The sequence below is a fragment of the Qipengyuania sp. ASV99 genome (assembly GCF_047872805.1).
Classification (GTDB): domain Bacteria; phylum Pseudomonadota; class Alphaproteobacteria; order Sphingomonadales; family Sphingomonadaceae; genus Erythrobacter.
Genome location: NZ_JBLQUK010000005.1, coordinates 1 through 197,396 on the forward strand (window position 1 = coordinate 1; position 197,396 = coordinate 197,396).

174 protein-coding genes, 2 tRNA genes and 1 pseudogene are annotated in these 197,396 nt (G+C 60.5%); 79 read left to right on the top strand and 98 right to left on the bottom strand.

Features of this window, described 5'->3' with window-relative positions; translation table 11 throughout:
• Positions 1 to 504: pseudogene (locus ACM64M_RS07535) on the top strand (hypothetical protein); the annotation flags it as partial.
• A 180-nt stretch (positions 505 to 684) separates the two neighbouring features.
• Here ACM64M_RS07535 and ACM64M_RS07540 read toward each other — a convergent pair.
• Positions 685 to 774: transfer RNA gene (locus tag ACM64M_RS07540), tRNA-Ser, on the bottom strand.
• A gap of 200 nt (positions 775 to 974) precedes the next feature.
• Between ACM64M_RS07540 and hspQ the strand changes: the two genes are divergently transcribed.
• Together hspQ and ACM64M_RS07550 are read left to right on the top strand one after the other, a co-directional pair.
• On the top strand, positions 975 to 1,355 hold the full coding sequence (hspQ, locus tag ACM64M_RS07545; protein WP_416228066.1) for a heat shock protein HspQ: 381 nt from the start codon (positions 975 to 977) through the stop codon (positions 1,353 to 1,355).
• Positions 1,356 to 1,454: 99 nt separating this feature from the next.
• Positions 1,455 to 1,976, top strand: a complete 522-nt coding sequence (locus tag ACM64M_RS07550) for a hypothetical protein (protein ID WP_416228067.1) — start codon at positions 1,455 to 1,457, stop codon at positions 1,974 to 1,976.
• On the opposite strand, the gene ACM64M_RS07555 is transcribed toward ACM64M_RS07550, so the two are convergent.
• Positions 1,973 to 2,860, bottom strand: coding sequence for an ABC transporter permease (locus ACM64M_RS07555; RefSeq protein ID WP_416228068.1), 888 nt, complete (start codon positions 2,858 to 2,860; stop codon positions 1,973 to 1,975). The genes ACM64M_RS07550 and ACM64M_RS07555 overlap by 4 nt on opposite strands.
• Before the next feature lie 89 nt (positions 2,861 to 2,949).
• Here ACM64M_RS07555 and ACM64M_RS07560 point away from each other — a divergent pair, with 89 nt between their 5' ends.
• A complete protein-coding gene (locus ACM64M_RS07560) occupies positions 2,950 to 3,660 on the top strand; it encodes a GcrA family cell cycle regulator (protein ID WP_416228069.1) in 711 nt (236 codons plus the stop codon).
• Between the two features lie 268 nt (positions 3,661 to 3,928).
• Positions 3,929 to 4,888, top strand: a complete 960-nt coding sequence (locus ACM64M_RS07565) for a DUF481 domain-containing protein (RefSeq protein WP_416228070.1) — start codon at positions 3,929 to 3,931, stop codon at positions 4,886 to 4,888.
• On the opposite strand, the gene ACM64M_RS07570 is transcribed toward ACM64M_RS07565, so the two are convergent.
• The 4 genes from ACM64M_RS07570 to truB form a co-directional block, all read right to left on the bottom strand.
• Entirely contained in the window at positions 4,885 to 5,568 is a 684-nt protein-coding gene (locus ACM64M_RS07570) for a spermidine synthase (protein ID WP_416228071.1), read from the bottom strand. The genes ACM64M_RS07565 and ACM64M_RS07570 overlap by 4 nt on opposite strands.
• Before the next feature lie 93 nt (positions 5,569 to 5,661).
• On the bottom strand, positions 5,662 to 7,974 hold the full coding sequence (gene pnp, locus ACM64M_RS07575) for a polyribonucleotide nucleotidyltransferase (protein ID WP_416228072.1): 2,313 nt from the start codon (positions 7,972 to 7,974) through the stop codon (positions 5,662 to 5,664).
• Positions 7,975 to 8,149: 175 nt separating this feature from the next.
• Positions 8,150 to 8,419, bottom strand: coding sequence for a 30S ribosomal protein S15 (gene rpsO, locus ACM64M_RS07580; protein ID WP_416228073.1), 270 nt, complete (start codon positions 8,417 to 8,419; stop codon positions 8,150 to 8,152).
• Between the two features lie 12 nt (positions 8,420 to 8,431).
• On the bottom strand, positions 8,432 to 9,355 hold the full coding sequence (gene truB / locus ACM64M_RS07585) for a tRNA pseudouridine(55) synthase TruB (protein WP_416228074.1): 924 nt from the start codon (positions 9,353 to 9,355) through the stop codon (positions 8,432 to 8,434).
• A 53-nt stretch (positions 9,356 to 9,408) separates the two neighbouring features.
• Here truB and glpD point away from each other — a divergent pair, with 53 nt between their 5' ends.
• On the top strand, positions 9,409 to 10,884 hold the full coding sequence (gene glpD, locus ACM64M_RS07590) for a glycerol-3-phosphate dehydrogenase (protein WP_416228075.1): 1,476 nt from the start codon (positions 9,409 to 9,411) through the stop codon (positions 10,882 to 10,884).
• A 6-nt stretch (positions 10,885 to 10,890) separates the two neighbouring features.
• Here glpD and ACM64M_RS07595 read toward each other — a convergent pair whose 3' ends face one another.
• The gene (locus ACM64M_RS07595; RefSeq protein ID WP_416228076.1) at positions 10,891 to 11,607 is read right to left on the bottom strand and encodes a site-2 protease family protein; all 717 of its coding nucleotides are present in this window, start codon (positions 11,605 to 11,607) and stop codon (positions 10,891 to 10,893) included.
• Between the two features lie 39 nt (positions 11,608 to 11,646).
• Entirely contained in the window at positions 11,647 to 12,222 is a 576-nt protein-coding gene (locus tag ACM64M_RS07600) for a thymidine kinase (RefSeq protein ID WP_416228077.1), read from the bottom strand.
• 121 nt (positions 12,223 to 12,343) lie between these two features.
• Here ACM64M_RS07600 and ACM64M_RS07605 point away from each other — a divergent pair, with 121 nt between their 5' ends.
• Both ACM64M_RS07605 and ACM64M_RS07610 read left to right on the top strand, forming a co-directional pair.
• Complete coding sequence (locus ACM64M_RS07605) at positions 12,344 to 13,957, top strand: AbgT family transporter (protein WP_416228078.1); 1,614 nt, start codon at positions 12,344 to 12,346, stop codon at positions 13,955 to 13,957.
• An 85-nt stretch (positions 13,958 to 14,042) separates the two neighbouring features.
• A complete protein-coding gene (locus tag ACM64M_RS07610) occupies positions 14,043 to 14,672 on the top strand; it encodes a YceI family protein (RefSeq protein ID WP_416228079.1) in 630 nt (209 codons plus the stop codon).
• 3 nt (positions 14,673 to 14,675) lie between these two features.
• Here the strand turns inward: ACM64M_RS07610 and rbfA are convergent, their stop codons facing one another.
• The 11 genes from rbfA to ACM64M_RS07665 form a co-directional block, all read right to left on the bottom strand.
• Entirely contained in the window at positions 14,676 to 15,074 is a 399-nt protein-coding gene (gene rbfA / locus ACM64M_RS07615; protein ID WP_416228080.1) for a 30S ribosome-binding factor RbfA, read from the bottom strand.
• Entirely contained in the window at positions 15,074 to 15,514 is a 441-nt protein-coding gene (locus ACM64M_RS07620; RefSeq protein WP_416228081.1) for a PaaI family thioesterase, read from the bottom strand. Before ACM64M_RS07620 ends, rbfA begins: the two co-directional genes overlap by 1 nt.
• A gap of 39 nt (positions 15,515 to 15,553) precedes the next feature.
• Entirely contained in the window at positions 15,554 to 18,103 is a 2,550-nt protein-coding gene (gene infB, locus ACM64M_RS07625; protein WP_416228082.1) for a translation initiation factor IF-2, read from the bottom strand.
• An 80-nt stretch (positions 18,104 to 18,183) separates the two neighbouring features.
• Positions 18,184 to 18,969 carry a DUF448 domain-containing protein gene (locus ACM64M_RS07630; protein WP_416228083.1) on the bottom strand — a complete coding sequence of 262 codons (786 nt, stop codon included), beginning with the start codon at positions 18,967 to 18,969 and terminating at the stop codon, positions 18,184 to 18,186.
• Positions 18,950 to 20,614, bottom strand: a complete 1,665-nt coding sequence (nusA, locus tag ACM64M_RS07635) for a transcription termination factor NusA (RefSeq protein WP_416228084.1) — start codon at positions 20,612 to 20,614, stop codon at positions 18,950 to 18,952. Before nusA ends, ACM64M_RS07630 begins: the two co-directional genes overlap by 20 nt.
• Entirely contained in the window at positions 20,614 to 21,180 is a 567-nt protein-coding gene (gene rimP / locus ACM64M_RS07640) for a ribosome maturation protein RimP (RefSeq protein ID WP_416228085.1), read from the bottom strand. Before rimP ends, nusA begins: the two co-directional genes overlap by 1 nt.
• A gap of 181 nt (positions 21,181 to 21,361) precedes the next feature.
• Complete coding sequence (locus tag ACM64M_RS07645; RefSeq protein WP_416228086.1) at positions 21,362 to 21,769, bottom strand: PilZ domain-containing protein; 408 nt, start codon at positions 21,767 to 21,769, stop codon at positions 21,362 to 21,364.
• An 87-nt stretch (positions 21,770 to 21,856) separates the two neighbouring features.
• Positions 21,857 to 22,261, bottom strand: a complete 405-nt coding sequence (locus tag ACM64M_RS07650) for a PilZ domain-containing protein (RefSeq protein WP_416228087.1) — start codon at positions 22,259 to 22,261, stop codon at positions 21,857 to 21,859.
• A gap of 11 nt (positions 22,262 to 22,272) precedes the next feature.
• A complete protein-coding gene (locus ACM64M_RS07655; RefSeq protein ID WP_416228088.1) occupies positions 22,273 to 22,611 on the bottom strand; it encodes a hypothetical protein in 339 nt (112 codons plus the stop codon).
• 104 nt (positions 22,612 to 22,715) lie between these two features.
• Complete coding sequence (pspF, locus tag ACM64M_RS07660; protein ID WP_416228089.1) at positions 22,716 to 23,789, bottom strand: phage shock protein operon transcriptional activator; 1,074 nt, start codon at positions 23,787 to 23,789, stop codon at positions 22,716 to 22,718.
• Positions 23,790 to 23,844: 55 nt separating this feature from the next.
• Positions 23,845 to 24,024 carry a hypothetical protein gene (locus tag ACM64M_RS07665; protein ID WP_416228090.1) on the bottom strand — a complete coding sequence of 60 codons (180 nt, stop codon included), beginning with the start codon at positions 24,022 to 24,024 and terminating at the stop codon, positions 23,845 to 23,847.
• A gap of 101 nt (positions 24,025 to 24,125) precedes the next feature.
• Here ACM64M_RS07665 and pspA point away from each other — a divergent pair, with 101 nt between their 5' ends.
• From pspA to ACM64M_RS07725, 12 genes are read left to right on the top strand one after another with little or no spacing between them, the layout of a single operon-like run.
• Entirely contained in the window at positions 24,126 to 25,103 is a 978-nt protein-coding gene (pspA, locus tag ACM64M_RS07670; RefSeq protein ID WP_416228091.1) for a phage shock protein PspA, read from the top strand.
• A gap of 6 nt (positions 25,104 to 25,109) precedes the next feature.
• Entirely contained in the window at positions 25,110 to 25,409 is a 300-nt protein-coding gene (pspB, locus tag ACM64M_RS07675) for an envelope stress response membrane protein PspB (protein ID WP_416228092.1), read from the top strand.
• Positions 25,406 to 25,783 (top strand): envelope stress response membrane protein PspC, encoded by a 378-nt coding sequence (gene pspC / locus ACM64M_RS07680; RefSeq protein ID WP_416228093.1) that lies wholly within the window; start codon positions 25,406 to 25,408, stop codon positions 25,781 to 25,783. The genes pspB and pspC overlap by 4 nt, the downstream gene beginning before the upstream one ends.
• A 47-nt stretch (positions 25,784 to 25,830) precedes the next feature.
• Entirely contained in the window at positions 25,831 to 26,157 is a 327-nt protein-coding gene (locus tag ACM64M_RS07685; protein ID WP_416228094.1) for a hypothetical protein, read from the top strand.
• On the top strand, positions 26,157 to 26,507 hold the full coding sequence (locus tag ACM64M_RS07690) for a hypothetical protein (protein WP_416228095.1): 351 nt from the start codon (positions 26,157 to 26,159) through the stop codon (positions 26,505 to 26,507). The genes ACM64M_RS07685 and ACM64M_RS07690 overlap by 1 nt, the downstream gene beginning before the upstream one ends.
• Entirely contained in the window at positions 26,504 to 26,881 is a 378-nt protein-coding gene (locus ACM64M_RS07695; protein WP_416228096.1) for a hypothetical protein, read from the top strand. The genes ACM64M_RS07690 and ACM64M_RS07695 overlap by 4 nt, the downstream gene beginning before the upstream one ends.
• Complete coding sequence (locus ACM64M_RS07700) at positions 26,881 to 27,201, top strand: hypothetical protein (protein ID WP_416228097.1); 321 nt, start codon at positions 26,881 to 26,883, stop codon at positions 27,199 to 27,201. Before ACM64M_RS07695 ends, ACM64M_RS07700 begins: the two co-directional genes overlap by 1 nt.
• Positions 27,201 to 27,497, top strand: coding sequence for a hypothetical protein (locus ACM64M_RS07705; protein WP_416228098.1), 297 nt, complete (start codon positions 27,201 to 27,203; stop codon positions 27,495 to 27,497). Before ACM64M_RS07700 ends, ACM64M_RS07705 begins: the two co-directional genes overlap by 1 nt.
• Positions 27,494 to 27,850 (top strand): hypothetical protein, encoded by a 357-nt coding sequence (locus ACM64M_RS07710; RefSeq protein ID WP_416228099.1) that lies wholly within the window; start codon positions 27,494 to 27,496, stop codon positions 27,848 to 27,850. Before ACM64M_RS07705 ends, ACM64M_RS07710 begins: the two co-directional genes overlap by 4 nt.
• The gene (locus ACM64M_RS07715; RefSeq protein WP_416228233.1) at positions 27,847 to 28,098 is read left to right on the top strand and encodes a hypothetical protein; all 252 of its coding nucleotides are present in this window, start codon (positions 27,847 to 27,849) and stop codon (positions 28,096 to 28,098) included. Before ACM64M_RS07710 ends, ACM64M_RS07715 begins: the two co-directional genes overlap by 4 nt.
• Positions 28,099 to 28,142: 44 nt before the next feature.
• The gene (locus tag ACM64M_RS07720; RefSeq protein WP_416228100.1) at positions 28,143 to 28,562 is read left to right on the top strand and encodes a SufE family protein; all 420 of its coding nucleotides are present in this window, start codon (positions 28,143 to 28,145) and stop codon (positions 28,560 to 28,562) included.
• 10 nt (positions 28,563 to 28,572) lie between these two features.
• The gene (locus ACM64M_RS07725) at positions 28,573 to 28,932 is read left to right on the top strand and encodes a YbaN family protein (RefSeq protein ID WP_416228101.1); all 360 of its coding nucleotides are present in this window, start codon (positions 28,573 to 28,575) and stop codon (positions 28,930 to 28,932) included.
• Positions 28,933 to 28,941: 9 nt separating this feature from the next.
• On the opposite strand, the gene ACM64M_RS07730 is transcribed toward ACM64M_RS07725, so the two are convergent.
• From ACM64M_RS07730 to ACM64M_RS07740, 3 genes are read right to left on the bottom strand one after another with little or no spacing between them, the layout of a single operon-like run.
• Positions 28,942 to 29,442: a sterol desaturase family protein gene (locus tag ACM64M_RS07730; RefSeq protein WP_416228102.1), complete on the bottom strand. Its 501-nt coding sequence runs from the start codon at positions 29,440 to 29,442 to the stop codon at positions 28,942 to 28,944.
• A complete protein-coding gene (locus ACM64M_RS07735) occupies positions 29,439 to 30,218 on the bottom strand; it encodes a fatty acid desaturase (protein WP_416228103.1) in 780 nt (259 codons plus the stop codon). The genes ACM64M_RS07730 and ACM64M_RS07735 overlap by 4 nt, the downstream gene beginning before the upstream one ends.
• Before the next feature lie 47 nt (positions 30,219 to 30,265).
• Positions 30,266 to 30,667 (bottom strand): acyl-CoA thioesterase, encoded by a 402-nt coding sequence (locus tag ACM64M_RS07740; protein ID WP_416228104.1) that lies wholly within the window; start codon positions 30,665 to 30,667, stop codon positions 30,266 to 30,268.
• A 137-nt stretch (positions 30,668 to 30,804) separates the two neighbouring features.
• Here ACM64M_RS07740 and leuC point away from each other — a divergent pair, with 137 nt between their 5' ends.
• From leuC to ACM64M_RS07780, 8 genes are all read left to right on the top strand, one after another.
• On the top strand, positions 30,805 to 32,235 hold the full coding sequence (gene leuC, locus ACM64M_RS07745) for a 3-isopropylmalate dehydratase large subunit (RefSeq protein ID WP_416228105.1): 1,431 nt from the start codon (positions 30,805 to 30,807) through the stop codon (positions 32,233 to 32,235).
• 54 nt (positions 32,236 to 32,289) lie between these two features.
• Entirely contained in the window at positions 32,290 to 32,523 is a 234-nt protein-coding gene (locus ACM64M_RS07750) for an isopropylmalate isomerase (protein ID WP_416228106.1), read from the top strand.
• Positions 32,524 to 32,534: 11 nt separating this feature from the next.
• Positions 32,535 to 33,134 (top strand): 3-isopropylmalate dehydratase small subunit, encoded by a 600-nt coding sequence (gene leuD / locus ACM64M_RS07755; RefSeq protein WP_416228107.1) that lies wholly within the window; start codon positions 32,535 to 32,537, stop codon positions 33,132 to 33,134.
• A gap of 13 nt (positions 33,135 to 33,147) precedes the next feature.
• Positions 33,148 to 34,146 (top strand): NADPH:quinone oxidoreductase family protein, encoded by a 999-nt coding sequence (locus ACM64M_RS07760; protein ID WP_416228108.1) that lies wholly within the window; start codon positions 33,148 to 33,150, stop codon positions 34,144 to 34,146.
• 80 nt (positions 34,147 to 34,226) lie between these two features.
• Entirely contained in the window at positions 34,227 to 34,550 is a 324-nt protein-coding gene (locus ACM64M_RS07765; RefSeq protein WP_416228109.1) for a DUF1476 domain-containing protein, read from the top strand.
• 4 nt (positions 34,551 to 34,554) lie between these two features.
• On the top strand, positions 34,555 to 34,788 hold the full coding sequence (locus ACM64M_RS07770; RefSeq protein WP_416228110.1) for a BolA/IbaG family iron-sulfur metabolism protein: 234 nt from the start codon (positions 34,555 to 34,557) through the stop codon (positions 34,786 to 34,788).
• A gap of 39 nt (positions 34,789 to 34,827) precedes the next feature.
• A complete protein-coding gene (gene grxD, locus ACM64M_RS07775) occupies positions 34,828 to 35,160 on the top strand; it encodes a Grx4 family monothiol glutaredoxin (RefSeq protein WP_416228111.1) in 333 nt (110 codons plus the stop codon).
• Between the two features lie 302 nt (positions 35,161 to 35,462).
• A complete protein-coding gene (locus ACM64M_RS07780; RefSeq protein WP_416228112.1) occupies positions 35,463 to 36,278 on the top strand; it encodes an NUDIX hydrolase in 816 nt (271 codons plus the stop codon).
• A 61-nt stretch (positions 36,279 to 36,339) separates the two neighbouring features.
• On the opposite strand, the gene ACM64M_RS07785 is transcribed toward ACM64M_RS07780, so the two are convergent.
• Positions 36,340 to 36,416, bottom strand: a tRNA-Arg gene (locus ACM64M_RS07785).
• 58 nt (positions 36,417 to 36,474) lie between these two features.
• On the opposite strand from ACM64M_RS07785, the gene ACM64M_RS07790 reads away from it, so the two are divergent.
• Positions 36,475 to 37,242: a queuosine precursor transporter gene (locus ACM64M_RS07790; protein WP_416228113.1), complete on the top strand. Its 768-nt coding sequence runs from the start codon at positions 36,475 to 36,477 to the stop codon at positions 37,240 to 37,242.
• A gap of 10 nt (positions 37,243 to 37,252) precedes the next feature.
• On the opposite strand, the gene ACM64M_RS07795 is transcribed toward ACM64M_RS07790, so the two are convergent.
• From ACM64M_RS07795 to ACM64M_RS07845, 11 genes are all read right to left on the bottom strand, one after another.
• Entirely contained in the window at positions 37,253 to 38,827 is a 1,575-nt protein-coding gene (locus ACM64M_RS07795) for a Ppx/GppA family phosphatase (RefSeq protein ID WP_416228114.1), read from the bottom strand.
• The gene (locus ACM64M_RS07800) at positions 38,824 to 41,055 is read right to left on the bottom strand and encodes an RNA degradosome polyphosphate kinase (RefSeq protein WP_416228115.1); all 2,232 of its coding nucleotides are present in this window, start codon (positions 41,053 to 41,055) and stop codon (positions 38,824 to 38,826) included. The genes ACM64M_RS07795 and ACM64M_RS07800 overlap by 4 nt, the downstream gene beginning before the upstream one ends.
• A gap of 174 nt (positions 41,056 to 41,229) precedes the next feature.
• On the bottom strand, positions 41,230 to 42,303 hold the full coding sequence (gene virB11, locus ACM64M_RS07805; RefSeq protein WP_416228116.1) for a P-type DNA transfer ATPase VirB11: 1,074 nt from the start codon (positions 42,301 to 42,303) through the stop codon (positions 41,230 to 41,232).
• Positions 42,304 to 42,322: 19 nt separating this feature from the next.
• Complete coding sequence (locus ACM64M_RS07810) at positions 42,323 to 43,444, bottom strand: TrbI/VirB10 family protein (protein WP_416228117.1); 1,122 nt, start codon at positions 43,442 to 43,444, stop codon at positions 42,323 to 42,325.
• Positions 43,445 to 43,493: 49 nt separating this feature from the next.
• Positions 43,494 to 44,285, bottom strand: coding sequence for a TrbG/VirB9 family P-type conjugative transfer protein (locus ACM64M_RS07815; RefSeq protein WP_416228118.1), 792 nt, complete (start codon positions 44,283 to 44,285; stop codon positions 43,494 to 43,496).
• An 80-nt stretch (positions 44,286 to 44,365) separates the two neighbouring features.
• On the bottom strand, positions 44,366 to 45,574 hold the full coding sequence (locus ACM64M_RS07820; protein ID WP_416228119.1) for a type IV secretion system protein: 1,209 nt from the start codon (positions 45,572 to 45,574) through the stop codon (positions 44,366 to 44,368).
• Positions 45,571 to 48,018: a VirB4 family type IV secretion/conjugal transfer ATPase gene (locus ACM64M_RS07825; RefSeq protein ID WP_416228120.1), complete on the bottom strand. Its 2,448-nt coding sequence runs from the start codon at positions 48,016 to 48,018 to the stop codon at positions 45,571 to 45,573. Before ACM64M_RS07825 ends, ACM64M_RS07820 begins: the two co-directional genes overlap by 4 nt.
• 33 nt (positions 48,019 to 48,051) lie before the next feature.
• The gene (locus ACM64M_RS07830) at positions 48,052 to 48,336 is read right to left on the bottom strand and encodes a type IV secretion system protein VirB3 (protein ID WP_416228121.1); all 285 of its coding nucleotides are present in this window, start codon (positions 48,334 to 48,336) and stop codon (positions 48,052 to 48,054) included.
• 22 nt (positions 48,337 to 48,358) lie between these two features.
• Positions 48,359 to 48,688: a TrbC/VirB2 family protein gene (locus ACM64M_RS07835; RefSeq protein ID WP_416228122.1), complete on the bottom strand. Its 330-nt coding sequence runs from the start codon at positions 48,686 to 48,688 to the stop codon at positions 48,359 to 48,361.
• Between the two features lie 44 nt (positions 48,689 to 48,732).
• The gene (locus ACM64M_RS07840) at positions 48,733 to 49,386 is read right to left on the bottom strand and encodes a lytic transglycosylase domain-containing protein (RefSeq protein WP_416228123.1); all 654 of its coding nucleotides are present in this window, start codon (positions 49,384 to 49,386) and stop codon (positions 48,733 to 48,735) included.
• Between the two features lie 203 nt (positions 49,387 to 49,589).
• Positions 49,590 to 50,000, bottom strand: a complete 411-nt coding sequence (locus ACM64M_RS07845) for a tetratricopeptide repeat protein (RefSeq protein WP_416228124.1) — start codon at positions 49,998 to 50,000, stop codon at positions 49,590 to 49,592.
• Between the two features lie 335 nt (positions 50,001 to 50,335).
• On the opposite strand from ACM64M_RS07845, the gene ACM64M_RS07850 reads away from it, so the two are divergent.
• Both ACM64M_RS07850 and ACM64M_RS07855 read left to right on the top strand, forming a co-directional pair.
• A complete protein-coding gene (locus ACM64M_RS07850) occupies positions 50,336 to 51,895 on the top strand; it encodes a hypothetical protein (protein ID WP_416228125.1) in 1,560 nt (519 codons plus the stop codon).
• Positions 51,896 to 52,016: 121 nt separating this feature from the next.
• Positions 52,017 to 54,734, top strand: a complete 2,718-nt coding sequence (locus ACM64M_RS07855; protein ID WP_416228126.1) for a TonB-dependent receptor domain-containing protein — start codon at positions 52,017 to 52,019, stop codon at positions 54,732 to 54,734.
• Between the two features lie 107 nt (positions 54,735 to 54,841).
• On the opposite strand, the gene ACM64M_RS07860 is transcribed toward ACM64M_RS07855, so the two are convergent.
• From ACM64M_RS07860 to ACM64M_RS07890, 7 genes are all read right to left on the bottom strand, one after another.
• A complete protein-coding gene (locus ACM64M_RS07860) occupies positions 54,842 to 55,516 on the bottom strand; it encodes a response regulator transcription factor (RefSeq protein ID WP_416228234.1) in 675 nt (224 codons plus the stop codon).
• Positions 55,517 to 55,664: 148 nt separating this feature from the next.
• Positions 55,665 to 56,684: an aldo/keto reductase gene (locus tag ACM64M_RS07865; protein WP_416228127.1), complete on the bottom strand. Its 1,020-nt coding sequence runs from the start codon at positions 56,682 to 56,684 to the stop codon at positions 55,665 to 55,667.
• Between the two features lie 287 nt (positions 56,685 to 56,971).
• The gene (locus tag ACM64M_RS07870; RefSeq protein WP_416228128.1) at positions 56,972 to 57,712 is read right to left on the bottom strand and encodes an SDR family NAD(P)-dependent oxidoreductase; all 741 of its coding nucleotides are present in this window, start codon (positions 57,710 to 57,712) and stop codon (positions 56,972 to 56,974) included.
• A gap of 841 nt (positions 57,713 to 58,553) precedes the next feature.
• On the bottom strand, positions 58,554 to 58,937 hold the full coding sequence (locus ACM64M_RS07875; RefSeq protein WP_416228129.1) for a hypothetical protein: 384 nt from the start codon (positions 58,935 to 58,937) through the stop codon (positions 58,554 to 58,556).
• 78 nt (positions 58,938 to 59,015) lie between these two features.
• Positions 59,016 to 59,846, bottom strand: coding sequence for a ferredoxin--NADP reductase (locus ACM64M_RS07880; RefSeq protein ID WP_416228130.1), 831 nt, complete (start codon positions 59,844 to 59,846; stop codon positions 59,016 to 59,018).
• Between the two features lie 169 nt (positions 59,847 to 60,015).
• Positions 60,016 to 61,062, bottom strand: a complete 1,047-nt coding sequence (locus ACM64M_RS07885) for a Fe(3+) ABC transporter substrate-binding protein (protein WP_416228131.1) — start codon at positions 61,060 to 61,062, stop codon at positions 60,016 to 60,018.
• A gap of 60 nt (positions 61,063 to 61,122) precedes the next feature.
• Positions 61,123 to 62,142, bottom strand: a complete 1,020-nt coding sequence (locus ACM64M_RS07890; protein WP_416228132.1) for an ABC transporter ATP-binding protein — start codon at positions 62,140 to 62,142, stop codon at positions 61,123 to 61,125.
• A 32-nt stretch (positions 62,143 to 62,174) separates the two neighbouring features.
• Here ACM64M_RS07890 and ACM64M_RS07895 point away from each other — a divergent pair, with 32 nt between their 5' ends.
• The 5 genes from ACM64M_RS07895 (at position 62,175) to ACM64M_RS07915 (ending at position 67,741) form a co-directional block, all read left to right on the top strand.
• The gene (locus tag ACM64M_RS07895) at positions 62,175 to 63,863 is read left to right on the top strand and encodes an ABC transporter permease (protein WP_416228133.1); all 1,689 of its coding nucleotides are present in this window, start codon (positions 62,175 to 62,177) and stop codon (positions 63,861 to 63,863) included.
• A gap of 96 nt (positions 63,864 to 63,959) precedes the next feature.
• Entirely contained in the window at positions 63,960 to 64,961 is a 1,002-nt protein-coding gene (locus tag ACM64M_RS07900) for an ATP-binding protein (RefSeq protein ID WP_416228134.1), read from the top strand.
• A complete protein-coding gene (locus ACM64M_RS07905; protein WP_416228135.1) occupies positions 64,958 to 66,667 on the top strand; it encodes a magnesium chelatase subunit D in 1,710 nt (569 codons plus the stop codon). Before ACM64M_RS07900 ends, ACM64M_RS07905 begins: the two co-directional genes overlap by 4 nt.
• Positions 66,664 to 67,557 carry an alpha/beta fold hydrolase BchO gene (gene bchO, locus ACM64M_RS07910; protein WP_416228136.1) on the top strand — a complete coding sequence of 298 codons (894 nt, stop codon included), beginning with the start codon at positions 66,664 to 66,666 and terminating at the stop codon, positions 67,555 to 67,557. The genes ACM64M_RS07905 and bchO overlap by 4 nt, the downstream gene beginning before the upstream one ends.
• 13 nt (positions 67,558 to 67,570) lie before the next feature.
• Complete coding sequence (locus tag ACM64M_RS07915; RefSeq protein ID WP_416228137.1) at positions 67,571 to 67,741, top strand: hypothetical protein; 171 nt, start codon at positions 67,571 to 67,573, stop codon at positions 67,739 to 67,741.
• On the opposite strand, the gene ACM64M_RS07920 is transcribed toward ACM64M_RS07915, so the two are convergent.
• Together ACM64M_RS07920 and crtD are read right to left on the bottom strand one after the other, a co-directional pair.
• Positions 67,738 to 68,553 carry a hydroxyneurosporene dehydrogenase gene (locus ACM64M_RS07920; protein ID WP_416228138.1) on the bottom strand — a complete coding sequence of 272 codons (816 nt, stop codon included), beginning with the start codon at positions 68,551 to 68,553 and terminating at the stop codon, positions 67,738 to 67,740. The genes ACM64M_RS07915 and ACM64M_RS07920 overlap by 4 nt on opposite strands.
• A 23-nt stretch (positions 68,554 to 68,576) precedes the next feature.
• A complete protein-coding gene (gene crtD / locus ACM64M_RS07925) occupies positions 68,577 to 70,151 on the bottom strand; it encodes a 1-hydroxycarotenoid 3,4-desaturase CrtD (protein ID WP_416228139.1) in 1,575 nt (524 codons plus the stop codon).
• A gap of 108 nt (positions 70,152 to 70,259) precedes the next feature.
• On the opposite strand from crtD, the gene ACM64M_RS07930 reads away from it, so the two are divergent.
• The 9 genes from ACM64M_RS07930 (at position 70,260) to pufM (ending at position 78,893) form a co-directional block, all read left to right on the top strand.
• Complete coding sequence (locus tag ACM64M_RS07930) at positions 70,260 to 71,402, top strand: methyltransferase (protein WP_416228140.1); 1,143 nt, start codon at positions 70,260 to 70,262, stop codon at positions 71,400 to 71,402.
• Between the two features lie 145 nt (positions 71,403 to 71,547).
• Entirely contained in the window at positions 71,548 to 72,483 is a 936-nt protein-coding gene (gene bchC, locus ACM64M_RS07935; protein ID WP_416228141.1) for a chlorophyll synthesis pathway protein BchC, read from the top strand.
• The gene (locus tag ACM64M_RS07940) at positions 72,480 to 73,469 is read left to right on the top strand and encodes a chlorophyllide a reductase iron protein subunit X (protein WP_416228142.1); all 990 of its coding nucleotides are present in this window, start codon (positions 72,480 to 72,482) and stop codon (positions 73,467 to 73,469) included. The genes bchC and ACM64M_RS07940 overlap by 4 nt, the downstream gene beginning before the upstream one ends.
• A complete protein-coding gene (bchY, locus tag ACM64M_RS07945; protein ID WP_416228143.1) occupies positions 73,469 to 75,016 on the top strand; it encodes a chlorophyllide a reductase subunit Y in 1,548 nt (515 codons plus the stop codon). Before ACM64M_RS07940 ends, bchY begins: the two co-directional genes overlap by 1 nt.
• On the top strand, positions 75,013 to 76,485 hold the full coding sequence (bchZ, locus tag ACM64M_RS07950; protein ID WP_416228144.1) for a chlorophyllide a reductase subunit Z: 1,473 nt from the start codon (positions 75,013 to 75,015) through the stop codon (positions 76,483 to 76,485). The genes bchY and bchZ overlap by 4 nt, the downstream gene beginning before the upstream one ends.
• A gap of 153 nt (positions 76,486 to 76,638) precedes the next feature.
• Positions 76,639 to 76,794, top strand: coding sequence for a light-harvesting antenna LH1, beta subunit (gene pufB / locus ACM64M_RS07955; protein ID WP_416228145.1), 156 nt, complete (start codon positions 76,639 to 76,641; stop codon positions 76,792 to 76,794).
• A gap of 91 nt (positions 76,795 to 76,885) precedes the next feature.
• Complete coding sequence (gene pufA, locus ACM64M_RS07960; RefSeq protein WP_416228146.1) at positions 76,886 to 77,032, top strand: light-harvesting antenna LH1, alpha subunit; 147 nt, start codon at positions 76,886 to 76,888, stop codon at positions 77,030 to 77,032.
• A 99-nt stretch (positions 77,033 to 77,131) separates the two neighbouring features.
• Positions 77,132 to 77,968 (top strand): photosynthetic reaction center subunit L, encoded by an 837-nt coding sequence (gene pufL, locus ACM64M_RS07965; RefSeq protein WP_416228147.1) that lies wholly within the window; start codon positions 77,132 to 77,134, stop codon positions 77,966 to 77,968.
• Position 77,969: 1 nt separating this feature from the next.
• A complete protein-coding gene (pufM, locus tag ACM64M_RS07970; RefSeq protein ID WP_416228148.1) occupies positions 77,970 to 78,893 on the top strand; it encodes a photosynthetic reaction center subunit M in 924 nt (307 codons plus the stop codon).
• 122 nt (positions 78,894 to 79,015) lie between these two features.
• Here pufM and ACM64M_RS07975 read toward each other — a convergent pair whose 3' ends face one another.
• The 7 genes from ACM64M_RS07975 to ACM64M_RS08005 all read right to left on the bottom strand — a co-directional run bounded on the left by ACM64M_RS07975 (position 79,016) and on the right by ACM64M_RS08005 (position 85,726).
• A complete protein-coding gene (locus ACM64M_RS07975) occupies positions 79,016 to 79,282 on the bottom strand; it encodes a hypothetical protein (RefSeq protein WP_416228149.1) in 267 nt (88 codons plus the stop codon).
• Positions 79,275 to 79,757 (bottom strand): TspO/MBR family protein, encoded by a 483-nt coding sequence (locus ACM64M_RS07980; RefSeq protein ID WP_416228150.1) that lies wholly within the window; start codon positions 79,755 to 79,757, stop codon positions 79,275 to 79,277. The genes ACM64M_RS07975 and ACM64M_RS07980 overlap by 8 nt, the downstream gene beginning before the upstream one ends.
• A gap of 10 nt (positions 79,758 to 79,767) precedes the next feature.
• Complete coding sequence (locus ACM64M_RS07985) at positions 79,768 to 80,964, bottom strand: geranylgeranyl diphosphate reductase (protein ID WP_416228151.1); 1,197 nt, start codon at positions 80,962 to 80,964, stop codon at positions 79,768 to 79,770.
• Positions 80,961 to 82,322 (bottom strand): BCD family MFS transporter, encoded by a 1,362-nt coding sequence (locus ACM64M_RS07990; RefSeq protein WP_416228152.1) that lies wholly within the window; start codon positions 82,320 to 82,322, stop codon positions 80,961 to 80,963. The genes ACM64M_RS07985 and ACM64M_RS07990 overlap by 4 nt, the downstream gene beginning before the upstream one ends.
• The gene (gene chlG, locus ACM64M_RS07995; protein ID WP_416228153.1) at positions 82,322 to 83,224 is read right to left on the bottom strand and encodes a chlorophyll synthase ChlG; all 903 of its coding nucleotides are present in this window, start codon (positions 83,222 to 83,224) and stop codon (positions 82,322 to 82,324) included. The genes ACM64M_RS07990 and chlG overlap by 1 nt, the downstream gene beginning before the upstream one ends.
• A gap of 114 nt (positions 83,225 to 83,338) precedes the next feature.
• Positions 83,339 to 84,772 carry a transcriptional regulator PpsR gene (gene ppsR, locus ACM64M_RS08000; protein WP_416228154.1) on the bottom strand — a complete coding sequence of 478 codons (1,434 nt, stop codon included), beginning with the start codon at positions 84,770 to 84,772 and terminating at the stop codon, positions 83,339 to 83,341.
• A 12-nt stretch (positions 84,773 to 84,784) separates the two neighbouring features.
• The gene (locus tag ACM64M_RS08005) at positions 84,785 to 85,726 is read right to left on the bottom strand and encodes a cobalamin B12-binding domain-containing protein (RefSeq protein WP_416228155.1); all 942 of its coding nucleotides are present in this window, start codon (positions 85,724 to 85,726) and stop codon (positions 84,785 to 84,787) included.
• Between the two features lie 350 nt (positions 85,727 to 86,076).
• Between ACM64M_RS08005 and bchF the strand changes: the two genes are divergently transcribed.
• From bchF to hemA, 14 genes are all read left to right on the top strand, one after another.
• Positions 86,077 to 86,550 carry a 2-vinyl bacteriochlorophyllide hydratase gene (gene bchF, locus ACM64M_RS08010; RefSeq protein ID WP_416228235.1) on the top strand — a complete coding sequence of 158 codons (474 nt, stop codon included), beginning with the start codon at positions 86,077 to 86,079 and terminating at the stop codon, positions 86,548 to 86,550.
• Positions 86,547 to 87,845 carry a ferredoxin:protochlorophyllide reductase (ATP-dependent) subunit N gene (locus ACM64M_RS08015; protein WP_416228156.1) on the top strand — a complete coding sequence of 433 codons (1,299 nt, stop codon included), beginning with the start codon at positions 86,547 to 86,549 and terminating at the stop codon, positions 87,843 to 87,845. The genes bchF and ACM64M_RS08015 overlap by 4 nt, the downstream gene beginning before the upstream one ends.
• A gap of 3 nt (positions 87,846 to 87,848) precedes the next feature.
• Positions 87,849 to 89,414, top strand: coding sequence for a ferredoxin:protochlorophyllide reductase (ATP-dependent) subunit B (bchB, locus tag ACM64M_RS08020; protein WP_416228157.1), 1,566 nt, complete (start codon positions 87,849 to 87,851; stop codon positions 89,412 to 89,414).
• Positions 89,404 to 93,033, top strand: coding sequence for a magnesium chelatase subunit H (locus tag ACM64M_RS08025; RefSeq protein WP_416228158.1), 3,630 nt, complete (start codon positions 89,404 to 89,406; stop codon positions 93,031 to 93,033). Before bchB ends, ACM64M_RS08025 begins: the two co-directional genes overlap by 11 nt.
• 24 nt (positions 93,034 to 93,057) lie before the next feature.
• Complete coding sequence (bchL, locus tag ACM64M_RS08030; RefSeq protein ID WP_416228159.1) at positions 93,058 to 93,954, top strand: ferredoxin:protochlorophyllide reductase (ATP-dependent) iron-sulfur ATP-binding protein; 897 nt, start codon at positions 93,058 to 93,060, stop codon at positions 93,952 to 93,954.
• A complete protein-coding gene (bchM, locus tag ACM64M_RS08035) occupies positions 93,954 to 94,661 on the top strand; it encodes a magnesium protoporphyrin IX methyltransferase (protein WP_416228160.1) in 708 nt (235 codons plus the stop codon). Before bchL ends, bchM begins: the two co-directional genes overlap by 1 nt.
• On the top strand, positions 94,658 to 96,106 hold the full coding sequence (locus ACM64M_RS08040; protein WP_416228161.1) for a BCD family MFS transporter: 1,449 nt from the start codon (positions 94,658 to 94,660) through the stop codon (positions 96,104 to 96,106). Before bchM ends, ACM64M_RS08040 begins: the two co-directional genes overlap by 4 nt.
• 87 nt (positions 96,107 to 96,193) lie before the next feature.
• The gene (gene puhA, locus ACM64M_RS08045; protein WP_416228162.1) at positions 96,194 to 97,003 is read left to right on the top strand and encodes a photosynthetic reaction center subunit H; all 810 of its coding nucleotides are present in this window, start codon (positions 96,194 to 96,196) and stop codon (positions 97,001 to 97,003) included.
• Positions 97,004 to 97,022: 19 nt separating this feature from the next.
• Positions 97,023 to 97,727: a photosynthetic complex putative assembly protein PuhB gene (puhB, locus tag ACM64M_RS08050; RefSeq protein WP_416228163.1), complete on the top strand. Its 705-nt coding sequence runs from the start codon at positions 97,023 to 97,025 to the stop codon at positions 97,725 to 97,727.
• Entirely contained in the window at positions 97,724 to 98,221 is a 498-nt protein-coding gene (gene puhC, locus ACM64M_RS08055; protein ID WP_416228164.1) for a photosynthetic complex assembly protein PuhC, read from the top strand. The genes puhB and puhC overlap by 4 nt, the downstream gene beginning before the upstream one ends.
• Positions 98,221 to 98,538 carry a hypothetical protein gene (locus ACM64M_RS08060; RefSeq protein ID WP_416228165.1) on the top strand — a complete coding sequence of 106 codons (318 nt, stop codon included), beginning with the start codon at positions 98,221 to 98,223 and terminating at the stop codon, positions 98,536 to 98,538. Before puhC ends, ACM64M_RS08060 begins: the two co-directional genes overlap by 1 nt.
• Positions 98,535 to 99,596 carry a magnesium-protoporphyrin IX monomethyl ester (oxidative) cyclase gene (acsF, locus tag ACM64M_RS08065; RefSeq protein WP_416228166.1) on the top strand — a complete coding sequence of 354 codons (1,062 nt, stop codon included), beginning with the start codon at positions 98,535 to 98,537 and terminating at the stop codon, positions 99,594 to 99,596. The genes ACM64M_RS08060 and acsF overlap by 4 nt, the downstream gene beginning before the upstream one ends.
• Positions 99,590 to 100,381, top strand: coding sequence for a putative photosynthetic complex assembly protein PuhE (gene puhE / locus ACM64M_RS08070; RefSeq protein WP_416228167.1), 792 nt, complete (start codon positions 99,590 to 99,592; stop codon positions 100,379 to 100,381). The genes acsF and puhE overlap by 7 nt, the downstream gene beginning before the upstream one ends.
• 46 nt (positions 100,382 to 100,427) lie before the next feature.
• On the top strand, positions 100,428 to 101,648 hold the full coding sequence (hemA, locus tag ACM64M_RS08075; RefSeq protein WP_416228236.1) for a 5-aminolevulinate synthase: 1,221 nt from the start codon (positions 100,428 to 100,430) through the stop codon (positions 101,646 to 101,648).
• 28 nt (positions 101,649 to 101,676) lie between these two features.
• Here hemA and ACM64M_RS08080 read toward each other — a convergent pair whose 3' ends face one another.
• The gene (locus ACM64M_RS08080) at positions 101,677 to 102,240 is read right to left on the bottom strand and encodes a plastocyanin/azurin family copper-binding protein (RefSeq protein WP_416228168.1); all 564 of its coding nucleotides are present in this window, start codon (positions 102,238 to 102,240) and stop codon (positions 101,677 to 101,679) included.
• Positions 102,241 to 102,357: 117 nt separating this feature from the next.
• Positions 102,358 to 102,831, bottom strand: coding sequence for a c-type cytochrome (locus tag ACM64M_RS08085; protein WP_416228169.1), 474 nt, complete (start codon positions 102,829 to 102,831; stop codon positions 102,358 to 102,360).
• Between the two features lie 296 nt (positions 102,832 to 103,127).
• On the opposite strand from ACM64M_RS08085, the gene ACM64M_RS08090 reads away from it, so the two are divergent.
• Entirely contained in the window at positions 103,128 to 103,931 is an 804-nt protein-coding gene (locus tag ACM64M_RS08090) for a DUF1499 domain-containing protein (RefSeq protein WP_416228170.1), read from the top strand.
• Positions 103,932 to 103,938: 7 nt separating this feature from the next.
• Here the strand turns inward: ACM64M_RS08090 and ACM64M_RS08095 are convergent, their stop codons facing one another.
• Genes ACM64M_RS08095 through ACM64M_RS08115 form a run of 5 tightly spaced genes read right to left on the bottom strand, consistent with a single transcriptional unit; the run spans position 103,939 to position 109,619 of the window.
• Entirely contained in the window at positions 103,939 to 104,541 is a 603-nt protein-coding gene (locus ACM64M_RS08095) for a CDP-alcohol phosphatidyltransferase family protein (protein WP_416228171.1), read from the bottom strand.
• A gap of 19 nt (positions 104,542 to 104,560) precedes the next feature.
• Positions 104,561 to 105,838, bottom strand: coding sequence for a NupC/NupG family nucleoside CNT transporter (locus tag ACM64M_RS08100; protein ID WP_416228172.1), 1,278 nt, complete (start codon positions 105,836 to 105,838; stop codon positions 104,561 to 104,563).
• 25 nt (positions 105,839 to 105,863) lie between these two features.
• The gene (locus tag ACM64M_RS08105) at positions 105,864 to 106,292 is read right to left on the bottom strand and encodes a hypothetical protein (protein WP_416228173.1); all 429 of its coding nucleotides are present in this window, start codon (positions 106,290 to 106,292) and stop codon (positions 105,864 to 105,866) included.
• A 21-nt stretch (positions 106,293 to 106,313) separates the two neighbouring features.
• Positions 106,314 to 108,452: an FAD-dependent oxidoreductase gene (locus ACM64M_RS08110; RefSeq protein ID WP_416228174.1), complete on the bottom strand. Its 2,139-nt coding sequence runs from the start codon at positions 108,450 to 108,452 to the stop codon at positions 106,314 to 106,316.
• Positions 108,453 to 108,512: 60 nt separating this feature from the next.
• Entirely contained in the window at positions 108,513 to 109,619 is a 1,107-nt protein-coding gene (locus ACM64M_RS08115; RefSeq protein WP_416228175.1) for an FAD-dependent oxidoreductase, read from the bottom strand.
• Between the two features lie 172 nt (positions 109,620 to 109,791).
• On the opposite strand from ACM64M_RS08115, the gene ACM64M_RS08120 reads away from it, so the two are divergent.
• Genes ACM64M_RS08120 through ACM64M_RS08130 form a run of 3 tightly spaced genes read left to right on the top strand, consistent with a single transcriptional unit; the run spans position 109,792 to position 114,015 of the window.
• Positions 109,792 to 111,516 carry an ABC transporter transmembrane domain-containing protein gene (locus ACM64M_RS08120; protein ID WP_416228176.1) on the top strand — a complete coding sequence of 575 codons (1,725 nt, stop codon included), beginning with the start codon at positions 109,792 to 109,794 and terminating at the stop codon, positions 111,514 to 111,516.
• A 2-nt stretch (positions 111,517 to 111,518) separates the two neighbouring features.
• Complete coding sequence (locus ACM64M_RS08125) at positions 111,519 to 112,553, top strand: HlyD family secretion protein (protein ID WP_416228177.1); 1,035 nt, start codon at positions 111,519 to 111,521, stop codon at positions 112,551 to 112,553.
• 1 nt (position 112,554) lies between these two features.
• Entirely contained in the window at positions 112,555 to 114,015 is a 1,461-nt protein-coding gene (locus tag ACM64M_RS08130; RefSeq protein WP_416228178.1) for a TolC family protein, read from the top strand.
• An 11-nt stretch (positions 114,016 to 114,026) separates the two neighbouring features.
• Here the strand turns inward: ACM64M_RS08130 and acs are convergent, their stop codons facing one another.
• Genes acs through ACM64M_RS08160 form a run of 6 tightly spaced genes read right to left on the bottom strand, consistent with a single transcriptional unit; the run spans position 114,027 to position 120,775 of the window.
• On the bottom strand, positions 114,027 to 115,952 hold the full coding sequence (acs, locus tag ACM64M_RS08135) for an acetate--CoA ligase (RefSeq protein ID WP_416228179.1): 1,926 nt from the start codon (positions 115,950 to 115,952) through the stop codon (positions 114,027 to 114,029).
• Positions 115,949 to 116,545 carry a nucleotidyltransferase family protein gene (locus ACM64M_RS08140; protein WP_416228237.1) on the bottom strand — a complete coding sequence of 199 codons (597 nt, stop codon included), beginning with the start codon at positions 116,543 to 116,545 and terminating at the stop codon, positions 115,949 to 115,951. The genes acs and ACM64M_RS08140 overlap by 4 nt, the downstream gene beginning before the upstream one ends.
• A gap of 22 nt (positions 116,546 to 116,567) precedes the next feature.
• Entirely contained in the window at positions 116,568 to 117,512 is a 945-nt protein-coding gene (locus ACM64M_RS08145) for an XdhC family protein (RefSeq protein ID WP_416228180.1), read from the bottom strand.
• A 20-nt stretch (positions 117,513 to 117,532) separates the two neighbouring features.
• Positions 117,533 to 118,018 carry a c-type cytochrome gene (locus ACM64M_RS08150; RefSeq protein ID WP_416228181.1) on the bottom strand — a complete coding sequence of 162 codons (486 nt, stop codon included), beginning with the start codon at positions 118,016 to 118,018 and terminating at the stop codon, positions 117,533 to 117,535.
• 22 nt (positions 118,019 to 118,040) lie between these two features.
• On the bottom strand, positions 118,041 to 120,293 hold the full coding sequence (locus ACM64M_RS08155; RefSeq protein ID WP_416228182.1) for a molybdopterin cofactor-binding domain-containing protein: 2,253 nt from the start codon (positions 120,291 to 120,293) through the stop codon (positions 118,041 to 118,043).
• Between the two features lie 2 nt (positions 120,294 to 120,295).
• Complete coding sequence (locus ACM64M_RS08160) at positions 120,296 to 120,775, bottom strand: (2Fe-2S)-binding protein (protein ID WP_416228183.1); 480 nt, start codon at positions 120,773 to 120,775, stop codon at positions 120,296 to 120,298.
• Positions 120,776 to 120,901: 126 nt separating this feature from the next.
• On the opposite strand from ACM64M_RS08160, the gene ACM64M_RS08165 reads away from it, so the two are divergent.
• Both ACM64M_RS08165 and gdhA read left to right on the top strand, forming a co-directional pair.
• A complete protein-coding gene (locus ACM64M_RS08165) occupies positions 120,902 to 121,240 on the top strand; it encodes a tRNA-binding protein (protein WP_416228184.1) in 339 nt (112 codons plus the stop codon).
• A 152-nt stretch (positions 121,241 to 121,392) separates the two neighbouring features.
• Positions 121,393 to 122,742 (top strand): NADP-specific glutamate dehydrogenase, encoded by a 1,350-nt coding sequence (gene gdhA / locus ACM64M_RS08170; RefSeq protein ID WP_416228185.1) that lies wholly within the window; start codon positions 121,393 to 121,395, stop codon positions 122,740 to 122,742.
• A gap of 108 nt (positions 122,743 to 122,850) precedes the next feature.
• Here gdhA and ACM64M_RS08175 read toward each other — a convergent pair whose 3' ends face one another.
• The gene (locus ACM64M_RS08175; protein WP_416228186.1) at positions 122,851 to 123,831 is read right to left on the bottom strand and encodes a tetratricopeptide repeat protein; all 981 of its coding nucleotides are present in this window, start codon (positions 123,829 to 123,831) and stop codon (positions 122,851 to 122,853) included.
• 108 nt (positions 123,832 to 123,939) lie between these two features.
• On the opposite strand from ACM64M_RS08175, the gene ACM64M_RS08180 reads away from it, so the two are divergent.
• Genes ACM64M_RS08180 through ACM64M_RS08195 form a run of 4 tightly spaced genes read left to right on the top strand, consistent with a single transcriptional unit; the run spans position 123,940 to position 130,007 of the window.
• Positions 123,940 to 126,468 carry a cyclic nucleotide-binding domain-containing protein gene (locus ACM64M_RS08180; RefSeq protein WP_416228187.1) on the top strand — a complete coding sequence of 843 codons (2,529 nt, stop codon included), beginning with the start codon at positions 123,940 to 123,942 and terminating at the stop codon, positions 126,466 to 126,468.
• Complete coding sequence (locus tag ACM64M_RS08185; protein WP_416228188.1) at positions 126,468 to 127,337, top strand: hypothetical protein; 870 nt, start codon at positions 126,468 to 126,470, stop codon at positions 127,335 to 127,337. Before ACM64M_RS08180 ends, ACM64M_RS08185 begins: the two co-directional genes overlap by 1 nt.
• A 10-nt stretch (positions 127,338 to 127,347) precedes the next feature.
• Positions 127,348 to 129,135 carry a cytochrome c3 family protein gene (locus tag ACM64M_RS08190; protein ID WP_416228189.1) on the top strand — a complete coding sequence of 596 codons (1,788 nt, stop codon included), beginning with the start codon at positions 127,348 to 127,350 and terminating at the stop codon, positions 129,133 to 129,135.
• Positions 129,136 to 129,137: 2 nt separating this feature from the next.
• A complete protein-coding gene (locus ACM64M_RS08195; protein WP_416228190.1) occupies positions 129,138 to 130,007 on the top strand; it encodes a metallophosphoesterase in 870 nt (289 codons plus the stop codon).
• 192 nt (positions 130,008 to 130,199) lie between these two features.
• On the opposite strand, the gene ACM64M_RS08200 is transcribed toward ACM64M_RS08195, so the two are convergent.
• From ACM64M_RS08200 to ACM64M_RS08215, 4 genes are read right to left on the bottom strand one after another with little or no spacing between them, the layout of a single operon-like run.
• Positions 130,200 to 134,471: a hypothetical protein gene (locus ACM64M_RS08200; protein WP_416228191.1), complete on the bottom strand. Its 4,272-nt coding sequence runs from the start codon at positions 134,469 to 134,471 to the stop codon at positions 130,200 to 130,202.
• Entirely contained in the window at positions 134,471 to 136,384 is a 1,914-nt protein-coding gene (locus ACM64M_RS08205; RefSeq protein WP_416228192.1) for a hypothetical protein, read from the bottom strand. The genes ACM64M_RS08200 and ACM64M_RS08205 overlap by 1 nt, the downstream gene beginning before the upstream one ends.
• 2 nt (positions 136,385 to 136,386) lie before the next feature.
• Positions 136,387 to 138,336, bottom strand: a complete 1,950-nt coding sequence (locus tag ACM64M_RS08210; RefSeq protein WP_416228193.1) for a heme-binding protein — start codon at positions 138,334 to 138,336, stop codon at positions 136,387 to 136,389.
• 2 nt (positions 138,337 to 138,338) lie between these two features.
• On the bottom strand, positions 138,339 to 139,694 hold the full coding sequence (locus ACM64M_RS08215; RefSeq protein ID WP_416228194.1) for a multiheme c-type cytochrome: 1,356 nt from the start codon (positions 139,692 to 139,694) through the stop codon (positions 138,339 to 138,341).
• Between the two features lie 441 nt (positions 139,695 to 140,135).
• Here ACM64M_RS08215 and ACM64M_RS08220 point away from each other — a divergent pair, with 441 nt between their 5' ends.
• The gene (locus ACM64M_RS08220) at positions 140,136 to 141,860 is read left to right on the top strand and encodes a hypothetical protein (RefSeq protein WP_416228195.1); all 1,725 of its coding nucleotides are present in this window, start codon (positions 140,136 to 140,138) and stop codon (positions 141,858 to 141,860) included.
• A gap of 151 nt (positions 141,861 to 142,011) precedes the next feature.
• Complete coding sequence (locus ACM64M_RS08225) at positions 142,012 to 146,679, top strand: endonuclease/exonuclease/phosphatase family protein (RefSeq protein ID WP_416228196.1); 4,668 nt, start codon at positions 142,012 to 142,014, stop codon at positions 146,677 to 146,679.
• Positions 146,680 to 146,752: 73 nt separating this feature from the next.
• On the opposite strand, the gene ACM64M_RS08230 is transcribed toward ACM64M_RS08225, so the two are convergent.
• On the bottom strand, positions 146,753 to 148,090 hold the full coding sequence (locus tag ACM64M_RS08230) for an HlyD family type I secretion periplasmic adaptor subunit (protein ID WP_416228197.1): 1,338 nt from the start codon (positions 148,088 to 148,090) through the stop codon (positions 146,753 to 146,755).
• On the bottom strand, positions 148,087 to 149,838 hold the full coding sequence (locus ACM64M_RS08235; protein WP_416228198.1) for a type I secretion system permease/ATPase: 1,752 nt from the start codon (positions 149,836 to 149,838) through the stop codon (positions 148,087 to 148,089). The genes ACM64M_RS08230 and ACM64M_RS08235 overlap by 4 nt, the downstream gene beginning before the upstream one ends.
• Positions 149,839 to 150,008: 170 nt before the next feature.
• On the opposite strand from ACM64M_RS08235, the gene ACM64M_RS08240 reads away from it, so the two are divergent.
• Positions 150,009 to 150,536, top strand: a complete 528-nt coding sequence (locus tag ACM64M_RS08240) for a hypothetical protein (protein WP_416228199.1) — start codon at positions 150,009 to 150,011, stop codon at positions 150,534 to 150,536.
• A complete protein-coding gene (locus ACM64M_RS08245; protein ID WP_416228200.1) occupies positions 150,533 to 152,821 on the top strand; it encodes a GAF domain-containing protein in 2,289 nt (762 codons plus the stop codon). The genes ACM64M_RS08240 and ACM64M_RS08245 overlap by 4 nt, the downstream gene beginning before the upstream one ends.
• Before the next feature lie 61 nt (positions 152,822 to 152,882).
• On the opposite strand, the gene ACM64M_RS08250 is transcribed toward ACM64M_RS08245, so the two are convergent.
• Both ACM64M_RS08250 and ACM64M_RS08255 read right to left on the bottom strand, forming a co-directional pair.
• Complete coding sequence (locus ACM64M_RS08250; RefSeq protein ID WP_416228201.1) at positions 152,883 to 154,019, bottom strand: acyl-CoA dehydrogenase family protein; 1,137 nt, start codon at positions 154,017 to 154,019, stop codon at positions 152,883 to 152,885.
• Positions 154,020 to 154,049: 30 nt separating this feature from the next.
• On the bottom strand, positions 154,050 to 155,258 hold the full coding sequence (locus tag ACM64M_RS08255) for an acyl-CoA dehydrogenase family protein (protein ID WP_416228202.1): 1,209 nt from the start codon (positions 155,256 to 155,258) through the stop codon (positions 154,050 to 154,052).
• Between the two features lie 274 nt (positions 155,259 to 155,532).
• On the opposite strand from ACM64M_RS08255, the gene ACM64M_RS08260 reads away from it, so the two are divergent.
• The gene (locus ACM64M_RS08260) at positions 155,533 to 158,559 is read left to right on the top strand and encodes a VIT domain-containing protein (protein WP_416228203.1); all 3,027 of its coding nucleotides are present in this window, start codon (positions 155,533 to 155,535) and stop codon (positions 158,557 to 158,559) included.
• A 27-nt stretch (positions 158,560 to 158,586) separates the two neighbouring features.
• Here the strand turns inward: ACM64M_RS08260 and ACM64M_RS08265 are convergent, their stop codons facing one another.
• The 12 genes from ACM64M_RS08265 to ACM64M_RS08320 all read right to left on the bottom strand — a co-directional run bounded on the left by ACM64M_RS08265 (position 158,587) and on the right by ACM64M_RS08320 (position 170,939).
• Positions 158,587 to 159,783, bottom strand: coding sequence for an ABC transporter permease (locus ACM64M_RS08265; RefSeq protein WP_416228204.1), 1,197 nt, complete (start codon positions 159,781 to 159,783; stop codon positions 158,587 to 158,589).
• The gene (locus tag ACM64M_RS08270) at positions 159,783 to 160,526 is read right to left on the bottom strand and encodes an ABC transporter ATP-binding protein (protein WP_416228205.1); all 744 of its coding nucleotides are present in this window, start codon (positions 160,524 to 160,526) and stop codon (positions 159,783 to 159,785) included. Before ACM64M_RS08270 ends, ACM64M_RS08265 begins: the two co-directional genes overlap by 1 nt.
• Positions 160,523 to 161,839 carry an efflux RND transporter periplasmic adaptor subunit gene (locus ACM64M_RS08275; protein ID WP_416228206.1) on the bottom strand — a complete coding sequence of 439 codons (1,317 nt, stop codon included), beginning with the start codon at positions 161,837 to 161,839 and terminating at the stop codon, positions 160,523 to 160,525. The genes ACM64M_RS08270 and ACM64M_RS08275 overlap by 4 nt, the downstream gene beginning before the upstream one ends.
• Positions 161,836 to 163,254, bottom strand: coding sequence for an efflux transporter outer membrane subunit (locus tag ACM64M_RS08280; protein WP_416228207.1), 1,419 nt, complete (start codon positions 163,252 to 163,254; stop codon positions 161,836 to 161,838). The genes ACM64M_RS08275 and ACM64M_RS08280 overlap by 4 nt, the downstream gene beginning before the upstream one ends.
• A gap of 230 nt (positions 163,255 to 163,484) precedes the next feature.
• Positions 163,485 to 163,613, bottom strand: coding sequence for a DUF2474 domain-containing protein (locus ACM64M_RS08285; RefSeq protein ID WP_416228208.1), 129 nt, complete (start codon positions 163,611 to 163,613; stop codon positions 163,485 to 163,487).
• The gene (gene cydB / locus ACM64M_RS08290) at positions 163,613 to 164,608 is read right to left on the bottom strand and encodes a cytochrome d ubiquinol oxidase subunit II (protein WP_416228209.1); all 996 of its coding nucleotides are present in this window, start codon (positions 164,606 to 164,608) and stop codon (positions 163,613 to 163,615) included. The genes ACM64M_RS08285 and cydB overlap by 1 nt, the downstream gene beginning before the upstream one ends.
• Positions 164,608 to 166,050: a cytochrome ubiquinol oxidase subunit I gene (locus tag ACM64M_RS08295; RefSeq protein WP_416228210.1), complete on the bottom strand. Its 1,443-nt coding sequence runs from the start codon at positions 166,048 to 166,050 to the stop codon at positions 164,608 to 164,610. Before ACM64M_RS08295 ends, cydB begins: the two co-directional genes overlap by 1 nt.
• 69 nt (positions 166,051 to 166,119) lie before the next feature.
• Complete coding sequence (locus tag ACM64M_RS08300; protein WP_416228211.1) at positions 166,120 to 167,877, bottom strand: SulP family inorganic anion transporter; 1,758 nt, start codon at positions 167,875 to 167,877, stop codon at positions 166,120 to 166,122.
• 24 nt (positions 167,878 to 167,901) lie between these two features.
• Complete coding sequence (locus tag ACM64M_RS08305; RefSeq protein ID WP_416228212.1) at positions 167,902 to 169,125, bottom strand: NAD(P)/FAD-dependent oxidoreductase; 1,224 nt, start codon at positions 169,123 to 169,125, stop codon at positions 167,902 to 167,904.
• A 40-nt stretch (positions 169,126 to 169,165) separates the two neighbouring features.
• Positions 169,166 to 169,585 carry a DUF6691 family protein gene (locus ACM64M_RS08310; protein WP_416228213.1) on the bottom strand — a complete coding sequence of 140 codons (420 nt, stop codon included), beginning with the start codon at positions 169,583 to 169,585 and terminating at the stop codon, positions 169,166 to 169,168.
• Positions 169,582 to 170,031 carry a YeeE/YedE family protein gene (locus tag ACM64M_RS08315; protein WP_416228214.1) on the bottom strand — a complete coding sequence of 150 codons (450 nt, stop codon included), beginning with the start codon at positions 170,029 to 170,031 and terminating at the stop codon, positions 169,582 to 169,584. Before ACM64M_RS08315 ends, ACM64M_RS08310 begins: the two co-directional genes overlap by 4 nt.
• Entirely contained in the window at positions 170,028 to 170,939 is a 912-nt protein-coding gene (locus ACM64M_RS08320; protein WP_416228238.1) for an MBL fold metallo-hydrolase, read from the bottom strand. Before ACM64M_RS08320 ends, ACM64M_RS08315 begins: the two co-directional genes overlap by 4 nt.
• Before the next feature lie 94 nt (positions 170,940 to 171,033).
• On the opposite strand from ACM64M_RS08320, the gene ACM64M_RS08325 reads away from it, so the two are divergent.
• Both ACM64M_RS08325 and ACM64M_RS08330 read left to right on the top strand, forming a co-directional pair.
• Positions 171,034 to 171,687, top strand: coding sequence for a peroxiredoxin (locus tag ACM64M_RS08325; protein ID WP_416228215.1), 654 nt, complete (start codon positions 171,034 to 171,036; stop codon positions 171,685 to 171,687).
• Entirely contained in the window at positions 171,684 to 172,019 is a 336-nt protein-coding gene (locus ACM64M_RS08330) for an ArsR/SmtB family transcription factor (protein ID WP_416228216.1), read from the top strand. Before ACM64M_RS08325 ends, ACM64M_RS08330 begins: the two co-directional genes overlap by 4 nt.
• Before the next feature lie 10 nt (positions 172,020 to 172,029).
• On the opposite strand, the gene ACM64M_RS08335 is transcribed toward ACM64M_RS08330, so the two are convergent.
• From ACM64M_RS08335 to ACM64M_RS08375, 9 genes are all read right to left on the bottom strand, one after another.
• Positions 172,030 to 174,816 carry a CHAT domain-containing protein gene (locus ACM64M_RS08335; protein WP_416228217.1) on the bottom strand — a complete coding sequence of 929 codons (2,787 nt, stop codon included), beginning with the start codon at positions 174,814 to 174,816 and terminating at the stop codon, positions 172,030 to 172,032.
• Positions 174,788 to 175,423, bottom strand: a complete 636-nt coding sequence (locus ACM64M_RS08340; RefSeq protein WP_416228218.1) for a hypothetical protein — start codon at positions 175,421 to 175,423, stop codon at positions 174,788 to 174,790. Before ACM64M_RS08340 ends, ACM64M_RS08335 begins: the two co-directional genes overlap by 29 nt.
• Before the next feature lie 79 nt (positions 175,424 to 175,502).
• Positions 175,503 to 176,801 carry a sensor histidine kinase gene (locus ACM64M_RS08345; protein ID WP_416228219.1) on the bottom strand — a complete coding sequence of 433 codons (1,299 nt, stop codon included), beginning with the start codon at positions 176,799 to 176,801 and terminating at the stop codon, positions 175,503 to 175,505.
• A 29-nt stretch (positions 176,802 to 176,830) separates the two neighbouring features.
• Positions 176,831 to 177,514 carry a response regulator transcription factor gene (locus tag ACM64M_RS08350; protein WP_416228239.1) on the bottom strand — a complete coding sequence of 228 codons (684 nt, stop codon included), beginning with the start codon at positions 177,512 to 177,514 and terminating at the stop codon, positions 176,831 to 176,833.
• 123 nt (positions 177,515 to 177,637) lie between these two features.
• The gene (locus ACM64M_RS08355; RefSeq protein WP_416228220.1) at positions 177,638 to 178,519 is read right to left on the bottom strand and encodes an SH3 domain-containing protein; all 882 of its coding nucleotides are present in this window, start codon (positions 178,517 to 178,519) and stop codon (positions 177,638 to 177,640) included.
• Between the two features lie 107 nt (positions 178,520 to 178,626).
• On the bottom strand, positions 178,627 to 184,002 hold the full coding sequence (locus ACM64M_RS08360; RefSeq protein WP_416228221.1) for a hypothetical protein: 5,376 nt from the start codon (positions 184,000 to 184,002) through the stop codon (positions 178,627 to 178,629).
• A 21-nt stretch (positions 184,003 to 184,023) separates the two neighbouring features.
• Entirely contained in the window at positions 184,024 to 185,346 is a 1,323-nt protein-coding gene (locus tag ACM64M_RS08365; RefSeq protein WP_416228222.1) for a tetratricopeptide repeat protein, read from the bottom strand.
• Between the two features lie 112 nt (positions 185,347 to 185,458).
• Positions 185,459 to 187,765: an EAL domain-containing protein gene (locus tag ACM64M_RS08370; protein ID WP_416228223.1), complete on the bottom strand. Its 2,307-nt coding sequence runs from the start codon at positions 187,763 to 187,765 to the stop codon at positions 185,459 to 185,461.
• A gap of 17 nt (positions 187,766 to 187,782) precedes the next feature.
• Positions 187,783 to 189,474: a FecR domain-containing protein gene (locus ACM64M_RS08375; RefSeq protein WP_416228224.1), complete on the bottom strand. Its 1,692-nt coding sequence runs from the start codon at positions 189,472 to 189,474 to the stop codon at positions 187,783 to 187,785.
• A gap of 177 nt (positions 189,475 to 189,651) precedes the next feature.
• Between ACM64M_RS08375 and ACM64M_RS08380 the strand changes: the two genes are divergently transcribed.
• Positions 189,652 to 191,313, top strand: coding sequence for a ShlB/FhaC/HecB family hemolysin secretion/activation protein (locus tag ACM64M_RS08380; protein ID WP_416228225.1), 1,662 nt, complete (start codon positions 189,652 to 189,654; stop codon positions 191,311 to 191,313).
• Between the two features lie 60 nt (positions 191,314 to 191,373).
• Here ACM64M_RS08380 and ACM64M_RS08385 read toward each other — a convergent pair whose 3' ends face one another.
• From ACM64M_RS08385 to ACM64M_RS08395, 3 genes are read right to left on the bottom strand one after another with little or no spacing between them, the layout of a single operon-like run.
• Positions 191,374 to 192,348: a sugar-transfer associated ATP-grasp domain-containing protein gene (locus ACM64M_RS08385; RefSeq protein ID WP_416228226.1), complete on the bottom strand. Its 975-nt coding sequence runs from the start codon at positions 192,346 to 192,348 to the stop codon at positions 191,374 to 191,376.
• 2 nt (positions 192,349 to 192,350) lie between these two features.
• Positions 192,351 to 193,118 carry a 7TM domain-containing protein gene (locus tag ACM64M_RS08390; RefSeq protein ID WP_416228227.1) on the bottom strand — a complete coding sequence of 256 codons (768 nt, stop codon included), beginning with the start codon at positions 193,116 to 193,118 and terminating at the stop codon, positions 192,351 to 192,353.
• Positions 193,108 to 194,088 (bottom strand): hypothetical protein, encoded by a 981-nt coding sequence (locus ACM64M_RS08395; protein ID WP_416228228.1) that lies wholly within the window; start codon positions 194,086 to 194,088, stop codon positions 193,108 to 193,110. The genes ACM64M_RS08390 and ACM64M_RS08395 overlap by 11 nt, the downstream gene beginning before the upstream one ends.
• A gap of 278 nt (positions 194,089 to 194,366) precedes the next feature.
• Between ACM64M_RS08395 and ACM64M_RS08400 the strand changes: the two genes are divergently transcribed.
• On the top strand, positions 194,367 to 195,431 hold the full coding sequence (locus ACM64M_RS08400; protein ID WP_416228229.1) for a porin: 1,065 nt from the start codon (positions 194,367 to 194,369) through the stop codon (positions 195,429 to 195,431).
• A gap of 75 nt (positions 195,432 to 195,506) precedes the next feature.
• Here the strand turns inward: ACM64M_RS08400 and ACM64M_RS08405 are convergent, their stop codons facing one another.
• Positions 195,507 to 196,337 carry a hypothetical protein gene (locus ACM64M_RS08405; RefSeq protein WP_416228230.1) on the bottom strand — a complete coding sequence of 277 codons (831 nt, stop codon included), beginning with the start codon at positions 196,335 to 196,337 and terminating at the stop codon, positions 195,507 to 195,509.
• Positions 196,334 to 196,855: an RNA polymerase sigma factor gene (locus ACM64M_RS08410; protein ID WP_416228231.1), complete on the bottom strand. Its 522-nt coding sequence runs from the start codon at positions 196,853 to 196,855 to the stop codon at positions 196,334 to 196,336. Before ACM64M_RS08410 ends, ACM64M_RS08405 begins: the two co-directional genes overlap by 4 nt.
• Before the next feature lie 110 nt (positions 196,856 to 196,965).
• On the opposite strand from ACM64M_RS08410, the gene ACM64M_RS08415 reads away from it, so the two are divergent.
• Positions 196,966 to 197,396 (top strand): hypothetical protein (locus ACM64M_RS08415; protein ID WP_416228232.1); only part of this gene is annotated, 431 nt, incomplete at its 3' end.

Sequence of the window (197,396 nt, forward strand, 5' to 3'; positions counted from 1 at the left end):
AAACTTGTTCGTTGTCTTGCTCATAAGGACTCCATCTACTCAAGAGTTGGAGCCTCCGACAATCCCGGGGCGGTTCAGACCATCTCCCTCGATCGCGAGGCAACCCTGAGCGCGCTGGGCCTGACAAACTCGAGGGATACTGGAAATACAGTTCTGACAGTAGATGCGAGACTGACCCGCAAAGGTCATTCTCTTCAGCTGATCCAAACTGATGGACGCAGAGGCTCTCCCAAGGCCGATGAAACTCTCGTCCACCTTGTTCTGCGGGCACGAGCCTGGTGGGAAGAGGTTACCTCGGGCAACATGACCATTGCCGAACTTGCGCGGAGCAAGCAGATCAACAGTTCGTTTGTATCTCGAACCGTCCGCCTCGCCTTCCTCTCGCCTAAAATTGTTGAAGCAATATTGGCGGGCACCCAGCCCGCCCATCTCAGTGCGCAGAAGCTGCGCAACACCGAGCTGCCCCTGAATTGGTCGGACCAGCACGAACTTCTGGGCTTCTGAAACACCTGCATCGCCAATCAGAGCCGGTACCACCGAAATGGCCGCGAGAGAAAACCTCCCGAATTGGCCTGAATGATGCAAGTTGGCTATTCTCTGCAGACCCGAATCAACGCCTGAGTGGCGCAGAATTGCGGGGTTCTCGTGATCCATTTTTATCGTTCTATATCAATGCCTTATGAGTGGCGGAGAGGGAGGGATTCGAACCCTCGGAACCCGTAAGAGCTCAACAGTTTTCGAGACTGCCCCGTTCGACCACTCCGGCACCTCTCCGCACCCTTTTGCGGCGCATCAGCGCTCAGCGAGCGCATTGGCCTGTCAAAAGGGAGCGCGCCCGTTAGCGCAGGCCATGCTACTTGCCAAGCCCTCGCGGACTGATCCGAAAGGCTGCGCGTCCCAAAAAGCGGGCATATCTTGTCGTCTGGCAACACAATCCGCTTGTTTTGCCCGGACGAAGGTCCATATTTCGGCTCATGGACCGCGCTCACTTCTTTTCCAGCCAAGCGGGACGCACCATCAACGCCCCGCGTCAGACCCGCAGTCGCTTTGGAATAGGCGAGGTCGTCCGCCACCGGCTTTTCGATTTTCGCGGCGTGGTCTTTGATATCGACCCAGTCTTTGCCAATAGCGAGGAATGGTACGAATCCATTCCTGAAGATATTCGTCCGCGGCGCGATCAGCCGTTCTATCACCTGCTCGCCGAAAACGAGGAATCGAGCTACGTCGCCTATGTCAGCCAAGGTAATCTGGTGACCGATACCGACGGCGGGCCGATCGATCATCCCACCGTCCCGCAATTGTTTGATCAGTTCAAGGACGGCCGTTACCGGATGCGCCGCTCCCTGACTCACTAACGCGGGTTCTGGCGCGAGGGGGCACGGAGCTTGGCGAGCAAAGCACAATACACGCACGGAACCGTCCGCCAGAGACTCGATCTCGCTTTGCGGCATGAATTGGGCGAAGGCGAGTTGATCGTCTGGCAGGGCATGAAACTCGCACGGGTGGAACCAAAGGGTTTTGCGATTTACTTTTTCGCCATTCCATGGACAGCCTTTGCGCTGTTCTGGACCGCTATGGCGGCGGTTGGCACGAGTGCGATGCAGAACGGCGATACGGGGTTGTTGGGCTGGGCTTTTCCCTTGTTTGGAACCCCATTTATCTTGATCGGTCTCGGGATGCTGGCCATGCCGTTTGTTCCCATGTTTCAACGCGGACGGATCCTGTTTGCGGTCACTGACAAGCGTGTTTTGCAACTCAGCCTGGGACGGGATTTGACCGTCAACTCCGTCCCCTCCAGCCGTATCGGTGATATAGTGCGCCGGGAAAGCGCGGATGGAACGGGCTCGGTCGAATTGTCCCTTTCCGTGGCGATCACCGATTTTGGTGGCCGGCCTTCCAAAAATATGAACGTTGGCCGGGTCGCTGATGTCAGAGGGGCCTATTCCGCCATTTTCCGACTGAGCGAAAAGGACTAGCTTTTCAGCTTCCATCCCGACCGCAGCACGAAATACACTGCGAGTGCGATTATCGCATTCAAGACACCCAACCCGATAGCGGCCACCACCACGTCTGATTGTGTGCCAATGTCGCTCCGCCCCAGAAAGCCGTAGCGAAAGCCCGAAATGACGTAGAAGAACGGGTTGACGCGGCTGACGGCCTGAAATGCGGGGGCAAGATTATCCAGAACGTAGAACGTGCCCGACAACAACGACAGTGGGGCAATCACGAAATTGGAAATCGCCGCATTGTGATCGAATTTCTCCGCCCAGATCGACGTCGCCAGGCCGATCAGCGCGAGCAAAACGCTGCCCATCAAACCGAACCATGCCACCGCCCACCAATGCGCCGCAACAAGCGAGACATCCGGCCACAGCGCCATCGCCAGCGCGACGGTGCAGCCCACCGCCACCGCCCGCGTGACCGCGGCCGCAACGATCCCGCCCATCAGTTCTCCCGGTGACAGCGGCGGCATCAAGAGGTCGATGATTGTCCCCTGGATCTTGCCCGAAAGCAGTGAGAAGGACGAATTGGCAAAGGCATTCTGCATCATCCCCATCACGATCAGCCCCGGCGCGACGAAACTGGCAAAGGGCACGCCGAGCACTTCACGCCCGCCACGCCCCAATGCGACGGTGAAGATGACCAGAAACAGCACCGTTGTTACCGCCGGAGCCCAGATCGTTTGTGTCTGGACCTTGAGAAACCGCCGAACCTCCTTCATATAGAGCGCCAAGAGACCAACGCGGTTTATCCCGGTTATCACCGGAACCCCGCGCGGGCTGAATTGGGTGCCCCCGAATGACTGGGTCGTTGCGGGGGCGTTGCCCAAATTCTGGTTCGCTGAAAGCTCGTCTGTCATCCTTGGGCGACTACGTCCTCTGATGGCAAGAGACAAGCCGCCTGTCTGGATGGCGGAACGGTCTTTGACCGAACGGAGATTGAATAGGTATGAGTTGGACTGACGAGCGCATTGGAACGCTCAAGAAAATGTGGGAAGGCGGCGCAACCGCCAGTCAGATTGCCGAGGAACTGGGCGGTGTCAGCCGCAATGCGGTGATCGGCAAGGCGCACCGGTTGGGCCTCAAATCCCGACCCTCCCCGGTCAAAGCGAATGAGCAGAAAGCGGCAAAGAAGTCGGCCGTCAAAAGCACGCCTGCGATCAAGAAAGCCGCTGCGCCCACACCCGCCACCAAGCCCACGCCCAAACCGGCTGACCGCCCAGCTGGTAACCCGCTGGAACAGGCCGACGCCGCGCCTGCGGCTTCGCCCGGTGTTGATCATGGCGGCAATTCGCAGCCGATCCCTAACCTTGCCCCTGACCTGCCCAAGATCGTTTCGGTCGGTCCGGGCGGGTTCCTGCGTCAGGGACCGGGCGACCAGCAGGCACCGATCCCGCCTGCTCCGCCGCGTCGTCTTGTGCCGGCCAAACCCAGTCCGGAGATCGCTGATAAGACCAGCCTGCTGGACCTTTCGGACAAAGTGTGCCGCTGGCCGATGGGCCATCCGGGTGAGCCAGATTTCCATTTCTGCGGAAACGATGTGAACCCCGGTTTCCCTTACTGTGTTGAGCATTGCGGACGGGCCTATCAGGCTCAGCTGCCGCGCGGTGCGCGCCGTCCCCCGCCGCCGTTGCCGTTTGGCGGTCCGCGAGTGCGCTGATTCGCGCTTCGACCCCGGCTCTGAGGGGGCAGTCTCCGCCTTGCGCTGTGCTGCCCCCACACAGCCGCAACCGAGCTGCCTGACACACTTGACACACTGTCCAGAGGCCAAAATCTCCAAGGGCAAAGTCGCACATGCTTGTCCTTCGGGCCGCGCTCCATTCCGGCCGACAATTGGCCGATCAGGTCCGGCAATTGCCGATATCAGAAATTGCGCCATGCAGAACATGGCTCACCCTCGCCCAAAGACGTGGCTGTAGGAAAGCGAAATGACCAATCCAACCTTCCCTTTCCTGCCTGCGCTTGCGGTGATTGCGCTGTTCGTCCCGGCTGCGGCCCGCGCCGACATGCCCGTGCCCGTGCGCGACATGATCGACGCAGCGATCGCCACCGGGGACGAAGCCAAGGTGCGCATTGTGATCGACATCGCCCGCTCCACCAATCCCGGTGACGGGGGTGAGCTTGATGCGATCCTTGCCCGCTATGAAACACAGCTGGCAGAAGCAAAAGCCGCGCAGGAAGAGGCACAGGTGGCAGAAATCCGCGATGCAGGGCTGTTCGAAAACTGGTCTGGCAGAGGCGAACTGGGCGCATTCCGCGCAACCGGCAATTCCTCCAACACCGGGGTCACTGCCGGCCTCAACCTGAACCGCGAAGGGATCAAATGGCGGCACCGGGTGACCGGGCGGGTCGATTACCAGCGCGCCAATGGGGTCACCACGCGCGAGCAATTCTTGGTCCGCTACGAACCCAATTACAATATCTCCGACGATTTCTACGTTTACGCGCTGGCGCAATATGAACGCGACCGGTTTCAGGGCTTCTCAGGCCGCTACGCCGTGTCGGGCGGGATCGGTTATAAGGTCCTGAACGAGGAAGGGCTGAACCTGTCGCTCAAGGCGGGCCCGGCTTACCGCGTCACTGAATTCGTCGATGGCCGCAGCGAAAGCCGGATTGCGGGGTTGATCGGAGTGGATTTCGACTGGGACATTACCGACAAGCTCAAACTGACGCATGACACCAGTGCTGTCGCGGAGGCCGGGGGTGCGGCGATTGCGATCATCGATTCGAACAACACCAGCATCGATTTGGTGACCGGCCTCAACGCCCAGATCAACAGCAGCCTTGCGGCGCGGCTCTCCTACGCGATCGAATATGACAGCAACCCGCCGCCGGGCGCGGTGCAGACCGATACGCTGAGCCGGGTGACCCTGATCTATGATTTTTAGGTCTGTTTCCGCCCGAACCAGATGACGTGATGCGCGCCCTTGTTATTGGGGCGTGACCGCACCGTGCGTTCCTCAACGTCGAAACCAGCCTCTTTCATACGGCGGCGAAAGCCGTGATCGGGTGCCGCCGACCACACAGACACGATCCCGCCGGGCTTTAATGCATCGCGCGCCTTGGCCATGCCGGTGCGGCTGTAAATGCGATTGTTATCGGCGCGCACCATCCCATCGGGGCCGTTGTCCACGTCGAGCAGGATGGCGTCAAATTTTTCGCAGGTTCCGTCATTGGCATCGTCGATCAGCGCGGCAACATCGCAAATTTTCAGATCGAGCCGGGGGTCAGCAAAGGTATCGCCGGTCAATTCGGCCATCGGCCCCTGCGCCCATTCGATAATCTTGTCCGAGATTTCCGCAACGACCGCCGTTGCGCCGACGCTCAGCCGCGCCAGCGCCGCGCGCAGGGTGAAGCCCATGCCATAACCGCCGATCAGGATGCGCGGATTGTCCGCCTCCAGCCGGTCCAGCGTCAGTTCCGCCAGCTGCTCTTCAGAAAAGCGCATGCGGGTGCTCATCAGCTCATTGTAGCCCAGCACGATCATGAAATCGCGGCCATGGCTGAAAAGTTCGAGCGTCTCGCCGTCTCGAATGGTGACAGTGTCGATAAGTTCGCGTTTGAGCATGGGGTTCGGTTAACCAGTGTTGCCGCAGGAATGAAACGAAAAAGGCCGCCCGGATCGCTCCGGGCGGCCTTTCATGTTTGAAATTGAAGGCGATTAGTCCTTCAGGAAGTCGGGCAGACCTGCGGGGCCATCATTGCCGCCCCCGTCACGCTCGCCGCCGCTGCGTCCGCCACGGTCGCCGCCGCGTCCGCGACCACCACCGCCGCCACCGCGATCATTGCGGGGACCGCGCCGATCGCCGCGATCACCGCCGCGATCAGGACGATCGCCGCGCGGTTTGCTTTCACGCGGCGGACGGGTGTCTTCCAGCTCTTCGCCGGTTTCCTGATCGACAACGCGCATCGACAAACGGACCTTGCCGCGGTTGTCGATTTCGAGAACCTTGACCTTCACTTCCTGACCTTCGCTGACGACGTCAGTCGGCTTTTCAACGCGCTCGTTGCGCATTTCGGACACGTGGACGAGCCCGTCCTTGCCGCCCATGAAGTTCACGAACGCGCCGAAATCGACGATATTCACGACCTTGCCATCATAGACCTTGCCGACTTCGGCCTCTTCGGTGATGCCTTCGATCCAGCGCCGTGCGGCGGCGATTTCATCGGCATTCGAAGAACTGATCTTGATCACGCCTTCGTCGTCAATATCGACCTTGGCGCCGGTTTCAGCAACGATCTCGCGGATCACCTTGCCGCCGGTCCCGATAACGTCGCGGATCTTCGACTTGTCGATCTGCATCGTTTCGATACGCGGAGCATGCTTGCTGACTTCACCGCGTGCGCCGGTCAGCGCCTTGGCCATTTCAGCAAGGATGTGCGTGCGCCCGGCTTTCGCCTGTTCGAGCGCCTTGCCCATGATTTCCTTGGTGATCCCGGCAACCTTGATGTCCATCTGCATGGTGGTGATGCCGTTCTCGGTCCCAGCCACCTTGAAATCCATGTCGCCAAGGTGATCTTCGTCACCCAGAATGTCCGACAGGACCGCGAATTCGTCGCCTTCAAGGATTAGGCCCATCGCGATGCCCGAAACCGGACGTTCGATCGGAACGCCGGCATCCATCATCGACAGGCAGCCGCCGCAGATCGTCGCCATCGACGACGAGCCATTGGACTCGGTAATGTCGGACAGGATGCGGATGGTGTAAGGGAAATCCTCATGGCTCGGCAGCACCGGGTGCAGCGCACGCCATGCCAGCTTGCCGTGGCCAATCTCGCGGCGGCCCGGCGCGCCAAAGCGGCCCACTTCGCCGACCGAATAGGGCGGGAAGTTATAGTGCAGCATGAAGTTCGAGTAGGAGAGACCCTCCAGCCCGTCGATCATCTGTTCGCTGTCCTTGGTGCCCAGCGTGGTGGTGCAGATTGCCTGCGTTTCACCGCGGGTGAACAGCGCCGATCCGTGGGTGCGCGGCAGGAAGCCCACCATTGCGTCGATCTGACGCACTTCGTCGAGCTTGCGTCCGTCGATGCGCTGGCCTTCCTTGAGGATGGCGGTGCGCACGATGTCGGCTTCGAGCTTCTTGACAAGCTTGCCTGCGGTCATCTGCGTCTGGCCATCGGCATCGGCGTAATGCGCCTTGGCCTTCGCCCGCACTGCGTTGAGCGCGTCCGAACGAGCTGATTTGTCGGTCAGCTTGTAAGCGGCAGCGATGTCGTCGCCGACGATTCCGCGCAGCTCTTCCTTCATTGCGGCCTTATCGTCCGAAGTGTTGATTTCCCACGGATCCTTGGCAGCCTGTTCAGCGAGTTTGATGATCCCGCCGATAACCTTGCGGCATTCGGCATGAGCAAACATGACTGCGCCGAGCATTTCCTCCTCGGTCAGTTCCTTGGCCTCGGATTCGACCATCATCACCGCGTCTTGCGTTGCAGCGACAACCAGGTCGAGGCGGCCATCGGCCAGCGCAGCGTCCTGTTTGGGGTTCAGCGTGTATTCGCCGTCGATATAGCCAACGCGGCAGGCGCCGATCGGACCCATGAACGGGACGCCCGAAATCGTCAGCGCAGCAGAGGCTGCAACCATCGCCACCATGTCTGCCTCGGTTTCGCCGTCATACGACAGAACCTGGCAAATCACGTTGATTTCGTTATAGAAACCTTCGGGGAACAGCGGACGGATCGGACGGTCGATCAGGCGGGAAACCAGCGTTTCTTTTTCGGTCGCGCCGCGTTCACGCTTGAAAAAGCCGCCGGGGATACGTCCGGCTGCGGAGAATTTTTCTTGATAATGGACGGTGAGCGGGAAGAAATCCTGCCCTTCCTTGACGCCCTTTGCCGCGGTAACCGCGCAAAGAACGACGGTTTCGCCGTAAGTGGCGAGGACCGCGCCGTCAGCCTGACGGGCAATGCGGCCAGTTTCCAGAGTGAGGGTTTTCCCGCCCCACTCCAGCGATACGGTTTTCGTGTCGAACATGTATTTTCCTTTTTGACCCGCGCCGCCTTATTGCGTGCGCGGGGCCTACAGTTTCCGGGTTAAACCGGCCCGGACCGGTGCGGGGCGCTATTTTGCCCCAAGACCGCGCAAACCGGATGTCTGCGCAGCCAAATATGAGAAAGGCGGCCTTTCGAGCCGCCTTCCTGCAAAACTCTTATTTGCGAAGACCCAGTTTCTGGATCAGCGCGTTGTACCGCTCAACATCCTTTCGCTTAAGGTATGCGAGCAGATTGCGACGCTTGTTGACCATCATCAGAAGGCCGCGGCGCGAATGGTTGTCCTTGTGGTTCGCCTTGAAGTGATCGGTGAGGTTGCGGATACGCTGTGTGAGGATCGCAACCTGCACTTCGGGGCTGCCCGTGTCGCCATCGGCGCGGGCGTTGTCTTTGATAATCTGGGTTTTTTCTTCGGCAGTTACCGACATATTCAGTCTCTCTTACTCAGCGACATCGGGAAGGTTAAAACCCCTGACCACTTTCGCGGACCCATCCGTAATCTCGACCAGCGCCACCGGAACATTTTCCAGCATCGCACAGTAAAGCCCGGATGGCAGGGGCAGTTCAGACAGGACCCGGCCCGAGCGGACCGCCTGCGCATCTGTCTGAGTGAGGGAAAGGGCCGGGATGTCGTCCAGCCCCGCCTCTAACGGCAGGAGGAGGTCTTTCAATGGCGCGCCACTAGCGATTTCGTTGAGTTTGTCCAGCGAAATCGCCTGCGATTGCAGGAATGGACCCGCCTTCGTCCTTCTCAGATAGGTAACGTGCCCGCAGGTTCCAACCGCAAGGGCAATGTCGCGGGCTAGGCTGCGGATATAGGTGCCCTTGGAAACGTGGGCACGGAAGGTGATCTGATCGTCCCCCGCCGTACCAGGGACCATCGAAAGCGCGTGGATCGTCACCCCCCGCACCTGCAAATCGACCGCCTGCCCGGCCCGCGCCAGATCATAAGCGCGCTTGCCCTCCACTTTCAGCGCGGAATAGGCTGGAGGCACTTGCTCGATCGGCCCGGTGAATTGCGGCAGCACCGCTTCGATCTGAGCGCGCGTGGGCCGCATGTCGCTGTGCTCCACCACCACGCCTTCGGTGTCGAGCGTGTCGGTCTGTTCACCAAACTTCACCGTAAAATCGTAAATCTTGCTCGCATTCAGCATCCGCCCGGCCAGCTTGGTCGCTTCGCCCAGCGCGATGGGCAACACCCCTTCGGCCAGCGGGTCGAGCGTGCCGCCATGCCCGACCTTGGTCTTGGCATAGCCGCCTTCGCGTAAGACGCGTTTCACCGCTCCAACGGCCTGCGTCGATCCCAGCCCGCGCGGCTTGTCGAGGATGATCCAACCGTGCGGTGCGGGTTTCTTTTCGCTCATGATACCTGCCCCCTAGCCAAACCGCCGCGCTTTCGCCAATTGCTTATGCTGCAATGCAAAACCACTACGACCTTCTCATCATCGGCGGCGGAATCAACGGCGCGGGGATTGCGCGCGATGCGGCGGGCCGCGGACTGTCGGTGTGTCTGGTCGAGAAAGACGATCTGGCGCAGCACACCTCGTCTGCTTCGACCAAGCTGGTGCACGGCGGGCTTCGCTACCTTGAACATTTCGAATTCCGGCTGGTGCGCGAAAGCCTGATCGAGCGGGAGCGGCTGCTGCGCATCGCACCGCATATCATCTGGCCGCTGCGCTTCGTGCTGCCGCATGACAAGGGGCTGCGGCCCAAATGGATGCTGCGGCTCGGCCTGTTCCTTTACGACCATATCGGCGGCCGCAAGCTGCTACCCCCCACCCGCACAGTCGATTTGCGCGCGGCCCCGCATGGCGAAGTGTTGGAAGACCGCCTGACAACCGGCTTTGAATATTCCGATTGCTGGGTCGAGGATTCGCGCCTCGTCGTGCTCAATTGCGTGGATGCAAAGGAACGCGGCGCGGACATCCGGACCCGCACCGAATGTGTCGGGCTGGACCGGCGCAAGGATGTCTGGATCGCAACGCTGCGCACGCCGGACGGCGCGGAAGATCGCATTACAGCCAGCAAGGTCGTCAACGCTGCCGGGCCGTGGGTGGATCAAGTGCTGGGCCGCGCTTTGCCAAGTGAGCGGCATGAAAACCTCCGGCTGGTCAAGGGAAGCCATCTGATCTTCCCGCGCCTGTTCGATCATGATCGCTGTTACATCTTCCAGAACCGCGACAATCGCATTGTCTTTGCAATCCCTTACGAACAGGACTTTACACTCGTCGGCACAACCGATGTGTTGTTTGAAGGCGATCCTTCGGGGATCGACATCACCGCCGAAGAGGCATGCTATATCTGCGATGCGGTGAACGAATATCTGCGGGTCGATGTCTCACCCGATCAGGCCGTTGCTAGCTATGCCGGAGTGCGTCCGCTTTACGAAGACAAGGCGGCGAGCAATTCCACCGTCACCCGCGATTACCAATTCGAGCTGGACGATGATGGCCCGCCGATCCTTTCGATCTTCGGCGGCAAGCTAACAACCTATCGCAAACTGGCCGAGCATGCGCTTGAAAAACTTGGGATCGATGGCGCTTCATGGACAGCGGATGCAATGCTTCCGGGCGGTTCGCTTGACGAGGACACCGATCTTGTTGCGAGCGGTTTGATGAAGTATGAGAGTGTGCGGCTCACCCAACGCACGGCAGTCCGACTGGCAAAGGCCTATGGGTGGATCGCCTATCGCATCATGGGTCACGCTCCCTGGAACGAACCTGTCGGCAGCGAAGTAGCGCCGGGTGTCTGGGAATCGGAATTGCGGCATCTAGTCCGAAATGAATTCGCGCAAACCGCAGAGGATGTGCTCAAACGCCGCAGCAAGCTCTACCTGCACCTGACCGCCGAGGAGCAAGCGGCGGTCGCCCGCTGGTTCAAAGCGCGCAGATAAAAGGCGCTATGCCCCGGCAAAAATGGCGGCAATGCCGAGATACAGACCCAGCACCCAATCGAACACAGGGCCGATAGTCTGGGCCAGCCAGCCGGTCCCGAAAATCCAGCTCGCCGCGATCACGCCCACGATCAGCAGCATGCCAAGCTGTTGCAGCCGTTCCCACCCTGCCCGCAAGCGGGCCGGCAATAGCCCGCCGACAATATGCGACCCATCAAACGGCGGGATCGGCAGCAGGTTGAACAGGCCAAGGAACAGGTTGACGATCACGAAATAGAACAGCCCGCTGACCACCGGCAGCGCCTCTCCTGCCGGATCAATCGCCATGGGCAGCCCAGTCGGCGTGCTCGACAGCAGCCAGTCCGGCCCGCCCACCAGGCCCAGCATCACCGCTCCAATCGCTGCGAGCACAAAATTGCTCGCCGGGCCAGCCGCCGCAACCGCCATCATGCCAAAGCGCGGGTTGGAAAGCCGGTATTTGTTGATTGGCACCGGCTTGGCCCAGCCAAAGACCGGCCCGCCCAGAATGGCAAGCCCGCCCGGAACCAGCAAGGTTCCTACCGGATCGACATGTTTGAACGGGTTGAGCGTCAGGCGCCCACGCTCGCTGGCGGTGGGATCGCCCAAAGCCATTGCGGTATATCCATGCGCCACCTCGTGAAACACGATGGCGATGATGAGGCTGGGGATGAGAACCGCCGCGAGGATCAAGGTGTCTGACATGGCTGGAAAGATAGGGTGCGCGGACCCGCTAAACCAGTATCACCCCTTGAGCGCGGCGCTAAAATGCTTGCGGCACAGCGCGACATAGCGATCATTCCCGCCGATTTCGGTCTGCGCGCCCTGCTTTACCGCGCTGCCGTCCTCACTCACGCGCAGGTTCATCGTCGCCTTGCGCCCGCAGTGGCACACCGCTTTCAGTTCAACCAGAGCATCAGCAATGCCCAGCAAGACAGCCGAACCGGGAAACAGCGCGCCCTGAAAATCGGTGCGCAGACCATAGCACAGCACTGGAATTCCCAATTCATCGGCGACGCCTGCCAATTGCCAGACTTGCGTTTCAGAAAGAAATTGCGCTTCGTCCAGAAGCACGCAATCAAGCGCGCTTTCGCGGTGCGCTGCTGTAATTGCGGCGCGCAGGTCAGTGTCAGGGCGGAAACGATGCGCTTCTGCCTCCAGCCCGATGCGGCTGCGCACCAACCCATCGCTGCGGGTATCGAGCGCGGCGGTCCACAGCATGGTCGCCATGCCGCGTTCGCGGTAATTAAAATCGGCTTGAAGCAGGGACGAGGACTTGCCGGCGTTCATGCTGGAATAATAGAAATAGAGCTTGGCCATCCCATACGCTTATCGCGCCGATGAAATTCGCGCCAGATCGCGTTGATTAATCCCTGTGACAGCCGCGATCCGCAATGCTAGCCCTTACGCTTTACGAAATTGGTTATCGGGGAAATTGCAGATGACAACGGCCGCAGCGGACGCGACCCAATCCAACGGCATGACCGGCTTTCTAGGCTGGATTGAACGCAGCGGCAACAAACTGCCCGATCCGGTGTTCCTGTTTTTCTGGCTGATCCTGATCCTGATCGTGATCTCACAAATCGCCAGCATGGCCGGTTTGTCGGTCACCCATCCGACCGAGATTGACCCTGATACCGGCGCGGCGCGCGTAGTGGCTGCCGCCAGCTTGTTAAATGCGGAGAATATTCAGCGATTGTGGGTCGAAATGCCCACGACCTTCACCCATTTCCACCCGCTTGGCTACGTTCTGGTGGTAATGCTGGGAGCGGGAGTGGCGGAGCGTGCCGGGCTGTTTGGCACTGCTATGCGCGCGGGCGTGCGCGATGCGCCCAAGGCGCTGCTGACACCCATTGTCGTGTTCGTCGGAATGATGGGCAATCTCGCCGCAGACGCGGCCTATGTCGTGCTGATCCCGCTCGCAGGGATTATCTTTCACGCCGCCGGGCGTCACCCGATCGCAGGGATTGCAGCGGCCTTTGCCGGTGTATCTGGCGGGTTCTCTGCCAATTTGCTGCCCGGACAGCTCGATGCGCTGCTGTTCGGCATTACCGAAGCGGCGGTGGAGACAGTGTTTGGCGATTTCACCGCGAATATCGTGGGCAATTGGTATTTCATCGCGGCGATGACCTTTGTGTTTCTGCCGGTCATCTGGTTCGTGACGGACCGCATGATCGAACCCCGACTCGGGAAATGGAACCCCGCGCGCGCAGGCACTGCTGCGGATGAGGGCGATCAAGATCGCCCGCTGACCGAGGCTGAAAAGACCGGGCTCAAATATGCCGGGATCGCCGTGCTGGCGGTCGTGGCCATGTGGCTCTTTTTCACCTTTGGCCCCGGCACTCCGCTGATTGATGAAACCGCATCGGCAGAGGCGCAGCTCAATCCGTTTTACAAAAGCCTGGTGGCGGGTTTCTTCATGCTGTTTCTGCTCGCGGGCTGGGCCTATGGCAAGGGCGCCGGGACCATTGGCGATCACCGCGATCTGGTAAAGATGATGTCAGGCGCGATGGAGGATCTGGCCTATTACCTCGTGCTGGCCTTTGCCGCGGCGCATTTCGTGGCGATGTTTGCGTGGTCCAATCTGGGGCTTGTTCTGGCGGTGAATGGGGCTAATTTCCTTGGCTCCACCGACCTTCCAGCCTGGGCACTGCTGACCGCGATCATCCTGGTGACCGGGCTGCTCAACCTGTTCGTAGGGTCGGCCAGCGCCAAATGGGCGCTTTTGTCACCGGTGATGGTGCCAATGTTGATGCTGCTGGGTATCTCACCCGAAATGGCCACTGCAGCATACCGCGTGGGCGACGGGGCGACCAATATCATCACCCCGCTGATGGTGTATTTCCCGCTGATCCTGATTTTCTGTCAGCGCTGGGACAAGGATTTCGGTCTCGGATCGCTGGCTGCGGTGATGCTGCCGTTCTCGATTGGGCTGATGCTGTCGGGTCTGGCGCTCACGATTGGCTGGGTGTTGTTCGATCTGCCATTGGGACCGGGAGCGAGCGTGTTCATCGAAGTGCCTACCACCTTGAATGAAGCCGCTGCGCAGCCCTAAAGCCAGACTTACGATGGGGCAGCGCAGCGTTCATGTGGTCGCACATTCACGATCAGGACATCTTGGCAGGCTAAGCGCTAAAGCCATGAGAATTACCCGCCTGTTGATGCTCCTGCCGCTGTTGCTGGCGCCGCCTTTTGCGCCTGTTTCACCGGCAGATGCGCAAACCTCCGCGCAGACAAGGACCGAAAGCGAGGCGCGCGCCAATGCGCCCATCAACTACCGGCTCGATGCCAGCGCCAGCAATGTGGCCGCCCGCGTGCCGTTCTTTGGCCTGTCGAGCAAGACCGCCCGCTTTCCCCGGATGCAAGGCAGCGTCACCGTCATCCCCGGCGCGCCAGAGCGGACCGCGATCGACGTTACCTTTGATGCCGCCGCGATCGAAGCGCCGGACGAAACCACGCTGCAACGGCTGCGCGGAGACAAGTTTTTCTGGGTTGAGCGCTATCCCACAATCCGATTTGTCGGGCGCTCGATCAATTTGACATCGCCTACGCGCGGAACGTTGATCGGCGAACTCACCGCACGCGGCGTCACCCGCACCGAAGCGCTCGATGTGACCTTTGCCAGCGACCCCGCCGCAGCGGGCAGGAGGCCGGTAAACTTTACCGCAGAAATGCAGATCGATCGCCGCAATTACGGGATGCGCAGCTATCAACTGATCGTTGGGAACAAGGTCGACATCAGCCTGCGCGCGCGGATGGTGCCGCGTTAACGGCTAATCGTCATCGCCCAGATCGCGCGCAACCTTGGGATCATTCAGCAGCGCCTCGATCCGATCGGCCTCGCCAAAGCTTTCATCCTTGCGGAATTTCAGCTTGGGCGCGAATTTGAGTCCCAGCCGCTTGGCAACTTCGCGTTGAAGAAACGCGGTGTTCTGGCGCAGCGCCCTGACCACATCGTCGTCATCCGCGCCCAGCAAGGGTTTCACATAGGCGGTCGCGTGGCGCAGATCGGGGGTCAGGCGGACCTCTGTCACCGAAATGTTTGAGGCGCTGACGACCTCGTCATGAACCTCCTGCCGCGCGAGCAGTTCGGACAAGATATGCCGAACCCGCTCGCCCACCTTGAGCACGCGGACCGAATGTTGTTCGGCGGAGAAGGGCTGTTTCGCCATCATCCCATCCCCGTCGTCGTCGGCGTGGGTCGCGGCGTGGGCAAAGCGGTGGAGGTGGAGCGGGCGTAGAGCGTCCCATCTTCTCCCAGCAATTCGCCTTCGAGGAACACGACACGCCGTCCGGGCTTCACCACCCGGCCCTTGCCAATGATTGTCGCGCCTTCGGGGATCAGCCGGATGAGGCTCATCGAAATGTCGAGGTTGAGCGGTGCCATCTCGCCCCCGGTCGCCGCGACAAAGGCATAGCCCATCACATCGTCGAGATAGCCCGCGACCAAGCCACCCTGCACGCCCCCGCGCCAGGTGCACATCTCGCGCTTCACAGTAAAGCGCATGGTCGCGGTCAGCGTCGCTGCGTCGAAGGCGACGAATTCTGAACCCAACAACGCAGTGTGGGGGCTGCCACCTGCGTCATCGGGGTAATAGGCGTCATCGTCCATACCGTGCTTCCGCTGGCTGGTTCAGGGTCTTGCCCCCTGTCACAGCGTCCGTTCGCGCAATTCGACCTCAAACACTTCAAGACTGTCGCCCGGTTTGATGTCATTCGTGTCCTGCAACACCACGCCGCATTCGAGGCCAGAGCGGACTTCGTCCACATCGTCCTTGAACCGCCGCAGCGAAGCGATGGTGGTGGCCGAAACGATGACATCTTCGCGCGTGAGACGGGCAAACAATCCCTTGCGGATGACCCCTTCGAGCACCAGCAGACCGGCTGCCTTGTCGCGCTTGCCAGACTTGAACACTTCTTTGACCTCGGCGCGGCCAACGACGGTTTCGATGCGTTCCGGGCCAAGCTCGCCCGCCATTTCCTTGGCGACTTCTTCGGTCAAATGATAGATCACATCGTAATACATCATCCTCACCCCGTCGCGTTTGACGAGATCGCGCGCCTTGGCATTGGGGCGAACGTTGAAACCGATGATCGGAGCGTTCGAAGCCGCCGCCAATGTCACGTCGCTTTCAGTGATAGCGCCGACCCCGGCATGCAGCACGCGCACTTTGATATCGTCGGTCGAAATATTGTGGAGCGCGTTGACGATGGCTTCGACAGAACCCTGCACATCGGCTTTCACCAGCACCGGCCATTCGATCACATTCGATGCCAGATTGTTGAACATCGTGTCGAAATTGGTCGGAGCCAGCGCGGTCCGTTTCTCGGTCGCTTTTTCGCGGCGATATTGTGCCACTTCGCGGGCGCGCTGTTCATTTTCAACCACGGTCAACTGATCGCCCGCAGACGGCACGCCGCCCAGCCCGAGCACCTCAACCGGCATCGATGGGCCCGCTTCCTTGATCTGTTTGCCAGCATCATTGATGATCGCGCGCACGCGGCCGCTTTGGGTGCCGACAACGAAAGTATCGCCGCGTTTCAACGTGCCGCGCGTAATGAGCACGGTCGCAACCGGGCCGCGGCCCTTGTCGAGCTGGGCTTCGATCACGGTGGCATCGGCGTCGCGGTCCGGGCGCGCCTTCAGCTCAAGCAATTGCGCTTGCAGCGTGATCGCCTCGATCAGGGCATCGAGACCGTCGCCGGTCTTGGCCGAAACCTCGACATCCTGCACATCGCCCGACATTTTCTCGACGATCACTTCGTGTTCAAGCAGACGGTTGCGGATATTGTCGGGATTGGCCTCTGGCTTGTCCATCTTGTTGATCGCCACGATCAGCGGGACGCCTGCGGCCTTCGTGTGATTGATCGCCTCGATCGTCTGCGGCATGATCCCGTCATCGGCGGCCACCACCAGCACCACGATATCGGTGACATTGGCGCCGCGTTGACGCATTTCGGTGAAGGCAGCGTGGCCCGGCGTATCAAGGAAAGTGATCACCTGCTTGTTTTTCGCGGTGATTTGATAGCTTCCGATATGCTGGGTAATACCGCCAGCTTCACCCTTGGTCACATTGGCACCGCGCAGCGCGTCGAGCAGCGACGTCTTGCCATGATCGACATGGCCCATAATCGTGACGACCGGCGGGCGTTCTTTAAGCGTCTCTTCGGGATCGACGTCCTGTTCGACCTTGATTTCGACATCGTCGGCTGAAACGCGTTCGATATTGTGGCCGAATTGTTCGACCAGCAATTCCGCCGTGTCGGCGTCAATCGTCTGATTGACAGTGACCATCATGTCGAGGTTGAACAGCTCTTTGACCAGATCTGCGCCCTTTTCGCCCATCCGCTTGGCCAATTCGCCGACCGTGATCGCTTCAGGAACGATCACGTCGCGGATCTGTTTTTCGCGCGGTTTGGACGATCCACCGCCCTGCATCCGGCGCTCTTTTTCACGCGCACGTTTGAGCGCGGCGAGGCTGCGCGCACGGCGGCCTTCGTCCTCGTTCAGAGCCTTGGTTACAGTCAGTTTGCCCGAGCGGCGCTTGTCCTTGCCGACCTCTGGGGTGGCTCCGCCCTTGTCGTCTTTTTTCTTTTTCTTTTCGGGACGCTTGGGCTCTGGCCGGGCGACCGGAGTGAATTTGCGCGCGGCAGGTGCTGGCGTGTCCTGCTTTTCCAAAACAGGATCGCCAGACGATGTGCCGTCTTCGGCCTCGACAACAGCTGCGTCTGCTTCAACGGCAGTTTCGGGAAGCGCGGGGGCAGGCTCATCTGCCTTATCTTCTGCCTTGCGATTATCCTCGGCGCGCTTCTTTTCTTCCTCTGCAGCAAGCCGCGCCTTTTCATCGTCGCGTTTGCGTGCCTCTTCGGCCATTTTCAGCCGCTCTTCTTCGGCTTCCAACTGGAGCCGCTTGACCCGTTCTTGCGGGGTTTCGCTCGCAGGCGCGCGCTTGGGCGCAGGCGCAGGGGCCGCACGCGGTGGTGGTGGCGGAGGCGGCGGAGGCGGCTCGGCAACGACCGGCGCGGGCGCAGCCTCAGGCGCAGGTGTTTCACCCGGCTTGGTCAGCTTGCGGCGGCGCTTCACCTCAACCGCAACCTTGTTGGTGCGGCCGTGGCTAAAGGTCTGCTTGACCTCTCCAGCGTCGACCGCCCTTTTGAGGCCTAGCGGTTTACGGGTGCGTTTTTCTGGTTCGTCGCTCATTCTGGCTCGTTAATCCTTCAAAAATCTTTTGTCGCCGCCCGGACATGCCGTCCGCGCGAGTAAATACCTGGTCAAAGGCGTTAGTCGGGAGGATCGCTTCCCACAAAGCGCGCCTCCGTTTGTGGCCCTGACTCCTGTGGCCTTTGCTGACTTCTCGCCTGAAACAGCGTCAGCCGCGTGATCGCCTGTCCTACCCGGACCGAAGCGCGCGACGTATCATCGCGCCCATCCTTCATGCCTGAAACGCCCAAATGGACGACATTGTCGCGGCCCAATGCCACAGACAGCGCGGTGCGGTCCAGTGGCAAGACAGTCCCGCGCATTCCCGACCCCTCGGCATCGCAGCCCACGCGCCACGCCTGATCAAGCTTCTTGCGTCCATCTTCGCTGCTGTCGCTGGCATGCAGCAATAATGCAATCCGGCCTGTGCGGGCCTGTTCGTCAATCCTGCTGGAGCCAAGCACAATGTTGCCGCCGCGCATTTCCAGACCCAGCCGATCAGTCAGACTGCGAATGAGCGCGCTTTCGATCTGATCCGGCAATTCCTCTGCGTAAGAGAGCGTTACGCCCTCGCCTGCGCCCTTGAAAGCCCGCAGCAGCGCGCGTTTCAGATGGCCATTGGCGATGGCGCTTTCAAGCTCAGCGCGGTCCGGCGCGATCCATGCTCCGCGTCCGGGTGCCTTGGCACCGGGATCGGGCAACACCTCACCTGTGGGCGAAATCGCCAGCCGGATTGCGTCGTCGCGCGCGACCGTCTTGCCGGATAGCACACAGCGCCGTTCGCTCTCGGAAGGCTGACCAGCTTTCCGGGTTGATGGCGCATCAACGATGTCGGACGTCAGGCGCTCATTGGTTGGAGTCCGCATCAGCGGCCTCCTGAATATCGGGCGTTTCCGCAGCAGCAGGCGCCGCCGGTTCTTCATCCTCGAACCAATGGGCGCGGGCTGCCATAATGATTTCGTTGCCCTGCTCTTCGCTCAGGCCGTAATCACCCAGCACGCCGCCTTTGTCCTGTTCACGCTGCGGGCGGCGCATCGGCGGGCCATCTGCAGCATTGGCACGGCGGCGCGGAGCTTCGCGCTTCTTGGCGATCAGTTCATCGGTGGCCAGATCAGCCAGATCATCGAGCGTTTTGATTCCCGCTTTGCCCAGCGTGACCATCATCGCTTCGGTCAGATGCGGCAGTTCGGCAATGGCATCTTCGACGCCCAGATCGCGGCGGATGACGCGGTGCGATTCCTCCTGCCGTTCCAGCGCTTCGATAGCGCGGTTTTGCAGCTCTTCGGCGAGTTCTTCGTCAAAGCCTTCGATGGCGGCGAGTTCGGAATTGTCGACATAAGCGACCTCTTCCAGCATCGCGAAACCTTCGGCCACGAGCAGCTGCGACAGCGTTTCGTCAACGTCGAGCTCTTCCTCGAACATCTTGGACCGCTCGGCAAATTCCTTGGAGCGCTTCTCGGACGCTTCTTCCTCGGTCATGATGTCAATCTGGTGACCGGTCAGCTGGCTCGCCAAGCGGACGTTCTGGCCGCGGCGACCAATCGCCAGGCTAAGCTGATCGTCAGGGACCACCACTTCGATCCGGCCGTCCTCCTCGTCCAGCACGACGCGCGCGACGGTGGCGGGTTGAAGCGCGTTGACGACGAAGGTCGCAATATCTTCGGACCACGGAATGATGTCGATCTTTTCGCCCTGCAATTCCTGCACGACGGCCTGAACGCGGCTGCCTTTCATGCCAACGCAGGCACCGACCGGGTCGATGCTGGAATCGTGGCTGATGACACCGATCTTGGCGCGGCTGCCGGGATCGCGCGCGGCGGCCTTGATCTCGATGATGCCATCATAGATTTCGGGCACTTCCTGCGCGAACAGTTTGCGCATGAAATCCGGGGCGGCGCGGCTGAGGAAGATTTGCGGACCGCGGTTGTTGCGCTCCACCTTGGTAATCAGCGCGCGCACGCGTTCGTTGTTGCGGGCCGCCTCGCGCGGGATCTGCTGATCGCGGCGAATTACACCCTCGGCGCGGCCAAGGTTGACGATCACATGACCGAATTCGACCGATTTGATGACCCCGGTGATGATTTCGCCGGCACGATCCTTGAATTCTTCATACTGGCGCTCACGCTCGGCATCGCGGACCTTCTGAAAGATCACCTGCTTCGCGCTTTGCGCATCGATGCGGCCCAAATCGACCGGGGGCAGCGGATCGACGATGAAATCGCCGACGCTCGCGCCCGGTTGCAGTTTTTCCGCCTGCTTGAGATCGACCTGCTTGAAATAATCCTCAACCACTTCGACGACTTCGACCACGCGCCACAGCGTTAGGTCGCCAGTGACCGGATCAAGCTTTGCTCGGATGTCGTTTTCGGCACCATAGCGGTTGCGCGCCGATTTCTGGATCGCCTCTTCCATCGCTTCGATAACGATCGATTCGTCGATCATCTTTTCCGATGCTACGGATTTCGCAATCGCGAGCAATTCTGCCTTATTGGCCGAAATGGCACTGCCCATCAGTCGTCTGCCTTCTCTTCATTTTCTTCTTCGATATCGTCGACACCGGATGTGTCGATGGGTCTTGTTGCAGCGATCAGCGCGTCGGTGAGGACGAGCTTTGCGCTGTGAATTTCTGCCTGCGGCAAGACCGCTTCACCGGCCTTTGGGTCGGTAATCGTGACCATGCCAGCGGCAATCCCGCCGAGTGTGCCCTTATAGACGCGCTGCCCGGCGAAACCTTTTTCCATCACGATCCGCGCGTCGTGCCCTGCCCAATTGGCAAAGTCCTTGTCGCGGGTAAGCGGGCGGTCGATACCGGGTGAGGACACTTCGAGATGATAGGCACCTTCGATCAGCACTTCGCCCGCTTCTTCGCGCGCATCCATCATCGCGGATATACGCCGCGACAGCTGCGCGCATTGGTCGATCACCAGCTGACCGGTTGCCGGATCTTCGGCCATAATTTGCAAAGCCTCACCGCCATCGCCCGCCTCGGACGGCATCATCTTCACTCGCACCAGTTCAAACCCAAGCGCCAAAGCCTCAGGTTCGATCAGTTCAGTCAAGCGCGTGATGTCGCTCATGTGGTCCTTTTACCGGTTTCGTGTGACAATGCCGATATTGTGACAAAGCCGTTTCGCGCCGGCCCCTTGCGGCGCCAGCCCCTTCAAAGTGTCAACGATGTAGGGATTGATGCGCAATTAGGCTCAGGAACCGCGTTTGGCAAGCCTTGAACAAAGGATTGCGCGACAATGCGACGAAGTTCTATTTGGCGCCGGTCACCCAGGCGCACGCCTCCTCGCGCAAGGCACGCTGCGCTTCGCCTTCGAAACATTCCGCATATTGGCGCATGGCAAGCACCTGCTCGTCATTCTGTGGGTATTCGAACTCAAGGCCATTGGCGCCGCCACCGCTCCCCGTGAAAGAACGAACAATTGTACCGAATTGATCAATTCCGGCCAGTTGAAGGAAGACGCTTTCGCCTTCACGCAAGGGCTTCTCCAGACCAATCTGGGCACCGCTGCGTGATAGATCGACCAGAATGCAGCGCCGCGTATCGCACAGCGTCACCAACCGAGCCGGAACAGACAGGCGCAATCGCGGCGCGCTGCGGCGGCCCACCGTTACCGCGGAATCGCCTGAAAGCCATTGGTCATTGGTAGCAAAGGACACGTGCATAATTGCACTGTGGTAAATGGAGAAGCTGAACAGCGGCTCGCCGCTCAGCTACGCATCATGGCGTAGTTGCGGCCCAGGCCTTTACCAATGGTTGGTGGCTTCACCCGATGTCCAACCGCGAACCGTTTCCAGCAATTCTTCCTGTTCGCGCGCAGCCAGCGCTTCTTGAAACTGTCGGATGCCGAATACAAACGCATCGCTTACAGGTATATCGAAATGCAGCGCATTGCGGCCTTTTTCCCTGCGAGTAACGACCATGAAATGGTCGATCGGGCCGCAGCGAAGATACCCTTCGCTGCCGATCCTTAGCGGCTCTTCAATCGCGATCAGGGCGCCGGTGCGCGAAAGATTGGTAAGGATACAATGCTGATTGCCAGTCACCGCCAGGAACAGTCCGGGCAGGCTCAATGGCAGGCGCGGCGCGGCGCGATGACTGGATTGAGGATCGTCTTCGGCCATGGTGGGGATCACGCGCTTAACCGGCAAGGCATTCATTCCTATTGACCGTCACCCCAACCGCCGGAGCTGTTTACGCTCGTGCCGTTCGCTGCGGCATCGGACGGCGGAACGGCACTATCTTGTGAAGCGGCCGGATCACCATAGCCCCAACCGTCCTCTGCCAAGGCCCGCGCGCGCGCTTCTTCTTGAGCGGCAGCGATGGCTCGTTCGCCTATGCGTTCGGCCCGCTCACCATAATCCTGAGCCACTTTTGGAGCGACATAGGTCATGCCCAGCGTCATCAGTAGCCCAAATCCCAGCGAGCAAAGCACCAGCGCGCCGATGATAAGCCGCACCACTCCTGTCATGTTTTCAACGATTTCGACAAACGCCCGCATGAAACTCGTCCTTAAAGCCGTCGCGCCTCTACTCCCGACTCCAGCTTGGTGGATAACGGGCGAGAGTAAACAAGCGGTTAGGGCAATGGACCAGAGACTGCGTCTTATTCGCCTTCTTCCAACAGGCCATGCTTCTTTATCGCATGACGCAATTGGTCATAGCTCAGCCCCAGCGCCTTGGCCGTCTGGCGCTGATTCCAGCGGTGTTTGCCCAGCGCATGTTCGACAATCGCGCGTTCGTGCCGGTCAACGGCAAGGCGTAAATCATCGATCTGATCCAAATCTGTCGCGGTAGCCAACCCACTATTCGAAGACAAAGCACCCGAAACACCGGGGAGGGGTCTGGCGAAAGGCCCTGCCGCAGCTCCGGCATCCATCCGGCGATGCGCCGGAGCCTTTGGCTTCCACGGGCTATCAAAGGGGTCGAATTGCGCATGCGCGACCGGTGCTTCGGGATCATCCCAGCGATAGACCGCGCGCTCCACCACATTGCGCAATTCGCGGACATTGCCGGGCCATTCGTATTCCTCAAGCTGGGCCATCACATGCGGTGCAAAGCCGGGCCAGCTGTGCCACTCCAACTCCGCCGCCATGCGCCGCGCAAAATGTTCAGCCAGCACCCCGATATCGCCTTCACGGACCCGCAGCGGAGGCAGTGTAATGACTTCAAAACTAAGCCGGTCGAGCAGGTCGGCGCGAAACTCGCCGCTGGCAGCCAGCGCGGGCAAATCGTCATTGGTCGCTGCCACGATCCGGACATTGACCCGGATCGGTCGCGATGAACCGATGCGCGTCACTTCGCCATATTCGACCGCTCTCAGCAGCCGTTCCTGCGCGCCCATCGACAATGTGCCCAGTTCGTCGAGAAACAGGGTGCCTTGATCGGCTTCTTCGAACCTTCCCGCGCGCGCTTTGGTAGCGCCGGTAAAGGCTCCCGCTTCGTGGCCGAACAATTCCGCTTCGATCAGCGTTTCGGGCAGCGCCGCGCAGTTCATCGTCACCAGCGGCTCACCCCAGCGTGAAGAGAGGCGGTGAAGACGTTCGGCGATCAATTCCTTGCCCGTTCCGCGCTCTCCGATGACGAGCACCGGGCGGCTCATCGGTGCCGCGCGGCTGGCGCGCTCGACCGCATCGAGAAAGGCACCGGACTGCCCGATGAAATGATTTTCGCGCTCCATTCCCGAGATATAGTGAGAATTCCCAAGGGTTGGCAATAGAGGCCAACGCACTTTGTCAATCAGGGCGCAAAACTCCCGGAATTTCGCCGCTTTCAAGGTTTGGCACGCTGATTGCAAAACCACTGGTAACGACTTCAAGATGCTTCACGGAGACCCCAACGATGTACAACGCCGCTTTCTTTGGTACCAAACTTGGCAAATCAGCGCTCGCCAGCATTGCTGCGATGGTCGCCATGATTGCTTTGACCAGCCAGATGAATTTGGTAGCAGCCGATGCTCATATCGCGCAGCCTAATGGCGCAACCGCGCTGTCGGTTGAACTGGCCTGAGCCGCGCATGAGCAAGCGTGACCCCAACGATTCAGGCCTTCCCCTCGGGCCGGAGCGCAGCGTTCCAGTCGCTGATGCCGCACACAGTGATGCGCTTTCCCCGACGCGCAAACCCTCGTCCGGCGACGCTTCGGCCCACCCTCCGGGAAAGCTGATATCAAAGGGCGCGCTCTCACGGCTCGACGCCGAAATCGAAGCCTTGCGCCGCAGCCCCACTCCGACGCAAACTAACGACCGTAGCGATTCCCGCGAAGACTCGCGCAGAGCCAGCACCAACCCATTTCTTGATGGAGTAGCCTTTATGGGCATTTTCAGCCGCACCCGTGACATCATTGCTGCGAATTTCAACGACATGCTCGACAATGCGGATGATCCATCGAAGATGATCCGCATGATCATCCTCGAAATGGAGGAAACTCTGGTCGAGGTTCGGGCCAGCGCGGCGCGCACCATTGCCGATCAGAAAGAAATGCACCGCCACGTCGTAAAGCTTGACCGGCTGGAGGCCGACTGGGGCGAGAAAGCGCAGTTGGCGCTGTCGAAAGACCGCGAAGACCTGGCCCGCGCGGCCCTGGTCGAAAAAAAGAAGGCGAGCGGCATGGGCGACCAGTTGCGCGCAGAGATCGCGGTGCTCGACGATGCCCTGCGCGCCTATGAGGAAGACATCGCCAAATTGCAGCACCGTCTGCGCGAGGCCCGCAGCCGCCAGACGCAGATCGCCGCCCGCCTCGAAAGCGCGGAGAACCGCGTCAAACTGCGCACGCTGATGAGCACCGAGCGCACTGATGAGGCGCTCGCCCGGTTCGACCAGCTCGAACGCCGCGTCGATTACGCCGAAGGCCGCGCCGACGCGCTCAAGATCGCAGAAGGCGGCACGCCTTCGCTCGCCGATGAAATCGCCGCGCTCGAAGGGGCAGACGCCATCGACGATGAACTCGCCGCAATGAAGAAAGCGCTCGGCAAGAGCGACGAAAGCAAGGGGTAAATAGCCATGGAAGAATTTTTCATCATCCCGGCCGTTGTGATCGGCCTGCCTTGGCTGATCCTGCACTATGTCACCAAGTGGAAAACCGCCGCGACCATCACCAGCGATGACGAAGTGCTGCTGGAGGAACTCTACAACCTCGCCAAGCGGCTGGATGAACGGATGGACACGGTCGAACGGCTCGTCGCCACCGACGACCCCAGCTTTAACCCGGTGAAACGGCTTCAGGCCGATCAGGAACGAGACAATCAGCAATTGCGCGAGCTTGAACAGCTGATCGCCGAGAAAAAAGGAGCCATGCAATGAACAGCCCCCGCACCACGCTTTACCGCGACAGCCACCACGCCAAATTGATGGGGGTGTGTTCGGGGATCGCCAATTATACCGGGGTTGATCGCAATTGGATCCGGATCGGCGCCGTGATTTCGATCTTCCTTACCGGGGGATGGTCAATCCCTGCCTATTTCATCGCCGGTTTCGTGCTCAACAAGAAACCGCCCTATCTCTATGGCGATGCGCAGGAAGAGAAATACTGGCAGCGCGTCCGGCAGAGCCCGAAGCGCACCGCGCGTGAAATCCGCGCCCGGTTCCGCGACATCGACCGCCGTCTGGCCGACGTGGAAACATACTATGTCAGCAACAATCCGCGCCTGACCGCCGAGATTGAGCGACTGCGCTGAGCCAAACAGTTCGAACCGAAAAGTCACACACAGGGAGGGACGCAATCATGGACAGCGGAACACTTGGGGTCATGATACCGATCATTGCGATCGTCATGGGATGCTCGATTGCGATCATGGGCGTATGGACCAAGCACAAGCAGAAGATCGCCGAATTGCAGGTCAATGCAACCGCTGAACACACCGCCGAAAAGGCCGCGCAATATGCCAGCCAGGTCGCCAAGCTTGAGGACCGGGTTCAAGTGCTCGAACGCATCGTCACTGATCGCGGTTATGACATTGCCACCCAAATCGAAGCGCTGCGCGATATCCGCACGGTGGAAAGCCGCGATGCCGGGGTTCCGCTCAATATCAGCAAGAAGGAACAGGTGTGATGGATTGGGGCGGACCCGGATTTGTTATTGCGATCATCGCCGTCTCGTATGGCGCATGGATCATCAACAACTGGATACGGGCAAAGCATGGCTATGCGCTGGAAGACGAATGGGGCGGGACGACTGAACCGAGCGAATCGGCCGATACAAAGCGCCTCCGGTCCGAAAACCGCGAGCTTCATGACAAGCTTGACGCAATGCAGGACCGCATGATCGTGCTCGAAAAGATCGTCACCGATCGCGGCTATTCGCTGGCTGACGAGATCGAGGCGCTGCGTGATCGTCCAGCCCGCACCCTGAAAGACAGCGGTGTGCCTCTTAATATTGGCCAGAAGGAAACCCGCGGATGAGCCCCGACGCCGCAACCACTATCATCCCGCATCTGCCGTGGATCATCGGCGGCGGGATCGCCATTGCCATCGGAAGCGTGTTTGGCTGGGTCTACACCACGCGCCTGCGCATCCAGCATGGCTATCCGCTTGACGGCGCATGGGGCCAGTCACTGAAGCCATCGACCGACAACGAAGCAAAGCAGCGCATCAGCCTGTTGACGCAGGAAAACGCCGAACTGCGCGCCGAGCTGGGTTCGGTGAAGGACCGCCTCGTCAATGTCGAACGCATCGTCACCGATAGAGGCTTTACGCTGACCTCGGAAATCGACGCGCTCAGAGATTCGGTGCGCGACCGCGCGTTGCAACACCGCACCGACGAAGGGAGCGCGTGATGGACATCGATCTGCTCATGATTGTCGTGATGATTATCACGATCACTGGCATTATTGGCGGAAGCGTGAATGCCATTGTCCAGAAAGTGCTCGATTACAAGCGCTCGACTGCCGGGATTGCGCATTCTTCCGATCCGGCCAGCCATGCTGGTTTGCCCCACACAAATTTGATCGCCGACCGCACCGACATGATCGAGGATCGCCTGCGGGTGCTCGAAAGGCTCGCAACCGATCGCGGTGCCATGCTGGCGGATGAGATCGAGGCGCTGCGAACAGAAAGAACGCTCGCGTCCAATGCCCGGGACAAGGAGCGCAATTGATGTTTGGAGCTGATACCAGTCTGGTTTTCGATGCCTTGCAAATCGCTGCGATTGCAGTCCTTGCCTCCGGAAGTTCTGCCTATCTCTTGATGCGCAAGCGCAAATCCAACGACGCAGCGCATTCTCCTGCATCCTATCCAAAGACCGCGAGCAAGAGTGATCTGGAAACGCGCGTCCGCGTGCTTGAACGCATTGCCACGGATCGATCAGCCGATCTGGCCGATGAAATCGAGTCTCTGCGCGAACCCGCGGCGACAAATGCGAACAGCCAACAGATGGAAGGAAGTTCCAGATGAGCAGCTGGGCCATTGTCGTTATTATCGCCATCGCTGTTTGGGGCGTGGTGCAGCTCGCCAAGGCGCGCGCGGGGATCATTTCCGACGAGGCTGGCAACGAAACCTACGTCGGCAACCGCGATGACAGCGCCTCGCGCGCCGAAATCGAAGAAACCCGGCGCGAGATCGATGCCTTGCGCGAACGGCTGCAAGTGCTCGAACGCATTGCCACCGACAACAATTCGCTCGACGCCCGCGAACGCGCCCGCATCGCTGCAGAAATCGAAGCCTTGAGAGATCCTGTTTCAGGCGCGCGCCAGGAAACGCCCGCGCTCGGCTCTGATCCAATTCGGGAGGACAAGAACCAATGTTGATGGACCCCATTCTTGTGATTGCCGCTGCTTGTCTGGTTGGAATCTGCGTGGTCGTGTTTGCCCTGTTGCGTGCATGGCAGGGCTGGCTTGAGCTGAAACGCCAGGAACTTGAACGGCTCCAGCGCGGCGGCGCTCCCTATGCGGAGATCGAAGGCGGCGTTGCGGTTGGCGCAGCGCGGATCGAACTGGCCGATATGAAAGAACGCATCAAGAAGCTCGAAGCTATCGCCAATGGGGTGGAGCTTTAGCTCACCCCCTTCCCCTTGGCACTTGGGCACACTAAGTGCGCCTCATGCGATTGCTTGACGACATTCTCGAAGAATACGAATTCCTTGAAGGGGATGAACGTTACCGCCTGCTGATCGAGCTAGGCCGGGAGCTTGAACCGATGCCCGATGCGCTGAAAACCGATGCGACACTGGTGCGCGGATGCTCTGCGGCGGTGTGGGTTTACCCGACCGAGGCGAAAAACGCCGACACGCTGCATTTCCTCGCCGACAGCAATGCCGCGATTACCAAGGGGATCGTCGCGCTGGTGATCGCCGCAGTGCAGGACCGGCCCGCCGCCGAAGTCGCGCGGATGGATGTCGTGGGCGCGCTGGCCCCGTTCGATCTGAAAAGCCAACTTTCGAGCAACCGGACGCAAGGCGTGCCCAATATGATCGCGCTGGTCAAAGAACACGCCGCGCGGCTGGCGGCGGCGTGCCGCTGATGGTCAGTTGATGAACCGGTTTTCGCGCCCGCTGTTTTTTGCAGGGGGCCTTGTCGCAACCGGACTGGCGGTGCTGGGTGCCGTGCTGCCGTTGATGCCGACGGTGCCATTTCTGCTGGTCGCGGTGTTCTGTTTTGCCCGGAGCAGTCCAGCGTTGGAACAGCGCATTCTCGACCATCACTATTTCGGGCCGCAGGTGCGCGATTGGCAGGAACGCCGCGCGATCAGCCGCAAGACCAAGCTGATTGCCATCGGGGCAATGGCGTGCGGTGTGGGTTTCACCGCATTCACGCTGGGCTATCCCTATTATTTTGCCTCGCTCATCATTCTGGTGGTCGTTGGCGGTTGGATGTGGACCCGGCCGGAATAGCGACCTGGACTAAGCTCCTGCGCTTTCGCGCACCACGGCGATGCCGTTCCGCGCCTGTTCGCGCAATTCCGCTTTTAGTTTGGCCGGATCGCGCGCGAGGACGAAGCCAAAGCTGACCCCACCCTCTTTACCGATAGTGGCATGGTGGAGCTTATGCGCCTGCACCAGTCGTTTGGCATAGCCGCGTTTGGGCACGAACCGGAAATAGCGTTGATGGACAAGTCCGTCATGCACCAGCGTGTAAATCACGCCGTAAATCGTGATCCCGACCGCGAACCACCACAACGCCTCCCAATAGAGCGAGCCGTAGATATACATGGCGGCGTTGATGGTGCCGAACACCACCGCGAACAGATCGTTCTTTTCGAATGTGTTGTCATGCGGTTCGTGATGGTCGCGGTGCCACGCCCAACCGAAACCGTGCATGATGAATTTATGCGCAAACCAGGCCCAGGCTTCCATAAACAGCACTGCGGCCAGAACCGTCAGGATGATTTCAACCCAGCTCATACCGCCGCTTCCAATACCTCACTTACCGCGCCCACGCCCGCCTTGCGTGCCGCTGGCAGCGCCCACCAGGGCACTTGCGGCTGGCGATGGTGTTCCAGATGATATCCGAAATGGAAGCAGGTGGCGAGACTCGCCAGCGTGCTCAGCCGTTCAGACCGGGCGTTGTGCCCATCGCTGAACGGCGCAGCAGCATTGTGGTGATGCGGGCGAAAGGTACCGAAATAAAACAATTGCAGCGAAGACAGCAATGCAGGCGCGCCGTAGAGCAGCACGATCTGCACCATCGGAATCCCGATGATAAGCCAGTAGATCGCAACGACGCTGTGCACGAATATCAGCGAATGCATGCCAAAATAGCGTTTGAAGAACGTCCAGTACCACGGCAGGAACTGGCCCGGATGATGTTCATCGAAATCGGGATCACCCGCTTTGCCGGCCAGTTTGTGATGAGTAAAATGCGCATCGCGCAGCGTTCGCCAGCGAAACCCCGCATATAGGAACAACAGCACCGCCGCGATCCCCGCGCTCAGCCGCTGATGGCCCGGCGCAAGGCTGCCATGCATGGCATCGTGGCAGACAATAAACACTCCGACCGATAGCCAGCATTGCACCAGCGCCATCGCCAGCGCGAGCGGCAGGTTCGACCATGTGAGTTCAAACACAAACATCGCATAGGCATGAATGCCCAGCCAACTCCCCGCGATCAGCGCCGCAAGTGCAAGCCCGATTGCACCCTGAGCTTCGGGATCAGGAAGGGAGTAACGGCTGATTGTCATTTGTGCCAATACGCTTGAGGGTAAGGATAGGGTCCAAACAGCCCCGTCTACTCGGTATCGGGAAAGAAGAATTCGCGCAAATGTTCGCCAATGCGCGCCGGGCGCAGCGTTTTGGCATCGATGCAGCACCAGCTCGATTGCACTTCGGCCAACACGTCTTCGCCTCGGCTGATCACCGTATGATAGAACGCCCGCGCGCCGTTGAACCGTTCAAGCACCGTCTTCGCCATCACATCGTCTTCGAGAAAAGCGGGTTTGCGATAGGTGATTTCGTGCTTCAGCGCGACCCATGCCTTGGTCGCCACATCTTCATCAGGCGCGATCTTGTTCCAATGCGCGAGCACCGCGTCCTGCACCCAATTGAGGTAGCGCGCATTGTTGACGTGGCCCATGAAATCGATGTCTTCGGGGGCGACAGTGATCGGATAGGAAAATGGACTTGCTGACATGGATGTAAGCTAAGCATTTTTCCCTTGCGTTTCCATGACAAAATCACGCGCTGTCGATCGGCGGCTTGCCAGTGTGGTATTGCCGCCGCTAATCGGCCCTGACATTATTCACCCGCCACCCTGCAAAAGAGAGCCAAATGGCCAGTCAACCTCGCACGCTTTACGCCAAGATCTGGGATGACCACGTGGTAGAAACCCGCGAGGATGGCACCGCGCTCATCTATATCGACCGGCATCTGGTGCATGAGGTAACCAGCCCTCAGGCGTTTGAAGGACTGCGCGCCAACGGGCGGAGCGTCCGCCGTCCCGAACTGACATTGGCGGTGCCCGACCACAATCTGCCGACCACGCCGCGGCTTGGCCCGAATGGCGAACGATTGCCGATTGCCGACCCGCAAAGCGCAGCGCAGCTTGCCGCTCTGGAACGCAACGCGCCCGAATTCGGCATCCGCTATATTGATGCAACTGCGGCCGAACAGGGCATTGTCCATGTCGTCGGCCCGGAGCAGGGATTCTCGCTGCCGGGCACCACCATTGTATGCGGCGATTCGCACACCGCCTGCCACGGCGGATTGGGCGCGCTCGCGTTCGGGATCGGCACCAGCGAAGTGGAGCATGTGCTGGCAACGCAGACCTTGTTGCTGCAACGCTCGAAAGCGATGGAAATCCGGGTCGAAGGCATGCTTGCCCCAGGCGTCACGGCAAAGGATCTGATCCTGCACATTATCGGGGTCATCGGCGCTGCTGGTGGCACCGGCCATGTGATCGAATATCGCGGTCCGGTGTTTGAAAGGATGAGCATTGAGCAACGCCTGACCGTCTGCAACATGAGCATCGAAGCTGGCGCGCGTGCCGGATTGATCGCACCGGACGAAACCACATTCGCCTATATCAAAGGCCGCCCGATGGCCCCCAAGGGCGCAGATTGGGACGCCGCTCTCGCTTATTGGCAGACGCTGCATACCGATGCAGGGGCGGTGTTCGACAAAAGCGTAGTGATCGACGCTGCGGCAATCGAACCCACGGTGACCTGGGGCACTAGCCCTGAGGATGTTGTGGCGATTGGTGGGCGCGTGCCTGACCCGCTGGATTTTGCCGATGAATCCAAACGCGCCGCCGCTCAAAAAAGCCTCGACTATATGGGTCTGACCCCCGGCACGCCGATGATCGAAGTGGCCATCGAAAACGTGTTTATCGGGTCTTGCACCAACAGCCGGATCGAAGACCTGCGCGCCGCTGCCGCTGTGTTAAAAGGGCGGCGCAAGGCCGAAACTGTGCGCTGGGCCATAGCCGTGCCCGGATCGGGTCTGGTGAAACGGCAGGCCGAGGCAGAGGGGCTCGACCGCATCTTTACCGATGCCGGGTTTGAATGGCGCGAGCCGGGCTGTTCGGCCTGTCTGGGCATGAATCCCGATAAAGTGCCGCCGGGCGAACGCTGCGCCTCGACCAGCAACCGCAATTTCGTCGGTCGACAAGGTCCCGGCGCACGCACGCATCTGGTTTCCCCGGCAATGGCGGCAGCCGCCGCAATTGCCGGGCGGCTTGCCGATGTGCGCGAGTTTGATTGAAGGCGATACGCAACTTTGCTTGAAACCCCCGTCCCGCAGGAGCATGGTCTGATCATGACCGACAAGAACCCCGACAACACCCACCCCGATGCATCCAGCAAAGAACCGGGAAAGCACAGCACCGCCCGCAACGCCGCCATCGGCGCAGCGGCAACCATCGGTTCTGCGGCTGTCGCGGCAGCGCTGCTCTATGCAGGCAAGCGCTTTCTGAAAAACCCGGACAGCAGCAAGACGAGCACCGGCCAATCGGGCACGGTCCCCTCGGGCGAACCACCCGAAACGGACTGAGGGATCGCATGATGGAACCTGTCGCTCGGGTCGCGGGCCGCGCCATCCCCTTTGGTGCCAAAAATGTCGATACCGACATCATAATTCCGGCAAGATGGCTCAAGACCATGTCGCGTGAGGGGCTTGGCCAAGGGGCGTTCGAATCGATCCGCGCGGTGCCCGGCAATGTTTTTGATGCACCGGAAAATGCCGGTGCTCCGATCCTGATTGCCGGTGACAATTTCGGTTGCGGTTCCAGCCGCGAACACGCCGCATGGGCGATCCTCGACCTTGGCATTCGCGCTGTCATCGCGCCCAGCTATTCCGACATATTTTCAGGCAATGCAGTGAAGAACGGCATATTACCGATCGTTCTACCACAGGCTGCTATCGACCGATTGATGGAAGTCGCGCGCGCTGGAGAACCGATTGACATTGATCTCGATGCTCAAACCGTCACTACGCGGTTTCAGGACCGCTTCACTTTCGAAATTGATCCCTTTCGAAAACATTGCCTGCTGAACGGGCTCGACGAAGTGGCCATGACGCTGGAGCGGCACGACGCTATCGGCAAATTTGAAAGCCGCCGCGACCAAGCCCATCCGTGGCTGGCGCAAGGCACTGCAATTTAAGGAAAGCGACCCCATGAAAGCCATCCAGACCCATGAAATCGGCGGCCCCGAAACCTTGAGGCTCGATGAGATCGACACGCCCGTGCCAGGTAAGGGCGAGGTGTTGATCGCAGTAAAGGCCTGCGCCATCAACTATCCCGATACGTTGATGATCCGCGACCTCTATCAATTCAAACCCGAACGCCCCTATTCCCCCGGCGGCGAAATCGCCGGAGTGGTCGAAACGGTTGGCGAAGGGGTCGAGGGTTACAAGGTTGGCGACCGTGTCATGGCCGGGATCGGCAACGGGGGCCTGCGCGAAAAAGCTATTGTGCCAGCTGGCCGGATGTTTCCGATCCCCGACACTGTGCCGTTTGAAAAGGCCGCCTCGCTGCTGATGACTTACGGCACCACGATCCACGGGCTGAAAGACCGCGGCCATATCAAAGCGGGCGATGTCGTTCTGGTGCTGGGCGCAGCCGGCGGGGTTGGACTTTCCGCAGTAGAGCTTGCCAAGGCATACGGCGCGCGTGTCGTCGCGGCAGTATCCAGCGAGGCGAAAGGCGAGGTTGCCCGCAAAGCAGGCGCAGACGAGGTGGTGATTTACCCGCGCGAGGAAATGGACAAGGACGCATCGAAGGAACTGGCCAGCAAGTTCAAGGAAGCCTGCGGCCCGACCGGAGCCAATATAGTCTATGACATTGTCGGCGGCCAATATTCCGAGCCTGCCCTGCGCGCGATTGCTTGGGAAGGGCGTTTTCTGGTGGTCGGCTTCCCGGCGGGGATCGCCAAGATGCCGCTCAATCTCACCCTGCTGAAAAGCTGCGACATTTGCGGCGTGTTCTGGGGTGCTTTCACCGCGCGCGAACCGGCGAAGTTCGTGGCTCAGGTGCAGGAATTGTTCGCTTTGATGCAGGACGGCAAAATCGACCCGCTGGTTTCCGAAACCTTCCCGCTCGAACGCGCGGGCGAAGCCATTGCCAAGCTTGAAAACCGTGAGGCCGTGGGCAAGCTGGTCGTGACCATGGATTAACCCGCGTTTGCAGTGGCCGCGCGCTTGCCGTGGCCGCAGCGCGCCCCTATTTCACAGCCATACTTTCAAGAGGGACCGTCATGACCAATTTCAAGGACCGCGAACGCGCCGAAGAAGCCAAGTTCGCTATGGACGAAGAGACCGCGTTCCGCATTGCGGCACGGCGCAATCGGCTCTTGGGCGAATGGGCGGCAGGGGTGATGAACCTCACACCCGAAGAAACCGACGCCTACAAGAAAGCGGTGGTGCAGGCTGATTTTGAAGAAGCAGGCGATGAAGACGTGATCCGCAAATTGCTGGGCGATCTGACCGCTGCCGAAACCGACGTGAGCGAGAGCGATATTCGCACAAAGCTTGAAGAAATGACCATCGAGGCCAAACGCCAGATGATGGGCGAGGCCTGATCCCATGCCCATGTCCGGCGCAGATATCGAAGCGGCCATTCTGACTGCGCTTCCCGGTGCAACAGTGGAACTGCGCGATCTCGCCGGGGACAACGATCATTGGGCCGCCACGGTCACCGCACCGCAATTCTCCGGCAAGAGCCGCGTAGCTCAGCACAAGATGGTCTACGCGGCGTTTGGCGACAAGATGGGCGGTGAACTGCACGCCTTGCAAGTGACCACGGTGGTCCCCACGTAATTGGCAATCCATTCCAACCGATATCCAAAGGCCCCAATCATGGCTGATACCAATTCCCGTATTTCCGCAATTGTCGCCGAGAATGACGTCGTTCTGTTCATGAAGGGCACGCCCCTGTTCCCGCAGTGCGGATTTTCCAGCCGCGCGGTTGCGATTCTCGACCATTGCGGCGTCGCCTATGAAAGCGTTGATGTGTTGCAGGACATGGAAATCCGTCAGGGGATCAAGGCGTTCTCCGATTGGCCGACCATCCCGCAGCTTTATGTAAAGGGCGAATTCGTCGGCGGCAGCGACATCATGATGGAAATGTTCGAAGCTGGCGAACTCAAACAATTGATGGATGAACAAGGCATCGCCAAAGTCGAAGGCTGAACGCATTCGCGTTCTTCAGCGTCTTGGCAGGTCAAAAAAGAGGCCGCCTCGCTGTACCAGGCGAGGCGGCTCTTTCTTGCACGGGGAAGTGAAACCGTAAGACCAGGAACGTTTCACTTCAGAATTGAAGACCACTTGCTTCGCCGTCTCATATGCATTGGCCATGCCAAAATCAATGATGTTATTTTTTTCAATGTGTTACATGGTTTCATCAAGTTAACCATGGGCCAAAATGTAAGATATGCCGACAGTGATGCGCAGCGCCCTTGGCAAGTCGCGGCGCGCGCGCCATCAAAGGCTGTATGATCACCGATTCCTCATCCGCCTCCTCCTCCGCTTCCAATGGTCCCGAAGGGATACAGGCAGCGACGATCATTATTTTCCGCGATTGCCCGGCGGGCGGCGCGCCGGAGATCCTGATGACCGTGCGGTCGCGCAACATGACCTTTGCGGGCGGCATGGCGGTGTTTCCCGGTGGGCGCGTCGATCCGGCCGATATTGAACTGGGCACGGCTGTGTCCGCCGAAATGAACGGTGCGATCGCTCCAGATGAAGCCGCACATCAAATCGCTGCAATCCGCGAAACTCTCGAAGAAACCGGACTCGCGCTGGGACTGTCTGGCGAAATATGCGCGGATAGCGCGGCAAAGGCGCGTGCGATGATCGCGCAGACAGGCGCGCTTGCCTCGGTGCTCGATGCGTTTGGCTGGTCGCTCGACCTAGCGCAGATCATCCCCTTTGCGCGCTGGTTTCCCAAGAATGAGAATATCACGCGGGTTTACGACACGCGGTTTTATCTCGCCAATCTCGGCACTGGCGCGGTGGATGTCTCGATTGACCATTCCGAGAACACGCGACTGTTCTGGACCAGCGCGCAGGGAGCTCTGGATGCTGCGGATTCTGGCGAGATCAAGTTGATTTTCCCCACCCGCCGCAATCTCGAACGACTCGCGCTCTTCGCCAGTTTCGAAGAAGCGCGCGCACAGGCTGAGGCGATCCCGGTCAAGACCATCGTTCCCAAAGTGGACAGCAGCAGCGGCCAGCCAATGCTGACGATCATGCAGGATGCCGGTTATCCAATCACCGCCGAATTGCTGGAAACCGTGGCACGGGGATAGCTGCGCTGCCCGCCTTTCGACCGCGCCAAGCGGTGCGGCGGCGACGGAGATCAAGAAAATTTGGCGCGCCCTGCAGGAGTCGAACCTGCGGCCTCAGGATTAGAAGTCCCGTGCTCTATCCAGCTGAGCTAAGGGCGCGTTGCTGGCTCCAATAGCGCGCTTTGCCCGGCATTCAAATCACGCTAGATCATGAGCGATGGAAAACACCCCCGCTGCGCCTGACGGTGCACCCGATATGGCTGCTGCATTCGATTATGATGCCAGTGATGGGATCACCGCGACAAGCCGCGCGCCCGCCGCTTTCCGGTTCTACGAATATGTCATGGCGGCGTTTGTCGCCATCCTGCTGCTTTCCAACATTATCGGCGCGGCAAAGCTTTCGACGGTCGCAGGTTTTACATTCGGCGCAGGCATTCTGTTTTTCCCGGTCAGTTATGTCATCGGCGACGTCCTGACCGAGGTCTATGGTTATGCCCGCGCGCGCCGCGTGATCTGGACCGGCTTTGCCGCGCTGATTTTCATGGCTTTCATGAGCTATGTGGTGGTCGCCATGCCGCCCGCCGCATCATGGGACGGGCAAGCCGCCTATGAGCAGGTTTTCGGCAGCACATGGCGGATCGTGCTCGCTTCGATCCTTGCGTTCTGGGCGGGCGAATTCATCAATTCCTTCATCCTTGCCAAAATGAAGGTGTGGACCAAAGGCAAAGCGCTGTGGTCGCGCACGATTGGTTCAACGGTGTTCGGGCAGGGTGTCGACAGCCTGATATTCTACCCCATCGCCTTTCTCGGCATCTGGACGACGCAGGACGTGTTGACGGTGATCGTCACCAACTGGCTGCTGAAAGTCTTGTGGGAGGCCGCGCTGACCCCAGTGACTTATATCGTCGTGGGACGTCTGAAGCAGGCCGAAGGCGTCGATCTGTTTGACACTGACACCGATTTCTCGCCCTTCGCAGGCAAGTAATCCCCTCGGATCAGGCGTCTTTGTCGGTGCGCAGCTGCTCATCCGGCACGATCTCGACTTTCCATTCGCGGCCCAGTCGTGCGGCGAGCAGTTTCATATCCTTTTCCGTCGAATAGCCGAACAATGCAGCGTGACTGGTCGCTAGGCGCAGCACCAATGCATCGTCTTCCACCAGCAGTCTGCTGACCTGTAAGGATCGCCGCGAACGCGCGCCCAATCGCCGCGCCAATCTGATCGCCAGTCCCCAGCAGATCGCCTCTTCCAGTGCCTCTTCACAGGCCAGCGCCTGAACATCGCTGGGCAGGTCCAATGCATTGCCATTGGCCGCAATCGCCGCTGCCAGCATCGCCCGTTCGGCCCCGCTAACCGCAATCCAGCGCTTGTGCATGGCCCAGTCTATCGCCTGCGGCAGACGAATGTTGGGCTCTATCTGCATCGAGGCAAGCGCCAGCATGGTCGCGGCCAGTCTTAGCCTTTCGCTGCCATGCTTGCGCGACGGCGCGGCATCGACGGTCCATGCAGCAATGCGGGTCGCCAGCGTGGGCGGAGCGCCGCGCTGGGTGGCGAACACCGAAATCCCCGCCAGCAGCGGATCCCGCGCCTTTCCATGCGGGGGCAGACGGTCATAGAGCAGCCCCTCGCGCAGGCCCCATGAAGAAAACACCACTGCGCTGGGCTGCAATTGCGCCAGCAAGGCCTGCAGCAAAATCGCCGCGTCGGGCAGCTTTTCGGCGCGCATCGCAGAAATTCGCTTGCGGTTCTTCAAATTGTCCTGCGGTTCTTCGATCAGCAGTTCGGTCAGGCTGCGCGCGCTATTAGGGTCGAGTTCAAAGCCATGCGGATCAGACAGGGGATGCCCACGCGCCTGCATCGCAAACACCGCCATTGCTCGCCATGTCCCACCGACAAGATAGAGCGGCGTGGGCACATGTCCTGACTGGCTGGCAAGTCCCCACCCCGCCTTTGCAATCACCTTTTCAAGTTGTGTTTGCATGTCAGTGCTGGTGTTCTTGCCGCTGTCGCCGCGATATTCCGGCAATCGCAGCGCCCCCAGCGGCAGCGAAACCGCCCCCGCTGTTTCCCCATCGACAAGCGCAACGAGTTCAAGGCTGCCGCCGCCCAGATCGGCAACACTGCCCCCTGCCCCCGGACCGCCAGCATTTGGAAAAGCGCCGAGCACGCCGCTTGCGCTGAGCCGCGCCTCTTCTTCCCCAGACACGATACGCGGATCGTAACCGAGCGTACGCAACCGCGCGATGAAATCCGCGCCATTGCTGGCCTCGCGCACGGCGGCGGTGGCGACGGTTTCGACGTCCGCTATCTCCAGATCATCGATCAGCAAGGCAAAGCGGGCCAGCCCGCGCATCGCCGCATCAATCGCCTCATCCGCCAGAGTGCCGCTGCGCGCAATATCACGGCCCAGCCGGGCGGTGACTTTTTCATTGAGCAGCACCGTGGGTGCGCGCATTGATCCGCCATAGATCACCAGCCGGACCGTGTTGGACCCGATGTCGATAATGGCGCGTTCGGGCGTGTTGCCTGCAAAGATTCCGTCGCGGTCGCCCCGCTTGCGTTTCGAATTCATCCAGCGCGGCCCTTACGCAGCGACAATTTGGGAACCGCTCCGGCCTCCAACGCCCCGCCGCGCCCGGATAGCGAAGGGTTGGTCATGAAATAACGGTGACAGTTGAACGGCTTGCCGTCGGTTTCGACCCGCGAATAGCTGCCGTCGCCATGCAGCCACCAGCTTTGTTCGGTATCCAGCATATTGGCGAGCAGCACCTGTTGCAGGATCTGGTCATGCACTGTCCGGTTGCGGATCGGAATCAGCGATTCGACCCGCCGGTCCAGATTGCGGCCCATCAAATCAGCCGAAGAAATGAACAGCGCCGCGCTTGGGCTGGGCATGGCGTGACCATTGGCAAAGGCATAGATGCGGCTGTGTTCCAGAAACCGCCCGATGATCGATTTCACGCGAATATTCTCGCTCAATCCGGGAACACCGGGGCGCAGTGAGCATATGCCGCGCACGATCAATTCCACCTTCACGCCCGCATCGCTGGCCGCATAGAGCCGGTCGATCATGCCCGCATCGGTGATCTGGTTGCATTTCATCCAGATTGCCGCGGGCTTGCCCTTGCCCGCATTGGCAATCTCTGTGTCGATCCGCCGGTAAATTTCCTGACGAAGATCAAGCGGTGCAATCGAGATCAGCTCAAGTCCATGCGGTTCGACATAGCCGGTAACAAAATTCATCATCTTTGCCGCATCGCGCCCCAATTTGGGGTCAGCGGTGAAAAAGCTCATATCGGTGTAAATCTTGGCGGTCACCGGGTGATAATTGCCGGTCCCGAAATGGCAGTAGGTGCGAAACCCGCTCTCCTCACGGCGCACAACCATGGCTACTTTGGCGTGGGTTTTCCAATCGGTGAAACCATAGATGACCTGCACGCCCGCGCGTTCAAGTTTGCTCGCCCATTTGAGGTTCTGCTCTTCGTCAAAGCGCGCTTTAAGCTCAACCACGGCGGTCACCGAAATGCCTGCTTCGGCTGCTTCGATCAGCGCGTTGATCACCGCGCTTTGTGTGCCTGCGCGGTAAAGCGTCTGCTTGATCGCCACCACATCGGGATCGGCGGCAGCCTGACGGATAAAATCGACCACCACTTCAAAACTTTCGTATGGATGGTGGATGATGATGTCCTTGTCGCGGATCGCAGAAAAGACATCGCCATCGTGTTCGCGCACGCGTTCGGGATAGCGCGGGGAATAAGCATCAAATTTGAGGTCAGGTCGGTCCTCGCCAACAATTTCGGAAAGCCCGTCAATCCCGATCATACCGTCGGTCTTAATTACGGCGGCTTCATGCACGCCCAGTTTTTCCAGCAGGATCGCCTCGCCCTTGGGGTCGAAATCATCCTCCAGTTCCAACTGAATCACCTGACCGCGCCGCCGCCGCTGAATCGCGCTGCGGAAGGTCCTCACCAGGTCTTCGGCCTCTTCCTCGATTTCGATATCGCTGTCGCGCAAGACCCGGAACAGGCCGTCGCCTTCGATTGTGAAGCCGGGAAACAGCTTTTTTGCATAGCGCTGAATCAGGCTGGCGATGGAGATATACAGCGCCTCTCCCGGACCCGCCCCTGATGCGTCCCCATTGGTATCGGGAACGCGGACGAAACGCGGCAGCGCGGTCGGGATCAGGATCATCTCAATGATCTGTTCCTTATCCGCGTCGCGGGTAAGGGTGAACAGCAGCCCCATCCCTTCGTTATGGACAAACGGAAACGGATGCGCCGGATCGAGCGCCTGAGGGGTGATAACCGGCAGAATCTCTTCGAGGAAAAACGCCTCCAGCCATTTATGCGCCGCCGGTTTGACCCGCTGTTCATCGGCAATGTGGATGTCGGCTTCGGCGAGCGCGGTGCGCAGATCGCGCCAGATGTTCTGTTGCTGCGCGGACAATTGCGCCAGCTTTTCACGGATTGCAGCGAGCTGCTGCGTTGGTGTGCGGCCATCGATCGCCGGTTTGTCGATGCCGCGCTGCGCCTGACCGACAAGGCCAGCAACGCGGATCATCATGAATTCATCGAGATTGCTGCCCGAAATCGACAGGAACCTGAGCCGTTCCAGCAGCGGATATTTGCTATTAGCGGCCTCTGCCAGCACTCGCTCGTTAAAAGCCAGCCACGACAGTTCGCGGTTAAAATAGGCATCGGCGCGCGGCAATTCTGCATCTGAAGCGGGCGCATCGGGCAGCGGGGCAATCCGGCTGGTGGCCGAAACATTGGATGTGCTGGTCGGTAACTGACTGCTCATAGTTTTCCTGCGCGGCTTACATTGCGAAAATTGGCCCGAAGGGAAATGCGCCCAAGTCCCTTCGGTGCGCCATGTTCGCAGCCGCAAACCGTGTAAATCACCAAAGGGTGCTTGTCACAAGATTGTCAATCGCGGGCGCAGCCTAGCGGGCAACGGTGCCGCGCGAATGTCCCGCTATAACAGTGAGCGGCTGTCCGCGATTGCCGTTATCCCGCGCTTTCCATTGGCGTCGCGGCCCAGTTGCACCAGCACATCGATCACGCTGGCGGCATAGGCGATAGTATCCGACCGAGTTAGGCCGATGCCGGTTTGCATCACCATCAGCGACAATTGTTCGAGCGCCCCGCGCAGCGAATTGGCGTGGATCGTCGAAAAACTACCCGGATGGCCCGTGTTGATCGCGCGCAGAAACGATACGCTTTCCGCGCCGCGCAATTCGCCCAGCACGATCCGGTCGGGGCGCAGCCGCAGTGCTGCCTGAAGCAATTCGTTGGGTGTGACCTTGGCCTCTCCCAGTTCACCCTTCACCGCGACCAAACCGACCGAGTTCTCTCCCGGAAATTTAAGCTCGGGCGTGTCTTCGACCAGCACCACGCGCTCATGCTGTGGAATTTCGCCCAGCATGGCGTTGAGGAACGTCGTCTTGCCGGTGCTGGTGCCCCCTGAAATCAGGATCGTACGGCGGTGCCGGATCGCCTCGCGCAGATATTCGATCGGTTGAAATTGCGGATCGGGCAATTCGATCACCGCCTCACCTGTAAGTGGGCCGGTGTCATAGGCATCGAGCGGCAGGTCGAGTCGGCGGTGGCGGCGGATCGCCATGATCCAATGCTTGCGGCTGGCGGGCGGGCCGCAAAACTGAATGCGCGCGCCGTCAGGCAGCGTTGCGCCAAGCAGCGGGTGTTCGCGGTTGATCCCCTGATGGCTGACCCGCGCAACCTGTTCAGCCAGACGCTGAACCAGACGGTCATCGATTTCGGGCGTGATGATTTTCTTGATGCCGGGGTCAGAGGCGTCCTCAACCCACACTTCGCCGGGGCCGTTAACCATGATCTCGGTCACAGTATCACGGTCCAGCCAGCGTTTGAACGGGGCGAGATAGGCATCGAGATAGACGCTACGCTCTCCGACGATAGCAACGGGGGCGCCCACCGCAGGATCGGAACCCTCGCCGCCGCCAGTCGCGCTCGCTGTAGGTGAGCCAGCCCGGCCGGAACCGGGGGAGAAAGGATGAATATCAGCGGCCATCAGTCATGTCGCTATCGCGTCACTCGCTGACGGTGCTGAAATCGAGATCGCGCGCGGTAAAGACGCGGATCGGTTCGCCCATGCGCACGCGGATGGTTGGCCCGATCTGGCCGTCTTGCTGCGCCGCGATGCTGGCAGCGCTCTGCCCTGCTCCGCCAAGAATGACAGAGGTGCCGCCTGATGCAATCGCGCCAAGCCCGCCAATCACTGACAACAGCATCGACGATCCAAACCGGCGGAAGAAGTGATTGTTGACATCGCCTTCAAGTCCGGTGGTGCCGTCGAAACCAACTGCAGGGGATGCAATATTGACCGAAGCGCCATCGGGCCGGATGAGCCGCGTCCAGATCACATAGGCGCGTTTCTGACCTTGCTGCACGCCCGATTGATACTGACCGATCAACCGAGACGAGCGCGGGACCAGCACACGCGAGCCGTCAAAGCTGCGCACGTCCTGGCTTACCACGGCGCGGACATAGCCCGGCACATCGGTGTTGATCGCGGTTTCAAGGACCGCCGGAATCATTGTGCCTTCGGTCACGGTGGTGGCCGGATTGACCATCGCGCGCGCCTGAGCCGGAGCACCGCCAACGCCGCCGAGCCGGCTGGCAAAGGCAGCCGCTGCGCCGCCCGCACCTGAATCGCCCGTCGCAGCGCCGCTTGCCGGACCATTGCCCGGCGCGATTTCGCCCGCCCGCGCGGCTTGCACCGCACGGCTAGCGTCAAAAATCAATTGCGGGCTGGCATAGGGATTGGTTGACAGTGCGGGGTCGATACCAGGAGGGTTGGCAAGGATCGGAGCCGGGGCAGGATCGGGGCGCGGCGTCACCGGAGCGACCGCGGGCTGCGGTGACGGGACCGCTGCCGGAGCAGCGGCGACTTGCGCGGGCGCCGCCTGACCGCCGACTGTTTCGGGTTCGGGCACCTGCGCTGCATTCATCGCCCAGAACGTCGTCGCCCCAAGCAGACCCACGATTGCCACACCGGCGGCAAGGCCTAGCCCTTCGGTCTTGGACTTTCGCTCAACCACAGAGGAAAACCCGCTGCGGCTCGCCAGGTCGATGACCTCAGCGGATTCGCCCTCACGCGGGTCACCGATATTCTCGTTTCCGTTGTCGCCCTTCTTGGGCGGAAGACGCATGGCAAGACGCATTATTTCATCTCCAAAGCGAAAGTTTCAAACAAGACAATCATGATCCGAGCGGGCCGCCCTCATTGCCGGGGCGCGGTCCGCCTGCACTGCGCGGTCGCGGGGCATCGGTGTTGGTCAATGTAGCAGTATCGCGGCCGGAGCGCAGGATAATTTGCGCCGGAACCCCGTCCAGCACCACGGTGTCGCCGCGAACGGTGAAATTCACCGGCCCTTCGACACCATCAGAATTCGTCACAAGGATCGCCGGGATCGCCGTCCCTGCAGGCCAGGTCAGGAACAGCGCATCGCCGTCATCATAGGCGCGCGCAGGCAGCAGACCGGCTTCGCCCGCGCCTGCCCAGCTGAAATTGAGCGCGGCAGGGTCGCTGACCGCATAGGGATCGTTGGCAGCCGCAAGCTCAACCGGATTGGCCTGTTCCTGTTCGGCGGCCTCAGCGGCGGCGAGTGCGGCTTCGGCCTGGGCGGCCTCCAGCTCCGGATAGCGGAATTGCAGCACGTAAAGCGGCGAATTGCGCGGGGAGGCGACAAGGTCGAACAGATAGGTACGGCGGCTCGTCACCACAGTCATATTGGTGCGCGCGCTGGGCTCCAGCGGTTTCACGAACAGGATCGTTTGCGCCTGATTGGGCTGAATTTGCCAAGCGTTGCTGTCACCCACGGCGACGTTCTGAATCGATTCGTCAGGTGCGAATTTGATCGTGGTTTGCACCCGAACCTTGCCATTAATGGTGACGACCCGGCTTTCATCGAATGTCAGCGTGACCAGTCGGGGATCATTTGCCCGCGATTCCTCGGCAGGCTCAGCCGATTCTTGGGCGGAGACGGGCATGGCAAAGGGCGCTGCGATTGCTAGCGCAATGCAGGCCATCGAACATAATAAGGAAAGCCGAAGCTGACCGGCACTAAACATTATCGTGTCTCCGGTTTGGGGGCGCTGTTACGGGCGCTTTGCGCGGCGCTGCTTGAACCGGCTGAACGAAACCGATTGCCGATCCCGCGTGTGCGTGACGCGGCAGGTCCGACAGATGCCGCTGCGCCGCCGCCCGTTGTTGCGGTGTAGATCCGCGTTTCCCTTCCGCCGCCCGTGTTGCCAACAGGGCCAGTGTCATTGGCTGCCATCGCCGCAGGAACTTGCACGTCGATGCGCCGCTGAACCGCCGCCGCCGATGCAGCCGGAGCGATCTGCGAAGCGCGATCTGGCATGGCTGCAGGGACGGAAGCAGGCGGCATACGGGCGGTATCTATCCCGCGATCATCGCTGATATTAGGGGCTGCTAGGCCGAACACCGTCCAGCCGCCAACCATGCTGGTGGCGACCTTGAGCACCATCAGCATGAGCAGGACATGGACAAAGCCGACAACGAAAAACGCCATCGCCGCTTGCTGATCTATCTGGCCTGGAACCGCGACCAGCGCGGCGAGGATGGGCACCGCCATCTCGAGCATGATTGATCCGCCCACGACCGCAAACAGGGGAGCGATCGCCAACATTACCAAGCCCTTGAGCCAGCCGACAAATAGCCCGCGCGTGCCATTGAACAACGCCAGAACCACGAAAATCGGCCCGATCGCGAGCAACAGCGCAAGGCCAATCCGCGCCGTGACCAGCAGGCCAACGGTGCCCAGCAACAACAGCATTGCGCCCGCCCACATCATGCCCGGCGGCGAAAACAGGCTGATATTCTCCTGCCCCGTGCTCGCCTGCTGAACCGCAAGGAACACAATATCGAGCTTGGTCGCAAAAGTCGCCGTCGCTTCACCGTCACTATCGGTCAACACCCCGGCGAGCCAATCCGGACCCAGCACGAAAATGTTGTAGAAGAAACTCTGATAAGCGACGAAACTGGTCACAAAAGTAAGCACCAGCCCAACGGTCATCATCTTGGGGATCAATGTGCGGACCGACAGATTGGACCGGCCAATCATCAGGCTGATGCCGAAAAACGCGACATACATTGTTAGCAGCACGGTCAGGACGATGGCGAGTTGACCCTCTTCGCCAAACAGCCGGTTAAACGCCTGCTCGCTCACCTGGCTGGCGATACAATCCACCGCTGTCAGCGCAGCGGCAACGCCCGTTCCCATGTCCTGGGAGGCAAGATCGCAGCTCGTCGTCATTCGGCCGCCTGCCAGACGGGAATGCCGTCCTCGTCAACTTCGCTCGCACCATCGGGCCACGCGCGATTGGTGAGCGCGGGATACCAGGCGCTGGGATCATCGCCCACCGCTTCGCGCAGCAAGTCAAGCCGCCGCACCGACGCCTCACGCCCGGAAAGGATCGTAAGCACTTCGGGCGCACCGGACAGATCGAGCCTGACGACAACGCTCGCATCGGGTTGACGCACCAGAAAACAGCGCGAATGCGCGGGCAGAGTGCGGATCAACGCCAATTCGTGCGGCGTCAGGCCAAAGCCATCGCAATAATCTTCGGGCCGGGCGCGGCTGTTGGGCATGAACACCATAGTGGCGGTTTGTTCGACCAGTGCAGTCGAAATGCGACTCTCCAGAGCATCGCGCGCCGACTGGGTGGCAAATCCGACCAGCGCATTGCGTTTTCTCAGGGTCTTGAGCCAATCGCGGATGCGCGCAGCGAACACCTCATCATCCAGCGCCTTCCACCCTTCGTCGATCAAAATCATGGTCGGCTCACCGTCGAGGCGTTCGTCGATGCGGTGGAACAGATACATCATCGTCGGCGTGCGCAGGCGCGGGTTTTCCAGCAGCTGCGTCATGTCGAAGCCCAGCACCCGACTTTCCAGATCAAGCGCGTCGCGTTCATTGTCGAACAGCCATGCATGTTCGCCGCCGTCTCCGCCCGGATTGCCGATCCACGCGCCCAGCCGGTCGGCCAGATCGCCCGGTTCAGGACGCCGCGCGCCTGCCAGCAATTCCTTGAAATGACGAAGGCGCCGCAAACTGGGATCATTGGCGTAGGTTGCATCAACAGCCGCGCTGATCGTTGCATATTCCTCTGGCCCGTCCGCTTTCAGCAGCACGCCCAACCAATCGCGCAAGAACGCCTTGTTGCTGGGGGTGTCGGGCAGCGCGAGTGGGTTGAAGCCGGTCGGTTCACCCGGATTGATCCGGTCATAACGTCCGCCGATGCCGCGAATGAACAGCTCCGCCCCGCGATCCTTGTCGAACAATATTGTGCGCGGCTTGAATTTCTGCGCCTGCGCGGCAAGGAAATTCATCACCACCGTCTTGCCCGAACCCGACGGCCCGATGACCGAAAAATTGCCAAGATCGCCGTGGTGAAAATTAAAGAAGAACGGGGTTGCGCTGGTCGTTTCCAGCAAAGTCACCGCATCGCCCCAATGGTTTCCACTGGCCTGCCCAAGCGCAAAGCCATGAAAGCTGCCAAAGCTCGCCATATTGGCCGAGGAAATCAGCGCGCGGCGTACGATGTAATCCTCGTTTCCGGGGAATTGACCCCAGAATGACGGTTCAAGATTGGTATCTTCGCGCACTGCAATCGCGCCAGTATCAGCCAGGGCAGCGGTGCAGGCGGCAGTTGCCTCATCGAGCCGGTCGAGCGAGCGTTCGCGCACCAGCACGGTGAGATGATGATCGCCAAACCCGACGCCGCCATTGCCCAGCGCATCACGCGCAGCCATCATGTCGCTGCGTTCGGCGGCAGCCTCTTCATCGACAGAGCGCGAGCGGCGCAGCGCCAGATCGATCCGTTCGCGCGCCGTCGTGCGCTCATTGGGCGCATAGCTTTCGGTCACGATCATCTCATACGGCAACCTCAGCAAGCCATCGAGCAGGCCTGGCGAGGTCGCTTCTGGATAATCCTTAAGGCCCAGAATGGCAGAAAAGTCGGGGTTACCGCTGCCCCGCAATTCCATCGCATCCAACCCGAAACTGGCGCGGCGATAGGGCAACATATGGCCGATATCAGTATCCGGAGCGGGCCGCCGCACGGGCCGCATTTCGCCATTGTACAGCGCCGAGAGCAGCTCCAGAATTTCGGAATTGGTGCCGTCGTTGCTTCCCGGTGCGCGGTAATCACCCAGCACCGCTGCGCCGTAAGCCGACAGCGAGGCCACAAGTCCGCTGATCGCGGCTTTGAGGCTGCGAATATCCTTGGGGTCGGCTTCGAGCTCGTCGCTGCCTTGGCGTGAAAAGAATTTGCTCAACCGTTCAGGTAGGCCCGTCTTGCCGCGCGCAGGACGGCGGATCAGGGTGACGAACTGGTCGTTGATAAACAGCGAACCGCCAGCCAGCCGTTCTTTCCACCGGGTATCGATATGGCGCGAAAGCGGATCGGGAAATTCGGCGTCAAGTTCCACCTCGACCCGGCGGCGGATAACGTGATGATACAGTACAAACCGCGCATCTAGCGTCGATCGCAGCACCACCTCGCGAGTGGCAGTGTGGGCATTAAGCGCGTCGGAATCCTCGGTTTCAAACAGCAGGCCCGGCACCTGTATGGCGCTCATCACCGACCCATCGCGCAACAGCACGGTGTTTTCGTCGACCACCCGCGCATAAGGCAAACGGTCGCCGACGCGCGCTTCCTTCGCGCTCCACGCAGCAGGTCCGATCCATTTCACCATATCCGGCCCTCCTTAAGAGGCCTGTTTGTTCACTTACGGCGCGTAGCTGTTGCAGCCCCAGCGCTTGAAATTGGGGACGCGCGGGCATTTCGATACTTTGGTAATCCAAAGGTCAAAGATACGCGGCTCGCGCAGAGACACAAAATAGCCAATTACATGCATGACAATCGGCACGGGTACGATCCAGTATGATTTTACCAGCAGGAACGCGATCGTCGTCACCATCATGTTGATGACGAAAAAGTTCATCGTCACGCCCATGAACATCTGTGGCCGCGTCAATGCGCGGTGGACAGGATGGCGGATGAGATCGTTCATTTATTTTTCCCTGCCCAGTGGCCTACGCCGTGCCGGCGATACCGGCGACGATCACAGGAGCGCCGAAAATGATAAACACGCCGATGATAACCGTCGCGCCAAACCGCCAGTTCATCCGCCCGGTCAGCATCATGAAGCCAACTGCGGCGACCGCCATCACAGCGAGGCTTGTCGCTATCGGGCCCAGCAGAATGCTTTGCATCCACACCACCGCATTGGTGATTGGCCCGGACCCTTGCGGTTGGTTCTGCGCATACGCCGTAGCGGGCATCAGAAAGACGGCGAGCAGCGCCGCAAATCTGGCAGCAACAGTGACCGGATTGGCGGCCAGATTACGAAAAAGCGAAGTCATTGTCGGTTCCATTGTCCTTTGAACTTTATTCATCGCGCAGAGCATTACGGCGCGCCCGGGCGCGAATGGCTTGCAAGCCGCCCCATGATTGCGGCCACATATTGCCGGGTTTCGCGGATATTGGGAATGCCGCCAGCGCGAATAACTCGCCCCGGTCCGGCGTTGTAAGCGGCGAGAGCTTTTTCCAGATCGCCATCGAAACGGTCGAGCTGTTCGCGCAGATAGCGCGCCCCGCCCTCCAGATTCTGCATTGGATCATCGGGATCGACGCCCAAATAACGAGCCGTGCCCGGCATCAACTGCGCAAGCCCGCGCGCACCCGCGTGGCTTACGGCATTTTCGCGCCAGCGGCTTTCCTGCCAGACCAGCGCTTCGAGCAGACTTGGGCTAAGGTCAAAACGCTGCGACAATTCATGGATTTTCGCGGTGTAGCGCGGAGGAATGCCAGCCGCGTGTGCAGCTGCATTACCGATGATCCGGTCTGGCACCATCACAGCGCTCAATTCGGTCCACGCCGACTCTGTTGCAGCGGGGTCGGTTGCCGATGAGCCCGGCAAATCGCCGCTGGACGCAGGAACGCCGCCAGCAACCCAGCGGGCGCCGTTAGCGTCCAATTCCATCACATCCGCCTGTGCATTTGTCGCAGCCAAAGCCAGCGAGGCGGCAATGCAGTAAAAGCTCGCACGAGCGAGAATCATTCCGGGCCCTCCAGAAACTCCCCCTTGTCTATCGTAAATGACAAGCAGGTGACAGCTTTGGGTTTGGCGCGGCGGAATATGGCGCGGCAAGGCCATATCTACGGGCGAGAAATATGCGGTCTATCACTGCTGCGAAGCAGCGATTGCCTCAGGGGTCAAATGGGGCGGTCAGGCCTTCGAGCCCGAACCGCCCCCATTGCGGGTTAGCGCTGATTCATTGTCAATTGATCGTTGCCTGAGCCAGCAGGCCGGAATTCGCCGCGTGACAACATGGCCAGTGCTCGTCGTGCCAGACGGCGCGAGTCGGTCGCACTGCCATTCGCCGTTTCGAGCTCAACCACTTCGCGCGCTTCGAGCGCGGCCTCAAAGCTCTTGCGCGCTTCGGCGATGCTGCCGCTTTGCGCATAGGCAATGCCAAGATTGATCAGCAGCGCCGGATCGCCAGGATATTCTGCAAGTTCAGCCTTGAGCATCGCAATTGCGCGGACGCTTTCGCCGTCGGCAAGCGTTTCGGCAGCCAGCCCCGCATCCGCCGAAACCACGGCAGATGGGTCAGAAGTTTGCGCCATGGTCACGCTTGCCGCGAACAATGCAGTCAGGCCAACAGGTGTCATTATCGACAGAGTCATACTCATGCCCTCCTTTTCAATATGAACAAGGTGGAGCAGGTGGCGGCAGGATGCAACCAAAATGTCATATTGTAATATAAACGTCATTTTGGAACGCAGGTTTGATATATTTCAGTTACTTAAAATTGTCATAAACGATCAATGTGCCACGGCTTGTACGGTTTGGTTATGTCATATTTGTCTTTCTTCGGTCATATGACAGCTTTGTAGGGCAAACTGTAACCCTGCAAAAATTCTGTCACATCCGACCCCTAGCGCCCCAATTGCGCACTCACTCAACGCGCTTTGTTGATTCTCGGTTTTTGAGGGGACCGCTCGCTGTGAAAAATATCCAACGCACTCTCGTCCTTGGCGCCAGCATGATTGCTCTTGCTGGTTGCGGAGCAGACGAAATCGTCTCGCCCGGCACTAGCGGCGACATTATCATTAACAATCCGGCGCCGACGCCGACACCGACGCCGACCCCCACGCCGACTCAGGCGCTGGTAACCCCGGCTGCTGGTTGTCCGACGATTGCTTCGACCGGCGGTCTGGCCGATGTTGGCACGATCTCCGGCCCGACCGGTACCTATCGCGTCTGTCAGTTGCCGACCACGTTCAACGCTGACGACAATCTGCCGTTCATCAACGGCCTGCTCTACCAAGTTTCAGGCCGGACCAACGTCGGCACCGATCAGGGTTTTGCCAGCACCGGGACGGACGTCACCGTATCGATCGAACCGGGCGTGATCCTGTTCGCACAGGCGGAATCGTTCTTCATCGTCAATCGCGGAAACACGATTTCTGCGAACGGCACAGCGACCAATCCAATCATCTGGACCAGCCGCGACAACGTGCTTGGTCTTTCCAGCGATTCCAGCGATGCGCAGTGGGGCGGCGTCGTGCTGCTCGGCCGCGCGCCGGTTTCGGATTGCTCGGACGGCACATTCAACACCACTGCCAACCCCAATGCCAACCCGACCTGCCAACAGCAGCTCGAAGGCACAACGGTTGCCACTCCCTTTGGCGGGACCAATTCGGCCGATTCGTCCGGTTCGTTCACGTTCAACCAGATCCGCTATTCGGGTTTTGAGCTGCAGCAGGCCAACGAACTTCAGTCGCTGACAACGGGCGGAATTGGCTCGGGCACGGTCATCAACAACCTGCAATCGTTCAACAGCTCGGATGACGGCGTCGAATTTTTCGGCGGCAGCGTCAACATCAGCAACCTTGCGGTTATCGGGGCTTCGGACGACTCGCTTGACGTGGACACCGGTGCGCAAGCCAATGTTGAAACCGTTGTGGTTGTGCAGCGCGCCAACACTGGCGACAGCATTATCGAGCTCGATTCGCCGGGCGGTGAACAGGCCACTCCGGGCAATGCAATCCCGCAGACTGTGTTCCAGGTGAACAACGCCACTTTCGTTCAGCGTTCGTCGGCTTCGAGCCAGGCTGTTCGCGCACGCGGCGGCGCGGCCTTGAGCCTGACCAACGTCGTGATCGACATCGACAGTGCGGATGACAATTGCATCCGTATTGACGAACAAATCACTCTTGATGCGATCATCGGTTTCGACTCGGTGGTCTGTGACGGCGGAACCCGTCCGGTTCGCGGTTCGGGCGTTACCGATGCTGCGGTTCAGGCGGTTGTCGATGCTGGCACGAACAACAATGTGCTCGCCACGCTGACGCTGTCGAACGGTATTGTGAATGGTTCGTTCGAGAACGGCATTACGCCGTTTGCAGCCAATCCGGCTCGTTCGACTTTCTTCACCAATCTGGCCTTCATTGGCGCCGTCCAGACCGCAATCGCCGATGATTTCGGTGGCTGGACCTGCAACTCGTCGATCCTCGACTTTGGCAGCGCTGCTGGTGCTTGCACCTCGCTGCCGGTCAGCTGATCGCGCCTTTCGAATTGTGGGGGGCGCCGCATCTTGCGTGCGCCTCCCCTGTTCTTTGTAAACGGGCTCACCAAAAGCCCGAACGTATTTCCAAGGCCTAATCATGAGGGGGTCTAGCATTATGTCGACCGGCAAGCGCCTGGCAGGGCTGCTGCTTCTCACCACGTCGCTCACCTTTCCCACGGTCATTCACGCTCAGTCGACTGCTGATCCCAGCACCGGAGAAGATGACCTCGCGGAAGATGTGCAGGGTGTCGAAGAACAAGACGATTTCGATCAACCAGAAATCTCCGTACCCGGCGGCTCCGGGATTATCGTCACCGGACGGCGCAACCGGAATCCGGAGCGCTCTTCGTCGCAGGTTCTCAATGTTCTGACCGAAGACGATATTGCCCGCACCGGAGAAAGCGACATTGCCGGCGCACTTGGCCGCGTGACCGGTCTTTCGCTTGTTGGCGATGGCCGCGTGTTCGTTCGCGGTCTGGGTGATCGCTATTCGCTCGCTTTGCTCAACGGCCTCCCGCTCCCGAGCCCCGAACCGCTCAGCCGCGTTGTTCCGCTCGATATTTTCCCCACCAGCGTTATTGCTTCGTCGCTGGTGCAAAAGACCTATTCCGCGAACTATCCGGGTGAATTCGGCGGCGGCGTGATCAACCTCACCACCAAAGCGGTCCCAGTTGACGACTTTCTGTCGGTCAAGTTTAGCGCGAGCGGAGACAGCGAAACCACATTCGAAAACGGTCTGACCTATTTCGGATCGGAGCTTGATTCGTTCGGCTTTGACAATGGTAACCGCGATATTCCATCGAACCTTCAGGCATTTTTCAACAGCGGTGAACGCATCGGCACAGTGCCTGTTGCCGTCGCCGAGGGCATTGCCGGGCAACTTTTCCCGCTCAACCTAGTAACGCTGCAACGCGACAATTCGCAGCGGCCGAACTTTTCCGGTTCGATCACCGGCGGTGCATCGTTCGAACTGGGCGAGGAAACCTATCTCGGCGTGATTGCCACCGCTTCGGTGAAGAACGGCCTTCGCAATCGCAGCGTTCTCAGCCAGCAGGGCAGCAACGATCTGACCCAGGTTTTCCAGCAAGAAGAAACCTTCATCACCGATGAAACCTCGCTGGTGAATGCGTTGTTCAGCGTGGGACTTGACGTTGGCCCGCACACTGTGCGCTGGACCAATCTCTACATCCGCGACACTTTGAAAACCGCACGCCTCTCCGAGGGTTTTGACGTTTTCCCAGGCGCAACCGGGTTCGATTTCCAGAACCAGCAGACCGCGTGGTTTGAACGTCAACTGATCGACTCGCAAATCGTTGCCGAGCTTGAATTCGACCGGCTGAGCGTCGATCTGCGCGGAGGTTATGCCCGTACAGACCGCGAGGCGCCGTTCAACACCACATTCAGCTACACTCGCACAAACCTGCCGGGCAATCAGTTTGGCGATCTGTTCGTAGCGTATTTCAACCAGCTTTCGGACGCAGGCATCACCACGGTGTCCTTCGACGATCTGCAGGAAGAGCTGTATTACGGCGGTGTCGATATTGGTTATGAGATTACCGATACATTCGAAGCCACCGTTGGTTATGCCTACACCGACACCGACCGGTATTCCGTCAGCCGCGAGTTCCGTCCGTTCATCTCGCCGGATACCAGCAATCCCGATCTCGCTTCGCTCGATGAAAACGCGGCGGTTGCGCTCGGCTTGCGGCGTCCGGGTGACATCATCAATGGTGCCACACTCGCTGGGTTTAACGTCACGCTGACCGAGGCAACACCGTTCCCGGCGTTCGATGCGGCGCTTGAGGTGCAGGCGGGTTATGGCATCCTGCGCTGGCTTCCCACCGATACTCTGACAATCGAAGCCGGTGTCCGTTACGAAGATGCAACCCAAACGGTCTCTCTTGACCAGACCATCTTTAACACCCCGGTCGCCGGTGCAACGCCGACGAACATTGCAAACGATTACTTCCTGCCCGGCGCGACCGTGACATGGGAGCCGATCGAGGATCTGCAGCTTCGCGCTGCGGCCTCGCGGACAATCGCTCGCCCGCAGTTCCGCGAGCTTATCGAACAACGCTTCTTCGATCCTGAATCGAACCGTCTGTTCCAGGGTAACCCGCTGCTGCAGGACAGCAAACTGATCAACGCGGAAGTGCGCGCCGAATATTACCTTGGCGGGCGTGACCGGATCAGCCTTGCCGGTTTCTACAAGGAAATCGACAATCCCATCGAAAACACGTTCAACGTCGCATCGGGTCAGATCTTCACCAGCTTTGCAAACGCCCCTTCGGCCGAGCTTTATGGTGCTGAACTTGATGTGGTTTACGGGATCGACCTTTACGATCTGGGCGGCAGCTTCTTTGAAACCAAACAATTGCTGTTCCTTGCCAACTACACCTACACCCAGTCATCGATCTCTGTAGGCGCGGGCGACATCGCCCCTACTCCTGCAAACCCGAACCAGCTGGCCAGCCTGATCTTTGACGATGGCGATCCGCTGGTGGGTCAATCGGACCACATCGCCAACCTCTCGGTTGGCATTGAGGACACCGAAAAGGTCCAGCAGTTCACGATCTTGTTCAACTATGCGAGTGAACGGGTGACACAACGTTCGGGTATTCAGCCTGACTTTGTCGAAGACCCAGGCCTGACCGTGGACATCGTTGCCCGCACTGAATTGAAGCTTGGGGTTCCGATGGAGCTGAGCTTTGAAGTGCGGAACATCTTTGGCCGCGACAATTTCGAATTTCAGGATAACGGCGTGAACCGGCTGGAGTTTAACACTTATCAGGTGGGGACATCGTTCTCCTTTGGTGTCTCGGCCGATTTCTGATCCACTGAAAAGCTGAACATTATCAATCGGAAAGGCCGCTCCATCCGGGGCGGCCTTTTTGATTCGATCGCCGCGGGTCTTGCCGCTGCGCAATTTGGAGGCAAAATTCAGCTCAAGTCGAACACGTAACCCAGCGAGCGCACCGTGCGCAGCGGATTGCCGCCGCCTGCCGCCTTGATCGCGCGGCGCAGACGCCCGACCCAGACATCGACGGTGCGTTCGTCAATCGGCGGCTCGCGCTTGCCCAGACCGCTGATCAGATCCTCGCGGCTCAGCACCCGGTTGGGATTCTCCGCAAAGAACCGCAGCAGGCGAAATTCGTTGGGGCGCAGAATTATCGGCTCGCCATCCCAGCGTGCCTGCAAAGCCGCCATGTCAATCGACAGATCGCCCATCTCCACCCGCCGCACCGCATGCCGATCACCATGGCGCGATTGCAGCGCCAGCACCCGGTCGAGCACCGCGGTGCGGCTGAGCGGACCGACCACATAATCATCCGCGCCTGCGCGCAGCGCCCGGCGGCGATCCTCGGCATCGTCCTGTTCCAGCACCATGGTCACATGCGCCTCTGACGTGCGCGGATCGGCGCGCAAACGGCGGCACATTTCCAGCCCGGCCAGATCGTCCATCACCCAATCGACAAAGGCCCACATCGGCCCATCGACCAGTCTCCGGGGACCATCGGCACCCAGCCGGTCAAAGGTCAGCCGCCGTCCATCATGGACAAAATCTTCAAGGCTTTCGCCCAGTTCATTGGTCAGGAAAATATTGATAACGTCCATGACCGCCCCGCATGGCTCACCCGGCCCGCGCCCGGTGTTCGCGGCAAGGATTGGCGCAATCGTGTGACGCGTTCGTGACGAGAATCTGACCCGCTCTACTGGCATGTCACAAAGGGCCATTTCCTCAATAAATCTCGGCAATCGCGGATCATTTCTTGACCGAAACCTGATCCATCGCTGGCATTGGCATCCCCATGCCGGTCGGCCATTTGGGGCGATAGGGTGCCTCCAGCGCGGCCACATCCGCTTCGCTCAAATCAAGGTCGATCGCGGCCACCGCCGCCGCAATATGCTCTGGCCGGGTCGCGCCAATGATCGGCGCGGTGACCGCCGGTTTGGTGAAATGCCACGCCAGCGCCGCGCTCGCCATGGGCACGTCATGCGCAGCCGCGACCTGTTCCAGCGCGCGGATCACCGCGTCGTCGGCGTCGTCACCCTGATAAAGCATCTTGCCCACACCATCGGTCTGGCTGCGCACAGTCTCTTCACCCAGCGGCCGCGCCAGTCGTCCGCGCGCCAGCGGGCTCCACGGGATAACCCCAACCCCCTCGGCGGCGCACAGCGGGAGCATTTCGCGCTCCTCCTCGCGGTAGAGCAGGTTCAACTGATTTTGCATCGAGACAAACCGCACCCAGCCATTGGCGCGCGCGGTCTCCTGCGCGCGGGCGAATTGCCACGCATACATCGACGACGCGCCAATATAGCGCGCCTTGCCCGCCTTCACGATGTCGTGCAGCGCCTCCATGGTTTCCTCGATCGGAGTGTGATCGTCCCAGCGATGGATCTGAAACAGATCGACATAATCCATCTCCAGCCGCGCCAGACTGTCGTCAATCGCCTGCATCAGCGACTTGCGCGACAGTCCGCCGGTGTTGGGGGCCCCTCGCCACGGAATGAACGCCTTGGTCGCCACCACGATTTCATCCCGCCTCGCCATTTCGCGCAGCAATGTGCCGGTGATCTCTTCCGAAGTGCCGCCCGCATAGCCATTGGCGGTATCGAAGAAATTGATCCCGGATTCGAGCGCCTGCCGAAAAAACGCCCGGCTCTCCTCCTCACCCAGCAGCCAGTCGCCGTGCCAGCCCTTTGACTTGTCACCGTAAGACATGCAGCCCAGGCACAGGCGCGACACCGAAAGGCCGGAATTGCCGAGGCGGGTGAATTTCATTGCCTATTCTCCAGTGAAACCTTGCGAATATTTCCAACCTGCTTGACACATTGGACCGGGTGTCAAGCGGGTTTTTCGACGTTAATTCATTGAAACAGAACAATAAATCCGAAAAAAGCTTGCTTGACACTTTTACAACAAGAATGCCGTTGGGGTGCGGCGATCCTAAAGATCAACTTCTGCACGAATTGCCATGTGTAGGAAAGCGCAGCCGCACAAAGGTCGTCATTGCAAGGGGCCGGAGGCGCCGCGGCAAGGACGAACGGAAGGAACCCTCACACCCCCCCTTACGAAAGCGTCAGCCCGCCATCCACCACCAAGGTTTGCCCGGTGACATAGCTTGCCAGCGGTGAGGCGAGGAACAGCGCTGCCCCGGCCATATCTTCGGGTGTCCCCATCCGCCGCAGCGGGATCGCGGCGAGCGCGCCCGCCAGCCGTTCGGGATGGCCGGTGGTCACCTCGGTCAATTTGGTCGGGACCAGGCCCGGCGCGATGCCGTTGACGCGGATATTGTCGCGCGCCCACGCCTCGCCCAGCGATTTGACCAGGCTGGCTGCGCCCGCTTTGGACGCGGCATAGGCGGGCGTGCCAAGCGTCGATTTGAACGCGGCCACGCTGGAGACAACGATCATCGAACCGCCGCGCTCGGCCAGTCCGGGGTGGAAAGCGCGGGCCGCATCCATCACCGAATTGAGGTTCACATCGACCACCGCGTCCCACCCTTCACGGGCGAATTCTGCGCGTTTGTACCGCACCGCGCCCTGCGACTGGACCAGCACATCGACCGCGCCGATCCGTTCCGCCAGCGCGGCTGCGGCGTCGCGGTCGGTGACGTTAAGCTGGTGATAGGCCAGCCCGCTGAAATCGCTGTCCTCGGCCTCGAGATAGTCGCCCGCATCGGGGCGGGTGCCGGTGACGGTGACCTGCGCACCGCATTGGCGAAACCCCTGCGCGATGCCATTGCCGATCCCGCTCGACCCGCCGATGACGAGGACGCATTTGCCGGTGAAGTCGAGGGGGCCTGTCATGTCGCTCTGCGCTCCTTTGCGAAAGAGTGGAGAGCGTTCGGAAAGATTTGTAAAGCGCGATAGCGGGTTTTGTGCGGATCACCACGAAGCGCGTGACAGGCGCTGACAATCATATTCAGTGGAAGGCGATTTTCAGTGATAGCAACCAAGAGCCGCCAGTCTGTTAACGACCCCGTCGCTGACATTGCGTAGCCATTACGCGGGTGCTGGATGCAGCCGGAGACTATGGCGGCCTTACGGAGGTGTCTCAGCGACTTGGCATATGTGGGATCGCCTGGGAAGGCTCGGTGGTACAAAGTTATTACCCAGACCGTATGCCGCGAAGCACAAATTTGGCTTTTCACAAGGATAATTAGACTCAATAACTTCCGTAGCTTTGCGGAAGCGCTCAAATGAAATCGAGGTATCAGACCGAACTAGAATCTGCGCTGGAAAATAATATTGCGATATATCGTAAGCACTTTTCTGCCGCACAACTTCACCAAGACTATCGTCATCTTGATAAATTGTACCCATAACATCGTATGAATCTTCCAAGACCGTGACGTCTAGAAATACGCTGCTATCGGCGTAACACTCGAAGGTATCATTCCAAACTTGAGACAAACCTTGTTCAGCAGTTACGTCCGACGATGGGCTGCAAGATGACAGTCCAATTGCAATCACGATTACCGAAACCCGGAAAGGGACCAATGTCACCGCCGTCCTATTCGAAAGCCAAATACATACCGGTTCTTAGCTCTAACATTAATTCATTGGCAAAAAACCACCCCATTTGCAGACATTCAGCAGCGGACCCGGACCTACCGGAAGCAGACCTAAGGCTCGCCGCGCCGCGAGTTCAAGTCCGGCCGCAAAGCACCAACACGCGCAGAACCGTCCCGTTGTCGCTGAACACGGGACTCGCATGGCCCGCCGGGAGCGTTTCCAGGATCTCGCTCAGCGCTTCGGGTATCTGGCTGGCCCTGACATTGCGGTTGCGGGTGACTTCGGCGCCCAGCTCCTCGCCGAGGTTCATCGCGTCGGTGCAGGATCGGATCGCCTCGGTCTTGGCCATGAATTCATCCGCCGCAACCTCCGGCGTGCTCACCGACAATTGCACGAGATGAAACGTCGGGACCGGCGAGGTCAGCACAGCCTGCGCGGATGCAGCGGCAGGTGCGAAAGCGGCGGGAGTGAAAGCGGCGGCCATGGCAAGCACGGCAGCGATACGGCGGTTCATCATTCGATTCTCCTTAGCCGCCTGAGAGTGAAGCGAACTTCCTGTCGCTCCGATGAACGCGCGCCGTTACTGCCCGCGCAATCACCCCACAAATGCGCGTTCGATCACGAACTGGCCGGGTTTGTTGTTCGCGCCTTCGGTAAAGCCGCGCGCTTCGAGGTCGGCGGCGTGATCTTTTATCATGCCCATGCTGCCGCACAGCATCACCCGGTCTTCTTGCGGAACGAAGTGCTTGGGGCCTTTGCTGTCTGCGAACAGGCGGCCATCGTCGATCAGCACCTGAATACGGTCCTGCGTGCGGAACGGCTCGCGCGTGACGGTGGGGACATAGATCATCCGCGCGCGGTCTTCATCCTCCAGCAGCGGGTCGCCCTCCAGCTTGCTTTCGAGCAGCTCGCGATAGGCAAGGTCGGCCACGCGGCGCACCGAATGCACCACGATCACTTCTTCAAACATGCCGTAAACCTCGGGATCGCGCACAAGGCTCATGAACGGGGCGAGGCCGGTGCCGGTCGACAGCATGAACAGCCGTTTGCCCGGCAGCAGCGCATCGGTGACCAGCGTGCCGGTCGGCTTCTTGCCGAGATAGATCGGATCGCCCGGCCGGATATGCTGAAGCCGCGAGGTCAGCGGGCCGTCAGCCACGATGATCGAGAGAAACTCGAGCTCCTCTTCATAGCTGGGTGAGGCCATCGAATAGGCGCGCAGCAATGGCTTGCCATCATCCTTGGGCAGGCCGATCATGATAAACTCGCCCGAGCGAAACCGGAACGAGGCCGGGCGGGTCATCTTGAGGCTGAACAGGTCGTCGTTCCATTGGTGGACGTGGGTGATCGTCTCCACCGAGATCGCGCCGCTTTCGGCAAAAGCTTCGCGGGGCGGGATCGGCGATGCGGCGGTGATGTCAGTCAAAATCTGGCCTCAATTTTTTGAGCGACCCACGCTGGCGGCAGGCCCGGATTGAGCGCGCAAATGAACGTTTCACCGCTGAGCTTCAAGGTAGTTTAGTGATAAGGGGTGAAAGCGCGCCTTGAATTGGATTGCCCCGGCGCGCCCTCACCCCTGCGTTTGCTGCCTCGCCTCAGTTCCAGCCTGCGCGGTCGAATATCTCCACCGCCTCGCGCTGACCCCGGCCGATTTCGGCGGCGTTTAGCGTGTCGGATTTGAACGGGCCGAGCCGTTCGACCGCCGAATTGGCAGCCAGACCGGTGGCGGCGGGATATTCATTATTGCCATCAGCGAAATATCGCTGCGCGCTTTCCGAGGTCAGATATTCGAGAAACGCGATGGCGTTGGCGCGGTTGGGGGCTTGTTTGACCACGCCTGCTCCGCTGATGTTGACATGCGTTCCGGTCCCGGACTGATCGGGGAAAATCACCCCGATGCTGTCAAAGATCGCCTGCTGGTCGGCGTCCCCCCCGGCGAACCGCGCGAGGTAATAGGTGTTGACGAGGCTGATCCGGCACTCGCCAGCGGCCACCGCCTCGATCTGCGAGGTGTCGTTGCCCTGCGGATCGCGGGCGAAATTGGCGACTACGCCCTTGGTCCAGGCCTCAGCCGCATCCGCGCCGCGGTGGGCGATGATGCTGGAGAGCAGCGAGATGTTGTAGATGTTGCTGGATGACCGCATGCAAATGTCGCCGCGATAGGCCGGATCGGCGAGATCGGCATAGGTCTCCAGTCCCGCCGGAGCGCCCGCTTCCTTGTTGTAAATGATCACCCGCGCCCGCGTCGAAAGGCCGAACCACAGCCCTTCAGGATGCCGCAGATGGGCAGGCAGACGTTCGGTCAGAATGGCGGAATCAACCGGCGATAGCACGCCCGCTTCCTCGGCGCGCCACAGCCGCCCGGCATCGACCGTGATGAGGATGTCGGCGGGCGAAAATTCGCCCTCGCTCGCGATCCGTTCGATCAACGCATCGGCTTCGGCTTCGATGCGGTTGACCTTGATCCCGGTGGCCTTGGTGAAATCGTCATACAGCGCCAGATCGGTATCATAATGGCGCGAGGAATAGATATTGACCTCTCCGGCCGCAGCGGCATCAGCGCCATCCGCGTCCGCCCCTTCGTCGCTGGGTGAACAGGCGGCGGCGGTCAGCGCCAGCGCGGCGAGAATCAAGCGCTTCATTGGAAATCCCTTCGTCATTCTTGCGAATGCGTTGCAATAGTATTTTGAGCAATACAAGCTTTAATTGCGCGCAAAGGCTCTTACGCTGCGGTCGCGCGGCACCACTCGGTAGCGCCCGCCCTGTTCGACCGGCGAGGTTGTTTGCACGGTAATCTCCCCTTGGTCGGCGGTGCGCAGCAACACGCGGCTGGCCACGCCAAGCGGATGGACATCGCGCACGATCAGCCCCTGCGCGTCAGCCTCGCAATCGAGCGTTTCGGCATGGATCAATATGTCCAGCAGCGCCGCATCGGGCACATCGCCCGCAACACAGGAAAGCGGCCATCGCCCAAGCGGCGTCTGCAAAAACTCCCCTTCGCGGGCCGCCTGCATCACCTGCGCTCCGCCAAATATCGCCCCGACAGAGGCAGTGACGGGCCGCTCATGCAAATCCTCCGGTGTCCCGAATTGCACGATCCGCCCGGCCTCCATCACCGCAATCCGGTCGCCCACATCCAGCGCTTCTTCGGGGTCATGCGTCACCAGCACCGTGGTCGTGCCCCGCTCGCGCAGCAGCATCCGGCATTCGCGGCGCAGCGACCGACGCAGCACGATATCGACGCTGCCAAAGGGTTCATCCATGAGCAGCACCGCAGGCCCCGGTGCCATGGCGCGGGCGAGCGCGGCGCGTTGCTGCTGCCCGCCCGAAAGTTCATGCGGATACCGCCCGCCCAGCCCCGCCAGCCCGACCTGATCGAGCCAGCCGTCCACCGCGCCGCGATCCACCCGCGCCATCCCAAAGGCGACATTGTCCGCGACATTCATATGCGGGAACAGCGCCAGATCCTGAAACACCAGCCCCACCGAGCGCGCCTCTGGCGGCGGGTTGGTGCCGGGCTGCGCCAGCAAGGCACCCGCCACATGCACACTGCCGCGCTGCACCGGCAAAAGCCCGGCGGCAAGGCTGAGCAAGGTTGACTTACCGCAGCCTGACGATCCAAGCAGGCAGGTGATCTCTCCGGTTGGTGCGGTGAACGACACATCGTTCAACGCGGCGACCTCTCCGTAAGCATGGGCAATATGACGAAATTCGAGGCTCAAAAGATTGTCCGATGCGGCGAAGGCTGGCTGGAATGCCGGTGAGCCGCCTTACGCAATCCGCCGCCCTGCGCGCAAGTGTTGCAGCACGCAGCAAAAGTATCGGCACGGCGATCGACGTCTGGAGCGGTGCGGCGATCCTGCTCGCCGCGCTCGCCGCGCTGCCGATTGCTGCAATCGTGCTGTCCGCACCCAGCGGCGGGTTAGAAGCCATCGCGCACCTTTCGCGCACTGTGCTGGGCGAATATGTCGCCAACACCGCGCTGCTGATGCTGGGCGCGGGCGGCATCGCTGCGGTCACCGGCACTTTGTGCGCATGGCTTGTGAGCGCCGCGCGCTTTCCCGGACGCCGCATATTGGCCTGGGCGTTGGTCCTGCCGCTGGCTGTGCCCGCCTATATCGGCGCGTATATCTACGCCGACCTGCTCGATTTCAGCGGGCCGGTGCAGAGCGTTCTGCGCGCTATGACACGCAGTGCAAATTGGTTCCCGCAGATCCGCTCGCTTGGCGGCGGAGCCTTCGTGCTCGGGCTGGTGCTCTACCCCTATGTCTACCTCCTCGCCCGCGCTGCCTTTGCCGCGCAAAGCCGCAATCAGTTTCGCGCCGCGCGCAGTCTTGGCGCAGGTCCGTGGCAGGCGTTCTGGCGGGTCGCCCTGCCCGCCGCTCGCCCCGCCATTGCGGGCGGGCTGGCGCTGGTGTTGATGGAGGTGCTGGCTGATTTTGGGGTGGCGCAATATTTCGCCATTCCCACGTTCAGCACCGGCATTTTCCGCAGCTGGCTGGCGATGGGGGACAAACAGGCGGCGCTCAAACTGGCGGCGATGATGCTGATCTTTGTCATCGCGCTGATCGCATGGGAAGCGCGCAGCCGCAGCGGGCGGAGCGCCAGCAAGGATGGTCTGACTGCGCGTGAGGACGGCACTCCGCTGATCGAATTGTCGCGGGCGGGTCAGGGGTTGGCATGCCTCGCCTGCACGCTGCCGGTGCTGCTCGGCTTTGTCATCCCCGCTGCGCATCTGGGCTGGCTGGGGCTGAGCGAAACGGCGATTGCGGCGACCGGCGATCTGCCCGCCTATATCAGCGGCAGCCTGTGGCTTGGTCTGGCGACCGCCGCCGCCTGTCTGGTCGCGGCACTGGTGCTGACATTTGCAAGAGCACGATCAAGCAGCCGCGTGGCCGCCGCCGCCATCCGGGTTTCGACGCTGGGCTATGCGCTGCCCGGAGCCTTGCTCGCGGTGGGCTTGCTCGCCCCGCTGGGGGCCTTCGATGTCGGCCTGACCCGCTGGGCGCAGGGCGCGCTGGGATATTCTGGCGGGCTGATCCTGACCGGGACCAGCGCGGTGTTGATCTATGCGCTGTCGGTGCGGTTCCTGACGGTCGCGTTCAACACGGTCGATGGCGGGATGAGCAAGATTCCACCTTCGCTTGACGCCGCCGCGCGGTCGCTGGGTGCGGGGCCGCGCCGGGTGCTTGCGCGCATTTATATTCCGTTGCTCAGCCCCAGCCTCGCCGCCGCCGCCGCGCTGGTGTTCATTGACACTTTGCGCGAATTGCCCGCGACGCTGATCCTGCGCCCGTTCAATCTCGAAACACTGGCAACCCGCACATACCGGCTGGCCAGCGATGAACGGCTGGTTGAGGCTTCTATTCCCGCGTTGATCCTGCTCGCGGCAGGATTGCTTCCGGTGCTGCTGTTGACGCGCAGTGGGCGCAAGTCATCCTGACTGTGGCGTCGTTGGATAAAGTGTCAGGCAAAATTGTCACCCGCCGCGCCGCTCAGCCTTGTCCAAATGCGCGCAATTGTTCAAAGGTCTGAAACCATGGCTCGCTTCCCCTTCTCCGCCATCGTCGGGCAAGACGAAATGAAGCAGGCGCTGTTGATCGCGGCTGTCGATCCCGCGATTGGCGGGGTGATGGTGTTTGGCGACCGGGGCACCGGCAAAAGCACCGCGGCGCGCGCGCTGGCGGGACTGCTACCGCCGATCAGCGCGGTCGAGGATTGCCGCTATGGCTGCGAGGGGGAACAGCGCGGCACCTGCCCCGACCCGTGCCATTCGGGCCGGGTGCGCAAACGCCCGGTTCCGTTTGTCGATCTGCCCTTGGGCGCGACCGAAGACCGCGTGATCGGTTCGCTCGATCTTGAACGCGCGCTGCGGTCGGGCGAGAAGGCGTTTGAGCCGGGCCTGCTGGCCAAGGCACATCGCGGGTTTCTCTATATTGACGAGATCAATTTGCTCGAAGACCATCTGGTCGATCTGCTGCTGGATGTCGCGGCTTCGGGCGAAAACGTGGTCGAGCGTGAGGGGTTGTCGGTGCGCCACCGCGCGAAATTCGTGCTGATCGGCAGCGGCAATCCCGAAGAAGGCGAATTGCGCCCGCAATTGCTCGACCGCTTCGGCCTCTCGGTGGAGGTCCGCACCCCCACCGACATTGCAGTGCGGGTGGCGATCATGCGGCTGGTTGCGGCAAATGAACGCGACCCCGAAGGTTTCGCGGCGGATTGGGCGGGCGAGGACGCCAAAATCCTCAAGCAAGTCGCGCGCGGCAAGGCGCGGCTGAGCAGCCTTGAGGCTTCGGATGATCTGATGACCGATGCCGCGCATCTCTGTCTGGCGGTGGGGGCGGATGGGCTGCGCGGAGAATTGACGTTGATGCGCGCGGCGCGGGCGCTGGCGGCGCTGAAAGGCGCAAAGGCGGTGCGGCGCGAACATCTGATCGAGATTGCCCCTTCGGCGCTGCGCCACCGCCTACGGCGCGATGTCCTCGACGAAACCGGTTCGACCGTGCGCATCACCCGCGCGATTGCCGAGCTGTTCGGGTGAACGCGGGGGACGCCCCTGACCCCCCAATCGATCCCGCGCATGATGCGGCGCTTGCCGCCCGTTTGTTTGCCCTTGCCCCATTGACCTTTGGCGTTCTGGTGCTGCGCGGGTCAAGCCCGGCGCGCGATGCCGTGGTGCAGGCGCTGGCGCTGGCCATGCCGACCCGCCGCCTGCCGGGCCATGTCGATGATGACCGCTTGCTGGGCGGGATCGACATCGCCGCCAGCCTTGCCGCGGGCAAACCGATTGCCACCAGGGGATTGCTGGCCGAAGCGGCGGGCGGCGCGTTGATCGTGCCAATGGCGGAACGGCTGGATGAAGGTATCGCCGGGCGGCTGGCGCAGGCGCTGGATGAACGGCGGGTGGCGCTCATCCTGCTTGATGACGGGATTGAGGCAGAGGACACGCCGCCGCCAGCCTTGATGGAGCGCGCGAGCTTTATCTGCGATCTTGCTGCGTCGCGCGAATGGCAGGACTTTTCCCTTGAGCCCGCGAGCACCGACCTGCGCGATGCCGCGCCGCTGAGTGGCGACGCGCTGCAGGCGCTTGCTGTCACGGCGGCAGCGCTGGGGGTGTCCTCCATGCGCGCTTTGCTGTTTGCGGAGGTCGCGGCGCGCGCGCATGCGGCGCTGTATGGCCGCGCGGCCGCAGTGCAAACAGACCTTGAGGCGGCAGTGCGGCTGGTGCTGGCTCCGCGCGCGACGCAGCTTCCGCAGATGGAGCCGGACGCGCCGCCCGAAGAACCGCCGCCCTCGCCCGAACCGGAGGACGATCCCTCCGATAGCGACAAGCAGGACCCCGATCAGACGCTCGAAGATCTGCTGGTTGAGGCCGCCGCAGCGGCAATCCCGGCGGACCTTCTGGCGCAGCTTGCCAAAGGGCAGGCCCCGCGCCGCGCGGGTGCTTCGGGCAGCGGGCAGCGGCGCAAATCGGGCCTGCGCGGCAAGCCATTGGGCGCGCGTCCCGGAATGCCGCGCGGCGGGGCGCGGCTGGCGCTGATCGACACATTGCGCGCGGCAGTGCCGTGGCAGGGGGTGCGGCGCAGAGAATTGGGTGGCGAGGCCGGCGCAGACCCAGACGCGCCGATCCTGATGCGCAAGGAAGATTTGCGCGTGCGCCGCTTTGAAGAGAAATCCGCGCGGGTCACGATTTTTGCGGTCGACGCCTCCGGCTCTGCCGCCGCCGCGCGGCTGGCCGAGGCCAAGGGCGCGGTCGAGCTGATGCTGGCGCAGGCCTATGTCACCCGCAGCGAAGTGGCGCTGCTGGCGTTTCGCGGGGACACAGCGCAGCATTTGCTGCCCCCCACCCGCTCGCTTACCCGCGCGCGCCGCGCCTTGGCCGAATTGCCGGGAGGCGGCGGCACCCCGCTCGCCATGGGGCTGAATGCAGCGCGCGAGGCGGCGGAGGCGGTTGCGGCGCGGGGGCGCACCCCATCGATCGTGATCCTGACCGATGGCCGCGCCAACATCGCCGCCGACGGTGCACCGGGGCGCAAACAGGCGGGCGAGGATGCCGAATGCGCTGCCAGAGCCATCGCCCGGATGGGGTTTGATACGCTGGTGGTCGATATTTCGGCGCGGCCGGGGCACGAAGGGCCTGCGCTCGCCGCTGCGCTGCACGGACGCTATCTCGCCCTGCCCCGCGCCGATGCAAAGGCGCTGCACAAGGCCATTTCGGCAAGCAATCCCGCGCTGGCTGCGGCATGAGCCGCGCGCTCGACTGGGACCGCGAGGGGCGCATCTGGCCGCACCGCGAGGCGAGCCGGTTCGTCCCCGTCGGCACAGCGCTTTGGCATGTTCAGCGCATGGGAACGGCGGGCATGCCGCGATTGCTGCTGCTCCACGGGACGGGCGCTTCGGTGCACAGCTGGCGCGGGCTGATGCCGCTGCTCGCCCAGCAATTTGAGGTGCTGGCACCCGACCTGCCGCGCCATGCCTTCACCACCGGCCACCCGCCAGAGGATATGTCGCTGCCCCGGATGGCGGCGGCGACCGCGCGGCTGCTGGATGCTGAGCAATTTGCGCCCGACATTATCGCCGGACATTCGGCGGGCGCGGCGCTGGCGTTGCAACTGGCGCTCGACCATGAACACAGCGGGCCGATCATCGGGCTTAATTCGGCGCTCCGACCGTTCCCCGGCCCGGCGGCGCAAATGTTTCCGGCGCTGGCCAAGCTGTTGTTCGTCAATCCTTTCGTGCCGCGCCTGTTCTCCGCCGCCGCCAGCTTTGGCAGCGAGGGCGAACGGTTCATCTACCGCGCCACAGCGTCACACGTGGATGCCGAAGGGCTGGCCTGTTACGCCGCGCTGCTGCGCAACCCTGGCCACACCAAAGGCGCGCTGGCGATGATGGCGAACTGGGATCTGCCCGCACTGCGCAGCCGGATGCACGAGATCGCCAATCCGGTGCTGCTGCTGCATTCGGACAAGGACGCCGCGATCCCGCTCGACTGGGCGCGCGAGGCGCAGGGCTGGCTGGCAAATGCTCGGCTGGAAAGCCTGCCGATGCTGGGGCATCTTGCGCATGAAGAAGCGCCGGAGATCAGCGCGCGGCTGATCGCGGAATTTGCCGCCGAGAACATGACCCCGGCCACCTGAACAGGAGCATCCGATGGGCAATATTGCATGGATTGAACTGGTCTTTTTCTACGGCATCGCAATGGGTTTCGGTATCTGGCAATGGCAGAAGATGCGCCGCGAAGTGCGCCAGAGCCGCGAGGCGCGCGCAGCAAGGGAAGCCGAGGAAGCCGGGTCTTCGGACGCCGGTGACGACAAAAACTAAAGCGCCTTGCGCGGCATCCTGAAGGGCAGCATGAATTGCACCGCGGGTGAGGCAAAGCGGCGCATGTCGAGGCTTTCCTGGATCGCCACCACCTCTTCGCCATAGAGTTTCGATGCCAATTGCGAGCGCGCGTAAAACGGCGTGTCCTCCCACGTCCGGCGAACTTCTGCGACTCCGATTTCGGAGCGGGTGCGGCGCTCAACCTGCCATTTGCTGCGCGGCAGGTGGGCGATGGCGGGCAGATCGGCTTCAGCCGGGATACCGTGGCGGTCAAACCGGATGGCGCTGGCAAACAATGACCCGTCGCCGCGTTCGCCCTCGTAACAGACCACGGCGCCTTCTTTCATATGCGCGCGCGACCAATGCCATGTGTTGAAGCCCGACTCCAACGGCTCGCGCCCGCGATTGTGGTCGAAATAGCCCTGACCGCTCCAGCTCAGATCGGGCTGAACCATCGTCACCTCGATCCGGGCGCGCGGAGCCATGCAGTGCCAGATGTGGTTCTGCGCCGGATCGAGCGCAAAGCTGGTCGGATTGAGCGCCTCGGGGATAACCCGCACCGTGCCGCGCACCCGCCGGTGGACCGGATTGAACAGCCGTGTGTCGCGTTCCTCAATCTCGATTTCCAGCGCATTGCCATCCCATCGCACCTGGCTCGCGCCGATGGTCAAATTGCTCGGATCGCGGGCGACATTGGCGGACGGTCGCTCGGTCATGACCCAGCGGTGCTGCGGGCCATAGAGCGCGACATTGAGCGAGGAATGGTCGATCGGATCGCCGCGCCCGCTGGCCTTGTAATAGGGGGAAAACACGCTGCCCAAAAAGGCGATGATGGTCAGCCCGTGACGCCCGTCCGCGCTGATCGCGTCGATATACCACCAACTGTATCCACCCGGCTGGATCGGTGCGTCAAAGCGAGGTCCGCGTGAACCTTTTTCGCCGCGAGCAGCCCGGACAAGGCGGCCATCGGGACCCCGGCTGAGGGATGCGTCGCTCCGCCCGCGCAATACAGCCCCGGCATTCGCGTGCGCGGTCCCTGTCGCAGGAAAGATGCCGCCGAGCCGTGCGACGCTCTGCCATAAAGCGCCCCGCCGGTGGCCGGGAACAGCCGTTCCCACTCCGCCGGACTGGCTGCCTCCTGCGGCGTGCCTTGTTCCAGTTCCAGCCCGCACCGCTCGAGCGTCGCTCTCATCTGGCTTGTGCATTGCTCGATCTCCTGTGGTGGATAATTGTGGGTGTCACCATTGGCCGGTGCGTTGACGATGATCTGGATCCGTTCGCGCTGACCGCTGATGATCGGTCCAGCGTCGGAACGCCTGCCGCCGCGATCCTGCGCACAGAGATAGACGGTCGGCTCACACGGGGGATGACCGGAGGCAATATCGGCAAATTCGCGCGCGTAATCGCGGGAGAAGAACACGTTGTGATGCGACAGTTCGAACCCGGAAGTCCTAGCATGGGCATAGAACACCATTGCCGATAGCGATCGTTTGGCGGGTGCCAGCGCAGGTATTGCCCGCGCGCTTTGTTGGCCAAATTTGCCCGCCGCAACGGCGTTGGGATCGGCGTTGCAAATCACCGCATCGGCGGCAATCTGTTCGCCGTTCGCCAGCCTCACCCCGCATGCGCCCCGCCCCCTTTCGGTCATGATTTCGGTGACCGCAGTGCCCATAAGGAACCGCGCGCCCTTGGCCTCCGCGACCTTGCGCAGCGCTTGCGCCAGCGCGTGAATCCCGCCCTCGATCAGCCACACTCCGGTCGCCTCAACATGCGCGATCAACATCAGCGTGGCGGGTGCGGCAAAAGGCGATGACCCGCAGTAGGTGGCATAGCGGCCAAACAATTGCTGCAGGCGCGGATCGGGGAAAAATTTGCCCAGCGCTTTCCACATATTCTGATGCGGGCGCATCGCGGCAAAGGCATCAAAGCGCCACAGTCCAATCCGCCATAGTAGCGGCAGCGGAGTGCTGACATTATCTCCGCGCATCATTGGCTGATCGAGAATGTCATGGATGCGCCGGGTTTCATGGCGAAATTCGCGGTACCCGCGCGCCGCCGCGCTGCCGGCGAAATCGCCGATGGCCTCTTCGCTGCGGAGCGGGTCGGCAAACAGGTCGAGTCGTTGATCCGCATCCCAGGCGTGGCGCGCGATCACCTCGGCACGGCGCAGGCGCAGATGATCCTCCATCCGGGTTCCGCAAGCGGCAAATATGCCGTCGAACACATCGCGCATCGTGAAAACGGTGGGTCCGGCATCAATCGGTTGGCCATCGACCATGATTCGCCGCGCCTTGCCGCCGACTTCTGCCTCTTTTTCGACGACCGTCACATCGTATCCGCGCGCGGCAAGCCGGGCTGCACAGGCCAGCCCGCCCATTCCCGCTCCGATCACGACAACTGTGCCGCCCATCCATCCTCACCTGCTGCGATTGCAGCGCTTTTATCACAATATCATTGACGCCTGCGTAGCATCTGTCCAATCATTTGGACATATGCGGTGTAATTTCCTGAAATCGTGATGGCTGGAACTTCACCCCGCTCATCCCCCCATTCGTTCAAGGTGCGGATGATCGCGCGGCGCAATGCGCTGTTTGCCAACCCGCGCTTTCAATATTGGGCGGCGCGGCTGCCGTTGATCAACCGCATCGCCCGCAACCGCGCGAGCAGCGCTTTCGACCTGCTGGCGGGCTTTACCTATAGCCAGACGCTGCGCGCCTGCGTGGAAAGCGGGCTGTTCGATGCGCTTGCCGATGGGCCGGTGAGCCATCACGATACGGCCACACAGATTGGGCTGAGCGATGCCGCGACGCTTACTCTGCTGCGCGCGGCGCGGGCGCTGAAACTGTCCGAAGAGGCCGAGCCGGACCTCTGGATGCTGGGCGAACAGGGCGCGGTGCTGGCGGCGGACAAGGGCGCGCAGGCGATGATCCGCCACCACCATTTGCTGTACCGCGATCTGGCCGACCCGCTGGAATTGCTGCGCCGCGACCGGGCCGAGGCGACCCATCTGTCGCGCTATTGGTCCTATGCCGGGGCTCTTCACGGAGCGGCAGAGGCAGGCCGCGAAACCCGCGAATATTCCGAGCTGATGGCGGCCTCGCAGCACTTTGTCGCCGATCAGGTGCTGGCTGCGTTCCGGTTCCCGCCGCAAGCCAGCCTGCTGGATGTCGGCGGCGGGCACGGGGCGTTCCTGCGGCGCATGGGGGAGGCCAATCCGGGCCTGCAGCTTGGTCTGTTCGACCTGCCCGAAGTTGCCAAGGCGGGCGCAGAAATACTTGCCCAGGTAATCGGCACGGACCGCGTCACCGCGCATCCTGGCAATTTCTTCGAAGACCCGATTCCGGGCGGGTATGACATCGTTTCGCTGGTCCGCATCCTGCACGATCATGACGATGGACCAGCAGCGCAGCTGCTCGCCAATATCCGCGCCAGCCTGAAACCCGGCGCGCGCTTGCTGATCGCTGAACCCATGGCCCGCGTCCCCGGCGCAGAACCGATGGGAGAGGCGTTTTTCGGCATGTATCTGTGGGCGATGGGCTCTGGCCGCATCCGCAGCAGCGCCGAGATCACGGCGATGCTGCGCAGCGCCGGATTTTCGCGCATTCGCTCCGTCGCAACCCCGCAACCGGTCAACGCAGGGCTGATTGTCGCCTTTGCCTGAAACTACAGTGTCCGATTTATTTGACACTATTGTATGTAAGGCGTAGCAAACACATGACGCAGGCCGTGTTTGACGGACCGGACGAGTCGAAAAAGACGGCCCGGCACGCGCTGCACGGGACGCACAAGGGGAGAACGAGGCAACAATGGAAACGCTGGCCGTGATACTTGAGGGACCCGAGCGCCTTGCGCTTGGATCGCTTGAGCTGAACGCAGCAGGTTCCAGTGATGTCCTCGTCGAAACCGCGTGGAGCGGGATCAGCAGCGGCACCGAAAAACTTCTGTGGAGCGGGCGGATGCCTGACTTCCCCGGCATGGGTTATCCGCTGGTCCCCGGTTACGAATCGGTGGGCCGGATCGTCGATGCGGGCGCAGAAGCAAAGGGCCGGATTGGCGAATGGGTGTTTGTGCCCGGCGCCAATTGTTATGCCGATGCGCGCGGATTGTTCGGCGGCACCGCGGCGCGGGTGATTGTTCCCTCGGCGCGAGCGCTGCCAGTGCCCGAACGGCTGGGTTCGGACGGCGTGCTCTGCGCGCTGGCCGCGACAGCGCTGCATGCCATAGACGGCGGCACCCCGCCCGATCTGATTGTTGGCCACGGCGTGCTTGGCAGATTGCTGGCGCGGATCACCATGGCGATGGGCGCTGCGGCCCCCACGGTCTGGGAAGCCAATCCGGCGCGCTGCGGCGGGGCCACAGGCTATCACGTATGCGCCCCCGGCGATGATGAACGCCGCGACTACCGCGCAATTTACGACGCGAGCGGCGATGCCGATATTTTCGACGCGCTGATCGGGCGGCTGGCCAAGGGCGGGGAAATCACCCTCGCCGGGTTTTACGCAGACCGCATCAATTTCGCTTTCCCGCCCGCCTTTATGAAAGAGGCACGGCTGCGCATCGCCGCCGAATGGCAACCCGCCGATCTCGCCGCGACCCGCGCGCTGATTGAAAGCGGGAAACTTAATCTCGGCGGTCTGGTGAGCAATCACCGCCCGGCAAGCGAGGCGCTGGAGGCCTATCCACAGGCCTTCACCGACCCCGATTGCCTCAAAATGGTACTCGATTGGAGCAACGCCGCATGACGATGTTAGACGAACAGACCGCCGCGCTCCGCGAAGAAGCCAGCTACGAACCCGACCCGGTCCACACCGGCGAGGTCAAAAGCGAAACCCAGGTCATCGCCATCTATGGCAAGGGCGGTTCGGGCAAGAGCTTCGCGCTTTCCAACCTCAGCTACATGATGGCGCAGCAAGGCAAGCGGGTGCTGCTGATCGGTTGCGATCCCAAGAGCGACACCACCAGCCTGCTGTTCGGCGGCAAGTCCTGCCCCACGATCATCGAAACCTCCTCGCGCAAGAAACTGGCAGGCGAGGAAGTCAGCATCGAGGATGTCTGTTTCCAGCGTGACGGAGTGTTCGCCATGGAGCTGGGCGGCCCCGAAGTCGGGCGCGGTTGCGGCGGACGCGGGATCATTCACGGTTTCGAGCTGCTCGAAAAGCTGGGCTTCCACGAATGGGGCTTTGACTATGTCCTGCTCGATTTCCTCGGCGACGTGGTGTGCGGCGGGTTCGGCCTGCCGATCGCGCGCGACATGTGCCAGAAAGTGATCGTGGTCGGATCGAACGATCTGCAATCGCTCTATGTCGCCAACAATGTCTGCCACGCGGTCGAATATTTCCGCAAGATGGGCGGCAATGTCGGCGTGGCGGGCATGATCGTGAACAAGGATGACGGCACCGGCGAAGCGCATGCCTTTGCCAAAAGCGTCGGGATCCCGGTGCTCACCGCGATCCCCGCCAATGACGACATCCGCCGCAAGAGCGCGAATTACCAGATCATCGGCGTTCCCGGCGGCGAATGGGCCAGCCTGTTTGAAACACTCGCCGTTAATGTCGCAGAAGCGCCGCCGCTGCAGCCAACCCCGCTCGATCAGGACGGGTTGCTCAATCTGTTCAGCGCCGATCAGACCGGCGGCGATATTCAGCTGGTGCCCGCGACCCAGGCTGACATGCGCGGCGGCGTGTTCGAACAGAAGCCGTCACTCGAAGTGATCTACGACGAGGCTTGATGACCAAACTGCCTGCCCCTGACGCGACACGCGCCCCTGACCGGATCAATCTCGCCACCGGCACCGATGGCGGCGGGGCCTGCGCATCGAAGGACACCATGCTCGACGCTGCGCGCAAAGCGGGCAAAAGCGACATTCTCGACCAATATGCTGCCGACTACCCGGTCGATCCGGCGCGCGGCCCGCACGATCAACCGCAAAGCATGTGCCCGGCGTTTGGCAGTTTGCGCGTCGGCCTGCGGATGAAACGCACCGCGACCGTGCTGTCGGGCAGCGCTTGCTGCGTTTACGGCCTCACCTTCACCTCGCATTTCTACGGCGCGCGGCGGACGGTTGGTTATGTGCCGTTCTCTTCCGAAACGCTGGTCACGGGCAAATTGTTCGAGGATATCAAGGAAGCGGTCGAAGGGCTGGCCGATCCCGCCAATTACGACGCAATCATCGTCACCAATTTGTGCGTTCCCACGGCAAGCGGAGTGCCGCTGCGGCTGCTGAAAAAGCAGATCAACGGCGTGCGCATCATCGGGATCGACGTGCCCGGATTTGGCATTCCCACACATGCCGAGGCGAAAGACGTGCTCGCAGGGGCAATGCTGAAATATGCGCGCGAGGAAGTGGCCACTGGCCCTGTGCCCGCGCCCAAGACTCGCAGCGACCGGCCCAGCGTCGCTTTGCTGGGCGAGATGTTCCCGGCTGATCCGGTGGTGATCGGGCAGATGCTCGAACCGCTCGGGCTGGCCGCTGGACCCGTGGTGCCGACCCGCGAATGGCGCGAGCTGTACGCCGCGCTCGATTGCAGCGTCGCCGCAGCGATCCACCCGTTCTACACCGCCAGCGTGCGCGAATTTGAAACCGCCGGGCGCCCGGTCATCGGTTCTGCTCCGGTGGGCGCAGACGGCACAGCGGCTTGGTTGCAATCGCTTGGCGACACACTGGGCCTGCCGCAGGACAAGGTTGATAGCGTCAAGAACACCATGATCGGCGCGATCAAGGGCGCGCTCGCAGCGCAACCGATCAAGGGGCGGATCACGGTTTCGGGCTATGAAGGGTCTGAATTGCTGGTTGCGCGCCTGCTGGTCGAAAGCGGCGCGGAGGTGCCCTATGTCGGCAGCGCCTGCCCCAAAACGCGCTGGTCGGATGCCGACCGCGAATGGTTGGAGGCGAAAGGCGTGCGGGTCAATTTCCGCGCGAGCCTCGAAGAAGACATCGCCGCAGTGGAGGAATTCCGCCCCGATCTGGCGATTGGCACGACCCCCGTGGTGCAGCATGCCAAGGCCAAGGCGGTCCCGGCGCTGTATTTCACCAACCTCATTTCAGCCCGCCCGCTAATGGGTCCGGCGGGCGCAGGCAGCCTGGCAACCGTCATCAACGGCGCGATGGGCAACAAGGCGCGCTTTGACGCGATGCGCGATTTTTTCGAAGGCGTCGGGACGCAGCATGCCGCTGGCGTGTGGGAAGACACACCGGTCGACCGCCCCAAATTCCGCAAGAAATATGCGGCCCTCAACGAAGCGGCGCGCAAGGCGGCTGAGGCGGTGGGCACATGACGCTGGTTCTCGATCATGATCGGGCTGGCGGCTATTGGGGCGCGACCTATGTCTTCACCGCGGTGAAGGGGTTGCAGGTCATCATCGATGGCCCGGTCGGCTGCGAAAACCTGCCCGTCACCTCTGTGCTGCATTACACCGACGCCCTCCCCCCGCATGAATTGCCCATCGTCGTCACCGGTCTGGGCGAAGAGGAACTGGGCAAGACCGGCACCGAAGGCGCAATGAAGCGCGCCTGGCAAGCGCTCGATCCCGAATTGCCTGCGGTGGTTGTCACCGGATCAATTGCCGAGATGATCGGCGGCGGGGTCACACCCGAAGGCACCAATATCAAACGCTTCCTGCCGCGCACCATCGACGAGGATCAGTGGCAAAGCGCCGACCGCGCGCTGACCTGGCTGTGGACCGAGTTTGGACCGAAGAAAGCGCCGCAGCCAAAAGCCCGCAAGGACGGCGACAAGCCGGTCGTCAACATTATTGGCCCGTCCTATGGCATGTTCAACATGCCCAGCGATCTCGCGGAAATCCGCCGTCTGGTCGAAGGGATCGGGGCCGAAGTCGGCGTGGTCTTTCCGCTGGGCTGCCACCTTGCCGACATTCGACAATTGGGCACGGCAGACGCCAATGTCTGCATGTACCGCGAATTTGGCCGCAATCTTTGCGAGACATTGGAGCGGCCCTATTTTCAGGCGCCCATCGGGCTGACCTCGACCACCAAATTCCTGCGCGCGCTTGCCGCAGAACTGGGGCTGGACCCCGAACCGTTTATCGAGCGCGAGAAGCACACCACGATCAAACCTTTGTGGGATCTGTGGCGTTCGGTCACGCAAGATTTCTTTGGCACCGCCAGTTTCGGCATTGTCGCCAATGAAACCTATGCGCGCGGCATCCGCCACTTCCTAGAAGATGACATGGGCCTGCCCTGCGCGATGAGCTTTTCGCGCTGCGCCGGGGTGAAGCCCAAGAACGAGGACGTGCGCGCCGCGATCCAAGCCAATCCGCCGCTGGTGATGTTCGGCAGCTATAACGAACGCATGTATATGGCCGAATGTCCCAACACGATGGGACCAAGCGGCACCTTCATCCCCGCCAGTTTCCCCGGAGCGGCGATCCGCCGCCACACCGGCACCCCCTTCATGGGCTATTCGGGCGCAACCTATCTGGTGCAGGAAGTGTGCAATGCGCTGTTCGATGCGCTGTTCCACATCCTGCCGCTGGGCACCGATATGGACCGCGCCGAGCCGACCCCGGCGCGCGGCGGCGCAGACGAGCGCCGCGAAGAGCTGATCTGGGACAATGATGCCAAGACCCGGCTCGATCAACTGGTCGAAGCGCAACCGGTGCTGGTGCGGATTTCCGCAGCAAAGCGGCTGCGCGACGCCGCAGAACGCACCGCCCGCCGCAAGGGCGCTGCGAATGTTTCAGAAGATTGCCTCGCCGAGGCGCTGCTTGAAAGGGAGGGCGTATGAGAATGCACCCCGCCCCGATCATCCGCGCCCGCGCCGAGGCCAAGACTTTGCCTGATAGTAACAGGCATCCGCAATCCACGTGGGGGATCACGCGCGGATACCGTCGGGGACCATTCGGTCCTCGCTCCAATGTAACTATACGGAGAAACTATAATGGCCGATCCTGATCGCCCCTCGGTGGGGACGTATCTGACCGATGATGAGGCAAAGGAAATCCATGGCGCGTTCATGGGCACCTTTACCCTCTATGTCGGCATTGCGCTCGTCGCACATGCTCTGATGTACTGGTGGAAACCCTGGTTCGTCTGATCTGACGGATTTTTCGGATTTGTGCTGCCACGGCCTCCCTTTCGGGGGGAGCGCGTGATGGCATTCCACCATTCAGTATAAGGAACTGATTATGTACAAGATTTGGCATCATTTCGATGTTCGCCGGACACTCGTCGCGCTCCATGTGGGCCTGGCTGTGCTGGCTTTCACGATCCACTTCATCCTGCTCAGCACGGAGAAGTACAATTGGCTCGGCGGCATTTCGCCCGCTGGCTAAAGCCTGCGTAAACCCGTGAGGAGGCAGGTTCGCCTGCCTGCCTCCCACACACGTATCGGAAACGAAAACACCCGCCGTTCAGGCGGGAAGGATGGACCTATGGCGCTCCTCAGTTTCGAGCGGAAATACCGCGTGCGCGGTGGCACATTGATCGGCGGCGACCTATTCGACTTTTGGGTCGGCCCGTTTTATGTCGGATTCTTTGGAGTATTGGTGGCGATCAGCGCCCTTTTGGGCACTATGCTGATCTTCGCCGCTGCGCTTCAGGGTCCGACCCTCAACCCCTGGCTAATCGACATTCAACCACCGCCGATAGAAGCCGGGCTCGCCTTCATGCCTCTCAATCAGGGTGGCTACCACCAGATCATCACCGCCTGCGCGGTTGTGGCGTTCTGTTCGTGGGTTGGAAGGCAGGCAGAAATCTCGCGCAAGCTGGGCATGAGCTATCATGTTCCCATCGCTTTCAGCGTCGCGGTTTTTGCATTCGTCACCTTGAATGTGATCCGCCCATTCCTGATGGGCGCATGGGGAAATGCCTTTCCCTATGGCATCTGGTCGCATCTGGATTGGGTATCGAACACCGGATATTCCTATGTGAATTTCCATTACAACCCGGTCCATATGCTGGCGATCACGTTCTTCTTCACCAACTGTCTCGCGCTTGCGCTGCATGGCGGTCTGGTTCTTTCTGCGGTCAATCCGTCAGAAGGCACTGACGTCAAGACGCCCGAATATGAAGACACTTATTTCCGCGATTTCATCGGATATTCGGTCGGCACATTGGGCATCCACCGGGTTGGCCTTCTGCTCGCGCTGAACGCTGCGTTCTGGAGCGCCATTTGCATCGTGATTTCGGGCACGCTGTACACCGGCAGCTGGGTCGAGTTCTGGGATTTCTGGCGCAAGATCCCGATCTGGTCAGCAGGAGCATATTGATATGGCTACTTATCAAAACATCTTCACGCAGATTCAGGTCAAGGCGGCGCCCGAAATGGGCGTTCCGCTCAGCGATGGTAGCGATAGCCGGATCAATCTGACCGGTTACAGCTATTGGGCGGGAAAGATTGGTCAGGCGCAGTTTGGCCCGGTCTATCTCGGCTGGCTCGGAATGATCTCGCTGACCTTCGGGGCGGCGGCGATCATGATCATCGGCCTGAATTTCTGGGCGCAAGCCGGGTGGAGCCCGCAGGTCTTTATGCGCGAGCTGTTCTGGCTTTCGCTGAACCCTCCGGGTCCGGAATATGGTTTCAGTTTCTTTGTTCCGCTGAATGAGGGCGGCTGGTTCATCATGACCGGCGCGTTCCTGACGATTGCGGTGCTGAGCTGGTGGGCGCGCACTTACATGCGGGCTCGGGCGCTGGGCATGGGGATGCATATTCCCTGGGCCTTTGCCTCGGCCATCTGGCTGTTCCTGGTGCTGGGCTTTATCCGCCCTGCCTTGATGGGCAGTTGGTCCGAAGCGGTACCCTATGGCATTTTCAGCCACCTTGACTGGACGAACAATTTCTCGCTCATTCACGGGAACCTGTTCTACAATCCGTTCCACGCGCTTTCGATTGCGTTCCTTTATGGCTCAGCGGTGCTGTTCGCCATGCACGGGGCGACGATCCTGGCACTGGGCCGCTATGGCGGTGAGCGGGAGATCGAACAGATCACCGACCGCGGCACGGCTTCGGAACGCGGTGCATTGTTCTGGCGCTGGACCATGGGTTTCAACGCCACGATGGAATCGATCCATCGCTGGGCCTGGTGGTTTGCGGTGCTGACCACACTGACCGGTGGCATCGGGATCCTGCTTTCAGGCACGGTGGTCGACAATTGGTACCTGTGGGCACAGGAGCATTATTACGCTCCGATGTAACCGGCCCACCACAGGGCATGCAAAGGCCCGGCCCCGCAGCAATGCGCGGCCGGGCTTTGTGTTGGAGGGTTGGATTGCTGCAATGAAGCTGGCAGAGCGGCAGGCGGCCACTTCAAGCCGCCTTATAAACGCGTGCGCAAATCCATCAGATGCAGCGGCAATGACAGCGCCAGCAGGCCCGCAATCCACCACCAGTCAGCGCCGACCAGCGCCGCTCTCAGCGCCAGCACGATAAACACCGCCGGACCGATCAGCCCCGCAATCGCGGTGAGGCTCCAACCGCGCGAGCGCAGCCATGCAGCCTCCAGCGCCAGCACCGCCAGCACCACATCAGCGCCGTAACCTTGCGCAAAGAAAGCCGCTATGAATTCCATGAAAGGATCAGCCAAACGGGCCGTTGAGATCCACCACCGCCCAATTGAGCGCAGCGGCAAAAGTGACCCAGATCAGATAGGGTGTAAACAACAGCGCGGCGCTGCGCGAATACCGCCCGCAATACATGATCAGCGCCAGGATCGAGAGCCACAACAGCAGCACCTCGACAAACGCCCAATCGGGTCGCTGGATGCGGAAAAAGATCATGCTCCAGGTGATGTTGAGAAAGGCGTTCAGGGCAAACAGGCCGATGACCGTGTCCGATACGCGCGGCGTCGGAGCGGCCCGCCATGCGGACACCACCGCGCCGGTGTTGAACGCATAGATCAGCGTCCAGCCAATCGGAAACACCCAGTCAGGCGGGTTCCAAGTGGGTTTGGCCAGCCCCTGATACCACGGGCCGAGATCGGTGATCGTCGCCCCCAGGATCGCGACGATCGCCGCCGCAATCGCAGCCAGCACCGCGGGCAATATCCAAGTCTTGCTCATATGCATCTGATTAACTGCTCGCCGGTCTCAGGCCAAGCAGGTGCGCGGTATCCTTGAGGAAAATCTTGACATGCGCCAACGGTTTGGACCGGACCAGCCGTTTGTTCATATAGGCTTGCCAAGTGAGCTGCTGGACATCCTTGTCATCGCACATATCGACAAACCGCTCGCGCCGCTTGTCGCTGGAATACCAGAAATATTGCATCATCCCCAGGATCCAGAACACCCGGCCATGTTCCTTCATGAAACGGCTGCGCGCCAGTTTCAGCGCCTTTGCCTCACCGGTTTTCAGGAATTTGCTGGCGGCCTCGGCGCTTACCCGGCCGCCGACCATAGCGTAATAGATGCCTTCGCCCGATGCCGGCGCGACGATCCCGGCGGCATCGCCCGCAACGATGACATCCGCGCCATTGTCCCAGCGTTTGAGCGGTTTGAGCGGGATCGGCGCGCCTTCGCGGCGCACCGTCTCGCAGCGGGTCAGATCAAGCTCGCTGCGCATTTCGGCAACCGCGCCGCGCAGCGAAAATCCCTTGTTAGCGCTGCCCACGCCAATACTGGCGGTATCGCCATGCGGGAACACCCAGGCATAAAAATCGGGCGATAGCTTGCCCTGATAGAAAACGTCGCAGCGATTGGCGTTGAAGTTCTGCGTGTCATTTGCAGGCGATTTGATGATCTCGTGATAGGCAAAGACGCATTTGACCCGTTCGGCATTGGGCAGACATTGCTTGGCCACCGCGGAGCGCGCGCCATCTGCGCCGACGATGCAGCGTGCGCGGACGCGCTCGATGGGGCCGCCGCGCACCCTGCGGAATGTCACCAGCGGATGCGCGCGGTCATCGCGTTCAACCTTTTCAAAGGTCGCGCTGAGCCGCTCTGCCCCCGAATGTTCGGCGCGGATCCGCAGCCATTCGTCGAAATCCTCGCGGTCGACCATGCCGACATAGCCGATTTCCCCCACCGGCATATCGACCGCCCGACCCGACGGCGCGATCATTCTGGCGGAGCGCGCGCGCGCCACCAACAGGCTTTGCGGTATAGCGAAATCTTCGAGCATACGCGGCGGCACCGCGCCGCCGCACGGCTTGATCCGTCCGCCGCGCTCCATCAGCAGCACCGAATGACCCGCCAGCGCCAGATCGGTCGCTGCGGTCGCACCTGCGGGGCCGCCGCCGATTACCACGGCATCATAGATTGTCTCTGTCATGCAAACACCTCTGCTTCCCTCTCCGTGTCGCCGCCATCGTTCCTGCTGAAACTGGCGGACGCGACGCTATTGCCAGTGCGCAGCGCCAATCCAGCGGCGGCCACAAACAATGCAGCTTCGATGGCAAAGATGATTTGAAAGGCGCCGCCATCCTGCGCCTGAATTTTGCGTGCCGCATCAACGCCCAGCGCGCCGATCAATCCGCCAAGCCCGAATGCGATCGCCTGACTTGCGCCCCAGACGCCCATCCGCACGCCTTCGCGGGTTTTCACGCCTGCTCCGGCCAGCCCCATCATCGAACCAATCGCGGCGACCGCGAACACACCGTTGCCAAGGCCAAGCACAAACACATTGATCGCCAATGGCCAACCCGGCCCCGCGACCGCCGCGAGCGCGAGGCCCGCCAGACCCGCCGCCGATGCCAGACATCCTGCCACGATCCAGACCCTGAGGTCGGCGGGCAATCGCCCTTCAAATGCGCTGCCGCCTATACCCGCAACGATCATGCCCAGCAGGATGCCGCCCTGATGCTGCCCGCCCAATTGCGTGGATTCGCCCGGCGTCATGCCGAACACCAGCCCGGCAAAAGGTTCAAGGATCAGGTCCTGCATGCTGAACGCAATCATTGAGACAAAGATGAAGATGGTGAAGCGCCGCGCGGCGGCTTCGTTCCAGATTTCGATCAGCGCCGCGCGGAAGTCGGGCGAGGGTTCGTCTTTCGCCGTTTCAGCAAAATCATGGCGCCCGGTTTCCAGTCGGAAGGTCGCAAGCGCCGTCACCATGACCAAGACCATCGCCAGTCCCAGCGCAACGGCCATCAGCCGCTCGGGCGAAAACGGCTTGATCAATTCCCCCACCGTGATCGCAGAGATCACGATTCCCGCAATCATCATGATCCAGGTCAGCGCCGCGGCGGCGGCTCTGCGGCGCGGGGCGACCGATGACGCCAGCAGCGCAAGCGCCGAAGTGCCGCTCGCACCCACACCTGCGCCAATCAGGGTGTAGGCCAGCACCGCGAGAACCGCGGCGATCAGCCCGTCATTGGCAAACATCAGCGTCGCCTTTGTAGCGAGCAGCGCACCTGCCGCCAGCACCGCCATCCCGCCAACAATCCACGGTGTCCGGCGGCGGCCGCTATCTGCGCCATGGCCAAACAGCGGGCGCGAGAGCTGCACCGCATAATGCCACGCGACCAGCCCTGCCGGAATCGCTGCGGCCATCGCATATTCCACCACCATCAAGCGGTTGAGCACGGTCGATGTCAGCATCACAAAACCGCCGAGGCACGCCTGCACCAGCCCGATCCGGATGATCGAAAGCCAACCGAAGCCTGCCTGTGTCGTGGCATGGTCAGCCATCAGATATAGCCCCCCAGCCCCAGCGCCGCGGCAAGCATGCCGAGCACATAAAGCGTGACGCCGACGCCGTTGTACCACGGCGCATATTGCTTTGGATCACGTAGCAATTTGGGCATTGCCGCGATCTGCGCCGCGAGCACTCCGCCCACCAGCACCGCCGACAGTGTAAGGCCCCAGAGCGCCAGCACCGCGATCACGGCAATCTGTGCCAGCGCCATCACCGCGCAGGCCAGCCGCGCGGCGGGCGCAACGCCCAATATAACTGGCAGCGATCTGAGCCCGGTGGCGCGGTCGCCCTCCACCGCCTTGAAATCGTTGAGCGTCATGATCCCGTGCGCGCCGATGCTGTAGAGCACCAGCACGATCAGCACTTGGGCAGAGGGCATCGCGCCCAGCATCACAGCGGCACCGGTGAACCAGCTCAACCCTTCATAGGTCAGGCCGACCACCGCCGGGCCGGTCCAGCCGCTCGTCTTGAAACGAAAAGGCGGCGCGCTGTATCCCCATGCCAGCGCCAGCCCGACCAGCGCGGCGACAAACACCAGCGGACCGAGCAGCCACGCAACCAGCGCAGAAATTGCGGTGGCGATGAGCGCAATATACAGGCCCCAACGCCCCGCGATCCTGCCCGAAGGGATTGGGCGGTCGGGTTCATTGATCGCATCGACATGGCGATCGAACCAGTCGTTCACCGCCTGACTGGTGCCGCACACCAATGGCCCGGCAAGCAGCACCCCGCCCAGCACGAACAGCCAGCGCCCGTCCAGCCCCGCACCCGATGACACCGCGCCGCACATAAACGCCCACATCGGCGGAAACCAAGTGATCGGTTTGAGCAATTGCACAACATCGCGCAGCGCCGGAATAGGCACCAGACGAGTCGAGAGGGCAGAACGCTCCATATGGGAAAGCTATGCCTGACACGGGGGTGCGTCAAATTAATTTGACACTACCCAATCGTTCGGAGGCATTTCCAGACAGAAAAGCAATCCCGCCCGGCTTGGATGACCCAGATGCTAGTCAGCCTCGCCCGTCAGATTGCCCAGACCGTGGCGGTGCAACTTGGAATAGAGGCTCTGGCGCGAAAGGCCCAGAATCTCCGCTGCCGATGCGCGATTGTCCGATGTGTATTGCAACGCCGCCTCGATACACAAACGCTCGATCAGATCGGTGCTTTCGCGGACAATTTCTTTTAGCGACATGCGCCCGACCAGATCGGTCAATTGTTCGACCGAGCGCGGCAGATCCTGCGATCCGGGCGGAAGATCACGCAGCCTGCGCCCGATGGGGCGGATGACAAAGCCATAATAAGCGCCTTCGCGCCCGCTGCGCACCGCCGACAGTTCGATCGGTTCGCCTTCGATATTGTCGCCCGTGCGCAGCACCGTGGTGACATTGCGCGCCGCGCCGTGTTGATCGATCTGTCCTTCAATCAGGTCAAGATCGATCCCTGGCCGCCCGATCCAGTTTGACAGATGCTTGCCGCGCAATTGATCGAGGCTCGCCGCCTGAACCAGTTCAACAAAGGCGTTGTTGCCGCTGACCACTTCGAGATTGGCGTCGGCCACCAGAAACGCGTCAGGCATGGCATCCACCAGTTCGAGCACCGGCGATTGTCCGAGAGATTGGCCCTGCGCCTCCCCTGCATCCGCAGGCGCAAGCCGCAGCAGCAGAAATTGCCCGCGATCCTGAGTGAAACCCGAAATCGAAGCCATGACCGGCTGCGATCCGCTGGCGATGGTGAGCGGCACTGGCGACACCGCATCAGATGCCAAGGCCGCGCCAACCATAGTCTGCAAAGTATCGCGCGACGCCCGGTTCACCAGCGCCGGTAGCTTCTTGCCCGGCAGACTGCCAGCACGTGCGCCCAGCAAGGCATGCGCCGCCGGGTTAGCCTCGCGAATGCGCAGCGTCGCCGCCTCTGCGATCAGAACCGCCTCACCCGAAAGGCTGAACAACATGCGATAGCGCGATTCGAGCTGGCGCATGCGCATGTAATCGCGCTCCAGCGATTGCTGCACCTGCAAAAGGCGTTGCTGCATCTTGCCTGCATCGCGCAGGTCACGGCCAAACGCGATGCGATGTTCGCCGCCGTTCACGCTCAACACGGCATAACGGATCGGCACATCGCCGTCGCGGGTCGGGTGGTTGACTTGCCGCCAATGCTGAACCTCGCCGCGCCGCGCCGCCGCCAGCATTTCCATGACCTTGGGGCGGCTTTCGGTGGTTACGGTTTCGATCCAGTTGGTCCCTTCCCACCCTTCGAAACCAGGAAAATCGCTGGGATCGAATGCGGTATCGAGGATGGTGCCAGTGTCATCGAGGATAAGCGTGATGTCGCCCGCCACCATCGCCAGCTTCATCGCTGCGTCCGCATCAAGCGCATCAAACAGTTCGGCCGCCTTGCCAAACGGGTTCTTGCCTTCGATGGAGTGCTTGCGGGTAAGCATGCGCGCGGGGCCTTATCGAATCTGGTGCGCTCGCACCGGGGCGGACTGAACCAGACGCTGAGCCACGTTAAGCGCGGCACGAGCGTCGGCGCCGGTCCCATCGGCTCCCACTTCGGCAACAATTGCAGGGTTCTGGTTGATCATATGACCACCGACGAGAATGGAGAGGTGCGGATTTGCAGACACGCTGCGCATCGCCTTTATTAGATTTGTTATCGCCGCGCTAGGGCAATCGCGTGAAAGCGTCAATCCGACAAGATCAAACGGTTCGCGCGACAACATGTCGAGCAATTCCTTGCGCAGCGGTTTGGTCAGCACGGTGCTTTGCCAGCCGGCGCGGGCAAAAATCTCATCAATGATGAGCGCGCCAAAGCCATGCTGGTCCCCCGGCATGGGCGCAAACAGCGCCCGGCATGCATCGGCGGCCGGTGCCTTTAACCGGATCGGCGCGCGCGAAGAAACTTCGCGCATCACCTCCTGCAAACGCCACAATCCCATTGTGACGTCGATGAAATCGCATTCGTCATTTTCCCACATAATGCCGAGTCGGCGTGCGGAAGGTGCAAGAAGATCAAGATAGACCGCCTCGACGCTGACCCCGTCATCTAGAAAAGCGTCCACTTCTTCGAGCAGGCTGCACGCCTCCAGGCTGAGCGGCAGAGTGGAAAACCGTTTGGCAGCAGCGGGATCAATTTCGGATTTTCCGGCCGTGTTGCTGCGCTGCGACCCCGATGAATGCGCCATCATCAGCCGCGGGATCAATTCGCCTTCGATGATGGAATTGATCGAGTCGCCTGGCAGGTCTGCGCTGTCATGGCGGGCATCCTGTATGCGTTCACCAGAACCGGATCGCCGCCGTCTGAGCGGGTTCACCATGACCCTGCGTAGCGCCGCCGAACCCGCACCGAATACCCGTGCAGCGCCAATAGCCCTGGAATCACTGGAGGTTGCCATACCAGCCCCTTCCCCTCTCCCGGCCTTAGTGACCGGCCCCGCGCGATCAGAGCGCGCGGCAACTGGCGAGGCCGAATGATGTCCGACTCCTTATCCGCCAGAGTCGCGAGGCTATACCAACTCAAAACGATACGCAACGCAGGCAATTTCCCAGACGCCGCGAGAGCCGCCAATCCGGTCTCAATGACTGTCTAAAATGTTTTACGTCTAAAAAATTTGACACTCTTCGATTGATAGGCGTAGGCTTCGATCCTGACAGCAAAAGGCTATCAATGAGGATGACTCGGCAGAATCACGCATTCCCCGCCGGGCCTGCTCCCAAGAGGCGGCAGGACAATGCGCAGCAGGGGATGACCGGGGGGCTCTACTCACCAGAGGAGCGCCGGCGCCGGGACGAGTCGGTCTGGACCCTGGTTCAAGGGATCCTCGCTCCTATTCAATTTCTCGTGTTCCTCATCAGCCTTGGTCTGGTGATTCGCACCCTCGCCAGCGGCGAAGGCGCGTTTGCCGCCGATGCTTCAATCGTGGTCAAGACATTGGTGCTCTACACCATCATGATCACCGGCTCGATCTGGGAGAAAGTCGTGTTCGGGCGCTGGTTGTTTGCTCCGGCGTTTTTCTGGGAAGACGTTTTCTCGATGCTCGTGCTGGCGCTGCACACGCTGTATCTGACGATGTTGCTGGGCGATTTCGGCACTTTGGAGCAACGCCTGGCGGTCGCACTGGCGGCCTATGCGGCCTATATCATCAACGCCGGGCAATTCCTTTGGAAATTGCGGATGGCAAGGCTTCAGTCATCCCTGCCTCAGGGCCTCCCGGCATGAGCGGGGTTCAGACCCTCGCCGGCTGTGCCAAGCCCGCTGCTCTTGCCGAAACCCCGCGCCCGATCCTGCGCGAGCGCGGCCAACGCGAAGTGTTCTGCGGGCTGACCGGGATCGTCTGGCTGCACCGCAAGATGCAGGATGCATTCTTCCTCGTCGTGGGTTCGCGCACCTGCGCCCATCTGCTGCAATCGGCGGCGGGCGTGATGATCTTTGCCGAACCCCGGTTTGCCACCGCAATCATGGAAGAACGCGATCTGGCGGGCATGGTCGATTGTCAGGATGAACTCGACCGCGTGGTGACCCGGCTGCTCGAACGCCGCCCTGATATCAAGACGCTGTTCCTCGTCGGCTCCTGCCCTTCCGAAGTCATCAAGCTTGACCTTGGCAAAGCTGCCGAACGGCTTGGCGCGCAGCATATGCCGCGGGTCCGCATCCTCAATTATTCGGGCAGCGGGATCGAGACCACATTCACCCAGGGCGAGGACGCCTGTCTGGCCGCGCTGGCCCCGGAAATGCCCAAATCCGCACCCGATGCGGGCAAGCAATTGCTGATCGTGGGCGCGCTCCCCGATATTGTCGAAGACCAGTTTCTGCGGCTGTTCGATCAATTGGGCATCACCAATGTCGGCGTGCTGCCCGCGCGCAATGCCCGCGATCTGCCGCCGGTGGGACCGAACACACGCTATTTGCTCGCGCAGCCGTTCCTGGCGGCGACCGCACAGGCGCTCGAAGATCGCGGCGCGGAGCGGATCGATGCGCTGTTCCCGTTTGGCGCGGAAGGCACGACCGGTTGGCTCCATGCCGCCGCGCAGGAATTCGGCATTGATGAAATGCATTTCAACCGAGTGGTTGCGCCGGGACGCGAGCGGGCCAAGCGCGCAATCGAACATGCGCGCGCCGCGCTCGATGGCAAACGCATCAGCTTCCTGCCCGATTCTCAGCTGGAAATTCCGCTGGCGCGGTTCCTCTCGACCGAGCTTGGTATGGTCCCGGTCGAAATCGGCACGCCCTATCTCCACCGCGCGCATCTGGCGCAGGAACTGGACCTGATCCCGCCTTCCGCCCGGATCAGCGAGGGACAGCATGTTGACCGCCAGCTTGACCGGGTGCGCGCCGACCGGCCCGATCTGACCGTATGCGGCTTGGGCCTTGCCAATCCGCTGGAATCCGAAGGCTTCACAACCAAATGGGCGATCGAACTGGTGTTCTCGCCGATCCATGGTTTCGATCAGGCGGGCGATCTTGCCGAACTCTTTGCCCGGCCGCTGCGGCGCCGCGACGTGCTGGAGGTATAGGCGATGCAGCTATCCGTCTGGACCTATGAAGGACCGCCCCATGTCGGAGCGATGCGCATCGCCACCGCGATGGAAGGGCTGCACTATGTCCTGCACGCGCCGCAGGGCGACACCTATGCCGACCTGCTGTTCACGATGATCGAACGGCGCGGCAAGCGTCCACCGGTGACCTACACCACCTTCGAAGCGCGCGATCTGGGCAAGGACACCGCGCAATTGTTTCAGGACGCTGCGCGCGAGGCGGCGGCGCGGTTCAAACCGCAGGCGATGATCGTGGGCGCGTCATGCACCGCGGAACTGATTCAGGATGATCCCGGCGGTCTGATCGAGGCGATGGACCTGCCCTGCCCGGCAATCCCGCTCGAACTGCCCAGCTATCAGCGCAAGGAAAACTGGGGCGCAGCCGAAACATTCTATCAGGTCGTGCGCCATCTGGCCGACAAGGGCGCGTCGCCCGGTATGCGCGAAGGTCGCAAGGCTCGCGCTAATATCCTTGGCCCAGCCGCACTAGGCTTCCGGCACCGCGACGATCTGGTCGAAATTCGCAAGATCCTTGATGCTTTGGGCGTCGAAGTGAACCTCGTCGCTCCGCTCGGGGCGTCGCCTGCGGACATTGCGCGCATTGGCGCGGCTGATTTCAACATCGTTCTCTATCCCGAAATAGCAGATGAGGCCGCTCGCTGGCTTGAACGCACGTTCAATCAGCCCGCGATCCGGACCATCCCTATCGGTGTGGGCGCCACACGCGCGTTCATTGCCGAAGTCGCCGAGTTGGCAGGTGCAGATCCCACATCTGCTCTCGGCGACACCCATTCCCGGATGCCCTGGTGGAGCCGTAGCGTCGATTCGACCTACCTCACCGGAAAGCGCGTCTTTATCTTTGGCGATGCCACCCACGCCGTCGCCGCCGCCCGGATTGCGCGCGACGAACTGGGCTTCGAGGTCTGCGGACTGGGTTGTTACAACCGCGAATTTGCCCGCGACATCCGTGATGCGGCAAAGCTGTACGGGGTCGAGCCGCTGATCACTGACGATCATCTGGCGGTAGAGGATGCGATTGCGGCGGCCGCGCCCGAATTGGTGCTGGGCACGCAGATGGAACGGCACATTGCAAAGCGTCTGGGGATCCCCTGCGCGGTGATTTCGTCGCCTGTCCATGTGCAGGATTTCCCCGCGCGCCATTCCCCGCAAATGGGTTTCGAAGGCGCGAATGTGATCTTTGACAGCTGGGTTCACCCGCTGGTGATGGGGCTAGAGGAGCATCTACTCACCATGTTCCGCGAGGATTTCGAATTTTCCGACGAAGCGGGCGCTTCGCATCATGCCGCCCATTCGCCCAAGGCGGCGGGGCAATCGGCGAATATCCCGGCCAATGAACCCGCGCCCATGGCAGAGCCCGCCAATGACGCCAATCTCTGGACAAGCGAGGCCGAACGCGAACTGAAGAAAATACCCTTTTTCGTCCGCGGTAAGGCGCGCCGCAACACCGAAGCTTTCGCGCAGGATCAAGGCCGCGCGCAGATCGATCTCGACACGCTTTACGACGCAAAGGCGCATTATGCACGGTAAGGCCGCCCTCCCTGCGTTCTCCGGCAAAGCGCCTGTGCGCGTGGCGATTATCACGCTCGATAATCACCTCAAAGGCGCCGTCGAGCGCGCGGATGCGGTGCTCGGGTCGGACAATATTGCGCTGAGCCTGCACGCCGCGTCCGATTGGGACCGCGAAGGCACCGCGCTGGAACAGGCCAAGGCGGCGATTGACGATGCTGACATCGTAATTGCCACGATGCTGTTCCTAGACGATCACGTCCGCGCGATCCTGCCCACGCTCGAAGCGCGGCGCGAACATTGCGACGCCATGGTCTGCCTGATGTCGGCGGGCGAAGTGGTCAAGCTGACGCGGATGGGCGGATACCGCATGGATGCCCCGGCGAAAGGTCCGCTGGCCCTGCTCAAGAAATTGCGCGGGTCAAAGAAACAGGGCGCAAGCTCTGGCGCAGGGCAGATGAAGATGCTGCGGCGCCTGCCCAAGATCCTCAAATTCATTCCCGGCACAGCGCAGGATGTGCGCGCCTATTTCCTGACGCTGCAATATTGGCTGTCGGGCTCTGATGAGAATGTTGTCGCCATGGTGCGCGCGCTGATCGACCGCTATGCGTCGGGCGAGCGCGAAGGGCGGCGCGGAGAAACAGCGGCGCAGGCTCCGCTCGAATATCCCGAAACCGGGGTCTATCATCCGCGCACACGGCAGCGCATTTCGGACAGCCTGCGGTTGCTGCCGCAAGACGGCAAGGCCAATGGCGAAGGCCGCAATGGCACCGTCGGTCTGATCCTGCTGCGGTCTTATCTGCTTGGCCGTGACAGCGGGCATTATGACGGCGCGATTGCCGCATTCGAGGCAGCGGGGATGAAAGTCGTCCCCGTGTTTGCCAGCGGGCTGGACGCGCGCCCCGCAATCGAGAAATACTTTACCCACCGCGGCGAAGTGGTGGTCGACGCAGTGGTCAATCTCACCGGATTTTCGCTGGTGGGCGGCCCAGCCTATAACGATTCAGAGGCTGCGCGCACGGTGCTGGGCGATCTCGATGTGCCCTATATCGCGGCGCATGCGATCGAATTTCAGTCGATCGAGGAATGGCGCGCGCGCGATCAGGGGCTGCTCCCGCTCGAAGCGACGATGATGGTCGCCTTGCCCGAATTGGACGGCGCGACCGCGCCCAGCGTCTTTGGCGGACGGTTCAAGGCAGGCAGCGCGGTGTGCGGCGGATGCAGCCGGGCCTGCGAAGCGCCCATGTCTGAGCGGCTTAGCCCGATGCAAAGCTGCCCCGAACGCGCCGAAGCCTTGGCCGCGCGGGTCGCAAAGCTGATTGCGCTGCGCCGGTCGCAGCGGGCCGCGCGCAAACTGGCGGTGGTGCTGTTCAACTTCCCGCCCAACGCCGGCGCAACCGGATCAGCGGCATTCATCGCAGTTTACGAATCGCTTTATGCCACGCTCGAACGGCTCAGCTCCGAAGGCTATGATGTCGCGGTTCCCTCCAGCGTGGATGCGCTGCGCGAGGCGATCCTGCAGGGCAATTCCGAACGGTTCGGCACCGACGCCAATGTCGCGCACCGCGTGCCCGCCGATGAACACGTTCGGCGCGAGCCGCATCTGGCCGAGATCGAGGCGCAATGGGGCCCCGCCCCTGGCAAGGCGCAAAGCGACGGCGGCCATATCCAGATCCTGGGCGCGCATTTCGGCAATGTGTTCGTCGGGATTCAGCCAGCCTTTGGATATGAAGGCGACCCGATGCGGCTGCTGTTCGAAGGCAATTTCGCGCCCACCCATGCTTTCAGCGCGTTCTACCGCTATCTCCGCGAGGATTTCGGCGCGGATTCGGTGCTGCATTTTGGCACCCACGGCGCGCTTGAATTCATGCCGGGCAAACAGGCCGGGATGACCGGCGATTGCTGGCCCGAACGGTTGATCGGCAATTTGCCCAATTTCTACCTGTATGCAGCGAACAACCCCTCCGAAGGGATGCTGGCAAAACGGCGCTCGGCGGCCACTCTGATCAGCTATCTGACCCCGCCGCTGGCGCAGGCCGGGCTTTACAAGGGTCTTACCGAACTCAAGGCCAGCCTCGAACGCTGGCGGATTTCGGGCGGCGATGATGCCGCGCAGGAACGCGCCGAACTCGCTCAGATTATCGCGGATCAATGCGATGCGCTCGACATTGAATATGACGACATCGATGCGCTCACTGGCAAGCTTTACGAACTCGAAGAGGCGCTGATCCCGCACGGCCTGCATGTGCTGGGCCGCAACCCGCAAGGCGCGGCGCGCGAAGACATGCTGGATGCCATGCACGAGGCATCGCCGCAGACGCCGCGCGACGTGCTCGCGGAAAAACTGGATTCGAGCGACGAACTCGGCTCGCTGATGCGCGCGCTGGATGGCGGATATGTTCAGCCCGCGCCGGGCGGCGATGTGGTCGCCAACCCCGACGTGCTGCCCACAGGCCGCAATATTCACGGCTTTGATCCGTTCCTGCTGCCCTCGCATTATGCCTGTCAGCAGGGCCGCGACCAGGCCGACCGGCTGATCGCGCGGCATGTCGACAATGGCGCAGATTTCCCCGCCAGCATCGCCATGGTGCTATGGGGCACGGACAATATGAAATCCGAAGGCGTCCAGATTGCGCAGGCGCTGACGTTGATGGGAGCCCGGCCCCGCCGCGATTCCTATGGCCGCCTGTGCGGCGCGGAGTTGATCTCGCTGGAAGAACTGGGCCGCCCGCGCATCGATGTGGTGATGACGCTGTCGGGGATTTTCCGCGATCTGCTGCCGCTGCAAACGAGGATGCTGGCCGAAGCCGCGCTGCTCGCCGCGCAAGCCGATGAACCGCTCGAAGCAAACTTCGTCCGCAAGCACAGCCTCGCCCATGCTTCGGCGCATGGCATCGATATCGAAACCGCTGCGCTGCGCGTGTTCTCCAATCAGGAGGGCGCTTACGGTGCAAATGTGAACCAGATGATCGACGGCGGCGTCTGGGCGGACCCCGATGAACTCGCCAATGCGTTCGAGATCAACAAGGGCTTTGCTTACGGGGTCAAAGGCGCACCGGTGCAACACCGCGCATTGCTGACCAGCGCACTGCGCGATGTCGAATTCACCTATCAGAACCTCGAAAGCATCGAAGTTGGGATTACCGATCTTGACCAATATGTCGATGGACTGGGCGGGGTCAGCCGGTCTGTAGCGCGTGCCAAGGGCAAGGACGCGCCGGTCTATATCCTTGATGCGACGCGCGGCAACGCCAAGGTGCGCACGCTGGCCGAACAGATCGACCTCGAAACGCGCACCCGCACGCTCAACCCCAAATGGTTCGAAGGGATGCTCGACCACGGGTATGAGGGCGTTCGCAGCATCGAGCAGCATGTGACCAACACGCTCGGCTGGTCTGCCACCACCGGCGAGGTTGCGCCTTGGGTCTACCAGAAGATTTCCGAAACCTTCGTCCTCGACGAAGCCATGCGTCGCCGCCTTTCCGATCTCAATCCCAAAGCCTCCGCCCGCGTCGCCGGGCGGTTGCTGGAGGCTTGCGACCGGCATCTATGGGAACCCGACGACGCCACACTCGCCGCCTTGCGCGAGGCCAATGATGAGCTCGAAGACCGCCTTGAGGGCGTCTTCGCGGCCGAATGAGATTAGACAGAGGGATCTGACGCCATGAACTTGCACACTCCGAACTCCAGCTTCACCCCGACCGACGGCGAAGGATCGGTGCAGGTCCAGCTGGACCCTGCCGACAAGATCAAGGGTGCGAAAGTCTTTGCCGTCTATGGCAAGGGCGGGATCGGCAAATCGACAACCTCGTCCAACCTTTCGGCAGCCTTTTCGAAACTGGGCCACCGCGTCCTGCAAATCGGATGTGACCCGAAACACGACAGCACGTTTACGCTGACCAAGAAATTGATGCCGACGGTGATCGACGTTCTCGAAACGGTTGAATTTCATTCGGAGGAACTGCGGCCCGAAGATTACATGTTCGAAGGCTATAACGGAGTGATGTGCGTGGAGGCCGGCGGACCGCCGGCGGGCACGGGCTGCGGCGGATATGTGGTGGGGCAGACGGTAAAGCTGCTCAAACAGCATCACTTGCTCGAAGAAACCGACGTGGTGATTTTCGATGTCCTGGGCGATGTGGTGTGCGGCGGGTTCGCCGCGCCGCTGCAACATGCCGAACGCGCGCTGGTGGTCGCGGCCAATGATTTCGACAGCATCTTTGCGATGAACCGGATCGTTGCAGCGATCGCCGCCAAGTCCAAGAATTACGACGTGCGGCTGGCCGGCGTGGTCGCCAATCGCAGCCGCGAAACCGACGAGATCGACCGGTTCTGTGACAAGATCGGGATGCAGCGGCTCGCGCATTTCAAAGATGTCGATGCAATCCGCCGCTCACGCCTGAAAAAATGCACCTTGTTCGAAATGGGCGACGATCCCGAAGTGGTCGCAGCGCAGGACGAATATCTGCGGCTGGCGGCAATGTTGTGGGCCGGGGTCGATCCATCCGCGGCCCAGCCGATGAAGGACCGCGACATTTTCGATTTCCTGGGGTTTGAATAATGGCAACTCGCTCTCCTGAAACGCCGTACGATATGCGCCGCGAGGCGCTGGCGACCTATTTCGACAGCACCGCGAAAAAGGCGTGGATCGACCTCACATCGGATGCCAAGGTCAGCGGTATCCGTGCCACAGTGCGCGCGGGCCGCGATGCGATGCGCAGCACCTTGCTCGGCTGGTTGCCGCATGATCTGCGCCGCACCCGGGTGCTCGACGCGGGCTGCGGCACCGGCGCATTGGCGGTGGAGGCCGCCTGCCGCGGAGCAGAAGTGACCGGCGTTGACGTGGCTGGCGGGCTGGTCGAAGTGGCCCGCGAACGCACCCCCGGATTTATCGGGCATGGCCGCATCCACTGGCGTTCGGGCGATATGCTCGATCCTGCATTTGGCTCGTTCGATCATGTCGTGGCGATGGATTCGCTTATCCATTACGCGCCCGAAGACCTCGTCGATGCGGTCGAGCAATTGACGCAGCGCGCGACTCGGTCGGTCCTGTTTACCTTTGCTCCGCACACCCGCTTGCTCGGCGCGATGCATTCGGTTGGCAAGGTGTTTCCCAAGAACGACCGTTCGCCCGCCATCGTGCCAGTGTCGGAAACCGAATTGCGCGCGCGCCTTGGCCGTCTTGGCGATTGGAAAATCGCCCGCACGCACCGCGTATCCAGCGGGTTTTACACCAGTCAGGCACTCGAATTGGTGAAGCGCGGATGAGCAAGACCCCTCGCCCCCCTGTAAAGATCAGCCAGGCCGCGATGGCCTTGCTGCCCTTTGCCGATGCGGCGAGCGATGAATTGCCAATGGGCCGCCTGCTGCGACTTTCGCTGTTTCAGGTCAGCGTCGGGATGGCGATGGTGCTGCTGAGCGGGACGCTCAACCGGGTGATGGTGGTCGAATTGGGAACGCCGACTTGGCTGGTCGCGCTGCTGATCGCGGTGCCATTGCTGGTCGCGCCGTTTCGCGCGCTGATCGGGCACCGGTCCGACCGGCACGTCTCGGCGCTGGGCTGGCGGCGGGTGCCTTATATCTGGTTTGGCACATTGATGCAGTTTGGCGGGCTGGCGATCATGCCGTTTGCGCTGCTGCTGCTCAGCCGCGAAGACAGTTTCATCGGCGGATTGATCGCAGCGGCGGCTGCATTCCTGCTGACCGGTATCGGTTTTCACGTTACGCAGACCGCCGGGCTGGCGCTGGCGACCGATCTTGCCCCGGCGGACAAGCGTCCGCGCGCGGTCGCGCTGCTGTATGTCATGCTGCTGGTCGGGATGATGCTGTCTGCTTTTGTTATCGGCGGGCTGTTGATCGAATTTTCGCCGACCCGGTTGGTGCAGGTGATTCAAGGCGCGGCGGTGCTCACTATGGCGCTCAATCTGGCGGCGCTGTGGAAACAGGAAGCACGCGCCCCGGAACGCACCAAGCCCGATCCTGATGCGCCAAGTTTTGGCGAATTGTGGCACGGCTTTGTCCGCGACGGACGCAATGCGCGGCTCTTGACCGCGATCGGCATCGGCGCGGCGGGCTTTGCGATGCAGGATGCGCTGTTGGAGCCTTATGGCGGCGAAGTGCTGGGGCTGTCGGTGGGCGCGACGACTGCGCTAACGGGGGTATGGGCATTCGGCGCGCTGGCGGGATTCATGCTTTCGGGCCGTTCGCTGACACGCGGGGGCGATCCCTTGCGGCTGGCCGGAGCGGGTTTGGTGACCGGGCTCAACGCCTTTCTCCTGGTTGTATTTGCCGCGCCGTTTGGTTCGCCGCTGATGCTTTACATCGGCGCCATGTTGATCGGGCTGGGTCTGGGGCTGTTTTCGGTCGGCACGCTGATGGAGGCGATGAACCTTGCCAAGAGCGAGACTGCGGGCCTTGCGCTGGGGGCATGGGGCGCGGTTCAGGCGACCTGCGCGGGCGCGGGCATCGCGCTGGGCGGCGGATTGCGCGATCTGATCGCCATGCTGGCAATCAGCAGCGAACAGGCCGCCGCGCCCGTAATTATCGGGGCGAGCCGCGCGACCGGCTATACGTCGGTCTATCTCATCGAAATCCTGCTGCTGCTTGCAGCGCTTGCCGCGATCGGGCCGCTGGTTGGCCGCGCGCGCAGCAATTCAAACCATTCCGGGGACAGCGCCGTCCAGCCGTTCGGCCTGCGTGAGTTCCCGACATGACCGCGTGTCCAAAGGAGTATGGGGGGCCACGCGGCCGCAACCGGGGGACTGCCGCCACAGCCGCCTGTCCATTGAGAGGAAAGTGCAATGAATAACACCTATATCGTCGGAACATTCGACGTCGCCGAATTGGCGTTCATCCTGTTCTTCATCTTTTTCGTGGGGCTGGTTTTTTATCTCAACCGCGAAAGCCGCCGCGAGGGTTACCCGCTTGAGCATGAACAATCCGGCGCAGTGATGCGCGGCACTCCGCTGACCGATGGCGGGAAGAAGACCTTCAAACTGCCGCATGGGCGCGGCACCTACACACCCGAAGATGTCGCCCGCGATTCTGTCAGCATCCCTGCGCGGCAGGCATTCGGCAGCACCGGCGCACCATGGGTGCCGACCGGAGATGCTATGGCCGACGGGATTGGCCCAGCGGCCTATGCCAACCGGGAGAAATATCCCGATCTCACCTTCGATGGCCGCCCGCGCATTGTGCCGATTGGCATTAGCCACGAAATCGAAATCGCCCCGAACGACAGGGACCCCGTTGGCCTTCCGGTTTACGGCGCGGACAAGAAACTGGCCGGAACCGTCAGCGATGTCTGGGTCGATCAGGCAGAGCATATTATCCGCTATCTCGAAGTGACCACCAATTCTGGCAAGAAAGTGCTCGCGCCGATGGCTATTGCCGCAGTGCAAGGCAAAGGCTGGCTGGGCGGGATTACCCCGCTGGTGGATGACCAGAAAGAGCTGATCGATATTGATGCGATCCGTTCGGACCAGTTCGACGCCGTGCCAGACATTGAGATCGCGGGTCAGATCACCCGCTTCGAAGAAGACCGGATCATGGCCTATTTCGGCGGTGGCTATCTGTACGCCACACCCGAACGCTCAGAACCCTGGATGTAAGATGATGGGGGATCACATCATGCAACCAGAAACTCTGCAAGGCGACGCCATGGGTCCTTCGGCTGAAGGAGACCCGATGGGCACGCCTGCCCCTGATGAACGCGTGTTGTGGAAAGGGCGACCGAACCTGTCGCTTCTTTCACGCACGGCGTTTCACAGCGGCAAAGTTGGGATGTATTTCGCAGCGCTGATCGCGGTGTCGGCGGCGTTCGGCAACCTTGACGTTGCGGCGGTTTGCGCCGTGCTTGGGGTCACGGCGGCGGGCATCCTGCATGGCCTGGCTTGGCTGAGCGTTCGCAGCACGCTTTATATCCTTACCGACACGCGGCTGATTCTGCGGATCGGGATGGCGATTGAAACGCGCATCAATGTGCCGCTCAAACACGTCACTTCTGCCAATCTGAAAAAGCGCGGCGGAGGGCACGGCGATATTGCGCTGGAACTGGTCGGGGAACGGTTGCTTGGATATTTCCTGTTGTGGCCGCATGTCCGGCCGTGGCGTTATGCTCATCCGCAGCCGATGCTGCGCGCTGTACCAGAGGCGGAGAGCGTGGCGGCGCTGCTCGCCGATGCCTGCGCGGCGCACACAGCGATTGAGCGAAACTTGACCGAGATCAATGTTCCCGCTCCCGCTTCGGTTCACAAGGCTGCTGCGTCTGATGGCCAGCGCGCTATGCCTAACAATGGCCCGCGCCAAAATGCAATGAAGGGGGCAACGGCATGATTGTTCGGCAATATGAAGAGGACGAATTCACCGTCCACCGGGTCCCGGTGATGCTGATGGGCGGATTGATCGCAATCACGATTGCGCTCACTTCGATGGTCAGCCTCGGCCTGTTTGAACGGCAATCCATCCCCAGCGAAGCGCGCGCGGCGGCAGGAACCATGTCCACCGCGACCCGTTCGCTGCTGTTTTTTGACGAGGCCGACGGCACGGTCCGGGTTGAAGATGCGTTTTCCGGGGAAGTCATTTCCAGCTTTGGCCCCGGAACCGGCGGCTTTATCCGGTCAACCATGCGCAGCCTCGTCCACAAGCGCCGGATCAACGGGATCGGTCGCGCCACTCCATTCGAACTCATCGCGTGGGACAGCGGCGCGTTGACTTTGCGCGACAGCACGACGGGCGAAACGATTGAACTGGCATCGTTCGGCGCAGACAATCGCGCGGTGTTCGCCGCCATGCTGGATGAAACCAAGCTAGCTGGGAAGGCGAACTGATGGCGAATTCGGCAACACTGACGCCTTCCAGTTCGGCTCGGCGGTTTGAAACGCCCTGCACGATTTCGGTCGAGCAAAGCTCTAATCATTTTCACGCGCATGTCGAATTGACCGGCGATGTCAAAATTGAACCGGGCGACAAGGTGCGCGTCCACGGCGACCCCATCGCCATTCCGTTTGGCAGCAAACAAGTGTTTGAACGCATGGCCACCGTGACCCGCGCCGGTCCGTTGGCGCGGCTGCTTACGCGGCTGGCCGCCTATTTCGATCTCGCCGAACTCTACGAAGTGAGCTTTAACGCCGGGAGGATCAAATGAACGCCCATACAGCGATCACCAAAGACGATGCGATGGCCATCGCCACCCAGAACACGATGCTCAGCCCGCGGTTCTACACCACCGATTTTGACGCGCTAGACGCGATCGATGTATCGAGCGTGCGCGGTGAATGGGATGACCTGATCAATGAAATGATCGGCGACCCCAACAAGCAGCATTTTCGCCACAATGACAGTTTTGCTGGCGTGATCGAGGGGTTGGAGCCGGAACTGCGTGCAGAATTTACCGATTTCCTCGTCAGCTCGCTGACTTCGGAATTTTCGGGCTGCGTGCTCTATGCCGAAATCGCCAAGCGGACCAAGAACCCGGACGTAAAGCAGCTTTTCAAACTGCTCGCCCGCGATGAAAGCCGCCATGCCGGTTTCATCAATGAAAGCCTGAAAGATGCCGGGATCGGTGTCGATCTGGGATTTCTGACCCGGACCAAGAAATACACATTCTTCAAACCGAAGTTCATTTTCTATGCGGTCTATCTGTCGGAAAAGATCGGCTATGCGCGCTATATTGCGATCTACCGCCATCTCGCTGCGAACCCGCAGAACAAATTCCACCCGATCTTCGATTGGTTCGAGGAATGGTGCAATGACGAATTCCGTCACGGAGAAGCGTTTGCCATGTTGCTACGCGCCGATCCGAAGCTGCTCAAAGGCGCGAACAAGCTGTGGGTGCGGTTCTTCCTGTTGTCGGTCTATGCCACAATGTATGTGCGCGATCACAACCGGCCGGTCTTTCACCGCGCGCTGGGGGTCGATCCAACCGAATATGATTACAAGGTGTTCGGCATCTGCAACCAGATCAGCCGACAGGTTTTCCCGGTCGAACTCGACATCGACAGCCCGGCTTTCCGCCGTCAGATGGAAAGCCTGCGCAAAGCGGCGCTGCGTATCGAAGAAGGCAAAGAGCGCGGCGGCATCGCCGGAATGGCACAGCGCATCAGCGGCACCGTGAGCGCCGGATACAGCTTTGCCCGGATGTATTTCCATCGCACAAAGCCGAATGAACTGCCACAATCGATCCGGCTTCAACCCGCATGGTAAGCTGGAGCGGCCATATTGTCCCGTTCATCGTGACGGTGGCCATCTGGTTTATGGCGACCGGGCTGATTGCCTGGGCGGACAACCGCGAACGCGCGACTTTCCGCCGCAGCCTCGCGATTGGCGGAGGCGCGGGGATCGCCGGACTGATCACGATCCTGTTTGCCTCGCAATCGGCCAGCGTGATTGCAGTCTACGCCTCGTTTGTGGGCGCGTTGCTGGTGTGGGGTTGGCATGAAATCGGTTTTCTTACCGGCGCTGCGGCTGGTCCCCGCCGGACCGCCTGCCTGCCCGGTGTGCGCGGGATCGAACGCTTTGCCCAGGCCAGCGCGACCATCATACATCACGAAATCGCTCTGGCGCTGACCGCGTTGATGTTGATCGCATTGTCGTGGAACGCCCCCAACCAGATCGGCGCGATGGTGTTCGTGTTGATGCTTGGCTTAAGATTATCGTCCAAGATCAATCTGTTCGTCGGCGTTCCCAACAGCTCTTCGGAAATGCTGCCGGTGCATCTGGATTATCTGAAAAGCTATTTCGGACGCAACCGGATGACTTGGCTGCTGGCGCTGTCGGTGGCCTGCATTCTTGGCCTCAGCGGCTGGCTTGCAAGCGCAGCGATGGCGGCACCTTCGGGCAGCCCCGAGATGATCGGCGCAAGCCTGCTGACCGCGCTGTGCCTGCTTGGCGCGCTGGAACATTTATTCCTTGCACTTCCGTTCCGGGATGGGATGTTGTGGGGATGGGCTTTTTCGCGGCGGGGGCCGGTGAAAATCGAACGGACGTGAGAAGACAATCATGGCAATTGATACAGTGCAAACAGAGGGTGAACCCATGGATTTCGAAGCCTATTTTGCCGGCGAGCTCAGCAGCGTACGCGAAGAGGGACGCTACCGCGTGTTCACCGACATCAAACGGCACCGGGGCAAATTCCCCCATGCGACCAGGTTTGTCGGCGTAGAAACGCAGGCGGTAACCGTGTGGTGTTCGAACGACTATCTCGGCATGGGGCAGCACCCCGCCGTGATAGAGGCGATGCACGCCACGCTTGACGAATGCGGCGCGGGCGCAGGGGGCACGCGCAACATTTCGGGCACCAATCACTATCATGTCGAACTCGAAGCGGAACTCGCTGATCTGCATGGTAAGGAAGCGGCGCTGCTGTTCACGTCGGGCTATGTTTCCAACTGGGCGGGTCTGGGCACGCTGGCGGGCAAGATCCCCGGCTGCGTCGTGTTTTCCGATGCGCTGAACCATGCCAGCATGATCGAAGGCATTCGCCACAGCCGCGCGCCTTACAAGATCTGGAAACACAACGATCCTGCCGATCTTGACCGGATGCTGTCCGAATTCGGGCCGGAAGTTCCCAAACTCGTCGCTTTTGAAAGCGTCTATTCGATGGACGGCGACATCGCTCCGATCGCGGAAATTCTCGACGTCTGCGAAAAGCACGGCGCAATGAGCTATATCGACGAAGTCCACGCGGTTGGCCTGTATGGTCCGCGCGGCGGCGGGGTCGCCGAACGCGAAGGTCTGATGGACCGGATCACCGTGATCGAAGGCACGCTGGGCAAGGCGTTCGGCGTAATGGGCGGCTATATCGCAGCCAGCGCCAATCTGGTTGATTTCGTGCGCAGCTTTGCCAGCGGCTTTATCTTTTCAACCGCGCTGCCGCCCGCTGTGGCCGCCGGTGCCGCCGCCAGCATACGCCATTTGAAAACCAGCAGTGCGGAACGCGAATTGCAACAGGATCGGGTCGCACAGGTGCGCCGCAAACTGGACATCATGGGCATCCCGCACCTCCACAATCCCAGCCATATCATCCCGGTGATGGTGGGCGATGCGCATAAATGCAAACGCATCAGCGACTGGTTGATGGACAATCACGGCATCTATGTGCAGCCGATCAATTACCCCACCGTTCCGGTCGGGACAGAGCGGCTGCGGCTGACACCTTCGCCCGTGCATGATGACGGGGACATTGACCGGCTGATCAACGCGCTTTCCGAAATCTGGTCGCAATGCGAATTGGCACGGATGGCCAGCGCCGCCTGAAGGTCTGCGCCAAAGCGCACAGCAGCGATCAGTCGAACATCCTGCGCTCGTCGGCTTCGGCGAATATTGCGGAAAATTGCGGTGCGCCAAGGCCGGGATGACTGGCTGCCCTGGCAGCGTCGAGATTGTCGGTCTTGCCCTCGCCCTCAACCACGATCAGGCCGACCATTCCGGCGGCGTAATGCGGCACACATTGAAAGCCGTACAGGCCCGCTGCCGGCAGGACATAGGACACCTCGGCGTTGATCGCGCCTTCCCACCCGCTCACGCCATCGGGCAGCATGGCTCCAATCGAAGAGGATTGATGGCTGACCTCGGTCGGAACGAAGCGGATTGTGTCGCCAATTTCGGCGCGGACCAGGCGCGGTTTAAAGACATGCTGGCGGCTGAGATCATCGGGATCGACCGTATACATGCGGATCTCGATGACTTTTCCAGTAGGCGTCGTTTCAGCGCCACCTGGCCGGGATGCGGTGTCTGACCTAGCGGTCGCCAGCGCATCGGATGACGCTTGCTCTGGCGAGGGCGCAGGCCGGTCGCAGGCGGACAGCGTCAGCAACATCAGCGCCATCGACCACGGCCTGCGCAACATGGGATGCATCACGGCCAACTTTACCGCCGCCCCTCTGTCACCCAAAACAGATTACCCCGCAGGCCGAAAAGGATTTCGGGCCTGCGGGGCAACATCATTTCGCAAAATACCAGAACCTTAAGCGCCGTTGGTTTGCAGATAAGCAATCAGGTCAGCGCGGTCCTGTGAATCTTTAAGACCCGGAAAGGCCATCCGTGTGCCGGGGACATAATCGCGCGGCGATTCGAGATATTCGAACAAGACTTCGGGCGTCCAGGTGATGCCGCTGTTTTTGTTCGCATCGGAATAGTTGAACCCTTCGATGGTTCCGGCTGCGCGGCCGACAACGCCGTAAAGCGAGGGGCCAACGCCGTTCTTGCCTTCTTCGATCAGGTGGCAGGTCTTGCACTGCACGAACACGGTCTTACCCGCTTCGGCATCGCCGGTCAGGTCCGCAAAGGCCAGTTCGACCTCGGGTTCAGCCGGTGCTTCGACGACAGGCTCTGCTTCGGCTGCGGGTGCCGGTGCATCCTGCGAAGCGGGGCTTTCGCCGCAAGCGGAGACCGCAACGAGGCTGGCCAGCGCGACAGTGCTCAAAACAATCTTACGCATAATGATCAAATTCCCTCTGCTCTATTCAGACCTCTTCCGCGCCACCAAGACCATCTATCCAATTCGATTAAAACAATAATTTCAATCTCGAACGGGATCATGCCGTGTCAATGACGAGCGATCTTGATGCTTAAACGCTCAAGACTTCGTTGGGTTTCCGGGCAATTTCATACCCCTTGCATTCCATTCGAAGCGCTGCTTGCGGTGATGGTGGCCTGCAATCAAACAAGCCTGACCTTCCGACCTTGCGCCGCGAATGGATTGCCTATCGCACACCGGACGTTAAAGAGACAATCATGAAAATCATCTCCTGGCATTCAAAGCTCGTCCTCGCCCTGCTCATCTTTCTGCCGATCTATTTTATGATCGCCGCGCTGGGCACGAAAGTCGGGCTGTGGGGCTGGATGACCGGGCTGGTTGGCATGACTTTCACCGCCGGTCCGCCGTTGCTCGGGATCGTCGGAGTGGTCGCGCTGATTTCCATGATTGTCGGCATTGTTAAGAAGCCGCGCCAGAAATTCACCATTGCGATTGGCGCAATCGGCGTATTTGTGGCGGCGGGGATGTTCGCTGGCTTTGCCTCGGTCGGGGGCAAGGCTGGGGCCAACCCGATCCATGACGTCGCCACCGACACTGCCGATCCGCCCACCTTTTCCGCCGCGACAATGCAGGCCCGCACGCAGGGCGGTGCCAACCCGCTCAGCGACTATCAGACCCCGCTGGGCGAGATTGAGCTGTTCGCAGGCACCGCGCCCGAACTGGCGATCAAAAGCCATGCGCAGATAATCAACGACACCTACTCCGCGTTGTCTCCGTTGCCGCTGGGCGGGGCGAGCAAGGCCGATGCGGTCGCTGCGGTCGCCGCTGCAATGGGCGAAATGGGGATGAGCGACATTCGTCCAGACGTCGCGGCGGGCCGGGTCGAAGGCGTGGCGGAATCGTTCTGGTATGGTTTCAAGGACGACGCAGTGGCGCGCGTGGGCGAGGCTGAGATCGACTTCCGCTCGGTCAGCCGCGTCGGGCGCAGCGACCTTGGCGCAAATGCCGCGCGCATCACCGAATTGCGCGAGCGTGTCGCGGCGCAAATCGGTCAACGTTGATCCGCGTTTAGCGAAACTGAGACGCCGCCATCGCGCTGCGCTGAACCACGGTCGCCGCGCAGAGCGCCGCATAGGCATAGGCAATCGCCGCGAACCATGCCGGAAACAGGCACATGGCGATGAACACCGCGATGGTTTCGGTCCCTTCGGCAAGACCGGTGGAGTAGAAAAAGCTCTTCCTGCCATGCGCCGCATTCTCCGCCCCGCGCTTGGCAGCGATCACGGCGAAGGCGAGGAAACTCACACCGGTCAGCACAAAGCTGGCGACCATCACCAACGCGGGCAGTGTGTTTTCTGCGGCCAAGACCCCAAAGCCGAGCGGGATCGAAACATAGAACGCGAAATCGGCGACGATGTCGAAATATCCGCCGAGATCGGTCGGCGCGCTCGCCCGGGCCACGGCACCGTCGAGCCCGTCGATCAGCCGGTTGGCGATGATGAGAGTCAGCCCCAGCCAGACCGCGCCAAACCCGATCGCCGCCGCCCCGCCCAAACCCAGCGCCAGCCCCGCAAATGTCAGCATATTCGCGCTCACCCCCAGGCCCGCCAATGCGTGCCCCGCACGGTTGAGCGTCGGATCGATCAGCGGGCGGAGCTTGGCGTCGAGCATGGCTGCGGTTCCTTGCCGTTCAGGCTCCGAAAGTAACGAGCCCAATCCATGCGCCGGTCATGGCGCTGGCGATATTGCCCGCGATCCAGCTCTTGATCCCCAGCCCCGCGGCCTCGGCCCGGCGTTCGGGGCAGAGCGTCCCAATGGTTGAAACCAGCAGGCCGACGCTGGCCAGATTGGCGACCCCGCACAGCGCATAGGTGACGATCAACAGGCTGCGCGCGCCAAATGTATCCGCCGGCAGCGCCGCGAGTTCAAGATAGGCGACATATTCGTTAAGGATCGCCTTTGTCCCCATCAATCCGCCCGCCGCCTGCGCCTCTGCCCATGGCACTCCAATCAGCCACATGAACGGGGCAAACAGCCAGCCGAACAGGCGCTTAAGGGTCAGCGGTTCGTCTCCGACCAGCGGCAACAGCGAGAGCGCCTGATCGGTGAGCGACACCAGCGCGAATATCACAATGATGACCGCGATCACCGCGAGGAACAATTGCATCCCGTCCATCGTGCCCTTGACGATGGCATCGATGCTGGATTCGTATTTGAGGCCGGGTTCATCCTCAGTGGTTTCGGTGGCCGCATCCCCGGCGCTGCCCGGCACCATCAACCGCGCGATCAGCAGCGCCGCCGGAAGCGATATCAGCGAGGCTGAAATCATATGCCCCACCGCATCGGGCACCGTGTCGCGCAATGTGGTTGCATAGAGGATCAGAATCGCTCCGCTGATCGTCGCCATGGCGAGCACCATGACCTGAAACAATTCGGCGCGGCTCATTCGGGAGAAATAGGCGCGCACCACCAACGGGCTTTCGACCACGCCGAGGAACATATTGGCCCCGCCCGACAGCCCCACAACCCCGCTCACGCCAAGCGTCCGGCGCAGCAGGAACGACAGCGCCCCCACCAGCCAGCGCAGCACGCCCCAATGCCACAGCAGCGCCGCCAATGCGGAGAAAACAATCACCAACGGCAAGATCTGAAACGCGATGATAAGCGGCGGCGACGCGCCCTCTTTCAGCTCGAACGGCAACGGCGCACCGCCAAGATAGCCGAACATGTATGCCGATCCGTCGAGCGTCGCGCGCTCAATCGCGAATACGCCGGCATTGGCCAGCACCATGATGTCCCACACCACTGGCACCCGCACGATCAGCAGCGCCAACACGCCCTGCAGCAGCAGCGCGCCCATGATCCACCGCACACCCGGTCGGCCAGCGCGATCCTCGCTCAGACCCCAGGCCAGCCCGAGCAGCACGGCGATCCCGATGATTCCGCGCAATTGATCGAACAGTTCCAAATTTGCGCCCCTGATATTCCCTTGCTCAGCGCTTCTTGCCGAAAAGGCTGTCGAGCGCCAACGTATCATGGCTGCGCAGCGCGATCAGCGCGAGCGCGGCGCCCGCCACCGTAATCGAAGGGAAGAACAGGATATTCGCATCATCGGGATTGGCAAACAGATATTGCCCGAACGGGTCGAGGAAATGCCGCCAGATCGGGAACGCCCCGCCCACCAGGATCAGCGCCGATCCGATCAGTGTGTATTTGCGGAACAGGCCCAGAACCACCAACAGGCCCAGCGCAATCTCAGCATAGCCATAGGCAAGTTGCAGCGTCGCCTGCGAGCCGACGCCGCCGTAATATTTGTCGGCCAGCCCTTCGCCCATGCCGCCAGCGACCCGCACGAGCCCCCATACGACCAGCAGCGCGCCGGTGCCGATACGCATAATAAGAAGCGAGATTTTGGTGAGCATGAGGAGTTCCTTTCTAGCGCGCTAGCCGCGCATCCAATTGTGGTATTTTTCGACCCATTTCAGCAGGCCCTCGGGCTTGTTCGCGCGTTTCCAGTTCCCGGCGGCAAACTTGTTCGCCTCGGCCATGGTCGGATAGGAATGGATCGTACCAAGGATCTTGTTGAGCCCGATGCCGTGCTTCATCGCCAACACATATTCGGCCAGCAATTCGCCCGCATGGCTGCCGACGATGGTCGCGCCAAGGATCGTGTCCTTGCCCGGCGGGGTCAGCACTTTGACGAAGCCGCGCGTTTCGCTTTCGGCAATTGCCCGGTCGAGATCGTCCAGTTCATAGCGTGTAACCTCGACCACAATGCCCTGCTCGTGCGCTTCGGTTTCGTTGATGCCGACGCGGGCAAATTCGGGGTCCATGAAAGTTACCGCCGGGATCACCCGGTAATCGGCCTTGAATTTGCGGAATTGCCCGAACAATGCGTTGACGCTGGCATACCATGCCTGATGGCTGGCGGTGTGGGTGAATTGATACGGCCCCACAACATCCCCAGCGGCAAAGATGTTCGGAAATTTGGTGGCAAGAAATTCATCGGTGTTGACTGTCTTGCCGGTGTCAACGCCCAATTCCTCCAGCCCAAAGCCGGTCAGCCGCGCCTTGCGCCCGACAGCAACGATCAGCGTATCAAAGACAATGCTCACGCCGCCGGAATCCGCTTCGGTGAACAAAGTGCCATCTGCGATCCGCACAGCCTTGTGCCCGGTCAGAATCTCGACACCGGACTCCGACAGCACCGCACGGGCCAACTCGGATACATCCGCATCCTCGCGCCCCAGCACCTGATCAGCCATTTCCACCTGCGTCACTTGCGATCCAAGCCGGGCAAGCGCCTGACTGATCTCGCAACCAATCGGACCGCCGCCCAGCACCGCCACGCGCGCAGGGGCCGCGTCCATCCGGGCAAAGGCGTCCCACATGGTTTCGCTGGTGAGATAGCCCGAAGTCTCTAATCCCTCGATAGGGGGCACCACGGGCTCTGCACCGCTGGCGATCACAATGCTGCGAGTGGTGAGCCGCTGCAACGCGCCGTCGCTGCGGGCAATTTCGACGGTCCACGGGTCGATAATCGTGGCATAGCCCTTTACAACATCGACGCCGAGCCCTTCGTAGCGCTCAACACTGTCATGCGGTTCAATCGTTTTAATAACGTCCAATACGCGCGCGATGGTCTGGCGAAAGGGGATCTGCGGTTCCACCGGTGTGATCCCGTATCGATCCGCATGGCGCATGGTCGCGGCGACCTTGGCGCTTTTGATCAGCGCCTTGGACGGCACACAGCCGGTGTTGAGGCAATCGCCGCCCATTTCGCGTGCTTCGATCAGTGTCACCTTGGCCTTTACCTGCGCTGCGATATAGGCTGAGACGAGCCCCGCCGATCCTGCACCGATGACGATCAGGTTGCGGTCATAGCTCTTGGGCCGAGTAAACCCGGCATAGACCTTGCGCCGCCGGATGATGCCGATGATCCCCTTGGCCATCCACGGGACAATGGCGAGAAAAACGAAGGAGCCGATCAGAGCTGGCGAAAGCAGTCCAGACGTATCCTCAATCTGGGCAAGCTGCGTGCCCGCATTCACATAGGCAATCGTGCCGAGCAACATGCCAACTTGGCTCACCCAGATAAAGGTCCAGGTCTTGATCCGGGTTAGCCCCATGACGAGGTTGACCACAAAGAAGGGGAAAAGCGGGATCATTCGGATTGTGAAGAGGTAAAACGGCCCGTCGCGCTCAAGTCCCTGATTAATGGCTTTCAGCCGCTCGCCGAAACGGGCCTCGACAAAATCGCGCAGGACATAGCGCGAGGAAAGAAAAGCGAGCGTGGCGCCGAGCGTCGAGGCGAAAGAAACAAGGATTGTGCCTGTCACCAGCCCGAACAATGCGCCCGCCGCCAGCGTCATGATCCCCGCGCCCGGTAGCGAGGCCGCCGTCACCGCGACATAGAGAAGGAAAAACCCCGCCAGCACCGCCACCGGATTGCGTTCATAAAACGCTCCTACATCCCCGGCGACCTGTTTGACCCCGTCAAGCGTCAGATACGATCCCAGATCAAAGATAAAATAGGCGGCAATCAGCGCGGCCAATCCGGCGACGATGGCGAGTTTCTTCATGATTGCCCCTTGTTATGTGGATTATTTCGTTACTTGCGCCGGCTTGGTTACAATGATCGTTCAGCGCCCGTTTGCCAGCGCGGAATATTTGGAAATCCAGCGCGTGTCGATCCAGTGCTTGAGCCGCCCGACGCAGCGGCCCTGCGCGCTGAACGGGCCATAGCTGGCAATCGCCGCGCCGTCGCCGGTCGATAGCAGATAAAGATTGTTCCAGCGCGGCTGATACGTTTGCTGCGGTGCCTGCCCGTTTAAAGCAGCGCGCAGATTGGCCGCCAGCACCGGTCCGGCAAAAACCGCATGGACGCCCGAATGCGCCAGCGCCCGGTCCTGCCTTGCCGCGACATCCCCCGCCGCAAAGATATGCGGGTGCGAGATCGAGCGCTGATATCGGTCCACCGCGACAAAGCCCTGCGCGTCACTGGCCAGCCCACCCGACGCGGGCCACTCTGGCGCACCGCTGCCCAGCGCTGCGACGATCAGGTCCAGCGGTTCGAGCGAGCGCTCACCAGCGAACAGCGAACCGTCCTCGAACCGCGCTTCACCGGCGATCACCTCGATCCCCTGCCGCGCAAATTCGCGCAGAACATTGGCCCGCACCGCATCAGCAAAGCCTGGCAGCAGACCTTCCGCCCCGGCGACAAGCACCACGCTGCGCTCGGCGGCATCGTCGCGGTTTCGCAGAGCAAAGGCCAACTCGGTCCCGCCCGCTCCGCCGCCCACCACTGCGGTGCAGCCAGCCGGGGGAGCCTGCGCTAATACATCCACAAAGCGATCAATCGGGCGGACATCCATCAACCGAGGGTCCGCGCCCAGCCGCTCAACCGCCACGCCGACCCCGCCCGTGTCGATAGAGGCGAGGTCAAATGCAACGCGGGTGCCATCGTCGGTTTCGATAAATCGCGCAGCGGGATCGATCCCCGCCGCGCGGCCCAGAATCAACTCCGCCCCGGCGCGCTGGGCTAGCCCCGCCAGATCGACCGTACCCTCACCCCGGTCATAGCGCCCGGCGATCCAGCCCGGGACCATGCCCGAATACCTCAGCTGCGACGACGGGGTCAGCAGCACGGCATGATCGCAGGGCAGCCCGTGCCTGATCCAATCGGCCAGCACAGCGACATGCGCATGGCCGCCGCCAATCAAAACCAGTTTTCTTCGCTTGGCTGTCATTCCCACCTGCCATCCCCGATCTGGCCATACCTGTCCAGTTCGTCCGCCGACGACTTACCGTTACGGAACCGGCAACCCGCCTGTGCGTTGCGGGGTGAATGAGCAGGTCAGGACACCGGCGCGCAAGAAACCCACCCCGCCCTTGGTGGCGCTTATCGGACGATGAAATATCATGGCCCAGCACGGCCCCAGTCACGGCAGCCGGATTTCACTGGTAAAATTCTTCCGGCAGTTTCTCGACATACTGAAACCTGAAGCGAGCTTTTACTGGCTTGCGCTTGTCTATGGCATGGGCATCAGCCTGCTGTCGCTGGCCACGCCGATTTCGGTGCAGATGTTGGTCAATACGGTGGCCAACACCGCGCTGACCGCGCCGCTGGTGATGTTGTCGCTGTCGCTGTTTGGCTTGTTGCTGATTTTCGGGCTGCTCTATGCGCTGCGCATCCATTTGATGGAGCTTTTCGCCCGCCGGTTTTACGCCCGCATGGTGGCCGAGATTTCGCTGATTTCGGTCTATGCTCAGGATCCGTTCTTTGGCGACAACAAATCGAGCGCGCTGTTCAACCGCTATTTCGATGTGATCAACGTGCAGAAATCGCTGCCAGTGCTGTTTATCGGCGGATTCAGCGTCGTCTTGCAGGTCGCGGTCGGGTTTGTTCTGGTGTCGCTGTATCATCCGCTGTTTCTGGTTTTTACGCTGGTGATGTCGGCGCTGATCTGGGTGATATGGCTGGTGTGGGGCGCGCGCGCTTTGCGCACCGGGATTGATCTGTCCCATGCCAAGCACAACACCGCAAACTGGCTGGAAACCATCGGCGGGTCGAACGGATTTTTCAAATCGCAGAAGCGGGTGGATTATGCGCTGGACCGGAGCGACGCCTACACGCATCAATATCTTAATGCGCGAAAGCGGCATTTCCGTCAGCATTTTGCGCAGACGCTGGCGTTTCTGGTGCTCTACGCCAGCGCCAGCGCGGCCCTGCTTGGGATGGGCGGCTGGTTGGTCATCCAAGGGCAATTGACGCTGGGTCAGCTGGTCGCGGCGGAGCTGGTGCTGTCGGTTGCGTTTTTCGGGGTTGCGCAGCTCGGCACCTATCTCACCTATTTCTACGATCTCTGCGCCGCAGTGGAGGAAATTTCTCTGTTCTATGATGTCGAACAAGAGGAGCCGCGCGGAGTTGGTGCGAACATCGGCGATGACCACGCGCTGGTGTTCAAGGATGTGGTTGGGTCCGCTCGTCTGGGTAGGGCCAAATTCGATCTGGAAATCCCCAGCGGCGCAATCATCATGGCCGCAGCCAGCGACCACGGGATCCAGCGGTTGTTCACCAATCTGCTAAAGGCGCACGAACCTCCGCAATCCGGCTGGATCACGCTGGGCGGGAGCGATTACCGCGACATCGAAGCCTATGAATTGCGCAAGGATGTGCATGTCCTTGAACGCGCGACATTCGTGGGCATGACTTTGCGCGAATATCTCAGCCTGTCGTGCCGCGACACTGCGAGCAAGCGGATGGTCGGAGCGCTCGAAACCGTGGGGCTGGCCGATACGATCTCCAATCTGGAGAAAGGGCTGGACACACCAATCGCCCATACCGGTTGGCCGCTGTCTGCGGTTGAATTGCAGCAATTGAAGCTCGCCAATGCCCTGCTTGAACAGCCCCGGATTCTGGTGCTCAGTCGGCTGTTCGATCTGCTCGACGAAGCGGATCTTGCTCGTTCGATCACCAGACTGCGTGAACAAAGCTATTCCACCGTGATCTATTTCTCAGGGCGGCGGTCGGACCTTGGGTTTGACCGGTTTCTGTATCTTGAGGCCGAACGTCAGCGATATTTCAGCAGTTTTGATGAATTTTGCACCGCAGCCAGCGGCAAAGCCGACATGGTAGGAGGATAATCATGGCCCGGCTTGAACAGGACATGGCCCACTTCACCGCGCTGCGCGATGTGAAGACGCCGGAAATCTTTCGCACCGTGTTTGTGATGGTGCTGCTGGCGATCCTTGGCAGCATCGCCTTTCTGGTCTTCGTGCCGTGGGTCCAGACGATTGGCGGGCGCGGCGTGGTGACGACGCTCAACCCCAATGAACGCCAACAGGAAATCAACGCGTTGGTATCGGGCCGGATCGTGGAATGGTTCGTGCGCGACGGCAGCCGGGTAGAAAAGGGCGATCCGATTGCCCGTATCGCAGACATCGATCCCTTGCTGGTGCAGCGCCTCGAAGCGGAACAGGCGCAGCTTGAAATACAGATTCAGTCCGCTCGCAGCGCGCAGGCCACCGCCGAAATTGACCTGCAACGCATGGCGGAATTGTTTGCCGCCGGATTGTCGGCTCGCCGCGATTACGAACAGGCGCAGATCCGGGTCGAGGAAATGCGCGGGCGCGTCGCTGCGGCAGAGGCCAATCTGGTGCGCGCCCAAACCAATCTTGCGCGCCAGTCCGAACAATTGGTCACTGCGCCGCGCGATGGCTTTATCCAGTCCATCAATGCCGGCGACACGGCGACCTATGTCAACGCCGGTCAGGTGCTGGCGACCTTCGTTCCCGAAGTGCACGGGCGCGTGATCGAGGTTTTCGTCGATGGCCGCGATGTTGCGCTGGTCGAAGCGGGCGAAAAGGCGCGGATTGAATTTGAAGGCTGGCCCGCCGTGCAGTTCAGCGGCTGGCCATCGGTGGCAATCGGCACCTTTCCCGCTGTGGTCACGACTGTCGATCAGGTGGCGCAGCCCGATGGAAGGTTCCGCGTGCTGATCGCCGAAGACCCGGACGCGGACCAACCCTGGCCCGAAGACCGCTATTCGCGCTTTGGCACCGTGGTGCGATCTTGGATCCTGTTGGAAACGGTGCCGGTCGGCTATGAAATCTGGCGGCAGCTCAACAATTTCCCGCCGGAACTGCCCGCCGCCGCCGGCGCTGCAGAGCAAGGCACCTGACATGCGCGTTCGGGCAGCCTTCTTTGGCGCGCTGATGCTGGCGGCGTATCCTGCCTGCGCGCAGAATATCGAAGCCCATTCCGACCCGCTCGAACAGGCCATTGCCGAGGGTCCCTTATTGCCGGAAGAAGTGCTGCGCAGCTCGGCGCTGACCTTTCCCGCGATCCTCGAAAGCTTCGAACGCGAAGCCGCCGCGCGCAGCGATCAATTGACCGCCGACGGCGCCTTTGATCTGATGCTGAAGGGCGAGGCTTATGACCGGGTAACCGGCACGTTTTCGGGCGGATTTGCCGAGATCGGCGCGCGCCAGCCGCTCGCACCGATGGGAGCGGAAATCTATGGCTCCTATCGCCTGTCCGACGGCCGCTTTCCGATTTACGAGAATTTCTACAACACCAATCAAGCGGGCGAATTCAAGGTCGGCGGACTGCTTTCGCTGCTGCGCGACCGGCGGACCGATCAGCGCCGCTTTGCTGTTGAGGACACGCAACTTGCCGCGGGACAAGCGGGGCTCGACGTGCTGCTGGTGCAGCTCAATGTGCAGCACGAGGCGTTGAAATCCTATTGGCGCTGGGTCGCAGCGGGCAGGGAAATCCGGGTTTACGAAGAATTGCTCGAAATCGCCGAGGCGCGCGCGATTGGTCTGGCGCGGCAAGTGGACGCCGGAGCGGCACCGCGCATCTCGCTCACCGAAAACGAACAGAATGTCATTCGCCGCCGCACCTTGCTGGCCGAGGCGCAGCGGAATTTCACCGTGGCGGCCACTTCGCTGAGTTATTATCTGCGCGATGCGCGAGGGCAGATGATCGTGCCCACGCGCCTGCAATTGCCCGATCTGGACCAGCTTGCCGCGCTGCCGGATATGCCAAGCCTGCTGGCGACGCCGCGCAGCGATATCGTGCAGAACCGCCCAGAGCTGCAGAATTTTCGGCTGGCGATCCAGCGCGCCGAAAACAAGGTAGCCTTGCGTCAGAATGATCTTCAGCCGCAGCTTGATCTCAAGGTCGAACTGAGCCGCGATTTCGGCGCTGTGGGCGACGGAGGATCGACCTTCGATTCCACCGACACGGTTGTTGGCGTCACCTTCACCGTGCCCCTGCAACGCCGGGCCGCAATCGGCCAGTTGAGCCGCGCCGAGGCGGAGCTGCGTGAGCTTGAACTGCGCGAACGCCGGATTGCCGATCAAATCGAAATTGAGCTCGACAATATCCTCACCAACCTTTCGGCTGCGCTGCGTCTTGCCGGCTTGGCCGGGGACGAAGCCGAACAGGCCGCCGCGATGGTCACCGCCGAACGGCGCAGGTTTGCTCTGGGCGCAGGCGATTTCTTCCTCGTCAATCTGCGCGAGGAAAGCGCCGCCGATGCGCAAATCCGCCGCATTCGCGCCGATCTGAACGGCCGACTGGCCGCCGCCAGCTACAACGCCGCCACGATGAACCTCGAAGAATTAGGCCTGGACTAACGGCTTGCCGCTCAGGTTTGCTGACGACCTTCGATCAACCGATCGACCAGCGACGGATCGGCCAGCGTTGAGGTATCGCCAAGCGTGCCGAAATCGTTCTCCGCCACCTTGCGCAGGATCCGGCGCATGATCTTGCCGCTGCGGGTTTTGGGCAGGCCATCGGTAAATTGAATGTGATCGGGCGTCGCAATCGGCCCGATTTCGCCGCGCACATGGCTGCGCAATTCGGTGAAGAGTTCCTCTGATCCTTCTACCCCGGCGTTAAGCGTGACGTAGCAGTAGATGCCCTGCCCCTTGATGTCGTGGGGATAACCGACCACCGCCGCCTCTGCCACCAGTGGATGCAGCACCAGCGCGCTTTCAACCTCGGCGGTGCCCATCCGGTGGCCTGAGACATTGATGACATCATCGACCCGGCCGGTGATCCAGTAATAGCCATCTTCGTCGCGGCGGCAGCCATCGCCGGTGAAATACTTGCCGCGATAGGCGGTGAAATAGGTCTGCTCAAACCTTTCATGGTCGCCGTAAACACTGCGCGCCTGTCCCGGCCAGCTGGCGGTGATGCAGAGATTTCCCGCCGCCGCTCCGTCCAGCACTCCGCCATCATTATCCACCAATTGCGGCTGAATGCCAAAGAACGGCAGACCCGCGCTGCCCGGTTTCATATCATGCGCGCCGGGCAGCGTGGTGATCATCACTCCGCCGGTTTCGGTCTGCCACCAGGTGTCGATCACCGGGCAGCGCCGCTCCCCCACGACTTCGAAATACCAGCGCCATGCTTCGGGATTGATCGGCTCTCCCACCGAACCCAGCAACCGCAGCGAAGACCGGTCGCGGCTGGTCACGAACCCATCGCCTTCGCGCATCAGCGCGCGGATCGCGGTCGGCGCGGTGTAAAGAATATTGACCTTGTGCTTGTCGACCACATCCCAGAACCGCCCGAAATCGGGATAATTCGGCACCCCTTCGAAAACCACGCTGGTCGCGCCATTCATCAATGGGCCGTAAACGATATAGCTGTGTCCGGTGACCCAGCCGATGTCGGCGGTGCACCAGTGAACCTCGCCCGGCTGATAGTCGAACATGTAGCGGAACGTGGTCGCCGTCCACACCCCGTATCCGCCGGTGGTGTGCAGCACGCCCTTAGGTTTTCCGGTCGAACCTGAAGTGTAGAGGATGAACAGCGGGTCTTCGGCGGCCATTTCCTCACAGGCGCATTCGGCATCCGATTGCACTTCGTGAAACCAGTGATCGCGGCCCGCGACCATTGGCACGTCAAGCCCGGTGTGCCGCACCACCAGCACGCCATCAACCGCCACCCCGTCCCGCGCCAGCGCCGCATCGACATTGGCTTTCAAAGGCACGCTTTTGGACCCGCGTAGCCCTTCGTCGGCGGTGATGACAAACCGGCTCGCGCAATCGGAGATGCGCCCTGCCAGCGCCTCGGGAGAGAAACCGCCGAACACCACCGAATGAATCGCCCCGATCCGCGCGCAGGCCAGAATTGCGGTCACGCCTTCGACGATATTGGGCATGTAGATCGTCACGCGATCGCCCCGGCGCGCACCAATGGCTTTCAGCGCATTCGCCATCTGAGTCACCTCGCCGTGCAATTGGCGATAGGTCAGCGTGCGCCCCGGCGCGGCGGGATCGTCAGGCTCGAATATGATCGCAGGTTCATCGCCGCGCTGTGCCAGGTGGCGGTCGACCGCATTGTGGCACAGGTTGAGCGTGCCATCCTCGAACCATTTGATGCTAACCGGGTCAAACGACCATTCGCCGCCCTTGGTCGGCGCGGCGAACCAGTCAAGCCGACGCGCCTGTTCCAGCCAGAAACCATCGGGATCGGCGATAGAGCGTGCATAATCCTGCGCATAATCTTCGCCGCTGCAAAGCGTTGCACGCGCGGTTTCGGGGCGGCGGACAAATTCACTCACAATTCTTCTCCCTCTTCGCCCGCTTTAAGGCCATGCCCGCCCGCCTGTCCATGTTGATCCAGCGCCTCCACGGTGTCGATATCGATCAGCCATTCGGGGGAACAGTCAAGCGCGCGGGCGGAGCCAAGCCAGCGCCGTGCGCCTTCATCACCGGCGGCGCGCGCCAGTCGCGGGAAATGCGCGCTGCCAAAAATTGCGGGGGGTTGGAGGGCCGCTGCATCGCGCGACGCGATGATCGCCTCACACGAATCGAGGCCATCGGCGAGCGCCGCATAATGCTCCGCTGGCACCAACGGCATATCGGCCAACGCGACAAGCAGCCCGTCGCAGCCTTCACGCATCGCCCGCTGTGCCGCCAGCGCAACAGATGTGCCCATGCCTTCGCTGGCGCGGCTGTTGTGGAGCACGTCAAAGCCCGCTGCGATCCAAATGGTCGCGCAATCGTGGCTGGGATCGGAGGCCACGACCCATTTTCTGGCGAAGCGCCCGTGAGGCATTGCATCAATCACATGCGCGCCCAGGGGCCTCCCTCTGAAATCGGAGGTCAATTTATCCGCCGCGCCAAATCGCCGCGAGGACCCGGCAGCAAGCACGGCTACTCCTAGGCGCCAATTTTCAGCCAAGCCGCGCCTCGAAATCGCATTGGTGATAGGCGCGGATCACCTCTGCCAGAGTCGACAGCGCCAGCGTCTGCGGATCGCGCGAGGAATGGAACAGGCCAATCGGCGCGCGGATCGCGGCGATCTGCGCGTCGCTTACGCCCTTTGCGCTCAGGGCTTCGCAGCGCCGCGCATGGGCCGTCCTGCCGCCCATCGCCCCAAGATAGAAATGCGGCAGCGACAGCGCCCGCGCCATCAAATCAATTTCCCACTCATGGTCGTGAAACACAAAGGCAATGCCGGTCCAAGGATCGCTTTGCAGCAGGTCTGTATGCGTGGTGCGCGCCAGCCGGAGCGCCGGAATGCCGCGCATGGTCAGGCGGTCTGCAAGGGCCGCATCGGGAGTCAGCGCCGCGACCGAACAGCCCATGGTCTGGGCCAGATCGGCCAGCGCCTCCACCCCCGCACCGTGCCCTGCAATCACCAGCCGAGGCTCTGGCCAATGGCCGAAATGGCCACTCTGCGCATCGGGATCGAAGCGGGCCTTGCGCCAGTCAGGCAGGAAATGCGCAGACCCATTCTCAATGCCGATCGAGAATGGCTGACGGCGGGCGATGGCTGCCAGACACTGCCGCGGCAGCGTTGCTGTGCCCAGCGGGCTAAATTGCAGATCAAGCCCGCCGCCGCAGGGCAGTTTTATGTCGAGATAGGGGGAACCAGCGCCAAACCGCACCAGCCGGGGCGATCTTTGGCGGAGCGCCTCCAAAGCCTCGGCAACGACGGCATTTTCGATGCAGCCGCCCGACAGCGAACCGGCAAAGCTGCCATCCTCGGCCACCCCCATGATTGTGCCGGGACCGCGCATGGAGGAGCCCTCCACCGCGCAAACCGTCACCAGCACGCAGCCAGTCCCGCGCGATTGGCGTTCATCGAGGAAACCGCAGACCTTGCGCAAATCCACAATGGCCGCCGTGCGCTGCTTTATTCGCCAGCCGCGGGCGATGCTGAGGGTGCAGCACTGGCGAGATAGGCAATGATTGCGGCGCGGGTTTCGGCATCGGGCACTGCGCCTGCGACCATATCGGTGCCGGGCAGATAGCCCGCTGGATCGGCAATATACCCATCCAACGACGCCTGATCCCAGACGATTTCGGATGCGGCGAGCGCGTCCGAATAGGGATAATCTTCGAGGGTGCCTGCTGCCCGTCCAATCACTCCGTACAGATTGGGGCCCGCCGATGACGGCGCGCCAGCCTCTATCACGTGGCAGCCGCTGCACATCTGGAACGCATCTTCACCGACTGCCGCAATCCCGGCGGCAGCACCAACCGCTGCGCCCGCAGCCGCAGCAGGCTCTCCGGGCGAACGCACCACGATCTGTTCGACCACGTCGGCTTGCGGCGAAGAACCGCAGGCGGTCATCAAAACGGTGAGCAGACCGGCCGCGAGAATGGCCCGATTGCGCATAGCTGTGTTCCTCTCACTCGATTCAGGCAAACTGCTTGGCAATCGGCAATTCGCGCAGCCGTTTTCCGGTGGCGGCAAAGATTGCATTGGTCAGCGCGGGGGCCGCAGGCGGCAGTCCCGGCTCGCCCGCCCCGCCCACCGGCACATCGCCGCTGTTGATGATCGCCACCGTAATATTGGGCGTTTCATCGATACGCAACATCTTGTAATCGTGGAAATTGCTCTGAACGATGGCCCCGTCCTTCAATTCCAGTTCGCCATACATGGCGGCGGTCAGGCCGAACACGATGCCCCCTTCGATCTGGTTGCGGAAGCCATCGGGGTTCATCACATAGCCCGCATCGCAGACCGCCCAGCAATTGGTCATCCGTGGTTTGCCAGAACTCATGTCCACTTCGATCACCTCGCCCACAATCGAGCCGAAACTTTCGACAATCGCCACACCCTTTGCGGTGCCCTCCGCGCGCGGTTCGCGCCAGCCGCTAATTTCGGCGAGTTGTTCCAGCACGGCGCGGTGACGCGGTGCATTTTTCAACATGGCGATCCGGTAATCGAGCGGGTCGGCCCCGGCGGCATGGGCGGCTTCGTCGATAAAGCTTTCGATGAAGAAACCCTGCTGCGAATGATCGACCGACCGCCACGCCTGAAACGGCAGATGCAGTTCCGCCTCGGCCACCCGCACCGACAGATTGGCGATGTCATACATCGCCGGGACGCAGGCTTCGGCGGGGTCATGGCGCTGCGTGAACACGCTGTCATAGGCGATCAGCGCGCCGCTTTCGTCGAGCCCCGCGCGCATTCGCGACATGTCGGCGCAGCGATACAGCGCCTTCTGCGTGTCTTCCTCGCGGCTCCAGATCATTTTCACCGGATAGCCGGTCGCCTGCGCGATGCGCGCGGCCATGGCGACATATTCGCTGCCCAGCCGCCGGCCGAACGCGCCGCCCAGATAGGGGTGATGAATGGTGATATCATCCGCGCCGATGCCGAGCACATTGGCGACCTCGGTGCGCGCCATCAGCGGCACCTGCGTACTGGTCCAGATATCGCATTTGCCGTCTGCGACATGCGCGGTGCAATTGAGCGGTTCCATCGGCGCATGCGCCAGATAGGGCGCGCGATATTCGGCCTCCAGCACCTTTGCCGCATTGGTCAGCGCGTTCGCCGGATCGCCGCGCGCAGCGGCCTCTTTGCCGCCGGTCGGGCCCGCGTCATCGATGACTTTGGCGAACACTGCAAACTGATCCGCCATGGTCCGCACCGGGCTTTCCGATGCGCTCCAGGTGATATCGATGGTGTTCACCGCTTGCTGAGCCTGCCAATAGCTGTCGGCCACGACCGCAACGAAATTGCCCATATTGAGAATTTGCAAGACCCCCGACATGCCCTCTGCGCGGCTGGCGTCCATGCTGGCGGCGCTGGTTCCCGGCACTGGCGGGCGCACCACGGCGGCATAGGACAGCGCCAACCCTTCGGGCTGCGCATCGATCCCGAACTGCGCGGTGCCATCCACTTTTGCAGGAATATCGGTGCGCGCCTTGCTGCGACCCATCAGCCGGTATTCGGACACCTGTTTTAGCGTCGGCGTCTGATCCATCGGCTGCTCTGCCGCCAGGCTCGCAAATTCAGCATAGGTTGCGGTTTTGCCCTTGCCCGCATGCGACAATGTGCTGTCGCGGGTCACGATCTCGCCCGCAGGCACGCCCCATTCCTGCGCCGCTGCCCCGATCAGCATCTTGCGCGCCGCCGCCCCGGCGATCCGCATCTGGTTTTGCCCGGTCGTGCGGATGGAGGAAGACCCACCGGTTATCATCGCGTCAGCGAAACGCGCGATCTGAGTGAATAGGCCGTTCCACGTCGGTTCGATCCAGTCGGCTGCATTCATGGTGAATGGCGCGACGAACATGCGCGCAGTGTCGGTCACCACATAGCTGCCATCCGCCGGTGCCTGCATCACGCGGACATTGTCCCACGCCGCGTCCAGTTCATCGGCCAGCATCTGCGCCAGCACCGAATGCGCGCCCTGCCCCATTTCGCAATGCGGGACGATGGCGGTGACGATATTGTCGGTGCCGATCTTGACCCAGCTGTTGATCAATTGTTCGCCCGCGCCCGGTGCCACTTTGGACGAAAGCGCAGCGATGGGATTACCGGGACGCACACCGATCCCGATCAGCAGACCGCCGCCTGCCAGTACGCCCGCGCCGATAAAGCCGCGGCGGCTCCATTTGGACAGTGCCGAACGCTCATTCTTGTCAGGGGTCATGTCGTTCATGGTCACGCCTCCTCTTCGCGCGGTTGCACGGTCCCGGCGGCGACCTTTATCGCGCGGCGGATGCGGGTGTAGGTGCCGCAGCGGCAGATATTGCCCGCCATTGCGGCATCAATGTCGGCATCGCTGGGCGCTGGATTGTCGCGCAGCAGCGCCGTCGCGCTCATGATCTGGCCCGATTGGCAATATCCGCATTGCGGCACCTGTTCGCTGATCCAGGCCTGTTGAACCTTTGTCAGCTCACCTTCCGGCCCGGCAATGCCCTCAATCGTGGTCACCTCGCGCCCTTCGGCCTGAGAAATGGCGGTCGAACAGCTGCGCACCGGTTGACCATCAAGATGCACGGTGCAGGCACCGCATTGGGCAATTCCGCAGCCAAATTTTGTTCCGGTCAATCCGATTTTTTCGCGCACGACCCACAGGATCGGCATGGCCGGATCGGCGTCAATCGTCACCGGCTCTCCATTGAGAATAAAGCTCGCCATTCTGGTAGTCCCCGAAAACCTTCTCAGTTGCGAAACGCAATCTATCGCAAAGTCGGCCAAATGGCAAAGCGCGATTGCGGCAGTGGGGATTGGTATTGGCAGTGCAATCCGATTAAACTGAGCGTCATGCAACTCATCACTCTAGACCAATTCATGGCGGTGGACATCCGCGCTGGCACCGTGATCGCAGCCGAGCCATTCCCCGAAGCGCGCAAGCCCGCGATCAAGCTGCGGATCGATTTTGGCGCGGAGATCGGGGTCAGGAAAAGCTCGGCGCAGATCACAGACCATTACACCCCCGACAGTCTTATCGGTCAGAAGGTGATGGCGGTGGTCAATTTCCCCCCGCGCCAGATCGGTCCGTTCATGTCCGAAGTGCTGGTGCTTGGCTTTCCCGATGATGGCGGCGCAATCGTGCTGGCCGCGCCCGGCGGCAAGGTTCCCGATGGCGCGCGGCTGGCCTGATGCGTGGTTAGGCAATGCGCCAAATTGTATGGGAACGCCAAACAGCATCTGCATGAATTACGCCCCTTGCGCCTTGGGCGCTTTGCGAGGATAGAGAGCCCCACAATCATAAAAAATGCAGGTCGCTTTGTTCCTATGGGGGGTAATAATCAATGGCCGTAACCGATCACGTAGATCTCGCAACGTTCATGGCAGGCGTTAGCAAACGCAATCCAGGACAAACCGAATTCATTCAGGCTGTGCAGGAAGTGGCGCAGGACATCTATGAATTCATGGAAGACAAGGTCCAATATCACGAGGCGCAGATTCTGCGCCGCATTGCAGAACCGGACCGGGTCATCTCTTTCCGCGTCTGCTGGGAAGACGACAATCACAATATCCGCGTTCAGCGCGGCTGGCGGGTTCAGTGCAACAACGCCATCGGCCCTTACAAGGGCGGCATCCGTTTCCACCCCAGCGTAACCGAAAGCGTGCTGAAGTTTCTGGCGTTTGAACAGACCTTCAAGAACTCGCTGACCGGCCTGCCCATGGGCGGCGGTAAAGGCGGCGCGAACTTCAATCCCAAAGGCAAAAGCGATGCCGAGGTGATGCGGTTCTGCCAAAGTTTCATGACCGAACTGTATCGCCACATTGGCCCTGATACCGACGTTCCTGCGGGCGACATCGGCGTTGGCGGACGCGAAATCGGCTATATGTTCGGCCAGTACAAGCGTATCGTGAACCGCTGGGAAGGCGTGCTGACCGGCAAAGGCCTCGAATATGGCGGCTCTGCCATGCGGCCCGAAGCGACCGGCTATGGCGCGGTCTATTTCCTGCGCAACATGCTGATGCACAAAGGCATGGATGTCGAAGGACACACTGCTGTAATCTCGGGTTCAGGCAACGTTGCCACCCACGCTGCAGAGAAGATCACGCAGCTCGGCGGCAAGGTTCTGACCCTTTCCGATTCGGGCGGCTATATCCACGATCCCGATGGGCTTACCCAGGAAAAGATCGACTGGATCAAACACCTTAAGAACGTCAAGCGCGGCCGCATCAGCGAATATGCCGACGAGTTCAAGGGTGCGACCTTCCACGAAGGGCGTCCATGGGGCGTCAAGGCCGATCTGGCGCTGCCATGCGCGACGCAAAACGAGCTGAACGCAGACGAAGCCAAGACGCTGGTCGCCAATGGGGTGAAAGCGGTTTCCGAAGGCGCGAATATGCCGACCACCCTCGAAGGCGTTCACGCATTCCAGGATGCCAAGGTCATGTATGCACCGGGCAAAGCGGCGAATGCCGGCGGCGTTGCGGTGTCGGGTCTGGAAATGAGCCAGAACTCAGAACGCGTCAGCTGGAACCACGAACGTCTGGGCGACATGCTGACCGACCTGATGCAAGGCATTCACGGCAAATGCGTGGAGTATGGCGAGAAGGACGGCCATGTCGACTATGTGAAGGGCGCGAATATCGCGGGCTTCAAAAAAGTCGCCGATGCGATGCTGGCGTTCGGCGTGGTCTGAACCACTCAACTTCGGATAGGAAAAGGGGCGTCCATTTGGGCGCCCCTTTTTGTATCTGACGCCGTTCTTGCAGCCGAATTGAAGCAGATTGCAGCAGGATTGAAGCGCTTACCTGACGCCGATCTGTTCAGCCTGGCGGCGCAATTCATCCGCCTCGCCCGGATTGGCGGCAATTGCTGCGGCGAGCGCGGCGCTGGCTTTCGCCGGTTCTCCCAATGTCATGCGGCTGCGCATCAGCATTACCCAACCATCTGGATTCTTTGGATTATCCTCCAATCGCGATTCGAGCTGAGCAACCATGCCTTCGGCCATGCTGCGCTGTTCGCCGGGCGGGATACGGCTGGCCTCTGCCACTTGCTGTGCGGTCGGTCCACGCAGATTGGCCGAAGCAGCTTCACCCGCCGCGCTGCCCGAACCGGGAACCAGCACCGCCGGAGTGCGCGATCCCAGCACAGTGGCAAGTCGCTGTTCTACCTCGATATCATTGATCGCACCGACCTGCTGGATCGTTCGCACCAGGTCATCTTCCCACGGAGCGCCCGGCGGCGTTTCCGACAACAGCTCAAGCCATGACGAAATTGCGCCGTCGTGATCCTTCGCCAGATCCTGCTTTACCGCCATGAAGTATCGCGCGCGCGGATCGCTGGGGTCAAGTTCGAGTGCTTTTTCAAATGCTTCCAGCGCGGCAGCGGGCAGTGGGTCGCGCTCGCTCGCATAAGCGCGCGCTTCGCCAAGTGCCGACCAAAGCACCGCTTCGCTGCCGTCAATGGACACCGCACGTTCATAGGCCTGAGCGGCTTCGGCAAATTCGCCGCGTTCGAAATGCGCAAAGGCCAGCTCGCTCCACGGCCCCGCGTCGCCCTCTGATGCCTCCGCTACGGCGCGCAATTCATCGATTGTTGGCAGCGCACCGTCAGCAGATACGGCTTCGACCTCGCCATCGTTGCCGGTATAGACGTTGTAACCGATCGAACCCGCAGCGAGAACCGCGGCAGCCCCCAGCAAGATCCAGCCTGCCTTGCCAGCGGTGCCCCCCCCCGATTTGCCCTCGGGAGAATCCTCAATCGAATTATTTGTATGTGATGACATGAGATTTTCACTAGCAACCGGCGCAGAAAACGGCAATTGTCTCTGGCATTGGAGGACACTTTCCTTATGGTGGGAATTGTGTGAAATCTATCCAAAGGGGGGGATAGATTGTCGGACTTGTATAAAGTCGCCATTATTGGCTCCGGCCCAGCCGGATTGAGTGCTGCGGGCCGTGCGGCCGCGCTGGGCCTGTCGCATGTGCTGCTCGAAAAGACAGATCATCTGTCGGACACAATCTATAAATATCAGAAGGGCAAGCACGTCATGGCGACGCCCTCTAATCTGGTGTTGCGCAGCGATCTCGATTTCGACGCAGGCAAGCGTGAGGCCATTCTTGGCACCTGGGACGATCAGATCGACGGGCACAAGGTCAATGTAAAGTACATGGCGGAGGCCAAGTCGATCCGCGGTACCGGAGCGGCCATCCCCGACAGCGTGCACACCATTGTGATGCGCGCACGCGACGGCAGCAAGTCGGTCAAGGAAATTCAGCGTCACGCCCCGCCCTATGCGATCGAGCTTACCAATGGTGAGACGATCATGGCGGAAAACGTGATCCTCGCCATCGGCACGCAAGGCAATCCCAATCGGATGCGCTGCCCCGGTGCCGACTTGCCGCATGTCCAATATCAGCTTGATGATCCAGCAGAATATGTCGACGAGCATATTGTGATCGTAGGTACCGGCGATGCGGGAATTGAGAATGCACGCGGGCTGGCGGAAGATCCGGCGCAGCGCAACACCGTTTCGATACTCAATCGTGGGACCGATTTCCCCACCGCCAAGGATGCCAATGTCAAGGCGCTGATGGCCGATCATGAGGCGGGCAAGCTCACCATTCGCACTGAGAGCGAGACTCATTCGATTGAGCCGGGTTTCATCACGCTGACCACCCGCGATGGCGAATTGCGCATCCCATGCGACCGGATTATCGCGCGGATTGGATCGGCCCCTCCGCGGATGTTCGTGGAAGAATGCGGGATCGAATTTTCCAGCGACGATCGCACTGCTTTCCCAAGGCTTTCGCCGGTGTTCGAATCAACTGCACCGGGCATTTTCGTTATCGGCGCACTCGCAGGTTATCCGCTGATCAAGCATTGCATGAATCAGGGCCATGACGTCATCGAGTTCATCAACGGCAACACCGAGCTGAAACCAGCGGACGAGCCGATCATCGCTGCCAAATTCGCCGGGCTCCCTGGCAACCGCAGCACCGATGAATGGCTCGAATTCCTGCGCACCAATGTGTCGATCCTGAACGGCATGAATCCACTGCAGATGCGCGAATTCATGCTCGATTCTGACGCTCGATTCTTCCGTCCGGGTGAAGAAATTTTCAAACGCAATGCGCCAGGATCATCGTTGTTCGGGATTGCCAGCGGCTCAGTAGCGGTGGAGGTCAATCCGGCCGATCCTTCGTTCACGATTCCTATCGAACAGGGTTCGATCTTTGGCGAAGTCGGGCTGATTTCGGGTCGCCGCCGGGGCGCCACAATCCGCGCAGCAGAAGACACGATCGTGATCGAAATCTCCCGCCTTGCTGCGCTCAAGCTGCAATCCCAGGTGCCCGCCGCGAAGAAGGCAATCGAGAAGATTTCGATCGAACGGCAATTGCTCCAGATGTTCGGATCGGGACTGACGCCCGGCGACGTCGCCGAGTTGGTCGAATCGGCGCAAGTGATGGAAAAGCGCGCGGGCGACATCGTCATCACCGAAGGCGCGGACGACAAGGATGTATACATCATTCGGCGAGGTTCGATGATCGTCGAAAAGCAGATCGGTGATCGGCCGGTGTTCCTGTCATACCTTCCAGCGGGCAGTTATGTCGGGGAAATGGCCGCGATTGACGGATCGGTCCGCACCGCCACCGTTAAGGCAGCGATCAAAGCCGAGGTGATTCGCCTGCCCGGCGACAAGTTCGCTGCACTGCTCGACAAAAATCCTGCCTTGCGTGAAAAAGCGATGAAGGAGATGGATGGGCGCCGCAAGACCAACGCCTTTATCGAAAGCCGCAAGGACGAATTTTCGAGCGCAGTCGATCTCTATTCCGAAACCGCGCAGTTCCTCGTCGACGAAGGCTTGGGCGAAGCGACCGATGTGCTGCTCATCGATGAGAAGCTGTGCATTGGCTGCGACAATTGCGAAAAAGCCTGTGCCGATGCACATGAGGGCCTCTCCCGGCTCGACCGCGAAGCCGGCCGTACCTACGCGCATCTCCATGTGCCGACCTCGTGCCGCCACTGTGAACACCCGCATTGCATGGCCGACTGCCCGCCCAACGCGATCAAGCGCGGACCCGATGGCGAGGTTGTGATCGACGACACCTGTATCGGCTGCGGCAATTGTCAGCGCAATTGCCCATACGGCGTGATCCGGATGGACCCGAAGCCACCCAAAAAGCCGTCACTGCTATCGTGGCTGTTCTTTGGCAACGGGCCGGGACCGGGCGAAGCGTCCTACAAATGGCGCAAGGAACACGGCGACCCGCAGCAGCCCAAACAGGCGATCAAATGCGACATGTGTTCCGGGATTGATGGCGGTCCGGCCTGTGTCCGCGCCTGCCCGACAGGCGCGGCAATCCGCGTGTCACCCGACAAATTCCTGACCTTCACCAAACTGACCGAGGACGTTGAGTAATGGCGACGGCTTCAAAAAGCAGGTTCAGTCAGGATGAACGGCGGCGCAATGCCGACCACGTCAGCTTTCTGAAACACAAGAAATTCCGCTGGCTGTGGATCGCGCTGCTTTTGTGCGTGGTCACTGGACTTGGCTATGCTCTGATCGATCAGGAACCGCGTCCCAATGGCGGCAGCTGGTATGGCTATACGCTGGGCACAATTGGGCTGGGCCTGATCATCTGGCTGTCGCTGTTGGGAATCCGCAAGCGCAACATTTCGACCGGCCGATGGAGCCTGAAGGCCTGGACCAGTGCACATGTCTATCTCGGGCTGGCGCTGATCGTGGTGGGCACGCTGCACACTGGGTTTCAGATCGGGTGGAACGTTCACACGCTTGCCTATATCTTGATGCTGATTGTCATCATCACTGGCATTTACGGGGTGATTGTCTACGCGACCCTCCCCAGCTCGCTGTCGACCAATCGCAAGGAAATGACCCGAGCGCAAATGCTTGACGCGCTCACTGCGCTCGACCGCCAGTTGGAAAGTGCCGCACAGCCGCTGGATCGCGATAAATCCAATCTGGTGATCTCCGCGCTCGGACAAGATGTGTTTTATGGCGGTGCATTGGCGCGCCTGACCGGGGCCTATCCTGGCTGCGCCACTTCTCGCGCGCTCAAGAGTTTTCCTGAAACGAACGGCGGATTGGCCGCGGAGGAGCGTGTGCGCACCCTACTGACCAAGCGCGCAGACCAACTTGACCAGATTCGCCGTCAGCTTCGTATTCGGGCGCTGCTCGAAATCTGGCTGTTCATCCACATTCCGGCGACCATCGCATTGCTCGCCGCCCTGCTCGCGCATGTCGTGAGCGTGTTCTATTACTGGTGAGGCCGGCGTCATGGCATTCCTGATCCGCACCATCGACTTTACAGCTGCCGGGCGTGAGATCATTCGTGATCGTACGCTAGACCAGAGCGAAGTCAGCATTGGCCGCGCGTCCGAAAACGACATTCATCTCCCCGATCTTGCGGTGGAGCAGCGCCATTTGCGCCTGAGCGATGCCGGGGATGGGATGCTGGCCGCTGAGGCTATTGGCGGACTTGGATTTGGCATCGACGGGCGCAGCGAAACAAGCGCCCGGATCGATCCCAACATTGGCGCAGAATTGTCGATTGGCTCATCGCGTCTGGCGATCTCGCGCGACGGCGATGGCCCGGTGCAAATCGTCATCAAGCAGGTCGTCAAGGACGAAGGCGCACACGATGCGCTGCAGGGGTTCGCTTTATCGAGCGCCTTGCCTAGCAAGCGCATAATGGCGTGGCTGTTTTCCGGCGCGATCCTGATTCTGTTGTTGTCGGTTCCGATCATCACCCACCTTGTCCGCGCACCGGTCGAAAACGACCCGGAAAATATCGCGGAGGGTCAAGTGCTTTTTGACGCCACTTGGAGTTCAGGTGAACTCAGCATGGCGCACCACGATCTTGAAGGTAATTGTGAGGCGTGCCACGCGACACCCTTTGTATCGGTTCAGGATGAAACCTGCCTGACTTGCCACGAGGAATTGGGCGATCATGCCAAGATGCCGCGCCTGGCCGAGGGCATGGCCCCGCTTAGCACTGGAGATGCGATGCAATGGCGGATCGCCGAAACTTTCGGAAAAGAAGGGCCGCTGGGCTGCGTGTCCTGCCATTCAGAACACGAAGGTCCGGTAAAGCTGGAAGCAGCGACCGAACAATTTTGCTCTGATTGCCACAATGAACTGGACTCGAGGTTGACCGATGTAAGTTTTGGCAATGCCTCCGATTTCGGCAAGAAGCACCCGCAATTCCGCCCGCAGTTTTTTACCGCCCATTTCGATAAGAAGCCGGTTCGGGTGTCGCTCGACAAGGCGCCCAAAGAGATGAGCGGGCTAATTTTCCCTCATGATGTCCACATGGATGAAAATAGCGGTGTCGCGCGTATGGCAATCAGCCTGTCCGAATATGGCGGTCCGCTGGAATGCAGCAATTGTCACGAGGAAGAGGAAGACAAGATCGGCTTTGCTCCGGTCGAAATGGAACAGGCCTGCGAAAGCTGCCACAGCCTCGTATTTGATCGTGCCGGGCCAAATTTCCGTTCACTGCGTCATGGCGACATCGATGATTTGATGGCCGACCTTGCTTCGATGGATCGTGGACCGCGCCGCCCAGTGGTGAGCGGGCGCGGGCGTCCTGGCCAATTTGCCCAAGGCGGCCCTTATTACTCAAACTTTGGCCGCCCGATGAGCGCGTATATCGCGATCAACCGCGCGCTCGAACCAACTGGCGTGTGCGGCGAATGCCATATTCCGACAAGCACCAACGGGCGCCGCGACCTTACCCCGGTCAATCTGCCGGACCGTTTCCTGATGCGCGGGCATTTCACCCATGAAGCACATGGCGACGACGTGGCCGAATGTGCTGATTGCCACACGGCCGACACTTCAAGTGAAGCAACCGATCTCCTGATCCCTGATCTCGAAAGCTGCCGTGACTGCCACCTTGGTGAAACAGCTGTAAAGACAGAGGAAATCGTACCGTCGAGCTGTGCGATGTGTCACGGTTATCACACTCCGACCATGCCATGGCGGCCTGAGGATCACCCTAATCTCCCCGGAAATGGCGGTAATGCATCTGTTGCTGCGATCCTGAGTAGTCTAAGACGCTAGGGATGGAGAGCCAGAAAAGCGGTGTGCTGATCGCACAGATCACCGACACTCATGTGGGTTTCGAACCCGAAGCGGGTGAGAACGAATTTAACTTTGTAAGGTTTCGCAATGTCTTAGGGCATTTGCTGAGCCAGCCGGTCCTGCCCGATTTGCTGATCCTGTCAGGCGACCTCACCGATGGCGGACTGCCCGATGGCTATGTCCGGATCCGTAACTTGATCACGGATTGTCCGTTTCCGGTGCATGTCATTCCGGGCAACCATGACAGCCGCGAAGAATTGCTCAAAGCGTTCCCTGATTGTCCAACCGCAGATGGCTATGCACAATATGCGATTGATTGCGGCGAGCTTCGCGTGGTGTGCCTCGATACACTTGAACAAGGGCGGCACGGCGGTGCCTTTTGCGAGATACGCGCCGCTTGGCTGGCGCGCGAATTGGCTGAGCACCCAGACACGCCGACCATCCTGTTTATTCACCATCCGCCGGTCGTTGCAGGAATTGACTGGATGGACCCCAGACCTGAAGAAGCGTGGTTCAAACGGTTTCATGACACAGTCGCCGGGCACAAACAGATTGTATCGATCCAGGCGGGTCATTTGCATCGCCCGCTCTATAGCACGGTTGAAGGCATCCCGCTCAGCGTAACCCCCGCGGTTGCGCCTGCGGTTGCTCTGGATTTGCGCCCGCTGGATATCGACATAGCGGATAAGCGACCGATTGTGGCTGCGGAACCGCCATTCTACAGCCTGCATCTTTGGCGAAACGGAGTGCTAGTGTCGCATTTTCAGCCGGTCGGCCATTGGCAGACGCTTGCCCGGTTTGAAGACCACCTTAAGCCGATGATGAAGGGCCTGTTTGCCGAGCGCACGTGATCTGATTTCATGCGAGGCTTACGAATTGTCGCCAGAATCCTTCAACCCAAACCGATGAGTTCATAGCGCGGAGCGCGGATCGGCGCACATATCCCTTGCGCGGGGACCACCTGTGCTGACTTGGCCGCGATGTTCAAGAGTTGCAATCGGCGACCGCAACTAGGCACACGCTCGCGATTTGCTAACCCCCGGTCATTCCCCGCCGAGCTCGGCCGCTTCTGGTTGTGCATCCATATCTGCATTGCGGCGCAGCGGTCCGATATCGCGGCCAACCCAGCGGTCCATATTGACCTCGTTGGTGACGCGCCACGGAACGCCGGATCGGGTCATGAACAATTGCTCCATCTCCTCGCGGGTAAAGGGACGCGAACCTAGTCGACCGAACACCGCCATCTGTCCGCCGGTTTCGTCGACCGCACGGTCACGGTCGAGCCCCTTAGAAAGCGCAATTGCGGGCGACGGGGTTTGGGCCCAAGCGATCAGCTCGGGAACCGGAGCTGGGCTAAAACCATAGAAATTGCGCTGACTGTCCGGACTGGTGAGCTGTAACACCTTCATACCATTGCGCCCATCGGCGACATAGGCGAACAGCGATGCGTTGGTGGATGCAACGATTACATCTTCCGCATCGTTCAGCGTACCGTCCAATGTCACCTTTTGCTGCAACACTGGCGCGCGTGGGTTTTTCACATTGAGGATTACCAGCCCGTCTCCCTTAGCAGCGACATAGGCGTAGGTCCGGGAAACATAAATCCTGCGCGCATCGGCCAGCGCATAGGTGGCCTCTGGCACAGCAATCGGATTGCGCAGATCCGTGACATCGAACAATTTGACGCCTTCCGCATCGCTGACCCAAAGGTAACGGAACTGGATCGTGCTGGCGCGGGCGTCGCTGAGTTCGCGCACAGCTGCCAACCTGGGCGATTTGGGGTCTGAAAGGTCGACCACCACCAAGCCGCGATCCGACGTGATATAGGCGACTTCACCCGCAAGATGCACATGTTTCGCACCGGTCAGCACGCCGCCCGGGTTCCACGCGTCTGAACCATCGGCATATTCAAGCCGCTCAAAGAAATTGTCGCGGAATTCGCCATCGGCAAGCGTGTTTACATCGACCAGCACCAGTCCCTCGACCGCATCGGTTACCACCGCATAATTGTAAATCGGCAGGAACGCCTGCTCCTGATTCACCTCGCGCATTTGCGGTGTGTTGCGTTCCGGGGCGATCGGCTGATTGGTAGCGAGCGCCATGCAGGTCGCGTTTTGGGTAGGAATATGCGTGTCATGTCCCAGTGGTGAGAAAGGAGCAGTAATAATCCGCTCCGATACGCCTTTGTTTGCAATCGAAGCGACGTCATAGGCGCGGAAGCCTCCGCGTCCTTCGGCAACGAACAGATATTCGCCGCGCATTTGCAAGCAACCAACCCGCCCGGGCGTCGCTTCGTGAACATTGACAAACTCTTCGAAGGGCTTGGTTTCGCCAGAAAGATCCTCGTCAAAGGCCTCCCCGCGCACCCAGTTTTTCAGTTCGCGGTCATTATCCTCGACATGCATCCGCCAATAGTCGGGATAAGAATAGCGGTGCAGATAGGACCCGATAACGGCTTGTGGTTCCTCATATTCGGTGACGCGCACCGCAGTCAGGCCGCCTTCGAGCCCAGTCCATGCGTGCATCCCGACAAAATTGACATAATTCGTGCCGAGCAGCAGCAGCTGGGCCATAATCGCATTGTTATCTTCCGCTTCGGAAAGGTGACAATCGGTGCAGGTCTTTGTCTCTGTCAGGCGCACAGTATGCGGGAAATGCGGTGCAAACGCCTGGCTTGAGAATCCAATCGCAGAGATTGGCGGCTGCTGTACATAGATGCGTTCACGGTTGATATTGGTCGATGACAGCACCAGCGCCGATGACGAACGCACCGGAGCGGTCTGGTTGCCCTTGGTCGTCTGATGCACACCAAGCTGGAACATCTGGTCGCGCGCTACTTGCGGGTTGTAACTGGCAAAGTTGCGAGTCTCGCCGCCTTCATAACGGTGCGATTTGGTTTTCCAGTTTGCTTCGATCGGCAAGTGACAGCCACCACAGCTGGTTGTCCATGAAAGGTGGCAGGTGAAACACGCCATTTCTTCGTTTCGGTGCGCACGGTCGCCCTCTTCGACGCCGCTGCCGAATTCAAACCGGCCCGTTTCCGCGCCGTAACGGCTCATTAATTTCGACCGTGCAGCCTTGGCGTTGAACACCGGTGTTGACGGATCAACCGAATCCTTGACCAGGCTCATTTCCCACTCCAGTTCAGGATCGACCAACGATCGCTGAATCAAGACGCGGCGGCCCTCAGCGTTCTCACGCCATTCAAACCGGCGCTCCCCATCGGGATTGCGCAAGAGTGCAAGGTTGTGACCTTCGGGCGGAGCCGCTGGACCGCTGGTCCGCAGGGTTGGGTATTCATCGGCAGTCCCGTGGCAATCCTTGCACCCGATTTCGATGGCGTTGGCCACTTCACCGTAGATCAGGCCATTGCCATGGGTGTCCTGTTCGAAGTGACAATCCACGCATTGCATACCTACCTCGGCATGGATGCTCATCATGTGCACGGCTTCACCGGGGTTGGTGCCGGGTTCGACAAACTGCCCTTCTCCATCGCGGCGCCAGCGCTGACGCCAGCGATTGTCGTGATAGGCGGCCTCTTCTGGCGTGTCGCCAGCTTGCGACGGGCGTAGGATTTCGCCCTCAGCATCAAGCATATTGCCGTCACGGTCGCGTTTGAAGATTGCACGGAAGTTCCAGCCGTGGCCGTGATAATCGGCAAATTGGGTGTGTTCTGCAGACGGGTTCAGATCATAGACGTTGCGCAGGAAATCGACATCGCCCCACAATCCGCGCGCCGACGCCGCTTCGGGATTGCGGTCGAGGATTGCGCGCACTTCCTCTGCCGTCGGGAAGCGCTGCGCTTGGTAATATTCTGCATATTCCTCATCGCTCATCCCTTCTGGGCGAGGTGTCGCGTTCTCAGTGCCCGGCCACATTAGCGGCGCGTCGCTCTCGTAATCCCACATCGTATAACCGAGATAGGAATTCAGAAAGATGTTGGGCTGGTGCATGTGGCAAGACATGCACTGCGACGTCGGGATCGAGCGGGTGAAGACATGCTGCAACGGATGCCCTGATTCGCGCACCGGCGCTTCGCTATGGCCATCGCCATTGTGGTCATCATAGGTCTCACCCGGCTGACGCAGACCGCCATGGCCGGATGAATGTCCTGCATCGCCATGATCTTCGCGCATCTGGGTGTTGATCGTCGGGTCGACGGTAATCGTCTGTCCATCGCGTCCATGCTGAGCATAGACCAGCGAATGGCGTGGTTCGCGGTCATTGGCATAGACCACATGACAGCTTGCGCAGCCGGAGTGGCGATAATCACCCGGCTGATCATTGGTGCCCATGAACCACGTAAACGGATCGTTGAGCCGGGTCTTATGGATGTTCAAAGCCGGGATTGCCACGCGCAGGCCAGTGGCTGGACCGCGGTTCGACTGTTTGAGATCGGGCCGGCCAGGTTCCTCAAGCCGCTGGATCAGGCCAGTCGGGTTGGGCAGGCCAATTTCCGGGAACTGCGACAGGATATTGCGTCCACCGCGCTCAAACACACGGAACACGTCGGCAGGCGGGATCACATGCCACGTCGGCAGCGGATAGAGCTGCGACAGCACACCGCGCGCGCGCTGTTCATCGGACAGCTCGCCTTCTTCACCTTCGCCCGGAGACGAGATGACATTGGCAATACCGCTAACCGTGGCGGGATCGCCGCTGCGAGTGTAGGCTTCACCGAGCATGTAATTTTTGAAGGGCAAGATGCCGTTATTATAGGTCGCACCGCCCCACAGCATTGCGCCGGTCGCCATGATCGACCGCTCCGCCGCTTCGATCGATTGGATATGGCACGACCCGCAGGCTTCGCGGGCAACGCGGTAATCCGAAGGGTTCACGAATTTCACAAATTCAGGCGATTCCTGATTGAGCAGCGCATAGGATCGCTGCGGGTTCGCCGATGAGGGAAAATGCCAGCTGCCGGGATATTTGGGCAGCACATGGGCGGAATCGCGCGCGGCGACATATTCGGGATGGTCTTGCGGCAGATCGGAATTGCCGCGTACGTTTGCATTACCGCCGTGACAGTCGGTGCAGCCCAATCGCACCGCCGGGGTGGTGTGCATCGTCGGTGCGTCGGTCTGCAGGTGGCAGGTGTAGCAGCCCTCTGATTTCGCATCCATGTCCGCCTGCGATTGACGCGCAGGTGCAGGCGGCGCGGTGACAAGACTGTAATCGCGATAGGTCGGCTTTTCCTTGTCCGCTGCCTGCGTTTCCGATTGGAACACAGACAGGCCCAGGATCAGCGTAGCGACCGCAAGGAGCGCATAACGCAGCGACAAACGGCTTTCGGTCGAGATGAGCTTTCCTAGCATCAGTATGTCAACGTCACATTTGCAAGGACGGAATAGAATGCGTCCTGGTTGCCAAGATTGTCGAACAGGTCCTTAAACCCGTCGCCCGCGACCAGCGCGGCGCCCGACAGACGAAACACAATGTTCTGCGTAGCCTTTGGCCGCCAGATTGCAGAGGCCGAAAGATCATAGCCGATTTCTTCAGGGATCGTTCCTTCAATCCTCAAATTCTCCAGCGTGGTGGTGTCTTCGAACCAGAGATGGTTGGCATTGGCGCTGATACGGAATTCAGGGGTGAGATCGAAATCCGCACCCACTCCGATCAACCACAGGCCGGGATTGTTGAAGTTTGATTGCCCCTGCTCTTTGGAAGAGCGCAGATTGTTCAAAATGCCGTTGCGGCTGTTCACCGAAATGACGCGCCCGCCGCCGGCAAAGGGGATTGTCTGGCGGATCCAGTAAGATGTATCAGCCCCCGCAAACACCGGGTTTTCGAATATCGCATCGAAACCGGTTTCTTCATTATCATAGGGATCGCTGTCGCCGCTCTGGTAAAGGCCTGAAAGCCGGAAACGCATCCAGTCACGGTCATAGCTTAACTCAACAGCGCCGAATTGGGCGTTGATATCGGCAGGTTCGCCGGTGAAGGTGTTGTTGCGATCCTCACCCAGCGCCCAATAAGCGCTCGCCGTGATGTTGATCCGCCCGATCCGGCCATCGGCATTATAGCCGATATAAAACACGTCATATTCGCGTCCACGCAAATCGCCAATTAGCGCAGGTCGTACTGGAAACCCGTTATCGTCGATTTCGATATCGTCAGCTTCGCGGTTGCGGTTGTAGGCGAGCGTAATCTGGCTGGTCAGCGCCGGAATCAGGAAATCCTGGCGATAGAGATTGGCGATGAACACCAGATCATCGCGCGGGCTCTGAACAACCGAATTAAGCCCGCTGTTGGTGTCTTTTTCAAGCCGCCAGAACGCAGCAAGGTTGAACTGCAACCGGTTGTTGTCGCGGTTGCCGAACAACCGCACGCCCAATTGCTGATCGTTGAACAGAAACCCGCGAAAATCAGCCTGAAACGGCTGAATCCCAGCGCGCACCGAGATAAAATCAAACCGGTCATTGTCGTATTGGGAGAAGTGGTAATCGACGAATGCTTCCTGCACGCCAAGGAAATGGTCGAGCCGGTGGCTTTCGCGCGAGGGTTCGACAAACAGCACCCGGCGTTCAGGCACATCGACATAATTGACATTGTAGGCGAATGTCAGCCGGTATTCGACCGAAGGCGGTTTATAAGCGGTGCTGCCCTTGAGCAACGCAAAACCTGCGATGAAAGTCTGCGAAAGAACGGTCGAGAAATCGTTGCCAAAAACATCGAGCCGGTCGGGGTCCTCGGTCGTCTGGATGCCGACCGGAATCGGGAAAGTGCGCGGCTCATAGACCGTATCGCTGATCAGGTTGGCGACAAAAAACCAGTCATTGCCGGTAATCGGCAACCACGGCACCTTGGCCGGGTTGATCGGGCGATCGCCCTTGTATGTGTTCTGGTTATAGGGGTCGAAAATGTCTTCTTCGATAATCCCGAGCCCTTCGATCAGACGCCACCGATCAGGAATCGGGACTTGATCGGGTGAAAAGGCTTGCGGCGGCGGCGCACGGATCGCGCCTTCGTTTTCCTGCTCGATCTCATCGGGCAGCGGCGAATTGAAACCGGGCCGCTCACGCCCGTCGATGATGTCGCGGTCAAGCGGTTCGGGATCAGGATTTGCGGTCTGGTTCAGCCCTTCCGGCGCGTCTTCAACCTGACCTTGCGGCTCAGCGTCTTGTTGCGCAGAAGGTGGGGCGGCAGCCGGATCCGCGGCCACAGCGGAGACTTCCGCAATAGCCAAGGGCTGCGACAGGATGACCAACGGTATCAGAGAGAAAGCCATCGCTACAGCCCCTCACATACATTCTGCGCCGGATCATCGAGGAACGGAGCGAATGGACAATTGATGTAGCGCAATCTCACTTGGCGGCTGCCAACTTGCACCACGATGCGGTCGGCGCGAATGTCGTTGGGAGCATTTCCCAATGTGCCTGTGCGAACCCCGGCATTATGCAAACCCAGGAAACTGATCATGTCATCCTGATCGATCCCGTCGCCAGATACGCCGATCCCGCCGACCAACTGATTGCCGCGATAGACCGGCACCGACCCTGGGAAAATCTGGATGCCGTTATCGATCCTGCTGCCTTGCCCTGCAACGCTGGGCAATGATGTGCAGCCGCGATTGGTGTCATTTGCCGATGCACCTAGGACGAAGCTCAGATGCTCTGCCAAATTACCGAGCACCAGCGCTGATTGCAGACCCGTAGAGAACGGATTGAATTGTTCAATCGGGCGCGACAGCGGCCCGTTGGGTGTCCCGACTTCACCATCGGGGAAATAAGGGCGCGATAAATTGCCGCCCGAACGGTCCGCAAAAGCGAAGGTGCCTGTGAGAGCATTCGGATCATTCAGGAACGTTCGAACGCGCTGCACATATTCAGGGACCTCGCCTTGCGCGGCGAGCAACTCATTCGCGGCAAAGGGACCCGAGAAGAAATTGGCCGTGCGCGCCTTTTGCAAGCTGGTATCAGTGCCAAAAATCGGGGCATCTGGCGACCGGACAATACCGAGTATGCGCCCGCGCGTATCGACCAGACTGATAGAAACCTGCGCCCGGCTATCGAGCGGGCGGCGGATCTGCGCGCGCGCGCGGCTCATAACCGTAAACGCTTCTTCGAGGATCGCTGCCGCTTCGGCCTGGGTGATCGGTGCGGAGACATCTGCGCCGTCGGTTCCGCCGCGCACCGGGAAACGGTTGGTCCCTGCACCGTCAGTCAGAATGAAGGCATCCCGGTTGGCGAACTCTGTCGCGGTCGATGGCCGGATACCCGAAGCCTCCGAACCATAAGCAGTCCCAGCACGGATCGCTGCATTGGTGTATCCCCGCACTGCTACCAGCCCGCCTGGCGTCCCGGTAAAGCTGGCCCCCGAAACATTGCTGAGCGAATTGTAGGTGGTGTCGGTGTAGCGCAGGGAGGTTCCATCCGCCGAAATCCGGTCTGCGCGGATTTCTACCGGCGCCTCAAACCCGATTGTCCCAGCCAGTGCGATCGCTTCATCAGCGTCAATATCCACATCAAGCACATTGGGGTCAAAGCCATAAACCCCGTCTGCCGAAACTCCGACGCCGCCAACTACGACGCCGTTTTTGTAAAGTGGAAATCCGCCGGCATCGGCTGAAAGCCCGAGCGGAGAACGCTGCGGACCGATCGTTCCATCCGAAAACCGCGCTGACAAGTCAGAGCAAGGCAGTTGTGTGAACTGCACGCCGAACAACGGACCACTTTCCAGTCCCACCGTCGTTGGTGCGGGCGGGAAGTGTTGCTGCGCAATCTGCGATGCGACGCGAGTGGAAAAAGCATTGCCGCCGCTGGACAGATAGGCGCCCGTCACCGCCTTGGCGATGGCTGCGGTCTCTGCCGGAACATCAAGCCCCTGAATATCGATATTCTGCCCATTGGGAGCATCGGGGATCGCCGCAGTCAACGGCGCACCGGGCATACGGAACACCGCCAGAACATTGCCCACCCGGTCGGTAACCGCGATAACTGCAGGGGTGCCCTGCGCTGTAGCCTGCGCGGCAGCCCGTGCGATCACGTTTTGCACATCGCTGACCGACAGACTTTCGAGCGCCGGTACAGAAAATACCTGACCCGCAGGCGGCGGCGCAGGGGGCGAAGGGGGCGGCGCATTGCCGGTGCCCCCACCCGCCGGCGCAGAGGAGCCTCCGCCACCGCAAGCAGTTAACACCAACAACGGCGCCGCAACGATGGTTTTCCACCCCCCAACCATAATTATTGCAACCTGCGAATGGCGGTGGTCGCCGAATTCAGCGCAGTGCGGAAATCGGCAGGGCGATATGAATTGGGTTCTTCGACCGCTGAATAAGCGCGGTTGATATCAGCGCGGATGCCGGCGGCAGCGCCTGCGGTGACACGGCCATTGCTAACCAGACCATTGAGCAGCGTATCGATCGCCATCACAGCCTGCACCGAACCCGAATAATCGGTGAAGCGCGGGCGGGTTGCGTTGCCGCCAATGATAGCAATCACCTCAAACGCATCGGCATCAATATAGGCCCGCTGGCTCAGCGCATTGGACAGCGCTCCGGCGCGCTGAGCCAGTGTCCCGGCTGCTTCGCGCGCGGCCTCGGGACTGCCCTGCCCCATCGCGCGGTGGAAGGCACGGCTGGCAGTCTGAAAACTTTCTGCCTGCCCCGGCACGAGTGCCCCGGCGACCGCCGACAGCATGATGATATTTTCATCATTGAACGGAGGATTGCCAAACGGAATTGGACGCTCAGGATTGACCTCAAAGGTCAGGCGCCGCTGGTCTGAATCCTGAATTTCGCGGTGGCAACTGTGACAATCATAAAAATAGAGCTGCGGAAACGCGCCCTCCATGCCGAATTTAGGCTGCGCAAAAAGGCGGGTCGCCCGCCGCACTGCCTCGGCTTGTCCGACCGCCCAGAACCGCACCGCATCGGGCTTGCGCTTACGAGCGATATAGTCGTCATCAATATCGTGATGCTGTTGCAGCGCGCTGAACAGGTCGAGCTCGAACGACACGCGCGGATGACCAGCGGCCATCATCGAATGGGTGACAAACTGTCCGGTCTTTTCCGAGCCGTAATGGCAATCAAGGCAGACGCTGGCGCGCGCTTGAGGATTGTCGAGCGGGGTTAGGCCATCGGCAACATTGGAAGCATGGGTTGCAGGTCGGGCATAATGCGTCGCCAGCCATCCCTCGGCGGCTCCGTGACAGCTTTCACAACCAACCCCGTCGCTCAGTTGAAAACGTTCCCCGCGCTGAGAAGCGGGCGCATAGGTCGCATGACAACCCAGGCATTGGGGGGCCTGCGTTGCTGGGCCATAGCCAAGGCTGCTGGCGATTTGTTGACCTCTGCGCCCCGCTAGCACTGCGTAGGCACGGCTGTGTGCGCCGCTGACCGAGGACGGCTCCTGCCAACTGGCGATTTCATCTTGACGAACAACCGCGCCATTGCCTTCGGCGCGGCCATGGCAGGTTGAACCCGCGCAGCTCGCCACACCTTCGAATGTGCCGTTCCCATATGCGATTGCCGCAGGATAGGCCGCGATCAGCCCGAGCACGGCAAACAGGCGGACAAATCCGGCCCATTTGCCTGACAAGCCAGTGACTTTCCGACGCAAGGAAGCGGTCCACTTCCAATTCGGCCTTGATATTGTCATCTCATACCCCCCACGAGATGCCTTAACTTTGCTCTTTTCTCGCCGCTGCGCAAGTCTTGCATCGATTGCACTTCGTCGAAACCCCCAGCCAATGCCCGCCAGCAAACTAGCAGGGCGCTGCGCCCAAGGCTTGTATAGTCCCGTCAAATCAAAGCGCTCTGCCTCAATTCCCATCCGCGAGTCTTTCTTGGATGGCGATCCCTGAGCGCCTTCTCACAAGCTTGAGCCAGGGATGCAACAACCAATGCTGAAAATCGGCTACAAAACGCAAGAAAATGATCTTTCTGCGCATTTGAGCAGGGCAAAGTGACGTTTCGATCCTTTCCCATTCAGTCGCTGAGGGTCATGATGCGATCACTGTATGGGGGAGCAATCAACATCATGGCCGCGGCACCGATTCCACTTGAGGCTGATGGCTTCTATCACCCTTGCAGCGAAAGCGAGGTCATCGCGCTGATCCAATTCGCCAGATCCAATGCACTGCATGTGCGCGGTCGCGGAGCGACGCATTCCGTCGCATGGAGCATCTACACCGATCCGGTCGATGCCCATCCGCCCAACCGCACGCTGCAACAATCGCCGCCGCCGGGCGAAGTCAACCTGGCCTTTGACAAGATGCGCGACCTTGAATGGGTGGACGCAGCGGGGGGCGTGATCGAAGCTGGTCCGGGCATCAATCTGGGCTGGGACCCGCAGGACCCGTTTGGCGTCTCAACCCTCGAAAACAGCCTGCTGCATCAGATTTTTGAACAAGGCTGGGCGGTTGATACGCTGGGCGGCATCACTCACCAGACTCTTGCCGGTTTTACCGCCACTGGTTCGGCCGGGGGGTCGACCCGCCACGGCTGGGACAATGTGATCGCGTTCAGAATTGTCGATGGTTTGGGCAATGCCGAATGGATCGATCGGGATCATCCCCATTTCGACGCGATGGGAACGTCGATGGGGCTGCTGGGGATCGTCACCCGTCTGCGCATGCAATTGGTGCCGATGTACAACATCACGGGCACAGAGATCATGACGGCGATCGGCGGAGCCGACGCACCCATGGATTTCCTTGGCGATGGGACCGCCCATCCGGCCCAACCGAGTCTCGGCGATTTTCTTAAAGAGCAGCCTTATGCAAGGGTCGTATGGTGGCCGCAAAAGGGGGCAGAGCGCATCCAGACATGGCAGGCCGAACGGGCCCTACGAAACGACCGAAATCTGATTCCCTATCAACAATTCACCCCTGATTTTGGCGGGCAGACCGAAATGCTGCTAGCATCGGTGGTGTTCATGCTGGCGGGCAACACCAACCCGCTGCGGATCATCGGCCTGATCTGGCAAAAGATCGGCATTTATCTTGAGAATCTCGCGTTTGCTCTAAGGCAAAGTGGCAGTGGTTCGTTTTCGCGGTTCTTCACCTATCTGCTTGGCTGTGTGACCGGCATAATTGTGTGGGTTCTGGGTCTGGTGCTCGCCTTTTTGAGTGGGCTGATGCGAATTGCCTTTCCCAAACTGCTGCCGATTTTTCAGCCGCTGACCAAACCAGGCGCCGAAACCCACTTTCACGATTATTACTGGCGCAGTCTGTGCATGGATAACACCGTAAGCGACGGACTGCTGGGGACCGAATTCACCGAAATCTGGGTGCCGATCCAATACACGCAGCGGGTGATGAACCTCTACCAATCGATGTTTGAGGCCGGGGGCAATGCAGCGACGGGATATTTCTCAACCGAAGTGTATGGTGGTCCGCCCACCGCAGGTTGGATGCATCCCGGCTACACCGACGGGAGCGATGAGTATAAAGACGGAAGCGTGCGGATCGATGTCTATTGGTTCCGCGACAACCAAGGCATTCCCAATCTGGATGAGGGCTTTCTCGATCAATATTGGGAGGTCCTGCGCGACAATGGCGTCCCGTTCCGCCTCCATTGGGGCAAATTCGTCCCCCGCTATGATTTCGCAGATTGGGCAGCCCATTATCGGGCAAACCTGCCGCGCTTCGATGATTTTATGGCGCTGCGCGAGGCACGCGATCCCGATGGCTTGTTCTTTACGGACTATTGGCGCCTGAGACTGACCGGCTCGACATCCATCGAGACTGTCGTAAGCGATTGAAGAAGGCGGAGCTTTCTGCACCCTGAGGACGCGTTAGCGTTAAGAAAGCGTAACATCACTGTCTCGGTTAACACCTAGCGTTCTCTCATTCGATTCGAGTGGCCGAAGTCGGTGCTTTCCCGAATCGCAATAGCTTTTTGGGGGAATTCTCATGCACGCAGGCCTCGATTCGACTGTCTTCAACAACCGCTTTCACATCGACGATGCGGCATTCGCCATAGGTGAACCCTTCTTTTTGTTGGCCGCGAGTGAACAGGGTATCGCTGCCACCTCAACGGCGACTGCGGCCGAAGCGGCGAGCGTTGAAACTGTCTTCGAAGAAGGCTTTGAAACCGACGGCAACGGCACGCGCTACACCACATCGACCGCCGAGTTCACCGATTTGTCGGGCGATTTCTTCACCCGCACCGATGGCAGCAACATTGGCAGCTTTTATTCGGTTACCGGTTTTGGCGGTTCGTTTTATTTTGCCGGGATGGACCTCGACGGTGAGGGCGCAGCCAGCACGCAAACCATCACTTTTGCCGACCTCGACATTTCCGGTCTTACTGATCTGCAATTCTCAATCGATGTCGCGGAAGACGATGACGGCACGAATCAGGACTGGGACGCCGACACTGCGCTCATCATCGAATACCAGATCGACGGCGGCGGTTTCCAGAACTTGCTAGCATTTGAGGCGATTGGCGGAACCAACACCGAACCGGCGCAGGACACAGATTTCGATGGGGTCGGTGATGGCGCGACGCTGACCAGCGTCTTTGCGAATTTCAGCGCGGCAATTGCCGGAACCGGATCTAATCTCGACATCCGCATCACTTTCGCGGTGATGGATGCAGGCGATGAAGACGCAGCGATCGACAATATCGTCGTAACCGGGACAGCCGAGGCCGCCCCGCCGGTGATCTTCATCAATGAATTTCATTATGACAATGTCAGCACCGACACTGGCGAATTTGTCGAAGTTGCTGGCACCGCCGGGCTTGACCTAACGGGTTACAGCGTTGTCCTCTATAATGGATCGAATGGCACTGTTTACGACACAATCACGCTGTCCGGAACAATCGACGATGAAGGCAGCGGTTTTGGCGCGCTGAGCTTCGCGCGTGCAGGCATCCAGAACGGGGGGCCTGATGGTTTGGCACTGGTCGATCCGATGGGCACTGTCCTGCAATTCCTGTCCTACGAAGGCACTTTCACCGCCGTGGGCGGCGCGGCTGATGGACTGACCAGCACCGACGTGGGCGTCGAGGAAACAAGCAGCACCGAGGCAGGGTTCTCGCTTCAACTCACCGGCACGGGCACGGCTCCGATTGACTTCGCCTGGACCGGCCCAGCGGATGACAGCCCCGGCGACCTAAATGCAGGTCAGTCATTTGGTGCTGCTCCACCTCCTCCGCCGCCGCCACCACCACCTCCTCCGCCACCGCCGCCGCCACCATCAGGCGGCCCGGCCGAAGTGTTCATCAACGAAATTCACTATGACAACGCCAACACCGATACGGGCGAAGCGGTCGAAATTGCCGGCCCCGCCGGGACCGATCTGACCGGCTGGCAGCTGGCATTTTACAACGGCAATGGCGGGAGTGTTTACAATAGTCTGACGCTGAACGGCGTGATTCTGCCAGATCAGGATGATGGGTACGGCACGCTGGGGTTCACCATTCCGGGTCTGCAGAACGGCTCACCCGATGGCATTGCGTTGGTCGATCCCATGGGCAATGTGGTGCAGTTTCTCTCCTATGAAGGTACACTGACCGCCACCGATGGCCCCGCAGCGGGCCTGACGAGCGAAGACATTGGCGTCGCTGAAGATGGCAGCACACCAGCCGGCTTCTCGCTCCAACTGACCGGCACCGGTACTTTCTACGACGATTTCACATGGGAAACGCCGCGCGATGACAATTTCGGCGACGTCAACACAGGGCAGGATTTTGTTGCCGCCAATCCTAATGGAACGTTGTTTATCCAAGACGCCCAAGTCGTCGAAGGCGACAGCGGCTTCAGCAACCTGACCTTCAACATTTTCCGTGCGGGCGGAACGCAAGGGGAAATTACCGTCGATTTCGACACCGTCTTTACGGGCGGATTTGGTGCCGCTGCCCCGTCCGATTGGGCCGGACAAATCGGCACAAACGTGACATTTGCCGATGGCGAAAGCTTCAAGACGGTCAGCATCGTAATTGCCGGCGATACTGAGGGTGAGCCCGACGAAACTCTCGAAATCCGGCTCAGCAGCCCCACCGGCGGGGCTACGATTGGCGACGGTGTGGCGATTGGCACTATCCTCAACGACGACGCGGTGACGCTTCAGATTGGCGAGATTCAGGGCGCAGGCCACACCTCGATCTGGACCGGCAACGAAGTCACGACGACTGGTATCGTCTCCGCAATTGCTGCCAACGGCTTCTATTTGCAGGATGCCGACGGAGATGGAAACACGGCAACCTCTGACGGAATTTTCGTCTTTACCAACAGCGCCCCGACAGTGTCGCGCGGCGACGGGCTGACCGTTACCGGCACCGTTGGCGAATTCCTTCCGGGCGGCGATTCGTCAAACCTGACCATAACCCAACTTTCCAACGCTCTGATCTCTGTTGATAGCACAGGCAATGCCTTGCCCGCTGCAGCCCTGATTGGCCCGGACGGCGTATCGCCCCCAACCGAAGTGATCGAGGACGACGACTTTACCAGTTTTGATCCGGCAACCGACGGCATCGATTTCTGGGAAAGCCTCGAAGGGATGCTGGTCACCATCCAGAACCCGGTGGCGGTCGATTCAACCAATGGCTTTGGAGAATTGTGGACGGCGGCAAGCGACGGCGAAGGCGGCTTGCTTGGCACCAATGTTGCGGCAAGTGGGCTGCTTGTGGTCGACGGCGGCGACGGCGGGCTTGGCGAATTTGACGCAGGCGCGGGTTCGGATTTCAACCCCGAACGCATCCAGATCGACAGCGCTGGCGAATTGAACGGCTCTGATTTCAGCATTCCCGATGTGACGCCGGGCACAAGGCTGAACGATGTCACAGGGGTGGTCGATTACGCTTTTGAAAACTTCCAGATCCGCCCGACCGAGGCGGTGACCGTGGCACAGGCCAGCACCAATATTGCCGAGATGACCACGCTGGTTCCAGGCGCTCAAAACCAATTGGCGCTGGCGACCTACAATGTCCTCAATCTCGACATCAATGATGCGGACGGCGACGATGACGTGGCCAATGGACAGCTGGCCCGAATCGCATTCGACATCGGCGTAAACCTTGCCGCGCCCGATATCGTGGTGCTTCAGGAAATTCAGGACGACAGCGGCTCTGCGAATGACGGAACCATTTCGGCGCAGATGACTCTTCAGGCGCTTGCGCAGTCGATTTTTGAACAGTCCGGAGTGCAATATTCGGTGTTCGACAATCCCTTTGTCGAGGACGGCGCAGGCGGCGGCCAGCCGGGCGGGAACATCCGCGTGGCTTTCCTTTACCGCGGCGACCGGGTCGATCTGGATGAAGCATCGGTCTTCACCATCACCGATGACACTGGCGCGCTCGATGCAGCCTTTCAGGGATCGCGCGCACCGCTGGGCGGCAATTTCCGTTTCAATGGTGAGACCGTGACGGTGATCGGCAATCACTTCACATCAAAAATCGGATCAGACAGCAGTTTCAGTGCGGTTCAGCCGCCCGCCAATGCGGGGGCGCTGGCCCGCGCGGCGCAGGCCGCCGCCGTTAACGGCTTTATAGATCAATTGATCGCTGCGGATGCCGATGCCAAAATCGCGGTGGCGGGTGATTTCAACGAATTCCAATTCGAAGAGCCGTTGCAGATTCTCACTGGGGATCTCGATTTTGCCGGTGGCACAGTGTCGGAAGGCAGCGCGCCCGTTCTGGAAAACCTCACCTTCAAGCTCGACGCGAATGAGCGTTACAGCGTTCTGTTTCAAGGCAATGCGCAGGCGCTCGATCACATTCTGGCGACTTCAAACCTCGCTGCGGGCGCACAGGTCGATGCGGTCCACACCAACACGCCCGTTGGCAATCCTGCTTCGGACCATGACCCGATCCTTGCGCTGTTCACCGTGGGCGAATTGGTGAACAAAATTATCGGCACTGCAGGCAGCAACGACATCGAAGGGACCGAAGGCAACGACAATGTTTCCGCTGGCAGCGGCAACGATGAAGTCAATGGCAATGGCGGCAACGATACCATTGCAGGCGGCTCTGGCTCCGACACGCTGTTCGGCGGGGTCGGCAACGATACGATCAACGGCGGTAGCGGCGATGATGTGATCGGCGGCGGCGACGGCGAAGACACGTTAACCGGCGGTTCGGGCCGCGACACATTCGTGGTCGAAGCCGGAAAGACCCAAACTGATGCCGATTTCATCACGGATTTCAGACCATTCGACCGGATTGCTCTGGCCGATGCCGAGGGCCGCGACATCATTATCCGTCAGGCTGGTGCGGATACAGAAATCTTGGCTGACGGCGTGCTGGTGGTCACCTTGCTGGGCACGCGCGCCAACCGGGTGGTGAACAATGTCGAATATGATGGCGACCCTGCATCGATCGATGCCCCTGCTGGACGGGGCCGGGGACCACGTTTCGACGAGTTCGACTTTGACAATTTTGGCAACGACGGCGAACCGGGTCCGGTTCCGCAAACCATGATGCCCGCTCAATTTGCTGCGACACAGGTCAACATTGCAAGCGTGTTTGGCGAAGCCATCGCCGGTTCGGGAACGATTGAGCTTGGCTCAGAAGCCCGCGAGTGGGGCGACAATCCGTGGATCATCCACAGCGCCCTTGGAACAGACTCTCTAGTCTGATCCGCGGCATGCGACAGCAAAAGGGGGCGGCAAGGATCACTCTTGCCGCCCCTCTTTTGAATGCAACATTGGGCTAATTGCGAAAGGCGCGTTCGAATTGATCGCTCAGCGGCTTTAGCAGAAACGACAACATCGACCGGTTGCCGGTTTCAATAAACAGTTCAGCCGGCATGCCCGAAACGAGAGCCATCTCATCGGCAATCGCCTGATCCTCTGGGTTTAGCACCACGCGAACCCGGTATAGCCGCAGGCCGCTTGCCTGATCTGTGACGGGATCAGCAGAGACAAACGCGACCTTGCCCGAAAGTTCGGGTGTGGAGGCCTGATTGAATGCAGACAGCCGCAGCCGCGCCGCCTGCCCATCCTTGACCCGGTCAATGTCGCTGGGCAGCACCAATCCGTTGAACACCAGACGATCATCGCGCGGCACAATTTCAAGAATGGTCTCGGCCGGACGGATCACCTCTCCGACCGCTCCGAACGCCAGTTTGTCGATAGTCCCAGCATAGGGCGCGCGGATCGCCGAACGGTCGAAAGTGTCCCCTGCACTCGCGCTGGCGACGCGCTGTTGGTTGATTGCTGCCTCGATCTGCGCGAGTTCTGCCCCAGCTTGCGCGCGTGCGGTCTGACCGATCTGGATACGCTGCTCCTGCGCCTGAGCAATTCCGGCGTTGGACTGCGCAATATTAGCTCTGAGCGCGCCAATCGACCCTTCGAGTTCGATCGCCTGCCGCTCCATCTCATTGAGCCGCCGGATGGTCACATAGCCTTGATCGAACATGTCGCGCAGCATGGCGAGTTCGGGTCCGATCAATTCCTGCTGCTGCCTCAGCGCGGAAATCTGCGCTTCATACCCGTCGATCTGGCGTCCAAGCTGGTTCACCCGTTCATCAAGCTGAATACGCAGGCTGGCGCGTTCAGAGCGGGAGATGCCAAAGCGGCGCTGTTCCGACGCGATAACGGCGCGCGCCTCGGCGCTGTCGTCCTGGATCAGTTCCGCCGGAAAGGTGATTGCTGCGCGCTCTTCGATTTCGGCCACCAGTCCAGCCCGCCGCGCCAACAATTGCGCGAGCGACAGCTCCGAAAATTCGGCGCTCAATTCGGTGACATTGCTGTCGAGCCGGATCAGCAGATCGCCGTCCTCAACCATATCACCATCGCGCACCAGAATTTCCGCGATCACCCCTCCGGTGGGGTGCGCAATTCGCTTGATCCGGCTTTCCGGTCCAACCTCGGCAGTGGCAATCACCGCACCACCAATCGGCACGAGAATGCCTCCGATCAGCACCATCAAAGCCAGCACCGCCGCAGCGATCATCGAGGTCCGCATGCGCGATCTGACACGCGCGTCAAACTTGCTGGCTGCCGCTTCGACGTCCTGCGACAGCGGCATGGTGAGCAGCGCATTCATTGTGCCGCGCCTTCTTTGGCTGCGGTGACTTTATGCGTGTGGCGGATGGGGGTTGCCGCGTGTGGTGTTACCATTCGGGACAGCACCTCGTCACGCTCTCCAAATGCGGCCATCTTGCCGTCTTTCAGCACCAGCACCTTGTTGACCTGCCGCAGGGCGGAGGGACGATGCGCGACGAGCACTGCAATTGCCCCACGCTTTCGGCAGGCAGCAACCGCATGGTCAAGCGCGGCTTCCCCATCGGAATCGAGGTTGGAATTGGGCTCATCCAGAACCACCAGAAACGGATCGCCATACAGCGCGCGGGCCAGCCCGATGCGCTGGCGTTGCCCGGCCGATAATTGCACCCCGCCCGCGCCGATCCTAGTGTCATAGCCAGCGGAAAAGCCCAAAATCATCTCGTGCACACCCGCCATTTGTGCCGCAGCGATCACCGCTTGCGATGGGTGCTCCGGGTCGAAGCGGGCGATATTCTGCGCAATGGTTCCATCAAACAATTCAGCGATTTGTGGCAGGTACCCCAGATGGATACCCAGTGCATCGGGGTGCCATTGTTCAAGGCTCGCACCATCAAGCCGCACCGACCCATGGGCCGGCGGCCACAATCCGACGAGAGCGCGTGCCAGCGTGGTCTTGCCCGCCGCGCTCGGACCGATAATTCCCAGCGCATCGCCTGCCATCAGGTCGAACTGGATCCCTTCGATGACCGGCGCCTCCATACCTGGCGGGATAATGACAAGGCTTTCGAGGGTCAGCGATTGGCGCGGCGATGGCAGCTGCGTCGTCTGACCTTCGGCCCCTGGCACGGCGGCGAAGACACGCTCCAGCCGCTGCCATCCCTGCCGCGCGGCGGTAAACGCGCCCCAATGGGCAATCGCCTGATCAATCGGAGCTAGCGCGCGGGCCGCCAGGATCGAGGCAGCGAACACAATCCCGCCGCTCGCTTCCCCTGCCAGATACAGCAGGGCACCGACGGTCAACACCAGACTTTGCAGGAACAGACGAAAGATTCGGCTGATGCCCGAAATCAGGCTCCCGCTGCGCGCCACCGCATCCTGAGCCATTCCCAGTTGAGTGTTGGCAGCGTGCCACTGATCAGCCATCCGCTGAGCCATCCCAAGCGTTCGGATCACCTCGACATGATGGCGAGTGTCGCCCGCCAACTTCGCCCGCAGCGCGCGCGCACGGCTGAGCGCTTCGCTCGGCCCGCTTGTCATGCGATCATTCAGGAAGGTGAGCGCAACCAAAATTAGCGCCCCCGCCAAAGCTGTCACGCCCAGCCACACATGCAGCACCATCAGCAGCGCGATGAACAGCAACAGCCAAGGCAGATCCATCAACGCGCCCGGTCCGGGCGAAGACAAGAAGCTCCTGATAGAGTCAAGATCGCGCATCGGTGTCAGGCCATCGTCGCCTTCCTCACCCTTTTGCAGAGCCAACCAGGCAATTGCGCGGTGCACCTGACCAGTCACCCGCGCATCGAGCGAGGCCGCGACATCGCCCAAGATGCGGATGCGCAATAGGTCAAACAGGCCCTGAAACACATAAACCACAACGATCATTGCCAGCAGGCCAAACAGCGTCGCCGTGCTACCGCTGGGCATCACCGAATCGTAAATCAGCAACATGTAAATTGGCCCGCCAAGCAGCAGGACATTGATTATCGCACTGAGCCATCCGACTGTAATAAAAGCCGATTTCGACGCAGAAAGGGCCGCGCGCAAATCAGATGTCGGTTCGGATTTCATAGTCAACCGGATTGCGCAGCATATGCGACAGGTTAAAGACTCCCAGCGAGCCGATGGCCGCATTCAGCGAGCGTCGCAGCGGCTAATCCGTTCGAATTAGCGGCAGCAGCTTACACCGAGTTACAAAATCGTTTTTTTGAAAGCTTTATCGGCTAAGGCTACGCGCAATCATGTCCGACAAGCTGAACGACGCCCTTACCGAGAATCGCCAATTGCAGCGCATGGTCGCTTCGATGCGCGAAGCGTTGGAAGAAAAGGATTATGAAAACCGGCGGAAATTGCAGGCTGCAATGGCTCAGGCGGCGGCTGAAATCGCGCAGTTGAAAGCGGCCGCGCAGGCACTGCGCGACGAATTGGAAATCAGGGCGCACGAAACCGGGAAGCAGCGTCAGGCCGCTCGCCAGGAAGCCGCTGCGGAAATCAAACTGCTCAAGGAAACCTGTCAGGCGCTGCGCGACACGCTGGACGACCACAAAGCCGAAGCGGCGCAAAGGGTGCAGGCCGAAAAGCAGACCGCCGCCGGAGAGACCGGACAATTGCGCCAGGCGGTCCAGACCCAGCGCGAAGAAATGGACAATATGCGTGCGCGGTTTGCCGAAGAACGACAGATGCTCGAACGCCAGCACCGAGACCGGCTGCGAGAGCTTACCCAAACGATCCAGCACTTGCGCGAGAGCCTGACGGAGAGACAAACATGAACGATGCATCCGGAACCATTTCGGCGGGTTCCGAATTGTCGCAAGCTGAACGCGTGCGTCAGCTCCAGATGATGCTCGACGTGTCGCGTCAAGTGGCGTCGATGGACACACTCGACGCAGTGCTCGATACGCTCGTCAGCGTCGCTGTGCACCAGACCGGGGCGGAGCGCGGTTCGCTGTTCCTGCACGATGCGGCAACCGGAGAACTGTTCAGCCGGATCGCGCAAGGCCTCAAACGCCGCGAGATTCGCATCCTCGATGACGTCGGGATTGCCGGGTCGACATTTCACAGCGGCGAAGGATTAATCATCCACGATGCCTATAATGATGAACGATTTAACCGGCAGGTCGATGCCGAAACCGGCTATGTCACCAAATCGATCATGGCGACGCCGGTGCGCAACGCCCGCAATGAGATCATCGGGGTGGCGCAGGTCCTGAACAAACAGGATGGGCAGTTTACCGAGCATGACCTAGCGGTGCTTGACGGCGTGACCACGCAATGCGCGATCACGCTGCAGTCGATGCAATTGGTCGAGCGGATGGAGGACACCCGCAGGCGCGAGATCGAATTCCTCAATATCGTGTCCGAGATGACTTCGGAGCTGGAATTGTCGGTCCTGCTGCGGCGGGTCATGTCCGAGGCAACTTCGATGCTCAACGCCGAACGATCAACGCTGTTCATCAACGATGAAAAGACCAATGAGCTGTTCAGCCATGTCGGCGAAGGGCTCGAAGCGATGGAAATTCGCCTGCCCAACCATCTGGGCATCGCGGGTTCAGTGTTTACCACGGGCCAGGCGATCAACATTCCGCACGCTTACACCGATTTGCGGTTTAACCCTGCCTTCGACAAACAATCGGGTTTCTTTACGCGCTCGATCCTCTGCGTGCCGGTGATCAACAAGAACGGCGATGTCATCGGCGTCACGCAGGTGCTCAACAAAAGCGGCGGCCCCTTCACCGCAGAGGACGAAAGCCGATTGAAAGCCTTCACCGCGCAGATCGCCATCGGGCTCGAAAACGCCAAGCTGTTTGGCGATATCCAGTCGATGAAGAACTACAATGAGAGCATGCTGCAATCGATGTCGAACGGCGTGATAACCTTTGACGAAGAAGGCACGAACCGCACCTGCAATCAGGCTGGTTCGCGGATATTGCGCTGCGATCCGGCGGCGATTGTGGGCAAGACACCGCTGGAAGTGCTGGGTGAAGACAACCAATGGCTGGTCGATAAGATCGCGCGAGTGGCGGAAAGCCAGTCGGGCGAAAATCTTACCGATGTCGAACTGGTGTTTGGCGGAGATACGGTGTCCGCCAATGTCACCGTCCTGCCAATGCAATCGGGCGAAGGGGCGGCGCTCGGCACGCTTGCCATGATCGAGGATATTTCCGACGCCAAACGCGCGAGATCGACTCTGTCGCGGTATATGGACCCAGGCCTGGCCGCACAGATGCTGAGCGGGGGCAAGGAAGATGAAATTCTGGGCGGCAAGGATACGACCGCGACCGTCCTGTTTTCCGACATTCGCGGGTTTACCACGATCACCGAGAAACTCGGCGCGCAAGGCACGGTGGCACTGCTCAATGACTATTTCGAACTGATGGTGGATTGCATCTCCGATCAGGGCGGGATGCTCGATAAATTTATCGGCGATGCAATCATGGCGGCGTTTGGCATACCGATTGCCCATGATGACGATGAGGACCGGGGCCTGCGCGCCGGGATCAACATGATCAAGGCGCTGTGGGAGTGGAATGTCGAGCGCGAAGGGCGCGGCGAAATGCCGGTCGATATGGGGCTTGGCCTCAACACCGACCGCATCGTGGCGGGCAATATCGGATCGCGCAAGCGCATGGATTACACCATGATCGGTGACGGGGTGAACCTCGCCGCAAGGCTGGAAAGTGCGTGTAAGCAATATTCTGCGCGCATCCTCCTGTCCGAAAACACCGCCTCCCGGCTAAAAGGCGTGTATCGTCTGCGCGAAGTCGACAAGGTGGTGGTCAAGGGCAAGACCGAACCGGTCGGCGTGTTCGAATGTCTCGATTATCATTCGGATGCGAGCTTCCCGAACCTGATGGACGTGCTCGGCAATTTCAACGAGGGCGTAAAGGTGTATCGCCAACAGGATTGGGACCGGGCGGCAGGCTATTTTACCAAGGCGCTGGACGCCAATCCCGACGACAAGCTTAGCCGCACCTATATCGAGCGGTGCGAATTGATGAAGGCCAACCCACCCGGCGATGACTGGGACGGCGTGTGGATGATGACCTCGAAATAGGGTGCCTTAATGAAAAAGGCGGAGCAATCGCCCCGCCCTTATCGTATCAAACGACAATGAATCAGCCCGCCGACAACGCAATGTGCCGTTTCATGTGGTGGTCGACATTTCCAAACTCGGAATCGAACAAAGTCAGCCGTTTGAAATAATGACCAATGGCGTATTCATCGGTCATGCCATTGCCGCCGTGGATCTGGATCGCTTCCTCGCCCACCTTGTGCGCAGCCTGCCCGACGCGGACCTTCGCGGCTGACGCGGCCAGCTTGCGCTCACGTTCCGAGGCATCGAGCCGCAGGGTCGCAAGATAGGTCATCGAAACCGACTGTTCATATTCGGTGTACATGTCGACCATGCGGTGCTGGAGCACCTGGAACTTGCCGATCGGCACGCCGAATTGCTTGCGCTGTTTCGAATATTCGAGCGTGATGTCATTTGCGACCTTCATCGCCCCGCAGGCTTCGGCGCACAGCGCGGCGATGGCTTCATCGGTGACCTGCTCAATCAAGGGCAGTGCAGCGCCTTCCTCTCCGATCAGCGCTTCAGCGCCGAGCGTGACATTCTCGAAATAGACTTCGGAAGCCTGCCGTCCATCAAAGGTTGGATAATCGCGGGTGACGACGCCCGCGGCCGATTTATCGATGACAAAGACCGAAATACCCTGCGCGTCGCGGCGCTCGCCCGAAGTGCGCGCAGTCACAATCAAATGGCTCGCCCAAGGCGCGCAGATGACGACTGCCTTGTGCCCGTTCAGGACATAGCCCGCGCCATCTTTCCTCGCACTGGTTTCAAGATCGGCATAATCATAGCGCCCGCGCGGTTCGGCATAGGCAAAGGCGAACACCCGGCTGCCATCAACGATTCCGCCAATATGCTCTTCCTTTTGCGCGGTTGTTCCGGCGTGTTTCAGAAAGCCCCCGGCGCAGACCACGGTCGGCACGAATGGTTCGACAACCAGTCCTTTGCCAAATTCTTGCATTACGACCATTGCGTCAATCGCGCCGCCGCCAAAGCCGCCGTCTTCTTCGCTGAACGGCATGCCGAGGATGCCGAGCTCGGCCAGCTGCGCCCATATTTCGGGGCGCCAACCGGCTTCGCTGGCGATGACTTCACGCCGGGTTTCGGTGCCATATTCTTCGCGCACAAGCCGTGAAAGGCCGTCACGCACCATTTCTTGTTCTTCGGTGAAATTGAAGTCCACTTGGGTTCCCCTCAATGTCGCTCGTGCTGCTTACAGGCCGAGGATCATTTTCGTGATGATGTTGCGCTGAATTTCATTCGATCCGCCATAGATCGAGGTTTTGCGCATGTTGAAATAGGTCGCTGCGGCGTGCTGCGCGTAATCGGGGCCGACGGGATATTGATTTGAACCTGCATCGCCCGGCACCTGCGCAATATTGCCATACATTGGCGTGCCATAGCTGCCGACCGCTTCCAGCGTCAGCTCGGTCAGGCGTTGCTGAATTTCTGTGCCCTTGATCTTGAGGATCGAGCTTTCCGGTCCCGGCCCCTTGCCTGCCTGTTCACCGGCAAGTGTGCGCAGTTCGGTAATCTCCAGCGCGGCGAGATCAATCTCCAGCTGGCTGACTTTGCGCGCGAAATCGAGATCGCTCAACAGCGGCCTGCCGTCGAGCGTTTCCTTGGCCGCAATCTCGCGCAGCTTTTCAACGCCGCGTTTGGACCGAGCAACACCCGCAATCCCGCTGCGTTCATGGGCGAGCAGGAATTTGGCATAGGTCCAGCCCTGATTTTCCGCGCCGACAAGGTTTTCGACCGGAACCCGCACATCGGTGAGCCAAGTTTCGTTCACCTCATACCCGCCGTCAATCAGCTTGATCGGACGCACTTCGACGCCGGGCGTTTTCATGTCGAGCAGAATAAAGCTGATGCCCTCCTGCGGCTTGGCCGCATCGGGATCGGTGCGGCACAGGAAGAAACCCCAATCGGCATATTGCGCCAACGTGGTCCAGGTTTTCTGCCCGTTGATGACGTAGTGATCGCCGTCCCGCACAGCGGTGGTCTTGAGGCTGGCGAGATCGCTGCCCGCGCCCGGCTCGGAATAGCCCTGACACCACCACACATTGCCGCTGCGGATACCCGGAAGGTGCTGCGCCTTTTGCGCTTCATTTCCGAATGTATAGATCACCGGACCGACCATCGACACACCGAAAGGCAGCGGCATAAGCGCATTCACGCGGGCATTTTCTTCCGACCAGATATAGCGCTGCGTCGGGGTCCAGCCGGTGCCACCATATTGGACCGGCCATGCGGGAACCGACCAGCCTTTTTCTCCCAGCACTTTATGCCATGCGACAAAGTCTTCGCGCGCCAGATCTTCGCGCAGACCCGTATCGCCAAGATGCTTGGGATAATTTGCCTCGATAAAGGCGCGGACTTCCTCGCGGAACGCGATTTCTTCGGGCGTGAATTCAAGATTCATCGGATTGCTCTCCCAGGAATTTGACCTTTGCGGTGATCTTCGGACTGCCCCTGCCATGGGCTCAGCCCTGCTCAAAGCTGAAAATGTCGTAGGCCAGCGTTGAAGCGCAATTTGATGGGCTGGGGCAAGCCCTTTGAGTGCCAATATTTGCAAGGTCCGTTCGATGACGGACAATTGTGACCGCCACGTCGCTGGACTTGTTCGGATTCCCATCGCAGGTTCAGAATTGCTGCACTAATCCAGTCTGCATAGCGTCTAGCTGAGGGGAATTTCAATGTCGGCATTATTCCGCGCTTTGGCGATCATGACAGCGGCGCTGCTTGCGGCTGGTACACTTGCCGCGCAGTCTAATCCTTTGCTCGCCAACCCGTCTCTAAGGGCGCTCGTCGGCGGCGTCGAAGATGGGTCTGAGCGGGGCGAGATTGTACTCTCCGAACTCACGGTCTCCATCGATCAGCATGGGGCAATGGCCGAGGTTCAAATCGACGCGAGGCTAACCAATCCCACCGACAATGAAATCGAAGCTCGCTTTTCGATGCAATTGCCGCACGGAGCGGTGCTGACCGGATACAGTCTGGATATTGACGGCGTGATGATCCCCGGCAGTCTGATCGATCAGCCGCGGGCGCAGCAGGTTTATGAAGATGAAGTGCGCGGCAATATTGACCCCGGTCTCGCTGAAATTTCACGCAACAACGCGTTTTCGACTCGAATTAATCCGGTCGCCCCCGAGGGCAGCCGCCGCATTTCGCTTTCATTTGTGACCCATGTCTCTGAGGCTGACGGTCTGATAATCCCGCTGAATTCGGTCGGGCCTGTGGGCGTTTTCAGGTTGCAGGCATCGGTCACCGGGGTTGCCTCCGCACCAGTCCTGATTTTGGCTGGTGCCCCGCCGACGGAGTTTCAGCACAGCGGCCGTGACTGGGTGCTGGCAGATTATCGATTGAGCGAAACCCGCTTGGCAGGCGATCTGCAATTGTCGGGCGCCGCCCCCGACCGCAATGCAATGGCGATGCGTCATTCCAACGGACGCACGTTCTTTGCAATCTCCGATCAGATTGCCGCGACGGACCTATCGCTGGCCCCGCCGCAGCGCGTTCGCATCTATTGGGACGTTTCCCGCTCGCGCGCCGATGCTCTGCTGGACGCCGAACGCGCATTGCTTAGCAGCTTTCTGGGCGAATTCGCACCAAGCGATATTGATGTGGTCAGCTTTTCAAGCGGCGCACCGCAATTAGCCCATTTCAGCGGTGGCGAGGCATCGGCGGTTGATGAATTTCTGGCCGCCCGCACCTATCGCGGCGCGACCAGCTTTGCCGGATTGAACGCCATTGCCGCCGCGGATGCTGATCTGTGCTTGATTTTCAGCGATGGCGGCAACTCGCTCGATCCGCAGGTGCGGTTTCAGCCCGATTGCCCGCTGTTCATCGTTGCCAGCGGGCCAAATGTCGATGCAACCCGGATCAGTCGCCTTGCCGATGATACCGCCGGGGCTGCGCTTTATCTTGGCACTGATAATCGGGATCAAACCCTTGCACAGATGCGGAAATTGCCAGTGGGGGTGACTTCCATCCGCGATGCAAGCGGTCAGCGTTTGAGCTACCGCACGCTCCCCGCCGGAGAAGGGCAATGGAGCGTTGTGGGAGAATTGGGCGACGAGCACACCATTAACGTCCACCTTTCCGGGACAAATCGCCGCGAGCGGCGCAAGGCATATACTATTAATCCGGCGCACACCGTACGCGGCGATGCCGCTGGAGCGCTCTGGGCGGCGCAGGAAGTAGAGCGCCTGTCCGATGATCCATCCGACCGCGAAAAGATGCAGGCGCTTTCGCAGAGCTTTCAGGTGGCCAGCCCGACCATGGCGTTTCTAGTGTTGGAGCGGCCAGATCAATATGTCTCCGCCGAAATCGCCCCGCCCGATGGCTTTGGCGAGGAATGGCGGCGGCAATATCGTACGGCCAAGGCGGAACACGATCGGGCAAGCAAATCCGAACGCGAGGAACGGCTGGCCTATGTGGTGCGCGAATGGGAGCAAACGCGCCAATGGTGGTCTGCAAAATACGATCAAGCCGCGGCCATGCGCACTGTTGATGCCGCGCCCGGCGCTACCGATCTGGATGCGGAAGCAGAAATCGCCTTTGAGCCTCCACCCCCGACGGCAATGATGTTGCGCGAAGACGCTGGCCCTGCACCGAATGAGGCAGCATTTGCAGATGATGAAGTCATTGTCGTCACCGCCTCTCGCCGTGAAGAAATTGACCAATACGCATCGGCAGACATTGCCGCTTCCGCGCTCGACAGATCTGCGCCAGAGGCTGCTGTTAGAAATGACAGCGCGATTGCCGTGCAGGTCGATCTCGCCAGTGTCTTGAACGAACGCCCTTATCTCAGCGCGCTTGATCTGGCCGATGCTCGCGAGCGTTTGCCAGTGTTGGCGACGCAGGAACAGGCGTATGGCAGTCTACCCGGCTTCTACTTCGATGTGGCTGAATGGTTCAGGTTGAAAGGAGACGCGGCGCTCGCACGGCAATTGCTGCTTTCAGCGCTGGATCTTTCAACCAGCGACGATGAGACGTTGCTGATTGTCGCGTTTCGGTTGGAGCGGGACGGAGATCACGACACCGCCGTGCAATTGCTCGAAGCACTCGCATCGCGGATCGACTATCGACCGCAGCCCAAGCGTATCCTTGCGCTTGCTTTGGCAGCACGCGCAAGGGGCGCGTCCGGGGATGCACGTCGCAGCGATCTGGAGCGGGCCTTTCGGTTGCTGGCCGAAGTCGTGCTCGACCCCGCAGATGATCGCTATGCCGGATTGGAGACAGTCGCGTTGATGGAGCTCAATGCGCTGATCCCGCTAATCGAAGCGGTAGGAGGAACTTGGGCGCTGGATGAACGGCTGATTGCGCGGCTCGATGTCGATATCAGAGTTGTGGTCGAATGGACCAGTCCAGACGCCGATCTAGATCTGTGGGTCAGGGAGCCTTCGGGCGAGCAGGCGTCCTATAGCAATCCGCGCACCGCATTGGGTGGAAAACTTTCCAACGACATGACCGATGGCTATGGGCCAGAAGAATATGTGCTGAGAAACGCCTATCCCGGCAGCTACCAAGTCCGGGTGCAAGGCTTTAGCGGCGACCGGATCAATCCTAATGGTCCCGGCCGGGCGATGGTGCGGCTGATCCGGGCATTCGCGCGTGATGGCCAATCCGAGCAATTGATCGATGCCGAAATTGGCTTTGACCGGTCGAACCCGAGTGAGAATGACCGCGTGGTGGCGACCATTCAGGTTGCTGAATAAGACCCGGCATCGCCGCTGCGGCCCGCGCTATTCGTGGCGCAGTGCGTCAATCGGGTCGAGCTGAGAGGCGCGGCGCGCGGGGTAATATCCGAACACGATGCCCATCGCCGAGGCGAACAGAAAGCTCATGATGTTGATCGCAGGGTCAAACACGAAAGGCACGTCGATCGCTCCCGCCAGTGACACCGAAGCCGCAAACGCCAGAAGCAAGCCGGCGATTCCCCCCAAAGCGCACAGCACCACCGCTTCGGTCAGGAATTGCAGCCGCACCTCACGCGCCAAGGCGCCGATTGCCAGCCGGATGCCGATTTCGCGGGTGCGCTCGGTGACGGAGACAAGCATGATGTTCATTATCCCGATCCCCCCAACTAGCAGACTTATTGAAGCGATTACCGCCACCATTGCAGTCAATGCCCCAGTGACCGCGCCCAGCGCATCGTTCACCTGGGCGGTGTCGATAACGTTGAAATCATTGGCTTCGGCCACTTGCAACAACCGGCGTTCGCGCAACAGGGCAACCAACGATTCTTGAATGACCGAAGACGAATAGGCACTGTCGTATTTGAGCACGAAATAGTCGAGATTCTCGCTCCCGCGGAAACGTCGCTGAACGGTCTTTAACGGCATGATTACAGTGTCATCATCATCCGCGCCGCCCCCGCCCTGTCCGCGTTCCTCCAGCACACCGATGACAGTGCAGGAGACCTCGCCAAGCCGCATAATTTCACCAACCGGGCTTGCGTCGGGCAAAAAGATAGCATCGCGCACCTTGGGGCCTAACAAGCACACATTCTTTCCAGCGACTTCCTCGTCGCTGGTGAACGTGCGCCCTTCGGTGATTTCTATGGACTGCGCCTGAAGAAAGCTGCGGTTTGCGCCGCTCACTGTCGTGTCCCAGTCCTGACCGTTGTAAAATGCTGTGGCATTTGCGCTTACGGTACCGGCAGCGACTTCGACACCGGCGATCTGCTGCGCAACTGAATCGACGTCATCCTGATCGAAGGGGCGCACTGTGCCGCGATCGGTTCGGACTGGGAACACGATGAAATTGCTAGCCCCCAGTGATGAAATCTCTTCCTGCACCGACGCTGTGACCCCGTTGCCCAGCGTGACCATCGTCACCACTGCCGCAACGCCGATAATAATACCCAATGTCGTGAGGATCGACCGCAGCAAATGTCGGCGAATCTCGCGCAGGGCGAGCAGCAGTGTAGCCCCGAACATCAGCGAGTGTCCTCCATCCGGCGCGCGCCCGCTTCGGTGCGGTCAACCAAGCCGTCACGGAAATGGACAATCGTCTTGGCAAAGGAAGCCATTTCTTCCTCATGTGTCACCATGATAATGGTGATGCCATCATCGTTAAGTTTGCCAAGCAGTTCCATGATCTCGACCGAGCGTTCGCTGTCGAGGTTGCCAGTGGGTTCATCGGCAAGCAGAACGTTGGGGCCGGAAACCAGCGCCCGGGCAATCGCAACCCTTTGTTGCTGCCCGCCAGAAAGCTCTGATGGTGTGTGCGACGCCCACGGGGCCAGCCCAACCTGATCGAGCGCATGCATCGCCGCCTCGCGCCGCAGAGATTTCTTCTCCCCGCGATAGAGCAGCGGCAATTCCACATTCTCCAGCGCCGTGGTGCGCGACAGCAGATTGAAGCCCTGAAACACAAATCCTAGATAACGACGACGGAGCAGACTGCGCTGGTCGCGGTTCAGCGCCTGGACTTCGACCCCGCGAAACCGGAAGATTCCGGCGGTGGGCACATCAAGGCAGCCAAGGATATTCATCGTCGTTGACTTGCCAGAACCAGACGGGCCCATGATCGCCACGAACTGTCCGCGTTCAATCGTCATATCGACACCTTTCAGCGCCTGAAACGCCGCTGGGCCGGTGCCAAAGACCTTGGTGATCCCTTCAAGCTCGATTAGCGGTCTTTCGCTTTGGGCCTGATCGCTCCGGGAGTGGTCGTTCATCCGCCTTGCGCCTCAACCCCGGTAACGACCTTCATGCCCGCTTCCAGCTCGTCCGACTGAACTGCAGTGCGCCGCCCGTCGCTTTGACCGGTGACCACATTGATCGCGCGCAGCGTTCCGTCTGATTGAAGCACCTGTACCTGCTGACGGGACCCCGCGCCAATGCCTGCTTCCTGGGCCTGTTCTTCCAGCCCGACGCTGACCGATAGCACACCCCCTTCGCTTTCCTCTTGCTGGTCCACGCGAAAACGCAAGGCGGCATTGGGGACCAGCAAGACCTTGCCGGTGGATTGGGTGGCAATGGTTGCGGTGGCGGTCATTCCTGGGCGCAGCAGGCCTTTGGCGTTTTGCACGGCCAGACGCGCCTCATAGCTCACCACAGACCCACCTGCAGCTGCCGCAGCGGCAGAGCCTGTCTGGCTTTCAACTGTATTGCCAGAGGCGAGATCAACCCGCTGAACTTTCGCGGGAAAGCGGCGTCCGGGATAGGCGTCGACGGTGAATGTTGCGTCTTGCCCGGCCTCGACTTGTCCGACGTCGGCCTCATCAATCGACACCCTGAGCTGCATTTCGGCCAAGTCTTCGGCAATCACGAACAAGGTGACAGTGTTGAAGCTGGCGACAACCGTCTGTCCCGGCTCGATTTGCCGGGCCAGCACGACCCCGGTGACCGGTGCCCGGATGACGGCGCGGCTGCGGGTGGTCGAATTCGCCCGCAAGGTCGCCTGTGCGGCCTCGATATTCGCGCGGGCGGCAGCCACCGCTGCCCGGTCCCGCGCCACCGCTGCTTCGGCCTGTTCAAGCTCAATTTGTGAAGGCACTCGGCCGCCGGAAAGCTCACGCACTTCTCTCAGCCGTGCAAGCTGCGCAGTATCGACGTCGAGCGTCGCCTGTGACTGCAAGAGGCTGGCGCGGGCCGCGTTGAGATTAGCCTGCGACTGCGCAATCTGCTGATCGATGATTTCGGTGTTGATGATCGCAATCACCTGCCCGCGCGTCACCCGGTCGTTGACATCCACCAACACCTGTTCGACCGGTCCGTTGACTTCGGAACCAACGGTGACTTGATTGGTCGGGCGCAGATTGCCGGTTGCCGTTACGGTAAGTTCGAGCGCCCCCTCCGCGACATCCTGCGTGATATAGGTGCGATCCTCGTTCCCCGACGAACACATCGCAACAGCGAGAACCAACGCAAGGATAATCAACCCGGGCAACCAGAATTTCATCCATCGACGCCAGCGCGGCTGGGGTTTCTCTCCCAGAAATTCCTCAACCTCTGCGGCTGGGGCAGAAATGTCAGGTGCGGTGTTCATTGCCCATTGTTTCCTGTTTCATTCGCAGAGCTTATTGGCGCGGCGATTTCGGGACCAGCGCCTGCTGTTGCCTGCCAGCCTCCGCCCATTGCCCGAGCAAGCCTGACATATGCCGAGGCGCGCGCCGCTTCGGCCGTCACCTGTGCAGTGCGTGCGCTCAGCAATTGGTTTTCCACGCTCAGCAAGACCTGGAAATCAATCAAGCCAGCCTGATACTGGCTGCGCGCAAGAATGGCTGCGCCGCGCGCGCCGTCACTTGCCTCGATCAAGGCGGCAACCCGGCGTCCACTCGCGGCGAGATCGACGGAAGCGGTTTCAACATCTTCTAGCGCTATCAGGATTGACTGCCGCCATGCCGCCAGCGACCCGTCTGCAATCGCCTCTGACGCGTCAATTTGTGCGCGGGTGCGGCCTCCATCGAACAGCAGTTGAGACACGCTGGCCAGCACATTGCCGGTAACAATATCCAACAAATCATCCACACTAAATGCGCTGCTGCCAATCGACCCGCTCAGCCGAACCAACGGGTAAAGTTGCGCGCGCGCGACACCGGCCCTTTCAAGATCCGCCGCAAGCTGCGCCTCGGCTGCGGCGACATCGGGCCGCATTCGCAGTGTTTCTGCTGGCACCCCAAGCGCGATGGCTTGTGGAGGTGCTGGGACTGCGCGAGGGTCGGCGATCAACGTGCGATAGACCGCCCCCGGCGGCTCTCCGATCAAGGTCGAAATGGCGTTTGCCGTGGCCACCAGATCGCTTTCCAGTTGAGGGATTGATGCTGCCGTTTGCGCCCGCTGGGTTCGCGCTTGTTCGACATCAAGGCTGGAGACGAGGCCTGCCTGCGCGCGCCACTGCGCGATCAGGAGATTGTCATCTTGATTCGCCAGCGAGGCTCTCGCAATATCAAGCTGCGCAGCGATCGAACGCGCGGTGATCGTTTGCACCGCCACATTGGCTGCGATCACCCGCTCAACATCGGCAGCGGTGTAACCCGCCGCCACGAGATCCGCGCGCGAGGCGGCGATTGATCCACTGATCCGCCCGAACAGATCGGTTTCCCACGCCACATCGCCGGAGACAGAGAACTGGAATTCATCCGCCGAAAAATCGCCAAAATCGCGGCCAATGCCTGCGCCTGCGGTGGCATTAGGAAGGCGCGCAGCGCGGGCCTCTCGAAGACCCGCTTCGGCAATCCGCAGACGTGCAATCGCCTGAGCAATATCGAAATTGTTAGCCTTCGCGCGCGCCACGAAATCGTCAATCAACGGATCGCCCAGTGACGACCAATATGCGCCCAGATCAACAGCCGCAACCTCGCCCGGCGGAATTGACCAGCGTTCGGGAACAGGCAGCGCTTGTTCGAGCGAAGGCACATCGACCCTTGGCAAGGCGCAGCCTTGAATAAGAAGAAGCAGCACCAGCAATGCGGCAGCCTTAGCAGGAATGCCCGTCTGGCCGCGGCAAACTGTGCCATTGTACATCCGCGAGCGACCCCCAAGCTGCTGAATCATTTCTCTTTGAGCCATGAAAATGGCAGGCATTAACCGTTATACAACCCCGCTATTCTCAGGATCAACATTCGTCGTCGGATCCTATGCCACCTTTGACGATTGCTGTGTCAGCAAAAACGGGCTGCCCGCCAAACGCGTCACGCCTTCAGCCAGAACCGGATGACCATTGCCACGATGCCAAGCAGCGTAACGCTCGCCAGCCAAATGCCCGCCATCCATGCGAGCCGTTTCCATAGCGGCGATTGATCGGCTGGCTGGTCGGGCATCAGTGATAGCCCTCTTCACCGACCTTGCCGCGAAACACCCAATATGCCCATGCGGTATATCCGATAATGAGCGGCATGGTAATCGCCACCCCGACCAGCATGAAGATCTGGCTTTTTTCAGGCGCTGCTGCATCCCAGATGGTGATGCCGGGCGGGACGACATAGGGCCACATCGTCACCCCAAGTCCAGCCATGCCAAACAGGAATAGCGCCACCGCCAACCAGAACGGCGCGCTGTTCCCGGCCCGCCTGATGGCAAAAATCAGGCCCAACGCGATCCCGCCAGTGAGAACCGGTACGGGCGCAGCATAAAATATCTCCGGCGCGGTCAGCCAGCGAGCGGCATAATCCGCGTTCAGAAAGATGTTGTAGAGACTGACCGCACCCATCAGCATGATGGTTGCAATGGCCGCACGCAGCGCCAGCCATCGCACGTGATCTTGCACCCCGCCGTCAAGTTTCCAGATCAGCCAAGTGCTCCCCAGCAGCGCATAGCCCGCGACCGTGCCCAGCCCGGTGAGCAAGGTGTAAGGCGTCAACCAATCCCACCAGCTGCCGCTATAGGCGCGGCCGGTGACTTCGATCCCTTGCAGCAGTGCGCCTAGGATCATCCCTTGGCTCAGCGCAGCAATCAGCGACCCGGCGAAAAACGCCGTGTCCCAGAACCGCCGATGCCCCGGATCGCGCCAACGATATTCAAACGCGACCCCGCGAAACACCAGGCCAAGCAGCATGGCAATCATCAGCGGATAGGTCGCAGGCAGGATCACGGCATAGGCCAAGGGAAACGCTGCAAACAATCCGCCCCCGCCGAGCACCAGCCATGTCTCATTGCCGTCCCATACGGGTGCGATAGAATTCATTGCGCGGTTGCGGCCTTGTCCCACTTGCAGGGTCGGAAACAAGATGCCGATGCCAAGGTCAAATCCGTCCATGACAACATAGGCAAAGACCGCGAAGGCAATGATGAATGCCCAGATGACTGTCAGGTCCATCAACTCTCCTCCTCAGCGTCGGCAAATCCGCCTTCAGCGCCCAGGTTCTGGGCTGGACCCGGAGTGATTCCCGCGCTTCGGATCGGGCCGGTTTCGTCGTGCTGCGCGCCAATATCTGCGGTTTGAGGGGGCTTGGTCATCAACCTCAGGATATACCACACCCCGACCCCGAACACGGTGAAATAGACCAATATAAAAGCCAGTAATGACACTGCGACCGCTGGCGCATCGAGCGGGCTGGCCGCATCGGCGGTGCGCAGCAGGCCATATATGACATATGGCTGGCGTCCGACTTCGGTGGTGATCCATCCGGCCAGCACTGCGGCAAATCCGCTTGGGGCCATGACGAGCGCCGCGCGGTGGAGCCACGGAGCATCGTAAAGCCGCCCGCGTATCCGCGCGTAAAGGCTCCATAACCCGATGCCGAGCATGGCAAAACCAATCCCAACCATGATCCGGAACGACCAGAACACCATGCCAACCGGCGGCTCTTTATCGTCAGGGATTGTGTCCAGCCCCGCCAGCGGCGCCTCCAGATCATGTTTCAGGATCAGCGAGGAGAGCTGCGGTATCTCGATCGCATAGCGCACGGTCTTGCTCTCACTGTCTGGAATACCGAACAGGATCAGCGGCGCGCCATCAGGGTGACTGTCATAGTGCCCCTCCATCGCCATGACTTTGGCGGGTTGATGCTCCAAGGTGTTGAGCCCGTGCAAGTCGCCTGCAAATATCTGCAAAGGTGTGACCAGCGCCGCCATCCACATGGCCATTGAAAACATCGTGCGCGCATGTTGGTTGCTGCGATCTTTGAGCAAGTGCCATGCGCCAACCCCGCCAACCACAAATGCGGTGGTGAGATAGGCCGCCATCACCGTATGCACCAAACGGTAGGGAAAGCTGGGGTTGAACACGATATCCCACCAGCTGTCACCGGGCAGGAATTGCCCGTTCTCACCCATCACATGCCCCACCGGGGTTTGCATCCAGCTGTTGACTGACAATATCCAAAATGCGGAAACAAACGTGCCGAGCGCCACCATCAATGTGGCGGTAAAGTGCAGTTTCTTGCCGACCTTGCTCATACCGAACAGCATGACGCCAAGGAAACCGGCCTCAAGGAAGAAAGCAGTCAGCACTTCATACGCCATCAGCGGACCAATCACCGGCCCCGCGACATCAGAGAACACCGACCAATTGGTGCCGAACTGGTAACTCATCACGATGCCCGACACGACGCCCATGGCAAAGGCGATGGCGAAAATCTTGATCCAGTATTTGAACAGGTCGAGATAGACCTGTTTCCCCGTCTTGAGCCACAAACCTTCGAGCACGGCGAGATAACTGGCCAGCCCGATTGAGAACGCCGGAAAGAAAAAATGGAAGCTGACCGTGAAGGCGAACTGGATGCGAGCCAGCAGCAGAGCGTCAAATTGATCGAACATCTCGGCTCCTTAACACTGCGACCAGTTCACGGGACATGCAAATATTGCAACACATATGCGCATAGACCTTCAGATCAACCCGCGCGCCAGATATTGATCGGCGGGCGGGGGCGGCTCGCCCGTGTCATTTAGCAGTTCGGCAAAGGCGCGGTCCTGTGACAGGAACACTTTGCCGTTCAGCTCCTCGGCAAAATGAGTGCGATTGAGCCGGTCCATGACCGGGCCTTTGACCTCCGATAGATGCAACCCGATCCCGCCATCGCCCAAACGGTGATTGATGGCCTCAAGACTTTCCAGACCCGAGGCATCGATTGCGTTCACCGCGCTGCACATCAGGATGACGTGCCGCACCTCTGGCCTGGCTGCGACCTGTTCCAGCACATATTCCTCCAGCCAACGCGCATTGAGATAGGTCAGCGATTCGTCGATGCGGATCGAGACGACATGCGGAACGGTAAAGACCTTGTGCCGGTCGATATTGCGGAAATGCTCTGTTTCGGGCACCCGCCCAACGATTGCGGCATGTGGGCGGCTGGCCCGCCACAGATAGAGCAACAATCCGGCGCTGATCCCGGCGATCACGCCCAGTTCCACACCTGCAATCAACGTCGCCATAATGGTGACAAGATGCGCGGCAAAATCGGCTTTTGAATAACGCCACAGCCGGCCCGGCGTTTTCAGATCAACCAGGCTCAGCACTGCAACAATTATGGTCGCCGCGAGCGTTGCAATCGGCAGGCTGAACAGCAGTGGGGTGAGAAACAATGAAGCCAGCGCTATCCCGCCCGCAGTGAACGCTCCGGCGGCGGGGGTCTGCGCCCCTGCATCGAAATTCACCGCAGAACGCGCGAAACCCCCGGTTACCGGATAACCCCCGGAAAGCGCGGCGGCGATGTTGGATGCGCCCAGCCCGATCAGCTCCTGATCCGGAGAAATTCGCTGGCGACGCTTGGCGGCCAGCGTCTGCGCCACCGATACGCTTTCAACATAGCCAATGATGGAAATGAGCAACGCGGGAACCCACAGCTTCTCGATCAGCGCAAGATCGGTCGATGGCATGGCAAAGGGCGGCAAACCTTGAGGTATCGCACCGACCACCCGCACCCCTTTGTCGCCAAGATCAAAAGCAATCACCACCGCTATAGTCAAAGCAACCGCCGCGACGGGTCCGGCCTTTGCGAGCATGTCCGCAGCACGGCCGGGCAGGCCCAGACGCTGCAATGCGGGTTTGCCCCCTTTGCGCACCCAGAACAGAAACAACATCGCCGGAGTGCCTATCGCCATCGTCCAAGGGTTTGCCTCAAAGACTGCGATGGCCAGCGAGCCGAGCATTTCCGGCCAATTGTCGCCGCCTGCGTCAATCCCCAGGATATGCTTGATTTGGCTGGTGGCGATCAAAATTCCTGAGGCGGTTATAAACCCGCTGATAACCGGGTGCGACAGCAGGTTAGCGAGAAACCCGGCGCGAAGCAGCCCAAGCACCGCAAGCATGATCCCCGACAAAAACGCCAGCGTAATCGCCGCTTCGAGATAGGCGGCGCTCCCTTGACCTGCGACCGCCCCAGCGGCTGAAGCAGTCATCAAAGATACCACTGCAACCGGTCCGACAGCCAAGGTCCGGCTCGTCCCGAAAATTGCGTAAAGCACAAGCGGCAAGATCGAGGCATAGAGACCAACCACCGGCGGAAGGCCCGCGAGCAAAGCGTAGGCAAGGCTTTGCGGGATCAGCATGATGGTGACAATAATCGCCGCCATCAGATCGCTGGTCAGCACTGACCGATCATAGGTCCGACCCCATTCGAGGACAGGAAAATAGCGCGATAGCATTTGCCAATTGCCCTTTCGCCCGCGCTATTGCGCGACCATATTGCCGGGCGCAGCAAGCCATTCGCGGCCCTTGAGCATTCCGTTCCAGTAAATCCACGGTAGCGCGTCGGCCTTGAGCATCCATGACAGGCGTTGAGGCCGGGTGCCGTCGATAATCCAGTCCGGAAAGCTCGGCATCAGCTTTCCGCCATAGCCAAATTCGGCCAGCACAATCTTGCCGCGCTCCACCGTGAGCGGGCAGGAACCATAGCCGTCATAGCCTGCTCTCGGCCCATGCCCGGCAAGCTGCTGCAACAGATTGACCGCCACCACGGGGGCCTGTTTGCGCGCGGCGGCCATGGTTTTGGCATTGGGCATCGAACCAGCATCGCCAAGGCCAAAGACATTGGGATAGCGTACGTGCTGTAACGTGTGCGGATCGACATCGGTAAAGCCGCTCTCCGCCGCCAGCGGGCTGTCTGCGAGAAATTGCGGGGCGACCTGCGGCGGCACGACATGCAGCATGTCGAAATCGCGCGTCACCTCGCCTTCACTGGTCGCAAACGTCGCCTGCCGGGCCGCTCCATCAACCGCGATCAGATTGCTGCCAAATTGCGTGTCGATGGCGTATTTATCAATATATTCCGATAGCGCAGGGACATAATCCGCGACCCCAAACAATACCCCGCCGGCGTTATGAAATTCGACTTCAATCTGGCCAAGGACATCGCTGCGAAGCCAATGATCACACGACAGATACATCGCCTTTTGCGGCGCACCGGCGCATTTGATCGGCATCGGCGGCTGGGTGAATATTGCGCGCCCGCGCTTTGTCTGTTGGACCAGTTCCCAGGTGTAAGGCGCCAGATCATAACGATAATTAGAGGTCACGCCGTGCTGCCCTAGCGTCCCTTCAAGCCCCGTGATTTGCTCCCAAGCCAGCCGAATGCCCGGCGCTACCACCAACGCTTCATAACGCACCTCCGTGCCATCGGTGAGTGTGACCTGATTATCATCGGGCTGAAAACTGGCCGCCGCCTGTTTGATCCACGTGACCCCCTTGGGCATGACGCTGGCTTCGCTCCGCACGGTCACCTTGGCATCAAAGACCCCGCCGCCGACCATGGTCCAGCCCGGCTGATAGGCGTGCGTTTCGGCTGGATCGATCACCGCAATATCGAGGTCTGGTCGGCGCTTTAGCAGCGATGCGGCAGACGCTATTCCCGCGGACCCACCCCCGACGACTACGACTGTATGCAGTAAGGTCATGCATTTGCTCCGGAATTGGGCGCTGTTGGGCAGAGGTTCACTATCGTGCGTCCTCGGTCAGCCGGGCGAGCGCCATTCCCGCCAGCATAGCGGCGGTGAAAATGGCCGCAGAAATGGGTTCAATCACCAGCGCGGCAATGCCGGGGCCGGGACACAGACCCGCAATCCCCCAACCGATCCCGAATAATGCCGCGCCGCCAATCAGACGCGGCGTGAGATCGCTGCGCGTGGGGAACGAAAACGTATCCGCAAACAATGGCCGCGCAAGACGCGGCTGCAATTGCCATGCTACAACCATGACAAGCACTGCACCGCCCATGACAAACGCTAGAGTCGGATCCCAATTGCCCAACAGGTCGAGAAAGCCGCGCACTCGCGCCGGGTCGGTCATGCCGCCCAATGCCAGCCCGGCCCCAAACAATATCCCGGAGATGAGAATCGGCAGGTTGCGCAGGTTCATGGCAGCACCTCCTGCCCCAGTGCGTTCATGACCGCGACAGTCACGATCCCGGTTGTCATGAACACCGCAGTTGCAGCCAGCGAACGCGGCGAAAACCGGCTCATCCCGCAAACGCCGTGGCCGCTGGTGCAGCCGCTGCCTATCCTAGTGCCCGCGCCGACCAGCAATCCCGCGATGACAAGCACCAGCGGATTGGCAAAGCTGGGCTGAACAGTCCCACCTGCCGCCATCACTATTGCCGCGCCGAGCGGCAGACCGAGCAGAAACAGCCATGCCGACAGCTTCGGTAGGCTGCTATCGCCAATCCCGATCGCCCTTGCAGCGATACCGGAAACGCCCGCGATGCGCCCGGCCCCCAGCAACATCAATGCCGCTGCCAGACCAATCAGGACTCCGCCGCCAAGACCGGCAAGCGGGGCGGCATTTGGATAGCCGGAGAGCATCATACAGCATTCACCGGGATCTTGATGTAGCTGACGCCATTATCCTCTGGCTCAGGCAGCCGCCCGCCGCGAATGTTCACTTGCACCGAAGGCAATATAAGATCGGGCATCGCCAAGGTCGCGTCGCGTGCGGTCCGCATCTCAACAAATTCGTCTTCGGTTACTCCGTCGCGGACATGGACATTGCCGTCGCGCTGCTGCCTGACGGTCGTTTCCCAGGCATAATCGTCACGCCCCGGCGCCTTGTAATCATGGCACAGAAACAGCCGCGTCGCATCGGGCAGCGACAGCAAGCGCCTGATCGAGCGAAACAACTGACGGGCATCGCCGCCAGGAAAGTCGGCCCGCGCGGTTCCAAAATCAGGCATGAATATCGTGTCGCCGACAAAGGCCGCATCGCCGATGATGAACGCCATGTCGGCAGGCGTGTGGCCGGGGACATGCAGCGCGATCGCGCTCAAACGGCCAAGCGCGAACTCCTCCCCGTCGCCGAACAAATGATCAAATTGCGACCCGTCGCGTTCAAATTCAGTGCCAGCATTGAAGAGTTTGCCAAACACGTCTTGCACGCGCGTAATCTCGCGGCCGATCGCCAGTTTGCCGCCTAGCTTTGCCTGAAGATAGGGCGCGGCGGAAATGTGGTCGGCATGAGCATGCGTTTCGATCAGCCACATCACTTTCAGATTATGCGAAGACACGTATTCGATAATGCGGTCCGCTGATCCATGGGACGTCCGCCCCGATGCAGCCTCGTAATCGAGGACCGAATCGATAACCGCCGCCTCAAGCGTCGCCGGGTCGTGAACGACATAGCTGATCGTATAGGTTGCCTCGTCAAAAAAACCGGCAACTGAGGGGCGCAAAGCCTTGTTCTGCTGGGCATTGGCAATCTGGCTGGACGCCTTTTGCAAGGCCGTATCGGTCTGAACCACGTCATTGCTCCATTTATTTACATTAATTATGTATATGTATTGCAATTAATGTGTCAAGAGCTATAAGCGTCCTATGGACACAGAAATTACGACACAGGCGCGCGCCGGCCTGCGGATTGGCGACACGCTCCCCGATTTTGAAGCCCGCAGCACCATAGGACCGGTCAAGCTGTCTGCCTTTCGCGGCCGCTGGCTGATCCTGTTTTCGCATCCCGCGGATTTCACCCCGGTATGCACCACAGAGTTCGTCGAACTATCCAGCCAAGCGGATGAATTCGAAAGGCGTGACTGCGCGCTCATGGCCTTGTCGGTCGACAGCCTGTTTTCGCACTTCGCCTGGCTGAGGCTGATCAGGGACCGGTTTGGTATCGAAGTGCGCTTTCCGATTGTAGAGGACCCAACGCTGGTCATAGGCCGGGCCTTTGGCATGGTCGCGCCCCAGGATAATGACAGCGCGGCAGTGCGCACAACATTCTTTGTTGACCCTACAGGCGTGATCCGGGCGATGACCTGCTATCCGGCCAGTGTCGGGCGCTCGATCCCCGAAATGCTGCGCATGCTCGATGCGCTCATGGCGATTGACGAGAGCGGCGGGCTGGCTCCTGCCAATTGGCAGGTTGGCGCGCCGCTGCTGCGGGCCCCGACGAACGACCTCGACGAAGTCTATGGCGCGTCAGAGGAAACCGGGTGGTTCCTGCGCGATATGCCGGGCGGTCGCAAACAATGAGCGAGGCGGCGATCAAAGAGTTGAAAGCCATGGCGCATCCGCTGCGGTATCGTATTTTAGAACAATTGCGCGGCGGAGAGTTGAACGTGGGCGAAATCGAGGAGTGTTCGGGCATCGGGCAGCCGGCGCTCTCGCAGCAACTCGCGATCCTGCGCAAAGCGGGGCTGGTCTATACGCGCAAGGATGCGAAGCTGGTCTATTACCGCCTCGATAGAGACCGGCTAACCCAGCTTGGCGGATTAATCGGCAAATTGGTTCCCAGCGGTGATGCCCCCGCTGAACCCAAACGCCAGCCGTCCCCGGGAGCCGCCAACTTTGCGCGCCTGTCCTGAATAAAGCGGATCACTCGATCAGGACAAAGGGTGCCCAGATCGACGGTGACGCTCCGCCTGCAAAGTCAGGATCGTCAATCATGGCCAGTTGCGCCTGCCGAAGCGCTTCGCTGCGCAAAACGCCATTCCTCGCTGCGCTGACCGTAGCCACGCTCAACCGGGTGGCGGCATCGTCGCGCACTGGCCAATGCGACAGCAACAGCGAACGCGCGCCCGCCAGTTGAAACGCGCGGGCAAGTCCGCTGTAGGTCGGCGAACCGCGCCCTTCACCGGCCGCCGTGTTGCAGGCCGACAGAATGATCCATTCCGCCGCCAGAGACAGCCGGGCAATCTCGCTCGCGGTAAGCAATCCGTCATTTTCAGCAGTGCTATTCCCGGCCTCAGGCGTCATCACCAGCGCCGGTTCGCTCAGACCGGCAATCTGCCCGCTGACCAGCCCATGCGTGGCAAAGGCAAGCACCTGATACTGGTCCAAAGGCGCAGCGCGCACGGCGGTTTCGGTCGCGTCATCGCCAACCAGAATCAGCGTGTCAGTGCCGGAAAACGCCCGCTCAAGCGCGCTCAGCTCTGCCCTTGCTCCCGGCAGCGAAGGCAGCGCCGCGATGCTGGCAACATCGACTATCACTCCGCGCAAGGCCGCGTGGTTCGCAGGGGCTGCGGCCAGAGTGGGCGCTCCAATCCCGGCAAATTGACGCTCCGCCGGGGCGCGGCTGCGCATCCGCTGGCCCAGCCCCGCCGTGATCGCCACGGCATGATCCCGCACCAGATAAGCGGGCACCGCCCCCGTCACGGGCGGTCTTGTCACCAGCACCGATGGCGGCAGCGCGGCAAGCGGACCGCCTGCAGGAAAGATCAGCCGCGCCTTGCCCTTTGCTGCTGCCACGATTTCGGGAGCGAAAATCTGCAAATAGAGCTGATGCGCGGCATCCGCGTCAAACCCGCCCGCGGCCTCGCCCAGTTCTCCGGCAATTTCCCCGCCCAGCCCTGCATCCAGTGAACCGCGCAAGCGGGCGATCAGGCTACGGGTTGAATAGAGCGGAGTGATGGTCTGTCCCCACGCCAAACCCTCCGCAGTCAGCGCAATCGTCACAACCCGGTCGGAAAACACCATCGGCAGGATATAGGCCTCATCCGGGGCCATAAGCGCGCTCGCACCCGCAATAGACAGCGGTTTGGGTCGCAGGAACTCGGCGAAATCAGGGTATTTCGCCTCTAGCGCAGCCTGCGCTGCCGAACGCCGCGCGCGCGCTTCGGCCAATTGCTGCGCGCTTCCTTCTCCTGCGGCGAAGCGCGACCGCGCCTCTTCCTCTGCGCCGCGCGCGCTTTGCACATCTTCAATCGCGCGGCTGAAGCCGTCGCCGTCGCCCGGATAGGAAAGCGCGGCGGCGCTCATGGCGAGATCGCTGATGACTGCCAGCTGCGCGCTGCGCCAGGCGCGTTCAGGATCGTCATTGAGCAGTGCAATAAGCATCGAATCACGGAATATCGAAGTGCCGTCCTCAGCAATCGCCCGGCGGTCCTGATCGCGGGCATAGACGTCGAGCAAGGCGTCTTCGTTGAATTGCAGCACCGGGGCCATTTCCTCTGCTGCGCGCGGCGCATTCCCAGCGCGCGCATGGATCAGCGCGGCACGGGATTGGCGCGTGCGGCGCTGCGGGTTGTTTGGCTCCAGCTTGCGATAGGCTTCCATCGCTTCCTCGATCAGGAAGACGGCTTCGCCGTGATCGCCAGCAACGCTGAGCACATTGGCCAGGTCGGCGCGCGCGCGCGCCACGCTTAGATCATCGTCGGGAACATCGGTGAGTTTTTCCAGAGCAAAGCGAAAATACGTGGTTGCTTCCTGCGGGCGGGCATCTTCAAACAGCAATTGCGCGATCAGTGCCCGATGATAGCCGCGCTCCTTGTCATCGGAATAGGCTTCATTGGCCTCGGCGCGCAGCGCCACATCCACCGCCTCCCCCGTTCGGCCCAGCCGCGACAACAGAATGGCGGTGTTCTGATAGATCGACAGCAATTGCGGGTCGTCCTCGCCCCATTCCTTCACGCCAATGTCGGCGATGCGCGAGAACAGATCGGCGGCCTCGGCAATGCGGCCCTTGTCGAGCGCGACCAATGCATTGTTGAGGAATACATAGAGCCACCCGAGGTGATCGCCGCGCGGCAACAGCTCGAATGCCAGCGCCTCTGTCTCGCGCACAGCAATCGCGGCGGCTTCGAGATCCCGGTTGCGCAGATAGGCGGCGTATTGATAAGCGAAATTGACCCGCGCAGGGTCACGCGGCGACAGATCGACCCGCGACAGTTCCAACGCGCGCTTGTGCCATTCGATCGATTTACCGAGATCATCTTCGCGTTGATAGAAATAGCGCGCCAGATGATGCGCGGCAAAGGTGCGCGCATAGCACGGCGTACAGCTTTCGCTTTCGACGATCTGGTCAAGTTCAGCGCGATATTCCTGCTGCACCGCTGGATCGGTGACAAAGGCGACAAGGCCATGCCCGACTGCGCCGGCCCGCGCATCAGGGTGCAGGTCAAGTGTGGCGTTCGCAAGATAGAGTTCGTAGGCCTCGCGGTATTTCGCCTTGCCAATCAGCCCCATGATAAGGTCGGACACGCGCTTTGCCCGGACGCCTGCATCCGCATCCGCTGGCATTTGGTCATAGGCCATCTGCGCAGCGGGAAGGATCCGGTTTGCGTCGCCATAAATGTCAAAATATTGCGCCGCCGCAGGGTTGGCCGCCAACAAGAGCGCAGCGATCAGGCCGGACTTAATCGAAGACGAGAAAATACACCGCACGGCCCGTTCCTTCATTCACCAATTCGATCTCGAACCGCTGTGTATACATGGGCGTAAAGCGACAGGCCGGTTCGCGCGAGATTTGCGGGTTGCAGACCAGCCGCGAGCTTTGATCGCTGACCTTGATCCGCACTGGCCCCGAACCCTGATGGGAAACTGCCAGTGTGCTGGGTTGTCCGGACTTAAAGGTCTGCGCACTGCGCCACACTTCGCCTGGCGCCAGTTCGCCGCGCACATAGGCCGGACCAAGCAAGCGCCCCCGAAACGGCGTGCCTTCGATCCCAGCCGCGCGTGACCATTTTGCGAGCATATCGCTTGCCGGATCTACTTGGACGCTTTCATGCGGCACCAACCCGCTCGCCTGCAAACTATTGACCAGTTTGATCAGACCCTCGCGCTCGCTGCTCGAATGCGCCGCTTCGGCCAGCGCAAGCAAGCGGGCGATGCGATTGGCGCGCAGTTCTGCCGCACCGCCGCTTGGTGTTTGGCCAGCGGCGGGAATTGCCGTGGCGACCCTCAATTGTCCGCCGTCATTAGAACGCGCGGCGGACGAACACGCCGACAGCACCGCAATGCAAGCGGCAAGAGCGATTGGTTGGCGAAGCATACTCATTCCCCTGACATCACTCATATAAGGTTTCCTTGGCATGCGCTCTTGTAAGAAAAGGACACGAAGTAAGCGCCTCTCATTTCCGCAGCCGGAAACTTGATCCCTTGGCGGTTTCATCAAGGCTGAGGGTTAAACCATGGCGTTCTGCAATCGCCTGCGCCAGCGCCAGCCCCAGACCGCTGCCATGCGCATCGGCGATGCTGCCTCTGCCGCGATAAAACCGCTCAAACACGCGCTCCCGGTCAGACGGAGCAATGCCCGGCCCATCGTCAGCGATCACCAGCTCTGGTCCCGGCGAAAGACGAACTTCGACGCGGCCACCGGGAGGGACATATTTGAACGCATTGTCGAGTATATTGGTCACCAGCCGGCCAATCTGGCGTTCTTCACCCTGGATCACGACACCCGGCTCGACATCGCACACCAATTCGTGCCCGGTCTCCTCAGCGCTGCCTGCGTAAAGGTCGCAAATGCGGGTCACCAGAGCGCTAAAATCGACCTGCGCCAGCCCCGCCCGATCGCCCCGGCGGGTCTTGCTGGCGGCAATATCGAGCAAGGATTCAAGCGTCTGGACAAGCCGCTTGATTTCTGCGCGGGCTTCTATCAACCGCTCGGCAACCTCGGCTCCGGGGTTTTCCTTCAGTGCTTTGAGCAAACGGTTGTCGAGATGCGATAACGGCGTGCGAATTTCATGCGCAAGCTGTTCCGATGTGTCTTTGTAAGCCTCCATCAAATCGCGAACCCGCGCCAGCGCTGCGGCGCTGTGCGAGGTAAGCTCGTCGATCTCGTCATATTTCCGCGCATTGGTCATTGGCAGGGCGATCGGGCCATCGGGCGTGCGAAAGGCGGAGTTGATCTGGCCAATCCGGCGCTGGAGGTTAAGCGCAGCAAGCCGCCCAAGCAGCGCCACAAGCGCAACGAACACCGTCCCGCCCAGTGCAAAGACCAACGCAATATTGGTCAGGATCGTATTGTTGCCGTCCATCCGCCGCGCGACCAGCAGCCGCAGATCAGGGCCAAGTTGAACCGCCCGCGCGAATCCGGTGGAGCTGGAACCAATGGCGATAATCCCGCTCTCCGATGTCATCGGATCGAGACCGGGCCAGCCCGCGATGTCGCCAACGATCCTTGCGCCGCGATCATTGGCGAGCAAATAATGCGGAGTGCTGCCCTCTGCCGGGGTCAACGCCAGACGATCTGCAATACGCTGTTCCAGCTCAGCCTGGCCATTGCTCGCATAAATATCGACAAGTCCGGCAATATCGACGTCAATCTCGCTCAGCGCAGCCTCTTGGAGGGTGCGTGTCACCGATTGATGCGTGACGAACCACAGGCCCAGCACCAGCACCAGCGAAAGACCGATCGCGCCAACCACCAGCCGCGCGAATATCGATTGGCGCGCCTCTATCGTTTCCTCCCATCGAGAATACGATAGCCAGAACCCCAGATCGTTTCCAGCGCGGGGGCGTCAAAGCCATCCTCCAGCTTACGCCGCAGCCGCCCAATGTTGACGTCGACGACATTGGTCTGGGGATCGAAATCCATGTTCCAGACATCGCGGAGCAACATTTGACGGGTGACGATTTCACCTGCATTTTCCATCAGGTAGCGGAACAGCTCAAACTCTTTAGGGCTCAGCGCAAGATGCCGATTGTCGCGGAAGGCGGTGCGCGCTTTGACGTGACATTCGAACGCCCCAAACAGGATCACCGCGCTGTGGGCCTTGCCAGAGGCGCGGCGATGCAGTGCGCGCAGGCGCGCGAGCAATTCTTCGGGTTCAAAGGGTTTTGCCAGATAATCATCGGCCCCTGCGTCCAGCCCATCGGCGCGGTCGCTAGACCGGCCCAGCGCCGAAAGAATCAGGATGGGCGTGTCGATGCCGCTTTCGCGCAACCTTTGGGTAATGGTCAACCCGTCGATGTCGCCCAGCATCCGGTCGAGAATGATGACATCGAAATCCTCCATCCCGGCGCGCAGCAAGGCGGAACCGCCGTTGTCCTCCCAGACCAACGCATCACCTTGCTGCGAAGCCAGTTCGCCGACCGCTGCGGCTGACCGCGCGTCGTCTTCGACATAAAGGATTTTCAGCGGCTGTGTTCCCTAGTTCATCAGCGCGGAGGAAGCATTTCCGGGCCGCGCGGTAGCTGCCATTGCTTCTTACTGAGCGCAAGACGACAGCGCGCGCAAGGTAGGCCCCGCGCGCGCCGAAAGTCAGTTGAGCGCTTCGACCGAGACCCAGCCCTTGGTGCCGAAATTATCCTCGACCTCGATAAACAAACCTTCGCGGCGGCCTGTGGGTGAAAGCGTCGTGCCCACCATTAGACCGCGCACAATCTCTGCATTGTCCATCGGCATCGCCAACATCGACGTTGCAATCGCAACCGTGGCGGCTTGCGGTTCATTCGTAGGGGCGGCTGCCATGCGCGGCACCGAAGCGATCGTCGCTTCCTGGGCTACCACTTCGTTAAAGGCGATCACAAAGGCTTCGACCAATTGCTTGCCCTTGCGGCTATCAGCGTAGCCAGCTGCATTGGCACCCGTGCTCCAGCTGTTGCTGCCGCCAAAGGTCATCGAGCTGCGCCGGACTTCGCCGCTGCCGGTGACAACGGTCAGTCCGGTCGCCGGGTTCAGCAATTTGATTCCGGCGGCGACGCGGTTGCTCTTGCCTCCGAACCCGCCAAACATGCCCAACACTGCTCCTGCGCCCGGAACGCCGCGCAGCAAGGAACTGGCCGCGCCAGAGCGGACAAGCCCCTCCATAGCGGCAGATTTGGCCACTTCGATCGACTGATCGACCTCTTCCTTGCTGCCTGCGACCACGTTCATAAGGAAATCGGCAGGCACGCCGCTGGCGGCATTGTGCGGGGTGAAACAACCCGATTCAATCGCCAGCGAATTGATCAAAGCACGCGGAGATCCAAGATCGAATTCGGCCCAGCCCTGTGTGTCCCCATCGACCACGGCAATGGTGCCGAGGCTGGTTTCGCACGCGACCAGATCGAGCTCTTCGTCGTCGGCCAATGCTGGCGATGAAACGCCAATCGCTGACGCTGCAAGCGCTGTCATCGCAAGGCGTGAAATGTGTTTGCCCATTGTGTTTCCCCATCCTTTGTTTGTGCAGGAACGGGTGTGGCGGACCGCTGACCAGCCCGCCACACACACTCGCTGTCAGAGATGTGACAGTTTCTGTTAGGAACCGGCTACCTCGGTGCTACGGCGTCACTGCCAAAGCTGATCATGCCGCCCATCAGCCGTTCAGCATCGCGCATGGCCGCTTCGCGCTGAGCCAGCTGGAAGCCCGGCTCGCGCCCCTCTGCGCCAGCCAGTCCCGCTGGAAGTTGACCGAGAGCGAGCGGCGTTGCAAACGCGGCACTCTGCCCGCCCGCTTGCCCCCCGCCGGACCAGCGGCTCCAATCGAAGCCGGAGATAGGGGCGATACCGGGGGCAATTGCGGCAGTGGTATCAGCGCCGCTGGTGCCGCTGGCACCAACACCAGGAGCGACAAAAGCGGCCGCGCCATAGGTGCGCAGGTTTTCATTCGCAGCTTCGGCAAAATTGTACGAAACGCCCACAGCCGTCGCACCGACCCCGCCGAGTGCACCGCGCATGTTCGCCTGACATGCCCCGGTCGGGCAAACAGATCCTGTTCCGCTGACAGCCATGCTATTGGCGCCGAACTGGTTGGCAAAGTTGCCGCTCGTTTCGATCGGACGGTCACTTGCGCCAAAATTGTAACTCGACCCGCCAATGCCGACCGTAAAGTTGAAATCTGCAGTTGGGGCCGCGCCAAAGGCAATCGCCATTGTCCCGTTGAAAGTGCCCGGCGTAAGGCTGGCATCTTTTACGGTGGGATTGGTTGCTCCGGCGAATTCGTATGTGATCTCCCCTGAGGTCGGATGCTCGGTTGCCGGATCAACAGCGACGATATGGAAACCGCCATTGGCAGGAAGTGTAAAGCCATCGGTGTCCGCAAAATAGCGACCTCCGCCCTGCCCGTCGGCCCAGCGGGTCCAGCCAATCAGTCCGTCGCCGCGCGAGCCTGCTTCCATTGCGGTCGCCGTGCCGATGTTAGGACGCTCATTTTCGGCGGTGAAATCGTTGATCCTCGACACATAGCCGACAGGCGCGCCGGCTGAGTTGTAGGTCACTTCGGCTTTTTCGCGCATGTCGATGCCAACATCCGCCCCGGCATAGGCGATTAACTGGTTTTCAACCGCATTCCCAGCGGTGCCAGTCGTCGGTGTTTGACCAAAAGCCGACGGATCATAGGTGCCGGGTGCCCCGAACAAGGCCGACCCGCCAATATCAAGTTGATCCGCGCCCACCGAAATATTGTAATTGATCGCCCAGCGTTCTCCCAGTTGCGCCCCGCCGACGTTGTATGAAACCGCCGCCTGACAGGCATTGCCGTTGCATCTCGTATCGCTTGCTGTCGCAAAGGATTCGAACACGCCCTGCCTGCGGGGAAGGAAGTTGGGGCTTTGGAAGTTCCAGTTGTAAGTGATGTCCGGCATCGTGACCGTCGCATCAAACTGCATGGCGAGCAGCGTCTGAGACTGCCAGTTGATAACCAGCGATCCGTCAAACGTGCCCGGCGCGGTGCGGCCATCCGAATAGGTTGGCGTTGTTGCTCCCAAGAGATCATAGGTGATCGTCCCGCGCAGATTGAAATCGCTCGAGGTGGGATTGGCTATCGCCCAATGCACGGCATCATTGGCGGTCGCGGCATAAGTGCCGTTCACTAGATTAGCAGTACCATCGACCCAGCGCCCGATAATTCCGTATTCGTCGCCGATGATCTGATCGCCAACCGCCGTCCCGCGTGAGAACGGACCGATCGAATTGAGCACCCCTTGTGGGCTGACATCGGTGCCATTGGTCCGGCTGGTGCGGGTAAAGCCTGCCTCGCCGTACGATAGCGCCGCAATCACCAATCCGCTGGTGCCGAAATTAGCCACTGTGCCGACCACTGGTCCTCCGGTTCCGACGCCGCCAGAAGTGCGCTCTGGCCCGGACTGAAAAATCGCGGCTCCAGCCAGGTTCTGGCCAATGCCTTCGCGCACCGCACGATAGGTAAGACCGATGGTGTTCATGTCGCCAGCAAATCCAGCGGTCAGGCTGAGCCCGCAGGTGTCGATGCTGTTGCAGGTGCCGCCATTATCGCTCGCCGCGACAAAGGCGCTGAAGGTGCCAAGGGTAGACAGGCCAATGATGGTGGTGGATTGTGATGGGTCTTCGATGCCGCCCGTGGTCGAAAAGCTGAAGACATAAGGGTTGGCTCCGGTCGGCATGGTTATGCTGCCTTCGAGCCCAAGCTTGATCTCGGCACCAAGCAGAATTGCCAAGCTTGCATCAAATGTGCCCGGCGCAACCGAACCGTCCGTAATCGTCGGGCGGGTCGCGGCGGTCTGATAATAGTCGAGCCGCCCAGATGCTGGCAGAGCGAAATCGGGCGCCACCGGACGGGTAAGGAGATAATGCAGGCCCTGATTCTGGTTAAAGGTGAAGGTGTTGGGGATCGAAATCGTCCCGTTCGTCCAGCGCCCGATCAAGGCATCCGAATTGCCAAAGATATCGACCACCTCGGTGCTGCCCTTGGTCCGGGTCTGTCCGGTCGAAGGCAGGCGAACATAGGATTGCAGTCCGCCATCCTCGTCCAGTACGAGATCCCCCGCCTTGAATCCCAGCCCCTCGCCGCCGCTCAACAACCCGGCATTCAATCCGCCGCCAAGCACAAAGCCGATCAGCGGTTCAACCGCGTCAAAACCGCCGGCGTATCCCGTGAGCATGGCGGGAATATCGGGATTGCCGCCAGTGCCGCCGCCGTTGTTTCCCGGCAGACCGGCAAACATATCGGGATTGCCGCCGCCTTGCAGAAACGCAAAATAGTCGATGAAGAAAGCGTTGAGTTCGGCAAACCCAGCCAATCCGCCTTGCAGCGCGGCGAGCGCGGCCAGATACGCCTCTAGCGTGGCGGCATCCAGCACCGTGTAATCGCTCGGCAGATTGCCCGCCGCGAGGAAATCGAAATAGGCGTTCAGCGCGGCGACGAAATCGGCATAGACTGGCAGCCCAGCGAAATTGACCGGGTTACCGCCGCTCAGCACAAACGCAGCATAATCAGCGAAGAAATCGTTGAGATTGCCGAACCCGGCCAATCCACCCTGTGCATTGGCAAGTGCAGCCAGATAGGCGTTGAGCGTCGCCTGATCGAGCAAGGCGTAATCCGCCGGGAAGCCGCCAGCATCGAGGAACGCGAAATAGGCGTTCAACTGCACAACATAGTCGGCGAACACGGGCAGTCCCGCAAATCCGTCAATCGCGCCGCCATTGCCCACAAACACGAAATAGGCATTCAGCAGCGCCGCGTTGTCGCCCAGCAAAGTGTTGAGCTGACCCGACTGCAGCACCGAATTGAAGAACGCCTGCAGCTGAGCAATGTCGGCTTCGGTGTAGTCTGACGGCAGGCCATTCGCGCTCAGGAATGCGGCATAGGCATTGAGCGCCGCGGCAAAGGCCGGGAAATCTGGGGGCACCGGCAGCTGTGCAAAATTGTCGGGGTTGCCGCCACCCACCACGAAGGTGAAATAGGCTTGGTAGAATGCCGCGAGGTCATCCAGAAACGCACCGGTTGCGCCCGCCGCTTCGAGCGCGGCGAGATATTGCTGGATCGTGGCCTGATCGAGCACCGCGTAAGATGAGGGCACCCCGCCTGCCAGCAGAAAATCGAAATAGGCCCGCAAATCCAAAGCATAGCCCGCAAAAATATTGGCGTTCAGCCCTGCAAAGGCATCAAAATCCCCGCCTGCCGCCACAAACTGACTGAAATCTGCAAAGAAGCTCGCGCGGTTACCCGCCAGAAAACTGTCGAGCGCGCCTGCTGCCTGAAGCTCGACAATGAACGCCTGAAGCTGGGCAATGTCGGCAGCGTCAAATTGCGATGGCAGATTGCCCGCCGCGAGAAAGGCGAAATAGGCATCAAGCTGCACCGCATAACCAGCAAAAATATTGGCAGGCAGCCCGGCAAAGCCGTCGACATTTCCGCCCGCACGCAGGAACGTCAGGTAATCGCGGTAAAACTCCGCCTGATCCGCCAGAACCGTTTCAAACAATCCGGTATCGGAAAGCGTTTCGAGATAGGCGCGCAGGGTCGCCTGATCGAGTGTCTGATACTCGCTCGGGCGGCGACCGCTGGCCAGAAACGCGAAATAATCACCCAGCGCGCTGCGATACTGGGATGCGAACGCAATCCCGCCATTTTCCAGAAAGGCTGCAATCAAGGCTTGGTCCGCAGCGCTCAGTTGCACAGCCAGCCCGCTTTGCGAAAGGAAAGCGATGGACTGCGCCAGCGCGTCTTGGCTTGCGCCGGTAAATTGGCTTGGCACTCCGCGTGCACGCACAAACGCGAAATAGGCCGACGTCAGTTCGGTGAACGATGCTGCGAACAGATCGCGGTTGCCGCCGCTCGCCAGAAAAGCGAGATAGGCATCGGCCAGCGCCCGGTCGCGCGCGGCCAGATCGGTGATCGCACCGGTGCGAGCGATAAAGGAAAGATAGGCGTCAATATCCGCCGCATTCGCCGCGCCGCTGGCAAACCCGCTGGGCACGCCGCCTGCGCGGATCAGGTCGAGATAATCGAGCACGAACCCGCTGTAGGCGGTCAGGAATTGTGCGCCCGAACCGCCATTTGCCAGAAACCGCAGATAGGCGCGGATGACATCCGCTTGCGCGGCGTTGAACGGTCTGCCGCCGTAACTTGTTTCAAGCTGCGCAGCGGCGGCAACCAACAGCGCCAGATCGCCGCTGGGAAAGGTATCGAGCGCGGGATTGGCGGCGGCCAGTTCCACCCGGCGACCTGCGGCGATAATATCGCTCGACGCGCCTGCTGCTGCCAGTCCGTCGCCCAGCGTCACGGGAATTCCGTTCAGCGCAGCCCCCACAGGCCCAGCATCGCCGCCGATCGCTGCGACAACTGGCTCCGACACGGCAGCAGTGTCGCGGTCCGGTTGCGACACCGGATCATTGGCGACGGTGCGCCGGGGTCCGCCTCCGGTGCTGGCACGCCACTGCGCACCGTCACGAAAATCCCGAATGCGGCCACCCGCGCGGCCGACGCGGACCGATCCGGTCAAAGCATGTCCGCTGGCGCTGCGATCATCGCCGACCGTGAAACGCGCAGAAGAACCCCCGCCTTCGACATTTGCCGCGCCGCCGCGCCGAACGCCGCCGATGACGCGCCCTTCCAGCCCCTCTGGCATGCGCACCACAGTGTCGCGCGTTGCACCTGCGGCCACGGTGACGGTGCCCTTGTGCAGGTCAATCGAGCCATCAGCGTTAAGCGTATAATCCGCCGCATCGACAAAGGATGCTGTGCCGCCGCCGGTCAAGGCGACCTGCGTGACGCCGCTGGTCTGGCTGGTGCGTTGACCGGTTTCCGGCTGGCTTGCCGCGTTGCTGAAGATCACATCATTGGCGCTGGCGGGCGCGCAAAGCGCGATGCCCGAACAGCCGATCAGGAGCATGCGCCAAGCTTGCGAGGAATGTGCGCGCGGCGAAGATTGTGCAATTACCGTCATGTTCTGGCCTCCTGAAACCGATCAAAACTCAAAGCGCGCACCGACCGAAACGGTCCAGCGGTCGTAATCAAACAGCGCAATGTTGCTCCAGTTGCGCGTGTAACTGGCCGAGGGCTGGACAAAGAGCCGGTCGAGCACGGCGACTTTGAACCCGGCACGCAGGTCCAGCCGTTCATCTTCGCGCTTGGTCAGAAACAGCGGGTCGGCAGCATCGTGGCGGCGCAGATCAAATGCGACGCCGCCGACCACCGCGACGCGCGGTGCGACGGGGACTTCGCCGCCGATATTGGCCGTGACAAAGCCAAAGGATTGCGCATCGCCCGCCTGCCGCCGCGTCTCTTCCTTGCCGCCGCTGAGATTGGCAGCAAAGATGCGCCCGACAAAACCGACACCGGCTGCGAACCGGTCCGCATCGCGCAGCGGGTCATTGTCGAAATTGAGCCGGTTCCACTGCGCCGACAGGCTGAGAGCGCGGCCCTGCGAAAGTGGCTTGGTGTATTGCGCGATGGCACCGAACGATGTGCGAAAGCCATCGTCATCCAACCAGAAATGCTGCACCTGACCGGACAAGGAAACGACGTCGCTATTGGCAAAGGTATGCGCATAGCCTGCCGTGCCCGTCAGCGCGGCCTGATCGAAAGTGTCATTGTCGAAATTGTCGCGCCAACTGCCCAGCGCCGAAGCAAACAGCCGATCTTGTCGCCCGATGGCGGTGACGCCTGAAACCCCGGCGGTGACTTCGTAAAACTCGTCCTCTTGCGCCACGGCGCCCGCGCCCAGTTGACCCGCGCCAAGGAAGCTGAACAGCGGAATGACGATAGTGTCGAGTTCGGTCGCGGTGTTGATGTTGTCGTCAAAGCCGACCCGCGCATCGACAAAGCCGCTGACATCGGACCCGCCGCCTGCAATCTGGCGATCAAACTGACGGACAAATCCGGTAAAGCGCTGGCGCACCGGATCGGGCAGGGTCGGATCGTCGACCACGCTGGCAAATTGATCGCGCGCGGTGTCGATATCGCCCGCCAAGGCAAAGGCACGCGCCAGTTCAGCGCGAGCCGCTGCATTATCCGGCTGCACCGCGAGTACGCGCTGCATTGCGATAATCGCTTCGCCGTATCGGCCTGCGTCGATGGCTGCGATACCAAGCTGATAATCGAAACGGGGATCGCCAGCCCGCTCAGCGGTTTGCTGAGCCAGCGCGCTATAGGCGGCCTCAGCCTGTTCGGGAGACAACTGCGCCGTTTGTGCCAGGGCGACGGTCCCGGGCAGTAATGCATACAATGCGATTGCAGATGCTGCGCGATAAGTGACCGATTTGGATACGCTAGCGAATGTGCATGTCATGATGTGCCTGCCCCCGGGCTTTGCCAGATGTTAGGCAAAGCAATTGGAGCAGGTGAGCGCTCAAGTCCGCTGACAAGCGCTGTCAGTCAGATGACAATCACTGTTAAAGCGTCTAGGCCGCCAGTTGCGCCTGCTTAGTGACAAGTTCCAGCAGGCTGTCGGCGGGCATGGGCCGTCCGATAAAATAGCCTTGCGCATAGTCACAGTCCAAAGTCCTCAGGAATTCAAGGCATTCGGCGTCTTCGATCCCTTCGGCCACGACCTTGAGACCCAATTCATGCGCCAGTTGCACCGTTGACCTGACAAGCATCGCATCGCCGTGGTCGACATGCGCGTGTTGGACAAAGGCGCGGTCAATCTTGAGTTCGGAAATGGGCAATTGCTTGAGATAGCTGAGTGCCGATTGTCCGGTGCCGTAATCGTCCATAGAAATGGCGATGCCGCGGGCACGGAAACCATTGAGCGCGGCAATCGCTGCGTCTGGATCGTCTAGCTCAGCAGATTCGGTTACTTCAAATGACAGCCTGCCAGCGGGCACACCCATTTTTACGATCAGCGCTTCGGCGCGGCTGACAAAACTTTCAGCCGACAGGAGCTTTGCCGAAATGTTCACTGCCGCACCTAAAGTTATTCCGCGTTCACACCACGAGCTCATGTCCCGGATTGCCTGACAGATGACATGCAAGGTCAAATCTTCGATCCGCCCGCTTTCCTCAGCAAGCGGGATGAAGCTGTCCGGTGGCAACATGCCGCGCACCGGGTGTTCCCACCGCACGAGCGCCTCCGAACAGGTTATCTGGTTCAGTTTCAGGTCCAGCTTCGGTTGGTAATAGACCTTGATCTGGCCTTCGTGAATTGCGGTGTCGAGCTCTCCCATCAGCGACACTTGCTGTTCAAGCAACTCGCTCTGGCTTGCTTCGTGCAGCCACCAGTTCTTGCCTTTGCCAAGTGCGGCGCTGGCGGCGTGTTCAGCGTGCCCGATCGCTTCAGGACCAGTCAGCGGCGCAATCCCAAAATGCAGTGTGACGTCGACCCTTCGTCCGCCAATTTCCACCGGATGGCGCATGATTGCTCTGAGCCCGGCCAGCGACTGGTCGATTTCCGCCATGTCGAGCGATGTGCACCAGGCAAGAACGCGGTCGTCCACCCGGTAAATCGGTTTGCCGCAACCCGCCACTTCAAGCCGTTCGACAACCCGGTTAAGCATATGGCCCAAATCATCCTGGCCAATCACCGCTTTCAAAGCGTCGAACCCTTCGATCATCCCGGCGATGATATTGACCTGACCACTGACAGCGGCGTCTTCGCGCATCGCAACCGCGTTGGGCATGCCGCTGGAAGCATCAGTCCTGCGCCGGGCGACAAAATCGTCACGGGCAATCCGGATCATCCGCACCGCCATTGCCGCTGTGATCGCAAGCATTGCCGGGACGATTTCAAACCAGATAGCGAATGTGGTCTGGGCAATATGGGCCAGCACCACCATCGTCACCATGCCAGCCCCTGCAATCTGTATCGTCGCCGTCCGATTTCGGGCCTGTAACACGGCAAAAGCAATCATCAGCGCGATTGTCAGCGGCAAAGGCCATGATCCATAGGACGGCCGGCCCGCCAGCAATGTTTCGGCTCCCAGCGCCTGAACCAGCACGCCGGGCACGACGCCGTAGCGCGGAACCGGATAGCGATCGCCCATTTCGATAGCGGTCGCGCCAACAACCACGTCTTTGCCCCGCAATTCGGCGGGATCAAACTCGCCGCGCTCAATCGCGATGAAGCTGTGGCGCGGAATTGAATTGATATTGATTGCATAATTGATCGGGAAATTCTCACCCACTGCGCCCGATTGATCGGCCACATAGGCCGCCAACGACGGACGCGGAGAGCCATCGGTGATGGTGCCCATCGGCATCCGGCGGATAAATCCATCAGGGTCAGGGGCAATCGATACCGAACCGAGCTTTACATGATCGCGCAGCGCTTCCACTGGTAGGGCATCCAGTTTGCGAGAATCCCCATAACTTGATGACTGGGCAAAGGTGGGCACGATAACCGGCGCTGCGGCAGCCGCCACAGCGCGAGCGAATTCTTCGTCCCCGCCAAGGTTGGAACGGCTGGAAAAATCGACATCGAACGCAATCGTCCGGACCCCGGCATCATCTAGCTGACGCACCAAGCGGGCGTAATGTTCGCGCGGCCAAGGCCATTCCTTGATCGCGGCGATGCTGGCGGCATCCATCTCGACGACATGGACCTGACCGCTGGCGGGTTTATCGGACAGGGCAAAACGGGCTTGCTGATAGATGTCTTCGGCAGCGCGAAAATTGCCGGTCACGGCCCCGCCCGCGCAGGCCACTGCGATGGCGAGCACGATGAGCAGGCGAATCCAGTTATCGCTCAGCGAAAGGCGAGGGCGCGGCATAAGTAACTAGCGACCAGTCAGTCAAGCAGGCCGCGGCCACGACCGCCGCCACCGCCGTTACCGCCACCGTTGCCGTTTCCATTGCCGGTATCATCGGGATCATCAGGATTGGCGGGGTCGGAAGGATCATCAGGATCGGAAGGGTCGGAAGGGTCAGCACCATTTTCATCGCCAACATCATTGCCATTTCCAAAGCCGCCGAGATTGGCTCCGGCGCCAATTTCAACTCCGCCCGAACCATCAATATCTAGCTCTACTCCAACATCAACTCCGCCGCCGCCATTACCGCCACCGCCGTTGCCGTTGCCGTTGCCGTTGCTGTTGCCGTTACCGTTGCTTGCATCAGCGCCTTGATCGTCCGAACCGCCAGCGCCTAGGTCAACTCCGACGCCCACTCCGCCATTGCCGTTGCCATTGCCATTGCCGCCGCCATTGCCGTTGCCGTTGCCGTTGCCATTGCTTGCATCATCGGCACCATCGTCAGAGCCGCCAAGATCAACGCCCCCTCCGGCCCCAGCACCGCCATTGCCGTTGCCGTTGCCGTTGCCGTTGCCGTTGCCGTTGCCATTCGACGCTTCATTGGCCGGTCCGTCGAGGATCAATCCGTTGCCGGAATTGATGGGTCCCAACCCGTTTTCTCCCGGAGAGATCGGATTGTCGAAACCACCCGACCCAAGTCCATTGCCGCCGCCGCTACCATTGCCCGGACCGCGATCAACGCCGCCGCCTTGCGAACAGCCGCCTTGAAAGCACACGCTGTTGTCGGGTGCGGCGATGACGCCTGTTTGATCGTCTGATCCGCCGCCATTCTGACCTGCAGAATTTCCGCGCGATTCTCCGCGCCCCTCTGATCTGTCATCTGCGCTGGCGCCGCGACCGCTGGCGGTATCGGCCACTATGGCAGCCAGAACGATCCTGCTCTGGCCAGACACAAAGCCGCCCGACACGTCGTCGAGATCGACCGGTGAACTGGTTATCGAGGCGTTGATCCGCTGCGCAGAATTGGACAGATCCGGTGCGGTGAAGGGGTTTGCTGACGCGGCTGACGCGGTGCGGCCAGCCGAATCACTGGCCGATGGACCATTTGCCTTTGGTGTGCCAGCCGCTGGATTATTCGCCGCCGAGGTGCTCGCAGGCACGGCGCTGGCAGCGGGGGTGTCAGCTGGGCGCGCGGGCGAATCGATCACTTTGCGCCCATCGCCTTCGACGATCAGGCGGCGGTCATCACCCGCCGCCACCATCGCCACCGACCCTGGCAGGATCAAATCGCGCGCGCCGCCATCAAGCGTCGAGGTTTCCACCGCGCCTTCGGTCACCTGCAGCGTCGCCCCTTCTTCAGCGACGGTGATCGAGAAAGTCGTGCCTTTCACCACGGCGGCGAGATAGGGCGTATCAACTCCGAAATGCGGATTGGGCTGGCGTCCGATGTTGAAGAGCGCGCTGCCAAAATCCTGAATGATCTGCACCACCGAACGGTCGCGCTCGGCTGCGGGAATCCGAATCCGCGAATTTTGACGGACGGTTACAAATTCGCGCCCACGCACCAGCACCGCGCTTGACCGGGCAGCGGTGCGAATTTGATCTCCATTATCCAGAACCGATCCGGCGCGAGCTGCGCGCTGACCGTTTTCGTCGATGATCGTCACCGATCCGCTGGCCTCGCTAATGGTCCAGGGTCCGCTTTGAGCAAACGCGCTGGTTCCACTCATGAGCAAGGCAAGAGGCGCAAAATGAACAAGTGAGAGTCGCATATCAAATCTCCAAGCCTGCACAATAAAGCCGGAGATGTTCAACAGTGGTTTCGGGAAAGGGTTAAGCTTTTCTTAAATTGACAGAACTTTAACCGTTCGGGCCGCATAGATGCGTGGTTTTTTGAGGGATGTCTGTTGCAATCACGCCTTAATCTTCTGGCGCTTTGTCTTGCGATTTCACAAGGTTCAGCCGCTGGCGCGCAGGACGCGCTCGACCAGACCGACCCCTCGCAGGAGGAGGAGCGGCGGACTGAATTTGCTCCAGCCCCCCAATCGGTGCGAATCGAATTCGAACCTGTGCTCAGCACGCCTTCGATCCGGACAGAGCAAGCACGTATTGATGTGGGTGCGATCGTCATTGACGGCTTGATTGCGATGGAACGCAGTGAATTTGCCCCGGTGCTCAATGATTATATGGGCCGAACGCTGGAAAGTTCGGATCTGGCGCAATTGACAGACAGCATTGCAGGCCTCGCCCGCGCGCGCGGTTATCTGTTTGCCAATGCGTGGATCGCGCCCCAACCGCTGGTCGCCGGGACGCTCAGGGTGCAGGTCGATGAAGGCGTGATCGATGAAATTCGTGTTCTTGGATCGCAGGACCCAGCGATCCCGCGAATGCTTGAACCGCTGCGCAATGGTCGTCCGGTTTCAATTGCTGCGCTCGAACGACAAGTCCTGCTCGCGGATGATTTACCCGGCGTCCATTTGCGCGGCACGAGGTTCGAACGCGAAGGCGACAGCGGGGTTTTGATCGTTGAGGCAAGTCGTCAGGACTGGGTTGGCAGGGCTTCGTTCGCAACCGATGGCACCCGCCCCGTGGGACCGGAACGCGCGCGCATTGATGTTGATGCCAACGGCCTGTTATTCGACAGCGATGGCGTCGATTTCAGCTTTACCGTGACCCCGTTCGAACCGGATGAACTGATATTTTTTAGCACTCGTTACAGTGTCGTTCTGGGCAGCGCCGGCACATTGCTCTCCGTTTTCGGCTCCTATTCCAAGACTGAGCCGGGAGCCTATCTTTCCGATAACGAAATTCTCGGCGAATCGTGGCGGGCCGGCGTCCGTGTGCGGCACCCCGTAATTCGCCGGCGGTCGGGCGGGCTGTGGCTGGAAGGCAGCGCCGAAGTTCAGGATCTAAGTCAGGACCGATTTGGCGCGCTCGCTCGCCATGACCGGATTTCGGTCGCCCGGCTCGGCGCCTATGGGTTCCTTGACATGGGCGACAAAGGAATCGGCGGCGTGCTGCGATCACGTCTTACGATCAGTCAAGGGCTCGATCTGTTTGGCGCGACCCATTTGGGCGACGCGCTCGCCTCCCGGCTCGATGCGCCGGTGGATTTTACCACGGTTGACTGGTGGATCGGATACAGCCGCAATCTCGGAAGCGGGATCAGCCTCTCATTGGACGCCGCCGCGCAATTGGCCACCACGCCGGTGCTGGTTGGCGAAGACATCGGACTTGGCGGAAATTTCTATCTGCGCGGCTATGATTTCAGCACTCGAACCGGGGATAAAGGTATTATGGGCGTGGGCGAGCTGCGATACGATCTGCCCGGCGCATTGGGACCGCTCGAACAAGTGCAGCTTTACGCATTTGCCGATGGCGGCGTTGTCGGTAATCTCGCGGACGGAACCGGCGGCGGCTCGCTCGCATCAAGCGGAGGCGGACTGCGCGCCGACATCACCAACCGGCTCGACTTCGGCGTTGAAGTCGCAGTTCCGCTGACCGGGCCGCGCTATGATACCGACGATGAAAGCCCCCGGATCAATCTGCGGGTGAGCCAGTCGTTCTGACGTCACTGCCCGGTTGATTTCACCGCCTGATTTCGGCGCAGGCCGCGTGGTAGACCAGCCCTATGCAGCCAAACCGGGCGGCATCCACGATTCCACGATTTGCGTCGCTGCTCTGCGAATGATCCGGTCAACTGAAAAAGTAGTTCGAGTTTGCGAGCGCATTTGCGAGCGTGTTTGTCGGCGTTTTAGGTTGCGCTGCGCCATGTCGAGCCGCCAGGCAAGTCCAGCGCCATTGACGTTCTGGATTTCAAGTCCGGGAAATGCGTTGCACTCAAGCACTTGGGCACCCCGCTCCGCGTCGATCACAATATCCACCCCGACATAACCCAGGTCCAGCGCCGCCGAGCAACGCTTCGCCGCGCGCACTGCATCGTCCCACATGGGGATCGGCTCGCCAATCAAGCACTCTCCGGTCGAAGGGTGATATTCAATCTCTTCTGTACCCAGCACCGCGCGGAAAATCGCGCCGGTCCTGAAATCAATCGCTGCACCCACGGCACCCTGATGCAGATTTGCGCGGCCGCGCGATTCAGTGGTGGGCAAACGGGTCATCGCCATCAAGGGCACATCGCCAAGGCATATAATGCGCAGATCGGGCAGCCCAAATGGCACAAGCCGAGCAAAATCTGGGTGCGTGCGGATCAATGGCTCAAACAAAGCCGCGTCGGCATTTGCACCCTCCAGCGACAATTCACCCCGCATGATGCAATTGACATGCTCGCGCAGCATTCGCGGCGTCAGGGTCTCGCCGTTGAGTTTGCGCCAGCCCTTGGCATTGCGGCCATCGACCAGGATCACGCCTTCGCCGCGCCGCCCACGATTGGGCTTTACGGCAAAGGCATCGGGCAGCGTGGCAAAATCGAACTCAGCCAATTGCACCTCATCCTCGATCAGCGCCAATGTTTCAGGGACCGGCACTCCGAGCGCGGCGAGCCGTTTTTTGGTCTGAAATTTCTGATTGACTGCCATGATCGCTGCACGGGAATTGTGGCTCATAATCAGAGCATTACGGCGGTTCATTCCAAGCACAGTCATCTTCAGTCTCCTTTTGCAGCACGGAACCGCGTCAGTTCGGACAGACGCAGGCCTTGGTATCGACCCATCAGGATCATCAGAATTACAGAGGCAATCGGCAGGGTCAGCGGGTTGCCGAGCGCAAACTCGATCAGGATCGGGGAAGCGACCAGCGCCTGGATCAACATCGCCACGAACAAGGTCGTGCCGGTCATCTTGAAAGCGCTGCGGGGGCCGTCTGATTCCCAGGCATTCCACCAGCGTTCGACCACCAGCGCCGTGACCACCACGGGAAAGGCGCTGATAAGCACCATCTTGTCGAGATTGATCGCCAGCAAACCCAGCGCCGACACGACGATCCCGATCAGTGCGCCAAGATAGGCGACTCTCGAAAGCGCAAACATCCGCAGCACCGGGGCGCAGGCCATGCCGACCAAAATGGCTGAGGTGGAAATTGTTGGCCCAACGATGGGACCGGACTGAAGGTAAGACAGCGCCAGCAACATCGGAGTAAACAGACCGAAGGTCTTCCAGCCAAGGATAGAACGCACGAATACAACCACGGCCGCTCCAACTGGCAGCGCCAGCAGCAGATGCAGGTTTGGAAGATTCCACGGCCTTGCCGGATCGCCCAGAACGACATGCACCATGCGGGTCAGCAATGTGTTCGAATGGTCAAACAGCGCCCAGACTACAGCCATGAATGTTGCCACCAGCGCGGCAACCGCCAGCCATCTCATCCGGCGTAGAGCAATATCTCCGGGGAGGACGATCTCTTGTTCAGAAAGCATGGCTCACCTCCAGCTCAAGCCGGTAACCCGAACGGTCAAAGTCAGGATCGGACGAATTGCGCACGACGTAACGTGCCTCTGTCGAAATGCGCCACGCGCCGGGACTGTAGGTCAGGGTGAGTTCCGGCCAGAACAGATCGTCTTCGCGCACCCCGCCGCCCGCAAGTGGGCGGCCAGGAAAGGACAGACGTTGATAGGTCAGTTCCGAACGCAGCCTTAGATCACGCGCGATTGGGCGCTGATAGCTGGCTTCCGCCCGCCAGCGGTCCAGCTCGCGGAACGGCGTGTCTGAATCGATAGATTCGTAACGTCCGCGTAGAAAAGCATAGTGGTTGGCACCAAAGCGATAGCGATATTCGCCATCGATACGCGGTCCGCTGCCGTCCGACTTTGCAACGTCATCATAACTGCGTTCGCGCCAGCTGGCGCCCAGTTGAACGCGGCTCGTGTCGTCAAAATGATGTTCGACCTCGCCGCCGACTTCCCATTCATCCGCCGAGGGTGCCTCTGCGAGAAACAGATTATCGCTGCGTTCGCCAAATGCACTGATCGATGTATCCTCGGTCAGGTCATAGCGCCCCGTGAGGCGCGCAGCATTCAACCACCTCCCAGCGCGTCCCCGCTCGTCAAACTCATAGCGCGAGACGCTGTTGCTGAAGGTGACAGAGGTGTCGTCTTTTACCACCGATAGCGTGGGGATCGCAACGAATACCAGCGCATTGCCATTGACCGATTCGTCTTCGATGCGAATTCTTGATCCGGTTGAAACCGCGCGGGCGGTAACCCGCAGACCGGGTTCAAGACGCCAGCCAGAATGATCTTGCACCACGGGCGCTTCCTGATCGGTGTCGAATTCGCTTTCCTGAGAATCGCTGTTAGCGGTTTCGGCATTGGCAGCCGTCGCCAATCCCAATGTTGATGCCGATAGCACCAGCGCAATGGCGACGGGTTGGCAAAGGTGGTTAGTCACAAATAAGGCTCCCTGGCGGTGCCGGCTGTTCGTCCTGCTCGGACCATTGCGCGGCGGTTCGAGTGGCAAACGGGAGCTCGTGCGAAATTATTCCGGCGTCAGGCGCAGAAATATTTTTTCATTCTTATGGAATAAAGCGCTTACCTGATCCGTTCAGCGCATGCGCCCGCGGTCCACAAAGAGCCTGAGGAACATCAGGCTTTCAGTGGTTGCAGGACAAATTTAGTTTATCTGACATTGCAAAATTTCGGCATTGCCGGACCAGACAGGGGAACATTATGTCGAACAAAACAATCATGCGCGCGTTTGGCGGCAGCGGGGCATGCGCCTTGCTGCTTGGTGCGCAGGCGGCGCATGCCGAATTGCCGCGCCTGGAATATCAATTCGAAGGTTTCGACATCCGTTTGACGGGCGGCGCTGCCGCGCAAGCTGCGGTGTTTGAAGACGATGAAGCACCAACCGAATCCCCTGACGCACAGATTGACCTGTTCGCCCGGCTCAATATTCAGTGGACTTCGCCCGATGGCATTATCATCGGCGCGAATATTCAGCAGAACAATCGCCGCCGCGAAAGCGAAGTGCTCGAAGCGGGTGAGGTTTACGGTTTTGTTTCAAGCGATTATGGGCGGCTGGAAGTGGGCCGACAGGATGGGCCAGCGGACACGCTCGCCTTTGCTGCGCCGCTGGTTGCGCTCGGCCAGGTGCGGGGTGAATTTTCGCGCTACGCCGGGACACAGGCCTTGCTCCGCCCGCTCGACACGCGCGATGCTTTCAAAGTGATCTATCTGTCGCCGCCCATTGCGGGCCTGCGCGGCGGGGTTTCATGGTCGCCCAGGGCGCGCCAGAATGCCGACGCCGACAATCCGCGTTCGCGCGTCATCCTGGATGATGCGGTGGAGCTTGGCCTGCAATATGCGCAGCCTGTGGGCGATTGGATCTTGGGTGCCAGCGGCAGCTATGCCTTTGGCGAGGCTGACCCGATTACCACTCGCACCGACCTGTCAAGCTGGAGCGTGGGCGCAGAGGCGCGGCGCGGCCCTTTGCGGATCGGCGGCGCCTATGTTGACCGCGGCGATTCAAATCGGCTGACGGCTGGATTTGACCAATGGGAGATCAATGGCGGGGTCAGCTGGGTCGAAACATTGTGGGGCGTCGCGGGGAGCGCCGCCTTCACTAAGGCGTCCGACCGCGAAAATCGTTTGATCGGCGTCGGCGGGTATTACCGTTTGACCCCAAATATTGAATTGCGCGCCGACGTGGTTCAGTTTCGAGAGGAATTTTTCAACACGCTCATCACCAATGATGGAGTGATCGGTGTGGTGGAGGTGCAGCTGACCATCTGATCTGCCGGAAACGCAATAAAGGAGCCGGACTGCATCATTGCAGTCCGGCTCCTTTTCTATGTGTGATCCGGAAATCTATCTGCGTTCCAGCGCTGCCTGTTCATCCGAGCCGACGATCGGGTCGCTGTCGATCATTTCATCGACCGCTGCCACCACTCCAACAGCAGCGTCCCCGCCCGCCAATCGCATTTCGCCGATTGGCTCGGCGCGGCGGCCCATTGCCTCCACTTGCCATCCGTCCCCGCTGTTGTGCGCGCAGGCCACGGCATCATTGGTCCCGCCTGCCCCTTCCAGCATGAACTGCCGACACAATTGCCCATCAAGGTTGCGGAATGTCAGCACCACTTCGCCCTGACCAAGACCGCCCAGATCCACCGCTTGGCCGCTGGGCGCAGTGTCGAGCATCGCAGCAATGGCCGGAGCCGCATTTACCCCGTCTGCGGAGGCTAGCACCATGGCGCCATCGCCCGAACCGCTGCCCGAGCCATCGCCGCCGGTGAGCAGCGGTCCGCCGATCATTACCCCGACCACCAGCGAGGCAGCCATCGCGGCAAATTGCGGCCAATGCCAAGCCGCGCGCGGTGAATCAGCACCGCCGTCATTGGCTGCGAAAGACGCATGGCGCTGCGCCCGACTGGCTGCGAAATCAACGATTTCTGCGCTCTGCGGCCCGCCGACAATCGCTGTCAGATGGTCAGGCACATCCGCACCCAGCACGGGGGCGAAGGCATCGCGGACCAGATGCGCCGTGTCCGCCGACCCATCGTCTGCCAATGCGAGCGTCTCAGCCCGTTTCGCCAGAACAGGATCGTTGTTGATCGCCTGCTCGATCTGTGCTGCTTCGGCATCGTCAAGCGTGCCATTGAGAAACGCAGCCAGTTGAGCGTCAGAATAAATGCCGGTCATTGCACTTCACCTTGCGGGGCGACAATTTTGGCGAGCGCTGCCTTGGCCCGAGACAATCGGCTCATCACAGTGCCAATCGGCAGATCGAGCGCATCGGCGGCCTCGCGGTAAGTGTATTCCTCCAGCATGACCAAAGCCACAACATCGCGTTGTTCACGCGGCAGACTGTCGACCGCCGCGCGCACCATGCGCATTGTCGCCTGTTGCTCGGCGACGGCAATGCCGTCTTCACCAACATGGTCGATCATCTCGCCTATATCATCATGCGCCACCCGATTGTGCGCGCGGCGGCGATCATCAAGCCAGGTGTTGCGGGCAATCCGAAACAGCCAGCGGTCAAGCTGGGTTCCGGGTTGCCATTGATCGAGATTCATCATCGCTTTCTCCAGACTGGCCTGCACGACATCGTCGGCGTCGGCCAAATTGCCCGTCAGCACCCGGGCAAATCGCCGCAAACGCGGGATCAGCGCGATCAGCTCCTGCCTTGTTGTTTCGTCCGGTGTCATCTGACGTGTCATTGTGCCAACGGTTCATCTGAAGGAAATATTCCGCCCCTTAGCGTAAACGCTTGTAAAAAAAACCTGCAGTTTCATGCCCGGGTCGCTATGCGCATGATGGTCACGCGGAAATGCAGAAGCCAGATTTGGAGGAAGCCGTGTCACGTCTGAACATCTGGATTGCCGGTTTGCTCGCTGCAATATTGCTGGTCACGCCTGGAATTGACGTGCTTCACGCTCCCCTCGCCGCTCAAGATGCTGGCGGCGGCGGTGATGACGATGATGATGATGATGATGACGGTGGTGACGATGCCGGAGATGACGACGGCGACCTAGATGACCCGGACGATGACGACGCGGGCGGAGACGACGACGCGGGCGGAGACGACGACGCGGGCGGCGATGACGACGCGGGCGGCGATGACGACGCGGGCGGCGATGACGACGCAGGCGGCGATGACGACGCAGGCGGCGATGACGACGCAGGCGGCGATGACGACGCGGGCGGCGATGACGACGCGGGCGGCGATGACGACGCAGGCGGCGATGACGACGCAGGCGG

What these genes read in the sequence shown, in the direction of transcription:
- hspQ (WP_416228066.1), top strand. Translation starts at nt 975, where the DNA reads ATGGACCGCGCTCACTTCTTTTCCAGCCAAGCGGGACGCACCATCAAC.
- ACM64M_RS07555 (WP_416228068.1), bottom strand. Translation starts at nt 2,860, where the DNA reads ATGACAGACGAGCTTTCAGCGAACCAGAATTTGGGCAACGCCCCCGCA.
- ACM64M_RS07560 (WP_416228069.1), top strand. Translation starts at nt 2,950, where the DNA reads ATGAGTTGGACTGACGAGCGCATTGGAACGCTCAAGAAAATGTGGGAA.
- ACM64M_RS07565 (WP_416228070.1), top strand. Translation starts at nt 3,929, where the DNA reads ATGACCAATCCAACCTTCCCTTTCCTGCCTGCGCTTGCGGTGATTGCG.
- ACM64M_RS07570 (WP_416228071.1), bottom strand. Translation starts at nt 5,568, where the DNA reads ATGCTCAAACGCGAACTTATCGACACTGTCACCATTCGAGACGGCGAG.
- pnp (WP_416228072.1), bottom strand. Translation starts at nt 7,974, where the DNA reads ATGTTCGACACGAAAACCGTATCGCTGGAGTGGGGCGGGAAAACCCTC.
- rpsO (WP_416228073.1), bottom strand. Translation starts at nt 8,419, where the DNA reads ATGTCGGTAACTGCCGAAGAAAAAACCCAGATTATCAAAGACAACGCC.
- truB (WP_416228074.1), bottom strand. Translation starts at nt 9,355, where the DNA reads ATGAGCGAAAAGAAACCCGCACCGCACGGTTGGATCATCCTCGACAAG.
- glpD (WP_416228075.1), top strand. Translation starts at nt 9,409, where the DNA reads ATGCAAAACCACTACGACCTTCTCATCATCGGCGGCGGAATCAACGGC.
- ACM64M_RS07595 (WP_416228076.1), bottom strand. Translation starts at nt 11,607, where the DNA reads ATGTCAGACACCTTGATCCTCGCGGCGGTTCTCATCCCCAGCCTCATC.
- ACM64M_RS07600 (WP_416228077.1), bottom strand. Translation starts at nt 12,222, where the DNA reads ATGGCCAAGCTCTATTTCTATTATTCCAGCATGAACGCCGGCAAGTCC.
- ACM64M_RS07605 (WP_416228078.1), top strand. Translation starts at nt 12,344, where the DNA reads ATGACAACGGCCGCAGCGGACGCGACCCAATCCAACGGCATGACCGGC.
- ACM64M_RS07610 (WP_416228079.1), top strand. Translation starts at nt 14,043, where the DNA reads ATGAGAATTACCCGCCTGTTGATGCTCCTGCCGCTGTTGCTGGCGCCG.
- rbfA (WP_416228080.1), bottom strand. Translation starts at nt 15,074, where the DNA reads ATGGCGAAACAGCCCTTCTCCGCCGAACAACATTCGGTCCGCGTGCTC.
- ACM64M_RS07620 (WP_416228081.1), bottom strand. Translation starts at nt 15,514, where the DNA reads ATGGACGATGACGCCTATTACCCCGATGACGCAGGTGGCAGCCCCCAC.
- infB (WP_416228082.1), bottom strand. Translation starts at nt 18,103, where the DNA reads ATGAGCGACGAACCAGAAAAACGCACCCGTAAACCGCTAGGCCTCAAA.
- ACM64M_RS07630 (WP_416228083.1), bottom strand. Translation starts at nt 18,969, where the DNA reads ATGCGGACTCCAACCAATGAGCGCCTGACGTCCGACATCGTTGATGCG.
- nusA (WP_416228084.1), bottom strand. Translation starts at nt 20,614, where the DNA reads ATGGGCAGTGCCATTTCGGCCAATAAGGCAGAATTGCTCGCGATTGCG.
- rimP (WP_416228085.1), bottom strand. Translation starts at nt 21,180, where the DNA reads ATGAGCGACATCACGCGCTTGACTGAACTGATCGAACCTGAGGCTTTG.
- ACM64M_RS07655 (WP_416228088.1), bottom strand. Translation starts at nt 22,611, where the DNA reads ATGCGGGCGTTTGTCGAAATCGTTGAAAACATGACAGGAGTGGTGCGG.
- pspF (WP_416228089.1), bottom strand. Translation starts at nt 23,789, where the DNA reads ATGGAGCGCGAAAATCATTTCATCGGGCAGTCCGGTGCCTTTCTCGAT.
- ACM64M_RS07665 (WP_416228090.1), bottom strand. Translation starts at nt 24,024, where the DNA reads ATGGCGACCATCGCAGCAATGCTGGCGAGCGCTGATTTGCCAAGTTTG.
- pspA (WP_416228091.1), top strand. Translation starts at nt 24,126, where the DNA reads ATGAGCAAGCGTGACCCCAACGATTCAGGCCTTCCCCTCGGGCCGGAG.
- pspB (WP_416228092.1), top strand. Translation starts at nt 25,110, where the DNA reads ATGGAAGAATTTTTCATCATCCCGGCCGTTGTGATCGGCCTGCCTTGG.
- pspC (WP_416228093.1), top strand. Translation starts at nt 25,406, where the DNA reads ATGAACAGCCCCCGCACCACGCTTTACCGCGACAGCCACCACGCCAAA.
- ACM64M_RS07685 (WP_416228094.1), top strand. Translation starts at nt 25,831, where the DNA reads ATGGACAGCGGAACACTTGGGGTCATGATACCGATCATTGCGATCGTC.
- ACM64M_RS07690 (WP_416228095.1), top strand. Translation starts at nt 26,157, where the DNA reads ATGGATTGGGGCGGACCCGGATTTGTTATTGCGATCATCGCCGTCTCG.
- ACM64M_RS07695 (WP_416228096.1), top strand. Translation starts at nt 26,504, where the DNA reads ATGAGCCCCGACGCCGCAACCACTATCATCCCGCATCTGCCGTGGATC.
- ACM64M_RS07700 (WP_416228097.1), top strand. Translation starts at nt 26,881, where the DNA reads ATGGACATCGATCTGCTCATGATTGTCGTGATGATTATCACGATCACT.
- ACM64M_RS07705 (WP_416228098.1), top strand. Translation starts at nt 27,201, where the DNA reads ATGTTTGGAGCTGATACCAGTCTGGTTTTCGATGCCTTGCAAATCGCT.
- ACM64M_RS07710 (WP_416228099.1), top strand. Translation starts at nt 27,494, where the DNA reads ATGAGCAGCTGGGCCATTGTCGTTATTATCGCCATCGCTGTTTGGGGC.
- ACM64M_RS07720 (WP_416228100.1), top strand. Translation starts at nt 28,143, where the DNA reads ATGCGATTGCTTGACGACATTCTCGAAGAATACGAATTCCTTGAAGGG.
- ACM64M_RS07725 (WP_416228101.1), top strand. Translation starts at nt 28,573, where the DNA reads ATGAACCGGTTTTCGCGCCCGCTGTTTTTTGCAGGGGGCCTTGTCGCA.
- ACM64M_RS07730 (WP_416228102.1), bottom strand. Translation starts at nt 29,442, where the DNA reads ATGAGCTGGGTTGAAATCATCCTGACGGTTCTGGCCGCAGTGCTGTTT.
- ACM64M_RS07735 (WP_416228103.1), bottom strand. Translation starts at nt 30,218, where the DNA reads ATGACAATCAGCCGTTACTCCCTTCCTGATCCCGAAGCTCAGGGTGCA.
- ACM64M_RS07740 (WP_416228104.1), bottom strand. Translation starts at nt 30,667, where the DNA reads ATGTCAGCAAGTCCATTTTCCTATCCGATCACTGTCGCCCCCGAAGAC.
- leuC (WP_416228105.1), top strand. Translation starts at nt 30,805, where the DNA reads ATGGCCAGTCAACCTCGCACGCTTTACGCCAAGATCTGGGATGACCAC.
- ACM64M_RS07750 (WP_416228106.1), top strand. Translation starts at nt 32,290, where the DNA reads ATGACCGACAAGAACCCCGACAACACCCACCCCGATGCATCCAGCAAA.
- leuD (WP_416228107.1), top strand. Translation starts at nt 32,535, where the DNA reads ATGGAACCTGTCGCTCGGGTCGCGGGCCGCGCCATCCCCTTTGGTGCC.
- ACM64M_RS07760 (WP_416228108.1), top strand. Translation starts at nt 33,148, where the DNA reads ATGAAAGCCATCCAGACCCATGAAATCGGCGGCCCCGAAACCTTGAGG.
- ACM64M_RS07765 (WP_416228109.1), top strand. Translation starts at nt 34,227, where the DNA reads ATGACCAATTTCAAGGACCGCGAACGCGCCGAAGAAGCCAAGTTCGCT.
- ACM64M_RS07770 (WP_416228110.1), top strand. Translation starts at nt 34,555, where the DNA reads ATGCCCATGTCCGGCGCAGATATCGAAGCGGCCATTCTGACTGCGCTT.
- grxD (WP_416228111.1), top strand. Translation starts at nt 34,828, where the DNA reads ATGGCTGATACCAATTCCCGTATTTCCGCAATTGTCGCCGAGAATGAC.
- ACM64M_RS07780 (WP_416228112.1), top strand. Translation starts at nt 35,463, where the DNA reads ATGATCACCGATTCCTCATCCGCCTCCTCCTCCGCTTCCAATGGTCCC.
- ACM64M_RS07790 (WP_416228113.1), top strand. Translation starts at nt 36,475, where the DNA reads ATGGAAAACACCCCCGCTGCGCCTGACGGTGCACCCGATATGGCTGCT.
- ACM64M_RS07795 (WP_416228114.1), bottom strand. Translation starts at nt 38,827, where the DNA reads ATGAATTCGAAACGCAAGCGGGGCGACCGCGACGGAATCTTTGCAGGC.
- ACM64M_RS07800 (WP_416228115.1), bottom strand. Translation starts at nt 41,055, where the DNA reads ATGAGCAGTCAGTTACCGACCAGCACATCCAATGTTTCGGCCACCAGC.
- virB11 (WP_416228116.1), bottom strand. Translation starts at nt 42,303, where the DNA reads ATGGCCGCTGATATTCATCCTTTCTCCCCCGGTTCCGGCCGGGCTGGC.
- ACM64M_RS07810 (WP_416228117.1), bottom strand. Translation starts at nt 43,444, where the DNA reads ATGCGTCTTCCGCCCAAGAAGGGCGACAACGGAAACGAGAATATCGGT.
- ACM64M_RS07815 (WP_416228118.1), bottom strand. Translation starts at nt 44,285, where the DNA reads ATGCCCGTCTCCGCCCAAGAATCGGCTGAGCCTGCCGAGGAATCGCGG.
- ACM64M_RS07820 (WP_416228119.1), bottom strand. Translation starts at nt 45,574, where the DNA reads ATGACGACGAGCTGCGATCTTGCCTCCCAGGACATGGGAACGGGCGTT.
- ACM64M_RS07825 (WP_416228120.1), bottom strand. Translation starts at nt 48,018, where the DNA reads ATGGTGAAATGGATCGGACCTGCTGCGTGGAGCGCGAAGGAAGCGCGC.
- ACM64M_RS07830 (WP_416228121.1), bottom strand. Translation starts at nt 48,336, where the DNA reads ATGAACGATCTCATCCGCCATCCTGTCCACCGCGCATTGACGCGGCCA.
- ACM64M_RS07835 (WP_416228122.1), bottom strand. Translation starts at nt 48,688, where the DNA reads ATGACTTCGCTTTTTCGTAATCTGGCCGCCAATCCGGTCACTGTTGCT.
- ACM64M_RS07840 (WP_416228123.1), bottom strand. Translation starts at nt 49,386, where the DNA reads ATGATTCTCGCTCGTGCGAGCTTTTACTGCATTGCCGCCTCGCTGGCT.
- ACM64M_RS07845 (WP_416228124.1), bottom strand. Translation starts at nt 50,000, where the DNA reads ATGACACCTGTTGGCCTGACTGCATTGTTCGCGGCAAGCGTGACCATG.
- ACM64M_RS07855 (WP_416228126.1), top strand. Translation starts at nt 52,017, where the DNA reads ATGTCGACCGGCAAGCGCCTGGCAGGGCTGCTGCTTCTCACCACGTCG.
- ACM64M_RS07860 (WP_416228234.1), bottom strand. Translation starts at nt 55,516, where the DNA reads ATGGACGTTATCAATATTTTCCTGACCAATGAACTGGGCGAAAGCCTT.
- ACM64M_RS07865 (WP_416228127.1), bottom strand. Translation starts at nt 56,684, where the DNA reads ATGAAATTCACCCGCCTCGGCAATTCCGGCCTTTCGGTGTCGCGCCTG.
- ACM64M_RS07870 (WP_416228128.1), bottom strand. Translation starts at nt 57,712, where the DNA reads ATGACAGGCCCCCTCGACTTCACCGGCAAATGCGTCCTCGTCATCGGC.
- ACM64M_RS07875 (WP_416228129.1), bottom strand. Translation starts at nt 58,937, where the DNA reads ATGATGAACCGCCGTATCGCTGCCGTGCTTGCCATGGCCGCCGCTTTC.
- ACM64M_RS07885 (WP_416228131.1), bottom strand. Translation starts at nt 61,062, where the DNA reads ATGAAGCGCTTGATTCTCGCCGCGCTGGCGCTGACCGCCGCCGCCTGT.
- ACM64M_RS07895 (WP_416228133.1), top strand. Translation starts at nt 62,175, where the DNA reads ATGCCGGTGAGCCGCCTTACGCAATCCGCCGCCCTGCGCGCAAGTGTT.
- ACM64M_RS07900 (WP_416228134.1), top strand. Translation starts at nt 63,960, where the DNA reads ATGGCTCGCTTCCCCTTCTCCGCCATCGTCGGGCAAGACGAAATGAAG.
- bchO (WP_416228136.1), top strand. Translation starts at nt 66,664, where the DNA reads ATGAGCCGCGCGCTCGACTGGGACCGCGAGGGGCGCATCTGGCCGCAC.
- ACM64M_RS07915 (WP_416228137.1), top strand. Translation starts at nt 67,571, where the DNA reads ATGGGCAATATTGCATGGATTGAACTGGTCTTTTTCTACGGCATCGCA.
- crtD (WP_416228139.1), bottom strand. Translation starts at nt 70,151, where the DNA reads ATGGGCGGCACAGTTGTCGTGATCGGAGCGGGAATGGGCGGGCTGGCC.
- ACM64M_RS07930 (WP_416228140.1), top strand. Translation starts at nt 70,260, where the DNA reads ATGGCTGGAACTTCACCCCGCTCATCCCCCCATTCGTTCAAGGTGCGG.
- bchC (WP_416228141.1), top strand. Translation starts at nt 71,548, where the DNA reads ATGGAAACGCTGGCCGTGATACTTGAGGGACCCGAGCGCCTTGCGCTT.
- ACM64M_RS07940 (WP_416228142.1), top strand. Translation starts at nt 72,480, where the DNA reads ATGACGATGTTAGACGAACAGACCGCCGCGCTCCGCGAAGAAGCCAGC.
- bchY (WP_416228143.1), top strand. Translation starts at nt 73,469, where the DNA reads ATGACCAAACTGCCTGCCCCTGACGCGACACGCGCCCCTGACCGGATC.
- bchZ (WP_416228144.1), top strand. Translation starts at nt 75,013, where the DNA reads ATGACGCTGGTTCTCGATCATGATCGGGCTGGCGGCTATTGGGGCGCG.
- pufB (WP_416228145.1), top strand. Translation starts at nt 76,639, where the DNA reads ATGGCCGATCCTGATCGCCCCTCGGTGGGGACGTATCTGACCGATGAT.
- pufA (WP_416228146.1), top strand. Translation starts at nt 76,886, where the DNA reads ATGTACAAGATTTGGCATCATTTCGATGTTCGCCGGACACTCGTCGCG.
- pufL (WP_416228147.1), top strand. Translation starts at nt 77,132, where the DNA reads ATGGCGCTCCTCAGTTTCGAGCGGAAATACCGCGTGCGCGGTGGCACA.
- pufM (WP_416228148.1), top strand. Translation starts at nt 77,970, where the DNA reads ATGGCTACTTATCAAAACATCTTCACGCAGATTCAGGTCAAGGCGGCG.
- ACM64M_RS07980 (WP_416228150.1), bottom strand. Translation starts at nt 79,757, where the DNA reads ATGAGCAAGACTTGGATATTGCCCGCGGTGCTGGCTGCGATTGCGGCG.
- ACM64M_RS07985 (WP_416228151.1), bottom strand. Translation starts at nt 80,964, where the DNA reads ATGACAGAGACAATCTATGATGCCGTGGTAATCGGCGGCGGCCCCGCA.
- ACM64M_RS07990 (WP_416228152.1), bottom strand. Translation starts at nt 82,322, where the DNA reads ATGGCTGACCATGCCACGACACAGGCAGGCTTCGGTTGGCTTTCGATC.
- chlG (WP_416228153.1), bottom strand. Translation starts at nt 83,224, where the DNA reads ATGGAGCGTTCTGCCCTCTCGACTCGTCTGGTGCCTATTCCGGCGCTG.
- ppsR (WP_416228154.1), bottom strand. Translation starts at nt 84,772, where the DNA reads ATGCTTACCCGCAAGCACTCCATCGAAGGCAAGAACCCGTTTGGCAAG.
- ACM64M_RS08005 (WP_416228155.1), bottom strand. Translation starts at nt 85,726, where the DNA reads ATGGCAACCTCCAGTGATTCCAGGGCTATTGGCGCTGCACGGGTATTC.
- bchF (WP_416228235.1), top strand. Translation starts at nt 86,077, where the DNA reads ATGACCGGGGGGCTCTACTCACCAGAGGAGCGCCGGCGCCGGGACGAG.
- ACM64M_RS08015 (WP_416228156.1), top strand. Translation starts at nt 86,547, where the DNA reads ATGAGCGGGGTTCAGACCCTCGCCGGCTGTGCCAAGCCCGCTGCTCTT.
- bchB (WP_416228157.1), top strand. Translation starts at nt 87,849, where the DNA reads ATGCAGCTATCCGTCTGGACCTATGAAGGACCGCCCCATGTCGGAGCG.
- ACM64M_RS08025 (WP_416228158.1), top strand. Translation starts at nt 89,404, where the DNA reads ATGCACGGTAAGGCCGCCCTCCCTGCGTTCTCCGGCAAAGCGCCTGTG.
- bchL (WP_416228159.1), top strand. Translation starts at nt 93,058, where the DNA reads ATGAACTTGCACACTCCGAACTCCAGCTTCACCCCGACCGACGGCGAA.
- bchM (WP_416228160.1), top strand. Translation starts at nt 93,954, where the DNA reads ATGGCAACTCGCTCTCCTGAAACGCCGTACGATATGCGCCGCGAGGCG.
- ACM64M_RS08040 (WP_416228161.1), top strand. Translation starts at nt 94,658, where the DNA reads ATGAGCAAGACCCCTCGCCCCCCTGTAAAGATCAGCCAGGCCGCGATG.
- puhA (WP_416228162.1), top strand. Translation starts at nt 96,194, where the DNA reads ATGAATAACACCTATATCGTCGGAACATTCGACGTCGCCGAATTGGCG.
- puhB (WP_416228163.1), top strand. Translation starts at nt 97,023, where the DNA reads ATGCAACCAGAAACTCTGCAAGGCGACGCCATGGGTCCTTCGGCTGAA.
- puhC (WP_416228164.1), top strand. Translation starts at nt 97,724, where the DNA reads ATGATTGTTCGGCAATATGAAGAGGACGAATTCACCGTCCACCGGGTC.
- ACM64M_RS08060 (WP_416228165.1), top strand. Translation starts at nt 98,221, where the DNA reads ATGGCGAATTCGGCAACACTGACGCCTTCCAGTTCGGCTCGGCGGTTT.
- acsF (WP_416228166.1), top strand. Translation starts at nt 98,535, where the DNA reads ATGAACGCCCATACAGCGATCACCAAAGACGATGCGATGGCCATCGCC.
- puhE (WP_416228167.1), top strand. Translation starts at nt 99,590, where the DNA reads ATGGTAAGCTGGAGCGGCCATATTGTCCCGTTCATCGTGACGGTGGCC.
- hemA (WP_416228236.1), top strand. Translation starts at nt 100,428, where the DNA reads ATGGATTTCGAAGCCTATTTTGCCGGCGAGCTCAGCAGCGTACGCGAA.
- ACM64M_RS08080 (WP_416228168.1), bottom strand. Translation starts at nt 102,240, where the DNA reads ATGTTGCGCAGGCCGTGGTCGATGGCGCTGATGTTGCTGACGCTGTCC.
- ACM64M_RS08085 (WP_416228169.1), bottom strand. Translation starts at nt 102,831, where the DNA reads ATGCGTAAGATTGTTTTGAGCACTGTCGCGCTGGCCAGCCTCGTTGCG.
- ACM64M_RS08090 (WP_416228170.1), top strand. Translation starts at nt 103,128, where the DNA reads ATGAAAATCATCTCCTGGCATTCAAAGCTCGTCCTCGCCCTGCTCATC.
- ACM64M_RS08095 (WP_416228171.1), bottom strand. Translation starts at nt 104,541, where the DNA reads ATGCTCGACGCCAAGCTCCGCCCGCTGATCGATCCGACGCTCAACCGT.
- ACM64M_RS08105 (WP_416228173.1), bottom strand. Translation starts at nt 106,292, where the DNA reads ATGCTCACCAAAATCTCGCTTCTTATTATGCGTATCGGCACCGGCGCG.
- ACM64M_RS08110 (WP_416228174.1), bottom strand. Translation starts at nt 108,452, where the DNA reads ATGAAGAAACTCGCCATCGTCGCCGGATTGGCCGCGCTGATTGCCGCC.
- ACM64M_RS08115 (WP_416228175.1), bottom strand. Translation starts at nt 109,619, where the DNA reads ATGACAGCCAAGCGAAGAAAACTGGTTTTGATTGGCGGCGGCCATGCG.
- ACM64M_RS08120 (WP_416228176.1), top strand. Translation starts at nt 109,792, where the DNA reads ATGGCCCAGCACGGCCCCAGTCACGGCAGCCGGATTTCACTGGTAAAA.
- ACM64M_RS08125 (WP_416228177.1), top strand. Translation starts at nt 111,519, where the DNA reads ATGGCCCGGCTTGAACAGGACATGGCCCACTTCACCGCGCTGCGCGAT.
- ACM64M_RS08130 (WP_416228178.1), top strand. Translation starts at nt 112,555, where the DNA reads ATGCGCGTTCGGGCAGCCTTCTTTGGCGCGCTGATGCTGGCGGCGTAT.
- ACM64M_RS08150 (WP_416228181.1), bottom strand. Translation starts at nt 118,018, where the DNA reads ATGCGCAATCGGGCCATTCTCGCGGCCGGTCTGCTCACCGTTTTGATG.
- ACM64M_RS08155 (WP_416228182.1), bottom strand. Translation starts at nt 120,293, where the DNA reads ATGAACGACATGACCCCTGACAAGAATGAGCGTTCGGCACTGTCCAAA.
- ACM64M_RS08160 (WP_416228183.1), bottom strand. Translation starts at nt 120,775, where the DNA reads ATGGCGAGCTTTATTCTCAATGGAGAGCCGGTGACGATTGACGCCGAT.
- ACM64M_RS08165 (WP_416228184.1), top strand. Translation starts at nt 120,902, where the DNA reads ATGCAACTCATCACTCTAGACCAATTCATGGCGGTGGACATCCGCGCT.
- gdhA (WP_416228185.1), top strand. Translation starts at nt 121,393, where the DNA reads ATGGCCGTAACCGATCACGTAGATCTCGCAACGTTCATGGCAGGCGTT.
- ACM64M_RS08175 (WP_416228186.1), bottom strand. Translation starts at nt 123,831, where the DNA reads ATGTCATCACATACAAATAATTCGATTGAGGATTCTCCCGAGGGCAAA.
- ACM64M_RS08185 (WP_416228188.1), top strand. Translation starts at nt 126,468, where the DNA reads ATGGCGACGGCTTCAAAAAGCAGGTTCAGTCAGGATGAACGGCGGCGC.
- ACM64M_RS08190 (WP_416228189.1), top strand. Translation starts at nt 127,348, where the DNA reads ATGGCATTCCTGATCCGCACCATCGACTTTACAGCTGCCGGGCGTGAG.
- ACM64M_RS08195 (WP_416228190.1), top strand. Translation starts at nt 129,138, where the DNA reads ATGGAGAGCCAGAAAAGCGGTGTGCTGATCGCACAGATCACCGACACT.
- ACM64M_RS08200 (WP_416228191.1), bottom strand. Translation starts at nt 134,471, where the DNA reads ATGCTAGGAAAGCTCATCTCGACCGAAAGCCGTTTGTCGCTGCGTTAT.
- ACM64M_RS08205 (WP_416228192.1), bottom strand. Translation starts at nt 136,384, where the DNA reads ATGGCTTTCTCTCTGATACCGTTGGTCATCCTGTCGCAGCCCTTGGCT.
- ACM64M_RS08210 (WP_416228193.1), bottom strand. Translation starts at nt 138,336, where the DNA reads ATGGTTGGGGGGTGGAAAACCATCGTTGCGGCGCCGTTGTTGGTGTTA.
- ACM64M_RS08220 (WP_416228195.1), top strand. Translation starts at nt 140,136, where the DNA reads ATGGCCGCGGCACCGATTCCACTTGAGGCTGATGGCTTCTATCACCCT.
- ACM64M_RS08225 (WP_416228196.1), top strand. Translation starts at nt 142,012, where the DNA reads ATGCACGCAGGCCTCGATTCGACTGTCTTCAACAACCGCTTTCACATC.
- ACM64M_RS08230 (WP_416228197.1), bottom strand. Translation starts at nt 148,090, where the DNA reads ATGAATGCGCTGCTCACCATGCCGCTGTCGCAGGACGTCGAAGCGGCA.
- ACM64M_RS08235 (WP_416228198.1), bottom strand. Translation starts at nt 149,838, where the DNA reads ATGAAATCCGAACCGACATCTGATTTGCGCGCGGCCCTTTCTGCGTCG.
- ACM64M_RS08240 (WP_416228199.1), top strand. Translation starts at nt 150,009, where the DNA reads ATGTCCGACAAGCTGAACGACGCCCTTACCGAGAATCGCCAATTGCAG.
- ACM64M_RS08245 (WP_416228200.1), top strand. Translation starts at nt 150,533, where the DNA reads ATGAACGATGCATCCGGAACCATTTCGGCGGGTTCCGAATTGTCGCAA.
- ACM64M_RS08255 (WP_416228202.1), bottom strand. Translation starts at nt 155,258, where the DNA reads ATGAATCTTGAATTCACGCCCGAAGAAATCGCGTTCCGCGAGGAAGTC.
- ACM64M_RS08260 (WP_416228203.1), top strand. Translation starts at nt 155,533, where the DNA reads ATGTCGGCATTATTCCGCGCTTTGGCGATCATGACAGCGGCGCTGCTT.
- ACM64M_RS08265 (WP_416228204.1), bottom strand. Translation starts at nt 159,783, where the DNA reads ATGTTCGGGGCTACACTGCTGCTCGCCCTGCGCGAGATTCGCCGACAT.
- ACM64M_RS08270 (WP_416228205.1), bottom strand. Translation starts at nt 160,526, where the DNA reads ATGAACGACCACTCCCGGAGCGATCAGGCCCAAAGCGAAAGACCGCTA.
- ACM64M_RS08275 (WP_416228206.1), bottom strand. Translation starts at nt 161,839, where the DNA reads ATGAACACCGCACCTGACATTTCTGCCCCAGCCGCAGAGGTTGAGGAA.
- ACM64M_RS08285 (WP_416228208.1), bottom strand. Translation starts at nt 163,613, where the DNA reads ATGCCCGACCAGCCAGCCGATCAATCGCCGCTATGGAAACGGCTCGCA.
- cydB (WP_416228209.1), bottom strand. Translation starts at nt 164,608, where the DNA reads ATGGACCTGACAGTCATCTGGGCATTCATCATTGCCTTCGCGGTCTTT.
- ACM64M_RS08295 (WP_416228210.1), bottom strand. Translation starts at nt 166,050, where the DNA reads ATGTTCGATCAATTTGACGCTCTGCTGCTGGCTCGCATCCAGTTCGCC.
- ACM64M_RS08300 (WP_416228211.1), bottom strand. Translation starts at nt 167,877, where the DNA reads ATGCTATCGCGCTATTTTCCTGTCCTCGAATGGGGTCGGACCTATGAT.
- ACM64M_RS08305 (WP_416228212.1), bottom strand. Translation starts at nt 169,125, where the DNA reads ATGACCTTACTGCATACAGTCGTAGTCGTCGGGGGTGGGTCCGCGGGA.
- ACM64M_RS08310 (WP_416228213.1), bottom strand. Translation starts at nt 169,585, where the DNA reads ATGAACCTGCGCAACCTGCCGATTCTCATCTCCGGGATATTGTTTGGG.
- ACM64M_RS08315 (WP_416228214.1), bottom strand. Translation starts at nt 170,031, where the DNA reads ATGATGCTCTCCGGCTATCCAAATGCCGCCCCGCTTGCCGGTCTTGGC.
- ACM64M_RS08325 (WP_416228215.1), top strand. Translation starts at nt 171,034, where the DNA reads ATGGACACAGAAATTACGACACAGGCGCGCGCCGGCCTGCGGATTGGC.
- ACM64M_RS08330 (WP_416228216.1), top strand. Translation starts at nt 171,684, where the DNA reads ATGAGCGAGGCGGCGATCAAAGAGTTGAAAGCCATGGCGCATCCGCTG.
- ACM64M_RS08340 (WP_416228218.1), bottom strand. Translation starts at nt 175,423, where the DNA reads ATGCTTCGCCAACCAATCGCTCTTGCCGCTTGCATTGCGGTGCTGTCG.
- ACM64M_RS08355 (WP_416228220.1), bottom strand. Translation starts at nt 178,519, where the DNA reads ATGGGCAAACACATTTCACGCCTTGCGATGACAGCGCTTGCAGCGTCA.
- ACM64M_RS08360 (WP_416228221.1), bottom strand. Translation starts at nt 184,002, where the DNA reads ATGACGGTAATTGCACAATCTTCGCCGCGCGCACATTCCTCGCAAGCT.
- ACM64M_RS08365 (WP_416228222.1), bottom strand. Translation starts at nt 185,346, where the DNA reads ATGACATGCACATTCGCTAGCGTATCCAAATCGGTCACTTATCGCGCA.
- ACM64M_RS08370 (WP_416228223.1), bottom strand. Translation starts at nt 187,765, where the DNA reads ATGCCGCGCCCTCGCCTTTCGCTGAGCGATAACTGGATTCGCCTGCTC.
- ACM64M_RS08375 (WP_416228224.1), bottom strand. Translation starts at nt 189,474, where the DNA reads ATGAGTGGAACCAGCGCGTTTGCTCAAAGCGGACCCTGGACCATTAGC.
- ACM64M_RS08385 (WP_416228226.1), bottom strand. Translation starts at nt 192,348, where the DNA reads ATGACTGTGCTTGGAATGAACCGCCGTAATGCTCTGATTATGAGCCAC.
- ACM64M_RS08390 (WP_416228227.1), bottom strand. Translation starts at nt 193,118, where the DNA reads ATGCTTTCTGAACAAGAGATCGTCCTCCCCGGAGATATTGCTCTACGC.
- ACM64M_RS08400 (WP_416228229.1), top strand. Translation starts at nt 194,367, where the DNA reads ATGTCGAACAAAACAATCATGCGCGCGTTTGGCGGCAGCGGGGCATGC.
- ACM64M_RS08405 (WP_416228230.1), bottom strand. Translation starts at nt 196,337, where the DNA reads ATGACCGGCATTTATTCTGACGCTCAACTGGCTGCGTTTCTCAATGGC.
- ACM64M_RS08410 (WP_416228231.1), bottom strand. Translation starts at nt 196,855, where the DNA reads ATGACACGTCAGATGACACCGGACGAAACAACAAGGCAGGAGCTGATC.